Source organism: Pseudomonas laurylsulfatiphila (assembly GCF_002934665.1).
Taxonomy (GTDB): Bacteria; Pseudomonadota; Gammaproteobacteria; order Pseudomonadales; family Pseudomonadaceae; genus Aquipseudomonas; species Aquipseudomonas laurylsulfatiphila.
Genome location: NZ_NIRS01000006.1, coordinates 1 through 229848 on the forward strand (window position 1 = coordinate 1; position 229848 = coordinate 229848).

Annotated in this window: 215 protein-coding genes, 2 tRNA genes, 3 pseudogenes and 1 riboswitch (1 of these 221 only partly in view); of the genes and pseudogenes, 101 read left to right on the top strand and 119 right to left on the bottom strand. The window is 59.8% G+C overall.

Annotation, left to right across the window (positions count from 1 at the left end):
- Positions 1-4394 (bottom strand): retention module-containing protein (locus CD175_RS22180; RefSeq protein ID WP_146094599.1); only part of this gene is annotated, 4394 nt, incomplete at its 3' end.
- Between the two features lie 588 nt (positions 4395-4982).
- Between CD175_RS22180 and CD175_RS22185 the strand changes: the two genes are divergently transcribed.
- From CD175_RS22185 to CD175_RS22195, 3 genes are all read left to right on the top strand, one after another.
- Positions 4983-6341 (top strand): TolC family outer membrane protein, encoded by a 1359-nt coding sequence (locus CD175_RS22185; protein WP_104450807.1) that lies wholly within the window; start codon positions 4983-4985, stop codon positions 6339-6341.
- A 149-nt stretch (positions 6342-6490) separates the two neighbouring features.
- Positions 6491-8650 carry a type I secretion system permease/ATPase gene (locus tag CD175_RS22190; protein ID WP_104450458.1) on the top strand — a complete coding sequence of 720 codons (2160 nt, stop codon included), beginning with the start codon at positions 6491-6493 and terminating at the stop codon, positions 8648-8650.
- A 9-nt stretch (positions 8651-8659) separates the two neighbouring features.
- Entirely contained in the window at positions 8660-10027 is a 1368-nt protein-coding gene (locus CD175_RS22195; protein WP_104450459.1) for an HlyD family type I secretion periplasmic adaptor subunit, read from the top strand.
- Between the two features lie 128 nt (positions 10028-10155).
- On the opposite strand, the gene CD175_RS22200 is transcribed toward CD175_RS22195, so the two are convergent.
- Positions 10156-10752 (bottom strand): tRNA-uridine aminocarboxypropyltransferase, encoded by a 597-nt coding sequence (locus tag CD175_RS22200; protein ID WP_104450808.1) that lies wholly within the window; start codon positions 10750-10752, stop codon positions 10156-10158.
- 5 nt (positions 10753-10757) lie between these two features.
- Positions 10758-11651 (bottom strand): LysR family transcriptional regulator, encoded by an 894-nt coding sequence (locus CD175_RS22205; RefSeq protein ID WP_007972518.1) that lies wholly within the window; start codon positions 11649-11651, stop codon positions 10758-10760.
- A 340-nt stretch (positions 11652-11991) separates the two neighbouring features.
- Between CD175_RS22205 and speB the strand changes: the two genes are divergently transcribed.
- The 6 genes from speB to CD175_RS22235 all read left to right on the top strand — a co-directional run bounded on the left by speB (position 11992) and on the right by CD175_RS22235 (position 17618).
- Entirely contained in the window at positions 11992-12942 is a 951-nt protein-coding gene (gene speB, locus CD175_RS22210; RefSeq protein WP_104450460.1) for an agmatinase, read from the top strand.
- A gap of 9 nt (positions 12943-12951) precedes the next feature.
- On the top strand, positions 12952-13374 hold the full coding sequence (locus CD175_RS22215) for a YybH family protein (protein ID WP_104450461.1): 423 nt from the start codon (positions 12952-12954) through the stop codon (positions 13372-13374).
- A gap of 55 nt (positions 13375-13429) precedes the next feature.
- The gene (locus CD175_RS22220; RefSeq protein WP_104450462.1) at positions 13430-14941 is read left to right on the top strand and encodes a purine-cytosine permease family protein; all 1512 of its coding nucleotides are present in this window, start codon (positions 13430-13432) and stop codon (positions 14939-14941) included.
- A gap of 163 nt (positions 14942-15104) precedes the next feature.
- Complete coding sequence (locus CD175_RS22225) at positions 15105-16484, top strand: sodium:solute symporter family protein (RefSeq protein WP_104450463.1); 1380 nt, start codon at positions 15105-15107, stop codon at positions 16482-16484.
- Positions 16485-16570: 86 nt separating this feature from the next.
- The gene (locus CD175_RS22230) at positions 16571-17296 is read left to right on the top strand and encodes an MBL fold metallo-hydrolase (protein ID WP_104450464.1); all 726 of its coding nucleotides are present in this window, start codon (positions 16571-16573) and stop codon (positions 17294-17296) included.
- Positions 17297-17366: 70 nt separating this feature from the next.
- Positions 17367-17618 carry a phosphopantetheine-containing protein gene (locus CD175_RS22235; protein WP_104450465.1) on the top strand — a complete coding sequence of 84 codons (252 nt, stop codon included), beginning with the start codon at positions 17367-17369 and terminating at the stop codon, positions 17616-17618.
- A gap of 219 nt (positions 17619-17837) precedes the next feature.
- Here CD175_RS22235 and CD175_RS31925 read toward each other — a convergent pair whose 3' ends face one another.
- Positions 17838-17966 (bottom strand): PA1414 family protein, encoded by a 129-nt coding sequence (locus tag CD175_RS31925; protein ID WP_007972508.1) that lies wholly within the window; start codon positions 17964-17966, stop codon positions 17838-17840.
- 135 nt (positions 17967-18101) lie between these two features.
- Complete coding sequence (ptrR, locus tag CD175_RS22245) at positions 18102-18995, bottom strand: putrescine utilization regulator PtrR (protein ID WP_104450467.1); 894 nt, start codon at positions 18993-18995, stop codon at positions 18102-18104.
- A gap of 104 nt (positions 18996-19099) precedes the next feature.
- Here ptrR and CD175_RS22250 point away from each other — a divergent pair, with 104 nt between their 5' ends.
- Positions 19100-20281: an MFS transporter gene (locus CD175_RS22250; RefSeq protein ID WP_104450468.1), complete on the top strand. Its 1182-nt coding sequence runs from the start codon at positions 19100-19102 to the stop codon at positions 20279-20281.
- Here CD175_RS22250 and CD175_RS22255 read toward each other — a convergent pair.
- Positions 20226-21158 (bottom strand): DMT family transporter, encoded by a 933-nt coding sequence (locus tag CD175_RS22255; protein WP_104450469.1) that lies wholly within the window; start codon positions 21156-21158, stop codon positions 20226-20228. The two genes, CD175_RS22250 and CD175_RS22255, sit on opposite strands and share 56 nt — an antisense overlap.
- Positions 21159-21337: 179 nt before the next feature.
- Positions 21338-22174: a CvfB family protein gene (locus tag CD175_RS22260; RefSeq protein ID WP_007972500.1), complete on the bottom strand. Its 837-nt coding sequence runs from the start codon at positions 22172-22174 to the stop codon at positions 21338-21340.
- Positions 22175-22524: 350 nt separating this feature from the next.
- On the opposite strand from CD175_RS22260, the gene CD175_RS22265 reads away from it, so the two are divergent.
- The 3 genes from CD175_RS22265 (at position 22525) to CD175_RS22275 (ending at position 24587) form a co-directional block, all read left to right on the top strand.
- Complete coding sequence (locus CD175_RS22265) at positions 22525-22713, top strand: PFL_1563 family small protein (protein ID WP_015096330.1); 189 nt, start codon at positions 22525-22527, stop codon at positions 22711-22713.
- Between the two features lie 204 nt (positions 22714-22917).
- Positions 22918-23640 carry a TorF family putative porin gene (locus tag CD175_RS22270; RefSeq protein ID WP_104450470.1) on the top strand — a complete coding sequence of 241 codons (723 nt, stop codon included), beginning with the start codon at positions 22918-22920 and terminating at the stop codon, positions 23638-23640.
- 77 nt (positions 23641-23717) lie between these two features.
- Positions 23718-24587: a DUF6279 family lipoprotein gene (locus tag CD175_RS22275; RefSeq protein ID WP_104450471.1), complete on the top strand. Its 870-nt coding sequence runs from the start codon at positions 23718-23720 to the stop codon at positions 24585-24587.
- A gap of 121 nt (positions 24588-24708) precedes the next feature.
- Here CD175_RS22275 and CD175_RS22280 read toward each other — a convergent pair whose 3' ends face one another.
- Positions 24709-25101 carry a transcriptional regulator gene (locus CD175_RS22280; protein WP_104450472.1) on the bottom strand — a complete coding sequence of 131 codons (393 nt, stop codon included), beginning with the start codon at positions 25099-25101 and terminating at the stop codon, positions 24709-24711.
- A gap of 194 nt (positions 25102-25295) precedes the next feature.
- Between CD175_RS22280 and CD175_RS22285 the strand changes: the two genes are divergently transcribed.
- Together CD175_RS22285 and CD175_RS22290 are read left to right on the top strand one after the other, a co-directional pair.
- Entirely contained in the window at positions 25296-26030 is a 735-nt protein-coding gene (locus tag CD175_RS22285; protein WP_104450473.1) for a DUF899 domain-containing protein, read from the top strand.
- A gap of 194 nt (positions 26031-26224) precedes the next feature.
- Positions 26225-26503: a hypothetical protein gene (locus CD175_RS22290; protein ID WP_104450474.1), complete on the top strand. Its 279-nt coding sequence runs from the start codon at positions 26225-26227 to the stop codon at positions 26501-26503.
- A 63-nt stretch (positions 26504-26566) separates the two neighbouring features.
- Here CD175_RS22290 and CD175_RS22295 read toward each other — a convergent pair whose 3' ends face one another.
- Positions 26567-27907 carry a DEAD/DEAH box helicase gene (locus CD175_RS22295; protein ID WP_007972492.1) on the bottom strand — a complete coding sequence of 447 codons (1341 nt, stop codon included), beginning with the start codon at positions 27905-27907 and terminating at the stop codon, positions 26567-26569.
- 192 nt (positions 27908-28099) lie between these two features.
- On the opposite strand from CD175_RS22295, the gene CD175_RS22300 reads away from it, so the two are divergent.
- Positions 28100-29398, top strand: coding sequence for a mechanosensitive ion channel family protein (locus CD175_RS22300; RefSeq protein WP_104450475.1), 1299 nt, complete (start codon positions 28100-28102; stop codon positions 29396-29398).
- Between the two features lie 33 nt (positions 29399-29431).
- Here CD175_RS22300 and CD175_RS22305 read toward each other — a convergent pair whose 3' ends face one another.
- The 4 genes from CD175_RS22305 to CD175_RS22320 all read right to left on the bottom strand — a co-directional run bounded on the left by CD175_RS22305 (position 29432) and on the right by CD175_RS22320 (position 33451).
- Positions 29432-30907, bottom strand: a complete 1476-nt coding sequence (locus CD175_RS22305) for a S41 family peptidase (protein WP_104450476.1) — start codon at positions 30905-30907, stop codon at positions 29432-29434.
- A 188-nt stretch (positions 30908-31095) separates the two neighbouring features.
- Positions 31096-31962 carry a carboxylate/amino acid/amine transporter gene (locus CD175_RS22310; protein ID WP_104450477.1) on the bottom strand — a complete coding sequence of 289 codons (867 nt, stop codon included), beginning with the start codon at positions 31960-31962 and terminating at the stop codon, positions 31096-31098.
- Between the two features lie 345 nt (positions 31963-32307).
- Positions 32308-32907: an FMN-dependent NADH-azoreductase gene (locus tag CD175_RS22315; protein ID WP_104450478.1), complete on the bottom strand. Its 600-nt coding sequence runs from the start codon at positions 32905-32907 to the stop codon at positions 32308-32310.
- Between the two features lie 229 nt (positions 32908-33136).
- Positions 33137-33451, bottom strand: coding sequence for a hypothetical protein (locus tag CD175_RS22320; protein ID WP_007972481.1), 315 nt, complete (start codon positions 33449-33451; stop codon positions 33137-33139).
- Between the two features lie 49 nt (positions 33452-33500).
- Here CD175_RS22320 and CD175_RS22325 point away from each other — a divergent pair, with 49 nt between their 5' ends.
- The 5 genes from CD175_RS22325 (at position 33501) to aqpZ (ending at position 38664) form a co-directional block, all read left to right on the top strand.
- The gene (locus tag CD175_RS22325; protein WP_007972479.1) at positions 33501-34424 is read left to right on the top strand and encodes a PA3225 family LysR-type transcriptional regulator; all 924 of its coding nucleotides are present in this window, start codon (positions 33501-33503) and stop codon (positions 34422-34424) included.
- A gap of 14 nt (positions 34425-34438) precedes the next feature.
- Positions 34439-35242 carry an alpha/beta fold hydrolase gene (locus tag CD175_RS22330; RefSeq protein ID WP_104450479.1) on the top strand — a complete coding sequence of 268 codons (804 nt, stop codon included), beginning with the start codon at positions 34439-34441 and terminating at the stop codon, positions 35240-35242.
- Between the two features lie 3 nt (positions 35243-35245).
- Complete coding sequence (locus tag CD175_RS22335) at positions 35246-35803, top strand: peptidylprolyl isomerase (protein ID WP_095963783.1); 558 nt, start codon at positions 35246-35248, stop codon at positions 35801-35803.
- Between the two features lie 94 nt (positions 35804-35897).
- Complete coding sequence (locus CD175_RS22340) at positions 35898-37730, top strand: ABC transporter ATP-binding protein (RefSeq protein WP_102698947.1); 1833 nt, start codon at positions 35898-35900, stop codon at positions 37728-37730.
- Positions 37731-37965: 235 nt separating this feature from the next.
- Positions 37966-38664, top strand: a complete 699-nt coding sequence (aqpZ, locus tag CD175_RS22350; RefSeq protein WP_007972470.1) for an aquaporin Z — start codon at positions 37966-37968, stop codon at positions 38662-38664.
- A 17-nt stretch (positions 38665-38681) separates the two neighbouring features.
- Here aqpZ and CD175_RS22355 read toward each other — a convergent pair whose 3' ends face one another.
- The gene (locus tag CD175_RS22355) at positions 38682-39806 is read right to left on the bottom strand and encodes a GNAT family N-acetyltransferase (protein ID WP_104450809.1); all 1125 of its coding nucleotides are present in this window, start codon (positions 39804-39806) and stop codon (positions 38682-38684) included.
- A gap of 280 nt (positions 39807-40086) precedes the next feature.
- On the opposite strand from CD175_RS22355, the gene CD175_RS22360 reads away from it, so the two are divergent.
- A complete protein-coding gene (locus CD175_RS22360; protein ID WP_104450480.1) occupies positions 40087-41418 on the top strand; it encodes a putative porin in 1332 nt (443 codons plus the stop codon).
- Positions 41419-41669: 251 nt separating this feature from the next.
- Here CD175_RS22360 and CD175_RS22365 read toward each other — a convergent pair whose 3' ends face one another.
- From CD175_RS22365 to aceK, 3 genes are all read right to left on the bottom strand, one after another.
- A complete protein-coding gene (locus tag CD175_RS22365; RefSeq protein WP_104450481.1) occupies positions 41670-42791 on the bottom strand; it encodes a beta-ketoacyl-ACP synthase III in 1122 nt (373 codons plus the stop codon).
- A gap of 341 nt (positions 42792-43132) precedes the next feature.
- Positions 43133-47044, bottom strand: coding sequence for an ATP-dependent RNA helicase HrpA (hrpA, locus tag CD175_RS22370; protein ID WP_104450482.1), 3912 nt, complete (start codon positions 47042-47044; stop codon positions 43133-43135).
- Between the two features lie 214 nt (positions 47045-47258).
- A complete protein-coding gene (aceK, locus tag CD175_RS22375) occupies positions 47259-48977 on the bottom strand; it encodes a bifunctional isocitrate dehydrogenase kinase/phosphatase (RefSeq protein ID WP_102698952.1) in 1719 nt (572 codons plus the stop codon).
- A 181-nt stretch (positions 48978-49158) separates the two neighbouring features.
- Between aceK and CD175_RS22380 the strand changes: the two genes are divergently transcribed.
- Positions 49159-50067, top strand: coding sequence for a DMT family transporter (locus CD175_RS22380; protein ID WP_104450483.1), 909 nt, complete (start codon positions 49159-49161; stop codon positions 50065-50067).
- A 139-nt stretch (positions 50068-50206) separates the two neighbouring features.
- On the opposite strand, the gene CD175_RS22385 is transcribed toward CD175_RS22380, so the two are convergent.
- From CD175_RS22385 to CD175_RS22410, 6 genes are all read right to left on the bottom strand, one after another.
- The gene (locus CD175_RS22385; RefSeq protein WP_104450484.1) at positions 50207-51787 is read right to left on the bottom strand and encodes an aldehyde dehydrogenase (NADP(+)); all 1581 of its coding nucleotides are present in this window, start codon (positions 51785-51787) and stop codon (positions 50207-50209) included.
- Between the two features lie 34 nt (positions 51788-51821).
- Positions 51822-52817 carry an AraD1 family protein gene (araD1, locus tag CD175_RS22390; protein ID WP_104450485.1) on the bottom strand — a complete coding sequence of 332 codons (996 nt, stop codon included), beginning with the start codon at positions 52815-52817 and terminating at the stop codon, positions 51822-51824.
- Between the two features lie 53 nt (positions 52818-52870).
- Positions 52871-54046 (bottom strand): L-rhamnonate dehydratase, encoded by a 1176-nt coding sequence (locus tag CD175_RS22395; RefSeq protein ID WP_015096352.1) that lies wholly within the window; start codon positions 54044-54046, stop codon positions 52871-52873.
- A gap of 292 nt (positions 54047-54338) precedes the next feature.
- Positions 54339-55343, bottom strand: a complete 1005-nt coding sequence (locus tag CD175_RS22400; RefSeq protein WP_104450486.1) for a 4-hydroxythreonine-4-phosphate dehydrogenase PdxA — start codon at positions 55341-55343, stop codon at positions 54339-54341.
- A complete protein-coding gene (locus CD175_RS22405) occupies positions 55340-56299 on the bottom strand; it encodes an amidohydrolase family protein (RefSeq protein WP_104450487.1) in 960 nt (319 codons plus the stop codon). The genes CD175_RS22400 and CD175_RS22405 overlap by 4 nt, the downstream gene beginning before the upstream one ends.
- Positions 56292-57632 (bottom strand): MFS transporter, encoded by a 1341-nt coding sequence (locus tag CD175_RS22410; RefSeq protein ID WP_104450488.1) that lies wholly within the window; start codon positions 57630-57632, stop codon positions 56292-56294. The genes CD175_RS22405 and CD175_RS22410 overlap by 8 nt, the downstream gene beginning before the upstream one ends.
- A gap of 419 nt (positions 57633-58051) precedes the next feature.
- Here CD175_RS22410 and CD175_RS22415 point away from each other — a divergent pair, with 419 nt between their 5' ends.
- The 4 genes from CD175_RS22415 to CD175_RS22430 all read left to right on the top strand — a co-directional run bounded on the left by CD175_RS22415 (position 58052) and on the right by CD175_RS22430 (position 62193).
- Positions 58052-59068 carry a Bug family tripartite tricarboxylate transporter substrate binding protein gene (locus tag CD175_RS22415; RefSeq protein ID WP_007972451.1) on the top strand — a complete coding sequence of 339 codons (1017 nt, stop codon included), beginning with the start codon at positions 58052-58054 and terminating at the stop codon, positions 59066-59068.
- A 53-nt stretch (positions 59069-59121) separates the two neighbouring features.
- Entirely contained in the window at positions 59122-59655 is a 534-nt protein-coding gene (locus CD175_RS22420) for a tripartite tricarboxylate transporter TctB family protein (RefSeq protein WP_104450489.1), read from the top strand.
- Complete coding sequence (locus CD175_RS22425; protein WP_104450490.1) at positions 59652-61181, top strand: tripartite tricarboxylate transporter permease; 1530 nt, start codon at positions 59652-59654, stop codon at positions 61179-61181. Before CD175_RS22420 ends, CD175_RS22425 begins: the two co-directional genes overlap by 4 nt.
- Before the next feature lie 70 nt (positions 61182-61251).
- A complete protein-coding gene (locus CD175_RS22430; protein ID WP_007972445.1) occupies positions 61252-62193 on the top strand; it encodes a LysR family transcriptional regulator in 942 nt (313 codons plus the stop codon).
- Positions 62194-62276: 83 nt separating this feature from the next.
- Here CD175_RS22430 and CD175_RS22435 read toward each other — a convergent pair whose 3' ends face one another.
- The 3 genes from CD175_RS22435 to cysK form a co-directional block, all read right to left on the bottom strand.
- Positions 62277-63140 carry a DMT family transporter gene (locus CD175_RS22435; RefSeq protein ID WP_104450491.1) on the bottom strand — a complete coding sequence of 288 codons (864 nt, stop codon included), beginning with the start codon at positions 63138-63140 and terminating at the stop codon, positions 62277-62279.
- A 465-nt stretch (positions 63141-63605) separates the two neighbouring features.
- Positions 63606-64544 (bottom strand): aspartyl/asparaginyl beta-hydroxylase domain-containing protein, encoded by a 939-nt coding sequence (locus CD175_RS22440; RefSeq protein WP_104450492.1) that lies wholly within the window; start codon positions 64542-64544, stop codon positions 63606-63608.
- Positions 64545-64764: 220 nt separating this feature from the next.
- A complete protein-coding gene (gene cysK / locus CD175_RS22445; RefSeq protein WP_104450493.1) occupies positions 64765-65739 on the bottom strand; it encodes a cysteine synthase A in 975 nt (324 codons plus the stop codon).
- A gap of 129 nt (positions 65740-65868) precedes the next feature.
- On the opposite strand from cysK, the gene CD175_RS22450 reads away from it, so the two are divergent.
- From CD175_RS22450 to CD175_RS22460, 3 genes are all read left to right on the top strand, one after another.
- Complete coding sequence (locus tag CD175_RS22450; RefSeq protein WP_104450494.1) at positions 65869-66945, top strand: DUF748 domain-containing protein; 1077 nt, start codon at positions 65869-65871, stop codon at positions 66943-66945.
- Between the two features lie 148 nt (positions 66946-67093).
- Positions 67094-67939 (top strand): AAA family ATPase, encoded by an 846-nt coding sequence (locus CD175_RS22455; RefSeq protein ID WP_007972431.1) that lies wholly within the window; start codon positions 67094-67096, stop codon positions 67937-67939.
- A gap of 12 nt (positions 67940-67951) precedes the next feature.
- Positions 67952-69130: a vWA domain-containing protein gene (locus tag CD175_RS22460; protein ID WP_104450495.1), complete on the top strand. Its 1179-nt coding sequence runs from the start codon at positions 67952-67954 to the stop codon at positions 69128-69130.
- Positions 69131-69214: 84 nt separating this feature from the next.
- Here the strand turns inward: CD175_RS22460 and CD175_RS22465 are convergent, their stop codons facing one another.
- From CD175_RS22465 to CD175_RS22480, 4 genes are all read right to left on the bottom strand, one after another.
- Positions 69215-70138, bottom strand: coding sequence for a 5-oxoprolinase subunit C family protein (locus CD175_RS22465; RefSeq protein WP_104450496.1), 924 nt, complete (start codon positions 70136-70138; stop codon positions 69215-69217).
- On the bottom strand, positions 70135-70839 hold the full coding sequence (locus CD175_RS22470) for a 5-oxoprolinase subunit B family protein (RefSeq protein WP_104450497.1): 705 nt from the start codon (positions 70837-70839) through the stop codon (positions 70135-70137). The genes CD175_RS22465 and CD175_RS22470 overlap by 4 nt, the downstream gene beginning before the upstream one ends.
- Positions 70836-71588, bottom strand: coding sequence for a 5-oxoprolinase subunit PxpA (locus CD175_RS22475; protein ID WP_104450498.1), 753 nt, complete (start codon positions 71586-71588; stop codon positions 70836-70838). Before CD175_RS22475 ends, CD175_RS22470 begins: the two co-directional genes overlap by 4 nt.
- Positions 71589-71661: 73 nt before the next feature.
- The gene (locus tag CD175_RS22480; RefSeq protein WP_104450499.1) at positions 71662-72948 is read right to left on the bottom strand and encodes an MFS transporter; all 1287 of its coding nucleotides are present in this window, start codon (positions 72946-72948) and stop codon (positions 71662-71664) included.
- A gap of 146 nt (positions 72949-73094) precedes the next feature.
- Here CD175_RS22480 and CD175_RS22485 point away from each other — a divergent pair, with 146 nt between their 5' ends.
- Positions 73095-74009, top strand: a complete 915-nt coding sequence (locus CD175_RS22485) for a LysR family transcriptional regulator (protein WP_104450500.1) — start codon at positions 73095-73097, stop codon at positions 74007-74009.
- Between the two features lie 93 nt (positions 74010-74102).
- Here the strand turns inward: CD175_RS22485 and CD175_RS22490 are convergent, their stop codons facing one another.
- The 3 genes from CD175_RS22490 to CD175_RS22500 are packed head-to-tail and all read right to left on the bottom strand — an operon-like array spanning position 74103 to position 75963.
- Positions 74103-74645 (bottom strand): DUF2937 family protein, encoded by a 543-nt coding sequence (locus CD175_RS22490; RefSeq protein WP_104450501.1) that lies wholly within the window; start codon positions 74643-74645, stop codon positions 74103-74105.
- Positions 74646-74656: 11 nt separating this feature from the next.
- The gene (locus tag CD175_RS22495; RefSeq protein WP_104450502.1) at positions 74657-75433 is read right to left on the bottom strand and encodes a class II glutamine amidotransferase; all 777 of its coding nucleotides are present in this window, start codon (positions 75431-75433) and stop codon (positions 74657-74659) included.
- A 32-nt stretch (positions 75434-75465) separates the two neighbouring features.
- The gene (locus CD175_RS22500; protein ID WP_104450503.1) at positions 75466-75963 is read right to left on the bottom strand and encodes an MFS transporter; all 498 of its coding nucleotides are present in this window, start codon (positions 75961-75963) and stop codon (positions 75466-75468) included.
- A 203-nt stretch (positions 75964-76166) separates the two neighbouring features.
- Here CD175_RS22500 and CD175_RS22510 point away from each other — a divergent pair, with 203 nt between their 5' ends.
- Together CD175_RS22510 and CD175_RS22515 are read left to right on the top strand one after the other, a co-directional pair.
- Positions 76167-78221 (top strand): S9 family peptidase, encoded by a 2055-nt coding sequence (locus tag CD175_RS22510; RefSeq protein WP_104450504.1) that lies wholly within the window; start codon positions 76167-76169, stop codon positions 78219-78221.
- 209 nt (positions 78222-78430) lie between these two features.
- A complete protein-coding gene (locus CD175_RS22515) occupies positions 78431-78898 on the top strand; it encodes a cyclic nucleotide-binding domain-containing protein (RefSeq protein WP_104450505.1) in 468 nt (155 codons plus the stop codon).
- A gap of 2 nt (positions 78899-78900) precedes the next feature.
- Here the strand turns inward: CD175_RS22515 and CD175_RS22520 are convergent, their stop codons facing one another.
- Positions 78901-79191 (bottom strand): hypothetical protein, encoded by a 291-nt coding sequence (locus CD175_RS22520; RefSeq protein WP_104450506.1) that lies wholly within the window; start codon positions 79189-79191, stop codon positions 78901-78903.
- 95 nt (positions 79192-79286) lie between these two features.
- Here CD175_RS22520 and CD175_RS22525 point away from each other — a divergent pair, with 95 nt between their 5' ends.
- From CD175_RS22525 to CD175_RS22540, 4 genes are all read left to right on the top strand, one after another.
- Complete coding sequence (locus CD175_RS22525; protein ID WP_104450507.1) at positions 79287-79973, top strand: spermidine synthase; 687 nt, start codon at positions 79287-79289, stop codon at positions 79971-79973.
- A 50-nt stretch (positions 79974-80023) separates the two neighbouring features.
- On the top strand, positions 80024-80395 hold the full coding sequence (locus CD175_RS22530) for a YajD family HNH nuclease (protein WP_053156205.1): 372 nt from the start codon (positions 80024-80026) through the stop codon (positions 80393-80395).
- Between the two features lie 198 nt (positions 80396-80593).
- Positions 80594-81064 (top strand): RNA methyltransferase, encoded by a 471-nt coding sequence (locus CD175_RS22535; protein WP_007993783.1) that lies wholly within the window; start codon positions 80594-80596, stop codon positions 81062-81064.
- A gap of 80 nt (positions 81065-81144) precedes the next feature.
- Entirely contained in the window at positions 81145-81522 is a 378-nt protein-coding gene (locus CD175_RS22540; RefSeq protein WP_007972408.1) for a YgaP family membrane protein, read from the top strand.
- 113 nt (positions 81523-81635) lie between these two features.
- Here the strand turns inward: CD175_RS22540 and CD175_RS22545 are convergent, their stop codons facing one another.
- Together CD175_RS22545 and CD175_RS22550 are read right to left on the bottom strand one after the other, a co-directional pair.
- The gene (locus CD175_RS22545) at positions 81636-82865 is read right to left on the bottom strand and encodes a hypothetical protein (protein ID WP_104450508.1); all 1230 of its coding nucleotides are present in this window, start codon (positions 82863-82865) and stop codon (positions 81636-81638) included.
- Between the two features lie 35 nt (positions 82866-82900).
- Positions 82901-83350, bottom strand: a complete 450-nt coding sequence (locus tag CD175_RS22550) for a YcgN family cysteine cluster protein (RefSeq protein WP_104450509.1) — start codon at positions 83348-83350, stop codon at positions 82901-82903.
- A gap of 164 nt (positions 83351-83514) precedes the next feature.
- Between CD175_RS22550 and CD175_RS22555 the strand changes: the two genes are divergently transcribed.
- Positions 83515-84108: a nitroreductase family protein gene (locus CD175_RS22555; protein ID WP_104450510.1), complete on the top strand. Its 594-nt coding sequence runs from the start codon at positions 83515-83517 to the stop codon at positions 84106-84108.
- Between the two features lie 91 nt (positions 84109-84199).
- Here CD175_RS22555 and CD175_RS22560 read toward each other — a convergent pair whose 3' ends face one another.
- The 6 genes from CD175_RS22560 to CD175_RS22585 form a co-directional block, all read right to left on the bottom strand.
- Positions 84200-85132 carry a D-2-hydroxyacid dehydrogenase gene (locus tag CD175_RS22560; protein WP_104450511.1) on the bottom strand — a complete coding sequence of 311 codons (933 nt, stop codon included), beginning with the start codon at positions 85130-85132 and terminating at the stop codon, positions 84200-84202.
- Between the two features lie 119 nt (positions 85133-85251).
- Positions 85252-85545: a YcgL domain-containing protein gene (locus CD175_RS22565; protein WP_033048390.1), complete on the bottom strand. Its 294-nt coding sequence runs from the start codon at positions 85543-85545 to the stop codon at positions 85252-85254.
- Positions 85542-86675 carry a ribonuclease D gene (gene rnd / locus CD175_RS22570; RefSeq protein WP_104450512.1) on the bottom strand — a complete coding sequence of 378 codons (1134 nt, stop codon included), beginning with the start codon at positions 86673-86675 and terminating at the stop codon, positions 85542-85544. Before rnd ends, CD175_RS22565 begins: the two co-directional genes overlap by 4 nt.
- Before the next feature lie 123 nt (positions 86676-86798).
- On the bottom strand, positions 86799-87449 hold the full coding sequence (locus tag CD175_RS22575) for a class I SAM-dependent methyltransferase (RefSeq protein WP_104450513.1): 651 nt from the start codon (positions 87447-87449) through the stop codon (positions 86799-86801).
- Between the two features lie 72 nt (positions 87450-87521).
- Positions 87522-89171: a phosphoethanolamine transferase gene (locus CD175_RS22580; RefSeq protein ID WP_104450514.1), complete on the bottom strand. Its 1650-nt coding sequence runs from the start codon at positions 89169-89171 to the stop codon at positions 87522-87524.
- Positions 89172-89360: 189 nt separating this feature from the next.
- Positions 89361-90743 (bottom strand): glutamine synthetase family protein, encoded by a 1383-nt coding sequence (locus CD175_RS22585; RefSeq protein ID WP_104450515.1) that lies wholly within the window; start codon positions 90741-90743, stop codon positions 89361-89363.
- Between the two features lie 485 nt (positions 90744-91228).
- On the opposite strand from CD175_RS22585, the gene CD175_RS22595 reads away from it, so the two are divergent.
- The 3 genes from CD175_RS22595 (at position 91229) to CD175_RS22605 (ending at position 94398) form a co-directional block, all read left to right on the top strand.
- Positions 91229-92413: a cyanate transporter gene (locus CD175_RS22595; RefSeq protein ID WP_104450517.1), complete on the top strand. Its 1185-nt coding sequence runs from the start codon at positions 91229-91231 to the stop codon at positions 92411-92413.
- 13 nt (positions 92414-92426) lie between these two features.
- Positions 92427-93344, top strand: coding sequence for a DMT family transporter (locus CD175_RS22600; RefSeq protein WP_104450518.1), 918 nt, complete (start codon positions 92427-92429; stop codon positions 93342-93344).
- A 115-nt stretch (positions 93345-93459) separates the two neighbouring features.
- The gene (locus tag CD175_RS22605) at positions 93460-94398 is read left to right on the top strand and encodes a LysR family transcriptional regulator (RefSeq protein ID WP_104450810.1); all 939 of its coding nucleotides are present in this window, start codon (positions 93460-93462) and stop codon (positions 94396-94398) included.
- A 3-nt stretch (positions 94399-94401) separates the two neighbouring features.
- On the opposite strand, the gene CD175_RS22610 is transcribed toward CD175_RS22605, so the two are convergent.
- Positions 94402-94767 (bottom strand): 5-carboxymethyl-2-hydroxymuconate Delta-isomerase, encoded by a 366-nt coding sequence (locus CD175_RS22610; RefSeq protein WP_104450519.1) that lies wholly within the window; start codon positions 94765-94767, stop codon positions 94402-94404.
- Positions 94768-94818: 51 nt separating this feature from the next.
- Positions 94819-95745: a LysR substrate-binding domain-containing protein gene (locus tag CD175_RS22615; protein WP_104450520.1), complete on the bottom strand. Its 927-nt coding sequence runs from the start codon at positions 95743-95745 to the stop codon at positions 94819-94821.
- Between the two features lie 251 nt (positions 95746-95996).
- Between CD175_RS22615 and CD175_RS22620 the strand changes: the two genes are divergently transcribed.
- On the top strand, positions 95997-96203 hold the full coding sequence (locus tag CD175_RS22620; RefSeq protein ID WP_104450521.1) for a hypothetical protein: 207 nt from the start codon (positions 95997-95999) through the stop codon (positions 96201-96203).
- A gap of 23 nt (positions 96204-96226) precedes the next feature.
- Here the strand turns inward: CD175_RS22620 and CD175_RS22625 are convergent, their stop codons facing one another.
- The 7 genes from CD175_RS22625 to dapA all read right to left on the bottom strand — a co-directional run bounded on the left by CD175_RS22625 (position 96227) and on the right by dapA (position 103014).
- On the bottom strand, positions 96227-96445 hold the full coding sequence (locus tag CD175_RS22625) for a YegP family protein (RefSeq protein WP_104450522.1): 219 nt from the start codon (positions 96443-96445) through the stop codon (positions 96227-96229).
- Positions 96446-96855: 410 nt separating this feature from the next.
- Positions 96856-98901 (bottom strand): acyltransferase family protein, encoded by a 2046-nt coding sequence (locus CD175_RS22630; protein WP_158255665.1) that lies wholly within the window; start codon positions 98899-98901, stop codon positions 96856-96858.
- Positions 98902-99324: 423 nt separating this feature from the next.
- A tRNA-Ser gene (locus CD175_RS22635) sits at positions 99325-99414 on the bottom strand.
- Positions 99415-99497: 83 nt separating this feature from the next.
- Positions 99498-100211 carry a phosphoribosylaminoimidazolesuccinocarboxamide synthase gene (purC, locus tag CD175_RS22640; RefSeq protein WP_007944067.1) on the bottom strand — a complete coding sequence of 238 codons (714 nt, stop codon included), beginning with the start codon at positions 100209-100211 and terminating at the stop codon, positions 99498-99500.
- A 28-nt stretch (positions 100212-100239) separates the two neighbouring features.
- Positions 100240-100998, bottom strand: a complete 759-nt coding sequence (locus CD175_RS22645; protein WP_104450524.1) for an MBL fold metallo-hydrolase — start codon at positions 100996-100998, stop codon at positions 100240-100242.
- A gap of 4 nt (positions 100999-101002) precedes the next feature.
- Positions 101003-102118 carry an NlpB/DapX family lipoprotein gene (bamC, locus tag CD175_RS22650; protein ID WP_104450525.1) on the bottom strand — a complete coding sequence of 372 codons (1116 nt, stop codon included), beginning with the start codon at positions 102116-102118 and terminating at the stop codon, positions 101003-101005.
- A gap of 17 nt (positions 102119-102135) precedes the next feature.
- The gene (dapA, locus tag CD175_RS22655) at positions 102136-103014 is read right to left on the bottom strand and encodes a 4-hydroxy-tetrahydrodipicolinate synthase (RefSeq protein WP_007979774.1); all 879 of its coding nucleotides are present in this window, start codon (positions 103012-103014) and stop codon (positions 102136-102138) included.
- Between the two features lie 328 nt (positions 103015-103342).
- Between dapA and CD175_RS22665 the strand changes: the two genes are divergently transcribed.
- Positions 103343-103903 (top strand): glycine cleavage system transcriptional repressor, encoded by a 561-nt coding sequence (locus CD175_RS22665; RefSeq protein WP_007979776.1) that lies wholly within the window; start codon positions 103343-103345, stop codon positions 103901-103903.
- Positions 103904-103913: 10 nt separating this feature from the next.
- Complete coding sequence (locus tag CD175_RS22670) at positions 103914-104387, top strand: peroxiredoxin (protein ID WP_104450526.1); 474 nt, start codon at positions 103914-103916, stop codon at positions 104385-104387.
- A 130-nt stretch (positions 104388-104517) separates the two neighbouring features.
- Here the strand turns inward: CD175_RS22670 and CD175_RS22675 are convergent, their stop codons facing one another.
- Both CD175_RS22675 and CD175_RS22680 read right to left on the bottom strand, forming a co-directional pair.
- Complete coding sequence (locus CD175_RS22675) at positions 104518-105588, bottom strand: AI-2E family transporter (protein WP_007979780.1); 1071 nt, start codon at positions 105586-105588, stop codon at positions 104518-104520.
- A 31-nt stretch (positions 105589-105619) separates the two neighbouring features.
- A complete protein-coding gene (locus CD175_RS22680) occupies positions 105620-105859 on the bottom strand; it encodes a sulfurtransferase TusA family protein (protein WP_007979782.1) in 240 nt (79 codons plus the stop codon).
- A gap of 98 nt (positions 105860-105957) precedes the next feature.
- On the opposite strand from CD175_RS22680, the gene CD175_RS22685 reads away from it, so the two are divergent.
- On the top strand, positions 105958-107391 hold the full coding sequence (locus CD175_RS22685; protein WP_104450527.1) for a M48 family metalloprotease: 1434 nt from the start codon (positions 105958-105960) through the stop codon (positions 107389-107391).
- A 77-nt stretch (positions 107392-107468) separates the two neighbouring features.
- Here the strand turns inward: CD175_RS22685 and CD175_RS22690 are convergent, their stop codons facing one another.
- The 4 genes from CD175_RS22690 to rpoE form a co-directional block, all read right to left on the bottom strand.
- Positions 107469-108893, bottom strand: a complete 1425-nt coding sequence (locus CD175_RS22690; protein WP_095966283.1) for a DegQ family serine endoprotease — start codon at positions 108891-108893, stop codon at positions 107469-107471.
- A 178-nt stretch (positions 108894-109071) separates the two neighbouring features.
- A complete protein-coding gene (locus tag CD175_RS22700; protein WP_104450529.1) occupies positions 109072-110031 on the bottom strand; it encodes a MucB/RseB C-terminal domain-containing protein in 960 nt (319 codons plus the stop codon).
- Between the two features lie 8 nt (positions 110032-110039).
- On the bottom strand, positions 110040-110627 hold the full coding sequence (locus CD175_RS22705; RefSeq protein WP_104450530.1) for a sigma-E factor negative regulatory protein: 588 nt from the start codon (positions 110625-110627) through the stop codon (positions 110040-110042).
- A 31-nt stretch (positions 110628-110658) separates the two neighbouring features.
- Positions 110659-111240, bottom strand: coding sequence for an RNA polymerase sigma factor RpoE/AlgU (rpoE, locus tag CD175_RS22710; protein ID WP_003172477.1), 582 nt, complete (start codon positions 111238-111240; stop codon positions 110659-110661).
- 552 nt (positions 111241-111792) lie between these two features.
- Between rpoE and nadB the strand changes: the two genes are divergently transcribed.
- Positions 111793-113400, top strand: a complete 1608-nt coding sequence (gene nadB / locus CD175_RS22715) for an L-aspartate oxidase (RefSeq protein WP_104450531.1) — start codon at positions 111793-111795, stop codon at positions 113398-113400.
- Between the two features lie 458 nt (positions 113401-113858).
- Positions 113859-114284 (top strand): hypothetical protein, encoded by a 426-nt coding sequence (locus CD175_RS22720; RefSeq protein WP_104450532.1) that lies wholly within the window; start codon positions 113859-113861, stop codon positions 114282-114284.
- Between the two features lie 95 nt (positions 114285-114379).
- Here the strand turns inward: CD175_RS22720 and CD175_RS22725 are convergent, their stop codons facing one another.
- From CD175_RS22725 to CD175_RS22755, 7 genes are all read right to left on the bottom strand, one after another.
- On the bottom strand, positions 114380-115381 hold the full coding sequence (locus CD175_RS22725) for a hypothetical protein (protein WP_104450533.1): 1002 nt from the start codon (positions 115379-115381) through the stop codon (positions 114380-114382).
- 63 nt (positions 115382-115444) lie between these two features.
- On the bottom strand, positions 115445-115840 hold the full coding sequence (locus CD175_RS22730) for a hypothetical protein (protein WP_104450534.1): 396 nt from the start codon (positions 115838-115840) through the stop codon (positions 115445-115447).
- A 301-nt stretch (positions 115841-116141) separates the two neighbouring features.
- Entirely contained in the window at positions 116142-116474 is a 333-nt protein-coding gene (locus CD175_RS22735) for a hypothetical protein (RefSeq protein ID WP_240629022.1), read from the bottom strand.
- 182 nt (positions 116475-116656) lie between these two features.
- Positions 116657-117190, bottom strand: coding sequence for a hypothetical protein (locus CD175_RS22740; RefSeq protein ID WP_104450535.1), 534 nt, complete (start codon positions 117188-117190; stop codon positions 116657-116659).
- Positions 117191-117390: 200 nt separating this feature from the next.
- Complete coding sequence (locus tag CD175_RS22745) at positions 117391-117750, bottom strand: BRO-N domain-containing protein (RefSeq protein ID WP_158255666.1); 360 nt, start codon at positions 117748-117750, stop codon at positions 117391-117393.
- Between the two features lie 66 nt (positions 117751-117816).
- A complete protein-coding gene (locus CD175_RS22750) occupies positions 117817-117972 on the bottom strand; it encodes a YegP family protein (RefSeq protein WP_104450537.1) in 156 nt (51 codons plus the stop codon).
- A 147-nt stretch (positions 117973-118119) separates the two neighbouring features.
- On the bottom strand, positions 118120-119562 hold the full coding sequence (locus CD175_RS22755) for a tyrosine-type recombinase/integrase (RefSeq protein WP_104450538.1): 1443 nt from the start codon (positions 119560-119562) through the stop codon (positions 118120-118122).
- Between the two features lie 43 nt (positions 119563-119605).
- On the opposite strand from CD175_RS22755, the pseudogene CD175_RS22760 reads away from it, so the two are divergent.
- Positions 119606-119797 (top strand): annotated as a pseudogene (locus tag CD175_RS22760) (L-aspartate oxidase); the annotation flags it as partial.
- Here the strand turns inward: CD175_RS22760 and CD175_RS22765 are convergent.
- Both CD175_RS22765 and CD175_RS22770 read right to left on the bottom strand, forming a co-directional pair.
- Positions 119766-120218, bottom strand: a complete 453-nt coding sequence (locus CD175_RS22765; RefSeq protein ID WP_104450539.1) for a protein YgfX — start codon at positions 120216-120218, stop codon at positions 119766-119768. The pseudogene CD175_RS22760 and the gene CD175_RS22765 overlap by 32 nt on opposite strands.
- Positions 120202-120456, bottom strand: a complete 255-nt coding sequence (locus CD175_RS22770; RefSeq protein ID WP_007979797.1) for an FAD assembly factor SdhE — start codon at positions 120454-120456, stop codon at positions 120202-120204. Before CD175_RS22770 ends, CD175_RS22765 begins: the two co-directional genes overlap by 17 nt.
- Before the next feature lie 149 nt (positions 120457-120605).
- Here CD175_RS22770 and ygfZ point away from each other — a divergent pair, with 149 nt between their 5' ends.
- Positions 120606-121547, top strand: coding sequence for a CAF17-like 4Fe-4S cluster assembly/insertion protein YgfZ (gene ygfZ / locus CD175_RS22775; protein WP_104450540.1), 942 nt, complete (start codon positions 120606-120608; stop codon positions 121545-121547).
- 34 nt (positions 121548-121581) lie between these two features.
- The gene (locus tag CD175_RS22780; protein WP_104450541.1) at positions 121582-122403 is read left to right on the top strand and encodes an HDOD domain-containing protein; all 822 of its coding nucleotides are present in this window, start codon (positions 121582-121584) and stop codon (positions 122401-122403) included.
- 114 nt (positions 122404-122517) lie between these two features.
- Here CD175_RS22780 and CD175_RS22790 read toward each other — a convergent pair whose 3' ends face one another.
- Together CD175_RS22790 and CD175_RS22795 are read right to left on the bottom strand one after the other, a co-directional pair.
- Positions 122518-123906, bottom strand: coding sequence for a sensor histidine kinase (locus tag CD175_RS22790; protein WP_007979803.1), 1389 nt, complete (start codon positions 123904-123906; stop codon positions 122518-122520).
- Positions 123899-124570 (bottom strand): response regulator, encoded by a 672-nt coding sequence (locus tag CD175_RS22795; protein WP_095966275.1) that lies wholly within the window; start codon positions 124568-124570, stop codon positions 123899-123901. Before CD175_RS22795 ends, CD175_RS22790 begins: the two co-directional genes overlap by 8 nt.
- A gap of 443 nt (positions 124571-125013) precedes the next feature.
- Here CD175_RS22795 and CD175_RS22800 point away from each other — a divergent pair, with 443 nt between their 5' ends.
- Genes CD175_RS22800 through CD175_RS22815 form a run of 4 tightly spaced genes read left to right on the top strand, consistent with a single transcriptional unit; the run spans position 125014 to position 129051 of the window.
- Entirely contained in the window at positions 125014-125991 is a 978-nt protein-coding gene (locus CD175_RS22800; protein ID WP_104450543.1) for a Bug family tripartite tricarboxylate transporter substrate binding protein, read from the top strand.
- 58 nt (positions 125992-126049) lie between these two features.
- Positions 126050-126508, top strand: coding sequence for a tripartite tricarboxylate transporter TctB family protein (locus tag CD175_RS22805; protein ID WP_104450544.1), 459 nt, complete (start codon positions 126050-126052; stop codon positions 126506-126508).
- Position 126509: 1 nt separating this feature from the next.
- Positions 126510-128024 (top strand): tripartite tricarboxylate transporter permease, encoded by a 1515-nt coding sequence (locus tag CD175_RS22810; RefSeq protein WP_104450545.1) that lies wholly within the window; start codon positions 126510-126512, stop codon positions 128022-128024.
- Entirely contained in the window at positions 128017-129051 is a 1035-nt protein-coding gene (locus tag CD175_RS22815; protein WP_104450546.1) for an AbrB family transcriptional regulator, read from the top strand. Before CD175_RS22810 ends, CD175_RS22815 begins: the two co-directional genes overlap by 8 nt.
- A gap of 100 nt (positions 129052-129151) precedes the next feature.
- Here CD175_RS22815 and ung read toward each other — a convergent pair whose 3' ends face one another.
- On the bottom strand, positions 129152-129844 hold the full coding sequence (ung, locus tag CD175_RS22820) for a uracil-DNA glycosylase (protein ID WP_008050720.1): 693 nt from the start codon (positions 129842-129844) through the stop codon (positions 129152-129154).
- A gap of 132 nt (positions 129845-129976) precedes the next feature.
- Here ung and CD175_RS22825 point away from each other — a divergent pair, with 132 nt between their 5' ends.
- Positions 129977-131089: an enoyl-CoA hydratase/isomerase DspII gene (locus CD175_RS22825; protein ID WP_104450547.1), complete on the top strand. Its 1113-nt coding sequence runs from the start codon at positions 129977-129979 to the stop codon at positions 131087-131089.
- 52 nt (positions 131090-131141) lie between these two features.
- Here the strand turns inward: CD175_RS22825 and CD175_RS22830 are convergent, their stop codons facing one another.
- The gene (locus CD175_RS22830) at positions 131142-131594 is read right to left on the bottom strand and encodes a hypothetical protein (RefSeq protein WP_104450548.1); all 453 of its coding nucleotides are present in this window, start codon (positions 131592-131594) and stop codon (positions 131142-131144) included.
- Between the two features lie 167 nt (positions 131595-131761).
- Positions 131762-132019, bottom strand: coding sequence for a hypothetical protein (locus tag CD175_RS22835; RefSeq protein WP_104450549.1), 258 nt, complete (start codon positions 132017-132019; stop codon positions 131762-131764).
- 283 nt (positions 132020-132302) lie between these two features.
- Positions 132303-132403, top strand: a riboswitch (guanidine-I (ykkC/yxkD leader).
- Positions 132404-132463: 60 nt separating this feature from the next.
- On the opposite strand from CD175_RS22835, the gene CD175_RS22845 reads away from it, so the two are divergent.
- The 12 genes from CD175_RS22845 (at position 132464) to CD175_RS22900 (ending at position 146350) form a co-directional block, all read left to right on the top strand.
- A complete protein-coding gene (locus tag CD175_RS22845) occupies positions 132464-133531 on the top strand; it encodes a putative urea ABC transporter substrate-binding protein (RefSeq protein ID WP_104450551.1) in 1068 nt (355 codons plus the stop codon).
- Positions 133532-133546: 15 nt separating this feature from the next.
- Complete coding sequence (locus CD175_RS22850; RefSeq protein ID WP_104450552.1) at positions 133547-134362, top strand: ABC transporter permease; 816 nt, start codon at positions 133547-133549, stop codon at positions 134360-134362.
- Complete coding sequence (locus tag CD175_RS22855) at positions 134359-135147, top strand: ABC transporter ATP-binding protein (RefSeq protein ID WP_104450553.1); 789 nt, start codon at positions 134359-134361, stop codon at positions 135145-135147. The genes CD175_RS22850 and CD175_RS22855 overlap by 4 nt, the downstream gene beginning before the upstream one ends.
- A 13-nt stretch (positions 135148-135160) precedes the next feature.
- A complete protein-coding gene (locus CD175_RS22860; RefSeq protein ID WP_104450554.1) occupies positions 135161-135886 on the top strand; it encodes an urea amidolyase associated protein UAAP1 in 726 nt (241 codons plus the stop codon).
- Between the two features lie 11 nt (positions 135887-135897).
- Entirely contained in the window at positions 135898-136551 is a 654-nt protein-coding gene (locus CD175_RS22865; protein ID WP_104450555.1) for an urea amidolyase associated protein UAAP2, read from the top strand.
- Between the two features lie 265 nt (positions 136552-136816).
- On the top strand, positions 136817-140449 hold the full coding sequence (gene uca, locus CD175_RS22870) for an urea carboxylase (RefSeq protein ID WP_104450556.1): 3633 nt from the start codon (positions 136817-136819) through the stop codon (positions 140447-140449).
- Between the two features lie 25 nt (positions 140450-140474).
- Complete coding sequence (atzF, locus tag CD175_RS22875) at positions 140475-142253, top strand: allophanate hydrolase (protein WP_104450557.1); 1779 nt, start codon at positions 140475-140477, stop codon at positions 142251-142253.
- 220 nt (positions 142254-142473) lie between these two features.
- A complete protein-coding gene (locus tag CD175_RS22880) occupies positions 142474-143967 on the top strand; it encodes a sensor domain-containing diguanylate cyclase (protein WP_104450558.1) in 1494 nt (497 codons plus the stop codon).
- Entirely contained in the window at positions 143954-144172 is a 219-nt protein-coding gene (locus CD175_RS22885; protein WP_007979840.1) for a cysteine-rich CWC family protein, read from the top strand. Before CD175_RS22880 ends, CD175_RS22885 begins: the two co-directional genes overlap by 14 nt.
- Before the next feature lie 34 nt (positions 144173-144206).
- A complete protein-coding gene (locus tag CD175_RS22890) occupies positions 144207-144899 on the top strand; it encodes a pseudouridine synthase (RefSeq protein ID WP_104450559.1) in 693 nt (230 codons plus the stop codon).
- A 313-nt stretch (positions 144900-145212) separates the two neighbouring features.
- On the top strand, positions 145213-146097 hold the full coding sequence (locus tag CD175_RS22895) for an alpha/beta fold hydrolase (RefSeq protein ID WP_007979844.1): 885 nt from the start codon (positions 145213-145215) through the stop codon (positions 146095-146097).
- Positions 146098-146276: 179 nt separating this feature from the next.
- Positions 146277-146350: transfer RNA gene (locus CD175_RS22900), tRNA-Gly, on the top strand.
- Between the two features lie 156 nt (positions 146351-146506).
- Here CD175_RS22900 and CD175_RS22905 read toward each other — a convergent pair.
- Positions 146507-148153, bottom strand: a complete 1647-nt coding sequence (locus tag CD175_RS22905) for a phosphoethanolamine transferase (RefSeq protein WP_104450560.1) — start codon at positions 148151-148153, stop codon at positions 146507-146509.
- 411 nt (positions 148154-148564) lie between these two features.
- On the opposite strand from CD175_RS22905, the gene CD175_RS22910 reads away from it, so the two are divergent.
- The 4 genes and pseudogenes from CD175_RS22910 to CD175_RS22925 all read left to right on the top strand — a co-directional run bounded on the left by CD175_RS22910 (position 148565) and on the right by CD175_RS22925 (position 151928).
- Positions 148565-150109, top strand: coding sequence for a Fic family protein (locus tag CD175_RS22910; protein ID WP_104450561.1), 1545 nt, complete (start codon positions 148565-148567; stop codon positions 150107-150109).
- Positions 150110-150570: 461 nt separating this feature from the next.
- Positions 150571-150840 (top strand): short-chain dehydrogenase, encoded by a 270-nt coding sequence (locus CD175_RS22915; protein WP_102699017.1) that lies wholly within the window; start codon positions 150571-150573, stop codon positions 150838-150840.
- A gap of 74 nt (positions 150841-150914) precedes the next feature.
- Positions 150915-151175: pseudogene (locus CD175_RS22920) on the top strand (type II toxin-antitoxin system HicB family antitoxin); the annotation flags it as partial.
- A 24-nt stretch (positions 151176-151199) separates the two neighbouring features.
- The gene (locus CD175_RS22925) at positions 151200-151928 is read left to right on the top strand and encodes a class I SAM-dependent methyltransferase (protein WP_104450562.1); all 729 of its coding nucleotides are present in this window, start codon (positions 151200-151202) and stop codon (positions 151926-151928) included.
- Positions 151929-152315: 387 nt separating this feature from the next.
- On the opposite strand, the gene tam is transcribed toward CD175_RS22925, so the two are convergent.
- A complete protein-coding gene (gene tam / locus CD175_RS22935; protein ID WP_104450564.1) occupies positions 152316-153086 on the bottom strand; it encodes a trans-aconitate 2-methyltransferase in 771 nt (256 codons plus the stop codon).
- A 154-nt stretch (positions 153087-153240) separates the two neighbouring features.
- Between tam and CD175_RS22940 the strand changes: the two genes are divergently transcribed.
- Positions 153241-153651 (top strand): low affinity iron permease family protein, encoded by a 411-nt coding sequence (locus CD175_RS22940; RefSeq protein ID WP_104450565.1) that lies wholly within the window; start codon positions 153241-153243, stop codon positions 153649-153651.
- 3 nt (positions 153652-153654) lie between these two features.
- On the opposite strand, the gene CD175_RS22945 is transcribed toward CD175_RS22940, so the two are convergent.
- From CD175_RS22945 to CD175_RS22965, 5 genes and pseudogenes are all read right to left on the bottom strand, one after another.
- Positions 153655-154158, bottom strand: coding sequence for a DUF4142 domain-containing protein (locus CD175_RS22945; RefSeq protein WP_104450566.1), 504 nt, complete (start codon positions 154156-154158; stop codon positions 153655-153657).
- 73 nt (positions 154159-154231) lie between these two features.
- Positions 154232-154390 (bottom strand): KGG domain-containing protein, encoded by a 159-nt coding sequence (locus CD175_RS22950; protein WP_007976786.1) that lies wholly within the window; start codon positions 154388-154390, stop codon positions 154232-154234.
- 118 nt (positions 154391-154508) lie between these two features.
- Positions 154509-155855, bottom strand: a complete 1347-nt coding sequence (locus CD175_RS22955) for a sensor domain-containing protein (RefSeq protein WP_104450567.1) — start codon at positions 155853-155855, stop codon at positions 154509-154511.
- Positions 155856-155934: 79 nt separating this feature from the next.
- Complete coding sequence (locus CD175_RS22960; protein WP_104450568.1) at positions 155935-156573, bottom strand: LysE family translocator; 639 nt, start codon at positions 156571-156573, stop codon at positions 155935-155937.
- Positions 156574-156660: 87 nt separating this feature from the next.
- A pseudogene (locus CD175_RS22965) lies at positions 156661-157569 on the bottom strand (LysR family transcriptional regulator).
- 77 nt (positions 157570-157646) lie between these two features.
- Here CD175_RS22965 and CD175_RS22970 point away from each other — a divergent pair.
- Positions 157647-158135, top strand: coding sequence for a DMT family transporter (locus tag CD175_RS22970; RefSeq protein WP_104450569.1), 489 nt, complete (start codon positions 157647-157649; stop codon positions 158133-158135).
- A 78-nt stretch (positions 158136-158213) separates the two neighbouring features.
- On the opposite strand, the gene CD175_RS22975 is transcribed toward CD175_RS22970, so the two are convergent.
- The 4 genes from CD175_RS22975 to CD175_RS22995 all read right to left on the bottom strand — a co-directional run bounded on the left by CD175_RS22975 (position 158214) and on the right by CD175_RS22995 (position 162966).
- Positions 158214-159545 carry an MFS transporter gene (locus tag CD175_RS22975; RefSeq protein WP_104450570.1) on the bottom strand — a complete coding sequence of 444 codons (1332 nt, stop codon included), beginning with the start codon at positions 159543-159545 and terminating at the stop codon, positions 158214-158216.
- A 170-nt stretch (positions 159546-159715) separates the two neighbouring features.
- A complete protein-coding gene (locus CD175_RS22980) occupies positions 159716-160642 on the bottom strand; it encodes a hydroxymethylglutaryl-CoA lyase (protein WP_104450571.1) in 927 nt (308 codons plus the stop codon).
- Positions 160639-161832, bottom strand: a complete 1194-nt coding sequence (locus tag CD175_RS22985; protein ID WP_104450572.1) for a CaiB/BaiF CoA transferase family protein — start codon at positions 161830-161832, stop codon at positions 160639-160641. The genes CD175_RS22980 and CD175_RS22985 overlap by 4 nt, the downstream gene beginning before the upstream one ends.
- A gap of 225 nt (positions 161833-162057) precedes the next feature.
- Positions 162058-162966, bottom strand: coding sequence for a LysR family transcriptional regulator (locus CD175_RS22995; protein ID WP_104450573.1), 909 nt, complete (start codon positions 162964-162966; stop codon positions 162058-162060).
- 131 nt (positions 162967-163097) lie between these two features.
- On the opposite strand from CD175_RS22995, the gene CD175_RS23000 reads away from it, so the two are divergent.
- A complete protein-coding gene (locus CD175_RS23000; RefSeq protein ID WP_104450574.1) occupies positions 163098-164117 on the top strand; it encodes a DUF4917 family protein in 1020 nt (339 codons plus the stop codon).
- Positions 164118-164216: 99 nt separating this feature from the next.
- Here CD175_RS23000 and CD175_RS23005 read toward each other — a convergent pair whose 3' ends face one another.
- Positions 164217-164759 (bottom strand): helix-turn-helix domain-containing protein, encoded by a 543-nt coding sequence (locus tag CD175_RS23005; protein ID WP_007976760.1) that lies wholly within the window; start codon positions 164757-164759, stop codon positions 164217-164219.
- A 159-nt stretch (positions 164760-164918) separates the two neighbouring features.
- On the opposite strand from CD175_RS23005, the gene CD175_RS23010 reads away from it, so the two are divergent.
- Positions 164919-165701 (top strand): aldolase, encoded by a 783-nt coding sequence (locus CD175_RS23010; RefSeq protein WP_104450575.1) that lies wholly within the window; start codon positions 164919-164921, stop codon positions 165699-165701.
- 29 nt (positions 165702-165730) lie between these two features.
- Complete coding sequence (locus CD175_RS23015; RefSeq protein ID WP_104450576.1) at positions 165731-166618, top strand: dihydrodipicolinate synthase family protein; 888 nt, start codon at positions 165731-165733, stop codon at positions 166616-166618.
- 130 nt (positions 166619-166748) lie between these two features.
- On the opposite strand, the gene CD175_RS23020 is transcribed toward CD175_RS23015, so the two are convergent.
- The 3 genes from CD175_RS23020 to CD175_RS23030 form a co-directional block, all read right to left on the bottom strand.
- On the bottom strand, positions 166749-167093 hold the full coding sequence (locus CD175_RS23020; protein ID WP_104450577.1) for a YegP family protein: 345 nt from the start codon (positions 167091-167093) through the stop codon (positions 166749-166751).
- 202 nt (positions 167094-167295) lie between these two features.
- On the bottom strand, positions 167296-167601 hold the full coding sequence (locus CD175_RS23025; protein ID WP_007976752.1) for a ribbon-helix-helix domain-containing protein: 306 nt from the start codon (positions 167599-167601) through the stop codon (positions 167296-167298).
- Positions 167602-167615: 14 nt separating this feature from the next.
- Positions 167616-168197, bottom strand: coding sequence for a DJ-1/PfpI family protein (locus CD175_RS23030; RefSeq protein ID WP_095966235.1), 582 nt, complete (start codon positions 168195-168197; stop codon positions 167616-167618).
- A 333-nt stretch (positions 168198-168530) separates the two neighbouring features.
- Here CD175_RS23030 and CD175_RS23035 point away from each other — a divergent pair, with 333 nt between their 5' ends.
- Positions 168531-169421: a DMT family transporter gene (locus tag CD175_RS23035; RefSeq protein WP_104450578.1), complete on the top strand. Its 891-nt coding sequence runs from the start codon at positions 168531-168533 to the stop codon at positions 169419-169421.
- Between the two features lie 81 nt (positions 169422-169502).
- Here the strand turns inward: CD175_RS23035 and CD175_RS23040 are convergent, their stop codons facing one another.
- From CD175_RS23040 to CD175_RS23050, 3 genes are all read right to left on the bottom strand, one after another.
- On the bottom strand, positions 169503-170720 hold the full coding sequence (locus CD175_RS23040; protein WP_104450579.1) for a class I SAM-dependent methyltransferase: 1218 nt from the start codon (positions 170718-170720) through the stop codon (positions 169503-169505).
- 132 nt (positions 170721-170852) lie between these two features.
- Positions 170853-171215 carry a hypothetical protein gene (locus tag CD175_RS23045; RefSeq protein WP_104450580.1) on the bottom strand — a complete coding sequence of 121 codons (363 nt, stop codon included), beginning with the start codon at positions 171213-171215 and terminating at the stop codon, positions 170853-170855.
- Positions 171216-171217: 2 nt separating this feature from the next.
- Positions 171218-171496: an Ogr/Delta-like zinc finger protein gene (locus tag CD175_RS23050; protein WP_104450581.1), complete on the bottom strand. Its 279-nt coding sequence runs from the start codon at positions 171494-171496 to the stop codon at positions 171218-171220.
- Between the two features lie 300 nt (positions 171497-171796).
- On the opposite strand from CD175_RS23050, the gene CD175_RS23055 reads away from it, so the two are divergent.
- Entirely contained in the window at positions 171797-172222 is a 426-nt protein-coding gene (locus CD175_RS23055) for a helix-turn-helix domain-containing protein (protein ID WP_104450582.1), read from the top strand.
- Between the two features lie 78 nt (positions 172223-172300).
- On the opposite strand, the gene CD175_RS23060 is transcribed toward CD175_RS23055, so the two are convergent.
- From CD175_RS23060 to CD175_RS23080, 5 genes are all read right to left on the bottom strand, one after another.
- Positions 172301-172657 (bottom strand): putative holin, encoded by a 357-nt coding sequence (locus tag CD175_RS23060; RefSeq protein ID WP_104450583.1) that lies wholly within the window; start codon positions 172655-172657, stop codon positions 172301-172303.
- Positions 172644-172946 carry a helix-turn-helix domain-containing protein gene (locus CD175_RS23065; RefSeq protein WP_104450584.1) on the bottom strand — a complete coding sequence of 101 codons (303 nt, stop codon included), beginning with the start codon at positions 172944-172946 and terminating at the stop codon, positions 172644-172646. The genes CD175_RS23060 and CD175_RS23065 overlap by 14 nt, the downstream gene beginning before the upstream one ends.
- A gap of 129 nt (positions 172947-173075) precedes the next feature.
- The gene (locus tag CD175_RS23070; RefSeq protein ID WP_104450585.1) at positions 173076-173693 is read right to left on the bottom strand and encodes a TPM domain-containing protein; all 618 of its coding nucleotides are present in this window, start codon (positions 173691-173693) and stop codon (positions 173076-173078) included.
- A 28-nt stretch (positions 173694-173721) separates the two neighbouring features.
- Entirely contained in the window at positions 173722-174477 is a 756-nt protein-coding gene (locus CD175_RS23075; protein WP_104450586.1) for a TPM domain-containing protein, read from the bottom strand.
- A gap of 35 nt (positions 174478-174512) precedes the next feature.
- On the bottom strand, positions 174513-175118 hold the full coding sequence (locus CD175_RS23080; RefSeq protein ID WP_007976733.1) for a LemA family protein: 606 nt from the start codon (positions 175116-175118) through the stop codon (positions 174513-174515).
- A gap of 262 nt (positions 175119-175380) precedes the next feature.
- Here CD175_RS23080 and bglX point away from each other — a divergent pair, with 262 nt between their 5' ends.
- On the top strand, positions 175381-177672 hold the full coding sequence (bglX, locus tag CD175_RS23085; RefSeq protein WP_104450587.1) for a beta-glucosidase BglX: 2292 nt from the start codon (positions 175381-175383) through the stop codon (positions 177670-177672).
- A 126-nt stretch (positions 177673-177798) separates the two neighbouring features.
- On the opposite strand, the gene CD175_RS23090 is transcribed toward bglX, so the two are convergent.
- From CD175_RS23090 to CD175_RS23110, 5 genes are all read right to left on the bottom strand, one after another.
- Positions 177799-178956, bottom strand: coding sequence for a phospholipase D-like domain-containing protein (locus tag CD175_RS23090; RefSeq protein ID WP_104450588.1), 1158 nt, complete (start codon positions 178954-178956; stop codon positions 177799-177801).
- 1 nt (position 178957) lies between these two features.
- Positions 178958-179548 (bottom strand): YceI family protein, encoded by a 591-nt coding sequence (locus tag CD175_RS23095; RefSeq protein ID WP_104450589.1) that lies wholly within the window; start codon positions 179546-179548, stop codon positions 178958-178960.
- A 266-nt stretch (positions 179549-179814) separates the two neighbouring features.
- The gene (locus tag CD175_RS23100; RefSeq protein ID WP_104450590.1) at positions 179815-180138 is read right to left on the bottom strand and encodes an amidase; all 324 of its coding nucleotides are present in this window, start codon (positions 180136-180138) and stop codon (positions 179815-179817) included.
- Positions 180135-181229: a serine hydrolase domain-containing protein gene (locus CD175_RS23105; RefSeq protein ID WP_104450591.1), complete on the bottom strand. Its 1095-nt coding sequence runs from the start codon at positions 181227-181229 to the stop codon at positions 180135-180137. The genes CD175_RS23100 and CD175_RS23105 overlap by 4 nt, the downstream gene beginning before the upstream one ends.
- 155 nt (positions 181230-181384) lie before the next feature.
- Positions 181385-182263 carry an acyl-CoA dehydrogenase family protein gene (locus CD175_RS23110; RefSeq protein ID WP_104450592.1) on the bottom strand — a complete coding sequence of 293 codons (879 nt, stop codon included), beginning with the start codon at positions 182261-182263 and terminating at the stop codon, positions 181385-181387.
- A gap of 155 nt (positions 182264-182418) precedes the next feature.
- Between CD175_RS23110 and olsB the strand changes: the two genes are divergently transcribed.
- Together olsB and CD175_RS23120 are read left to right on the top strand one after the other, a co-directional pair.
- A complete protein-coding gene (gene olsB / locus CD175_RS23115) occupies positions 182419-183174 on the top strand; it encodes an L-ornithine N(alpha)-acyltransferase (protein ID WP_104450593.1) in 756 nt (251 codons plus the stop codon).
- Positions 183174-183965: a lysophospholipid acyltransferase family protein gene (locus CD175_RS23120; RefSeq protein ID WP_007976719.1), complete on the top strand. Its 792-nt coding sequence runs from the start codon at positions 183174-183176 to the stop codon at positions 183963-183965. The genes olsB and CD175_RS23120 overlap by 1 nt, the downstream gene beginning before the upstream one ends.
- A 123-nt stretch (positions 183966-184088) precedes the next feature.
- Here the strand turns inward: CD175_RS23120 and CD175_RS23125 are convergent, their stop codons facing one another.
- Positions 184089-184667 carry an acyl carrier protein phosphodiesterase gene (locus CD175_RS23125; protein ID WP_102701039.1) on the bottom strand — a complete coding sequence of 193 codons (579 nt, stop codon included), beginning with the start codon at positions 184665-184667 and terminating at the stop codon, positions 184089-184091.
- Between the two features lie 170 nt (positions 184668-184837).
- Between CD175_RS23125 and CD175_RS23130 the strand changes: the two genes are divergently transcribed.
- The 4 genes from CD175_RS23130 (at position 184838) to CD175_RS23145 (ending at position 188205) form a co-directional block, all read left to right on the top strand.
- Positions 184838-185140 carry an ArsR/SmtB family transcription factor gene (locus CD175_RS23130; protein ID WP_007983055.1) on the top strand — a complete coding sequence of 101 codons (303 nt, stop codon included), beginning with the start codon at positions 184838-184840 and terminating at the stop codon, positions 185138-185140.
- Between the two features lie 36 nt (positions 185141-185176).
- Entirely contained in the window at positions 185177-186343 is a 1167-nt protein-coding gene (locus CD175_RS23135; protein ID WP_007976713.1) for an MFS transporter, read from the top strand.
- A gap of 30 nt (positions 186344-186373) precedes the next feature.
- Complete coding sequence (locus CD175_RS23140; RefSeq protein WP_104450594.1) at positions 186374-187423, top strand: alkene reductase; 1050 nt, start codon at positions 186374-186376, stop codon at positions 187421-187423.
- A 251-nt stretch (positions 187424-187674) separates the two neighbouring features.
- Positions 187675-188205, top strand: coding sequence for a hypothetical protein (locus CD175_RS23145; RefSeq protein ID WP_104450595.1), 531 nt, complete (start codon positions 187675-187677; stop codon positions 188203-188205).
- A gap of 311 nt (positions 188206-188516) precedes the next feature.
- Here the strand turns inward: CD175_RS23145 and emhR are convergent, their stop codons facing one another.
- Entirely contained in the window at positions 188517-189149 is a 633-nt protein-coding gene (gene emhR, locus CD175_RS23150) for an efflux system transcriptional repressor EmhR (RefSeq protein WP_104450596.1), read from the bottom strand.
- A gap of 277 nt (positions 189150-189426) precedes the next feature.
- On the opposite strand from emhR, the gene CD175_RS23155 reads away from it, so the two are divergent.
- The 4 genes from CD175_RS23155 to CD175_RS23170 all read left to right on the top strand — a co-directional run bounded on the left by CD175_RS23155 (position 189427) and on the right by CD175_RS23170 (position 196816).
- A complete protein-coding gene (locus tag CD175_RS23155; protein ID WP_104450597.1) occupies positions 189427-190584 on the top strand; it encodes an efflux RND transporter periplasmic adaptor subunit in 1158 nt (385 codons plus the stop codon).
- 3 nt (positions 190585-190587) lie between these two features.
- Positions 190588-193749 (top strand): efflux RND transporter permease subunit EmhB, encoded by a 3162-nt coding sequence (gene emhB / locus CD175_RS23160; protein WP_104450598.1) that lies wholly within the window; start codon positions 190588-190590, stop codon positions 193747-193749.
- Complete coding sequence (gene emhC, locus CD175_RS23165) at positions 193749-195209, top strand: efflux RND transporter outer membrane subunit EmhC (protein ID WP_104450599.1); 1461 nt, start codon at positions 193749-193751, stop codon at positions 195207-195209. The genes emhB and emhC overlap by 1 nt, the downstream gene beginning before the upstream one ends.
- A gap of 347 nt (positions 195210-195556) precedes the next feature.
- Entirely contained in the window at positions 195557-196816 is a 1260-nt protein-coding gene (locus CD175_RS23170) for an OprD family porin (protein WP_104450600.1), read from the top strand.
- Between the two features lie 110 nt (positions 196817-196926).
- On the opposite strand, the gene pcaC is transcribed toward CD175_RS23170, so the two are convergent.
- From pcaC to pcaR, 11 genes are all read right to left on the bottom strand, one after another.
- Positions 196927-197319 (bottom strand): 4-carboxymuconolactone decarboxylase, encoded by a 393-nt coding sequence (gene pcaC / locus CD175_RS23175; protein WP_104450601.1) that lies wholly within the window; start codon positions 197317-197319, stop codon positions 196927-196929.
- A 10-nt stretch (positions 197320-197329) separates the two neighbouring features.
- A complete protein-coding gene (gene pcaD, locus CD175_RS23180) occupies positions 197330-198121 on the bottom strand; it encodes a 3-oxoadipate enol-lactonase (protein ID WP_104450602.1) in 792 nt (263 codons plus the stop codon).
- A 12-nt stretch (positions 198122-198133) separates the two neighbouring features.
- Positions 198134-199498: a 3-carboxy-cis,cis-muconate cycloisomerase gene (locus CD175_RS23185; protein ID WP_104450603.1), complete on the bottom strand. Its 1365-nt coding sequence runs from the start codon at positions 199496-199498 to the stop codon at positions 198134-198136.
- Positions 199499-199543: 45 nt separating this feature from the next.
- Positions 199544-200848, bottom strand: a complete 1305-nt coding sequence (locus tag CD175_RS23190; RefSeq protein WP_104450604.1) for an MFS family transporter — start codon at positions 200846-200848, stop codon at positions 199544-199546.
- Positions 200849-201051: 203 nt separating this feature from the next.
- Positions 201052-201618 (bottom strand): protocatechuate 3,4-dioxygenase subunit alpha, encoded by a 567-nt coding sequence (gene pcaG / locus CD175_RS23195; protein WP_104450605.1) that lies wholly within the window; start codon positions 201616-201618, stop codon positions 201052-201054.
- A gap of 1 nt (position 201619) precedes the next feature.
- Positions 201620-202324, bottom strand: a complete 705-nt coding sequence (pcaH, locus tag CD175_RS23200) for a protocatechuate 3,4-dioxygenase subunit beta (RefSeq protein WP_007976686.1) — start codon at positions 202322-202324, stop codon at positions 201620-201622.
- A gap of 37 nt (positions 202325-202361) precedes the next feature.
- The gene (gene pcaF / locus CD175_RS23205; RefSeq protein ID WP_205886350.1) at positions 202362-203567 is read right to left on the bottom strand and encodes a 3-oxoadipyl-CoA thiolase; all 1206 of its coding nucleotides are present in this window, start codon (positions 203565-203567) and stop codon (positions 202362-202364) included.
- Positions 203564-204343 (bottom strand): CoA-transferase subunit beta, encoded by a 780-nt coding sequence (locus tag CD175_RS23210; protein ID WP_104450607.1) that lies wholly within the window; start codon positions 204341-204343, stop codon positions 203564-203566. Before CD175_RS23210 ends, pcaF begins: the two co-directional genes overlap by 4 nt.
- On the bottom strand, positions 204343-205200 hold the full coding sequence (locus CD175_RS23215; RefSeq protein WP_020798340.1) for a CoA transferase subunit A: 858 nt from the start codon (positions 205198-205200) through the stop codon (positions 204343-204345). Before CD175_RS23215 ends, CD175_RS23210 begins: the two co-directional genes overlap by 1 nt.
- A gap of 273 nt (positions 205201-205473) precedes the next feature.
- Complete coding sequence (gene pcaK, locus CD175_RS23220; protein ID WP_104450608.1) at positions 205474-206820, bottom strand: 4-hydroxybenzoate transporter PcaK; 1347 nt, start codon at positions 206818-206820, stop codon at positions 205474-205476.
- A 124-nt stretch (positions 206821-206944) separates the two neighbouring features.
- A complete protein-coding gene (gene pcaR / locus CD175_RS23225; RefSeq protein ID WP_007986334.1) occupies positions 206945-207787 on the bottom strand; it encodes a pca regulon transcriptional regulator PcaR in 843 nt (280 codons plus the stop codon).
- Positions 207788-208441: 654 nt separating this feature from the next.
- Here pcaR and CD175_RS23230 point away from each other — a divergent pair.
- Both CD175_RS23230 and CD175_RS23235 read left to right on the top strand, forming a co-directional pair.
- A complete protein-coding gene (locus CD175_RS23230; RefSeq protein ID WP_007976673.1) occupies positions 208442-208642 on the top strand; it encodes a hypothetical protein in 201 nt (66 codons plus the stop codon).
- Positions 208643-209019: 377 nt separating this feature from the next.
- Entirely contained in the window at positions 209020-210495 is a 1476-nt protein-coding gene (locus tag CD175_RS23235) for an inorganic phosphate transporter (RefSeq protein WP_104450609.1), read from the top strand.
- A 241-nt stretch (positions 210496-210736) separates the two neighbouring features.
- On the opposite strand, the gene ccoM is transcribed toward CD175_RS23235, so the two are convergent.
- The 3 genes from ccoM to CD175_RS23240 all read right to left on the bottom strand — a co-directional run bounded on the left by ccoM (position 210737) and on the right by CD175_RS23240 (position 211596).
- A complete protein-coding gene (gene ccoM / locus CD175_RS31930) occupies positions 210737-210847 on the bottom strand; it encodes a cytochrome c oxidase subunit CcoM (RefSeq protein ID WP_034146738.1) in 111 nt (36 codons plus the stop codon).
- Between the two features lie 145 nt (positions 210848-210992).
- The gene (locus tag CD175_RS31380; protein WP_086776977.1) at positions 210993-211154 is read right to left on the bottom strand and encodes a hypothetical protein; all 162 of its coding nucleotides are present in this window, start codon (positions 211152-211154) and stop codon (positions 210993-210995) included.
- A 100-nt stretch (positions 211155-211254) separates the two neighbouring features.
- Positions 211255-211596: an aspartate-semialdehyde dehydrogenase gene (locus CD175_RS23240; RefSeq protein WP_104450610.1), complete on the bottom strand. Its 342-nt coding sequence runs from the start codon at positions 211594-211596 to the stop codon at positions 211255-211257.
- A gap of 218 nt (positions 211597-211814) precedes the next feature.
- On the opposite strand from CD175_RS23240, the gene rapA reads away from it, so the two are divergent.
- Positions 211815-214661, top strand: a complete 2847-nt coding sequence (gene rapA / locus CD175_RS23245; protein ID WP_104450611.1) for an RNA polymerase-associated protein RapA — start codon at positions 211815-211817, stop codon at positions 214659-214661.
- Between the two features lie 169 nt (positions 214662-214830).
- Here rapA and CD175_RS23250 read toward each other — a convergent pair whose 3' ends face one another.
- Positions 214831-216180 (bottom strand): spinster family MFS transporter, encoded by a 1350-nt coding sequence (locus CD175_RS23250; RefSeq protein ID WP_104450612.1) that lies wholly within the window; start codon positions 216178-216180, stop codon positions 214831-214833.
- Between the two features lie 268 nt (positions 216181-216448).
- Between CD175_RS23250 and CD175_RS23255 the strand changes: the two genes are divergently transcribed.
- Together CD175_RS23255 and CD175_RS23260 are read left to right on the top strand one after the other, a co-directional pair.
- Positions 216449-216814, top strand: a complete 366-nt coding sequence (locus CD175_RS23255; protein WP_102701020.1) for a YkgJ family cysteine cluster protein — start codon at positions 216449-216451, stop codon at positions 216812-216814.
- A 146-nt stretch (positions 216815-216960) separates the two neighbouring features.
- Complete coding sequence (locus CD175_RS23260) at positions 216961-219177, top strand: putative bifunctional diguanylate cyclase/phosphodiesterase (RefSeq protein ID WP_276309776.1); 2217 nt, start codon at positions 216961-216963, stop codon at positions 219175-219177.
- Here CD175_RS23260 and CD175_RS23265 read toward each other — a convergent pair.
- A complete protein-coding gene (locus CD175_RS23265) occupies positions 219134-220030 on the bottom strand; it encodes an NAD(P)-dependent oxidoreductase (RefSeq protein ID WP_104450614.1) in 897 nt (298 codons plus the stop codon). The genes CD175_RS23260 and CD175_RS23265 overlap by 44 nt on opposite strands.
- 195 nt (positions 220031-220225) lie before the next feature.
- On the opposite strand from CD175_RS23265, the gene CD175_RS23270 reads away from it, so the two are divergent.
- Entirely contained in the window at positions 220226-222421 is a 2196-nt protein-coding gene (locus CD175_RS23270) for a hypothetical protein (protein ID WP_104450615.1), read from the top strand.
- A 296-nt stretch (positions 222422-222717) separates the two neighbouring features.
- Here CD175_RS23270 and CD175_RS23275 read toward each other — a convergent pair whose 3' ends face one another.
- Positions 222718-223023, bottom strand: a complete 306-nt coding sequence (locus CD175_RS23275) for a DUF2288 domain-containing protein (protein ID WP_102674187.1) — start codon at positions 223021-223023, stop codon at positions 222718-222720.
- Between the two features lie 350 nt (positions 223024-223373).
- Between CD175_RS23275 and CD175_RS23280 the strand changes: the two genes are divergently transcribed.
- The 5 genes from CD175_RS23280 to CD175_RS23300 all read left to right on the top strand — a co-directional run bounded on the left by CD175_RS23280 (position 223374) and on the right by CD175_RS23300 (position 228376).
- Positions 223374-224501 carry a branched-chain amino acid ABC transporter substrate-binding protein gene (locus tag CD175_RS23280; protein ID WP_104450616.1) on the top strand — a complete coding sequence of 376 codons (1128 nt, stop codon included), beginning with the start codon at positions 223374-223376 and terminating at the stop codon, positions 224499-224501.
- A gap of 232 nt (positions 224502-224733) precedes the next feature.
- Positions 224734-225657, top strand: coding sequence for a high-affinity branched-chain amino acid ABC transporter permease LivH (livH, locus tag CD175_RS23285; RefSeq protein ID WP_104450617.1), 924 nt, complete (start codon positions 224734-224736; stop codon positions 225655-225657).
- Positions 225654-226910 (top strand): high-affinity branched-chain amino acid ABC transporter permease LivM, encoded by a 1257-nt coding sequence (locus tag CD175_RS23290; RefSeq protein WP_104450618.1) that lies wholly within the window; start codon positions 225654-225656, stop codon positions 226908-226910. The genes livH and CD175_RS23290 overlap by 4 nt, the downstream gene beginning before the upstream one ends.
- Positions 226907-227674, top strand: a complete 768-nt coding sequence (gene livG, locus CD175_RS23295; protein WP_104450619.1) for a high-affinity branched-chain amino acid ABC transporter ATP-binding protein LivG — start codon at positions 226907-226909, stop codon at positions 227672-227674. The genes CD175_RS23290 and livG overlap by 4 nt, the downstream gene beginning before the upstream one ends.
- On the top strand, positions 227675-228376 hold the full coding sequence (locus CD175_RS23300) for an ABC transporter ATP-binding protein (protein ID WP_104450620.1): 702 nt from the start codon (positions 227675-227677) through the stop codon (positions 228374-228376). It begins immediately after the preceding gene.
- A gap of 163 nt (positions 228377-228539) precedes the next feature.
- Here the strand turns inward: CD175_RS23300 and CD175_RS23305 are convergent, their stop codons facing one another.
- Positions 228540-229448 carry a LysR family transcriptional regulator gene (locus CD175_RS23305; RefSeq protein WP_104450621.1) on the bottom strand — a complete coding sequence of 303 codons (909 nt, stop codon included), beginning with the start codon at positions 229446-229448 and terminating at the stop codon, positions 228540-228542.
- A 106-nt stretch (positions 229449-229554) separates the two neighbouring features.
- On the opposite strand from CD175_RS23305, the gene CD175_RS23310 reads away from it, so the two are divergent.
- Positions 229555-229848: the beginning of a short chain dehydrogenase gene (locus tag CD175_RS23310; RefSeq protein ID WP_104450622.1), read on the top strand. The gene runs 306 nt beyond the window's last position; only the first 294 of its 600 coding nucleotides appear in the window; its start codon is at positions 229555-229557; its stop codon lies off the right edge, out of view.

Here is a 229848-nt window from a genome sequence, read left to right on the forward strand (position 1 = left end):
CCGTCGCCGAGGTTTTTCTCGAAGACGGTGAGTTCGCCGCCCTCGACGTTCAAACCACCAATCGTCACCGGATCGTCGTTGTTGTGGATCTGCAGCACCAGGTTGGCGGTGCTGGTATCGCCGTCCGCGTCGGTGATGGTGTAGGTGAAAGTGTCGGTGCCGTCGCCACCGCCGTGCAGGGCTTTGAAATCGGCGTCGCTGGTATTCAGCGTGTAGGTGTAGGTGCCGTTGGCGTTCAGCACCAGGGTGCCGTAGGTGCCGGTGAAGGTGCCGGGGGTGATCGGGCCAGTGCCTTCACCGATGGTTACCCGGTCGGCGCCTTGTACGTCGTTGGTCAGCACGTTGCCGTTGAGCGTCAGTTGGGTTTCCGAAGCAGTGCCATTGCTGTCGTTCACGCCCTTCGGCAGGTCGTCGACGATGTTGACGTCCAGTGAACCGATGGCGGTAGTGCCGTTGTCATCGACGGCGGTCACGGCGAACTGCTCAGGCAAGGTGTTGGCGCCGTTGGCGGTCGGGTGCGCTTCGTTATCGTTGAGGGTGTAGCTGTAACTGACCACGCCGGTCGCGGCGTTGAAGCCGGTGATGGTCAGCGTGCTGCCCAGTGGTGTGGTGATCGATTGCGGGAAGCCCGCCGCCACACCCGCGGTGACCACGGCAATGCCGCCGACGGTCAGGCTGGTGACACCGTCCAGTGCAGTAACGGTGAAGGTGCCGTTCTGGGTCAGCGCGGTGGCATCCGGGGTACTACCGTCGCCGAGGTTTTTCTCGAAGACGGTGAGTTCGCCGCCCTCGACGTTCAAACCACCAATCGTCACCGGATCGTCGTTGTTGTGGATCTGCAGCACCAGGTTGGCGGTGCTGGTATCGCCGTCCGCGTCGGTGATGGTGTAGGTGAAAGTGTCGGTGCCGTCGCCACCGCCGTGCAGGGCTTTGAAATCGGCGTCGCTGGTATTCAGCGTGTAGGTGTAGGTGCCGTTGGCATTCAGCACCAGGGTGCCGTAGGTGCCGGTGAAGGTGCCGGGGGTGATCGGGCCAGTGCCTTCACCAATGGTTACCCGGTCGGCGCCTTGTACGTCGTTGGTCAGCACGTTGCCGTTGAGTGTCAGTTGGGTTTCCGAAGCAGTGCCATTGCTGTCGTTCACGCCCTTCGGCAGGTCGTCGACGATGTTGACGTCCAGTGAACCGATGGCGGTAGTGCCGTTGTCATCGACGGCGGTCACGGCGAACTGCTCAGGCAAGGTGTTGGCGCCGTTGGCGGTCGGGTGCGCTTCGTTATCGTTGAGGGTGTAGCTGTAACTGACCACGCCGGTCGCGGCGTTGAAGCCGGTGATGGTCAGCGTGCTGCCCAGTGGTGTGGTGATCGATTGCGGGAAGCCCGCCGCCACACCCGCGGTGACCACGGCAATGCCGCCGACGGTCAGGCTGGTGACACCGTCCAGTGCAGTAACGGTGAAGGTGCCGTTCTGGGTCAGCGCGGTGGCATCCGGGGTACTACCGTCGCCGAGGTTTTTCTCGAAGACGGTGAGTTCGCCGCCCTCGACGTTCAAGCCGCCAATCGTCACCGGATCGTCGTTGTTGTGGATCTGCAGCACCAGGTTGGCGGTGCTGGTATCGCCGTCCGCGTCGGTGATGGTGTAGGTGAAAGTGTCGGTGCCGTCGCCACCACCGTGCAACGCCTTGAAATCCGCATCGCTGGTATTCAGCGTGTAGGTGTAAGTGCCGTTGGCATTGAGCACCAAAGTACCGTAGGTACCGGTGAAGGTGCCGGGGGTGATCGGGCCAGTGCCTTCACCAATGGTTACCCGGTCGGCGCCTTGTACGTCGTTGGTCAATACGTTGCCGTTGAGGGTCAGCAAGGTTTCCGACGCCGTCGAAGCATTGCTGTCGTTCACGCCTTGTGGCAAGTCGTCGACGATGTTCACGTCGAGACTGCCGGTGGCCGTGGTGCCGTTGTCATCGACCAGGGTCACGGCAAACTGCTCAGGCAATGTGTTGGCGCCGTTGGCGGTCGGATGCGCTTCGTTGTCGTTGAGGGTGTAGCTGTAGCTGACCACGCCAGTCGCCGCGTTGAAGCCGGTGATGGTCAAGGTGCTGCCCAGCGGTGTGGTGATCGATTGCGGGAAGCCGGCCGCCACACCCGCGGTGACCACGGCAATACCGCCGACGGTCAGGCTGGTGACGCCGTCCAGTGCAGTAACGGTGAAGGTGCCGTTCTGGGTCAGCGCGGTGGCATCCGGGGTACTGCCGTCGCCGAGGTTTTTCTCGAAGACGGTCAACTCACCGCCCTCGACGTTCAAACCGCCAATCGTCACCGGATCATCGTTGTTGTGGATCTGCAGCACCAGGTTGGCGGTACTGCTGTCGCCGTCCGCGTCGGTGATGGTGTAGGTGAAAGTGTCGGTGCCGTCGCCACCGCCGTGCAACGCCTTGAAGTCGGCGTCGCTGGTATTCAGCGTGTAGGTGTAAGTGCCGTTGGCATTGAGCACCAAAGTACCGTAGGTACCGGTGAAGGTGCCGGGGGTGATCGGGCCAGTGCCTTCACCAATGGTTACCCGGTCGGCGCCTTGTACGTCGTTGGTCAATACGTTGCCGTTGAGGGTCAGCAAGGTTTCCGACGCCGTCGAAGCATTGCTGTCGTTCACGCCTTGTGGCAAGTCGTCGACGATGTTCACGTCGAGACTGCCGGTGGCCGTGGTGCCGTTGTCATCGACCAGGGTCACGGCAAACTGCTCAGGCAATGTGTTGGCGCCGTTGGCGGTCGGATGCGCTTCGTTGTCATTGAGTGTGTAGCTGTAACTCACCACGCCGGTCGCGGCGTTGAAGCCGGTGATGGTCAGGGTGCTGCCCAGTGGTGTGGTGATCGATTGCGGGAAGCCCGCCGCCACACCCGCGGTGACCACGGCAATGCCGCCGACGGTCAGGCTGGTGATGCCGTCCAGCGCGGTGACGGTGAAGGTGCCGTTCTGAGTCAGCGCCGTGGTATCCGGGGTACTGCCGTCGCCGAGGTTTTTCTCGAAGACGGTCAACTCGCCGCCCCCAATATTCAAACCGCCAATCGTGTCCGGGTCATCGTTGTTGTGGATCTGCAGCACCAGGGTCGCCGTACTGCTGTCGCCATCGGCGTCCGTCAGCGTATAGGTGAAGCTTTCGGTGCCGTCGCCACCGCCGTGCAACGCCTTGAAGTCGGCGTCGCTGGTATTCAGCGTGTAGGTGTAAGTGCCGTTGGCATTGAGCACCAAAGTACCGTAGGTACCGGTGAAGGTGCCGGGGGTGATCGGGCCAGTGCCTTCACCAATGGTTACCCGGTCGGCGCCTTGTACGTCGTTGGTCAGCACGTTGCCGTTCAGCGTCAGCAAGGTTTCCGAGGCGATGCCATTGCTGTCGTCGACCGCTTGGGGCACGTCGTCGGCGATGTTGATATCCAGCGAACCGGTGACGCTATCGCCATTGCTGTCGCCTGCCACCACGGCGAAGTGTTCACTGAGGGTATTGCCCCCCTCACCGCCTGCATGGGTTTCGGCACCGTTGAGGGTGTAGCTGTAACTGACCACGCCCGTGGCCGGGTTATAGCCGGTGACGGTCAGTGTGCTGCCCAGCGGGGTGGTGACCGACTGCGGAAAGCCTGCCGCCACGCCGCCGCTGATCACGTTGATGCCGCCGATGCTGAGGCTGGTCAGCCCGTCGGGTGCATTGACGGTGAAGGTGCCGCTTTGGGTCAGCGCACCAGGGTTGCTCGCCGAGCCGTCGGCCAGGTTGGCCTCATTGACGGTCAGCTCGCCATTCTCCACCGACAGGCCATCAAGGGTGACCGGATTGTTCGGCACCTCAGGCGTCACTGGCGGCACCACAGGGGTATCGGTCGCTACAGCGTTATTGTCCGGATTAGCGTTCAGGCGTTCTTCGGGAAGTTCGGGAATGCCGTTGAAACCGGCAGTGGGGAAACCGATGGTGGGATCGACTCGCCCACCCACTTCTTCGAGCATGACGAAACTATGGCCGCTGCCCTGGATGCCGCCCGGTACACCGCTCGTCGTAGTCGGCCCGGCAGCCGTGGCTTCAGCTGTCTGGGTCGGGTCGTCGCCCGCCGCAATGGCTTTTTGCAGCTGTTCGACATCCGTCAGCTGCGCCTGGCTCGGCGTCACCGCCTCGGACGAGTCCACATGGGGAATCTGATTGGCGAGCAATTGCGGGGTCATCTGCATGCTGCTGCCGCGCCCGAGGGTCAGTTCCTGGCCATTTTGCAGATGCACCGCAACCGCGCCTTCGGCGCCAGTGCTCAGTTGGTCGCCGGCGAACAGTTTGTCCCCCTCGACCAGCGCGCGCCGGGTGCCGTCGCTCGCAACCGCGAACACCTGACCGATGACCTTACTGACGATTCCGATGAGCGTAGCCATGTGCACTTCCTCCGCTGCCAACCGCTGTCGGCATCTTGTTTGTGCGAAGAACGTGCTCATGGCTCAAGCGGGTTGTCTGGCGAATGGTGTTCCGGGTCCCGGTTTACTTGAGTAAGCCGAGGCCCCGGCAACGATCTCGCCCAGCCATTCGCTCACGGCGCTGTTTACGGTTTGGGGAAAACTCCTCTGCAATCAATGGCATCGGATCCCTGTGCGCAACAATGTTGCCTGTGAACGATGCGTAACGATCTTGAATCACTCAAGTGACAAAAAACCGTCACTTTCAGATCGCTAGCGTCCCTCCCCTCCAGCACTTCTCCGCTCTATGTCGATAAGTGGATTGGAACTTTTTTCAAGCCCCCGACGAGCGCCCCAGAGCTCATAAAACAAGGGCTTTCGCATTGAACAATGTGCTGGATTTCGCAGAGCGCATAAGTTTTTTTTGGCATAACCGTTATGAAAAAAATTTCTTAGCTACGCTTCAGAATGTTCTTAGCTCTTTTGTTAAAGTCATGAAACAACTTTACCTATAAATGTCGTCAAATAATTGGCGACTGATAAGCACCATCAGGAATCAGGGAGATGTACATGCGCCTATTAACCCCCCTCTGCAGCGCGGTTCTTTTGGCCATGGCCTGCTCGTCCCAGGCTCAGGCCATGACGCTGACCGAAGCGATCCAGAGCACCATCGCGACGCACCCGGAACTGGCATCGCGGGTGGACAGCCGTCTGTCAGCTGACGAGGACGTGAAGGTCGCCAAAGGGGGCTTTTATCCATCGGTAGATCTGAACGCCGCTTACGGGCGCGGGTACAGCGATAACACCAATACCCGGGCGCTCGGCAATCACCACACCGAAACCCTCAACTACACCCAGTCGGAATTGCGCCTGCGGCAAATGCTTTTTGACGGGTTCAACACTGCCAATGAAGTCGATCGCACCAAAGGCGTGGTCAACTCGCGAGCCTATTACGCTCAGGGTACGGCTCAGGATCTGGCCCTGCGCACCACCGAGGTTTATCTCGAAGTGCTCAAGCGCCGCGAACTGGTGACCCTGGCCAAGAACAACCTGCAAGCGCACTTGCGGGTCAACGACCAGATCGGCCTGCGCACCCAACGTGGCGTGGGTAGCAACGCCGATGCCGACCAGTCCGGCGCTCGCCGGGCACTGGCAGAAAACAACCTCGACACTGCCGAAGTCGATCTGGCTGACGCCGAGTCGAACTTTTACGCCGTTGTCGGGCGTATGCCCGATGAACTGGAGGCCCCGCCGTCGATTCGTGGTGAAGTCCCAACCTCCCTGCCCGAAGCCCAGCAGAGCATGGTGGAAAACAACCCTTACCTGAAATCCGCCCAGGCCGACGTGCAATCGGCCGAAAGCCAGTACGAAGTTGCCAAGTCGCCCTTCTACCCACGCCTTGACGCCGAGGCGGCAGTGGGCGCGAACAACAACGTGCAGGGTGATGAAGGCCACGACAACGAGTGGCGGGTCGGCGTGGTGATGAACTACAACCTGTTCCGCGGCGGCAGCGACAAGGCGCGCCTGGCCTCCGACGCGCACAAGATCAACCAGGCCATGGACATTCGCAACAATGCCCTGCGCCAGCTCAATGAAAATATTCACCTGGCCTGGAACGCCATGGTCAATGCCAAGAAACAAACCCCGACCGCCCGTGAATACGCCGACACCAGCAAGCGCGTACGCATTGCCTATCAGGATCAGTTCGGCCTCGGCCAGCGGACCCTGCTTGACCTGCTCGACAGCGAAAACGAACTCTACAACGCCAACCGTCGCTACACCGAAGTGCGCTACACCGAAGAGTTTTCGATGTACCGCGTGCTGGCGAACATGGGTCAGTTGTTGAGCAAACAACGGGTCGTACTGCCCGCCGACGCGATCGCCCAGAGCGAAGTGAAAAACGAAGCTCGTCTGCCTGAAATGAAATAACGAAGTACCCGTGCAGGAGCGGCCGCAGGCTGTGATCTTTTGAACGTGTTTGCTGAAAAGCAAAGTCAAAAGATCACAGCCTGCGGCAGCTCCTACAATGAGATATGCAGATATCTGTCAGTTGCCGTAGTGCAACGGGAGCAATCAATTTGACCAGCATGGAACCCGGCAACACCGGTGTCGATCCGCGTCTGAGCTTCGATGACCCGCTTCTGGACGGTCTGCTGATCCTCTGCAAACTCCACGGTGCGACGGTCAGTCGCGCCAGCCTCAGTGCCGGGCTCCCCATGGCACACCAACGCCTGAGCCTGGACCTGCTGCCCCGTGCAGCGGCCCGGGCCGGTTTGCAAGCGCGCCTGCTGCGCCGTGACCTCAAGGACATCTCGCCGCTCAACCTGCCCGTGCTGCTGTTGCTCAACAACGGCCGCACGGCCGTCCTGCGTCGTTATGCCGAGGACGGCAAGGTGCTGATCCTGCCCAGCGAAGCCGACGGCGGCGAACAATGGCTCAGCCCTGAAGAGCTGGCCGAACACTACAGTGGCCAGGCGTTGTTTGCCCGCCCGCGCCACGAACTCGAAGACTTGCGCTCGCCGCTGGTGCCTCGGGTCCAGGCGTGGTTCCGCGATACGCTGAAGCTGTCGAAATGGCTGTACAGCGATGCGATCCTGGCGAGTTTCCTGATCAACCTTTTGGGTCTGATGGTGCCGCTGTTCGTGATGCAGACCTACGACCGCGTGGTGCCGAACCAGGCCACTTCGACCTTGTGGGTGCTGGCGATCGGTCTGCTGATCGGCACCGCTTTCGAACTGGTGCTGCGGGTCGTTCGTGCGCACCTGCTGGATACCGCCGGCAAGAAAACCGACGTGATCCTGTCGGCCACCCTGTTCGAGCGCATCACCGGCATGGCGATGAAAGCACGGCCGGCGACCATCGGTGGTTTTGCCCAAAGCATTCATGACTTCCAGGGCCTGCGGGAGTTTCTCACCGCCGTGACCCTCACCAGCCTGATCGACCTGCCCTTCTGCCTGCTGATGCTGCTGGTGATCGGCCTGCTCGGTGGCTGGCTGGTGGTGATTCCGATTCTGGCGTTTCCGATCACCATCATATTCGCCATGGTGATCCAGGTGCGCCTGCGCGACACCGTACAGAAAAGTCTCAGCCTCGGTGCCGAACGCCAGGCGTTGCTGATCGAAACCCTCAGCGGCCTGGAAACCCTCAAGGCCTGCAGCGCCGAAAGCGAACGCCAGCACAAATGGGAAAGTACCCACGGCGCCCTCACCCGCCTCGACAGCCATGCCCGCAACCTCTCGGCCCTGGCCACCAACGGCACGCTGTTCATCCAGCAGATGTCCGGCATGGCGACCATTGTCGCCGGGGTCTACAGCATCATCGCCGGCAACCTCAGTGTCGGTGCCCTGGTGGCCAGCTACATGCTCGGCAGTCGAGTGCTGGCGCCGCTGGGACAGATCGCCGGCCTGATCACCCGCTACCAGCAAGCGCAACTGACCATGAAAAGCACCGACGCGCTGATGGGCCTGCCCCAGGAGCGCGACGCCAAACAACGGCCGCTTGAGCGCACCCAACTGCAAGGCGCGCTGGATGTTGTCGGCGTGACTTTCCACTACAACGGCCAGAACGCTCCCGCCCTGGCCAATGTCAGCTTCAGTGTGAAACCCGGTGAGCGAATCGGCGTGATTGGTCGCAGTGGCTCGGGAAAAAGCACCCTGGCGCGGCTGGTGATGGGTTTCTACGAACCGGAAGAAGGCCAACTATTGCTCGATGGCCTGGACTTGCGACAGCTGGACGTCGCCGACCTGCGCCATCAGATCGGTTACGTCGCTCACGACCTGCCGCTGCTGGCCGGCAGCCTGCGCGATAACCTGACCCTCGGCGCGCGCTACATCAGTGACTCACGCATGCTCGAAGTGGCCGAACTCACCGGCGTCACCGAACTGGCCCGGCAACACCCGCAAGGCTTCGACCGGCCCGTGGGCGAGCGCGGGCAGTTGCTGTCCGGTGGTCAGCGCCAGGCGGTTTTGCTGGCCCGGGCCTTGTTGCTCGACCCGCCGATCCTGCTGCTCGACGAACCGACCAGCGCCATGGACAACAGCAGCGAAGACGTCCTGCGGCAAAAACTCCACGGCTGGGTCCAGGGCAAAACCGTGCTGCTGGTGACTCACCGCACCTCGATGCTGAGCCTGGTGGACAGGCTGGTGGTGCTGGACAACGGACGGATCGTCGCCGACGGGTCGAAAGAAGCAGTCATCGACGCACTGCGCAAGGGCCGTGTCGGCTCTGCGGCTGTTTAGGAGTTGGCCATGTCTGCTGACCTGCCTGTAACAACGAAAGGACGTGGCTACTTCAACAGCTTCGGCAAAAGCGCCGAAGTCGAATTCATGCCGGAAACCGCCGGCGCCTCATTGCAGGACTCGCCGCGCTGGTCGCGGATCACCGTGTGGCTGGCGGCGGCGTTGCTGATCTGCGCGCTGGTCTGGGCCAAATTCGCCGTGTTGCAGGAAGTCACCATGGGCGAAGGCAAGGCAATTCCGTCGAGCAAGGTTCAGGTGATCCAGAACCTCGAGGGCGGCATCGTCACCGAGATCTTTGTGCGCGAAGGGCAGATGGTGAACAAGGGCGACACCTTGCTGCGCCTGGATGACACGCGCTACCTGTCGAACAAGGGTGAAAGCGAAGCCGATCGCTACGCCTTGACCGCGCAGGTCGAACGGCTCTCGGCCGAAGCCGAAGGCCGGCCGTTCAAGCTGTCAGAAGAAGTGATCGCCAAGGCTCCGCAAGTGGCCGAAGACGAGCGCTCGCTGTACGAGCAACGGCAACGTCGACTCGCGAGCGAACAGCGCACACTGTCCGAACAACTTCGGCAAAAAACCCAGGAACTGGCAGAGTTCCGCTCGAAACAGGGTCAATTCAGCTCAAGCCTGGCGTTGTTGCAGCAAGAGATGAACATGTCCACGCCGCTGGTGGGCACCGGCGCCGTGTCGCCGGTGGAAATCCTGCGCCTCAAACGCAGCGCCGTGGAGATTCGCGGCTCATTGAACGCCACCACCCTGGCGATCCCCCGGGCGGAATCGGCGATCAACGAGATCAAAAGCAAGATCGACGAGTCTGAACAGACCTTCCGCTCGGAAGCGGCCAAAGAGCTGAATGAGAAACGCACCGACCTGTCGAAAATCACGGCTTCTAGCATCGCCATCGACGACCGCGTGACTCGCACCACCGTGGTTTCGCCGGTGCACGGCATCATCAAGGTGTTGAAGGTCAACACCATCGGTGGGGTGGTCCAGCCCGGCAGTGACATGGTGGAAATCGTGCCGCTGGAAGACAACCTGCTGATCGAAGCCAAGGTCCGCCCGCAGGACGTTGCATTCCTGCATCCCGGGCAGAAAGCCATGGTCAAGTTCAGTGCCTACGACTACACGATCTACGGCGGCCTGAGCGCCAAGCTGGAGCTGATCGGCGCCGACACCATCACCGACGACAAGGGCAACAGTTTTTATCTGATTCAGGTGCGCACTGACAAAAACCATCTGGGCGGGGATGTGAAACCGCTGCTGATCATCCCGGGGATGGTGGCGACGGTGGACATTATTACCGGGGAGAAAACGGTGCTGGATTACCTGCTTAAACCGGTGTTGAAAGCGCGGACTGAGGCGATGCGGGAGCGGTAGATTCTGGCTGAGATTTTTTGGTGATTGTTCCGCCGCCTTCGCGAGCAGGCTCGCTCCCACATTCGATCGTATTTCTCCTGGAGGAACCCGGTCGAATGTGGGAGCGAGCCTGCTCGCGAAGGGGCCGATCATTTTTCAGAATGATTACGCAGGTAAACCTCCTCCCCCATCGCCGCAATCTGCCCCTCGATCAACACTTCGAACGGCTTCAACAACGGCGCAAACGAAGTCGGTGCTTCAAGGGTTTCCAGCGCCTGCACAATCGCCTCCACTGTCGACAACGCCCCCGGTCCCGGTGCCTTGCGCAGCCGATACCGGGACACACCGCCTTCAGCCAGCGTCACCCTCGGCAACGCCGCCAGCAGCGGATTGAGGTGCAGCATCTTGCGCGCCTTGCGCCAGGTGCCATCCGGGACGACCAGCAACATCGATTCATCTGAGGAGCCATAGGCTTTCATCGGCTGCGCTGCTTCGCCCGGAAACAACAACCGCGCCGTATATCCCGGACGATTCAACAACACCGGCAAATTCTCGAACACCTCACCCACGATCAACTCGGCATTGTTCAAGCCTAACGCCGCCAACCGCGCCGTATTCAGCGCATGGTTCACTTCGCTCGGATGCTGCAAGAGCAGCACCCGGGTGCGGCTGTCGAGGCTCGGGATCAACGGGCACAGGCAGTGAGATTGCGGACGCAGGCAGCGCGGGCACTGGATTCTGGACATCTTCTTCACGCCTGATTCAATTGGGCTTTAAGCAAATCACGGAACGTCTGGATCAGCGGCTCGCGGCTACGGCCCCGGCGCACGATCATCGAGAACGGCGCCTGATAACCAAAGGTCGCCGGCAGCAACACCCGCAAGTCGCCCTTGTCGGCCCAGGCCTGGGCGTAGTGCTCCGGCAGATAGCCGATGTAGGCGCCCGACAGCACCAGAATCAACTGGGCTTCCATACTTTCCACGGTCGCGGCGCTGTGCTTGAAGCCGTGACGCGCCAGCTCGGCCTGACTCCAGTAGCCACGGCCGACCATGCGCTGCTGGGTGATGACCTGCTCGGGAATCCGCCGCTCGTTGAACAGCGGATGCCGCGTGCTGCAATACAACCAGTGTTGCTCACGGTACAGCGGCATATACACCAGACCGCTCATGCGCGTGGAAAACGCACCGATGGCCAGGTCGAGACGGTTGTCCTGCACGCCGAGTTGCAGTTCGTATGGGCTCATCACCGACAGGTGCAAGTGCACGGCCGGGTGTTCCTGGCTGTAGGCGCCGATGGCTTCGGCGAACGGCAGGGCCTTGTCGCTGACCGTGGAGTCGATCACCCCGAGGTTCAAGGTGCCGCGCAGCTCGCCCTTCAGCGCGGCGGCGTACTGTTCGAAGCCTTCGAGTTCGCCCAACAGACGCAGGGTTTCCTGATGGAACAACTCACCCTTGCTGGTCAGGCTGAACCCGCCACGGCCGCGATGGCAGAGCACCAGGCCGAGGGCCGCTTCGAGCTGGCTCATGTAGGTGCTGATGGCCGACGTCGAGAGGTTGAGCTCCTGCTGCGCGTTGGCGAAGCCCTGGTGACGCACCACGCTGACGAAGATGCGCAATAGTTTCAGGTCGGGTAAAGCGTTGGCCATGGATACTCCTGACACCATTTGATTTCCGGCCGCCTCCTGTAGGAGCTGCCGAAGGCTGCGATCTTTTGATCTTGATTTTCGGCGGTTTCATGGTCGCCAAGAATGAAGATCAAAAGATCGCAGCCTTCGGCAGCTCCTACAGGGTTAGCCATCAGCCGTTAAACGAGTGGTGAAGTCTACCGCCGCTCTGGCCATTAGTTTAGAAAAATCTGAACTAAGTATTTGCCCGTAGCGATTCTTCCCGGCCACTACATTTCGCAGAATCGCCCCACAACGGTGCCCGTACCTTCCGTGAACGGCGCAACCCTATAAATAAAACAACGACGATGAGGCCCTACCCGTGGACAAGATTCTTCACCAACCACTGGGCGGCAACGAAATGCCGCGCTTCGGCGGCATCGCCACCATGATGCGACTCCCCCACTTGAAAACCGCTGCCGGCCTGGACGCTGCCTTCGTAGGCGTGCCGCTGGACATCGGTACCTCGCTGCGCCCTGGCACCCGTTTCGGGCCTCGCGAAATCCGCGCTGAATCGGTGATGATTCGCCCATACAACATGGCCACTGGCGCTGCACCGTTCGACTCGCTGTCGGTTGCCGACATCGGCGACATCGCGATCAACACCTTCAACCTGCTGGATGCCGTACGGATCATCGAAGAATCCTACGACAACATCCTCGAACACGATGTGATTCCCCTGACCCTGGGCGGCGACCACACCATCACCCTGCCGATCCTGCGTGCCATCCACAAGAAGCACGGCAAGGTCGGCCTGGTGCACATCGACGCTCACGCTGACGTGAACGATCACATGTTCGGCGAGAAAATCGCCCACGGCACCACGTTCCGTCGCGCCGTTGAAGAAGGCCTGATTGACCCGGACCGCGTGGTGCAGATCGGCCTGCGCGCCCAGGGCTACACCGCTGACGACTTCAACTGGAGCCGCAACCAGGGCTTCCGTGTGGTACAGGCCGAAGAGTGCTGGCACAAATCGCTGGAGCCGTTGATGGCTGAAGTCCGCGAGAAAGTCGGTGGCGGTCCTGTCTACCTGAGCTTCGACATCGACGGTATCGACCCGGCCTGGGCACCAGGCACCGGCACCCCGGAAATCGGCGGTCTGACGACCATTCAGGCGATCGAGATCGTTCGTGGCTGCCAAGGCCTCGACCTGGTCGGTTGCGATCTGGTAGAAGTCTCGCCCGCTTACGACACCACCGGCAACACCTCGCTGCTGGCCGCCAACCTGCTGTACGAAATGCTCTGCGTACTGCCTGGCGTAGTCCACCGCTGAGGATGGTTCATGAACGAACGCGATCAGGTTCTGAAAGCCGCCGCCGATCTGGTGTCCGCTTTTGCCCGTAACGATCGCGAAGCCTACTTCGGCGCTTTCAGCGCCGATGCCAGCTTCGTCTTCTACACCCTCGAAAAGCCCCTGCTGTCGCGCGACGCCTACCAGGCGATGTGGGACAGCTGGCGCGCCGAGGATGGCTTCGAGGTGCTCTCGTGCACCTCGAGCAACGCTTTCGTCAGCCTGCAGGGTGACGTGGCGATTTTCATCCATGACGTAGCCACCGAGCTGCGCATGCAAGGGGAGCAGCACTTTAGCCAGGAGCGCGAGACGATTGTTTTCAAGAAACAAGCGTCTGGCCAAGAACAACAAGGCCTATGGCTGGCCTGCCACGAAAATTTGTCCGCGATGCCGGAAGGGCTGCCACTCCCTTAGCCAACACAGGTGACGCTCACGCACGATGAGCGCGCCTTTATGATCGGAGCTGATCATGAATAACAACAACAAAGACCAAAGCCTTACGCAAATTGAAACCTACGGGGTCGAACAAATCCCTGACAACGAACGCACCGCAGGCCCGACGGACTTGTTCCGGATGATCTTCGGTGGTTCCAACACCTTTGCTACCGCCGTCCTCGGCAGCTTCCCGGTCCTGTTCGGCCTGTCTTTCCAGGCGGGCGTCTGGGCGATTGTGCTGGGCGTGTTGCTGGGTTCGCTGATCCTCGCGCCAATGGGCCTGTTCGGCCCAATCAACGGCACGAACAACGCCGTGTCTTCCGGTGCGCACTTCGGCGTGCACGGGCGGATCGTCGGTTCGTTCCTGTCGCTGTTGACCGCCATCGCCTTCTTCTCGCTCTCGGTGTGGAGTTCGGGTGATGCGCTGATCGGTGGCGCCAAACGCCTGATCGGCCTGCCGGAAACCGACCTGACCCTGGGCCTGGCCTACGGTCTGTTCGCGATCCTGGTGCTGACCGTGTGCATCTATGGCTTCCGCTTCCTGCTGTGGGTCAACAAGATCGCGGTGTGGAGTGCCAGCCTGCTGTTCCTGCTTGGGATCTTCGCCTTCGCAGGTCCGTTCGATGCGAACTACGCCGGTAGCGTCAACATGGGCCAACCCGGTTTCTGGGCCGCCTTCATCGGTGCGGCACTGGTGGCCATGAGCAACCCGATTTCCTTCGGTGCGTTCCTCGGCGACTGGTCGCGCTACATTCCGCGTGACACCTCCAAGCGCCGCATCATGGCGGCGGTGGTGATTTCGCAGATCGCAACGTTCATCCCGTTCCTGTTCGGCCTGACCACCGCCACCATCGTGGCGATCAAGGCACCGGACTACATCGCGGCCAACAACTATGTCGGCGGCCTGCTGGCAGTCTCGCCGAGCTGGTTCTTCCTGCCGGTGTGCCTGATCGCGGTGATCGGCGGCATGTCCACCGGCACCACTTCGCTGTACGGCACCGGCCTGGACATGTCCAGCGTATTCCCACGGGTACTGTCGCGGGTCAAGGCCACGCTGCTGATCGGTGTGATGTCGATTGCCTTCATCTTCATCGGGCGCTTCGCGGCCAACCTGGTGCAGAGCGTGTCGACCTTCGCCGTGCTGATCATCACCTGCACCACCCCCTGGATGGTGATCATGATCATCGGCCTGCTGGTGCGCCGCGGCTTCTACTGCCCGGATGACCTGCAAGTGTTCACCCGCGGCGAGAAAGGTGGCCGTTACTGGTTCACCCACGGCTGGAACTGGCGTGGCCTGGGTGCCTGGATCCCGAGCGCGGCCGTCGGCCTGTGCTTCGTGAACCTGCCGGGTCAGTTCGTCGGTCCGCTGGGCGAAATGGCCGGTGGCATCGACATCAGCCTGCCTGTGACCCTGGGCCTGGCCTCGCTGGTGTACCTGGCGCTGCTGAGCCTGTTCCCGGAATCGCGCGAAGTGTTCGGCCCGAATGATGTTCGTAGCCGTGGTGCCAGCGCCGTTGCAAAACCTGAAATACGTCAGCCCGCCTGACACAGATCCACTTGTGGGAGCGAGCCTGCTCGCGAAGACGGCGGCACATTCAACATCGATGTGACTGACCGAACGCCTTCGCGAGCAGGCTCGCTCCCACAGAAAGCAGCCCCACAGAAACGCCTTTGTTTCACATAAAAAAGACAATCGGAGACACGCCATAATGGCTTTGGATTTATTCGTTGTACTCATCTACGCTGCCGCGATGCTGCTGCTCGGCTATTACGGCATGCGCAAGGCCAAGACCAACGAAGACTTTTTGGTCGCCGGTCGTAACCTCGGCCCAAGCCTTTACATGGGCACCATGGCTGCCACCGTTCTGGGCGGCGCGTCCACCGTGGGCACCGTGCGTCTGGGCTACGTGCATGGCATCTCCGGCTTCTGGCTGTGTGCCGCGCTGGGTTGCGGGATCGTGGCGCTGAACCTGTTCCTCGCCAAACCGCTGCTGAAACTGAAGATCTACACCGTTACCCAGGTGCTGGAAAAACGCTACAACCCGATGGCCCGCTCCGCGAGCGCGGTGATCATGCTGGCCTACGCGCTGATGATCGGCGTGACCTCGATCCTGGCGATCGGCACCGTTCTGCAAGTGTTGTTCGGCCTGCCGTTCTGGATCTCGGTACTGCTTGGCGGTGGCGTCGTGGTGATCTACTCGGCCATTGGCGGCATGTGGTCCCTGACCCTGACCGATATCGTCCAGTTCGTGATCAAGACTGTGGGCCTGATGTTCATCCTGCTGCCAATCTGCATGTACCGCGTCGGCGGCTGGGATGAGCTGGTAATGAAACTGCCGGCGGCGAGCTTCAGCTTCACCACCATCGGCTGGGACACCATCATCACCTACTTCATGATCTACTTCTTCGGCATCCTGATCGGTCAGGACATCTGGCAACGGGTGTTCACCCTCAAGACCGCCAAAGTGGCTCAGGTTGCCGGTACCGCTGCCGGTATCTACTGCATTCTCTACGGTCTGGCCTGCGCCCTGATCGGCATGGCTGCACACGTACTGATCCCGGATCTGGACAACGTCAACAACGCCTTCGCCGCCATCGTAAAACTGTCCCTGCCGGACGGTATCCGTGGCCTGGTGATCGCTGCCGCACTGGCCGCCATGATGTCCACCGCCAGCGCCGGCCTGCTGGCCGCTGCCACCACCCTGACCGAAGACCTGCTGCCGAAACTGCGTGGCGGCAAACAGTCGAGCCTGGGCCTCAACCGTCTGGTCACCATGCTGACCGGTATTGTGGTGCTGGGTATCGCCCTGGTGGTGAACGACGTGATCAGCGCCTTGACCCTGGCCTACAACCTGTTGGTAGGCGGCATGCTGATCCCGCTGATGGGCGCGATCTTCTGGAAACGCGCCACCACCGCCGGCGCCATCGCCAGCATGGGTATGGGCTTCGCCACCGCGCTGCTGTTCATGTTCAAGGACGGTCTGGATGCCAACACCCCGATTTACTACAGCCTCGGTGTAGGCCTGGTGAGCTTCGTGCTGGTCAGCCTGTTGTCCCGTCGCCCGGCTGTGGTGGCGAGCGCCGCCTAAGCTGAAACATAACGACTCGATGCTTTCTTCGACGGGTGTGGCGTCGGTTGCCACACTCGTTTTTTTTCGTCTGAAGGAAACTGCTTATGAAGATCGTCAGCCGCGATCAGTGGTTCGAAGTCAAACATCTCAGCGACGGCATCCGCTTGATTCACGAGCCGTACATCCGGCCTTTCTACCGCTGCAACCTCTGGCACATCCAGGGTCGTGACAAGGACCTGCTGCTGGACAGCGGCTCGGGCCTGGTCAGCCTGCGCGAGCAACTGCCATGGATCACCGAGCGGCCGCTGGTGGCCGTGGCCAGCCACTGCCATTTCGATCACATCGCCGGTCATCACGAATTCGCCGAGCGCCTGGTGCATCCGGCCGAGGCGGACATTCTGGCCGCGCCGGATGGCGACAACGACTTGAGCAAAGCCTTTGTCGGCGACGACATGTTCGAGGCGCACCCCGATTGCCCGCTGTGCTACGCCGAGTACCGGGTCAAGGCCGCGCCGGCCACGGGGTTTATCGAAGATGGAGATGTACTGGACCTGGGCAACCGCGTGTTGCAGGTCGTGCACACACCGGGGCACTCACCGGGTGGCATCTGCCTGTACGAAGCCGCCACAGAGACCTTGTTCAGCGGCGACATCATCTACGACGGGCCGCTGATCGAAGACGCCTACCATTCCAACCTCGAGGACTACGCACGCAGCCTGCAACGCCTGCATGCGCTGCCGATCCGCACGGTGCATGGCGGGCATTTCGGCAGTTTTTCCGGAGAGCATTTGCGCCGCATGATTGACGAATGGCAACGCTCACACGGCTAAAGCCTGCTGTACTCAACGGCAGGAACTGCATCGGCAGGGAGAACTGCACCCACCTCCTCGAAGAACGATCATGAAAGAAGCCGCCCTTCGTGCTGTCGTACATCGCTACATCAGCCGCCTGCTGGAAGGCCGGGATGACTTCGACGACAACGCCAGCCTGGCGCAGTTGGGATTGGACAAAAAAGATATCGAAGATCTGATCTTCCATCTGGAAGATGAACTGGGTGTCACGGCGTTTACCGTGGAAGAAGACCGGATGCTCAAGACCGCCAGGACAGCGAATGATTTGAGCCGGTTCTTGCTGGAGATCGGGCGGCATTGAGGCTGAGTTGCGAGCATTGCACTTTGTGGCGAGGGAGCTTGCTCCCGCCGACCGATCCGCGTCCGGGCGCAGCAGTCGAAAAACTGTAATCAAGTGATGATGCCTGATGCAGCTCAGTGGTATTTGGGGCCGCTTCGCAGCCCAGCGGGAGCAAGCTCCCTCGCCACAGTAAGCCCCCTTGCCACAGAAAGCCCTTCATCAGTCAGGTAGCAGCAGCCATTACCGGCGTCGTTGCTGGCGCCGACGTTGCTCGTCGTCAGTACGAACAGGCACGGGTTGCAGAGGCGGTTCGATCAAGCCGAGCGCCACGCCCAGGTCATGCAGCCAGTTTTGGATTTTCTCTTTCATGGTGCCCCCTTCAGGGTAGTGCCGAGCGGCCAAAATTCTGTAGCCCCTTCGCACTGATAATAGTCCGAAGTCCTACGCAATGCTCGTGCAAAGTCGCAATGATCTGTTACTGAATCCATCACAATCAGCCGGCGTTCAGGCAATTTCCCGCGCCTGCACCGGTGTCGACGGAAAAACCGCCTGTTGCTGCTCGATCCAGGCATTCAGGTTGGCCCCGACCATGCCCTTGCGCCACATCAGCCAGGTGGTCGCGCTGGCAAACGGTTCGGCCAACGGGTGCACGGCCACACTCTCGCGGCCCGGCAGGCTGGCGAGCATCGATTCCGACATCAGCGCCACACCGGAACCGGCAATCACACACGCAAGCATTCCCGGATAGGACTCGATCTCCATCGCCCGGCCCATCGCCGCATGGTCATGGGCGAACCAGGCCTCCAGGCGCATGCGGTAGGAGCAGCCCTGGCGAAAGGTGAACACCGCCCGACCTTCCACATCCAGCGCGTTGCGCACGGGCGGATGATCGGCCTCGCTGATCAGCACCAGACGCTCGTCGCACAAGGGCACACCGTCGAGCCCGGCCAGTTCCATAGGCCCATCCACCAGCGCCGCATCGAGTCGACCGGTGAGCAGGCCTTCGAGCAATTCACCGCTGGGACCGGATTGCACTTGCAGGTTCACCGCCGGATACAAGCGGTGATAGCGCGCCAATAGCCCCGGAAGGTGAATAGCGGCCGTGCTGTACATGGTGCCGAGCACGAAGTCGCCCGCCGGCTGCCCGCCCTGCACGGCCGCGCTGGCTTCGTCGCGCAGCGCAAACAGCTTGGCGGTGTAGTCCAGCAGGACTTTTCCCGCAGGCGACAGCTGCAAGCGCTGACGCTCGCGCAGGAACAGTTCTACACCCAGTTGCTCTTCCAGCTGTTTGAGCCGGGTCGACAGGTTCGACGGCACTCGATGCAGCCGTTCGGCGGCCCGGGTGATGGACCCTTCCTCTGCCACCGCCTGGAAGATGCGCAATTGGCTGAACTCCACGATATTCTCCAAAAAAGAACAAGTTACTCACTATTATTCATTTTTAAAGAAAGTCAATCAGCCCTAGCCTGACGGTCATCGATCCTCTGAACGGTATCCAGACCATGTCGCCCCTGATTCGCTTATCCGCCAGTTTCGTTGCCCTGATGATGGCCATGGGCATCGGCCGTTTTGCCCTGACGCCGCAACTGCCACATCTGCTCAGCGAAGGTCAGATCGACCTGACCGCCGCCGGGCTGATTGCCGCCGCCAACTACCTCGGTTATTTCATCGGCGCGGTGGACGCCATGTTTTCCCGGCGTCCCGCGCAAGTGCGCCGGCGCTTGCTGGGCGGGTTGTGGCTCTGCGTGGTGCTGACCCTGGCGTCGTTCTGGGCCAACGGGTTCTGGTCGCACCTGCTGCTGCGCTTCGGCACCGGTGTGGCCAGCGCCTGGGTGTTGGTGATGATCACCGCACTGAGCCAGCCGCTCGCGGCGGCGGCCGGTCGTCCCCGGCTCGGCGCTCTGGTCTTCGCCGGACCGGGCCTGGGGATTTTTCTCACAGGTTTGTTGGCCCTGGGCTCAAATCTGCTGGGCCAGACTTCCGCCACCTTGTGGCTGGTGTACGCCGCTGCAGGGCTGGCGATGCTGCTGGGAATTCTGCCGTTCCTGCCGCAAGCGAGCGCAACCGCGACCGCTGCGCCCGGCGCAAGCGCACCGGGCACTCAAGGCATCGCTCGCCTGGGCTTGATCTACGGCTTGTACGGGTTGGGCTACATCATCCCGGCGACCTTCCTGTCGCAAATGGCCAATGCGCAATTCCAGGGTCAATGGCAGGCCGACCTGTTCTGGCCGTGCTTCGGACTTGCGGCGGCTACGGGTGTGTTGCTGGTGAGTCTGCGTCGCCATAAAGCGGGCGCAACGCGGCGCTGGTTGATGGCAACGTTATGGCTGCAAGCTGCGGGCGTGTTTGCCTGCCTGCTGGCCAACGGTCCGGGGCTGGCATTGGGTGTGATCCTGTGTGGCACGCCGTTCCTGGCCTGCATGCAACTGGTGATCCAGCGTTCCCGGGAACTGGCTCCCCATGCCACCCAACGCAATGCCGGCCTGCTGACGGCCTGTTTTGCCGTGGGTCAGCTCAGCGGGCCATTGCTGGCGGCGCTCAGCAGTCATTTCAGTGGCGGCTTGCAGCCGGCACTAGTGGTCGCTGGCTGCGGCTTGCTGATCGCCGGCGGTCTGTTGCTCGCACCGGTCAGTGCTGCCCCAGAGCCTTGCGCAAACGACGGCGCAGCCACTGCTCAGCGCTGACAAAGGTGATGCCCGCCAACACCAGCACGGCGCCGAGGATGAAGTTCAGGCTCAGGTGCTCGCCCAACAGCACGACACCAAAGGTGACGCCAAACAACGGCGTCATGAACGAAAACACCGCGAGGTTCGCCGCCAGGTAACGGCGCAACAGCCAGAACCAGACCAGGTAACTGAAGAACGACACGACCACGCCCTGAAACAGCACACTGGTGACCGCCACGGTGGTCAGGCTGACATGGGTGATCTGGCCGCTGAGCAGCGCGATCAACAGCAAACCGAAGAAACCGACAATCAATTGATAGAACAGCGTCAGGGTCACCGGCGCTTCCGACAGACGCGAGGCGCGCACCACTACCGTGGTCGCGCCCCAGGCGGCCCCCGCCAGCACCCCCAAGGCATCGCCCATCAACATGCGGTAATCAAGGTTGTCCCAGGACACCCCGCCGGCAAACGCGATGGCAATCCCGATAAAGGCCAGGACAATCCCCAGCCATTGCAGGGGTCGCAAACGCTCACTGGGCAATAACCAGTGCACACCCAATGCCGTGAAGATCGGCGCGGTGTAGAGGAACACCGACATGTGCGCCGCCGTGGTCAGTTGCAGGCCTTCGGAAATGAAGAAGAACTCCAGGCCGAACAAGGCACCGGCCAGCAGACCGCCGCGCCAGGTCGTACTCACCTGGTTCCAGCCGCCCTTCCAGCAGATCAGCAGCCCGACCAGCAACGCCGACATGCCGGAACGCCCGGCCGCCTGCATCACCGGCGCAATATCAGCCGCCGCCCACTTGATCATCACCTGCTGAACGCCCCAGATCAGGCACAACCCGACCATCACTTGCAGGGCAAACCCGTCGGTACTGCGCCGGGTGGCGCTCACCGGAACACCTCGAAGACACAATCCATGGCAAAGACTCGGCAGTAAAAGCAAAACCCCGGCTGTCGATTATCAACCAGAGGGCCGGTAATAACCCTGTAGGAGCTGCCGAAGGCTGCGATCTTTTGATCCTTAAAATCAAGATCGCAGCCTTCGGCAGCTCCTACAGGGGCAGAGTGGGATCAACTCAGATCAATGCGATCGGCATGAATGACAATCTGGCCATTCTTGTACAGCGCGCCAATGGCCTTCTTGAAGTTGCCCTTGCTGACACCGAACAGACTGCTGATCAACGCCGGATCGCTCTTGTCGCTCACGGCCAGGGTGCCGTTGTTTTCACGCAACTTGGCGAGGATCTTCGAGTTCAGGCTGGTGGCCGCTTCCTGGCCGACCGGCTGCAGGCTCAGGCTGATCTTGCCGTCGGCGCGAACTTCCTTGATGAAACCCTTTTCTTCTTTACCGGCGCGCATGAACTTGAAGATTTCGTTCTTGTGGATCAGGCCCCAATGCTTGTTGTTGATAATGGCCTTGAAACCCATGTCCGTGGCTTCGGCCACCAGCAAGTCCACTTCCTGGCCAGCCGTGTAGTTGGCCGGGGTCTTGTCCAGGTAGCGGTCCAGGCGCGCGGTCGCGGTGATGCGGCGGGTATGCTTGTCGAGGTAGACGTGTACCACCACATACTCGCCCGCCGTCATCTGACGCTTCTCTTCGGAGAACGGCAGCAACAGGTCCTTGGGCAAGCCCCAGTCCAGGAATACGCCGATGCTGTTGACTTCAACAACTTTCAAACTGGCGAATTCACCCACTTGAACTTTTGGTTTTTCAGTAGTGGCGATGAGTTTGTCATCGCTGTCCAGATATATAAAAACGTTGAGCCAGTCTTCATCTTCGCTAGGAATATCTTTTGGAATATAACGATTGGGCAGAAGGATTTCGCCATCCGCGCCACCGTCCAGATATAAACCGAAGTTAGTGTGTTTAACCACTTGCAAACTGTTGTAACGCCCGACTAAAGCCATGTCCAATACCCTCATTGCGTGGGCGGCATTCTACCCGGTTTTAAGCGCCGCGTTCGGCCCCCGGCCCGGTGGCGCGAGAAAATCCTTTGAAGGCCTTGATTTTCACGGGCTTTCATCGCATGCCTGGCCGCTCGTCAGACCGATCCGGGCATTTACGCCATGCCCAGACAAGCGTAACTCGGCATTTTTCAAGGCATGTTCTTATTTAAAACAGCGGCTTAGACGTATATTTCGAATATTGTCCGAGGACTGATTACCCCGACCTCACGATTATTGCGAGGGGATATTTGCCAAGCAATTATCAGGTAATTCCTGTACGATGCCTGGCCAAGTTAATTTTCTACAGGTTAATGGCCGCCATGCGCGTAAAAGCATCCACCAGCAAAGCAAAGCCAGCTCCAGCCGTTGAAACCAGCGAGTCGATCAACAGCCAGATCGCAGCGTTTCTCAAATCCGGCGGTGAAATCCAGCAAATTGCCAAAGGCGTCAGCGGCCAGACGTTCGGCCCGTCCAAGCAGATCACCCTGGGCAAAAAGTAACCCCCTCGCGTCACCTGGTCCCAAAGCGCTTTGAGTCTCGAAGCGCTTGGACTGGAACCCTCGTCACTACCTCCGCCCCCTTAAAATCCATCGAAATCGACGAACGGCCTTCGCTGCCGATCATTCGCCGGTATCCTTGCACGCGTCTGGATCAAGCGTTTCAGCGGGCTCGCCAGCCTGCCCTCGCTGTTCATGGAGTGACGCATGTTCAAATCTTCCTGTTTATCGGCATTGCTCGGCGGTCTGTTGGTTTGCTCCGCAGCACACGCACAAATCTTTCAGCGTGAACTGGGTGGCTTCGACCTCAAGCTCGGCACCACCCCCACCCGCAGCATGGCCCAGGGCCTGGTCAAACCTTCGGCCGTTGGCTCGTTCCACGGAGGCCTGGACCTGAGCCACGACAGCGGTTTCTATGTGGGCCAATGGTCGCCCAGCATGGGCATCAGCCCGGGGAAAAACCTCGAGATCGACTCCTACGCGGGCTTTAAACAACCCTTCGACCAAACCCTCGGCTACGAAGTGGGCCTGATCCGCTACAGCTACCCCGAAGTCACCACCCCTGATAGCCAGGAACTGTTCGGCGGCCTGACCTTGCTCGGCAGCCGTTTCGGCATCGCCTTCAGCAATGACCCGGACAAACAGAACAACACGCTGTTCGCTGACTTGAGCGGCAATCAACCGTTCGGTGTCGGCATCAGCCTGAAATACACCACCCACCAATTCAATACGCCAGTGGCGGTGGATGGCGGGTATGTGGGCAGCTTTACCGATTGGTCGCTGAAATTGTCCCGCCCGTTCATGAGCATCGACCTCGACCTGATCTACAGTGACTCCAGCCTGAGCGGCAGCGGTTGCTCGGCCTATGCCGGGCACAACAGCCAATGCGACGGGCTGGTGACGCTCAAGGCCGAACACGCATTCTATTGATCGGCTGAACTGCCGGGCCCCTCATGGGTTCACAAGAGAATCAGACCCCGAAGACTGGCTTTCGCAAGGATTCGCCCATGTCCCGCTGGTTCAAACATATCGCCGTTGTGTTGACCGTTGCCCTCGCCCTCGGCGCGTGCAGCCGCGTGGGCCTGGCCTACCGCAATCTCGATGTGATCATCCCGTGGACGCTCAGCGACTACCTGGACATGAACGGCGAGCAGAAAAGCTGGCTGGACGAACGCCTGAAGGAACACCTGAGCTGGCACTGCACCACCCAACTGCCCGGCTACCTCGACTGGCTGGACCGCTTGCAAACCATGATCGCGACCAACCAGGTCACCGATGCCGCCTTGCAGGCCCGCGCCCACGAAGCCGAACAGGCGATCACCGAAACCGCGCGGGAAATCACCCCGTCGGCCATCGAGTTGCTGCAAGGGCTGGATGACAAGCAAGTCGCCGATATGAATGAAGCCTTCGCCAAGGACCGGCGCAAGCGCCAGGAGGAATACCTCAAGCCCACCCTCGACCAGCAGATCAAGGAGCGCAGCGCGCGAATGGAGAAACGCCTGAACGACTGGCTCGGCCCACTGAGCAACACCCAGCACCAGCGGGTCATCACATGGTCCAGCGCCTTGGGTGATCAGAATACGCAATGGCTGGCCAATCGTGTCCATTGGCAGAAACAGTTCAGCGCGGCCGTTGCGCAACGCAACAGTCCGCAATTCCCACAAAGAATCGAGACACTTCTGATCAATCGCGAGAGCTTGTGGACACCCGCCTATCGTCAGGCCTTTGCCAACACCGAGGCCCAGGCACGTTCGCTGTTCGTGGATCTCATGGCTGCCAGCACACCGAGCCAGCGTGAGCGATTACTGAAGAAAATCGAGGGTGTGAGAAAGGACTTCAGTGATCTGAAGTGCCTGAAAGCGGCGAAACAAGGCTAAGCACAAAACAATCCCATGTGGGAGCGAGCCTGCTCGCGATAACGGTCTCGCATTCAAAACCAATCTTGAATGTGATGGCCTCATCGCGAGCAAGCTCGCTCCCACAGGGTATACGCGTACATCAGGCAATCTGCGCCTTCGACGCCACCTGATCAAACGTCATCTCATCCAGCGCATCTTCCTGCTCATCGAGCACCTGCCGCGGGTGATCATTACCGGGAATACTGCTGTCGAGCAGGCTCAATAAACGCGAACCCCGCGCCGTCAGAATGTAATTGGCACCCGTACCACCTTCGTCCTCCGGTCGCGGCTCGATATAGCCACGCGCCAGCAGTAGTTTTTCGTAATCGCCAGCCACCGTTTTCAAGTGATCAAGATTTTCAATCGACTCGCCTTCCGCAGCCTTCTGCGCCGCATGCTGTTCGGCGTAAGGCCGCGGCGTGAAGTTGTGGCCCGCGCTGTTTTGCGCTTCATGCAGCAAGCGCTCAATCAAGTCCCAGTTGTAAGTCGTCATCCTGATTCAACCTCCGGTGTCCGTTCGATGGATGCCCGTGCAGTTGAACGGGCCTTACAGGTTGTGACCGGTACGCCCGACAGCCGTTCAGACGGCCTTTCGCTGGCGACCGACCGGCGGTATGTCGAAACCCACCCAAGCCAAACGACTAGGCTGTGTACGTCACCTCCCAGCCCCACGCAGGAGAAAACAACATGAACATCCAGAATCACCCCGTCGTGTCGCGGGAAGAATGGCTCGCCGCCCGCAAACAACACCTGATCCACGAGAAAGCCTTCACCCGGGAACGGGACAAACTCAGCGCCGAACGCCGCGCCCTGCCCTGGGTGAAAATCGACAAGGACTACCATTTCCAGGGGCCCAATGGCGAACTGAAACTGGCTGACCTGTTCGGCGGCCGCAGTCAGTTGGTCATCTACCACTTCATGTTCGCCGAGGGCTGGGACGAGGGCTGCCCCGGTTGCTCGTACCTCAGCGATCACATCGACGGCGCCAACCAGCACCTGGCCCACCACGACATTGCCGTGGTGGCGGTTTCCCACGCACCCTTCGCTGAATTCCAGGCGTTCAAGCGGCGCATGGGCTGGAAGTTCGACTGGGTGTCGTCGGCAGGATGCGACTTCAACTACGACTTTGGCGTCTGTGCCCGGGCCGAAGAGGTCGCCGCAGGAAAGGCTACGTACAACTACGAAAAAACCGACGGCGCCGAGGAAGAACTCCCCGGACTCAGCGTGTTTTATCGCAATGAAGCCGGTGAAATATTCCACACCTACTCCACCTATGCCCGGGGGCTGGACATGCTGGTCGGCGCCTACAACTACCTCGACCTGACGCCCAAGGGCCGCAACGAGGAGGAGATCATGGAGTGGGTGCGCCATCATGACAAATATGAGGAACAGGCGAAGTCGAGTTGCTGCCATGGTGGTTAGCCCCAGGCACCGAGGCGCGGCCTTCGCGGGCAAGCCCGCTCCCACAGTTTTCCGTGTTGTTCACAAAGTCTGTGGGAGCGGGCTTGCCCGCGAAGAGGCCCTGACAACCAACGCAAATATCACAGACTGAACTTTCCCCAGGGGCCAGCGCTCAACCGGATAACCCGCCTTGACCGAAGCTGAGGCCCTTGCCCATGAAACCACTGCTGAAGAAGCTCACTCTCGCCGCTGCCCTCGCTTGTGCCCTGCCCGCCTGGGCCTGTACTCCGGAGGAAGCCACCGCCAAACGCGAACAACTGGCCCAGGAAGTGGCCAAGCTCACTGAGCAGAACCCGACCAAGGCCAAAGAGATCAATGACGAGTTGCAAAAAATGGATCTGGGCACTGCCTCCAAAGACTTGCCGGACAAGTGCCAGTTGATCGACCAGCGCTTGAAGGAGCTGGGCTCTGCCGAGAAAAAAACCGAAGGCTGATAAACGCCAGGTATAAAAAAACCCGGACACTGTCCGGGTTTTTCCTGGGTCGCTTACAGTGACTTACTCAGCCGCTGGCGCTTCCGGCTTGCGGCGCTTGAGCGGCGCCATGCCGTCCTTACTGACCAGGGAATCGCTCTTCGGCCGGTTGGCGCTCTTGCGCTTGGTCGGGGTCTTGGCGGCAGTTTTCTTCTTGTCGCCCTTGGCGTCGGTCTTTTTCTTCTTCACGCCGACAGCCTTGCCCGAGGCCTTGACCTTCTTCGGTCCGCCGTAGGTGCCTTTGACTTCCTTGATGGTGCGGCGCTCGAAGCTCTGCTTGAGGTAGCGCTCGATGCTCGACATCAGGTTCCAGTCGCCGTGGCAGATCAGCGAGATGGCCAGGCCATCGTTACCGGCGCGGCCGGTACGACCGATACGGTGCACGTACTCGTCGCCACTGCGCGGCATGTCGAAGTTGATCACCAGATCCAGGCCGTCCACGTCCAGGCCACGAGCGGCGACGTCGGTGGCCACGAGGATTTTCACGCCGCCCTGCTTCAGGCGGTCGATCGCCAGTTTGCGATCCTTCTGGTCTTTCTCGCCGTGCAGCACGAACGCTTTGTATTCCTGCGCCACCAGGCGGCCGTAGATACGGTCGGCCATGGCCCGGGTGTTGGTGAAGACGATAGCCTTCTGGTACGTCTCGTTGGCCAACAGCCAGTTGACGATCTGTTCTTTGTGCTGATTGTGGTCAGCGGTAATGATTTGCTGGCGGGTGGTGTCGTTCAGCTGGCTGACCGCATTGAGCTGCAGGTGCTCCGGGTTGTTCAGGACCTTGGCGATCATCTCGCGCAAGCCCGAACCACCGGTGGTGGCGGAGAACAGCATGGTCTGCTGACGGTTGGTGCATTCGTCCACCAGACGCTGCACGTCTTCGGCAAAGCCCATGTCGAGCATGCGGTCGGCTTCGTCGAGCACCAGGACTTCAACTTCTTTCAAATCGAGGTTGCCGGCGTTCAGTTGCTCGATCATCCGGCCCGGCGTACCGATCAGGATGTCCGGCACCTTGCGCAGCATCGCGGCCTGGACCTTGAAGTCTTCGCCGCCGGTGATCAGGCCGGACTTGATGAAGGTGAACTGCGAGAAGCGTTCAACTTCCTTCAGCGTCTGCTGGGCCAGTTCGCGGGTCGGCAGCAGGATCAGGGTCTTGATGCTGACACGGATTTTCGCCGGGCCGATCAGACGGTTGAGGATCGGCAAAACGAATGCAGCGGTTTTGCCGCTACCGGTTTGCGCCGTCACCCGCAGGTCACGCCCCTGGAGCGCGAGCGGAATGGCCGCGGCTTGCACAGGCGTTGGCTCGACAAATTTCAGCTCGGCCACGGCTTTGAGCAGGCGTTCGTGCAGGGCGAATTGGGAAAACACGGGTGCTACCTCGAAGAAATGCAAAAAAACAGCTGCATAGGGTAACGGTTTCGAGCGCTCAGGCCGAGTTTCTTTGTGCAAATGGCGGTAAACAGTTGGTTTTTTGTTGCCTTGTTTTTCCCAAAACGCAATACAAAGCGTCTTAAATGCTCTAATCGCCCCTCGCGCCCTACAGAAGAATCGTTTTTAACCATGGATATCAAACAGCTCTGGATCAACGTCCTGGACCTTTGGGGAGCCCTCGACCAGCACCCGCTCGTACATTCCAGCCTGGCGCTGCTGCTGTTGCTGGCCATTGCGCTGTTCCTCGGACGGGTGGCGCGCTACCTCATACTGCACGCAACAAAAATGCTCGGTCGCCAGCCGGCCTTGCACTGGATCAATGATTTTCTGCAGAACAAGGTGTTCCATCGCCTGGCGCAGATCACGCCTTCGCTGGTGATCCAGTTCGGTCTCAATCTGGTGCCGAACCTGAGCAAGACCAGTCTGAATTTCCTCGGCAACGTCGCGCTGTCCTTCACCTTCCTGTTTCTGCTGCTGGCGGTCAGCGCCCTGCTCAATGCCCTGCTGGACATCTACGCCCGCACCGAGCACGCCCGTACCCGCTCGATCAAGGGCTATGTGCAACTGGCGAAAATGGTGTTGTACGTGTTTGGCGCGATCATCATCGTCGCGACCTTGATCGACCGCTCACCGCTGTTGTTGCTCTCGGGCCTGGGCGCCATGTCGGCGGTGATTCTGTTGGTCTACAAGGACACGCTGCTGTCGTTCGTCGCCAGCGTGCAATTGACCAGTAACGACATGCTGCGGGTCGGTGACTGGATCGAAATGCCCCAGGTGGGCGCCGACGGCGATGTGGTGGACATCACCTTGCACACGGTCAAGGTGCAGAACTTCGACAAGACCATCGTCTCGATTCCAACCTGGCGCCTGATGTCCGAATCGTTCAAGAACTGGCGCGGCATGCAGGCTTCCGGTGGCCGCCGGATCAAGCGCAGCCTGTTCATCGATGCCAGTGGCGTGCGCTTCCTGCACGACGACGAGGAGCAGAAGCTGTCCCAGGTGCACTTGCTCACCGACTACATGAGCCGCAAGCAGGCCGAACTCAAGGCCTGGAACGAGGCCCAGGGCAACGTCGCGGCCATGTCGGCCAACCGCCGGCGGATGACCAACATCGGCACTTTGCGCGCCTATGCGCTGGCCTACCTGAAGAGTCATCCGGGGATCCAGCCGAACATGACCTGCATGGTCCGCCAGATGCAGACCACCGCCCAGGGCATTCCACTGGAAATCTACTGCTTTACCCGCACCACGGCGTGGGCCGACTACGAGCGGATCCAGGGGGATATTTTCGACTACCTGCTGGCGGTGCTGCCGGAGTTCGGGTTGAGCCTGTATCAGCAGCCGAGCGGGACGGATTTACGCGCCGGCTTGCTGCCGGCGGTCCTCGGCGCAAGCCATATTCCCGAGCAGGAAAAACACCTCATGTAACCCCCCGACGCTTGAGGAAGGATGCCGATCCGATCACAAGGTATCAAGAACCCACTTTTGAACGGCCGCCGTATCGTTTATATCGCCATCGAAAACAAACTGGGGATCATAACTTTGGTTATTTCCTCGCGCTCGGCCTCTCCATACCTTTAGCGGTAGCCAGAACTGGGCACCACTCGGCAGCGTTTGAGCGCCTATATCAATATAAAGAGTATCGGCGCTCGTTGGTAACCCCAAATGGACAACCCCCGGAACAGCAAGAACGACGTCCGCAAAGTCGAGACAGGCACTCGCGCAAAATGAGTCAGTAACCAGTGCAAGTTTACCTTTAAAACCTTGGGCATTGACGCTTCTCGCCCCTTCTTGATCGACCGAGGAAGTGCTCGGTTGGCGCAACCAGTCTTTCTTCCCGTGAAGTGCAACCTCCATCGACTTGGTTAAACTAAAAACAAACTTATAAGCTTCACTGTTTTTTCCATAGTCACTGTCCATGGTGGTGAGAGCTCTATTGAGCGTCGAGAGTGCAAAAGGAGAAACCCGCCACATCGCATATGCACGAGATGACTCATCCAGGCTTTTTACCAACTGCGAGCCTAACAGAGCAGACAATATTTCAGCCCCCACTAAACTGTTACCGCCGCGATTGCCTCGTGTATCAAGCACAACCAGGTTGGCATCATTGAGACGCTTGACGACGTCCAGCATTTTATCGAGGGAGGCATTTTCGGCTGCTGAAGGCATGAAGTTGGATACATGTATCCAATATCGCCCGCCTCTCAGATTCTTGAGCGTTTGGGGTGGTTGAGGTTGGTGCAGGAAAGCCTCCAATTGCCCGGAATCTTCTTGCCATAACAACGTAAAGTTTTGTCTTACTCCATTTGGGAGAGCAACCAAACAGCTTTTTGACAAGTCCCTCGCCAGTACGGGATAGCTTGCATCATCGACAGTTAACTTCTGAGCCAAGTGCAACCAAGTTGATTGCAGACTAAGTCTACGATCAACATATGGAGATATTTCACTTTCCAGTTTTTCGCGAACCGACTTGTTATCACACGATATAACCTCGGAATCCATCGGTGGTAGCGGAACAGGCCAATTTTTAGCGACGTGCTTTACAACGAAACGCTGACCTCGCATATCCAAAATGAAACCTGCCCAGGAAGAACTCCCTTTATCAGGTTGACTCTGCCCTACGTGTCCATCCTTGAAGCCCGCAATGTAAAAATTAAGAACGGCTTGAGAGTCTTTCCTTGAATTGACACGCCTCGCCAGCTGACTAGCTTCCAGATAACCCCGTTCGACCCAGTCTGCAAAAGACTCATTTTTGCTGTCTATAGCACCCGGATGAGAATTAACTATCAGTTGCCGAATGACAGAAAGATCATTGACAGTTAGACCCACCCAATCTTTTACTTGCGCTTCATCAGCCAACAAAAAAGACGGCGACACAACAAAAAAAAGCATTAAGCATAAGCGCTTAAGGAGAAGCACACTGGCATTACAAGTCATTTAAAATACCAGTCAAGCCGCCCCACAGGCAGTCAACCAAAACTGCTTTTGTGTTCGCAGAATTCATGCAGCTATTCCTTTAGTTCGGTTGTCCATGGCTAACCAGCAAATGTCTGCCTGCTGGTCCCTCCGCCCCATCTGCGATCCATTGATCTTCAATTTCAAAAGATCGCAGCCTGCGGCAGCTCCTACGCAGGTTGTGCGTCCTTGCTGGTGCCCAACCGACTGATCCACACCGCCAGCAAAATCACCGAACCACCGAGCAACAACCGCCCCAGTTCTTCATGCTGGTTCCAGATCAGCAGATTGATCAGCAAGCCCACGGGCACATGCAGGTTGTTCATCACTGCCAGGGTCCCGCCATTCACCATGCACGCGCCCTTGTTCCACCAATACAAACCCAGCGCAGTGGAGACCAGGCCGAGGAACAGCAGCACGCCCCATTGCAAAGGCGCTTCGGGCAGGAAGTTCTGTTTGCCGAACATTAGAAACGCCGGCAACGCCACCGCCAGTGCGCCGAGGTAGAAGTAGCCGAAGCGTCGGTAATGCGGCAGATCGCTCGGATGGCGGGCGACCAGGTGTTTATAGAGCACCTGCCCCGCGGCATAGGTGAAGTTGGCCAGTTGCAGCAACAGGAACCCCATGAAGAAATCCGGGTTGATCCGGTCAAAGCGAATCACCGCCGCCCCCGCCACCGCCACCAGCGCCGCGACCAGGGCCCAGGGGTTGAAGCGACGATTCAGTGCATCTTCGATCAGGGTCACGTGCAGCGGCGTGAGGATAGTGAACAGCAGCACTTCCGGCACCGTCAGTACGCGAAAGCTCAAGTACAGGCAGACGTAGGTCACGCCGAACTGCAAGGCGCCGATCAGCAGCATGCCGCGCATGAACGCCGGCTCCACCGAGCGCCAGCGGGTCAGTGGAATGAACACCAGGCCGGCCAGAAGCACACGCACCAGCACTGCGAAGTAACTGTCGACATGACCGGCCAGGTATTCGCCGATCAAACTGAAGGAAAACGCCTGGATCAGCGTGACAAAAAGTAGATAGCCCATGCTCGCCTCGTTTCGAATGGCGGCGACGATAGCGGGTTTTGCTACTGATCGCGAACCCCCAAACAATACAAAAATCCATTGTGGGAGCGAGCTTGCTCGCGATAGCGGTGGATCAGTCAACATCATTGTCGACTGACACTCAGTCATCGCGAGCAAGCTCGCTCCCACAGGTTTTTTAGGTGCTTGTTAAATCCCGGGCAAAAAAAAGCCCGATCTCGCTAAAGCGTTCAATCGGGCCAGAGCACTCAGGAGCAACAAGTGCGAAGGGAGGTTCGATGCGCATACAGGCTTGAAGGGTTGCGCCAGGTCACTAGACCACCCAGCGATTATCTGGCGATTAACGTGTCACGCCACTTGAGCAAGCCTGGCGTTCGCCTGGTTCAGGCCTTTCTCCTGGAAGTCACCGCCCAGGTTCATACCTTCGGCGTGGATGAACGTCACGTCGTGGATGCCGATGAAGCCCATGACCTGACGCAGGTACGGTTCCTGGTGATCGGCGGTGCTGCCGGCATAGATGCCGCCCCGAGCCGTCAACACATAGGCGCGCTTGCCTGTGAGGAGGCCTTGCGGACCGGTTTCGGTGTACTTGAAGGTCACGCCGGCACGCAGCACGTGGTCGAGCCAGGCTTTCAGGGTGCTGGGGATCGCAAAGTTGTACATGGGCGCAGCCATGACCAGTACATCGGCGGCGAGCAATTCATCGGTCAACTGGTTGGAGCGTTCCAGGGACGCCTGTTCGATGTCGCTGCGCTGCTCGGCAGGTTTCATCCAGCCACCCAGCAGGTTGATATCCAGGTGCGGCACCGGATTGACGGCCAGGTCCCGGACAGTGATCTGGTCATTCGGGTGAGCGGCTTTCCACTGGCTGATGAAGGTCTGGGTCAGTTGACGGGAAACCGAGTCTTGCTGACGGGCACTGCTTTCGATGATCAGAACGCGGGACATGGGATGTAGCCTCCATCTGAGAATGCTGTAGGTCGATGGAGTGAAGGTTAAACAGAGTCATATCGATGAAAAAGCGTAAATAACTGCTATAACCCATCAATAAATTCGTTTATAAGCAAAGCTGCCCCTGTGGGAGCGAGCCTGCTCGCGAATAGGCTGTGTCAGTCGACATCAACATTGAATGACATACCGCCTTCGCGAGCAGGCTCGCTCCCACAGGAGATCGAGATCACTTCGGGGTGCAGCTCAGCTCGATGCGCAGCTTGATGATGTTGCGGCTGAATTTGGCGGTGGCATTTTTGTGCTTGCCGGCCGGTACGTCGATCTTGCGGGTACGCGGTGCTTCCGGGCCATTGATGAAGACGGCCTTGCAGCTTGCATCGACATCGCCGTAGTTGGCCACCTGGATGGAGCCGATGTCGCTATCCGTGTCGTAGGTCTGGTAATCGATCTTCATGCCGTTGAGATCTTTCTTCACATCGATCGGGTAAGCCATCGCCGTCAACGGCAGCAGCGCCAGCAGCACACAACAGATTTTTTTCATTCAGCAGCCTCCAGTAAGGGTTGCCAGCTTAGGACAAGAGGAGCTCAACATGAAAGCGCCCCGCGTGACCCTTGATCAATGGCGAACGCTGCAAGCCGTGGTCGATCACGGTGGTTTCGCCCAGGCCGCCGAGGCGCTACATCGCTCGCAATCATCGGTCAGCTACACCGTGGCACGCATGCAGGATCAACTCGGCGTTCCGCTGCTGCGCATTGACGGACGCAAAGCCGTGCTGACCGAAGCCGGCGGCGTGCTGTTGCGCCGCTCCCGGCAACTGGTGAAACAGGCCAGCCAACTCGAAGACCTGGCCCATCACATGGAACAGGGCTGGGAAGCCGAAGTGCGCCTGGTGGTCGATGCCGCTTACCCAAGCGCCCGCCTCGTCCGCGCCTTGACCGCGTTCATGCCGCAAAGCCGTGGCTGCCGGGTGCGCCTGCGTGAGGAAGTGCTGTCGGGCGTGGAGGAAGTCCTGCTCGAAGGCGTGGCCGACCTGGCCATCACGGGCTTCAGTATTCCCGGTTACCTGGGCGCGGAATTGAGCGACGTCGAATTCGTTGCGGTCGCCCACCCCGAGCATCCCCTGCACCGCCTCAACCGCGAACTGAGCTTCCAGGACCTGGAAAGCCAGATGCAAGTGGTGATCCGCGACTCGGGCCGCCAGCAACCACGGGACGTCGGCTGGCTCGGGGCCGAACAACGCTGGACCGTCGGTAGCCTGGCCACCGCCGCGACCTTCGTCAGCAGTGGCCTGGGTTTTGCTTGGTTGCCCCGGCACCTGATCGAACGGGAACTCAAGGAAGGTACGCTCAAGCTGCTACCGTTGGATCAGGGCGGTAGCCGCAACCCGAGCTTTTACCTGTATTCGAACAAGGACAAACCGCTGGGACCGGCCACACAGATTCTCATCGAACTGCTGCGCACCTTTGACACCGCACCACTGGACGCCCCGTTCGCCGCCCCCGAACAAGCCTGACACGGAGTGTATGCATGGCCTATTTCGAACACGAAGGTTGCAACCTGCACTATGAGGAATATGGCCACGGCACGCCGCTGCTGCTGGTCCACGGCCTCGGTTCCAGCACGCTGGACTGGGAAAAGCAGATCCCGGCACTGGCCACCCGCTACCGGCTGATCGTCCCGGATGTACGCGGTCACGGCCGTTCGGACAAACCCCGGGAGCGCTACAGCATTGCCGGTTTCAGCGCCGACCTGATCGCACTGATCGAGCACCTCAATCTCGGCCCGACACACTACGTCGGCTTGTCCATGGGCGGCATGATCGGCTTCCAGCTGGGTGTGGACCAGCCGACGCTGCTCAAGAGCCTGTGCATCGTCAACAGTGCGCCAGAGGTCAAACTGCGCAGCCGCGACGATTACTGGCAGTGGTTCAAGCGCTGGAGCCTGATGCACGCACTCAGCCTGCGCACCATCGGCAAGGCATTGGGCAGCAAGTTGTTCCCGAAGCCCGAGCAGGCCGACTTGCGACAAAAAATGGCCGAGCGCTGGGCAAAAAACGACAAACATGCTTATCTCGCCAGCTTCAATGCCATTGTTGGCTGGGGGGTCCAGGAACGACTTTCCAAGGTCACCTGTCCAACCCTGATCGTCAGTGCCGACCGTGACTACACACCGGTGGCACTGAAGGAAAACTACGTAAAACTGCTGCCCGATGCGCGGCTGGTGGTGATCACCGATTCACGCCACGCCACGCCGCTGGACCAGCCGGAACACTTCAACCAAACGCTGCTGGATTTTCTGACTGCAGTCGACACCACCACTCAGGATCACTGACCCATGCTGAAAAAAATCGCCCTCGCCGCTGGCACCGTCCTGTTTGCCGCCAACCTGATGGCCGCAACGCCCGCCAAGGCGCCGCACGTTTTGCTGGAAACCACCAACGGCCAGATCGAAATCGAACTGGACCCGGTCAAGGCGCCGATCAGTACCAAGAACTTCCTTGAGTACGTCGACAGCGGCTTCTACAACAACACGATTTTCCACCGCGTGATCCCCGGCTTCATGGTTCAGGGCGGCGGGTTCACTCAACAGATGCAGCAAAAAGAAACCAAGGCGCCGATCAAGAACGAACACAACAACGGTTTGGTCAACGTTCGCGGCACCTTGTCCATGGCCCGCACTTCCGTGCCTGATTCGGCCACCAGCCAGTTCTTCATCAACGTCAAGGACAACGACTTCCTTGACCAGGGTGACGGCTACGCGGTGTTCGGCAAAGTGGTCAAAGGCATGGACGTGGTCGACATCATCGTCAATTCGCCAACCACCGTTCGTAGCGGCATGAAGGACGTGCCGGCCGACCCGGTGTTCATCAAGTCGGCCAAGCGCATCGACTGAGACTAAGCTGGACAAGGATGTCCGAGCCGTTGCCGGTGTTTGCCGGCAACGCTCAAAACGTTAAAAGGAGAGCCCGCGCGCGGGCGAACAACCCATGCTTTATCGCCGTTTTGAAAAACTGATCGATGTTTTCCGTGAAGCACCGACGGCGTCTCCGCCGGACCGGGTTTTCCCTTTTTATACCTATTACCTCAAGCAGGTCTGGCCGAGCTTCGCCGCCCTGTTGATCGTCGGCCTGATTGGTGCATTGATCGAGGTAGCGCTGTTCAGCTACCTGAGCCGCATCATCGACCTGGCCCAAGGCACGCCGAACGCCAATCTGTTCCGGGAGCACGCCCTCGAACTGACCTGGATGGTGGTGGTGGCGCTGGTGCTGCGCCCCATATTCGTGGGCCTGCATGACCTGCTGGTACACCAGACCCTGAGCCCCAGCATGACCAGCATGATCCGCTGGCAGAACCACAGCTACGTGCTCAAGCAGAGCCTGAATTTCTTCCAGAACGACTTCGCCGGGCGCATCGCCCAGCGCATCATGCAAACCGGCAACTCGCTGCGTGATTCCGCCGTGCAAGCGGTGGATGCGTTGTGGCATGTGCTGATCTACGCCATCAGTTCGCTGGTGTTGTTCGCCGAAGCCGACTGGCGCCTGATGATCCCGCTGCTGACGTGGATCTTCGCTTTCATCGGCGCCCTCTGGTACTTCGTGCCACGGGTCAAGGATCGCTCGGTGGTGGCGTCCGATGCGCGCTCCAAACTCATGGGGCGGATTGTCGACGGCTACACCAACATCACCACCCTGAAGCTGTTCGCCCACACTAACTTCGAGCAGCAATACGCCCGCGAAGCGATCAAGGAACAGACCGAAAAAGCCCAACTGGCCGGCCGCGTGGTCACCAGCATGGACGTGGTCATCACCAGCATGAACGGCCTGCTGATCGTCTGCACCACCGGCCTGGCCCTATGGCTGTGGACGCAGTCGCTGATCAGCGTGGGAGCAATCGCCCTGGCCACCGGTCTGGTGATCCGCATCGTCAACATGTCCGGCTGGATCATGTGGGTGGTGACCGGCATCTTCGAAAACATCGGCATGGTGCAGGATGGCCTGCAGACCATCTCGCAACCGGTCTCCGTTACCGACCGCGACCAGGCCAAACCCCTCGCGGTGGCCCGTGGCGAAGTGCGTTTCGAGCAGGTGGACTTCCACTACGGCAAGCAGAGCGGGATCATCGGCGGCCTCAACCTGACCATCAAGGCTGGCGAGAAAATCGGCCTGATCGGCCCGTCCGGCGCGGGCAAATCGACCTTGGTGAACCTGCTGCTGCGCCTGTACGACGTCGAAGGCGGACGCATCCTGATCGACGGCCAGAACATCGCCGACGTCAGCCAGGAAAGCCTGCGCGAGCGCATCGGCATGATCACCCAGGACACCTCGCTGCTGCACCGCTCGATCCGTGACAACCTGCTGTACGGCAAACCCGATGCCACCGACGCCCAGCTCTGGGAAGCGGTGCACAAGGCCCGGGCTGACGGTTTCATTCCTGCACTGTCGGACGCCGAAGGCCGTACCGGTTTCGATGCCCATGTCGGTGAGCGCGGGGTGAAACTTTCCGGCGGCCAGCGCCAGCGCATCGCCATTGCCCGTGTGCTGCTCAAGGACGCGCCGATCCTGATCATGGACGAGGCCACTTCGGCGCTGGATTCGGAAGTCGAAGCGGCGATCCAGGAAAGTCTCGAAACCCTGATGCAGGGCAAGACCGTGATCGCCATCGCTCACCGGCTCTCGACCATCGCCCGGATGGACCGGCTGGTGGTGCTGGAAAACGGCAAGATCGCCGAAACCGGAACCCACGCCGAATTGCTCGCCCATGGCGGCTTGTATGCGCGGTTGTGGCAACACCAGACTGGCGGGTTTGTCGGGATCGATTGAATCCCGGAACAACACACTCCCCTGTGGGAGCGAGCTTGCTCGCGATGACGGAGTGTCAGTCGACAGAAATGGCATCTGATCCACCGCTATCGCGAGCAAGCTCGCTCCCACAGGGATAAGCGTCATACCGAAGATTGAAAAAACCGTGCTGTACTCACTTCAACGTTCTGGAGGTGGTTCTGCAGTCCATCGGCTGGAGGCTCAAGGCAGCATAATCTCGAAAGGGCACTCTCTTATGTCTCTGTTAAAACGTTCGGCGACTGAGTTGGTAGGTACGTTCTGGCTGGTATTGGGTGGTTGCGGCAGTGCAGTGCTGGCGGCGGCTTTTCCGGAGGTGGGGATCGGCTTGCTCGGGGTGTCTTTCGCGTTTGGCCTGACCGTGCTGACGATGGCCTTCGCCATCGGCCATATTTCCGGCTGTCATCTCAATCCTGCGGTATCCCTCGGCCTGGTGGTGGGTGGGCGGTTTCCTGCCAGTGAATTGCCGGCCTACATCATTGCCCAGGTCATTGGCGGCGTGATTGCAGCCGCCCTGCTGTACTTCATTGCCAGCGGCAAACCCGGTTTCGAACTGGCGGGAGGTCTTGCATCCAACGGCTACGGCGAACACTCGCCTGGCGGCTATTCGATGGCGGCAGGGTTTGTCTGTGAACTGGTGATGACCGCGATGTTCATCCTGATCATCCTCGGCGCCACCGATAAACGTGCACCGGCAGGACTGGCGCCGATCGCCATCGGCCTGGGGCTGACGCTGATCCACCTGATCTCGATCCCGGTCACCAACACCTCGGTCAACCCGGCGCGCAGCACCGGCCCGGCGCTGATCGTCGGCGGCTGGGCGATTCAACAACTGTGGATGTTCTGGGTCGCACCCCTGCTCGGCGCAGTGGTTGGCGGCGTGCTGTATCGCTGGCTGGGCAAGGAAGACAACTGACACGCCTACGGTGAAGATCAGCCTTGTCGATAAGGCAAGGCTGACTTCGCGTCCTCTGCATAAGCCAGCACCCCCAGCCGCTCCTGCTCCAGAAAGTCTTTCACCGCCGCCTTCAACCCCGGATGCCGCAGGTAGTGCCAGGAATGGGTGATGACGGGCTCGAATCCACGAATCAGTTTGTGCTCGCCTTGCGCACCGGCATCGAAACGCTGGAAACCGTTGGCGATGGCGTAGTCCATCCCCTGGTAGAAACAGGTCTCGAAATGCAGGCGATCGAACTCCGCCAGGCATCCCCAGTAACGGCCATAAAAGCTGTCGCCCCCCACCAGACTGAACGCCATCGCCACCGGCCGTGAACCCTGCCTGGCCAGCACCACGCGAATCGACTCCGGCATGCGTTCGGCCAACAGGCTGAAAAACTCCCGCGTCAGATACGGCCTTTGCCGGCGCACCGCGTACGTATTGGCGTAGCAGGCATAGACGAAATCCCATTGCGCCTGACTCAGCTCCCGCCCTTGCAGCCATTCAAACTCGAAACCCTGCCCGGCCACCTGCTCGCGCTCCTTGCGCATCTGTTTGCGTTTGCGCGAACTGAGCACGTCGAGGAAGTCCTGGAAATCCCGGTAACCGCGATTCTGCCAGTGATACTGACAGCCAACGCGCTGCAGCCAGCCGGGCTGCTCGCTCAATGCCGCATCGGTGAATGGATCGGTGAAGTTGATGTGGGCGCTGGAAAGCCCTTCGAGTTCAAGATAACCCGGCAGGCTGTTCAACAGTTCGAAACCGTCTTCGACCGTGGCCGCCAACAGTCGCGGCCCGGTGACCGGACTGAACGGCACCGCGGTCAACAGTTTGGGGTAGTAATCGATGCCGGCGCGTTCGCAGGCATCGGCCCAGGCGTGATCGAACACGTACTCGCCGTAGGAATGCCACTTGCGATAACCGGGCAGCGCGGCGATCAGGCGCTCACCTTCAACGTGCAGCAGATGCTCGGGCTGCCAGCCGGAATGGGGGCCGACACTGCCGCTGTCTTCCAGTGCGCTCAAAAAAGCGTGACGCAGAAAAGGCTGACTCTCCGGCACCATTGCATCCCAGGTCTGCGGGGCGATTTCTGACAGTTTTTGCAGGCGTTGCAACGGCATCACCATCCTCACTCTTCGTGGCGTGAAAGCCCCGCGAGTATCGCCTATCGCTCCACATTGCACACGGGCAAAGCGACGACAGCGCTCTAACTCAATAGTTCACGGCGGCTTTGTATCGTCATGGACATGACATCACATCGCCACCGCTCTGTCATAAACCATCGCGATACTGGCGCCTGTTTTTAGAGCGCCGGGTTATACCCGGCCACAGTTTTCCGCCCCTTACGGTCGGTTGTGCCCCGGATGGCTCTGTCATCCCCTCTCATCTTCGGAGATTGATATGCGTCTTGCTTCCACGAAAACTGCGGCGGCCTTGTGCGGTGGCCTGTTGCTGGCCATGAGTGTTCCGGCCAGTGCCGCAGTCGACGCCAAACTGCTCGACATGCTCAAGGCTAACGGCTCGATCACCAACGCGCAGTACAGCGAACTGCAAGCCGAGCTGGCCAGGGATCAGAAAGAACAGCAGATTGCCCGTCAGGCTCAGCAAGAGACCAACGAGCAAATCGCGGCCACCGCGAAGAAAACCGACACACTGAGCGCCTTCGACCAGAAGCTTGCATGGGCTGCCAAGACCCAGTTCAAGGGCGACGTGCGCTTCCGTCAGGAAAACGTCCACAACGATGGCGTGCCAAACAACAAGGACCAGGATCGTCAGCGCATTCGTGCCCGCCTGGGTGCCTACAGCGAAATCAACCCGCAGGTCGACACCGGTATCCGTATCGCCACCGGCAGCAACGACGACGCTCGCTCGACCAACCAGGACCTGAACAACTACTTCGACAAGAAGCAGATCTGGCTGGACCAGGGTTACATCGACTACCACCCGGACGCGATCAAGAACCTGCACCTGGTTGGCGGCAAGATGCCGCAACAATGGGTGAGCATGGGCGACATCATCTGGGATAGCGATATCAACCCGGAAGGCCTGGCTGTCACCTACAAGTACCCGCTGAGCGGCAGCACCGAACTGTTCGGTAGCGCCGGTCACTACACCCTCAAGGACAACGTCGACGGCGAAGGCGTGCAATTCAAGCACGACCTGCGTCTGTACGCCGGCCAGTTGGGTGCGCGCTTCGGCATCACCGACAGCATGAAAATGACCTTGGGCGGCAGTCTCTACTCCTACGACAACGACTCCAGCAGCGCCTGCCCTACCTCGGGTACCGTTACTGCGCCATGCGCACTGGCCGTCAACGGCAACAGCCCGGGCGAACGCTTCAAACTGTACGAAGGCTTTGGTCAGCTGGACTTCAGCAACCTGCCGGTTCCGCTGTCGATCTACGGTCAGTACGTCAACAACACCGATGCCAGCAACGACCAGGACACTGGCTGGCTGGCCGGTGTGAAGTCCAAGCTCTACGGCTTCAACGTGGACTACAACTACCGCGACGTACAGCGTAACGCTGTGGTGGGTGCCTTCACCGACTCCGACTTCGCCAACGGCTTCACCGGTTCGCGCGGCAGCAAGCTGAAAGTGAGCTACGACCTGGACAAGAACTTTGCCCTGGGCGCGACCTACTACATGGCGACCTCGGACCAGACCAACGCCAACATCAACAAGAAGGACTCGGACATCAACACCCTGCAACTGGATGCCGAAGCCAAGTTCTGATTCAACCCGCTACACGACTCGGGCAAGGAAGCCCGGGCCTCTTTTACAGCCTGGCGTTGATGTATCGGTCCCCATCATCCTCCGATGCATCAACGCGAGACTGTTTTCTCTCCCGCAATAACCGCCAACCTCCCGCAAAAAAAGATCGCAGCCTGCGGCAGCTCCTACGCTGACCGGATTCTCCGCGATATCACGTTGAAACCCAGTCCTGTAGGAGCTGCCGCAGGCTGCGATCTTTTCAAGCCGCAGAATCAGCGCTTGCGCAGCAACACGCTACCAATCGAGTAACCGGCGCCGAACGAGCTGAGCACCGCCAGCGAACCGGCGGCCAGATCGTCCTGGTTCTTGTGGAACGCAATCACGGAACCGGCGGAACTGGTGTTGGCGTAGGTGTCGAGAATCACCGGGGCTTCCTGTTCGGTCGCATCGCGGCCCAGCAGTTTCTTGACGATCAGGTGGTTCATGCTGAGGTTGGCCTGGTGCAGCCAGAAGCGCTTCACGTCGCTGATGTTGAGCTGGTTCTCTTGCAGATGCTCAGCGATCAGCTCAGCCACCATCGGGCAGACTTCCTTGAACACCTTGCGGCCTTCCTGCACGAACAGTTTGTCCTTGGCGCCGATGCCCTCTTCCGCCGCGCGGTTGAGGAAACCGAAGTTGTTGCGGATGTTGTTGGAGAACTTGGTCAGCAGCTTGGTGCTGACGATGTCGAACTGATACTTGGACGTCGCCAGGTCGGCACGCTCGATGATCACCGCGGTGGCGGCATCGCCGAAGATGAAATGGCTGTCGCGGTCACGGAAGTTCAGGTGGCCGGTGCAGACTTCCGGGTTGACCATCAGGACCGCGCGGGCCTGGCCCAGTTGCACGCTGTTGGCGGCGGTCTGGATACCGAAGGTCGCCGAAGAGCACGCCACGTTCATGTCGAAACCGAAACCCTGGATGCCCAGCGCTTCCTGGACTTCGATGGCAATGGCCGGGTAGGCACGTTGCAGGTTGGAGCAGGCGACGATCACGCCGTCGATGTCCGCTGCGGTCTTGCCGGCACGCTGCAGGGCTTGTTCGGCCGCGCCGATGGCCATCTGGCACAGCACCGACCACTCGTCGTTGGAACGTTCCGGCAGGCGCGGGGCCATGCGTTCCGGGTCGAGAATACCGTCCTTGTCCATGACAAAGCGGCTCTTGATGCCGGAGGCTTTTTCGATGAATGCGGCGCTGGACTCGGTCAATGCCTGCACTTCACCGCGTGCGATGGCGTCGGCGTTGTCGGCGTTGAATTGCGCGACGTAAGTATTGAAAGACTGGACCAGCTCTTCATTGGAAATGCTGTTGGCCGGGGTGTACAGGCCGGTGCCGCTGATGACGACGTTATGCATGGTCGTGTCTCTAATCTGTTCAGGCAGAAAGCATTGGCACCGTCGTACCAACACACAAGGGGTCTATTCCCGTCCGGGGACGCAAACCTGGCATCGCTTTATTCCGTGACGCCACCTGGCCGAAGGCTCTAGGTCGCGAAACCGGCATTTATGGTCGCGAAGTTTGCCATAAACCTTGGGTTTTGGCGCCTTTTTGCTGGATGAACCCTACCTGCGGGCCATGCAAAACTGTGGGAGCGAGCTTGCTCGCGATTGCGGCCTGACAGGCAACATAGATGTTGAATGTGATGCCCCCATCGCGAGCAAGCTCGCTCCCACAGGGTATTGCAGTGGTCTCAGGTCTACGGTTCGACCTGGCTCCACTGCTTGTTCAGGCGCTTGTCGGAGATCGGCACCTTGGTTCCCAACTGTTGAGCAAACAGCGAAACCCGGTACTCCTCCAACCACCAGCGATACAACTCCAGCTGCGGGTCACGCTTGCCTTCCTGGGCGTGTTTATTGGCGCGGGTCTGGTATTGCGTCCACAGGCCGCTCAATTCGCCGCTCCAGACCCGGTCGCGCTGCACCTGGGCACCGATTTTTTCGAAGCGCTGCTCAATGGCCTTGAGGTAACGCGGCAATTCCTTGAGCCACTGCATCGGTGTTTCCCGGACAAACCCCGGATAGACCAGGTGGCTGAGCTGCTGCTTGATGTCGTTCAGGGCCACGGCCTGCGCCAGGTCGATCTTGCCCTTGAAGCGTTTTTGCAGACCATGCCAGAGCTTGAGGATTTCCAGGGTCAGCTTCGCCACACGCTCGGCGTGCTCGGTCCAGGCGCCACGCTTGCGTTCGGCCAGGGACGCCAATCCGGCGCCATCGCGTGGCAGCGGGTCTTCACCTTCGAGAATGCAGCTGTCGAGGCTGGCCAGCAGAATGTCTTCCACCAGCGCATCGACACGCCCCATGTCGCGATACAGCAGGCCCAGTTCGGTCAGGCCCGGCAACTTGCCGCGCAGGAATTTTGCCGACTCGGCCAGTTGCTGCATCAGCAAGCGTTGCAGGGCACGGCGATGCTGGAACTCGGCCTCGGCCGGTGTCGAGAAACGCCCTTCCTTGACCGTGCCGGCTTCTTCCACCAGTGCCGGATAGACCGTCATCGACAGTCCGGCGATCTTCTGCTGGGTCTTCTCGGCCACGGCGGCGAAGACTTTCGGCTCCACCGGCAGCTGGCTCTTCGCGGTTTGCGGCACCGCCAATGCGGCCTGGCTGGCCTCGGCGAAACGCGCCGTCAACTCAGCCAGATCGCGCCCTTCGCCGAGGAACTTGCCCTGGCCGTCGACGATTTCCAGGTTCATCCGCAGATGGCTTTCGACCTGCTGTGCCGCCTCGGCCCAGGCTTCATCGCTGACCCGCGCACCGGTCATGCGTAGCAGCTCGCGACCCAAGGCCTGGGGCAGCGAGCCTTCGGCAAAGGTCATGCGCTGCAAGGCAGCCTTGACGAAGTCCGGCACCGGCACGAAATTCTTGCGCAGGGCCTTGGGCAGGTTGCGCACCAGGGCAATGCACTTGGCTTCGATGACACCCGGCACCAGCCAGTCCAGGCGTTCCGGCGGCAGCATCGGCAACAGCGGTGCCGGCACACGCAGGGTCACGCCGTCCCGTGGATGGTTCGGTTCGAAGTGGTAGCTGAGGGCCAACTCCAGATCGCCGATGTGCAGCGTATCCGGGTAATGCTGCGCGGTGACCTCACTGGCTTCACGGGCCAGCACGTCCTCTTCGCGCATGATCAACAGTTGCGGATCTTTCTGACTGTTGATCCGGTACCAGCTGTCGAAGGTCGCGGTCTGATGAATCTCCGCCGGCAGGCGCGCGTCGTAGAAGGCGTACAGGGTTTCTTCATCAGCCAGGATGTCGCGACGGCGGGCCTTGGCTTCCAGTTCGTCGAGTTGCTCCAGCAGCTGTTTGTTGGCCGTCAGGCACTTGGCTTTGGACTGAATCTCGCCGCGCACCAGCGCTTCGCGGATGAACAGTTCACGAGACACCACCGGATCCACCGGGCCGTAATGCACCGGCCGTCGTCCGACCACGATCAACCCGAACAGGGTGATCTGCTCGAACGCAACCACCTGGCCGCGCTTCTTCTCCCAGTGCGGTTCGAAGTGGTTTTTCTTGATGAGGTGCCCGGCGAGCGGTTCGATCCAGTCGGCGTCGATCTTCGCCACCATGCGCGCGTAGAGTTTGGTGGTTTCCACCAGTTCGGCGGTCATCAGCCACTGCGGACGCTTCTTGCCGATGCCCGACGACGGGTGAATCCAGAAACGCCGCTGACGCGCGCCGAGATAATCGCCCTCTTCGGTTTTCTGGCCGATCTGGCTGAGCAACCCCACCAGCACTGCCTTGTGCAGTTTCGGGTAATCCGCCGGCTCTTTATTGAGGCTCAACTGCATGTCGCGGCAGATCAGGCTCAACTGGCGATGGGAATCGCGCCATTCGCGCAGGCGCAGGTAATTCAGGAAATTCTTGCGGCACCAGTTGCGCAGCGGGTTGGCGGTCAGGGCCTGGCGTTGCTCTTCGAATCCGCGCCACAGGTTGACCAGACCGGCGAAGTCCGAGTCGGCGTCTTTCCACTGGGCGTGGGCCTGGTCCGCCGCTTGCTGACGCTCCGGCGGACGTTCGCGCGGGTCCTGGATCGACATGGCGCTGGCGACGATCAGCACTTCCTGCAAGCTGCCGAGCTTCGCCGCTTCCAGCAACATACGCCCCATGCGCGGGTCCACCGGCAGCCGCGCCAATTGGCGACCGAGCGGGGTCAACTGGCTGTTGCGGTCCACCGCCGAGAGTTCCTGCAGCAGGTTGTAACCGTCGCTGATGGCCTTGCCATCCGGCGGCTCGATGAACGGGAACGCGCTGACCTCGCCAAGGCGCAGGTGCAACATCTGCAAAATGACCGCCGCGAGGTTGGTCCGCAGGATTTCCGGATCGGTAAATTCCGGGCGACCGAGGAAATCCTCTTCGCTGTACAGGCGCACGCAGATGCCCGGCTCGACCCGTCCGCAACGGCCCTTGCGCTGGTTGGCGCTGGCCTGGGAAACGGCTTCGATCGGCAGGCGCTGGACCTTGGCCCGGTAGCTGTAACGACTGATGCGCGCGGTGCCGCTGTCGATCACGTAACGGATGCCCGGCACGGTCAGCGAGGTTTCCGCGACGTTGGTTGCCAGCACCACGCGACGCCCCGGGTGCGACTGGAAAATCCGCTGCTGCTCGGCCGGCGACAGGCGCGCGTACAACGGCAGGATTTCGGTGTGCTTGAGCTGGGCCTTGCGCAGCATGTCGGCGGCGTCGCGAATCTCGCGCTCACCGGGCAGGAACACCAGCACGTCACCGGGACTGCGGCGTTCACTGCGCTCATAAGCGGCGATTTCGTCGAGGGTGGCGAGGATCGCCTGATCCACCGTCAGGTCGTCCTCGACGCGGTTACCCTCTTCGTCCTGCTCCAGGGTCAGCGGGCGATACCAGGTGTCCACCGGGAAGGTACGCCCGGACACCTCGACAATCGGTGCATCGTCGAAGTGCTTGGAGAAACGCTCCAGGTCGATGGTCGCCGAGGTGATGATGACCTTCAGGTCGGGACGGCGCGGCAGCAGGGTTTTCAGGTAGCCGAGCAGGAAGTCGATGTTGAGGCTGCGTTCGTGGGCTTCGTCGACGATGATCGTGTCGTAGCGTTCCAGATAGCGGTCGTTCTGGGTTTCCGCCAGCAGGATGCCGTCGGTCATCAGCTTGATCAGGGTGTTGGAATCGCTCTGGTCCTCGAAGCGCACCTGATAGCCGACCAGGGAGCCGAGCGGCGTGCCCAGCTCTTCGGCAACCCGGCTGGCCACGCTGCGCGCCGCGATCCGCCGTGGCTGGGTATGGCCGATCAAGCCATGCTGGCCGCGCCCGATTTCCAGGCAGATCTTCGGCAACTGGGTGGTTTTACCCGAGCCGGTCTCACCGGCGATGATCAGCACCTGGTGCTTTTCCAGCGCCTTCTTGATTTCGTCGCGCTTGGCGGCAATCGGCAAACTGTCGTCGTAACGAATCACCGGCAGGCTGGCACGGCGCGCCAGCACCTGCTCACAGGACGCCTGCATGCGCGCCACCCACTGGCCCAGCTTGGCCTCGTCGGGTTTCTTGCGCAGCTCAAGCAACTGCCGCCGCAGCCGGTGGCGGTCGGCGAGCATGGCGTGATCGAGGTTTTTCAGCAGTTTGTCGATGGAGGGCGATTCGTCGGTCATCGGGTACGCAATTCAGTCGTCTAGTGGCGCAGGGTGCGGATTGTCGCAGATTTGCCATGGATTGGCTGATTCTCCTGTAGGAGCTGTCGAGTGAAACGAGGCTGCGATCTTTTGATTCTAAAAAATCAAGATCAAAAGATCGCAGCCTTCGGCAGCTCCTACAGGAGTTTGTTGTGATCGTTCCCACGCAGAGCGTGGGAGTCATCAGGTTGAATTATTCGTTATCGAGGCCTTTGCGGCGATACGGAAACACGTCGATCACTTTGCCGGCGCGAATCGCCTCCTGCAGGCTCTTCCAGTAATCGGCGTTGTACAGCTCGCCATGCAACTGATCGAACAACCGGCGCTGCCCCGAATCGGCAAACAGGAACGGCGGAAACTCTTCCGGGAACACATCCAGCGGCCCGATCGAGTACCAGGGTTCGGACGCCATCTCGTCTTCCGGCGTGCGCGGTTGTGGAATGTGGCGGAAGTTGGCCTCGGTGAGAAAGCAGATTTCGTCGTAGTCGTAGAACACCACCCGGCCGTGACGGGTGACGCCGAAGTTCTTCAGCAGCATGTCACCGGGAAAGATGTTGGCCGCCGCCAGTTGCTTGATCGCCAGGCCGTAATCTTCCAGGGCTTCGCGCACCTGCGCTTCGTTAGCGTTTTCCAGGTACAGGTTCAGCGGGGTCATGCGCCGTTCGGTCCAGCAGTGACGGATCAGCACCGTGTCGCCTTCCACCGACACCGTGGAGGGTGCGACGTCCAGCAATTCCTCCAGGCACGCCGGGTCGAACTTGCTCAGCGGGAAACGGAAGTCGGCGAACTCCTGAGTATCGGCCATGCGCCCGACCCGATCGACGCTTTTCACCAGACGGTACTTTTCGATCACCGTGGCGCGGTCGACATTTTTCGATGGTGAGAAACGGTCCTTGATGATTTTGAACACGGTGTTGAACCCCGGCAGGGTGAACACGCTCATGACCATGCCGCGCACACCGGGGGCCATGATGAACTGGTCGTCGGTGTTGGCCAGGTGATTGATCAGCGCCCGGTAGAACTCCGACTTGCCGTGCTTGTAGAAGCCGATCGAGGTGTACAGCTCGGCGATGTGCTTGCCCGGCAGGATGCGCCGCAGGAAGCCGATGAACTCCGCCGGCACCGGCACATCCACCATGAAGTACGAGCGGGTGAAGGAGAAAATGATCGACACGTCCGCTTCGTCGGTGATCAGCGCATCAATCTGGATGCCGCGACCTTCGAGGTGCAGCAAGGGAATTGCCAGCGGCCATTGCTCGTCGGCGGTGTAGATGCGCCCCACCAGGTACGCACCTTTATTACGGTACAGCACTGAGGAAAACAGCTCGACGCTCAACTCCGGGTCCTTGCACACCCAGTCTGGCAGGTTCTCGCGCAGTTGCGCTTCGAGGCGCTTCAGGTCACCGGACAGGTCGGCGTAATCCTCGCTGAAGCGGTAGTCGGCGAAGATGCTGGCAAGCATCGCCGACAGTTGGCCTTGCGGCTTGTAGGTACGGGTTTGCGCAGCCCGGGCACGACGCAGGCTCGGCCGGGTGGTGTGGATGAACATGCAGCCGTCGCTGATCAGGTCATGGCTGAACAGCCCGCAGAAGATCGAGTTGTACCAGGTCTCGGACAATTCATCGTCGAAGCGCAGGTCGATCAGGCTGATGTAGGCACTTTTCACCAGTGGCCAGCAGCTGACGTCCAGGGTGTCGGCGTCAAACGCGGTGCGCAGTCGCTCCACCGTTTCACTGACTTTATCTTCGTACAGATTGATCCGCGCCGCCGACGCCGATTGCGTCTCTTGCCACCGGGCCTGTTCGAAACGGGCCCGGGCACCGTCGGTGATCTGCCGGAAATGCTCGCGGTAATCGTCAAAGCCATCGAGGATCAAACGGGCGATGTCGGCGGCTGGCCATTGCTGCGGCATGGTGAGACCTCTGCGGGAATTCGGGAGGCTTGAGCTTAGCCAGTGAACCGGGTGCAGGAGAAGTGTAATTTTCCACTCGCCGCGTCATCGACGCCCTGAAGAGTTCAACGCCCGGTTTTCGGTTGCTATCGATCACACACTCAGCAACACTTTCGCCCCTCCCCGAAGGAAGGACCGCGCTGTGAACCCCGTCGATATTTTCCGTTTACTGTCCCTGGCGGCCATTTGGGGTGCGAGTTTTCTGTTCATGCGCATCATCGCCCCGGTGATCGGCTCCCTGCCCACCGCGTTTTTCCGCGTATCGATTGCCGCCGTCGGGTTGCTGGTGATTCTTGGCCTGATGCGCATCAGCTGGGATTTCAAGGGCAAACTCAAGACCGTGATGCTGCTCGGGGTGATCAACTCAGGCATCCCGGCGACCCTGTACTCCGTTGCCGCGCAGGTGCTGCCTGCCGGTTATTCATCGATTTTCAATGCCACGACCCCCTTGATGGGCGTGCTGATCGGCGGCCTGTTTTTCCATGAAAGGCTGACTGGCGCCAAGCTCGGCGGCGTGTTCCTGGGGTTGTTCGGCGTGGGTGTGCTGACCCGTGCCGGTCCGGTGGCGTTCGATATGGCACTGCTGATGGGGGCCGTCGCCTGCCTGCTCGCCACCACGTGCTACGGATTTGCCGGATTCCTGGCCCGCCGCTGGCTCGATCAGGCCGGCGGTCTCGATAGCCGCTTGTCGGCAGTGGGCAGCATGCTCGGCGCGACCTTGTTCCTGCTGCCGCTGTTCGGCTACAGCGTGATCAGCCAGCCACCGGCGAGCTGGGGTGGCTGGAGCGTGTGGCTGTCGTTGCTGGGGTTGGGGCTGGGCTGCACGGCGTTTGCCTACATCATTTACTTCCGGCTGCTGAGCTCGATCGGTCCGGTGAAGTCGATGACCACGACCTTCCTGATCCCGCTGTTTGGCGTGTTGTGGGGGGCGCTGTTTCTCGATGAGCCGCTGTCGATGGCGCATATCTATGGCGGGGTGTTGATTGCGTTGGCGTTGTGGCTGGTGTTGAAGCCGGCTGCGGTGAAGCCGGGTTTGGTGGCTGAGCGGTAGAATGGTTGCGTTGCCGATGACGCCTTCGCGAGCAGGCTCGCTCCCACAGTGGATCTGCTGTGAACACATACACTGCGAACACCCGGATAAAATGTGGGAGCGAGCCTGCTCGCGATGGCGGTGGAACTGACAACAACGATCACCAGGCCAGGTCACTGACCTCCCCATCCACCAGCCGCCGAATCCCCAGCGGATTGCCGTTTTGCAACGCCTCGGGCAGCAGCGCGTCCGGATAATTCTGGAAGCACACCGGCCGCAGGAAGCGATCGATCGCCAGGGTGCCGACCGAGGTCCCCCGTGAGTCGGATGTCGCCGGATATGGCCCGCCATGCACCATCGACTCGCAGACTTCGACCCCGGTCGGATAGCCGTTGAGCAGGATCCGCCCGACCTTCTCTTGCAACAGTTCCGCCAGCCAGCGGTACTCCAGCAGTTCGTCGGCCTCGCCAATCAAGGTCGCGGTCAATTGCCCGCGCAAGCCCTGCAATGCTGCCGCCAACTGCGCCCAATCGTCGACCTCGATGACGATGGTGGTTGGCCCGAACACTTCCTCCTGCAGCAATTCATCGCCCTTGAGCAGCAGGCTCGCATCGGCCTTGAACACCTGTGCCTGCGCCTGATTGCCCTGTTGCGGCCGGCCCGCCAGATGGCTCAGGCCCGGATGTTCGTGCAGTTCGCCAAGGCCCCGGTTGTAGCTGGCCAGCGTGCCGGCATTGAGCATGGTTTGCGCCGGCTGCTGGTTCATGTGGGCACAGAAAGCCTCAAGAAAAGCACTGAACTGCGGCGAGCGCATTCCAATGACCAACCCCGGATTGGTGCAGAACTGGCCACAGCCCTGGGTCACCGAACCTGCCAATTGCGCCGCGATCTGCTCACCGCGCACCTCGAGGGCTTGCGGCAGCAGGAACACCGGATTGATGCTCGACATCTCGGCGAACACCGGGATCGGCTGCGGCCGGTTTGCGGCCATGTGGCTCAGGGCATTGCCGCCCTTGAGTGAACCGGTGAAGCCCACTGCCTGAATCGCCGGATGCTTGACCAGCCATTCACCGACACCGCCGCCGTAGATCATGTTGAACACACCGGCCGGCATCCCGGTTTTTTCCGCGGCACGGATGATCGCGTCAGCCACCCACTGTGCGGTTGCCATGTGCCCGCTGTGGGCCTTGAACACCACCGGGCAACCGGCGGCCAGTGCCGAGGCGGTATCGCCACCGGCGGTGGAAAAGGCCAGCGGGAAGTTGCTCGCACCGAACACCGCCACCGGCCCCAGGGCGATGCGGTACTGACGCAGATCCGGACGCGGCAGCGGTTGGCGATCCGGCAAGGCACGGTCGATGCGCGCACCATAGAAGTCGCCGCGACGCAGCACCTTGGCGAACAGGCGCAACTGGCCGCTGGTGCGGCCACGCTCACCTTGGATACGCCCGGCCGGCAACGCTGTCTCGCGACACACGGTGGCGACAAACGCATCGCCCAACCCGTCGATTTCATCGGCGATGGCGTCGAGAAACCGCGCGCGTTTTTCCGCACTCAGGTTGCGGTAGGTCGGGTATGCCGCAGCCGCCGCTTTGGCAGCGGCATCCACTTCGGCTTCGCTGGCCTGGAAGAAAGTTCCGGGCAAGGGTTCGCCGGTGGTGGCGTCGAGGCTTTGCAACTGCAACGTGCCGTTGGCGCTGCGGCGACCGCCGATGTAGTTGTGTCCAGGAAATAGGCTCATGTGGATTCCTTGATCGATTGCAGACCTACGGGGGTCAGAGTGTGCGTACCTGACCGATAGCCAGCGGCTGGGCGCTCTCGCCGATGCCGTTGACCAAAGGCGCACCGAACTCATCGAGACTGATCTGGAAGCTATCCCCCGGCTGCGTCTTCACACCGTCGGCAAACGACAGCGTGGCGGTACCGAAGTAGTGCACGTGCACATCCCCGGGACGCAAAAACTGCGCGTACTTGAAGTGATGAAATTCGAGATTGGCCAGGCTGTGGCACATGTTGTCTTCGCCGCTGAGAAACTCTTTTTCCCAGATCGTCTGGCCGTTGCGCGTGATGCGGCTGGTGCCGACCAGATGTCTGGGCAACTCACCGACGCGCAGCTCCGGGCCAAAGGAGCAGCAACGCAGTTTCGAATGAGCGAGATACAGGTAGTTGCGCCGCTCCATGACGTGGTCGGAGAACTCGTTACCCAGTGCGTAACCGACACGGTACGGCTGGCCGTCGTCGCCGATCACATACAGGCCGGTCAGTTCCGGCTCCTCACCGGCGTCCTCGGCAAACGGCGGCACCGGGAAATCCGCACCGGGACGCACGACGATGCTGCCATCGCCCTTGTAGAACCACTCCGGTTGCGCGCCGACCTGCTCCGCCGCCGGTTTGCCGCCCTCCAACCCCCACTTGAACATGCGCATGGTGTCGGTCATGCCGGCTTCGACTTCACCGTCGTGCTGGTGCATTTTGTCCCGTGTCGCGGCACTGCCCAGATGGGTCAGGCCGGTGCCGCTGATCAGGCAATGGGCCGGATCTTCGTGGTCCAGCGGCGGCAGGACCTTGTGTTGCTGTAACAGCTGTGCGTAATCCGGACCGGGTTCGGTGCCGCGCCGGGCGATTTCTTCTTGCAGGCTGCACTGGGCACGGATGGCGGCCAGGGCCAGTTCACGGGTACTGCGGGTATCGCGCAGCACCTGGACCCGAGCGCCCTCAACCAGGCCAACCTGGCGTTGCCCGTCGCTGTTTTCAAACTGAATCAGGCGCATGTCGGCCCTCCGAAAAGTCGTGGTGGGCGCCGCGAGAGAGCGGCGCCGGACGGTCACTCGATGATGTTGAAATCGCTCAGGTACTCATCGGAGATTTCCAGGCCCAGGCCCGGCTTGTTGTCATCCAGTTGGATGTAGCCGTTGACCGGTTGCGGCTCGCCCTTGAACACGTAGTAGAAGAGCTCGTTGCCGACTTCGACGTCGAACACCGGGAAGAACTCGGCCATAGGCGAAGCCGTGGTGGACATGGTCAGGTGGTAGTTGTGCATCTGCCCGGCATGCGGGATGACCGGCACCGACCAGGCCTCGGCCATGGCGTTGATCTTGCGCGCGGCGGTGATGCCGCCGACGCGGTTGGTGTCGTACTGGATCACGTCGACGGCGCGGCGTTCCAGCAGGTCCTTGAAGCCGTAGGAAGTGAATTCATGTTCGCCGCCGGAGATCGGCATGATCCCCATCTTCTTCAGCTCGATGTAGCCTTCGATGTCGTCGGCGATCACCGGTTCTTCGAGCCAGCGCGGCTCGAACTCGGCGAGTTTCGGCAACATGCGCCGGGCATACTCGAGGGTCCAGCCCATGTAGCATTCGAGCATGATGTCGACGTCGGGGCCGGCCAGCTCACGCAGGGCGCGCACCTGTTCGATGTTGCGGCGCATGCCCGCCGGACCGTCCTTCGGGCCGTAGCCGAAGCGCATTTTCAGCGCGGTGAAGCCCTGACTCAGGTAGCCCTGGGCTTCTTCGAGAAACAGGTCGAGGTTGTCGTTGGCGTAGAGCTTGGACGCGTAGGTCCAGATCTTTTCCTTGGTGCGCCCGCCCAGCAGCTTGAACACGGGCTTGTTCACTGCTTTGCCCATGATGTCCCAGATCGCGATGTCGATGGCCGAGATCGCCGCCATGCCGATGCCCTTGCGGCCCCAGGCGTGGCTCTGGCGGTACATTTTCTGCCAGATGTATTCGTTGTCGAACGGGTCTTCGCCAATGGCGATCGGCGCCAGGTAGGTGTCGATGATTTCCTTGGCCACACGCGGCGCCAGGGCGCAGTTACCGATGCCGACGAGGCCGGTGTCGGTCTCGACTTCCACCACCAGCCAGCCGTGGAAACGGAACGAGCCCATGGCGTCGCCGCGCTCGAACAGAATGTCGCTGGCGTTGGTGCAGAAGTGCGCCTGGGGTGGCACGACTTTGCCTTTCCACTCGAAAACGCGGGTACGGATCGCTTTGATTTTCATGAATAGAGTTTCCTTGCGCTGCCGGCTTCTTGTCATTGTGAGTCGCTGCACAATGCCGCTCGGGTGGCGGTCTTGCGCATTCGATGGAGCGACTTTAGCCAGCGGCCAAGGGCTGCGGATAATCACTTATGCGTATCCGGCGATAACCTGGAGTGATAGCAAAAACTGATTAGTAGGCATGTCGGGTTATCAGGGTGAAACAAAAAAGATCGCGGCCTTCGGCAGCTCCTACAGAAGAATGCGATCCCCTGTAGGAGCTGCCGAAGGCTGCGATCTTTTGACCTTTCAACAATCAGTAACTATTGCCACCCATCCGGCACGCAATCTCGAACGCCTGGCGAATCGCGCCGACATTGGCCTTGCCCTGCCCCGCGATGTCGAACGCGGTGCCATGGGCCGGGGTGGTGATCGGGATCGGTAAGCCGCCCTGCACCGTGACGCCACGGGAGAAGCCCATCAGCTTGATCGCGATCTGACCCTGGTCGTGGTACATCGTGACCACCGCGTCGAAGGCACTGGCATCACCCTGGACCTTGAGGAAGATCGTGTCGGCCGGATAAGGCCCGTCCGCCGCGATCCCCAGTGCCTGCGCCGAACGCACCGCCGGGCCGATGATGTCCAGTTCCTCGCGACCGAACGAACCGTTATCACCGTTATGCGGATTCAGCCCGCAGACGCCGATGCGCGGCTTTTCCAGCCCGTTGCGCTTGAGCGCGGTGTCGATCAGTTGAATCGCTTCCACCACCCGTTGCTGGCTGAGCAGGCCCGGTACATCGGCCAAGGCCACATGCGAGGTCACCCGCGAAGTCCAGAGATTGTCGAGTACGTTGAATTCGCAGAACGGCCCATGGAAATCCAGCAGCTCGGCGAACCAGTGCAGCTCATCGCTGTGGGCCATGCCGGCCATGTGCAGTGAAGTCTTGTTCAATGGCCCGAACAACACGGCGTCGGTAATGCCCGCTTCGGTCAGGCGCAGGGCTTTTTCCAGGGTGTCGAGGCTGTAGCGGCCACCGATGACGCTGGCCTCGCTACGCGGAAATTCACCAAGGGTGTCGCCGCGAAAGTCATAGAACAGCGGCGTGTCATCGACGAATGCCAACTGCTCCAGGAACTCGACGCGACGATAGGGAAATTCCATGCCGGCAATGCGCATGCCGCGACGCATTTCCGCTTCGTCGGCGATCAGGATCACATTGGCCTGGGCACGCACTTCAGGCTCGCCCAGCAGGCGCGCAATCAGCTCAGGGCCGATGCCCGCCGGGTCACCCAGGACCATCGCGATGGTGGATTTGCTCATGCTTCACTCCTCAAGGGTTCAGGCTGCGCCCGGTCGTTGGCGCAAGGCTCGCAGCGATAGATCCGCTGCGCGTTGCTGTAGAAAAGTCGTTCCTGATCGGCTGTCGGCAGATCGGCGACGATGGATTTGAAACCGCTGTAGATGTCGTCGAACGAGCCGCACAGGCTGTCCACGGGGAAGTTGCTGGCGAACATCGCCCGGTGGCTGCCGAACATGGCGATCACCTCGCGCACGATCCAGGCGTTGTCCTTGGCGCGCCAGCGCTGGCCGCCCTGCCCCAGGCCGGAAATTTTCACCTGCACGTTCGGCCACTGCGCCAGCCGCGCCATCGCCAGACGCCAGCCCGCCAGGCCTTCGGCACTGCGGTCATTGGGCAAACCGGCGTGGTTGAGAATCAGCGTGATGCCGGGAAAATCCCGGGCCAGGCGTTCGGCCTCGTGCAGGTTCCACCAGGGCGTCTGCAAATCGAAATGCAGCCCCAGCCCTTCGAGCGCGGCGTAACTGCGGCGCCAGTGTTCGTCACTCATCAGGCTGCGCATGTGCCCAACCTGCGCCGGCGCGATCGGGCCACCGGGTTTGTGGCGCACGCTGCGCACATGCTTGAAGCGCGCCTGTTCGGTGAGCACATCGATAGCGTCCGGATGATCGAGCCAGGCTTGCGCCACGACCGCATTGGGCACGCCGTAGCGGGTGGCCAGTTGCTCGATGAAACGGGTTTCGCCAATCGGGTCCTGCGGGTTCCACTCGGTCTCGACGTACACCGTTTGCACGACGTTATGCGAACCTGCATCGGCGAAGTAATCCTCGGGAAAATAGCGGCGCTTGATCGCGCTGTAGTCTCCGTAGCGAAACGGTATGTTGGCCTCGGGGGCAAGCCATGGGTGGTCGTTGACGGTCGGGTCCCAGAAGTGATGATGGGCGTCGATGATCGGGCCGTTCCACAACGCGTTAGTCATGGCGCACCTCGTCGAGGCTGATGAACAAGGTCGCGAGCACGAAGACTGCCGAGCACGCCGCGAAGAACCCGAGCACCGGGGCGAAGCCACCGGCCGCTTGCAGAATCACGCCCACCAGGATCGGCACCACGATGCCGCCGCTGCTACCGGCCATGTTCATCACGCCACCGATCAAACCGACCCGCGCCGGCGCCGCCAGCAGCGCCGGGAAGCTCCAGTAGAGGCTGCCCCACATCAGGAAGAACGCGGTCATGGCCAACAGCGCCACCGCCGCAAAGGGATTGCTCAAGGTCGGCAGCAACAGGAATGCGCCGAGGGCCACCAGCCCGGAAAACGCCAGCAGGCTCTTGACCGCCACCCCGCGACTCACGCCTTTGCGAATCAAGCCATCACAGAGGAAACCTCCGGTCAACGAACCGAGTGCCCCGCAGACAAAAATCACGAAGGTCGCCGCACCAATCCCCTTGATATCGAAACCCCGGGCCTGGGCCAAGTAACTCGGGCCCCAGGTCAGCAGGCCGAAATACACCATCGCCCAACTCGCCCGGCCGATCAGCAAACCGCTGAGCGAGCGTGGCGCAATACCCAGCCCCTTGACCGGCGCTCGGGCCGCTTCGGCGGCGGGCGTTGCACGGCCGGCGTTGATTTTCTCAAGCTCCGCCGCATTGACTTGCGGGTGACCGGCCGGGTCATCGCGCAGATAACGCCGTGCCAGCCAGGCCAGCACCAGGGTGGCGATACCGGCGATCACGAAGGCCAGGCGCCAGGAGTCCAGCGAGGCAATCAGCCAGGCAATGATCAACCCGCCAAGGGCCACGCCCAACGGGCTGCCGCTGTCCATCAATACCGCGCCGCGACTGCGTTCGCTCGGGGCCAGCCACAGGGAAATCAGCTTGCCGCCCGACGGGAACAGCGGTGCTTCGGCGGCGCCCAGTGCAACCCGGGCAAACAACAATGACAAGCCGCCGGTAGCAAACGCCGCCAGCACCTGAAACGTGCCCCACAACCCGGTGGACCAACTGATGACCCGGTGCGGGCCGAAGCGATCGATCAACCAGCCGCCGGGAATCTGCAACAGTGCGTAGGCCCAGAAGAAGCTGCTGAGGATCAGCCCTTGCAGGCTCGGCGACAGGGAAAACTCATGGGCGATGGTCGGCATCGCAATGGACAGCGACACCCGGTCGATCAGGTTGACCATGGTCAGCGCGAAGATGATCGCGAAGATCCGCCAGCGTACGTTGCTGGCTTTGGCGGTACCGGCCTGCGGCCTGATCGCTTCGTTGGGCTGGGCAACTGCGCCGGGCAGATGCAGGGAAGCACTGGGACGAACCATGGTGCATGCCTCGTTTATTATTTTTGTGGAGATGCAGACGTTGATAAGCACTATCGAAGGCTCGCTGATAACCGTCTAATCAAAACTTGAAATCAGGCGATAGCCTCGGGTTATGTCATGCCCTGCTTTCAACGACCTTTCAACGTTGCCACGCATTCTTCTGTAGGAGCGAGCCTGCTCGCGATGGTCTTCAACGAAAACGCGAGTTTCCTGAATTAACGCGGTGCCCTTGAGTCCATCGCGAGCGGGCTCGCTCCTACAGAGTTTGCCAAGCTATAACCCCAGGCTATCGGTGTATGTATTGTTTTGACTAGACGCCGTGCCCGCACCTTCACACACTCGGGCCAGGCTTGCGGCTTTACCGCGCAAACAAGCCGCTCATAACAATTACAAGAACATAAATACGAGGCTCTTCCATCATGCGAAATGCATTCGTCCGTCGTACATCCCGTCTGTTTCTTGGTTGCGCACTGATCGCCGCCGGTACCCTTCCCGCTCTCGCCAACGCCGCCTGGCAACCGGACAAGAACGTCGAAATCGTCGTAGCCGGCGGTCCCGGTGGCGGTACCGACCAGCTCGGTCGCCTGATCCAGTCGATCATCACCACGCACAAGCTGCTCGACGTGAACACCATCGTCCTCAACAAGGGCGGTGGCAACGGCGCCGAAGCCTTCCTCGACCTGAAAATGAGCAAGGGCGATGCCGACAAACTGGTGATCGGCACCAACAACATCTACCTGTTGCCGCTGGTGTCCAAGCTCGGCTACGAGTGGCAGGAACTGACCCCGATTGCCGCCGTGGCCGAGGATGACTTCATTCTCTGGAGCTACAAGGGTGCGCCGTGGAAAGACGCTAAAAGCTTCTACGAAGCGGTCAAGGCCGACCCGTCGAACCTGCGCATGGGCGGCAGCCAATCCAAGGACGTCGACCAGACCCTGACCCTGCTGCTGAACCAGACCAACAACAGCAAACTGGTGTACATCCCGTTCAAGAGCGGCAGCGAAGCCGCGACGCAACTGGCCGGCAAGCACATCGCTGCCAACGTCAACAATCCAAGCGAGAGCATCAGCCAATGGCGTGGCGATCAGGTCGAGCCGCTCTGCGTGTTCAGTAAGGAGCGCATGGGCTATACCGACAAAGTCGCCGGTGACAAATCCTGGGCCGACGTCCCGACCTGTCACGAACAAGGCCTGGGCATCGATCAGTACCGCTTCCCGCGCACCGTGTTCATGCCCGGCGACGTCACCGCCGAGCAGCGTGCGTTCTATGTCGAGTTGATGCGCAAAGTCACCCAGACCGATGAGTTCAAGGCTTACGTGAAGCAGAACGCTCTGGTGCCAACCTTCCTCGAGGGCGAGCCGCTGACCGCCTACATCGAAAAAGACACCGCCCGCGTCACGCCGGTGTTCAAAGAGGCCGGCTGGCTGAAAAACTGAGTTGCTCACGGCCGCCCGCCCTGCGTACGGCCGTCACCTCTGGAGGTGCTTTCATGTCCCATTCTTCGGATTCACCACCGCTGGTCGGTACGCGCTGGGTCGAACTCGGCCTGGCACTCTTCACCACGCTGATCGGCGCGGTGGTGATGTTCGGCAGTGTCGAACAGGGTATCGGCTGGGGTGATGCCGGCCCCGAGCCGGGTTACTTTCCCTTCTACATCGGCCTGATGTTGAGCGCCGCCAGTGTGGCCAACGGCGTGTTGACCCTGGTGCGCTGGCAAGCCCTGGGTATTTCATTCGTCAGCCGCAGTGCGTTCAGGCAAGTGCTGTCGGTGTTCGTGCCCATCGCGCTATTCGTCGGTGCGATGCCGTTCACCGGTATCTACGTCGCTTCGGCCTGCTTCATTGCCTGGTTCATGTGGCGTGACAAGGTCCGCGCCAAGCCTTACGGCAAATGGATGATCGGTAGCGTGTCCCTGGGCGCGGTGCTGGCCAGTTACCTGATCTTCGCGCTGTGGTTCAAAGTGCCGCTGGATGCCGGCCCAATGGGCGACTGGATTGCCCTGGCCGGGAGACATTTCAAATGAGCGAGTTCGATTCCCTGCTGCAAGGCATGAACCTGATCCTCACGCCGGGCCATATCGGCCTGATGGTGATCGGCGTGCTGCTGGGCATTCTGGTCGGCGTACTGCCCGGTCTCGGTGCCCCCAATGGCGTGGCGTTGCTGCTACCGCTGACGTTCACCATGTCGCCGGTGTCGGCGATCATCCTGCTGTCGTGCATGTACTGGGGCGCGCTGTTCGGCGGTTCGATCACCTCGATCCTGTTCAACATCCCCGGTGAGCCCTCATCGGTGGCGACTACCTTCGACGGTTACCCGATGGCCCGTGAAGGCCGCGCCGCCGAAGCCCTGACCGCCGCGTTCAGTTCGGCGTTGCTGGGTGCGTTGGCCGGCGTGTTGTTGCTGACGTTCCTGTCGACAAAAATTGCCGCGTTCGCCATGTCCTTCAGTTCGCCGGAGTTCTTCGCGGTGTACCTGTTGGCGTTCTGCACCTTCATCGGCATGAGCAAGAACCCGCCGCTGAAAACCGTGGTGGCGATGATGATCGGTTTCGCCATGGCCGCCGTCGGCATGGACACCGTGTCCGGCAACCTGCGCCTGACCTTCGACCAGCCGATCCTGATGACCGGCATCAGCTTTGAAGTGGCGGTGATCGGCCTTTTCGGCATCGGCGAAATCCTCTGCACCGTGGAAGAGGGACTGGTATTCCGCGGCGAGCATGCGCGGATCACGCCGATGGTGATCCTGCGCACCTGGGCCAAATTGCCGCGTTACTGGTGGACGATTGTGCGCAGCACCCTCGTCGGCTGCTGGATGGGCATTACCCCTGGCGGGCCGACTGCCGCGTCGTTCATGAGCTACAGCCTGGCCCGGCGTTTCTCGAAAAACCGCGACAACTTCGGCAAAGGCGAACTCGAAGGGGTGATCGCCCCGGAAACCGCTGACCACGCGGCCGGCACCAGTGCCCTGCTGCCGATGCTGACCCTGGGCATTCCCGGTTCGGCGACTGCGGCGGTGATGCTCGGTGGCCTGATGATCTGGGGTTTGCACCCGGGGCCGACGCTGTTCGTCGAGCAACACGATTTTGTCTGGGGCCTGATCGCCAGCATGTACCTGGGCAACGTGGTGAGTCTGATCGTGGTGCTGGCCACCGTGCCGCTGTTCGCTTCGATCCTGCGCATCCCGTTCTCGATCATCGCGCCGATCATCATCATGGTCTGCGCCATCGGTGCCTACTCGGTGCACAACTCGTTCTTCGACGTGGTGCTGATGCTGGGCTTCGGTGCACTGGGTTATCTGTTCAAGAAACTCGGCTACCCGATTGCGCCGCTGGTGTTGGCGGCAGTGCTGGGCGACAAGGCAGAAGATGCGTTCCGTCAGTCGATGCTGTTCTCCGATGGGCACCTGGGGATTTTCTGGTCCAACCCCTTGGTCGGCAGCTTGACCACGGCGGCGCTGCTGATGCTGTTCTGGCCGCTGATTTCCAAAGCGCTGCAAACCCTGATCGGCCTGCGCAAACCTCAGGTCGCCAAACCAAAATCGGTGCTGTGACACGCCAAAGCTGGCAACGCCTGGCATTTGTTGTCAGGCTTGCCGCAGGACTTTTTTGCGAGCACGGCCCATGACCCGAATTCCTGCTGCCAACGTAATCCACAGCCGACTGCGTCTGCGCCAATTGCGGCTGATGCTGGCGTTGCAGGAATTCGGTTCGTTGCGCCGCGCCGCCGATCACATCGGCATGACCCAGCCGGCCGCGACCAAAATGCTGCATGAGGCCGAGGACCTGTTGGGCGTCGAGCTGTTCGAACGCCTGCCCAGGGGCATGCGCTCTACCCCGTTCGGGGAAACGGTCATTTATTACGCACGCATGGTGTTCGCCGAACTCAGCGGCATGCGTGAAGAGTTGGTCGCCCTCGAGTCCGGCAACCTTGGCCGGGTCGCGGTCGGGGCCATTCCGGCACTGGCTTCAGGGCTGCTGACGCGCACCATCGCCACCTTGAAACAAAGCCATCCACGCTTGTCGATGAGCATCCAGGTCGACACCAGCGACGTGCTGGTGCAGGCGCTGTTGCAAGATCAGCTGGATATCGTGTTGGGGCGGATTCCCGCCGGTGCCCGGGCAGAGGAGTTGCTGTTCGACAGCCTTGGCGAGGAAGCGCTGTGCGTGATTTCCGGCGCACAGAATCCACTGGCCAAAGCCACGCAGTTGAGCTGGGCCGAACTGCAGAACATGACCTGGGTACTGCAACAGCAGCCCAGCCCGATGCGCGCGATCATCAATCAGGTGTTCCACAATGCGCGGGTCGACATCCCGAGCAGCATCGTCGAAACCACGTCGATCATGACCTTGCTGTCGTTGATTCAGCAGACCGACATGCTCGGCGTCACGCCGGTGTCGGTGGTCGAGGACTATCCCGGTCGGGATCTGCTGGCGGTGTTGCCGATCAAGTTCGAGGCGCGGCTGCCACCGTACGGGTTGATCACCCGGCGTCATCGCATTCAATCGTCGGCGATGCAGGCGTTCATGAATTCGGTGCGGGCCGAGCATGCGCTGAGCAAATGACAGGCAAGGCAAGGGCAAAAGATCGCAGCCTGCGGCAGCTCCTACAGGTGTACGGCTGCGATCTTTTGATTTTCTTGCCCCGCCTACGTTGTTTTACGGAACACAAACACCAACCCGATGATGATCAACAGCATGCCGAACAGGCTCAACAGCGCCAGGCGATTGCCGAAGACCAGATAGTCCATCACCGCCGTCACCGCCGGCACCAGGTAAAACAGACTGGTGACGTTCACCAGGTTGCCCCGGGCGATCAAGCGGTACAGCAATAGCGTCGCCAGCACCGACACCACCAGCCCCATCCATAGCACCGGCAGGATGAAACCGCTGCTGTGCTCGAAGTGAAACGGCTGGAAAGGGACGAAAATCCCGCACAACAGCAGTCCGGCGAGGTACTGCACCGGCAGCGTGCCGAGAGGGTTTTCAGTGATGCGTTTCTGCATGATCGAACCGAACGTCATGCTCACCAGTGCCAGCAGACCGAAAAGCATTCCGGCCAGCGACATCCCGGCCAGGCCGATGCCCTGATAGACCACCATGATCAAACCGGTCAGCCCCAGGACCAGACCGAACATCCGGCTCCAGGAACGCTGACGCTCCATCAGCACCACCGTGAGGATCGGCTGCACGCCCATGATGGTCGCCATCACCCCGGGGGTGACTTTCAGGTCCAGGGCCAGCAGATAGAAAATCTGATAGGCCCCCAACAACACCACGCCGGTGGCCATCGCATACAGCATCGGCTTGCCGCCCTTGGGCAACTTCAGCTTGAACAACGGCACCAGCAACACCAGCCCGCATAGCGCAATGACGAAACGAAACATCAGGAAGGCGAAGGGTGACGCGTGGGCCAGCCCCCATTTGGAGAAGATCGCCCCGCTGCTCCACAGCAGAACGAACAGGCTCGTGGACGCCGCCGCGAGCGCGGATTTTTTCGAAAGGACAAACATGAATACCACCTGTAGTCAGGCAAAGAGCCAACTCAGCAAAAGCTGAAATCCAGTAGTTTTTTCAGGCGGGCGCGGGAACAGCAGAAGACAGCTGATCAGCCCGAAATGCCAACGCCTGGCGGTGATACGACTGCGCACACCGGCGTGCTACTGACAGGTGGGGGGTAATGACTGATCTGCCCGGGCTGCTGATTCCCGCACGGCACGACGCCAGCGTTGACCGCTGAATCGACTACCGCGTTGAGGAGGGATGCAGGCATTGGGCTGATCTTTGCTCGAGGGATAAGAAAGTGAGTCCGAAACTCACCGTGCGCCGACTATAACCAGCGTTCGATATGGATTGCAACGACTTGGTCAAAAGGCCAGTAACGACAGTCGGCACAGTGTCAGTATCTGAAGGGGGTACCCAGTATTTCTCGAAAAAAACCGCTCACAACGAGCGGTTTTTTTATTCCGTATCCGGCTTCAACCAAACAACCAATACCCCAACAACGTAAGCACCACCACCGCCAGCACCGGACGCAGTACACGGTAAGCCTTGGGATTGCGCCGCTTCCATTGCTTGACCACACCACTGAATCTATCGCTGGAGTTCTTGCTCCACGCGTAGGCCCTGTTGATCCCGCCCACACGCTCGTCATCCAGGTTCTGAGGGGCGGTGGCGCGCCCCAGCCAGGCGCTGATACTGCGATTGATGCGGGTCATGAAGCGATTGCTCAACGGACGTTCGATATCGCAGAACAGGATGACCCGGGTCTTTTCCGTTTCATTCTTGACCCAGTGCACGTAGGTCTCGTCGAACATCACGTCTTCACCATCGCGCCAGGCGTAAACCTGACCGTCGACAAAGATGCGGCAATCATCGGAATTGGGGGTGGACAGCCCCAGGTGATAACGCAGGGAGCCGCCAAACGGGTCGCGATGCGGGTTGAGGTGGCTGCCGCCCGGCAGCAGCGCAAACATCGCGCCCTTGACGTTGGGAATGCTGCTGACCAATGCCACGGTTCTCGGGCACCAGAGTTCGGCAGAAGGCAGCGGTTTGTCATACCACTTGAGATAGAAACGCTTCCAGCCCTTCTTGAAGAACGAGCCAAAACCGGCGTCGTTGTTCTTTGCCGCCGCACGAATATACCCCTCGTCGAACAAGTGCATCGCTTCGTCGCGGATCACCTCCCAGTTGTCCTTGAGCACGTCCAGTTCGGGAAACTTGCTGCGATCCAGATACGGCTTGGAAGGCACACCGGAAAACAGGTACATCAAGGCGTTATAGGGTGCGAACAGTGCCGAATGGTTAACGAACTGACGTAAAACCGGCAGACGCGCCTTGCCGCGCAAGTGCACATAGAGGGTGCTGCCAAGAAACAGCAACAACAGCGAGGCTTTCGCGGCAAACGAAAAGGTCATCAACAACTCCTTTGAAGATAAGCGACTTTGCACCAGGTCCATTGCCCGACGAGGCTTGCGGCATGATAAACACTGCCGATCCGGTAAAAAACCTGCACTTTTCAACATTCAACGTTAACAAATGTGCAACAAAGCATTTCTTAACATGAGGCACCTGAACGGCGGCTGATGCGAATCCCTCATCAACCGCCGCCAGTCACGATCCGCCCCTGTTCAGCACTTACTGCTGATTCTCCTGTTCGGTAAACAGGTCACTGAACAGCATGCTCGACAGATAACGTTCACCGGAGTCCGGCAGGATCACGACGATGGTCTTGCCCTGCATTTCCGGGGTCTCCGCCAATCTTACGGCCACGGCCATGGCTGCGCCGCAGGAGATCCCGCACAAGATTCCTTCTTCCTGCATCAAGCGCAAGGCCATGGTCTTGGACTCTTCGTCACTGACCAGTTCTACCCGGTCGACCATCGACAAATCGAGGTTCTTCGGCACAAAACCGGCACCAATGCCCTGGATCTTGTGCGGGCTCGGTTTGATTTCTTCACCGGCCAGGGCCTGGGTAATCACCGGCGACACCGCCGGCTCCACCGCCACCGAGAGAATCGGTTTGCCCTGGGTATTCTTGATATACCGTGAAACACCGGTGATGGTTCCACCGGTTCCGACGCCTGCCACCAGCACGTCGACGGCGCCGTCGGTATCGTTCCAGATTTCCGGGCCGGTGGTTTTTTCGTGGATGGCCGGGTTGGCCGGGTTGTCGAATTGCGCCGGCATGAAGTACTTCGACGGGTCGCCGGCAACAATTTCACCGGCTTTTTCGATAGCGCCCTTCATGCCCTTGGCCGGTTCGGTCAACACCAGCTCGGCACCCAGTGCCTTGAGCACCTTGCGCCGTTCAATACTCATGGACGCCGGCATGGTCAGCATCAGTTTGTAGCCACGGGCGGCGGCCACGAATGCCAGGCCGATACCGGTATTGCCGGAGGTGGGTTCGACGATGGTCATGCCCGGCTTGAGTTTGCCGCTGCTCTCGGCATCCCAGATCATGTTCGCGCCGATCCGGCACTTGACCGAGTAACCGGGGTTGCGCCCTTCGATCTTGGCCAGAATGGTCACACCACGCGGCGCAATGCGATTGATCTGCACCAGCGGCGTGTTGCCGATGGAGTGGGCGTTGTCAGCGAAAATGCGGCTCATGGCTGGGTCCTTAACGACAGCATTGAAATAGGGCATCAAGGTAAGCCTCTTGCCCGCAGGCGTCCAGTCGGGTCGAACGTCCGCCTATCAGTGCAGTCAATGGTTTTAGATCGCCAGAGATTTGCCACCATGAAACGTCGATACAGTTGGCCCCTGTGGACCCTCATCGGCCTCGTTGTACTGCTGATAACGCTGCACATCGCCTTGCCCTATCTGGTGCGCGATTACCTTAATGAGAGGCTGGCGGACATGGGCGACTACCGGGGCCAGATCACCGACGTGGACCTGGCCTTGTGGCGCGGGGCCTACAAGATCAACGGACTGAAAATCGTCAAGGTCGATGGCAAGGTTCCGGTGCCTTTCGTCAACGCGCCATTGATCGACCTCTCGGTGAGTTGGCACTCACTGTGGCACGACCACGCGGTGGTGGCCAAAGTGCAGTTCATCACGCCCGAGGTCAACTTCGTCGACGGCGGGGCCAACAAGCGAAATTCCCAGACCGGCCAGGGCACCGACTGGCGTGCCCAATTAGGCAAGCTGCTGCCCATTACCCTGAACGAAGTGCGGATCAACGACGGCAAGATCAGTTTTCGCAACTTCAACTCCAAACCACCGGTGAACATGAACGCCACAAAGGTGGATGCCAGTATTTTCAACCTGACCAACGTGGTCGACACCAAAGGCAAACGCGACGCACGTTTTGAAGGTAAAGCCTTGCTGCTGGGGCACGCACCACTGGAAACTTCGGCCACTTTCGATCCCTTGAGCAACTTCGAAGACTTCGAGTTTCGCTTGCGCGCCACGGATATTGAACTCAAGCGCCTGAACGACTTCGCCGCGGCCTACGGCAAGTTCGACTTCAATGCCGGCCATGGCGACGTGGTGATCGAAGCCCAGGCCAACAAGGGCCGACTGACCGGCTATATCAAGCCGCTGATGCGCGATGTTGACGTGTTCAACTGGCAGCAGGACGTGGAAAACAAGGACAAAGGGCTGTTCCGCTCGGTATGGGAAGCCCTCGTCGGTGGAACCGAGACAGTCCTGAAAAACCAGGGCAAAAACCAGTTTGCGACACGGGTCGAACTCAAGGGCAATGTGCACCAGCAAGATGTCAGCGCATTCCAGGCTTTTTTACAGATTTTACGCAATGGTTTCATCCAGGCGTTCAATGCACGGTATGAACGGCCCAAGCCGGATGCCGGCTAAGTCACTAAGTGACGCTCCATTCAGAGACTGAATAAGCCGTCTGCGTTCACAGTCGACCGGGCAGCGCGTTATAGTCGGGGCTGACCCTTTTATTGCGCCCCCCCGCCCTGCCTCGTTCAGGTCGGCGTTACCGTTCGAGGATTAGCAGATGAAGTTCGAAGGCACCCAGGCCTACGTCGCCACCGATGACCTGAAGCTGGCGGTCAACGCCGCCATCACCCTGGAGCGGCCGTTGCTGGTCAAGGGCGAACCGGGCACCGGCAAGACCATGCTCGCCGAGCAACTGGCCGAATCCTTTGGCGCCAAGCTGATCACCTGGCACATCAAATCCACCACCAAGGCTCACCAGGGCCTGTACGAGTACGACGCGGTCAGCCGCCTGCGCGACTCGCAACTGGGCAACGAGAAAGTCCACGACGTTCGTAACTACCTGAAAAAGGGCAAGCTCTGGGAAGCCTTCGAATCCGACGAGCGGGTGATCCTGCTGATCGACGAAATCGACAAGGCCGACATCGAATTCCCCAACGACCTGCTGCAAGAACTCGACAAGATGGAGTTCTACGTTTACGAGATCGACGAGACCATCAAGGCGAAAAAGCGTCCGATCATCATCATTACCTCCAACAACGAAAAGGAACTGCCGGACGCCTTCCTGCGCCGCTGCTTCTTCCACTACATCGCGTTCCCCGACCGCACCACCCTGCAAAAAATCGTCGACGTGCACTACCCGGACATCAAGAAAGACCTGGTCAGCGAAGCCCTGGACGTGTTCTTCGACGTGCGCAAGGTGCCAGGCCTGAAGAAGAAGCCTTCGACCTCCGAGCTGGTGGACTGGCTGAAGCTGCTGATGGCCGACAACATCGGCGAAGCGGTGCTGCGCGAACGCGATCCGACCAAGGCCATCCCGCCGCTCGCCGGCGCCTTGGTGAAGAACGAACAGGACGTGCAATTGCTTGAGCGTCTGGCGTTCATGAGCCGTCGCGGCACCCGCTAAGAGGCTGATGCCATGCTGCTCAACCTGTTCAATGAAATGCGCGCAGCCAAGGTTCCAGTCTCGGTGCGTGAACTGCTGGACCTGATCAACGCGCTGAAACAGCGCGTGACCTTCGCCGACATGGACGAGTTCTACTACCTGTCCCGGGCGATCCTGGTGAAGGACGAAAAGCATTTCGACAAGTTCGACCGGGCGTTCGGTGCCTACTTCAATGGCCTGGAAAAGCTCGACGACCATCTTCAGGCACTGATCCCCGAAGACTGGCTGCGCAAGGAATTCGAACGCTCGCTGACCGACGAAGAACGGGCGGCGATCCAGTCCCTTGGCGGCCTGGACAAACTGATCGAAGAGTTCAAGAAACGCCTCGAGGAACAGAAGGAACGTCACGCCGGCGGTAATAAATGGATCGGTACCGGCGGCACCAGCCCGTTCGGTTCCGGCGGTTTCAACCCGGAAGGCATTCGGGTCGGCGATGCCGGCAAGCGCCAGGGCAAGGCGGCCAAGGTCTGGGACCAGCGCGAATACAAAAACCTCGACGATTCGGTGGAATTGGGCACGCGCAACATCAAGGTCGCCCTGCGCCGCCTGCGCAAGTTCGCCCGTCAGGGCGCGGCGGAAGAGCTGGACATCGACGGCACCATCGACCACACCGCCAAGGATGCCGGCCTGCTGAACATCCAGTTGCGGCCGGAGCGGCGCAACACCGTCAAGCTGTTGCTGCTGTTCGACATCGGCGGCTCGATGGACGCCCATGTGAAGATTTGCGAGGAATTGTTCTCGGCCTGCAAGACCGAGTTCAAGCACCTGGAGTATTTCTACTTCCACAACTTCATTTATGAATCGGTGTGGAAGAACAACATGCGCCGCACCTCCGAGCGCACTTCGACCATGGACCTGCTGCACAAGTACGGCGCCGACTACAAAGTGATCTTCATCGGCGACGCCGCCATGGCGCCCTATGAAATCACCCAGCCGGGCGGCAGTGTCGAGCACTGGAACGAAGAAGCCGGTTACGTGTGGATGCAGCGGTTCAAGGAAAAGTACAAGAAGCTTATCTGGATCAACCCGTATCCGAAGGACACCTGGAGCTATACCTCGTCGACCAATATTGTGCGGGATTTGATCGAGGACCAGATGTATCCGCTGACCCTTCGTGGGCTGGAAGAAGGGATGCGGTTTTTGTCCAAATAAAGCTAAAAGATCGCAGCCTTCGGCAGCTCCTACAGAGTACGCATATCCCTGTAGGAGCTGCCGCAGGCTGCGATCTTTTGATCTTCAAACTTTAAAGCGCTGCAAATACTCGATCTGTTCCCGATGCGCGACTTCTTGCACAACGGGCTTGAGTCGAACCGCCATCCCCGGCAAGCACTGCGCCAGCCGCGCCAGCGCCAACGGCGTCAACGCCCCCAGACGCGGATATCCACCAATGGTCTGCCGATCATTGAGCAACACAATCGGCTGCCCGTCGGGCGGCACCTGCACGGCACCCAACGGAATGCCCTCGGAAATCATCGGCTTGCCCTGGTACTGCAATGCCGTACCGAGCAGGCGAATACCCATCCGGTCGGCACGGCTGTCGAGGTGCCATACGCTGTTGAATGCGTCGAACAGGCTCTGCCCGCTGAACTCGCCGATCTGTGCTCCGAGGACCAGGTCCAACGGCGCATCAAGGTTCAGGTCCGGTCGTTGGTCTGCGGTCAATTCGCGCAGCAACATCACCGGGTTGCCCGAATAGCTCAAGCCATCCCCTTTCCCCAGCGCACAGCCCATGCCGTCCAGGCCGCCGAGTTCCTCCCGGACCACCGTCGCGCTACTGCCCAGCACTTTTGGCGCATCAAACCCACCCGGCGCCGCCAGATAAGCCCGGGCTCCGAGCAACGGCTGAGTGAATTGCAAACGCTGGCCTTTGTGCAGCCTGAAACTGCGCCACGGGGTCAAAGCCTCGCCGTCCACCCGCGCGCCAAGATCCGCTCCGGCCAAGGCCAGCACGCAGTCTTCTTCAGCCACCACGGTGAATCCGCCGAGGGTGATTTCGATCACCGGCGCATCCAGTCCGTTGCCCAATAGCCAGTTGGCCCAGGACATCGAACGCCAATCGGCCGCTCCGCCCTGGGTCACGCCCAGATGCCGCACACCGAATCGACCAGCATCCTGCAACAGGCACAGCGGCGTACTCGCTTCAATCATCAGACGGCTCATGCCTGGGCCTCCAGAGGCGTATCGTCACCCCCCAGGTTAATGAACTCGGCATGGCCGACCGCTTCGAACCGTACGGTGTCACCGGGCTGCATCAGGCTGTAGCCGTCACGGTTGCGGTCGAACAACCTGGCCGGCGTGCGGCCGATCAGGTTCCAGCCGCCCGGCGACACCACCGGGTAAGCCGCCGTTTGCCGCTCGGCGATGCCGACACTGCCGGCCGCGACTTTCTTGCGTGGTGTGTTCAGACGCGGCGCAGCGAGCGCTTCCTCCACCAGCCCCATGAAGGCGAAGCCCGGTGCAAAACCCAGGGCGAACACCTGATATTCACGCCCACTGTGGCGACGGATCACCTCCTCCACCGCCAATCCGCTGCGCTGCGACAACAACGTCAATTCCGGTCCGACACTCAAGTCGTACCACACCGGCAACACATGACAGGTACCGCGCGTGCGCACATTGGGCGACAGATCGATCAGTGCCTGGGCGATCAGTTCCCGTGCCTGGCTCGGGCTCAATGCCGTCAGGTCGTAATGCACCATCAATGTGGTGTAGGACGGCACCAGATCGATCAGGTGCCCGGCAAATGCCATGTGCAGACTTTCACTGGCAGCGAGCATCCACGGCATGTTGCTTTCGGCAATTTCATCGAACAGGCGCACCATCAGGCAATCCAGCGCCACCACTTCCACCCGCAGCTTCATGACGCACTCTGCCGGTTCAAGGCTTCACGGATGCGTTGCACGGCAGCGACCGAACTGGCGTTATCGCCGTGCACGCAGAGGGTGTTGGCCCGCAAATGCAGGGCGCTGCCGTCACTGGCGGTGAGCTGATCGCCACGGGCAATGGTCAGCGCCTGCTCGATGATTTTTTCCGGGTCGTGATGCACCGCGCCCGGCAGTTGTCGCGAGACCAGCCTGCCGGCACTGTCGTAGGCACGATCGGCAAAAGCCTCGAACCACAGCGTCACGCCGTATTCATCGCCCATTTGTTGGGCAGCGCTGTTGTCGCGGGTCGCCATCAGCATCAATGGCAGAGTGCGGTCGTAGGACGCCACCGCTTGCAAAACGGCACGCAACTGCGCCGGGTTAGCCATCATGTCGTTGTACATCGCGCCATGGGGTTTGACGTAACTGACCCGGCCGCCCTGGGCCCGGCAGATGCCGTCGAGGGCGCCGATCTGGTAATGCAGGATGTCTTGCAGCTCCTGGGTGGCATAGGCCATGGAGCGGCGGCCGAAGCCCACCAGATCCTGATAGGCCGGATGCGCGCCGATTTGCACACCGTGGCTGAGGGCCAGGCTGACGGTCTTGCGCATGATGCTCGGGTCGCCGGCGTGAAAACCGCAGGCGACGTTGGCGCAATCGATGAAGGGCATGATTTCGGCGTCCAGACCCATGGTCCAGCTGCCGAAACTCTCGCCGATGTCGCAGTTCAATAGCAGGCGGCTCACACTGAACACTCCTGTAGGCTTTATTCTTATCAGCTGCGGGACATATCTATAGGACAGTCCCGCAGGTTATCAGTTACTGGGCGTCGAGTTGCTTGCCACGGGTTTCCGGCAGGCTCAGGGCCGCGAGAATCACCACACCGTAGGAAACCGCCGCGAAGGCACCGATGCCCACGCTCAGTGGTACGGTCTGGCTGAGCAGGCCGATCAGCAGCGGGAACAACGCCGCCAGCGCACGGCCGATGTTGTAGCAAAAACCCTGGCCCGAACCGCGAATGCGCGTGGGGAACAATTCGGTCAGGAATGCGCCCATGCCACTGAAAATCCCCGAGGCGAAGAAGCCCAGCGGAAAGCCCAGCCACAGCATCACGCCGTTGCTGACCGGCATTTGCGTGTACAGCAGGACAATGGTGAACGAGCCGACGGCGAACAGGATGAAGTTCTTCTTGCGTCCGAGGATGTCGGTCAAATAGGCGCTGATGACATAACCCACGTAGGAACCGACGATCACCATCGCCAGATAACCGCTGGTATTGAGTACGCTCAAACCGCGTTCGTTTTTCAGGAAAGTCGGTAGCCAGGACGTGATGGCGTAGTAGCCGCCCAATGCGCCGGTGGTCAGCAACGAAGCGCGAATCGTGGTGAACAGCATGCCGGGGGCGAAGATCTCATAGAACTTCGACGGGTTGCTCGGCTCCTGCCGGGCTTTGGCTTGACGATAGATTTCCGGGTCCTTGACCAGACGGCGGACAAAAATCACAAAAATCGCCGGCACGATGCCAAGGATGAACAGGGCGCGCCAGGCGTCTTCCGGTGGCAATACCGAGAACAGCAGCGCATACAGAATCGCCGTCAGCCCCCAACCCAGCGCCCAGCCGGATTGCACCATGCCCACAGCCTTGCCGCGGTCCTGGGCACGAATGACTTCGCCGATCAGCACAGCGCCGGCCGTCCACTCGCCGCCGAAACCGAAGCCCATCAGGGTCCGTGCAATCAGCAATTGCTCGTAGCTCTGGGCAAAGCCGCAGAGGAAGGTGAAGAAGGCAAACCACAACACGGTCAGTTGCAGGGTGCGCACACGACCGATGCGGTCGGAGAGAATCCCTGCGACCCAGCCACCGATGGCCGAAGCGATCAGGGTGCTGGTGTGAATCAGCCCGGCCTGGCCGGTGGTGATGCCCCACATGGCAATCAGGGTCGGCACGACGAAGCTGAGCATCTGGGTGTCCATGCCGTCCAGGCCATAGCCGATCTTGCAGCTCCAGAAGGTGCGGCGTTCCTGCTGATTGATGTTGCGATACCAGTCGAAAGGTCCCGGGCGAGCCGTGGCTTTCGCGATGACGGGGGTGTCGGGCGCACTCATGGCAAATCTCCGCGCTGATTTTATTGGTATTGTTCTGAGCCCCGACGACGCCTATCGTGGGAACCGGATGCGCCGATTTTTGGACGCGCGCCCCGGCTGCGTCCAACTAATAAAAACCCGCCTTAGACATAAGAAATCTTTATCCCATGAACCTGAAGTTTCTCGAGACCTTTGTCTGGGTCGCCCGACTCAAGAGTTTTCGCCTGACCGCCGACAAGCTCTTCACCACTCAGGCTTCGATTTCCAGCCGGATTGCGGTGCTTGAAGGTGAGCTTGGGGTGAAGCTGTTTCTGCGTGATTCGCGCGGCGTGAGCCTGACGCCGGAGGGCCTCAAAGTGCTCGATTACGCCGAGCAGATGCTGGACACCATGCAGGCACTCAAGCAGTCGATCGAGACCCGTTCGAGCAAGGCCGGACGTGTGCGCATCGGCGTGATGGACACGGTGATCCATACCTGGCTCAGCCCGTTGGTGGCGCAGATGACCGATCACTACCCGCTGGTGGAAATCGAGTTGGTGGCCGATACCTCGCTCAACCTCTGCGATCAGCTGCAAAAAGGCTTTCTCGATGTGATCCTGCAAACCGACCTGCTGCGCCAGGAAAGCGTGCGCAGCCTGGAACTGGCCAGCCACCCCATGGGCTGGATCGTCGCCAGCAATTCCATTTACAACCGTGAGTACTCGGGCATCGCTGACCTGGCGGGCGAACGGATCATCACCTATTCGAAAAACTCCCATCCGCACCAGGAAGTGCTGGCCCTGATGCAGGCCAATGGCGTGATGGCGCCGCGACTGAACTGCGTGAACTCGGTGTCGGCGATTACCCGGCTGCTGCGCGACGGATTTGGCATTGGCGCGTTGCCGCCGGTGCTGGTGGCCGAGGAACTGGCACGGGGGGAGTTGACCCTGCTGGACATCGATCAGCGACCACCCGACTTGCAGGTGGTGGTGTCGTGGCGGGTGGGTGTGGAGTGGGTCGAGGAGATTGTGGCGTTGTGTCAGCAGGTGCTGGAGGGGTATGCGCAGAAGGTGGGAGAGCGCTACATCGTCCTGAATCGCTAAAGTCCCCTGTAGGAGCTGGCTTGCCAGCGAAGGCGTCTGCCTGACGCACCGCGCCGCCTGGTTCGCTGGCAAGCCAGCTCCTACAAAGACATCTTACAACCCGCGCAAATCCCGCTCTTCGATCGGCCGGCTCTGGCGCAGACGCTTGCCGCCCAGCACCACCCAGTCGATCAGACGGAACAGGCACTCGATCCCGAACGACAGTAGCAACGCGCCGCTCATGCCCCAGACTATCGCTTCGGGTGTCAACAGGATCTGGTAGCTGTAGCCGTTCCAGGTTTCCTTGCGGATGTCCGGATCGGCGGCCAGTACCACTTGCAGGAAGCGGATGTACCACGGCCCCTGCATCGCCTGGAACTGTTTATCCAGCGCCAATTGACGGGTCAGCAGGTTGCTCAGGCTGTCGGCGTCGCTACGGAAGATCGGGTCCTCGCTGGCGCGGTAATGCGCGACCAGCGCCTGCATGTCGCCCTTGAAGAACTGATTGGCGGTGTTCTGGAAGCCGCTCAACCCGGCTTGCGCCTCGATCAGATGAGCTTCGACCCGTTTGGTGTAATCGTTGATGAACCCCGGCACCTGGACACCGATCAACAGGCCCGCCGCAAACAACACCAGCCGTAGATAACTGAGCAACATGCAAGGAGTCCTTATTCGGTCGTGCCCTGGCTGACGCATTCGCCGCGTCGCCACAAGCTCCATTGACCCGGTTCGTAACGGGTCCAGGTTTCGTTTTCGGTCAAGGGTTCGGTGGCGATGACGGTGACCACATCGTCAGGGGTGGTTTCGGCCTGAAAGTCGACGATCACGTCGACATCTTTCAGGCGCGCCGGGCCAAAGGGGGCGCGGCGGGTGATCTGCGCCAACTTGGTCGAGCAATAGCAGAACAGCCAGTCACCGTCGCTGAGCAGGCAGTTGAACACGCCTTTGCTGCGGTACTCGGCGCAAGCGGCCACCAGATCCGGCAGTAACGTTTCGACCTCGACCGGTTCGGGGAACGCCGCACGCACACGGTTGAGCAAATCGCAGAATGCCGCTTCGCTGTCGGTATCGCCCACGGGGCGGTAGAAACTGGCCGTTGGCTGAAAATCCGCCAACTGGCCGTTATGGGCGAAACACCAGTTGCGCCCCCACAGCTCGCGGACGAACGGATGGGTGTTGGACAGGCAGACCTTGCCGACGTTGGCCTGGCGGATGTGCCCGATCACCACTTCGCTCTTGATCGGATAGCGCTGCACCAGGTTGGCGACTTCCGACTCGCAGCTGGCCGCCGGGTCCTGGAACAGCCGCAGCCCACGGCCTTCATAGAAGGCAATGCCCCAGCCGTCGCGATGCGGGCCGGTGCGGCCGCCGCGCTGCATCAGCCCGGTAAAGCTGAACACGATATCGGTCGGGACATTGGCGCTCATGCCCAATAACTCACACATGTTCGGACGCTCGCTCTATCGCAGGGGCAAGATTACAGACGGGGTTCGACTCGCATCCGCTGAGGATTGCTCGGCACGGGCGGACGACCGTAACGATCATCGCCGGCACCGCCAAACGGTTGATCATCCTCAGGCTCTTCGGCGCGGACGGCGGCTTTGGTGGCAGCCTCACGCTCCTTGCGGGCGTTGGCGGCGCGCTCGATGGGGAAACGGATCGCCACCAGCACCAGATAGAGGCCGAATGCGATCATGCCGTACATGAACAGATCGGAAATCGCCCGCCAGGCGTTGTTGCCGACCTTGAACAGCAGGTCGAGCGCGGTAATGGCGACGGCCGGTGCGACTTTATCCTTGACCGGGTCGATGATGGTCGGGCTGAACAGCAGCACGACCATCAGCAGCCGCAGCGGCTCACGCAGCCAACGCCACATCCAGCGGGTCAAGCGCATCCACACCAACAGGCAGCCCAAAGCGGCGAAGGCGTAGAGGCCCCAAGCGATCAGATAGTCGTTCTCGGTCATGGTGTCCATGGCAAGGCAGGCAAAGAGGCGCTTATGATAACGGCTTTTCGTCCGACAGGCTGCATCAACACATAGAACCCTGTAGGAGCGAGCTTGCTCGCGATGGCGGACTGACAGTCAACACTGCTGTTGAATGAACCGGCCGCATCGCGAGCAAGCTCGCTCCCACAGGTTATTCACCCCCAATTCCGTACACTGCTCGAGAGTCCTTCATGCCCCTATCCGCCAACATTCACGACGCTCCGATTGCCCACAAGGCTGATGGCTCCGATCCGTATGCCTGGCTGCAAGAGCGCGACACCGATGCAGTGCTCGACTATCTGAAAGCTGAAAACAGCTATCAGGAGGCGCAAACCGCCGACCAGGCCGGGCTGCGCGAGACCCTGTTCGAGGAGATCAAGGGGCGGATTCTCGAGACCGACCTGTCCCTGCCCTCGCCCTGGGGACCGTATCTGTACTACACCCGCACCACCGCAGGCGATGAGTATGCCCGGCACTACCGCTGCCCCCGTCCGGCCGATGACAGCCTGACCCTCGACGAAAGCCGCGAACAACTGCTGCTGGACCCCAACGAACTGGCCAACGGCGGCTTCTTTTCCCTGGGTGCGTTCAGCATCAGCCCGGACCATCAGCGCCTGGCCTACAGCATCGACTCCAGTGGCGACGAGATTTACACGCTGTTCGTGAAGGAATTGTCCGACGGCCGCGTCAGCGAGCTGGAATTCCAGGACTGTGACGGCAGCATGACCTGGGCCAACGACAGCCTGACGCTGTTCTTTGGCGAGCTGGACGACACCCATCGCCCACACAAGCTGTATCGCTATCGACTGGACGGTACGGCGGCCGAAGAAGTGTTCCATGAGCCGGACGGTCGCTTCTTCATGCATTGCTACCGTTCAAGCTCCGAGCAGCAACTGCTGCTGTCCGTGGGCAGCAAGACCACCAGCGAAGTCTGGGTCCTCGATGCCTCCCGGCCCCAGCAGGCATTTACCTGCCTGGCGCCACGGGTTGAGGATCATGAATACGACGTGGATCACGGCGCACTCGACGGGCAATGGACCTGGTTCATCCGCACCAACCGCGACGGCATCAATTTCGCCTTGTACACGGCCGTCGATACCGGCGCCGCGCCCACCGAAGCCGACTGGCAGAACCTGATCCCCCATAGCGACACGGTGATGATCGACGGCATCAGCCTGAACACCGGGGCCATGACCCTCAGCCTGCGGCTTGGCGGCTTGCCGGTCATTGAAGTTCACCCACAAGGCCTGGCGCCTTATCGTGTGCAACTGCCGGATGCGGCCTACAGCCTGCACGTGCAAAACAGCCTGGAGTTCGAAAGCGAGCGGATTCGCCTGCGCTACGAAGCATTGAACCGTCCGGCGCAAATCCGCCAACTGGAGCTCGCGACCGGCGAACAGAAAGTCCTCAAGCAAACCCCGGTGCTCGGCCCGTTCGACGCCGACGCCTACATCAGCCAGCGCCTGTGGGCCACTGCGCCGGACGGCACGCAAGTGCCCATCAGCCTGGTGATCAAACGCACAGACCTCGGTAAACCGGTGCCGCTGTACCTCTACGGTTATGGCGCCTATGGCGAAAGCCTCGACCCATGGTTTTCCCATGCGCGCCTGAGCCTGCTGGATCGCGGCATGGCGTTTGCCATTGCCCACGTGCGGGGTGGCGGCGAACTGGGAGAAGCCTGGTATCGCGCCGGCAAGCAGGAGCACAAGCACAACACCTTCAGCGACTTTATCGCCTGCGCCGAACACCTTATTGCCCAAGGCTTCACCACTGCACCGCAGTTGGCGATCAGCGGCGGCAGCGCCGGCGGCTTGCTGATCGGCGCAGTGCTCAATCAACGGCCGCAGCTGTTTGGCGCCGCCATCGCCGAAGTGCCGTTCGTCGACGTACTCAACACCATGCTCGACCCCGATCTGCCATTGACCGTGACGGAATACGACGAGTGGGGCAACCCTGAAGAGCCGGACGTTTATGATCGGATCAAGGCCTACGCCCCGTACGAAAACGTCACCGCGCAAGCTTATCCCGCGACCCTGGTGATCGCCGGCTACAACGACAGCCGCGTGCAGTACTGGGAAGCGGCCAAGTGGGTGGCGAAATTGCGCGCGACCAAGACCGACAGCAATCCGCTACTGCTCAAGACTGAACTCGGTGCCGGGCATGGCGGGATGAGCGGTCGGTATCAGGGATTGCGTGACGTAGCTCTCGAATATGCATTTTTGTTCAAGGTGTTGGCCATTGCCTGAGGAACTTGGGCCGAGGCACCGGTCTTAATTCCGCACGCCGGATGCCGATACAACCCGTATCCCTGTGGGAGCGAGCTTGCTCGCGATGACGTCTGCACAATCAACCAACCTCACCGTTGACTGTGAAACCGCAATCGCGAGCAAGCTCGCTCCTACAAAGGCCATTCAATACCCGAAAAAACAGACACAACAATAAAGACCGTGACGACATGTCTGAATCAACCTTTCTGAACAACGAAATTCGCGACTGGCTGATGGATTGCGGCCTGTTCAATCAACTGTTGCCGGCGGACTTCGCCGCGGCCTCGGGCTACTTCAGTATCAGCACCATTGCCCAGGGCGAGGAGATCTTCCAGGAGGGCGATGCCGGCAGCTTCATGTGCATCATCCATACCGGTCAGGTGGCGGTGCAGAAAACCACCGCTGACGGGCAACGAGTCACCATCGCCACGTTGCGCAGCGGCCGCTCGTTCGGGGAAATGGCCGTGCTCGACGGCGAACGGCGCTCGGCCAGTTGCGTGGCCGCGAGCAACTGCCAGTTGCTCAACCTGGGCAAGGACTCGCTGGAAAAGATGCTCAACGATGCACCGAAAATCGCCGCCAAGATCATCCGTGCCCTCGCCGTCTCCCTGTCCAAACGCCTGCGCATGGCCGACGGTCAATTGCTTTCGCAGTAGGTCTAGCCACCCGGTGATTTGACTTTCGGCGGGTTCGGTTCGATTCCCGGCACGGGCTGATCCTTGGTTGGCGGGCTGGGCATTTCAATCGGCACCAACGGCGGCCCGCTACTGCCGGGGCCGACTTTCGGCAACGGCGCCGGGCTGATTTGCGGGTAAGGCGTTGGCGTGGCGGTGCCGGGCGAACCGGGTATCGGCGCGGGGCTGACGGGAATCGTTTGCAACTGTTGGGCCTGCGCTGCAGTTATCGAGAGCGCGGCCAGGGCAATGACCGTTAGAATGGTGCGCTTCATCAATGGCTCCGTTGGCCTTGTCGTCATGAACAGGCTACTCCCAACTGCGTCTGTTTGCCCTCCCGAGTTCTGCCAATTTTCTTCAAGTGAGCCCCATGAAACGTTTCGTTCTGCTGGACACCACCCCCATTCCTGAAAACGGCGGTGCCCTGTGCCTGTTCGAATATGGCGAGGATTTCGTCATCAAGATCCAGGGTGGCGACGGCGGACAATTGATGAACACGCGCATGCACGGCTCCGAAGATGCCCTGGCCGAGATCCCCTGCCGCAAGGTCGCTGGTCGACCGAATTCACGGGTGCTGATCGGCGGCCTTGGCATGGGATTCACCCTCGCCTCGGCGCTCAAGCACCTGGGCAAGACCGCCGAAGTGGTGGTCGCCGAGCTGGTCCCCGGCGTAGTTGAGTGGAACCGTGGACCGCTGGGCGAAAAGGCCGGCAACCCGCTGCTCGACCCGCGCACGGTGATTCGCATGGAAGACGTGGCCAAGGTCCTGCAAGCCGAACCCCAGGGCTTCGATGCCATCATGCTCGATGTCGACAACGGCCCCGAAGGCCTGACCCAGAAGGCCAACAGCTGGCTGTACTCCTCCGCCGGCCTGAACGCCTGCGCCAGGGCCATGCGCCCCAAAGGCGTGCTGGCGGTCTGGTCGGCCAGCGCTGATCGGCAGTTTTCCGACAAACTGAAGAAAGCCGGCTTCAAGGCCGAGGAAGTACAGGTCTTCGCCCACGGCAACAAGGGCACCCGCCACACCATCTGGATTGCCGAGAAGCTCAAGGGCTAGGCTAAACTTCACCCTATAACCGTCATTAGTCATTCTACAAAGGTGAACCCATGAGTTCGTCCACCCCGACCAACACTTCGAAGCTGGATCGCATCCTCGCCGACAACCAGCGCGACAAGGAAATGGGCTACCGCGACAAGGCCCTGAAGATGTACCCGCACGTCTGTGGCCGCTGCGCCCGCGAATTCTCCGGCAAGCGCCTGAGCGAACTGACCGTGCACCACCGCGACCACAACCACGACAACAACCCGCAGGACGGCTCGAACTGGGAGCTGTTGTGCCTGTACTGCCACGATAACGAACACTCACGCTATACCGACCAGCAGTATTTCGGTGAAGGCTCGCTGAGCACGCCGAAAATCGCCAAGGCCACGCATAACCCGTTTGCGGCGTTGGCGGGTCTCATGAAAAAAGAAGAATGAAGTACTTCGGTACCTGAACCGGCCCCTTCGCGAGCAGGCTCGCTCCCACATCGTTCTGCGTCCGTCTGGACACCTCGGTCAACTGTGGGAGCGAGCCTGCTCGCGAAAGCAATCGCTCAGACACCACAAGTCTTGAATCTGCCCGCCCTCCCCCAATCCCCGTATAATCGCGCTTTTTTCCCGAAAGGCACCCCGCTCGTGGCAGACAAACGGTACAGCTGCATTGGTTTGTATAACCCCAAGTCACCGGAGAACGTCGGTTCGGTGATGCGCGCCGCTGGCTGTTATGGCGTGGCGTCGGTGTTCTACACCGGCAAGCGCTATGAACGCGCCGCCGACTTCGTCACCGATACCAAGCGCGTGCACTACGACATCCCGCTGATCGGCATCGATGACCTGAAGAAAATCCTGCCGCTCAATTGTGTGCCCGTCGCCGTGGAACTGGTTGAGGGTGCCCGCCCTCTGCCGGAATACACCCACCCGGATCGCGCGCTCTACATCTTCGGCCCGGAAGACGGCTCGCTGGATAAGGAGATTCGCGACTGGTGCGAAGACGTGGTCTACATTCCGACCACCGGTTGCATGAACCTGGCCGCCACGGTCAACGTCGTGCTCTACGACCGCATGTCCAAGGGGCTCAATACCCGCTCCGGGCCAAAATTCCGCTGAATCGCCGCACATCCGATTGAACGAGCTGCCCGCCCCGGCGGTCAGCTGGACTATCGACCACTGAAGCCTGGAGACAGACCATGAGCGAACTCAAACGCGTCGAGCGTATCGAATCCACCCCCTTCCAGAGCCCTTCCGAGCAAAACGTGCAGGGCTGGGAACGCATCGGCTCCCTGGCCGGCGGCGTGGTGATGGTGGGCAAGGGCCTGCGTCGTGGCGGGATCTTCGGCCTGATCCAGGTGGCCATCGGCGGGGTAGCCCTGGCGCGCGGCATTACCGGCCACAGTTCGGCGAAAAGCCTGCTGGAGAAAAGCCGTCAGGACATGGACAACGTGCGGGCGAAAATCCAGCGCGCCGGTGAGGAACTGAGCCAGTTGAAGGCCAATGCCGAGGCGGCGACCAAAACTGCAACCGTGACGGGTAATGATTCGTTGAAGTCGCCGAAAGCCGGGGTTTGATCCAAAGGTTTAGGGGAGGCTACTCACCTCATCGCTGGCAAGCCAGCTCCTACATTTGATCTGGGTTGTACACAAAAACGGGTGTAGGAGCTGGCTTGCCAGCGATGGCGACCTTACTGGATCAACTCGGTATTCAACACCTTCGAAGACCCACCAATCACGCTCTCGCTGAGCTGAACAAACCCCTGGGTATCGATATCGCCCAGGCGCATCGCCCCGCGCAACACGTCGTCCAGTGAACGCTTGTTGTGGGTTTTCAGGCGAATCTCGCGATCCAGCTCCTGCAGCAACACCACCGCCCTGGCCACCTGCACCGGGTTGACCCGATCACTGCGCAGCGTGGTGACTTTCTGGCTGGTCCTGACCAGTTTGCCGTGCAGGCTCTCGTAGCGTTCATCGCTCATGCCGCCGGCCCGGCGCACCAATTCGATGGCGTAATACTCGGCAAAGCCTTCGCCGATCCAGTCACTGCGCTTTGTGCCGTTGATCCGGCCGAACACCTGGGCCAACTCACGGACCAGGGCGCTGGTGCCGCTTTCGCTGACCAATGGCAGGTGACTGTTGAGGTAGATCGACTCGTGCGCCGACCGGCTGCCACGCCACATCGGATCATTGGCCCCGACGATCAGCAGTTTGCCCGGGTGTCGCGGGTACAGCGCCTGCACTTGCGGCCAGACGAAGGTCAGCAGCGTCAGCACATCCATACGCCGCATGCCCTGCCCCAGCGGCGAGGCGACGGTAACTTCAGTCTCGCCCAGACGGGTCCGGCGGCTGCCAAGCTGGCCGGCGAGCATCCAGCCCGTGGGCCGGTCGAACAGCCTGGAAGGGTTATCGATACGGAACTTGTTCTGACCAATCCGTGGCCACGCGGTTTCAACGCTTTTCCAGCCACCGGGCAGCTCGAATTCAAGGCGTGAAACCAGTTCGATGCCATCCTGTTGATCGAGCCTGGCAGCCGGCACCAGATCGTCGCCGCGCATCAATGCCCAGTTTGGCGTCATGCGCGTGTCAAAGCTGCCGTTCTTGCGCCCGTGGTCGATATTCACCCGATACGTCAGGCTGGCCTTGTCGGCCGCTGGACGCCAGACACCCCGCGCCGCGTTGCCAGGGGTCAGCTGCCATTGGCCGTCGGCCTTGAAATCGCTGTAGTGGCTGCCGTCGCCGAGGTCGAAATCCAGGCTGCGTACCGCCGAGCCCTGGGCGAGCGTCAGGCGCACTTCGGCCTGATCGCTCTGCGGCAACAGGCGCACGTGATAATCCAGATCGACTTTGTTCGCTGCCCATACGGGCGCACTCACGGCCAGTAATCCAACGCCCCACGCCTGCCGCCATCCCACAGCCATACACACTCCTTCGTGAAAGGTTGAGCCTCTGGCAGTCAGCCCGCGCGGAAAATCAGGTGATTTTCCCAGTCGTCTTCCGGCACGCTGCCTTCGGCGAGCATGCGCCCGGACTGGGAAATCCGCTCGTGATGCACGGCATCGCGATCACCGCACACCAGGTGATGCCACAACGGCAGGTCCTTGCCCTCGCTGACCAGGCGATAGCCGCACGTCGGCGGCAGCCATTTGAATTCGTCGGCCTTGCCCGGCGTGAGCTGGATACAGTCCGGCACAGTGTCGCGACGGTTAGGATAATCCGTGCACTGGCAGGTTTTCAGGTCCAGCAGTTTGCAGGCGATGCGCGTGTAATAGACGCTGTTGTCGTCTTCGTCTTCAAGCTTTTGCAGACAGCACAATCCACAGCCGTCGCACAGCGACTCCCATTCCTCCTGATCGAGTTGATCGAGGGTCTTGCGTATCCAGAACGGTTCTACTTTGGCGGCCATGGTTCGAGCATCGACATCAGGTGGTGAAAAGGCCGCCAGTCTAGTGCCCGAAGCCCCTTGGGCCAAGCATTGGCGACTGTCGGTAGAACGGGCTTGTCAGTTTCTGCGCTGCCAAGTAGGGTTTTTCGTCGCTCCCACTTTCAAAACCAGCCAGGAATCTCTTGATGAGTGCCAACCCACGCGTTGCCGATTACACCATTGACCCTCAGTTCACCGATCGCTGGTCGCCCCGCGCCTTCACGGGCGAAGCCATTGCCGAGGAAACCCTGCTGAGCTTCTTCGAAGCCGCGCGCTGGGCACCCTCGGCCTACAACTCGCAACCCTGGCGCTTCCTTTACGCACGTCGTGATACGCCGAACTGGGAGCGCTACCTGGGACTGCTGAACGAATTCAACCGCAGCTGGGCGCAACATGCTTCGGCCCTGGTGATCGTGATTTCGAAAACCACCTTCGTCGCGCCTGGCGCCACCGAGGAAACCCCGGCCCTGTGGCACACCTTCGACACCGGTTCCGCCTGGGGCCACCTGGCCCTGCAAGCGAGCCTGAGCGGCTGGCACACCCACGGCATGGCCGGCTTCGACCAGGAACTGACCCGCAAGGAGCTGAACATTCCTGAAGGCTACGCCCTGCACGCCGCCGTCGCGGTGGGCAAGCTGGGGGACAAGGCCAGCCTGGCGGATTACCTGCAGGCCCGTGAAGTACCAAGCCCGCGTCGTCCGTTGAGCGAGCTGGCGGCTGAAGGCGACTTTACTCTCTAACAGCAAAAGATCGCAGCCTGCGGCAGCTCCTACAGGTGTACACATAACCCTGTAGGAGCTGCCGCAGGCTGCGATCTTTTTTCGCTACGCCTCAATACCCGCGATCGAAATCCACTTCCCCGCGCAACGCCTCTCCCGCCTCAAACGCTCGCAGGTTTTCGACAAACAGCCTCACCATCATCGACGGCGAAGTCGGTGCCGAGCTGTGGCCGGTGAGCAGCAGGCCCCAGGCTGTCCAGAACGGATGCCGCTGGGGCAATGGCTCCTGACGGCAGACGTCGATCACCGCGCCCGCCAGATGCCCTTCCTTCAAGGCTTCCACCAGATCCGCATCGACCACCGCCACACCGCGCCCGGCATTGATGAACAACCCGGTCGGCTTGAATTGCTTGAACAGCGCCGCGTCGTAGATATCGTGGGTTTCCGGCGTGTTCGGTAGCAGATTGACCACGTAATCGACTCCACCGACCAGCCGCGGCAGATCCGCCAGTGAACCGACTTCGATGAACGGCGCCTGTTCCCGCGCGCTGCTGGCAACGCCATACAACTCGACACCAAACGGCACGAGGAACTGCGCGACACTCTGGCCGATATCACCCGTGCCGACGATCAACACCTTGCGCCCCGCCAGGCTCTGGCCATGGCGGCTGTCCCATTTGCGCTCGACCTGGCTGACCAGTCGCGCCAGCACTTCACGTTCGTGACCGAGCATATAGGTGAGCACGTACTCGGCCATGACTTGCCCGAAGATGCCGACTGCACGGGTCAATCGATAGTGCCGTGGCAAGCCATCGGCCAGCAGTGGCGTAATGCCGGCCCACGTCGATTGCAGCCATTGCGGTTGATGGCCCTGGCGTAACAGTGTCGCCAGCAGATCAGGCTGGCCGAGCCACACCGGACAATCGGCGGCCTGGCTGGCCAGTTCGGCGGAATCACCGCTGGTCAGCACCTCCAGGTCCGGTGCCGCCTCGCGCAACAGTTGGGCGTACACGGGGTGGTCGTGTTCAGCAATCAGGACGCGCATGCTTCAAACCTTTCAAAAACGGTGCAGACGGCAGCCGACAGAGCGCCGCTCCGTCGATGCTGCCATCGCTAAAATCAATCAGTGTTTCATAACCACTCTGAACAGAGCCTGTCTGCCGCTCACACCGGATCGTTGCGGCGCAACAATTCTTCCGGCAAGTGCTCGATGTACTCATCTTCGGCAGGCGGCATTTGCAGGTGATAACCCTGTTTCTCGAGGTTTTCCAGCACGACCGCGATGTCCTCGCGCGACAGCTTGCGCTCTGGGCTCAGCACCAGGTCGAAGGCGTGGATAGCCTTGCCGAAGGCTGCCATCAGGGGATCCGGCACGCGCTCCAGAGCATCGCTCTTGAGCACATACAGGTACATTTCGTTTCTCTTCGAGCTGCGGTAGATGGAACAAATACGTTTCAAGGCTGTTCTCCGGCGGTGACCAGGCTGTCGAGCAGCGCCTGGCCCATCAATTCGCGGCGCCAGCCACGCAGCGAATCAGGCAATTGGTAGGGACCATTGGGGAAGCCGCTCTTGAGCAGCGCTTCCAGGGTTTTCTTGCGCAGCATCAGTTCCGGCGCAATGTTCAGGCGCTCGGCCTCGGCCTGGCCGATGGCTTTGAGCTGCTTGAGCAATACGGCAGCGTCCACCGGCAGCGGCTCCGGCACGGCTGGCGGCCATTGATCTGGCGACACACTGCCAGAGCGCTTGATCAGATCAAGCAGAAACTCACCATCCTGACGCACGGTACGCGGGTGCATGTCTTCGATTTTCGCCAGGGCGCCGAGATTATCCGGTTGCGTACGCGCCAGCGGCCACAACGAATGCTCGCGGATGATCCGGTTGCGCGGCAGGTCCCGCGCACGGGCCTCCTTTTCGCGCCAGGCACAGAGCTCACGCAATACCGCGAGTTGGGCACGGGACAGTTTCCAGGCCAGCTTGGCATCGCGATAGACCTCGTACGGATCGATCTCGCGGCGCAGGTTGGCCACCAGTTCGGCACCGTCTTCCAGAACCCAGGCGTATTTCTCGTCAGACAGCTTTGGACGCAACTTTACGAACACTTCAGCCAGGTGCACGGCATCTTCGGCGGCATAGCTGATCTGGGTGTCGGAGAGCGGACGTTGCAGCCAGTCGGAACGGGTTTCACCCTTGGGCAGGTCGATACCGAGCACTTCCTGCACCAGGCGCGAATAGCCCATGGAGAAACCGAGGTTCAGGTAAGCGGCTGCCAATTGCGTATCGAACAGTGGCGCCGGCAGGCTACCGGTCAGGCGTAGCAGGACCTCGAGGTCCTCGCTGCACGCGTGGACAACCTTGAGCACGGCCGGGTTTTCCAGCAAGGCGGCCAGAGGCTGCCAGTTGTCGATGGTCAGCGGATCAATCAGGTAGGCACGTTTGCCATCGCCGACCTGCAGCAGGCCTGCGATCGGGTAGAAGGTGTCGACCCGCATGAATTCGGTATCGAGGGCAACGAATGGCAATTGCTGCCACTCGGCACAAAACCGACCGAGGCTATCGTTGTCGCGAATCCAGTGAATATCGATGGCCACACGGCTCTCCCTTGAAGAATGGCGCGCAGTATATATCGCCCCCGGCGATTTCCGCGCATCCACTGAACAAGAGCGTTAGCGAAAATGACTGCGTGACATGAAGAATAGTCCGACAAACTCGGCCTAGCTGGTCTTACCCAGCACGTAGACCCGCATCTGTGCACAACCGGGAAAAAAATCCTGATGGCTGAGCAAACGGAATCCCGCCTGCCTGAACTCGCTTTCGACCCCGGCCTTGCTCGGTAATGGCCCCTCCACGCTTGCATGCGCGCCCTTGAATAGACCATCGAGGCGCACCGCGACGATCACCGTATCGCGGCTGACCCGGTAAAACTCGCTCAGCATCGCCAGACGATGTTCCGGGTTGTAAAGGTGCTGAAACAGTTGCATGCAAAAAATGCAGTCAACCGCGTTTTCCGACAAACCAATCGAGAAGGCGGAGCTTTGAAAGGTCTTGATCCGCTTCAGCAGGCTTTGCGGGTGATGTGTGCGGGCATGATCGAGGATGTCTTGGGACGGGTCCGTCGCGAGGATCACCCGATTGGCATGCTCGGCCAGCACCGACCAGAAACGCCCCACCCCGCAGGCCACGTCTAGGATCAGCCCCGGTTCGCCAGCGACCTTGAGTGCATTGCGCACCAGACGCGCCTCACGCCAGAGCGTCAGCCGTCCGGCCAGGCCCGGCGCTTGCGGCTGAAGGCAGACGCGCGCGTGTTCCTGATCGTAGCGCCGGGCAATCTCAAGCTCGATGGCGGATGGGGGTTGAGCGGACATGTGCAATGGCTCTTGATAAACGTTCTACAGGCCGCAGGTCGGCAGCCACCGTGTGAAACAAAATCGGAGCACTCAATCCTTGGCCAGCACGCCGTCAGTCACCGGCCCACGACATCCGGCAAACATGTCCAGATCCTGGTTGTAGACCTTGCTGTTGACCTCCAGCAGTCCAAGCATCGAATGGAACAGGTTGTCCTGGCTCAGGGGCTTTTCACGACTCTGTTGCAGGCAGCGGGTATCGACCGCAAACGACTTTTTATAGCTGTCGGAGAACCAGGCAAACATGGCTACATGTTTTTGCTGCTCCGGTGCCAGCATGTAAGGCGTGCCGTGGAGGAACAAGTTGTACTCGCCCAGGGATTCACCGTGGTCCGACAGATACAGCATCGCGGTGTCCACTTTGGACTGGTTACTGCGCAGCAGATCGATCAAGGTCGACAGCACATGGTCGGTATAGACCAAGGTGTTGTCGTAACCATTGACGATACTTTCGCGACTGCAATTGTTCAGGGCATTACTCTCGCAAACCGGGGTGAAGCGCTCGAACTCTTTCGGATAACGCTTGAAATACTCCGGACCGTGGCTACCCATCTGGTGCAATACCAGCACGGTGTCCTTGTCCAGGGTATCGATGAAATGTTGCAGTCCCTGCAGCAGGATTTCGTCGCGGCATTCGCTGTTGGCGCACAACGCCGGGTCTTTCAGATTGCTGACGTCCTGGATGGTGACGCGATCGCATGTACCCTTGCAGCCCGACTGGTTGTCACGCCAGATCACGTCGATACCCGCATGCTTGAGCACATCCAGCAGGCCTTCTTCGTTCTTGGCTTTGCTGGCGTTGTAGTCCTTGCGCCCCATGTTGGAGAACATGCAAGGCACCGATACGGCGGTTTCAGTCCCGCAGGAATGCACATCGGTGAAAGCGATCAGACCATCTTCCTTACTCAGTTTCGGCGTGGTGTCGCGGTTATAGCCAAGGATGCCGAAGTTTTCCGCACGGGCACTTTCCCCGACGACAAGAACAGTCAGGGATTTGCGTCCATGAGTTTGCCAGGCCGTATTGCGCTGGGCATCTTCACCGAGCTTGACAAAGGGTTGCCGCGCAGTCGCTACTTTCTCGCGCAAGAAACCGGCCGAGGCACCAATGTAGTTGCTTGGCACCACCATCAGGCGCAACTCGTGGTGATTGCGAAACAGCGAAGACAGGCCTTGATAGTTAACCAGTGCAACACCACCAATGACGGCCGCCGAAGCAAACGTCACCAGGACTTTACTGAGCAGTTCACGGTGCCAGCGACGATAATTAATCGGTGCTTTCCACAATAACCATGACGGCAATATACCGAGCAGCACAATATAAACAAACAACTTGAGCGACAGTAAGTCGCGCACTTCCGTAGCATTGGTTTCAGCGAAGTTACGCAACATGCCGGTGTCGATCAGGACACCATACTGGCTCATGAAATACGCCACGCCCGCGCTGGCCATGAACAGCAGGGTCAGGAGCGGCTTGAGCACCGGGCGGAAGGCCAGCAGGGTCAGCACGATGTTGAAGGCCGCGAATATCATCACCCCGAAGGCCACGCGCATGACGATGCCTTTGCCATCGGACGTGGTGATTTCGAACAGGTGTTGCCAGAGTACAAAGTTGAAGCCAACTAACAAAAATGCACTGGCAATCAGTGTCACCCATTCGGGGCGCACGGCTTTAATCTTAAACATGAGGTTCGGCGAGTCCTGAAAAGAAGTGCCTTCGGTAAATGTGAAAATTTCATTGACCGAGACAATTCTAATTTTAGGTAGCCAACCATCAATTTTTTGTGAAAAAGAAGCCAACAATTAGTTGGCTTATAACACCCGCCAGAAACTTCAGACTATTTGAGAATGGTTCAGCTCGGGTTCAGTTTCGGCTCAAGCCTGGTGCAGGTACCAGCGCCAGTCCTGCTCACCGACCTCCCCCATGAATTGGCGATACTCGGCGCGTTTCACCGCCAGGTAGACACCGAGGAACTCGCCGCCGAAGGCTTCCCTGGCCCAACTGGAACCTTCCAGCGAACGCAATGTGGTCAGCCAGTCCGTCGGCAACAGTTTCGCGGCCTGGGCGTAGCCATTACCCTCCACCGGCGCACCCGGATCGAGTTGTTCGCGGATACCGCGATGAATACCGGCCAGAATCGCTGCAGCCGCCAGATAGGGGTTGGCATCCGCACCACAAATTCGATGCTCGATGTGCCGGGAATACGCCGGCCCGCCCGGTACGCGCAAACTCACGGTGCGATTGTCCACCCCCCAGGTGGCTGCCAGCGGCGCATAGCTGTTGGCCTGGAATCGACGGTAGGAATTGGCGTTGGGGCAGAACAGCAACAGCGAGTCGAGCAAGGTACTGAGCATGCCGGCGACAGCCTGCTTGAGCAGGGGCGTTCCATCCGGGGCTTCACTGGCGAAGAGGTTGTTGCCGTCCTTGTCCGCCAGACTCACGTGCATGTGCATCCCGGTGCCGGCCAGGTCATCGAAAGGCTTGGCCATGAAGCAGGCTGTCATGCCGTGCTTGTGCGCCACCCCTTTGACCAGGCGCTTGTAACGCACCGCTTCATCCATCGCCTGCAACGCGTCGCTGCGGTGTTCGAGGGTGATCTCCACTTGCCCCGGCGCGTACTCGGAAATTGCCGTTCGCGCTGGAATCCCCTGGAGCTTGCAGGCGCTGTAGAGATCGGCGAGGAAGGGTTCGATCTGCTCAAGCTCGCGCAATCCATAGACCTGGGTGCCGCGCGGACGCCCGCCATCGATATCCCGTGCCGGTTGCGGTCGGCCATTGCTGTCGCGTTGCTGATCCAGCAGATAGAACTCCAGTTCCGCCGCCATGACCGGGTAATAGCCGTCAGCCTGCAACCCTTCGATGACTTTCGCCAGTAAGTGACGAGGGTCGGCAATGGTGGCGGGCATCCCCTCAGTCGGGTGCATGCTGACCTGCACGGCCGCGGTCGGTATCAGGCGCCATGGCATACGCGTGAGGCTGCCGCTGATCGGGTAGGCCCGGCAGTCGATATCGCCGACATCCCAGACCAGTCCGGAGTTTTCCACGTCATCGCCGTTGATGGTCAGGCCGAGGATGGTGCTCGGCAATGGCCGCCCGCTTTCATACACCGCCAGCAGCTCGTCACGGTGCAGCAGCTTGCCCCGCGGCACACCGTTGTTGTCGAGGATGAACAGCTCGAACATTTCAATATCCGGGTTCTGTTCCAGAAAGGTCAGGGCTTCAAGCCGGGTGGCGAACGAGGTCGTGGCAGTACTCATGGGAACTCTCTTTTTCCGTGTTTGACGGGTGCGCAAAGGCACCCGCACTTTAATTCCGGTACCTACCGGAATATGTAGGAACAATCAGCGGAAAAAGCAGGAATCCGGCGGGCGCGCATGTCGGCAATGCCACAGCGCCCAGAAGGCCAGTTCAGAAGGGAGTGCAGAGAGGCTTGGCGCGGTGGCGGGCGTGAATCGACGACCAAGGCTCGACGCACGAGCGTCGATGGTTGCCTTGAAGTGGATTGCGACTGACCAACCGTCCATAGAGAGAACCGCAGAAAACAGATGACCCGCAGCGTCACACGATGGGTTCAGTCGTTAAATCGGGATTTGAAGAACCTTGGATGTCGAATGGCTAAACATTCAATGGCGTCCGTATGACCGCACTCTTATTTAATTTCCAAATACATCACCAGACTTTCTGATTTGCGGCCTTGCGACCTCGCGCGCCTAATCGCAACCCTACCGTTCAAGGTCCGATCATGGAAAACACCCGCGCGACTACCCGCCCTGCCCTCTGGTTGATATTCAGCATTGCTCTCGTCGCCCTGAACCTGCGTCCCTCCATGGCCGCCGTCGGGCCGTTGCTCTCGGCGATTCGCGAGGACATCCCGCTGAGTTTCAGCCTGGCTTCACTGCTGACCCTGTTGCCGGTCATGGCCATGGGACTGGCGATGTTTTTCGGAATGCGTGTCAGCGAGCGTCTCGGTGAACAGCGTACTGTCGTACTTTCGTTGCTGATCATAGGCGTGGCCACGGTGTCGCGCCTGTTTCTCGATTCCGTAGCCGAATTGATCCTCAGCGCCGTACTGGCAGGTATCGGCATCGCCCTGATCCAGGCCCTGATGCCTGTGCTGATCAAATCCCGCTTCAGCGACCACGTTGCCCTGTGCATGGGGCTCTACGTCACATCGATCATGGGCGGTGCCGCCATGGGTGCGTCCTTTGCGCCGCTGGTGATGGCGTCTACCGGCAGCTGGCGTATGGGCCTGGCGATCTGGGCCGTACTCGCCGTGCTGGCATTACTCTTCTGGTGCAGCCAAACCACGGGGATGCCAACACTGGATTCGAGGGCATCCAGCAAAGGATCGTTCTTCGCCAATTCCCGCGCGTGGTTACTCGCGATCTTCTTTGGCCTGGGCACTGCGTCCTACACCTGCGTTCTGGCCTGGCTGGCGCCGTACTACGTGGAAAAGGGCTGGAGCGAGCAACACGCCGGATTGCTGCTGGGGTTTCTCACCGCAATGGAAGTGCTGTCGGGCCTGCTGACGCCCTTCATCGCCAATCGCAGCCGCGACCGCCGCGTCGTGCTGATGGCCTTGCTGGCACTGATCATCGCCGGTTTCTGCGGACTGATTCTGAGTCCGCAGCACTTGAGCCTGATGTGGCCATGCCTGCTGGGGCTGGGTATTGGCGGGCTGTTCCCGATGAGCCTGATCGTATCGCTGGATCACCTGGACAATCCACTGCGCGCCGGTGGTCTGACCGCATTCGTGCAAGGCATCGGCTACCTGATCGCGAGCCTGTCGCCTCTGCTGGCGGGGATCATCCGCGACCGACTCGGCAGCTTTGAATGGGCCTGGTGGTCGCTGACGGCGGTCATGGCACTGATGATGTTGATGGTTTTGCGCTTCAACCCAAGGCACTACAGCCGCCACATCCACTGACCCGGAGCCTGCCATGAAAACCACCGGTCTCGCCGCCGCTCACGCCAGCATGCTGCTTTGGGCCTTGTTGATCGCCGTCTCCTTTTCCGCGGCGGCGCAAGTCAGCCAGGCCATCGACCCGATCCTGCTGACCGGTTTGCGCCTGTTGTTCTGCGCCTTGGTGTTTCTGCCGCTGTTGCTGCGTGAAGGCAATGCCGCCATGACCGCCCGCGGGCTGCTTGGTCACGCGGTGCTCGGCCTGCTGCTGGCGTTGTACTTCGGATCGCTGTTCGAAGCATTGCGCTACACCTCCGCCGTCAATACCGGGACGATGTTTACGCTGGTGCCGCTGATGACCCTGGCTTTCGAAGCCGTGCTCATACCTGACAGCCGCCTGAAACATCGGATTGTGCCGATGCTGCTCGCCGCTGCCGGAGCAGTGTTACTGATCATGAAAGACACCGGCCCCGGCGAGTTGCCATCGCCGTATGCACTGACCGTGTACGGCATCGGCTGCCTGGCGATGGCGCTCTATACTCCGCTCAGCCAACGCCTGAAAGCCAACAGCCTCAAGGGACGCGGGCCGGTGCCCATGACGTTCTGGAACATGCTGTTCGGTGCGCTGTTTCTGCTGGTGTTCTGTGGATTCAGTGGCGGTTGGCGCTCGGCATCATTACTGACGCTCAACGATTTCTATTGGCTGATGTACCTGGCGGTATTCGCCACCCTGGCGACGTTCTGGCTGCTGCATCGGGCCATCGGCGTGATCGCGCCATCCTCGGTGATTTCCTACATCTACCTGAGCACGCTGTTCATCACCTTGTTTCACTGGCTTTGGGGACGCCAGATGCCGCTGCCGCTGGAGCTGGCCGGCGCGCTGCTGGTGGGCATCGGCATGTTCGCGCTGTTGATCTCCAGCCGCCGCGCCGTGTCGGCGATGGTCCAAAGTTGAAGGGCTCCAGGGCGAAACTTCCTGCAAGGCATTTTCCCTGTTCGCTCATTCCGCTAGGATCGTTCGCTCACCCTGGCACACGGTCAGCGCAAGGGGACTCAGCGAGATGCAATGGATGCTGAACAGTAATTCGCTTAGAAAGCTCGACATGCAGGACCTTATGGTGTTCGTCGCCGTGTACGAGCAGAACAGCGTCACCGGCGTATCCGAGACGCTTAGCGTCAGCCAGTCCACCGTGAGTTACTGCCTGAAAAAACTGCGCAACGGCTTCGAGGACGAACTGTTCATCAATACCCGTACCGGCGGCATGCAGCCCACCGGCAAGGCCAGCGCGATGTACCCTCACGCGCTGAAAATCCTGGAAAGCATCAACTTGTGTCACGCCGGCTCACCCGCGTTCGACCCAGGCTTGCAAGCCGTGACGTTCAACCTCTGCGCACCGGAATATTTCGAGCAGTTGATCCTGCCGCGCCTGTTGAAAACCTTCGCCCTCGCCGATCTTCCGGTGACGGTCAATGTGCTCAAACTCGAAGCCGACATCCCTGCCGAAGCGTTACGCGAAGGCAGCCTCGACCTGGTGATGTGTTTCGGCCCGAACTTTCATCGCCGCCACGTCGATTTCAAATCCCGAACGCTGCTCGAAGATGATCTGGTCTGTGTGTTCGACAAACGCGCCACCCCGGCGGAACCGCGTTTGAGCCTGCACACCTATGTCGAACGTCGACACGTGTTCCCGACACCCTGGACGTCCGCCACCAACATGGTCGACGGCTGGCTCGCGCAGCAGGCCAAACAGCGCCAGATCGTCGCACGCGCCAACAGTTACAGTGCAGCGCTGAAGCTGATTACCGGCACCGACTATGCCCTGACCCTGCCCCGGCGCATCCAGAGGCTGCTGGCCAGTACCGACACCTTCAATCACTGTGAAGCGCCCGAGGGTTTGCCGGGTTTCACCCTCGACATGCAGTGGAGCCAGAGCGTCGATCAGGACAGCGCCAACACCTGGCTGCGAGCGCAAGTGATCCAGGCCTGCGCCGTGCAGGAAACGGCCTGATACTCAGTGGCTGATGGCAGTCTTGCTGTAGGAATCGCGATCGATGTCGAGAATTTCCACGCACAACTGGACTTCAACGTCGCTCGGCCACTCACACAGGTCCTGAACCACCGCCAGCAGGCTTTCGGAGAGTTGTTTCTTGATCTGTGCGGAACGCCCACTCAACAGTGCCAGTTTCACATGCACGAATGCCCGTTCAGCCAGAGCAGTACCAACCTTGAACGTCTCGACCCTGACCGCGCGGCTCTTGATGTCGAATTCGGCAGCAAACTGACCGGAACCCACCAGTGTATTGTTCAACCGCATCAACGCCACATCGGCATTCAGGTCAGTCAGGTTGGCGGTGTATTCCATGTGCAGGTGAGGCATGAGTTGGCTCCTGGAAGGGGATGGAAAGGTCGTACGTATAACATGCCCGGTTCATTCGGGCAGCGGCAAAACGGCACGCTCACTCATGAACGCTTCCAGGCGCGAACGTAACCAGCGCTCGGCAGGGTCGGTATCGACATGACTGAGCCAGACCATGGACAAGTCCAGGGTCGGTGTCTTGATCGGAAAGGGCTCCTTGAACAGCATTCCCGAAGCAGCCATCGCCTCGGCGGTGTAGTCCGGCAGGCTGGCGATCAGGTCCGTCCCGGCGAGCAGTGCCGGCAACGAACTGTATTGCGGTACCGAGAGCACCACCTGGCGCGTGCGGCCAATTTCCGCCAGCCACTCGTCGGCGTAGCCACTGACGTTGGCGGTATGGGACACCAGCACGTGCGGTCGCGCGCAATATTCGTCGAGCGTCAGCGGAGTGTCGGAAGCATCGGCGCGCAAAATGTTGGGCTGGATATGCCGCAGCAACTTGCGCTTGGCATTGGCCGGCAAGCCACGGGTCTGGCTGATACCCACCGTGATATCGCCGGACGCCAGCAAGTCGGGAATCCGCCAGTAATCGACATGCTGCACCACAAACACCACGCTTGGCGCTTCCTGGCGCAGCGTTCGCAGCAGCGGTGGCAACAGGCCGAACTCGACATCGTCGGATAAGCCAATGCGGAACGTCATCGTGCTGCTGGCCGGATCAAAATCATGAGTCAGGCTCAAAGCCACGGACAAGGAATCCAACGCCGGCGACAGGTGCCTGATGATCTCCTCTGCCCGTGCCGTCGGCTCCATACGATGGCCAACACGGATGAACAGCGGATCATTGAACATCGCACGCAAGCGGTTGAGCGCAGAACTGATGGTCGGCTGACCGAGAAACAGCTTTTCCGCCACCCGAGTGACATTGCGCTCCAGCATCAGTGTTTCGAATACCACCATCAGGTTGATATCCGCCTTGCGAAGTTCGTTGCGATTCATCCAGTGCCCCCATTCCCCAAATCTGCTGACAGTTTAGGTAGCCGGGGCAACTGCCGTCCATTCAACCCAAGATCAACAGTCTGATGCGGTTCACGTTTAAGCAAAATGCCTGTCCACGCCTTGTCCTACAGCCTCTTCCTTTTTACCTGGAGCCTCTGGCAGTTAGCCCGTGGGTCCCTAAGCTGAGCGGCGCACGAGGGGAAAAACCAGCCTCGTCATCCAAAACACCCGTTATCAAAAGGAGCGGCACCATGGCCAGAGACAAAGCCAAAGACGACAAGCACTTCAACTGCACCCAGCCCCACGAAGCCGACTACGTCGCCGGCTTGTACCCGCATGCAAGGGATGAAGTCAAAACGTTCCTCGCCTCGGCCTGCAAGGACAAATCCCTGCTCAACTCCACCCACAAGGACGTCTACGAACTGATCAAGAGAAAACTGGGTCATTCCCAGCCATAAGCCGGGTTGAAACGAAGCTGCTCTCAACGAGCAGCTTCACCACCCTCAAACTGGATTTCCCTGATAGGGGTCTGCTCGCAGGTCCCCTTGATCAAATTGATTGCATGCAGGCAATCGGCCTTGTTGACGTAAGCCTCCCCGCTGGCAATCGTTTCATGATTCCCCGCCCTTAACCGCCATCGCCATTGGCCCTTGCCAGTCAGAACGGTGCCGCGGATTTGCCTGTAAATCTCAAAATACATTGCTCGCTCCATGCGATTGCCGGTGACTGCAGGTCAGTGGCCTGCGCAAGCAGAGTAAAGGAGGAATTTCCTGGGTGATTACTTTCAATGTCAGGGGATATTTCGCACCGCAACCCTGAATGGCAGGGCGCCCGATGGATTCGGGCACGGGTAAATTGAGTGACTGGAATGGTAATTTTTCTTGAAAACAGCCTGACTTTTCTTACTCTGGCGCGACACTCAATCTGACCAAAACCAATAATTTAAAGAATCGAAGACAAAAAAAAGCGCCGTACTTTTCATTTACGGCGCCTTTTTTACGTTGTAATAGCAGAGAGATCGAGGTCACCGCCCTGTTGCCACTCAAATCACCTCCACACCAAGCGAGTTGAGCACATCCTTAGCGCACCTGGCGGCCCCTTTCTTGTTAATCACATAGACGCATTCACAAGCTTTGACGCTTCCATCTTTTGTACGAGCACAGACTTATAGTGCTCCACGAATTTTTTTGATCCAGCCTTCGAAAGATGGAAACCATCACTATAAAATGCTTCGCCCTCAGAAAACGACTTACAAAGGCCTCCAGTGCAAAAAACTTCGTAAGGACTAATATAAGTCACTCCTTGTCGCTCAGAGGCGTAGCTTTTAAGAACCATATTTCCCGGAACTGTAGAAATACTTTCTTCTTTTTGGCTAAGCTTTGTTGCGCAATCATATTTAATGAACGATGGTCGACTGAAGCAGCTAATTGCGTCCACAGTTCCAGCGCCAGGTACGTTACCGACAACCACTAGCTCTCTAGTGCCGAGAAGAGCTCTGAACTCATCAATCTTTCCAGTTATATATTTATAGCCATCGACTGTATTTGCACCCGGAGTGGGGGCTTTAGGGTTTAGAGTTCCGGAAACCCTGAGCTGCCCATCCCATGCCTCAGCTAGAAAAACAACAGCGTTCGGGCTTTTATTAATGACCGCCATAGCCGTTTCAAGCACACCAGGGCACAACTTATCCCAATCCAAATCTGGTGTAACCCTTGTCATACCTGGCAAAGGGATACAGCTTGAAGCACTGATAAAAATATTCTTCCCCAGTGGCTTTCCAATCAAGGAATCAAGTCCGGTTGCGTACTGCAAGGCATGACTGTCACCAATCAACACCATATCGGCGACCCCTGACTCACCACCGGAAATCCACCCAACATATTGGTATCCAGACCCGCCATATTGATCCACATGGAACTGCTTCGAGTCTTTCAGTTGTGCGGCAATTTCCGAAGGCATGTCAGTCCGCCACTTCCAGCCATCCGAAGCCCAGATCGATGCGGCAGGCAGAACCAGCACCATGGCAAGCATTGCACATGCAAGTCCAAATGCTGCTTGAGACAGTCCCTCTTTTTTAGTGCGTGGTGCTCTGAGTGGTGTCTCGACAAACCGATAAAGGATATACCCAAGCACCATGCACGCAATGAACAACACTAGCTGATCAACAGCATTCAAAGGCCCCATAGTGTAATACTTATAGAACACAATTATTGGCCAATGAACAAGATAAACAGAATAGCTGACAAGACCAACAAATACTGGAATCTTACTCGAAAGAACACCGCCTAAAAACCTGGAGTCAGACGAGCAAATAACAAGCGCTGCCCCCACACAAGGAATGAGCGCATTATATGATGGAAAAAGAGTTTTCTCAGAAAACCAAAAAATCGAATAACCAATTAAAGCAAGACCGATAGCGCATGCCAACTCTTTAACCCAAGGGTTTTTAAATGCACCATTGACCAGCCATACCGACGCCGCACCTATTGCAAATTCGAATATGCGGAATGGCGCAAGAAAGAAAATCGTTCCAGGCCCATCAGAAAATAACGCTGCAAATTTCGGCATCCACGCCGACAAAACATCGCTATGCCCGTCAGACATTACAAAGCTTGCGAACAAACTCAATGCAAATGCCAGCGACAAGCAAAGAAACAAAGGAGTTCTAGTTTTACGCTTAGCCAGGAAGACAAGCATTACTGGCCAAACCAGATAAAACTGCTCCTCAACACTCAGCGACCAAGTGTGCAGCAGAGGCTTAAACTCTGAGGCAGTATTGAAATAACCACTCTCATTCCAAAAAAAGAAATTCGACGCAGAGAAGATTGAATAAACCAACTCCCCACCAAATCTTTGAAAATGCTGCGGAGAGAACAAAACAAAAGCCGCCACTGTTGTAATAAGCAGCGTCACGAAAAGAGCAGGAAATAACCGTCTAACCCGCCTGGAGTAAAAATTCGAAAAACTGAAACCGCCAGTCTTATCAACCTCAGATACAATAAGTCTTGTAATCAAGAAGCCACTTATTACGAAAAAAACATCAACGCCAACAAAACCACCAGAGAAACCTGATACCCCTAAATGAAAAAGAACAACACTCAATACGGCAATAGCACGCAGGCCATCTACGCCTGCCATATATTTCAGACGGTGCATTCGTAAAATCCTTGGTTGGTTTTGCGACCCCTCTCCAGGTCGTCGTTTATTTTCCCATGCAGGGCATGCACACATAAAGCTTTTATTTTTCCGCCCCAGCCACCGGCGAGAAACCTGCCTGACACAGACACATTGCCGATACGCGCGAAAAACAGCGCGACATCGATATCAGCAAGGTATCGACCTGTTTCAGGCACACGCCCCCCGACAGGGGCTACCCTAAAAAAAATGAATAGCATTACTATTATCGTGGGCAGGGTCAGGACCTATGCCTTTTGGCAATGGAAAACTGAAAGCAAGTCGCCGTAGGACCGATCACGGAGGCAGCCCGCCCGCTTTAGCGAAACCAATCCGACAAATACCCGGAAACGAAAAAGCCCCTGTAATCAATAACGATTACAGGGGCTTAGTCGTATTCAATAATGGCGGAGAGATAGGGATTCGAACCCTAGGTACCGGTGAAGGTACAACGGATTTCGAATCCGTCCCATTCGGCCACTCTGGCATCTCTCCAACGGCGCGCATCATAACAACACTTTCGCCGGAAGCGAACCCCCTAAGCGAAATATTTCTGTGCTTTCAGATGCTTGCGTCGGTTAAAGCGGTACGCCCAGACGATTGGCGACTTCTTCGTAGGCTTCGATGACGTCACCGAGGCCCTGACGGAAGCGGTCCTTGTCCATTTTCTTGCCGGTAGCCTTGTCCCACAGACGGCAGCCGTCCGGGCTGAACTCGTCGCCCAGCACGATGGAACCATCGTGGAACACGCCGAATTCCAGCTTGAAGTCGACCAGCAGCAGGCCAGCGTCGTCGAACAGCTTGCTCAGGACTTCGTTGACCTTGAGCGACAGTTCTTTCATGCGAACCAGTTGCTCGGCGGTGCCCCAGCCGAAAGCCACGACGTGGGATTCGTTGATGAACGGGTCGCCCTTGGCGTCGTCCTTCAGGAACAGCTCGAAGGTGTAAGGGTTGAGCTTCATGCCCTCTTCGACACCCAGGCGCTTGACCAGGCTGCCAGCGGCGTAGTTACGCACGACGCACTCGACCGGGATCATGTCCAGCTTCTTCACCAGGCATTCGTTGTCGCCCAGCAGTTTGTCGAACTGGGTCGGCACGCCGGCCGCTTCGAGCTTTTGCATGATGAAGGCGTTGAACTTGTTGTTCACCATGCCCTTGCGGTCGAGCTGTTCGATACGCTTGCCGTCGAACGCCGAAGTGTCGTTGCGAAACAGCAGGATCAAACGGTTAGCGTCGTCGGTCTTGTAAACCGACTTGGCTTTGCCGCGGTAGAGTTCTTCACGTTTTTCCATGATGGGCTCCGCTTGCTAAGTAGATGGGCTAGGCGATGTGACGCCAGTCGAGCCCTGAATCTTGATCGGCCAGTTGCAGCCAGTTCGGGTCGCACCCGAGGGTGTCGACAAAACATTGCCGGGCCAGCTGCGGCAGGTTGTTCTTGCTGCTCAGATGGGCCAGGACCAGGTGTTGCAGGTCCTTCCAGCCCAGCTCGGCCACCAGGAATGCCGCCTGATGGTTGTTCAAATGTCCCAGTTCACCGCCCACCCGCTGCTTGAGAAAGTACGGGTAATGACCGCGAGCCAGCATGTCCCTGCAATGGTTGGACTCGATCATCAATGCATCGAGGTCCCGGTAACCGTCCAGCACCTTGTCGCAATAGGAGCCCAGGTCGGTCAACAGGCCGAAACGCCGTAAACCGTCACTGAAGACATACTGCGTCGGTTCCTGTGCATCGTGGGCCACGGCAATGACACCGATGCTCAAGTCGCCGATTTGCAACTCCTCGCCGCCGGCCAGAAAGCCTGCGGGTTCAATCGGTTTGCGCATCCCGCGCAAGGTCCCGCGACTGAGGTAGACAGGCAGATTGTAGCGCCGAGACAGCAAACCCACGCCATGCACGTGGTCGGCATGTTCGTGGGTCACGAGTATCGCGCTCAGCTGCGCAGGGTTCACACCCAGTCGCAGCAGGCGTTTTTCGGTTTCCCGCAGGGAAAAACCACAATCCACCAGCACGTACGTATCAGCGCTGGCTATCAGCGTGCCGTTCCCTTGACTGCCGCTGCCGAGAACGGCAAAACGCATAGGATCAGCCCAGGTTGTCTTGAATCTTGCTCAACACTTTACGCGCCACATCTGCCGGCGCCACGGTGTTGATGTTCTTCTCGACGGTGACCTGGACGTTCTCGCCAACCTTGCTCAGGCGAACCTGATAACGCTCGGCACGGGCTTCACGCTCTTCCTTGCTCGGCGCACTGCCGAACAGGCTGCTGAAGAAGCCTGGCTTGTCGTCTTTGCTCTCGGCTTTTTCGGCCAGGTTGATGTAGTACAGGCCCAGGCTGCGGTTGATGTCTTCAACGCGCCATTCGCCCTGTTCCAGCGCACGACCTACGCTCGACCAGGCACGGTCAAGGTCGGTACCGACGTTCAGCACGGGGTTGCCGCTGCCGTCTTCACTCAGGCTGACACGGCTGGGCGCGTCGAAATCACGCGAAGCCAGCATGGAGACCGAACCGCCCTTCTCCGAGATACGGCTCATGCTCGCGAGCATGTCGTCGACCAGTGCCGCGTCCAGGCCAGTGTTGACCGAACGGTTGGTGAACTCGACGTCGGCGGTGCTGCCGGCAGGACGCTCGGCACTGACCACGTAGACTTCACTGGTGTTGCGCTGCACGCCCGGCTCGATGCGCACCCGCACGCGGGTTTCGCTGTCCGTGCTGACGCCGGCCGCGCCCAGGCGCTTGGCCATGGCCGCAGACAGTTCATCGGAATGCTGCCAGGTCGTGGTGAATTCGCCGGTTTGCGGGCGCTGTTCATCCAGACGGAAACCGTTGTCCTGGAAGAACTGAACGGCCACGGGCCAGATTTCGGCCGGCGGGTTCTGCGCCAGGATGGAGCTGGTGCCGCCGCTCTTCTGCAGCGAGTATGCACTGGCGTCGGCAGCCGCCGTCAGCGGCTGGGGACGAGGAACGACGTATTCGCCCGTGGCGGTGTCATCGGCCACGTTGCGCGGGATTGGCAACAGCGGGTCCAGACGCTTGGCGGTATGGATATCCGGCGGAATTTGCATCGGTGCAGTCTGTTGCGCTTCCAGGTAATCGCTACCACGGTCACGGAAATAACCTTCCGGGCCCCAGACCCATCCACAGCCACTGGTGCTGGAGATAATCAAGGCAAGTGCGGAAAGTCCGGCCATTCGCTTCATGCGTTGTACTTCCTCAATTAAACCAGGACGCTGCACTGGCGCAGGGCCGTGCGGAGCGTTTCGTGACAAGGTGCGCTCAGCCAGGTCAGCGGCAGGCGAATGCCTTCGTGCATCAGGCCCATTTCGACCAAAGCCCACTTCACCGGGATCGGGTTGGCTTCGATGAACAGGTCCTTGTGCAGCGGCATCAGTTTTTCGTTGATTGCCCGTGCAGTCTCGGCATCCCCCTTGAGGGCGGCCTCGCACAGATCGGCCATTTCACGCGGAGCGACGTTGGCGGTGACGGAGATGTTGCCCTTGCCGCCCATCAGGATCAGCTCGACCGCGGTCGGATCATCGCCGGACAGCACGATGAAGTCCTTGCTTACGCCATCGAGGATGGCCTTGGCGCGCTTGAGGTCGCCGGTCGCTTCCTTGATACCGATGATGTTCGGCACGGTGGACAGGCGGATCACGGTCTCGGCCTGCATGTCGCAGGAGGTGCGGCCGGGAACGTTATAGAGAATCTGTGGAATGTCGACCGCTTCGGCGATGTGCTTGAAGTGCAGGTACAGGCCTTCCTGGGTCGGCTTGTTGTAGTACGGCACGACCAGCAGGCAGGCATCGGCGCCGGCTTCCTTGGCATTGCGGGTCAATTCGACGGCTTCGCGGGTCGAATTGGCGCCGGTACCGGCAATCACCGGAATGCGACCATTGACCTGCTTGACTACCGCTTTGATGACGGCGATGTGTTCATCGACATCAAGGGTTGCCGATTCGCCGGTGGTGCCAACGGCGACAATGGCATGGGTGCCGTTTTCAAGGTGGAAGTCCACGAGTTTGCTGAGGCTGTCCCAGTCAAGACGCCCCTGTGCATCCATGGGAGTGACCAGTGCCACCATACTGCCCGCAATCATGAAACCGCTCCTGCCGGAAAAAGAGAGCCGTAATGGTACTGGCGCCAAGTTGCTTGCACAAGCGAAGTACTGTGCTGCCGCCATTCCCCTTGGCGCCGGTTTTCGCTACCCTTCAGACTTTGATCGTTACAGACAAGCTCGCCCGTCGGGTTTCAGCCTCCATTTTCGGCATCACAAGTCCTGATCCAGCGTTGCCACGTCTCGCTCCCGCCCCGGCGGAGCCTGTTCGCAACCTGTCACTGGGACTTTCTGAGTTCGCATCCGCAGGCTCGCTCCCGGCCAATCAGCCCTTAGACGTACCGACCGCTCATCGCTTTAGGAATGCTGCATGTCCACCCCCACAGTTCGCGAACAATTCCTTGTTATCAGTGCCCTCGGCGCCAACCCCATGGAGCTGACCAACGTCCTGTGCCGCGCCAGCCATGAAAACCGCTGCGCCGTTGTCACCTCTCGCCTGACCCGTCATGGCGAATGCAGTGCCCTGGTGCTGGAAATCTCCGGTAGCTGGGATGCCCTGGCGCGCCTGGAAGGCAGCCTGCCAGTGCTGGCCAAGCGTCATGCATTCACGGTCAACGTGGTGCGCAGCGCCGCCTTGGAAAACCGCCCACAGGCCCTGCCGTACGTCGCTTATGTCAGCTCGGCCTACCGCTCGGACATCATCAACGAGCTGTGCCAGTTCTTCATGGACCACAATGTCGAGCTGGAGAACCTGACCTGCGACACCTATCAGGCTCCGCAGACCGGCGGCACCATGCTCAACGCCACGTTCACCGTGACCTTGCCGGCCGGCGTGCAGATCAGCTGGCTGCGCGATCAGTTCCTGGATTTTGCCGACGCGCTGAACCTGGACGCCCTGATCGAACCGTGGCGCCCACAGAACCCAATGTAAGGAAGCTTTCATGGCCGTTGCCATCGACCAACCGGTTGCCGATTTCGAAGCCCCCGCCACCAGCGGGCAGACCGTCAGCCTCGCAGGCCTGAAGGGCAAGCAGGTGGTGATCTACTTCTATCCGAAGGACAGCACGCCAGGCTGCACCACCGAGGGCCAGGGCTTTCGTGATCAGTATGCTGCGTTCAAGGCCGCCAATACCGAAGTGTTCGGTGTGTCTCGCGACAGCCTGAAATCCCACGAGAACTTCAAGTGCAAACAGGAATTCCCCTTTGAGCTGATCAGCGACAAGGACGAAGCCATCTGCCAGCTGTTCGACGTGATCAAGCTGAAAAAGCTGTATGGCAAGGAATACATGGGCGTGGATCGCAGCACCTTCCTGATCGACAAGAATGGCGTGCTGCGTCAGGAATGGCGTGGTGTGAAAGTGCCAGGGCATGTTGATGTTGTTTTGGCTGCGGCTCAGGCCCTCGACAAAGCCTGATTTCTTCGATGCCTGTTCCGCCTCTATCGCGAGCAGGCTCGCTCCCACAGTTGACCGGGTTGTTTTGACTGACGCGATCTGAGGTGGGAGCGAGCCTGCTCGCGAAGAGGCTGTCAGCCTCACCGAAGATTCAAAGCAATGGCGCCACCTCCGGCTCCTTGCGCGGCCAGGCATCCAGCACTGCCTTGAACAGCGTCGCCAGGGGAATCGCAAAGAACACCCCCCAGAACCCCCACAACCCGCCAAACAGCAGCACTGCGCAGATGATCGCCACCGGGTGCAGGTTGACCGCCTCCGAGAACAGCAAGGGCACCAGCACGTTGCCATCGAGCGTCTGGATGATTCCGTAGACCGCCATCAGGTAGATGAACTGATCGCTCCAGCCCCACTGGAACAGCGCAATCAGAAACACGGGCACAGTCACCACCACGGCGCCGACATAAGGCACCACCACCGAAATCCCCACCAGCAGGGCCAGCAACGCCGCGTAGTTGAGTTCAAGAACGACAAAGGCGATGTAGGTCACGCCACCGCAAATGAAGATTTCGATGACCTTGCCGCGAATGTAGTTGGCGATCTGCCGGTTCATCTCATGGGCGACCCGGGTGATCAGCGCCCGCTCACGGGGCAGGTAACCACGCACCCACTGGCCAATCATGGCCCGGTCCTTGAGGAAGAAAAACACCAGGATCGGCACCAACACCAGGTAGATCATGATGTTCACCAGCAAGGGCAGGCTCGACAGCGAGAACGTCAGTGCCCACTGACCAAACTTGCCGATTTCGCCGCGCGCCACTTCAATGGCCTGCAGTACTTGCTCATCAGACACCAGGTGCGGATAGCGCTCGGGCAGCAGCAACAACAGTGACTGCCACTTGGCGAGCATGCCGGGCAACTCGTTGAACAACGTGATCAGTTGATGCCACAGCAACGGCACGACCACCACGATAAACACCAGCAACAGCCCCATGAACAACGCAAAGACCAGCCCCACCGCGACCCCACCCGGCACACGCAGGCGTTCAAGCGTCACCACCAGCCCCTGCATCAGGTACGCCAGCACCATCCCGGCGAGCACCGGCGCCAGCATGCCGCCCAGGGTCAATACGGCGGTGAACGCCAGAAACAGCAGGACAGCCAGCACCACCGCTTCTTCATCGGAAAAATAGCGCTGAATCCAGTCGCGTAACACTTTGAACATCAATAATCCTTAGGAGCAAACGCAGCAGACTTCAGGCTTTTTTCAACCAGTAGCGGTAAACACCCGCCTCATCTTCTTCACGAAGCAGGGTATGACCGGCCAATCGGGCAAAGGTGCGAAAATCACGCTGCGAACCTGCATCGGTGGCGATGACCTTGAGTACCGCGCCACTGGCCAGCCGGTTGAGCTCCATCTTGGCCTTGAGCAACGGCAACGGGCAATTCAGGCCGCTGGCGTCCAGTTCAACGTCATGCTCTACAGCATCGGTCATTACATCACTCCGGGTCAGGTGGTTGAGTTGCCTAGAATATCTGGTCGCAACGCCGGTGTCCGGCTACAGTAAGGTCTTTGTCGACTAAGGCTTTGTGCATGACATTTTTGCGCCCTACCCTGCTGACGCTCGCTTGCCTGCTCGCCTCACCGGGCTTCGCCGACGACCTGCCGTCACTCGGCGACGCCAGTTCTGCCATTGTCTCGCCACAACAGGAATACCAGCTTGGCCGCGCCTGGCTGGCCATGTTGCGCAGCCAGGTTTCACAGCTCAACGATCCACAACTCAAGGATTATGTGGAATCCAGCGTTTACCGTCTGGTGGAGACCAGCCAGGTCACTGACCGGCGCCTGGAGTTCATCCTGATCAACAGCCCACAGCTCAACGCCTTTGCGGCGCCGGGCGGGATCGTCGGGGTCAACGGTGGCTTGTTCCTCAACGCCCAGACCGAAGGCGAATATGCCTCGGTACTGGCGCACGAACTGGCTCACTTGTCGCAGCGCCACTTTGCCCGGGGTATCGAAGCGCAAAAACGCATGCAAGTGCCGATGATGGCTGCATTGCTGGCGGGTATCGTGGTAGCAGCCGCAGGTGGCGGTGACGCCGGGATTGCAGCCATTGCCGGCACACAGGCGGCGGCCATTCAGGAACAGCGACGATTCTCCCGCCAGAACGAACAGGAAGCCGACCGTATCGGCATCCTCAACCTGGAAAAGGCCGGTTACGATCCCCGCTCGATGCCAACCATGTTCGAGCGCCTGGGGCGTCAGTACCGCTACGATGCCAAGCCACCGGAATTCCTGCTGACTCACCCGGTCACCGAATCGCGTATTGCCGACACCCGCAACCGCGCCGAACAGTTTCCAACGGGCGGTATTGAAGACAGCATGCGCTACCAACTGATCCGCGCACGCGTACAGCTGATCTATGAGGAAAGCCCGGGGCTCGGCGCCAAGCGCTTCCGCGCCCAGCTCGACGAGAACCCGAAAAACGACGTGGCGCGCTACGGCCTGGCGATCGCCCAGATCAAGGGCGGCCAACTGAACGAAGCACGGGAAAACCTCAAGCAGTTGCTGGCCAAGGCACCTAACGAAATCATTTACAACCTGGCTCAGGTCGACCTGGACATCACCAACAATCGCCTGGCGGATGCCCAGTCCCGGGTTGACCGGTTGATAACCCAGTACCCTGGCAACTACCCGCTGAATCAGGTGCGCGTCGATCTGCTGCTCAAGCAAAACCGTACTGCGGATGCGGAGAAAGCCCTCGAAGGCCTGCTCAAGTCACGACCGGATGACCCGGACGTGTGGTATCAGGTTGCCGAGACGCGCGGCTTGTCGGGCAATATCATCGGCCTGCATCAGGCGCGCGCCGAATATTTTGCCTTGGTCGGGGACTACAAACAGGCCATTCAGCAACTGGATTTCGCCAAACGTAAGGCCGGCAGCAACTTCCCGCTGTCTTCGCGGATCGACGCACGGCAACGCGAGCTGATGGAACAAGAGCGCATGATCAAGGACATGATGGGCTGACGCCCTCGCAGACAATAAGTCCGGACATAAAAAAACCGCCTCTTTCGAGGCGGTTTTTTATTCAGCCATCAACCGGGTTATTCAGCCAGTTTGAAGGTGATGAAGCTCGCACGACCTTGACGCAGTACCCGCATCGACACCGAGCGGTTCTTTGGCAGCGCCTTGGCGATGTCCGCGAACTCCTTGGCGGAACCGATGGCCTGGTTGTTCAAGTGGGTGATCACATCACCCGGCTGCAAGCCGATCATGGCGGCAGGACCGTCCTGCACCTCCTTGATCACCACACCACCTTTGAGGTCGTAGGTTTTCTTCTGGTCGTCAGTCAGTTCGACCACGGAAACACCCAGGCGATTGCTGCTGCGTTCGATGCTGGATTTTGGCTCGGCGCCCATTTCCTTGTCTTCATCCGGAATGGCACCGACGGTCAGCTCGACATTTTTGCGCTTGCCGTCACGAATCACTTCCAGATCGGCCTTGGCGCCAGCCTTCAATGCGCCAACGAGGTGCGGCAGGTCGGCCGACATGACGATTGGCTGACCGTTCATGCTCAGGATCACGTCGCCAACTTGCAGACCACCCTTGGCAGCCGGGCCATCATCCTGGATCTGGGCCACCAGCGCACCCGCCGGTTTCTCCAGGCCGAACGATTCGGCAAGGTCCTTGCTCACTTCCTGAATCACCACGCCCAGCCAGCCACGGCTGACCTTGCCACCGGATTTCAGCTGATTGGACACATCCATGGCCACGTCGATCGGGATTGCAAACGACACGCCCATGAAGCCACCGGAGCGGGTATAGATCTGCGAGTTGATCCCGACCACTTCACCATTCAGGTTGAACAGCGGGCCGCCCGAGTTACCCGGGTTGATCGGCACGTCGGTCTGAATGAACGGCACATAGTTTTCATTCGGCAGACTGCGACCGACGGCGCTGACGATGCCTTGGGTCACCGTGTGGTCAAAGCCGAACGGCGAGCCGATAGCAACCACCCACTGACCGGCCTTCAGGTCCTGGGATTTACCGAGCTTGAGCACCGGCAGGTCCTTGCCTTCGATTTTCAGCAGCGCCACGTCGGAACGTGGGTCGGTACCGACCAGCTTGGCCTTCATTTCGCTGCGATCGGCCAGACGGACGAGGATTTCGTCTGCGTCAGCGATCACGTGGTTATTGGTCAGGATGTAGCCGTCAGACGAGATGATAAAACCCGAGCCCAGGGACGTTGCCTCGCGTTGACGATCGCGAGGAGAACGCGATTGCGGCGGCATGCCCCGCTCGAAGAATTCGCGCAGCATTGGCGGCAGGCCTTCGAGGTCGGGCATTTGCTGGCTGACTTTGCGATCCGGCAGCTTTTGCGTGGTACTGATGTTCACGACCGCGGGCGAGGCCTGTTCGACCAGTTGCGTAAAGTCAGGCAATTCGACCGCTTGGGCGGTGACCGCCTGACCGAGCACCAGCACGGTGGCAATTATGGAAAGGTAGGACTTCAAGCGTGGTATCGACATACGGCTCCCGTTACGACGAGCAGGGTTAAGCGATATGGAGCAAGGAACACCGGGAACAATACGCCGGTATTTTTGTTCCGGGAACAACAAACAAGGCCAGAGCCGAGGGGCTCTGACCTATAAGAAATTTAAGGTTTTTTTGCAAATTGAAATGCTCACGAAACATTTCGAATTCAGCTCACTGCTTGGTTGCAGTGGCGTCGCTGCGCATTGAAAGCGCTATCCGTTCAGCAGTACCGACCGGTATCTCGCCGACGACCGTCACCATCATATCGCCCTGTGCCGTGGTCAAGCGCCGGGAAACCGCAACGGTCGGCCCCAACTGAGTACGGGTGTCGGTGACGGTTGCGCCATTCAACGGTTCGAGGAACACCGAAAAACGCGCCAGTCCATCGTCGTACATCAGGCTATTGACCTGGGTCTTGGTCTGCGGGTCCTTGCGAGCGGTACTGCTGGTCAGCTCGAAGCCGGGTGGCAACCAGTCGGAACGCCAGACCTGGGCAGCCTTGACGGCAGAAGCCTTGTCACTATCGAGGTTGACCGGCTTGCAATCATTGCTGGCCTGCAGATCCTTTTCGGAAGGAACGTCGGCCGTATCCAGTTGCGTGAACTGGAAGCGCTCCAGCAACCGCCCCTTGTCGTCCAATAACAAAGACTTCAGAGGCAGGCCGGTCTCTTTGTCCAGATGCAGTTCAAAACCGTAGCGGTGCTGATCGCGGGGTTTCAGCGATACGATCACCGCCGAACGCCCGGCAACACGCGACTTGCCGATGACGGCGAGGTCATACCAATTCTTGAGCTTTTGAGGATCGAGTGCACGGCCAGCGGAGTTGGGGGAATCCCCCAGCCCTGCTATCAGTGTGCCGCTGACGCATTGAGTGTGCCCATCAATGCGAACGACTTCCTGAGCGGAGCCGTCGAGCTGGATCAATCGCTCGCGGACCTTTCCATCCTGGACCAGGTGCCAGATGTTATGGGTAGAAAAACTACCGTTACGCTCGTAGACGAAAGTACCCTGAAAGCTTTGCTGCTGCTCTGCCTGGCCCAGGCGGGTCAACCAGTCCTGGGCATCGTCAGCTTGGGCTGGAACGATGAACCAGCCGCTGAGCAGAAGCGAAAGTAGAGGTATGGCGCGCATGATCCTCCTTAACGGTTTTCCAGACTTGCCGCACGAGCGTAAGGCAGAGCGCTCTCAGTACCTTTCAGTGCAGCCTGTTGTGCATGTTGGCGCAAGTAGCCTGGCAGACGCTGATCGTGCCAGCCTGGCTGACCTTGCAAAACGCCATTGGCCATTGGGCCTGTAGCTTCCGAACTCTCATTGTAGCCTGCCAGAACAGCAGGGCCTTTTACTTGAGGAACGGCCAGTGCGGGTTGAGCAGATTGCTGGGCCAGTTCGGCACCGGCGATCTCATCCTGGTTGTACAGACGCACACCGGCCAGTACCGCCAGAGTCACCGAAGCTGCGACCGCCAGACGACCCAGGCTGCGCCATGGACCGCGGGACGCTTTTGCCGGTGAGGCTTCGTCAGCCAGAGCAGCAGAAACAGCCGCGGCAATGTCCAGGCGTGGAAGCAGCAGATCCTTGTGCATCACTGCCCGAGCGATCTGATAACGAGCCCAGGTGTCACGGGTTTCAACATCGTCACAGGCATTCAATACCCGACGCAATTCCAATTCGTCCGCTTCGTTATCCATCACTGCGGACAGCGATTCCTGCAGGGCTTCACGACTCATGGCGTTCCTCTCTTGGCTGTCGCCGCTGTCTTTAGTTTTCCTGCAACAACGGCTGCAGGGCTTTGTCGATGGCCTCCCGGGCGCGGAAAATCCGGGAGCGCACGGTGCCTACCGGACATTGCATGACGCTCGCAATGTCCTCGTAACTCAGACCATCAAACTCACGTAAAGTTAAAGCCGTACGCAAATCTTCCGGCAGTTGCTGAATGGTTCGATGGACGGTGCCTTCGATCTCATCCCGCAGCAAAGCCCGTTCTGGCGACTCGAGATCCTTGAGGCCATGATCGCCATCGTAGAACTCTGCATCTTCGGAACTGACATCGCTATCCGGCGGCCGGCGGCCGCGTGAAACCAGATAGTTTTTCGCCGTGTTGATGGCGATGCGGTAAAGCCACGTATAAAACGCGCTGTCTCCGCGAAAATTTCCAAGTGCACGGTATGCCTTGATAAAGGCTTCTTGTGCCACATCCTGGGCTTCATGGGTGTCGTGCACAAAACGCACGATCAACCCGAGAATTTTGTGCTGGTATTTCAGCACTAGCAGATCGAAAGCACGCTTGTCGCCGCGCTGAACGCGTTCGACCAGTTGCTGATCCTCTTCCTGGGTTAGCATGAACACTCCTCGATGAGCTCGGAGGAGGCTTGCAGAAGTAAACCACCAGACTTGCAAACATAGACTCGGGCTTTTCGCAAAAGTTCTCCCCCTCCAGGCAAGTTTCCTGCGGGCTCTGATTTGGCACGCACGAAAAGCGCAGCGCGAGTGGGCCCGGCTGCGCGAATAATCTTGTCATCGGATTCTTCGCCAGGGATCGAACTGCAATCCTGTACTGAATCCGACGCTGTCCCTTGTTTCAGGCAACGGTCTATTGATCTTGGCACTTTGGCAAAAGTTCCAAATATTTATAGCTGCGCCGAACCGACATTGTGCAACCCTGAAGCGAAAAAGACTGTTAAATCGGCGATACAGTCATTCTCGCGCGCAACGGGCAGAAAAACATCCGACGAAGCGCCCGACATTTTGCGTCACAGTAGTTTCACAATGCCATGCTGGCTCGGGTATTGTGCCGTCCCCCCCCTCTATATACTAGTGGGCTGTGCGGCTGACTTGACTCGCCAGTCCAGCTGCGCCACCCCCGACCCGGGTCGCTTTGAGCGGAATCCTGAAATGAGCCAACAGTTTCAACACGATGTTCTGGTAATTGGCAGCGGTGCTGCCGGCTTGAGCCTTGCGCTGACCTTGCCCGGTCATTTGCGCATTGCCGTATTGAGCAAAGGCAACCTCGCCAATGGCTCGACGTTCTGGGCCCAGGGGGGCGTTGCCGCCGTGCTGGACGACACCGATACCGTTGAATCCCATGTCGATGACACCCTCAATGCCGGCGGCGGCCTGTGCCATGAAGACGCGGTGCGCTTTACCGTCGAGCACAGCAAGGAAGCAATTCAATGGCTGATCGACCAGGGCGTGCCCTTTACCCGCGATGAACAGTCGAGCACTGAAGATGGCGGGTTCGAATTCCACCTGACCCGCGAAGGCGGTCACAGCCATCGGCGCATCATCCACGCCGCCGATGCCACGGGCGCTGCCATTTTCACCACCCTGCTCGAACAGGCCAGGAAACGGCCGAACATCGAACTGCTGGAACAGCGGGTTGCGGTAGACCTGATCACCGAGAAACGCCTGGGACTCGACGGTGATCGCTGCCTCGGTGCTTATGTGCTCAATCGCGGCACCGGCGAAGTCGATACCTATGGCGCCCGCTTTGTGATCCTCGCCTCCGGGGGAGCGGCCAAGGTTTACCTGTACACCAGTAACCCTGACGGTGCCTGCGGCGATGGCATCGCCATGGCCTGGCGCTCGGGCTGCCGGGTGGCAAACCTGGAATTCAACCAGTTTCACCCCACCTGCCTGTATCACCCGCAAGCCAAGAGCTTCCTGATCACCGAAGCCCTGCGCGGCGAGGGCGCCCACCTCAAGCTGCCCAACGGCGAGCGCTTCATGCAGCGCTTCGATCCACGGGCAGAGCTGGCGCCACGGGACATCGTCGCCCGGGCCATCGACCATGAAATGAAACGCCTGGGTATCGATTGCGTCTATCTGGACATCAGCCACAAGCCCGAAGCCTTCATCAAGACGCACTTCCCGACGGTGTACGAACGCTGCCTGGAATTTTCCATCGACATCACCAAACAGCCGATTCCGGTGGTCCCGGCGGCGCACTACACCTGCGGTGGCGTGATGGTCGATCAACAGGGCCGCACCGACGTGCCGGGGCTGTACGCCATTGGCGAAACCAGTTTCACCGGCCTGCACGGCGCCAACCGCATGGCCAGCAACTCGCTGCTTGAGTGTTTCGTTTATGCCCGCTCGGCGGCCACGGACATTCTCGAACAGTTGCCCCGGGTTCCGATGCCCGCCCCCCTTCCCGCCTGGGATGCGAGCCAGGTCACCGATTCCGATGAGGACGTGATCATTGCGCACAACTGGGATGAGCTGCGGCGGTTCATGTGGGACTACGTTGGCATCGTGCGTACCAATAAACGCCTGCAACGGGCACAACACCGCGTGCAACTGTTGCTGGATGAAATCGACGAGTTCTACAGCAACTACCGAGTAAGCAGAGACCTGATTGAACTGAGGAACCTTGCTCAGGTAGCTGACCTAATGATCAGGTCTGCCATGGAGCGCAAGGAATCTCGGGGTCTGCACTACACGCTGGACTATCCAGAGATGCTGCCAGAGGCGAAGGATACGATCCTTACCCCGACCAGATGAGGCACGTTAGGAGCCCTGAGCGTAGCACGCTGAGGACCCGTTTTGTAACAGCTTTGGCTCACCTTTGTCCCATCGCTGGGCGTAGCGTCAGCTCGCTACTGGGGTCCTTATCGCCTGCCCGTGAGGGTCCTTATAGCGCCTGTGCGGACCTGAGAGGGCCATACGGGGGAACTCGGGCAGTAAAAGCATTGAAGGTGGTCACTCAGATTTTTCTGTCAGATTCTCATCGGGCTCTATGCGTCCACAACCATAGCGCGATATGGACAGCCACAGAGACCAGATAGGCAGCCTGTAGGGTGTCCATTGGGTTTCTCCTTCGGGAAGTTGATTAAGTTCCAGTACCAAGCCGAATACCTGTTCATCCGCTCCGACAGCTCAGTAGGAAAACCGATGTCATATTGATAGCATGCAGTGGAATCGGCATGGGCCGTTAGGGCGACTTCAAAGGACGAACAATTATGAGTTCCGTAGAGACACACCAAGCGCTTTCATTCAAGAAAACTCGGTGGATGAATCTAATAGGTGGCGCAGTTATTTCTATTCTTGCCTTAGGTGGATCCATTGTCCGCTCGGTTGGACATCTTCCCTTGAGTCAGATCGTTGTGGGTCTGGTCCTAATGAGCTTCTTTGCGCTGGTTGCTTTCGGTACGGCGCGAGCCCTATCTCAGAGTGCGAACGTAAAGCTCGTCAAAACCATGCTGTGGCTAAATTGGTCCATGATTGGATTTTATGCATTAGGGGTAGTTGCTACCGTTCTGGGCACGTTTGCTTCACCGGATGTAATGATTCGAATGCTCGTAAATATACTACCCGCAGCCTTGATCCTTGTCGTACCCCAGACCATCAACGTCATTGCGCTCAAAACTGTACGATCCATGCGTTAGCAGTCTGTGAGGTTCCCTCATGGAGAGGATGGCTGCCTTGAGCCCTGCCGATCCCTCATAGGGTCGGTCTTACGGGGCTCATTGCGATCAAGCGATCAGGTCAACTTGATGTTGGTGATCATCGGGAAGGCCACTGCCTCGGTCTGAAGACCATCAGCAGTCAGCTTCACGCGGACCTTACCGTTAGCCACGATGTCCACGACAGTCATGATCTCCAAGTCCCAGCTCATGCTATTAGCATTACGAGTTGCCTCGATGCGCCACACATCACCGCTACGGCCTTCGCGGTAGCTCAGCGAAGTGAACAGCTTAGGCAGCAGGAACAGACCTTTGTCAGGACCGCTGTAAGGCTGCACAGAGGCGCCAATGAGGTCTTGAAGGCTACCTTTGCCAGCACGCTGAGCAGCACGCTCAAGCACGGCGACCAGAGACACAGGGAGCAGGACCACGAAGTCAGCTAATGAGTTGCCTACAGTCTGGTTGATGTTCATCGTCAAGATGTCGATGAGGTCCTCAGCGATCTCTACAGGCTTGCCGGTTGGCATGGCCTTGGAGACGCTTTCGGTGCTTGGAGTAGTCGAAAGGATTGCTGCGATCTTGCCAGCGGCAATGTACTCGATGTCACGCAGCATCTTATCGGCGGTCTGAGCCATTGAGTTCTCAGTGAAGCCAGCCATCACGGTATGGTCGAGGATGCTGACCCGGTGGCTGATGAACAGAGCGGTATCCGTGGCTTCGGTGAAGATCACAGAACCGGCCAGGACTTCGCCTTTCTCGATGGTCTGGTTGTCCCAGTTCTTACGAGGGTCGAAGCTAACCGAGCGATCAGCCATGGTGAGGATCTGTTGACCCGTGGCATTCGTGCCAGCAGGACGGAACTCACAAGGGGTCCGATCCATTGCCTCTTGGCGCCAATCGTCACCGTTGAGGTAATCCTTGAGGGCCTCGGTGAGGACCTCCACGTAGACGGACACATCGGCAGCGGCAAGGCCTTCTGGGCCGACATCAGTGACATCGAATTGGATCGACCCGGTGTTGGCGTCGTAGGCCTTCACGGTGCTGAAGGTAGGTTTTACATATTGGTTGGTCAGTTTCATGGGATGGTTCTCCTGAGGTAGATGGGATTGAAGTGGTGTGTCGAGGACAGGTAAGGAAAAGACTTACCAGCCGGTGTTACGAGACGCCGCACGGACACGCTCGCCTTGGGCTCGAATAGCAGCCGCTTGGGCTTCCTTCTTGGCTTTCGCTTCGGCCAGCTCACGGGGTGTCGATTCACGGAGTCGCTCAGCATGGGCATTGGCTTCTCGCTGAGCTTTCTCACGGGTTTCCTGTTGCTCTCGCTTGGTCAGGAAGTAATCCCGAGCGTCCTCTTGGATGGCCTTCAGGGAGAGACCAGCATTGTTAAAGGCGTCGATGACACCGAACTTTGCGCCGTTGTTACGGCCACACTGAGCCATCAATAAAGGCAGCATGATGTTCTCGACATACTCACGACTTTGGATCTGGCCGCAGATGGTCACTTCGTTCTTCAGGACTTTGGTGATGTTGATTTGCATGGTGGTGGATCTCCTATGAGGTGACCCTTTGATTCGACCTCAGCGCCATAGATGCGCGCACGACCAGACGGCCAAGGAGGGAGCCTCATGGGCATCTACCAAGGTCGAATCAAAAGATTCTGGGTTTGGGTGTTGGTGATGCTGGGTCACAGGACATGGCAAGCCTGAGAGGGCATCGGAAAGGACAACCGTGGCGACGGTCGTTACTGCTTGGGAGGACGACTACAGGAATCTTTTATTTCTGATCGCTGAGTGTCTGGGGCAATAGTGAGGGTAAATAAACGTCAGCTTGACGGCCCCATCAAGTCCTGAGTGAGATCCGCTCAGTTCCCGTCAAGGGAATGCTCAACGGTGTCGCGGAGATGGCCTGAAGGCAGAGACCTTGGGCGACCAGTTCCGATAGCTTCTCGACAATCTTTGAGGGGCACTTCGAGGACACTTCACGAAGCATGGCGTCCATATCAAAGGTGACTGTTCCGGCCTCGTAGGTCCTGAAGGAAGCTCTACGGTTGCTCAAGACACGACGAAGCTCAATCAACGAAAGTCGTAGAGGTTTGCTGAAGACCAGAGACAAGGTGATCAGGTCAGCTTCAGTGAGCTGGGAGTTTGCTGGGCAGGTGATGAAGGTGGTCAAGCGAGTTCTCCTTTGCGATGTTCTTTAAGGTTCCTTTCGAGGAGGGGTGATTATTATCACTACCCCTCTCCTCCATGAGCGGGTCGATGAGCGTTCTGTCATCTGGTCGATCAAGTGTCGATGAACAGGTCGATTCTGTTGGTCCTTCAGGGCTCGTTGAGTTTCTTTTAAGTATGCGGCATTTAATCGGAGGTGCTCTCAGCACCCAGCGTCCTCAGGTCATGGTGCAGCTTTGCGAGGTCTTCAGGACTCGGTGGCTCAAGCTGGTCTTCCCAGTCGTTAGGCCGGGTCGAGTCCCTCAAGAAGCCATAACGCATCTCGTAGCTCAGACCATCGGGTCGGCTCTTAAGAAGGTACGGCATTGCCAATTCAATGGCCTTCACGTAACGCTGCGCTTGTCGAAGACCCAACCTGTATTGAGTCGTTACGGTTGCTGCCGAGACAACCTCAAGTTCCGAAAGGATCGCTACGAGGCGCTTAACGGACAACGGCTTAGATGAACCGCCTACGCCGATAGCTCGGTCATGCCAGTCAAGCCGAGCGATGCCCGCAAGGATGTCCATGGCGAAGGTAGGATATTGGCCGTAGTCAGTGGTCGGCCCGATGAAGCCGTGAAACAGGTTGTTGATGATCTTGGTCGGTCGGCCTCGGCCACGCTTGGTGATGGTTTCAGCGGTGGTGATGGCTTCGTGTTGAGCAGGGTTGTAGCTGGACATTGGATCTCCTCAAAGTTGTGTGGGCAACAGTGAGGGTAAATAACGTCAACGATCCTTCGACCAGTAAACACGTGGCCTTCAGGGCATCTCCGGGAGTCGTCACAGATTGGGCCAGGAACAGCCTTCAGCATCACGACGCTATGTGAAAGCAGCAAGGAGGAAGACCCAGCGAGCCGCTCAGATTTCACGTAGGAGCGCGATCAGGTACGCAGTACCGCTGGGTTGGTGGATTGCTCAGCGTCATACTTGCCGGTCTTGCGGATGGTCGGGAGGACCTCTTCAGCGACCCACTTGCGGAATGGCTCGGAGGCTGGCGCATGACCAGACATGAGCATCCGGTAAACCTCAGGCTCGTTGAACATGACCACGTTGGAGCGCATACGCTTCCCGAAGGTGTCCAGAGGGAGACTGATACATTGATCCTGTACCAGTGTCCCGAGCTGGCGACCGATCTTATGGGCGATGCGGATGTTGCTCACCGAGGACTTAGCGTTCTTGAGACCAGATGCCTCAGCTACCTGAAAGGCCACGAACAACAGGTCATGCTCAGGGTGACCCACGAGGACATCCAGTTCGATGCCCTTGAAAGGGACGCCATGCAGGCCATCCCTCCTTTAAACTGAGCCTTACGACCCCTTGTAACCGTTGCGCTGAGCATTAGCCAAGCAATCGGCACGATTCACATATCCCTGCGATGAGGCACCTACAATGCGCCCATTGGAAGCTGTGCGATTCCAGCGCCACTCGCCAGCATTGTCTTTATAAAAATCCCACTTATCCATGCTCAACTACCTTTTGCTTTGAATTGATAGTGCCAACTTCTTCCGTGTCGGAGAGACAACATGGCCTCACGCTGAACCTTCAACGTGCGGCAACTACATGGGGCCAACTAATGGCCTTTTCAAGGCATATTGCCATCTTTCTAAGGGTTACTTGGTCAGCGCGAACGCCTTTACGAGCGCCTCGGCCATCCGCCCGACTTCCACAGATGCCCCTGCCCCATACAGGTCATAGCTGATCGACCCCGACGAATGCCCAAGGATCGACTCAGCGGTCCCACGAGGAACCTCAGCGGCTTTCATTGCGCCTGCCAATGAGTGACGCAGTGAATGAAAAGTTTGGGTCCGGTCTGCATTCAAGCTCAGGACATCCCGAAGGGTCCCATTGAGCAACACAGAGAACTGACCCGCGCCCAACGTGAACAACTGAGAGTCGGCCTTATCGACAAACTCACGGAATGCCTGAAGGTCGAACCCATAGGCCTCATCGGTCAGCGGTACGACCCTAAGCGCATTCTTGGTCTTGGCTGTCTTGCCATGGTTCCTATTAATGTCGATGACCCAGACACCCCCGACCTGCTTAACGTCAGCCTTGGTTAACTGTCTGAGTTCCTCGATACGGGTCCCAGCGATGACCCCAAGGGACAATGCCCAGCGCTGCCAGGCATCTATAGGGAGCGTCTTGGCATGAGCCATAAGGGCTTTCACCTGATCCTGCGAGAACGCTTCACGAGAGCTATCAGCGCCTTTTGTAGGCTTCAGGCCCTTATCGAAGCTCTTGCTGATGTAGTCGTTATTCACTGCCCAATCCATGACAGTCGATAGCCGGGTCAGTAGTTTCTTCACAGTCGAAGGCTTGCGGTCCTCAAGTAGCTTGTCCCTAAGGTTCTTCATGTCCTCCCGCGTGTGGGTCTTCATGTCCAAGTCACCGAGGACCGCACCGATGGCCTCACAGGACGACTTCACGTCCCGCATGGTGCTGGCCTGAATGTTGTCCTTGCGCTCCTCCATGTAGAGCTCAGAGATGGCCTTGAAGGTCAGCGGCTTAGACGGTAATACAGATAGGGACGGAGACAGGGGCACTGGCGTGCTACATGATTCACCCTTCAGGTCCCTTACGATCTCGACCAGCTTCCCCGACCTGCCCTCCAAGCGCTCTTGAGCGGCCTCAAGGATCTCCAATGCCTTGCTCACGGCTCTTTGTTGATTGACGCTCAGCGGTAGCTTGGCACTGGCCTCACGAAGGGCAACACGCTGCTCATCGTGGATCATCTCGTAAGCCACCAAAGAGCCGTCACCATGGGCCATCGTCAGACAACTCTCAGCAATGTCAACCAAACGCTCCCTTAGCTCATCCCAAGTTGCCGCTGGGTTGTCGAAGTGGAAGGCCTTGAGGGTCTGGAGTATTTCTTGGGAGATGGTCATAGCAGTGGCCTTGTCAGTGGTTCTGAGTGAAAGCGTGAAGAAACCCTTGGTGGCCCCTTGATGGCGAAGGCGAAGGTAATAGCGACCAGACCGACGATAGTGGTACGGCTTGGCGAGGGCAGTTTGTAGCAGGTTTGTCCCACTTTGAGGACGCTGGTTGATGCTCATCGGCTGAAACCCCTGTATCCATTGGGTTTAGCCTCATCGCGTCGAGTTCTACAGCAACTACAAGGTCAGCCGGGATTTGATCGAGCTGCGCAACCTGGCCCAGGTGGCCGAGCTGATGATTCTGTCAGCCATGGAGCGCAAGGAAAGCCGTGGCCTGCATTACACCCTCGACTACCCGGACATGTTGCCGGTCGCGCTGGACACTATTCTGGTGCCGCCCACCTACGTCGGCTGAATTTGAGCCGGACCCGCAGGCGTCGGTGCACATCCGCCGCCTGCGCATCCCGGAGCACGCAAATGGCCCTGACCCGGCGCTCGCCACGCAGACGAAAACGCAAGACCACCACCAACGGCAGCGCCAGGCTGTCCGGCCTCAGCTGCACGGGCTGCCAACCCTTGGCCCGACTCCACAACTGCCAGCCATCGGCATCGCGCCGCAAGCCGCAAAAGGCCTGAGGGTGCGTCAACAGAATCCCCCGGGGCAACAGCCAGACGCCGTGAGCCACGCACAGCACGACGCCGAGCGAGCTGGCCCAGAGCGGAATCGACAATAAAAACAACGAACCCAACGCGAACAGCTGGGCCAGCAGATACGCCGCCAGCAACTGCCGTGAGGCATGCCAGCGGCATTCGAACGAATTACTTGGGCTGGACACGGTCCAGGATCATGCGGACCATGCGTTGCAGCTCGGGATCTTCCGATTCGCTGCGTTCCATGAACCAGCCGAACATGTCCTGATCCTCACACGTCAGCAGTCGGACGTACAACGCGCGATCCACCTCGTTGAGCGTTGCGTAAACCTCTTTCGTGAACGGTACCAGCAACACGTCAAGCTCAAGCATGCCACGGCGGCTGTGCCAAAAGAGGCGGTTCAGTTCAACATCTTCGACCATGGAGCGCTCCTCAAATAGGCCGCAAGTATACAGGCCCGCGCCCGGTCGAACAGTCGGCTTTGGTCGGGCACCGGTGATCCTTTGTGAACTACCCATTTCGAAGGCGGCCCCTTATGATGTCCACCAGACTTTTTACCCTGCGATGACCCATGGCCGATTCTGCTTTTTTCTGCACGCTTTCTCATGAAGGTGTTCTCGCGGTCCGCGGCGCGGATGCCAGCAAATTCCTGCAAGGCCAACTGACCTGCAATCTCAACTACCTGAGCGATTCCCGGGCCAGCCTCGGTGCGCGCTGCACACAGAAAGGCCGGATGCAATCGAGCTTTCGCATCCTGCTCGAAGGTGACGGCGTGGTCCTGGCCATGGCCAGCGAATTGCTCGAACCGCAACTGGCGGACCTGAAAAAATACGCGGTGTTTTCCAAATCGAAACTGACCGACGAAAGTGCCGCCTGGGTCCGCTTCGGCATTGACCATGGCGACGCCGCACTGGCCAGCCTCGGCCTGGACCTGCCGGCAGAAACCGACAGCGTCGTGCGCAGCGATGGACTGATCGCCATCCGTGTTTCGCCGCAACGCGCCGAGTTGTGGGTCACCGCCAGTCAAGCCGATGCGGTCAAAGGCAAGCTGTCGGCCGTGCTGAGCGAAGGTGACCTGAATCAATGGTTGCTGGGCCAGGTCCGTGCCGGGATCGGCCAGGTCATGCCCGGCACCCGCGAGTTGTTCATCCCGCAAATGCTCAACCTGCAAGCGGTCGGTGGTGTGAGCTTCAAGAAAGGTTGCTACACCGGCCAGGAAATCGTCGCGCGCATGCAGTACCTGGGCAAGCTCAAGCGTCGCCTGTATCGCCTGCAACTGGCTGCCGGCGAGCTGCCGGAACCGGGTATGGCGCTGTTCTCCCCGACCCATGGCAGCTCCATCGGCGAAGTTGTGCTGGCTGCCCGCGCCGGGCAAGGCATTGAGCTCCTGGCGGTGTTGCAAGCCGAAGCAGCAGACAGTGGGGACATCCACCTGGGGGCGCTCGAAGGGCCGTCCTTGCAGCTGCTCGACCTGCCTTATGAACTGGACCGCGATCGCGAAATCCAGCAATAACGGCAGCAATTAGCGCGACACCTAGAGAGACTCAATGAGCGAGCTGGCGGAAAAGGTCCAACAGGATTTGGTTGAGGCCATCAATAACGATGACCTGGTTCTGCCAACGTTACCGGAAGTGGCCCTGCAAATTCGCAAGGCCGCGGAAAACCCGGAAGTCAGCGTCAGTACCCTGAGCAAAGTGATCGGCCGTGATACCGCGCTGTCGGCGCGCCTGATCAAAGTGGTCAACAGCCCGCTGTTGCGCGCGACCCAGGAGGTGACCGACCTGCACACCGCGATCACTCGCCTGGGCATCAACTACAGCTGCAACCTGGCGATCGGCCTGGTCATGGAGCAGATTTTCCACGCCCGCTCCGACGTGGTGGAACAGAAAATGCGCGAAGTCTGGCGCAAAAGCCTGGAAATCGCCGGCGTCAGCTATGCCCTGTGCCGCAGCTACACCCGGCTCAAGCCCGACCAGGCCGCCCTTGGCGGGCTGGTGCACCAGATCGGCGTACTGCCTATCCTGACCTACGCCGAAGATCACTATGAACTGCTGTCCGACCCTGTCAGCCTCAACCATGTGATCGACCGGATACATCCGCTGATCGGCGAAAAACTGCTCAAGGTCTGGGACTTTCCCGACATGCTGGTGCAGGTGCCGCAGCTCTACCTGGATTTCAAACGCCAGTCGGCGCAGGTCGACTATGTGGATCTGGTGCAGGTGGCCAGCCTGTATTGCCACAAGGACACCGACCATCCGTTCGCTCGTATTGACCCGTTGAGCGTCCCGGCCTTCATTGCTCTTGGCATCGACATCGACGACGAGGCGATGTGCGCCGACCTGGAAGAAACGCGCACGATGTTTTATTGATCAAGGACTGCTTCGTCCCCATCGCGAGCAGGCTCGCTCCCACATTGGATCTATGCAACGCCACAAATCCCTGTGGGAGCGAGCCTGCTCGCGATGGGGCCAGAACAAGCCCCATCACTCTCCGGCAACAAAACTCACCCGCACCTTCAACCCCGCCCGCTCACCATCGTGCAGGCTGATCTGCGCCAGATGCGCGCGGCAGATCTCGCCGACAATCGCCAATCCCAACCCTGAACCGGCCACTTGCTGATTGCGCCGGTAAAAGCGTTCGAATACCCGGTCGCGCTCCTCAAGAGGAATACCGGGGCCATCATCTTCGACTTCCAGCACGGCGGGCGCCGAGACCCGCAGAATCACGTTGCCGCCCGGCGGCGTGTGAGCCAGTGCGTTATCCACCAGATTGCTCAGCAGTTCGTTCAACAGCGTCGGCTCACCCCGCAACCAGACGGGTTCATCCGCTTCCAGCGCCAGCGCGATGCCGCGTTTGTGGGCCAACGGCGCCATGGCCATGCCCAGCTCCCGAGCCAATTGACTGAGGTCGAGCAACTGCGCGCCCCCCTCGGCAATCGCCCGGGCGCCATTTTCGACCCGTGCCAGGGAAAGCAACTGATTGGCCAGATGGGTCAAGCGGTCAGTGCCCTGGGCGGCGGTCTCCAGCGTGCTGCGCCAGGTATCGGGCTCGGCCGAGCGCATGCCCAGCTCCAGTCGCGCCTTGAGGGCTGCCAATGGCGTGCGCAGTTCGTGGGCGGCATCGGCTATGAATTGCGCCTGTTTCTCGAACTGTCCACGTAGACGCTCGGTAAAGTGATTGAGGGCGCGCACCAGCGGCCACAATTCGCGCTGCACTTCCACCAATGGCAAGGGGCGCAGATCGTCCGGCTGGCGCTCTTCCACCGCCGTGCGCAAGCGCTCCAGCGGGCGCAACGCGGCACTCACCGCAAACCACACCAGCATCAACGCACCGATTGCCAGCATGCCCAGGCGCAGCAAGGTATCCGCCGCCAGACTGCGGGCCATGCTGACGCGCGCTTCATCGGTTTCCGCCACGCGGATTTCCGCCATGCCGTTCATGTTGGGCTCGCTCACGGGCTTGAGCAGGCTCACCACGCGCACGTTCTGCCCGCGGTACTGGGCATTGTAGAAACGCGCCAGTGCCGGGTAGTCATCGGTGCGCGGCGTTCCCGGCGGTGGCGCGGGCAGGTTTTCGTAACCGGAAATCAGCTTCTGATTGATGTCGTTGACCAGGTAGAAAATTCGCCCGGCACTGTCGTAGGCGAAGGTATCGAGGGCCACGTAGGGCACGTCGGCACTCAGGGTGCCGTCGCGCTGGGAAACGCCGGCGGCGATGGTGCGCGCCGAGGCCAGCAAGGTCCGGTCATAGGCCGTGTCGGCGGCTTCACGACCGTTCCAGTAGGCGCTCAACCCGCTGGCCAGCATCAACACCACCAGCAATAGCGCCAGGTTCCACAACAACCGCCAGCGCAAGCTGCTGGGCTTATGCATCGCGACTTTCCAGCAAGTAACCGAGGCCACGGAAGGTCACGATGGCGACCGGCTGGCCATCCAGTTTCTTGCGCAGACGGTGCACGTAGATTTCGATCGCATCGGGACTGGCCTCTTCATCCAGACCGAACACTTGTGACGCCAGTTGCTCCTTGCTCATCACCCGACCGGGGCGCGCGATCAGGGCTTCGAGTACCGCTTGTTCGCGGGAGGTCAGGGTCAGCAATTCATCACCGAGGGTGAAACGCCGGGTTTCCAGGTCATAGGCCAGCACACCACAACGCTGGATACGTTCACCGCCCAGCACACTGCGGCGCAGCAACGCCTTGACCCGGGCTTCAAGTTCGGTCAGTTCGAACGGCTTGGCCAGGTAATCGTCGGCGCCGAGGTTCAGGCCATGGACCCGATCCTTGACGTCGCTGCGGGCGGTCAGCATCAACACCGGCAGGTTCTTGCCCCGCGCCCGCAGGCGCGCCAGCACTTCAAAACCATCCATGCGCGGCAAGCCGACATCGAGAATCGCCATGGCGTATTCCTCGCTGCCCAGCGCCAGGTCGGCGGCCACGCCATCGTGCAGGACGTCCACGGTCAGCCCGGTGCTCTTGAGCGCCTGGGCGACACTTTCGGCGAGCTGCAAATGGTCTTCGACGAGCAGGACACGCATGGATCTATACCTCGTTCAGGGATGGCCGACGCCATTCTTTGGCGCGGAGTTTACAGCCGCAATCACCGCTGTGAAGCCCGAAAAACCGTGAAAGCCCGCTGAAAGGTTAGCGAAAGGTTGGGTCGTTAGAGTCGCCCCACGGATGGTTTCGACTGCCGACCATCGAATCGTAGTTTTGAAAACGTGCTTTGACATGTAACTACCGAAAAACGCCTCGAAGCGTTTTCGCCAATAAGAACAATAAACGAGGTACTGCACCATGCTGTCCACACAGCTTCAGGCTTGCCCGCCCCGCCCTTTCTCTTGCTCCCCGAAGTTTACGCTTGCCCGCGCCGAAGCCGGCTGCCCGTCGCTCGATCCGTGCGGATCCGAACACGCCAGCACCGCGCGAAATCGTCGCACCTGAATCATCCCGAAAAACAAAAACTCCACTGGAGACAAAAATGAATCATTCAATGCGCCGTTTCGCCCTCGCCGCCAGCTGTGTGCTGTTCGCCGGCCAACTCATGGCCGAGCCTAAACGCCCGGAATGCATCGCCCCGGCCTCGCCCGGTGGTGGTTTCGACCTGACCTGCAAACTGGCGCAAAGCGCGCTGATCAACGAAAAACTGCTGACCAAACCGATGCGGGTGACCTACATGCCCGGCGGTGTCGGCGCGGTGGCGTACAACGCGGTGGTCGCCCAGCGTCCGGCCGATGCCGGTACGTTGGTGGCCTGGTCCAGTGGTTCGCTGCTGAACCTGGCCCAAGGCAAGTTCGGTCGTTTCGATGAAAGCAATGTGCGCTGGCTGGCCGCCGTTGGCACCAGCTACGGCGCAATCGCGGTGAAGAGCGATTCGCCCTACAAGACCCTCGACGATCTGGTCCAGGCCCTGAAGAAAGATCCGAGCAAAGTGGTGATCGGTTCCGGCGGCACCGTCGGCAGCCAGGACTGGATGCAGACCGCGCTGATCGCCAAGGCCGCCGGGATCAACCCGCGTGACCTGCGTTACGTTGCCCTCGAAGGTGGCGGCGAGATCGCCACGGCCCTGCTCGGCGGTCATATCCAGGTTGGCAGCACCGACATTTCCGACTCCATGCCACACATCCAGAGCGGTGACATGCGCCTGCTGGCGGTGTTCTCTGACAAGCGTCTGGACGAACCGGAAATGAAGGACATCCCGACCGCCCGCGAACAAGGCTACGACATCGTCTGGCCGGTGGTTCGCGGTTTCTACCTGGGGCCGAAGGTCAGCGACGAGGACTACGCCTGGTGGAAAGATTCCTTCGACAAACTGCTGGCTTCACCGGAGTTCGCCAAGTTGCGCGACCAGCGTGAACTGTTCCCGTTCGCCATGACCGGCCCGGAGCTGGACACCTATGTGAAGAAGCAGGTCGCGGACTACAAAGTGCTGGCCAAAGAGTTCGGCCTGATCCAGTGATCGCCTCTGTCTAGCGGCCGCGACTCCGTTTGGCGGAGTCGCGGCACAGGAGTTCCTCATGCTCTTACAACGCATTTTTGCTTCGGTGCTGTTGCTGGCCTGCCTCAGCCTGGTGGCGATGGCCTGGCCCTACCAGGCACCTTTTTCCTACGAACCGATCGGCCCACGCGCTTTCCCCCTGTTGATGCTGGGGCTGATGGGCCTGGCGCTGGTTTACATGGTGTATCGCCCCTCGCCAATCAAGCACACCGATGAAGATCCGCCGATGGATCGTGAGACGCTGACCAAGATCGGTGTCTGCGTGCTGTTGCTGCTGGTCTTCGCCGGGCTGTTCGAACCGCTGGGTTTTATCCTCAGCAGCATGCTGGTTGGCATTCCAATGGCTCGCCTGTACGGCGGGCGCTGGCTGCCGGGCGCGATCATCATCAGCCTGATGAGCGTCGGCCTGTACCTGCTGTTCGACAAAGTCATGGACGTGCCACTGCCTCTGGGCCTGCTCGACGTTCTGGAGAACTGATATGGATACGCTTGGTTACTTGAGTCACGGCTTCGGCGTCGCACTCACCCCTTACAACCTGGTGACCGCACTCAGCGGCACGCTGATCGGTACGGTCGTCGGCCTGCTTCCGGGACTCGGTCCGATCAATGGCGTGGCGTTGTTGATCCCGATCGCCTTCGCCCTCGGCCTGCCACCGGAGTCGGCGCTGATCCTGCTGGCCGCGGTTTACCTAGGTTGCGAGTATGGCGGTCGTATCAGTTCGATCCTGCTGAACATCCCGGGCGAAGCTTCCACCGTCATGACCACCCTCGATGGCTACCCGATGGCCCGCCAAGGCCTGGCCGGTGTGGCGTTGTCGTTGTCGGCGTGGAGTTCGTTCATCGGCGCCTTCATTGCGACCTGCGGGATGGTCGTGTTCGCACCGATGCTGGCGAAATGGGCGATTGCCTTCGGTCCGGCGGAGTATTTCGTACTGATGGTGTTCGCCATTGTCTGCCTCGGCGGCATGGCGGGTGACCGGCCGCTCAAGACGTTCATCGCGGCGTTGATCGGCCTGTTCCTGTCGACCGTCGGCATTGATGCCAACAGCGGCGTTTACCGTTTCACCGGGGACAACATCCACCTCACCGACGGCATTCAATTCGTGGTCCTGGTGCTGGGTCTGTTTTCCATCAGCGAAATCCTCCTGCTGCTGGAAAAAACCCACCGTGGCCAGGAAGCCTTCCAGGCCACCGGCCGGATGCTGTTCAACTTCAAGGAAGCCGCTTCGGTGTTCTGGGTGAACATGCGTTGCGGTGTGCTCGGTTTCATCATGGGCGTGTTGCCGGGTGCGGGCGCCACACTGGCCAGCGCCGTGGCCTACATGACCGAGAAACGTATCGCCGGCCCAAGCGGAAAATTCGGACAAGGCGACAAGCGTGGCCTGGCTGCACCGGAAACCGCCATTGGCGCAGAAGCGTGCGGTGCACTGGTGCCGATGCTGACACTCGGTGTTCCCGGCTCGGGTACCACGGCCGTGATGATCGGCGCGTTGTCGCTGTACAACATCACGCCGGGCCCACTGCTGTTTCAACAGCAACCGGACATCGTCTGGGGCCTGATCGCGTCGTTGTTCATCGCCAACATCATGCTGGTGATCCTCAATATTCCGATGATCCGGATCTTCACCAAAATCCTGGCCGTACCGAACTGGGCGCTGGTGCCGATGATCGCAATCATCACCGCCATTGGTGTGTACGCCGTGCATGCCACGACCTTCGATCTGTTCCTGATGATCGGCATCGGCATCTTCGGTTACATCCTGCGCAAGCTGGACTTCCCGTTGTCCCCGGTGTTGCTGGGTTTCATCCTCGGTGGCTTGATGGAACAGAACCTGCGTCGGGCGCTGTCGATTTCCAACGGTTCGCTGGATATTCTCTGGTCGAGCGGTATCACCGTCGGTGTCTGGGGGTTGATCGTAGTCATGTTGCTGGTGCCCATTGTGCGCATCTGGCGTAAACGTTCGGTTACCCGGCGCATTATCGCCGATGTCTGATCGAACACCGTTCAAAGCCTGGTGGGGAACCCCGCTGGTCGGCCTGCTGGGCGGTTACCTCGCCAGCCAGGTCGGCTGGCCTTTGCCGTGGATGGTCGGCTCGTTGCTGGCGATCATCCTCGTGCGCTGCCTGACCCCCTGGCAATTGGCCGAAATCCCTGGCGGCCGCAAGTGCGGCCAGTGGATCGTCGGCATCGGTATCGGCCTGCACTTCACCCCGCTGGTGATGGAGCAGGTGCTGAGTCATTTCGGTCTGATCTTCTTCGGGGCGTTGGTCACCAGCCTGTCCGCCGTGGTCGGCGTGTGGCTGATGCGCCGTACCGGTGAAGATCGCGCCACCGCGTTCTTTTCCAGCATGCCCGGCGGTTCCGGGGAGATGGTCAACCTCGGCGCGCGTAATGGTGCGGTGCTCAGCCGTGTGGCGGCGGGGCAAAGTTTGCGGGTGTTGGTGGTGGTGCTGTGCGTACCGGCGGCCTTCAAGTATTTGCTGGGTGACGGTGCGCCGATTGCCCACGCGGGCAGCATCGATTGGCGCTGGCTGGCGGTGCTGTTCCCTGCTGGCGCATTGGCGGCCTGGATCTGGGAACGCCTGCGTCAACCCAACCCCTGGCTGTTCGGGCCGTTGCTGGTCAGTGCGGCGGTCAGCATCGGTTGGGACCTGCACATCGGCTTGCCCAACGGCGGCAGCCAGATCGGCCAGTGGTTGATTGGCAGCGGTCTGGGCTGTCACTTCAACCGGCAGTTTTTCCGGCGTGCACCATCGTTCATGGGCCGCACCTTGATCGGCACGGTGCTGACCATGCTGATTGCGACTGCCGCAGCACTGGGCTTGAGTGCGCTGACCCACCTGGATCTGCGCTCACTGACATTAGGCATGATGCCGGGCGGTATTGCCGAGATGAGCCTGACGGCGGAGACCCTGCAATTGTCGGTGCCGCTGGTGACGGCGATGCAGGTGATGAGGTTGTTGTTTGTGTTGTTTCTGGCGGAGCCGTTGTTCAAGTACTGGAATCGCAATCCGGAGTAAGACCGAATCGACTTCATCGCGAGCAGGCTCGCTCCCACAGGGTTCGCGTGATCCCTGTGGGAGCGAGCCTGCTCGCGAAGGGGCCAGCCCCGTCAACACATCAAACCGGCGGCAACCGCCACTCGATCGGCGTCTCGCCATTCTGCTCCAGAAACTTGTTGGTGCGGCTGAAGTGCCCGCAACCGAGGAAGCCGCGATAGGCGGACAGCGGTGACGGGTGCACCGAGGTCAGCACAAGGTGCTTGGTCGCATCGATCAGCTTCTGCTTGCTCTGCGCATGGGCGCCCCACAGCATGAACACCAGGTGCGGCTGCTGCTGGCTGACCACTTCAATGACCCGATCGGTGAAAAACTGCCAGCCCTTGTCCTTGTGGGCATTGGCGTTGGCGCGCTCGACGGTCATGGTGGTGTTGAGCATCAGCACGCCCTGATCCGCCCAGCTCTGCAGATAGCCATGGTTGGGGATGTCGATGTTCAGGTCGCGCTTGAGCTCTTTATAGATGTTCACCAGCGACGGTGGCGCCGGCACGCCGGGTTGCACCGAGAAGCACAAACCGTGGGCCTGGCCCGGGCCGTGATACGGATCCTGACCGAGGATCACCACCTTGACCTTGTCCAGCGGCGTGGAATTGAGCGCGTTGAAAATCATCGGCCCCGGTGGATAGATCTCCTTGCCGGCCGCCCGCTCCTGTTGCAGGAAATTTCGCAACTCTGCCATGTAAGGCTGGTCGAATTCGGCACGCAGTGCCTCCTTCCAGCCCGGTTCGAGTTTGATACGGTCGTCAGCAGTCATGGTTACATCCGGCAAAAACAATGGGGCGAACCCTAGGAAAGCTCACCACGCTTGTCAATTGATCTGATGCAGATCCGGCACTTTCCCACATAGCGATCATACTTAACCCTCAAATTCCCGATCGAGGTCACGATGAATCTGCACATCGAAGAACTCACCGGCACCGACGGCGCACGCATCGGCATCGCCAGCCTGGACGCCGAAAAATCCCTGAACGCCCTGTCCCTGCCGATGATCAACGCCCTGCGCGACCGCATGGAAGCCTGGGCCAAGGACCCGCAGATCGTCTGCGTCCTGTTGCGCGGTAACGGCCCCAAGGCTTTTTGCGCCGGCGGTGAGGTTCGCAGCCTGGTGGAAGCCTGTCGCGTCCATCCGGGGGAAGTACCGCCACTGGCTGCGCAGTTTTTTGCGGCGGAGTATCGCCTGGACTTCAAACTGCACACCTACCCCAAGCCGTTGATCTGCTGGGGGCACGGCTATGTGCTCGGCGGCGGCATGGGACTGTTGCAAGGAGCGAGCACCCGTATCGTCACGCCGAGCAGCCGCCTGGCCATGCCGGAGATCAGCATCGGCCTCTACCCGGATGTTGGCGCCAGTTGGTTCCTGTCGCGCCTGCCCGGCAAGCTCGGGTTGTTCCTGGGACTGACTGGCGCGCACATGAACGGCCGGGATGCCATCGATCTGGACCTGGCGGATCGTTTTATGCTCGATGAGCAGCAGCCGGAGTTGATCGAAGGCCTGCTGCAATTGAACTGGCAGGAACAGACACCCATGCAACTCAACAGCCTGCTCAAGGCCTTGCAGCAGGAAGCCGTGGCACAGATGCCCGACGCCCAGTGGCTGCCGCGCCGTCGGCAGATCGACGAGCTACTGGATGTCAGCGATGTGCGTTGCGCCTGGAAGGCCATCAGCGCCCTGCGCGACCACAGCGACCTGTTGCTCAGCCGCGCGGCCAGGACCCTGAGTGAAGGCGCGCCGTTGACCGCCCATCTGGTATGGGAACAGATCATCCGGGCCCGACACCTGTCGCTGGCCGAAGTCTTCCAGATGGAATACACCCTGAGCCTCAATTGCTGTCGTCATCCGGAATTCAGCGAAGGCGTACGTGCGCGGTTGATCGACAAGGACCAGAAGCCGCACTGGCACTGGCCAGACATCAACAACGTGCCGGACGCGGTGGTCGAGGCGCATTTTCACAAGGCCTGGGAAGGTCGGCATCCGCTGGCGGATTTGTCCGAATACTGAACAAACTGTGGGAGCGAGCCTGCTCCCACAGGTTTGGCATTTGACTGGCTGATTAGCGGTGGCCGCCCCGTCCGTTGTGATCGCCACGCCCACCACGATTGCTGCGCCCATCGTGACCGCGATAGTCATTGTTCCAGCCTCCGCGGTTACGGCCGTCCCAGCCATGGTTCTGATGCGCACGGTAGTCGCCCCGCGACGGCTGATAATAACGAGGGGCCGCCTGGTAATGGCGCGACGGTTGATACATCCGTGGCTGTGAGTAATAACGCGGTGTCGGCTGGTAATACCGCGCTGGAGGCATGTAGTACCGGGGCGGCGGTGTGTAGTAACCGCCACCATTGGAGTAGTAGGAACTCCCTCCGGCGTAATAGGTTGGCGATGGCGAGGTATAGACCTCGGAACTGTAGTAACTGCCTCCTTCATCGTAGTAAGGCACGCACCCACCCAGTGACAATCCCAATACAGCAAGCAGAAGAATTTGCCGCAGCATTTTTTGACAGAGCATGGCGGCCTCCTGGACCGCGGGTGAGCCACACCAGCGACGCTGGCAGGCGACAGTCAAATGTTCGCTGACTGTCGAAAGATCAGACACCGAATTCGGAATCTGGTGCGTTCCTGAAACAAGTAGAAACATCTGCCCGATGAAAGGTTTTTCATCTATTCACGCCCTGATTAACGGTGCCCACCGCGATATCCACCACCGTGATGTCCACCGCCGTAATACCCGTGGCCACGGTAGTAACCATGCCCACCGTAGTAATAGGAGCGATAACCACCGTAATAACGCGGACCGTAGTAACCGTAGTAATAGGGCGAGTAGTAACCGGGGTAGTAATAAGATCCCCCGTAGACGTCGGCAGGACCGTCGTAGTAGTAGCAGCCAGACAGTCCGAGACCGAGCACTGCCCCCAACAACAATCGACGTAACATGGCGGCCTCCGTAAAGACCTGTGACAGCAGTCGGCACACACCGACTGACATCTGTTTTGACTGGCAATCCCCTGCCAAGTGCGATGTTGCACCCACCTTCTGATCAGCGGCGGACAGGGTCCAATGCGGTGCACCCGCGCACCATCACAAGGCAGTGCGCCCCTCCCATCAACACCGTCGACCTCCCTGTCCCCCACGCTAGAGCGCTCGGGCCAACTTGGCACGCCTCTCGCTTTAACAACCCCGTGCAGGAGTCACTACAGGTTCGCGGCACCACAATTTGCAAATGGCTGACTAGGGTTCCGGCTCGCAATCGCGAGTGACTGGTCCGAGAGTTGGCGACCTCCAGTTGAGGTTACACGGCGGGACAAAAGCCCGGGAGACAAGCCACCGTTAGCGGTGCCGCTGCCGTCCTGTGCGTCCTTGATCAACTGGAGAACCACCATGTCCCAGCTTCGTTTACCCGCCTTGCTCGCCGCTGCGTTCGCCGCCCTCGTGAGCCTCTCGTCCCAGGCTGCCCAGAAAGACCACTTCAGCGTGTGCTGGACCATTTACGCCGGCTGGATGCCGTGGGAGTACGCCGGCAGCCAGGGCATCGTCGACAAATGGGCGAAAAAGTACGGCATCCAGATCGATGTGGTGCAGCTCAATGACTATGTCGAATCGATCAACCAGTACACCGCCGGCCAGTTCGACGGCTGCACCATGACCAACATGGACGCGCTGACCATTCCGGCCGCCGGCGGCGTCGACAGCACCGCGCTGATCGTCAGCGATTTCTCCAACGGCAACGACGGCATCGTGCTCAAGGGCGAAGGCAAGAAGGTCGCCGACCTCAAGGGCATGGACGTCAACCTGGTGGAGCTCTCGGTCTCCCATTACCTGCTGGCCCGGGCCCTGGACTCGGTGGACCTCACCGAGAAAGACCTGAAAGTGGTCAACACCTCCGACGCCGACATCTCGGCCGCCTTCAACACCGAACAGGTCAGCGCCGTCACCACCTGGAACCCGATGCTCTCGGACATCAAGGCCAAGCCCGCGGTGACTGAAGTGTTCAACTCCAGCCAGATCCCCGGCGAAATCATGGACATGATGGTGGTCAACTCCGAGACCCTCAAAGACAACCCGGCCTTGGGCAAAGCTCTGACCGGCGCGTGGTTCGAAGTGGTCGAGCTGATGAACGCGAAAAACGCCGCCGGCAAAACCGCACTGGAACACATGGCCAAAGCCTCGGGCACCGATCTGGCCGGTTTCCAGGCGCAACTGGACACCACCAAGTTGTTCGCCACGCCCAAGGAAGCCCTGGCATTCAGCACCAGCAAGCAATTGCCGGAAACCATGCGCAAGGTCGCCGAATTTTCCTTCCAGCACGGCTTGCTCGGCGAAGGCGCCAAGGACACCAGCGCGGTCGGCATGGCCTTCGCCAACGGCGTGACCAGCGGCGACAAAGGCAACCTCAAGCTGCGTTTCGACCCGAGCTACGTGCAGCTGGCTGCCGACGCCAAGTTGTAAACAGAGGACTTGGCCATGCGCCTGATCAATCGCCACCCGGATCGCCCGAGTCGCCTGTTGTTGGTGATCCTGCCGTTCGCCCTGGTGCTGTTCGCCTATCTCATGGGCTCGGCCGAGCGACTGGCAGACAACCCCAACGACAAGCTGCTGCCCAGCGCCGTGCAGATGACCGATGCGGTGAAACGCCTGGCCTTCGTGGCCGACACCCGCACCGGCGAATACCTGCTCTGGCAGGACACGGCCTCCAGCCTGCAACGCTTGGCTATCGGCCTGGGCATCAGCGCCCTGGCCGGGCTGTGCCTGGGCATCGCCGCCGGCACCCTGCCGCTGTTCGGTGCGCCGTTGTCACCCCTGCTGACCGTGCTGTCGATGGTGCCGCCGCTGGCGATCCTGCCGATCCTGTTCATCGTCTTCGGCCTGGGGGAATTGTCGAAAGTGATGCTGATCGTCATCGGCATCACCCCGGCGCTGGCCCGGGACCTGGAACAGCGTGCCCGGGAAATTCCCGTGGAACTGCTGATCAAGGCCCAGACCCTCGGCGCCTCCACCTGGACCCTGATGCTGCGGGTGGTGCTGCCGCAACTGTTGCCACGGCTGTTGATCTCGCTGCGCTTGATGCTCGGTTCGGCGTGGCTGTTCCTGATCGCCGCCGAAGCCATTGCCTCCACTGATGGTCTCGGCTACCGGATCTTCCTGGTGCGTCGCTACCTGGCGATGGACGTGATCTTGCCCTACGTGGTGTGGATCACCCTGCTCGCCTGGCTAATGGATTGGGGCCTTAAACACCTGACCCGGCGTGCGTTCCCCTGGTATGAGGGGGCCGCCAAATGAGCTTCATCAGCGTTAAAAACGTCTGGCAGCAATACGCCGATCAGGTGGTGCTTGAAGGCCTCAACCTGAACGTCAACGAGGGTGAGTTCTGCACTCTGGTGGGTGCGTCCGGCTGCGGCAAATCGACCTTCCTGCGCCTGTTGCTCGGTCAGGAACGCGCCAGTCGCGGCGAGATCCTGCTCGACGGCCAGCCCTTGGCCGGTGAACCGGATGCCAGCCGTGGCGTGGTGTTCCAGCGCTACTCGGTGTTCCCGCACCTGAGCGTGTTGGACAACGTCGCCCTCGGCCTCGAACTGCCTCGTTCGCCCTTGCTCGGGCGCCGGTTCGGCAGTGCGAAAAAAGAGGCCCGCGAACAGGCCTCGGTGCTGCTGCACAAGGTCGGCCTCGGCCATTCGCTGGACAAGTACCCGGCGCAGCTCTCCGGCGGCATGCAACAACGGCTGGCTATCGCCCAGGCGCTGATCATGAAGCCGCGGGTGTTGCTGCTCGACGAACCCTTCGGCGCCCTCGATCCGGGCATCCGCAAAGACATGCACGCCTTGCTCCTGGAGCTGTGGCGCGAGACCCGGCTGACGGTGTTCATGGTCACCCACGACCTGTCCGAAGGTTTCAGCCTCGGTACGCGCCTGCTGGTGTTCGACAAGGTCCGTCTCGACCCGCATGCGCCCGGTCGCTATGGCGCACGCATCACCTACGACATCCCTTTGAACAGCGACCGCCGCGCCCAGTGCAAAGCCGTCGACGCCCTGCCGCTGCCGGTGGCGGGCACGCTTCGTATCGCTTAGAGGATTTTTCACAATGACTGATTCGACCCAACTGTTCCCACCCTTCGCCGAAGAAATGCTCCCCGGTGGCGGCCATCGTTCCTTCGTGCTCAAGCGCGGCCAATTGCTGCGCCTGACCGACCTGCGCGGCGGCGCCAACGTCAGCCTGACACTGCTCAACGCCAACGAAAAAACCGAGCGCCTTAACCTGCCCGACAGCCTCAAATGCCAACACACCGCCAAGCTCACCGCCGGCCACTGCCTGTACTCGGACATGGGCCGCGTGCTGGCCGCCATCACCGCCGACACCTGCGGCTGGAGCGACAGCCTGGGCGGCGTGCTCTGCGCTGAAGAAGTCGCAGAAAAGTACGGTGCGGGCCGCTACCAGGAACTGCGCAACGGCTTCTTCCGCAACGGCACCGACAACCTGCTGGTGGAACTGGGCAAGTGGGGACTGGGCCTGTCCGACCTGCTGATGACCCTCAACCTGTTCAGCCGCGTGAACGTCGATGACGCCGGGCGCTTCCATTTCGTCGAGGGCAATTCCAAGGCTGGCGACTACATCGAGTTGTACGCACCGATGGACACCCTGGTGGTGCTCACCGCCCTGCAGCACCCAATGGATCCATCGCTGGAATATGCACCGAAACCGCTGAAACTCAGCTGGATGAACGCCGACGCCAGCGTCGCCGAACACTGCCGCACCTCGCGCCCGGAAAACGAGCGCGGCTTCATCAATACCGACCGTCTGTTCGCCTGAGGATCGCTGCCATGTCACTCGCAATCGCCACCGCTGCCGTTCACACAAGCAGGCAAACAGACACCGCGATCTACCGCGCCACCATCCCCGCCGGCGAACCCTGGCTGATGGAGGTCAAGGCCGGCCAGACCCTGCGCATCCTCGATCTGGAAGGCAATCAGGCCGTCGACACCTTGTTCTACAGCGTCGCCAACCCCAAGGAACGCTACGACGTGCAGCGCACGTTGCGCCGGCAGAACAGCGTGTACCTGAGCACCGGCAGCGTGCTGTATTCCAACCTCGGCAAACCAATGCTGACCATCGTCGCCGACACTTGCGGACGTCACGACACCCTCGGCGGCGCCTGTGCGCAAGAGAGCAACACCGTGCGCTACGCCCTGGAGAAGCGCTACATGCACAGCTGCCGCGACAACTACCTGCGGGCCTGTGTCCACGACGGACGCCTGGGCAAGGGCGACATCGGGCCGAACATCAACTTCTTCATGAACGTGCCGGTCACCGCCGACGGCGGCTTGACGTTCGAAGACGGGATTTCCGCGCCGGGCAAGTACGTCGACCTGCGCGCCGAGATGGACGTGATCGTGCTGATCTCCAACTGCCCGCAACTGAACAACCCGTGCAACGCCTACAACCCCACCCCTGCGGAGCTGCTGGTATGGAACTGAAACTCGCGCGCTTGCGCCGCTGGCTGTTCACCCTGTGCCAGGCCCGCTCCGGCCAATGCATTAAATAACCACCCTGTAGGAGCTGCCGCAGGCTGCGATCTTTTGATCCTGATCTTAAAAACAAAATCAAAAGATCGCAGCCTTCGGCAGCTCCTACAGGGGGGCGTTTCAGTCATCCGGGACGGCCCGGGTGCATTTCGAAAAACTGCGGGACGGCCCGCATCCCAGTCGAGGCTGATGCGCAATCGCCTCCGGGGGTTATGCCATGTTCGAAAAAGTCCTGATTGCCAACCGTGGCGCCATTGCTTGCCGCATCCTGCGGACCTTGCGTGAACTGCACGTGCAGGGTGTCGCCGTTTACTCCGAAGCCGACGCGGCCAGCCTGCACATCCTGCAGGCCGACGAGGCGCACAGCCTCGGTGAAGGCGCGGCCGCCGGCACGTACCTGGCGGTCGATAAAATCCTCGCCATTGCCAAAGCCAGCGGCGCCACCGCGGTCCATCCCGGTTACGGCTTCCTCTCGGAAAACGCCACATTCGCCGAAGCCTGCGAAGCCGCCGACATCGCCTTCATCGGCCCGACACCGGAACAACTGCGGGTGTTCGGCCTCAAGCACACCGCCCGCGCCCTGGCCAGGCAACAGGGTGTGCCCATGCTTGAAGGCACCGAGTTGCTCGAGAGCCTCGACGCAGCAATGATCGCCGGTGAACAGGTCGGCTACCCGGTGATGCTCAAGAGCACCGCCGGCGGTGGCGGCATCGGCATGCGCGTGTGCCGCAGCGCGGCCGAGTTGAGCGAATCCTTCGAAGCGGTCAAACGCCTGGGCCAGAACAATTTCAGCGATGCCGGGGTGTTCATCGAGAAGTACATCCAGCGCGCCCGTCACCTGGAAGTGCAGGTGTTCGGCGACGGTCACGGCGAAGTGATCGCCCTTGGCGTACGCGACTGTTCGGTGCAGCGTCGCAACCAGAAAGTCCTCGAGGAAACCCCGGCACCGAACCTGCCCGAAGGCATGGCCGATGAACTGTGCGCGGCGGCGATCAAACTGGCCAAAGCGGTGAACTACCGTAGCGCCGGCACCGTGGAGTTCGTTTTCGACAGCGAAGCCCAGCGCTTCTATTTTCTGGAAGTGAACACCCGTTTGCAGGTGGAACACGGCGTCACCGAACAGGTGTGGGGCGTCGACCTGGTGCGCTGGATGGTGCAACTGGCGGCCGGTGAGCTGCCGCCGCTGAGCGATCTGGTACAGGGTTTGAAGCCGCAGGGTCATGCGATTCAGGCGCGGTTGTATGCCGAGGATCCGGGGCGCGATTTCCAGCCAAGCCCTGGTTTGCTCACAGCGGTGAATTTCCCTGACGCCGATGGCAAACGACTGCGCATCGACACCTGGGTCGAAGCGGGTTGCGAGATCCCGCCCTACTTCGACCCGATGATCGCCAAGGTCATCAGTTGGGCGCCGACGCGCGAAGAGGCTACTGAGGATCTGCATCAGGCACTGGGCGCCAGCTTGCTCTATGGCGTGGAAACCAACCGCGATTACCTGCGGCAGATCCTGCTGGATGCGCCTTTCGCCAGCGGCCAGCCGTGGACCCGTTGCCTGGAAGGCCTGGTGTATCGGGCCAACACGTTCGAGGTACTCAGCGCCGGTACGCAAACCAGTGTTCAGGATTATCCGGGGCGCCTCGGTTACTGGGCGGTCGGCGTGCCGCCTTCAGGGCCGATGGACAGTCGGGCGCTGCGCCTGGGTAACCGTTTTCTTGGCAATGACGAAGGCGCGGCGGCGCTGGAAATCACCATGAGTGGGCCGTTGCTGCGCTTCAATTGCGAGGCGGTGGTGGCGGTGACCGGGGCGGTGATTCCATTGCTGCTCGACGGTCAAAGCGTGCCGATGAACACTGCGCTGGTGGTTCCGGCAGGCGCCAGCTTGAGCCTCGGCACCATCGCCGGCGCTGGCGCGCGCAGCTATCTGTGCCTGCGTGGCGGCCTGCAGGTACCGGAGTATCTGGGCAGCAAAAGCACCTTCACCCTGGGACAATTTGGCGGACACGGTGGTCGCGCCTTGCGGGCCGGTGACGTGTTGCACCTGCCAGCGCTGAATGACCGCAGCGCCGGTCAGCAACTGGCTGAAGAGCAGGTCACCGAGTTGCCGGCGGTTCGGCAGATTCGCGTGATCTACGGCCCCCACGGTGCGCCGGAATACTTCACCGAAAACTACATCGGCACCTTCTTCGCCACCCAGTGGGAAGTGCATTTCAACTCCAGCCGCACCGGTGTGCGCCTGATCGGGCCGAAGCCGGAATGGGTGCGTTCCGATGGTGGGGAGGCGGGTTTGCATCCGTCGAACATTCACGACAATCCGTATGCGATTGGTGCGGTGGATTTCACCGGTGACATGCCGGTCATCCTCGGCCCGGATGGCCCTAGCCTTGGCGGGTTCGTGTGCCCGGTGACGGTGATCGAAGCGGATCTTTGGCAGTTGGGGCAGCTCAAGGCGGGGGACAAGGTGCAGTTCTCCCCCATCGACATCAAGACCGCCCGCGATCTCGCCCGCAAATGGGATACCTGTGGGAGCTGGCTTGCCAGCGATGGTGCCCGATCAGACACCGCATCAACTTCATCGCTGGCAAGCCAGCTCCTACAGGGGGTTGTGTCGCCTGTGGTGCTGGATATCGGTCAGGGAGATACGCGGCTGGTTGCACGGCTGTCGGGTGACACACATCTGCTCCTTGAAATCGGCGCCCCCGAACTCGACCTGGTCCTGCGCTTCCGCGCCCACGCCCTCATGCAGGCCCTGGAAAGCCAACACCTGCACGGCGTGATCGACCTGACGCCAGGCATCCGCTCACTGCAAGTCCACTACCAACCCGAACAACTGCCACTGGCCGACCTGCTCGGCATCGTCGCCGGCGAATGGGACGCCGTGTGCGCCGCCAAAGACCTGCAAGTGCCCTCGCGCATCGTCCATCTGCCACTGTCCTGGGATGACCCCGCGTGCCAGTTGGCCATCGAGAAATACATGACCACGGTGCGCAAGGACGCGCCATGGTGCCCGAGCAACCTGGAGTTCATCCGCCGCATCAACGACCTGCCGAACCTCGATGAAGTGCAACGCACGGTGTTCGACGCCAGTTACCTGGTGATGGGCCTGGGCGACGTTTACCTCGGCGCACCGGTCGCCACCCCGCTCGATCCGCGCCATCGTCTGGTCACGACCAAGTACAACCCGGCGCGCACCTGGACCGCGGAAAACTCGGTGGGCATCGGTGGTGCGTACATGTGCGTCTACGGCATGGAAGGCCCCGGCGGTTATCAGTTTGTCGGACGCACGCTACAGATGTGGAACCGCTACCGCGAAGTCGCCGCGTTCGATGGCAAACCGTGGTTGCTGCGGTTTTTCGACCAGATCCGTTTCTACCCGGTCAGCGCCGATGAACTGCTGCGCATTCGCCGGGATTTCCCCCTCGGACGCTTCGACCTGAACATCGAGCACAGTCAGTTGAACCTGGCGGATTACCAGGCGTTTCTGACGCAGGAGGCCGAGACCATCGGCGCGTTTCGCGAGCAGCAAAAAGGCGCATTCAATGCCGAGCGTGAACGCTGGATCGCCAGCGGCCAGGCGCATTTCGACAGTGAGGAACTGGTCCCGGAGACGACCGATGAGGCGCCGCTGGCCAGCGGTCAACAGAGCGTCGACAGCCACATCGCCGGCAACCTCTGGCAGGTCCAGGTCGAGGCCGGCAAGCGCGTCACGGCCGGTGATGTACTAGTGATCCTGGAGTCGATGAAGATGGAAATCCCCCTGCTCGCCCCCATGGCCGGCGTGGTGCGCGAGGTGCGCGTGCAACCGGGTTCGGCGGTGCGCGCCGGACAGCGCGTCGTGGTGCTGGAACTCGACTGAACCCATTTTGAAAAGGACTCATGCCATGAATATCAATTTGCAACTCGACGCCCTGCGCAGCGCCTACCGCGACGGCAGCACCACGCCCCGCCAACTGCTGTTGAACCTGCGGGACAAAGCGGCGGCGCTGAATCCGGACTATCACCTGTTCATCCACTTGCTCAGTGTCGATGAACTGGAGCCGTACCTCGCCGCCCTCGACGGTCGCGACCTCGACAGCCTGCCGCTGTACGGCGTGCCGTTCGCGATCAAGGACAACATCGACCTGGCGGGCATTCCGACCACGGCGGCGTGCCCGGCATTTGCCTACGTGCCGGAGCGTTCGGCGACCATCGTCGAACAACTGCTGGCCCTGGGTGCGATTCCGTTGGGCAAGACCAATCTCGACCAGTTCGCCACCGGACTCAACGGCAGCCGCTCCCCCTATGGCGTGTGCCCCAACAGCGTGTTGCCGGAGTATCCGTCGGGCGGCTCCAGCGCCGGTTCGTCGCTGGCGGTGGCGCTCGGGGTCGCGAGCTTTTCCCTGGGCACCGACACCGCCGGCTCCGGGCGCGTGCCGGCGGCGTTGAACAACCTGGTCGGCATGAAAGCCACCAAGGGCCTGATCTCGACGGCCGGCGTGGTACCGGCCTGTCGTACGCTCGATTGCGTCACTACGTTCACCGCCACGGCGCGGGAGGCCAGTCAGTTGCTGGCGCTCACCGCACGCCTCGACCCACGGGACGAATACAGCCGCAGCAACCCGCTGTGGAATGACGGCTCGGCGTTCGGCACACCACGGCCGTTCCGATTCGGCGTGCCACGTGCGCAGGACCTGCAATTCTTTGGATGCCCTGAAGGCCCACTGTTGTTCGGTGATGCCATCGACCGTCTCAAGGCCTTGGGCGGCGAAGCGGTGGAGCTTGATCTATCGCCGTTTCTGGAGGCCGCACGTTTGCTCTATGAAGGCCCGTGGGTGGCCGAGCGCTACAGCGTGGCCGGGGAGTTGATGGCACAAAACCCCGAGGCCGTGTTGCCGGTGATTCGCGCTGTATTGGCCAAGGCACCCGCCGTCGACGGCGTGCAGACCTTCCGTGCCCAATACCGGCTGCAAGCGCTCAAGGCCCTGTGCGACACGGCGCTGGAAGGCCTCGATTGTGTCGTCACGCCCACCATCGGCCGCCCGGTGTCGCTGGCGGAACTCAAGGCCGAACCGGTGCTGCGCAATTCGGACCTCGGCTACTACACCAACTTCATGAACCTGCTCGACTACGCCGCCGTCGCCGTGCCCAGCGCGTTCATGGACAACGGCCTGCCATGGGGCGTGACAGTGTTTGGCCGGGCCTTCACCGATCAGTATCTGTTGAGCGTGGCCGATGCCTTGCAGCGCCAGCAAGGCTTGGCCGCTCCCGCACCGGCGACGGTTGCCCGCCATGATCGGGCGCGGCTGGTGGTCTGCGGCGCGCATCTGGACGGGCTGGCGTTGAACTGGCAGCTCAAGCAGCGCGGCGCCCGGTTGCTGGAAACGACCTTCAGCTCACCGGATTATCAACTCTATGCCCTGGCCGGCGGCCCGCCGTTGCGTCCAGGCATGGTCCGCGTGAAGGATGGTGGCGTGGCGATTGCCGTGGAAGTCTGGGAGTTGCCCAGCCGAGAACTGGGTTCGTTCCTGACCGGGATTCCGGCACCGCTGGGATTGGGCAAGGTGCAACTGGCGGACGGCCGCTGGGAGAGCGGGTTTATCTGCGAGGCGTATGGGCTGGAGGGTGCGGTGAACATCAGTCATTTCGGTGGCTGGCGGATGTACCTGAAAACCCTGCGATAAACACACATCCCCTGTGGGAGCGAGCCTGCTCGCGATGGCGTCAGCACATTCACGATTGATGTGACTGACATACCGTAATCGCGAGCAGGCTCGCTCCCACAAGGTCCTGCACAACCCTCCATGGAACATGGGAGCGACCATTCGCGGCGCACATGGAGCAGTTATTTCCCGGCAGTACCCTTAGAATGCTTGCCATCGGATGTCTGCCAATGGAACTGCCATGCCGCTTCGCTCGCCGCTGTACTCTCAACGCTCGTTGGTGCTCACGCTGGTCGCATTGCTGGGCGCAGGCTTCCTCGCCACTTCCTTTCTCAGTTACTACGCCTCTCGGGCCTCGATCCGCGACAACATCGTCAACACCGAACTGCCGCTGACGTCGGACACGGTCTACTCGGAAATCCAGAAAGACCTGGTCAGGCCGATCCTGATCTCCTCGATGATGGCCCGCGACACCTTCATGCGCGACTGGGTGGTCAACGGTGAAAAAGATTCCGACCAGATGACCCGTTACCTCAACGAGGTCATGACCCACTACGGCGCCTACACCGCGTTCTTCGTCTCCAACACCAGCCTGACTTACTACCACGCCAAGGGTGTGCTCAAGCAGGTCAAGGCCACCGAGCCCCGCGACGCCTGGTATTTCCGCGTGCGGGACATGAAGGATCCGTACGAAATCAACGTCGACCCGGACCTCGCCAATAAGGACAACCTGACCTTTTTCATCAACTACAAAGTCTATGACTACAACGACCGATTCATCGGCGCAGCCGGAGTTGGCCTGACCGTCGACGCCGTGATCAAGCTGATCGACAAGTACCAGCAGCGTTATCAGCGCAGCGTGTATTTCGTCGACAACTTCGGGCGCCTGGTGCTGACAGGCGCCGAAGGCGGTCCTCAGGGTGCGCGCATCGGGCAGAAACTCGGTGAGCTGGACAGCATGAAGGACCTGATCAGTCGGCTGCCCAAACCCCACAGCGGCAGCTACGAATACTCCGTGCAGGGCCAGGGACATTTCCTCAATGTGCGGTTCATCCCGGAACTGAACTGGTACCTGTTCGTCGACAAACGCGAGGACAGCGCCCTGGGTGAAATCCGTCAGTCGCTGTACCTCAACCTGCTGATCTGCCTGCTGGTCACGCTGATCGTGCTGGCCCTGCTCAACCAGGTCATCAAGCGCTTTCAGGACAAGATCCAGGCCCAGGCCACCCTCGACAGCCTGACCGAACTGCCCAACCGTCGTGGCTTCGACCTGCTGGCCGTGCAGGCCATGCAAGAAGCCCGGCGCGAGCCCAAACCGCTGACCGCCTTGCTGCTGGACCTCGACCGCTTCAAGGTGTTGAACGATACCTACGGCCACCTGGCCGGCGATCAGGTATTGAATGGCTTTGCCCAGGATCTGAAGAGCTGTCTGCGGCACTCCGACATCGTCTGCCGCTGGGGCGGTGAAGAGTTCATCGTGCTGCTCAAGGACACCGATGGTGAGACCGGTCGGATAATCGCCGAGAAAATTCGTCAGTACGTGGAGCAACAGAGCTACACCTACAACGGCCAGATCTTGCGAGTGACCGTCAGCATCGGCCTGACCACCCTGCAGCCCGATGACACCTTGCACAGCCTGCTGTCACGGGCGGATCATGCGATGTACCGGGCCAAGCAAAGTGGCCGTAACCGAACCTGCGTGGAAATGGCTCACTCCATTCATGAACCAGCCTGACCTCTGCCCCGCCTGCGGCGCACCCAACGACTGCACCCTGGCCGACCCGCGAACCGCCGACCGCGCCTGCTGGTGCTACGGCGTCAGCATCGACCCGGCCGTGCTCCAGGCGTTGCCGGCGCAACTGCGCAACGCCTCGTGCCTGTGCCCGCGCTGCGCCGAGGTCGAGGCGCAGTTGCAAGCAGCGTCCGAATCGATCAAGTAAGATGCGCGGCCCTTTCTTCACTGATCCCTAAGTCATGCGTGTCGACCGATTCCTCAGCAACCTGCCGTGCTTCAACCGTAAGCAGGTGCGCCTGTTGCTGGTGGAAAAACGCGTCAGGATCGACGGAAAAGTCGTCAGCGACCCGCACAGTGAAGTCCGCGAGTTCAGCCGCGTCGAAGTCGACAGCGACGTGCTGCAAGTCGGTAAACCCCTGCGCCACTTCATGTTGCACAAACCCGCGGGATGCGTCAGCGCCACCCGGGATCCGCAGCACCCGACCGTGCTCGATTTGATCCACGAGCCGGACAAGGACGAGCTGCACATCGCCGGACGCCTGGACTTCAACACCACCGGCCTGATGCTGATCACCAACGACGGCAGCTGGTCGCGGCGCCTGACCCAACCGCAGAACAAACTGCCCAAGGTCTACTACGTCGAAACCGAACAGGACATCGGCCCTGAATACGCGATCAAGTTCAACGAAGGGCTGTACTTCGCCTTCGAAGACCTCACCACGCAACCCGCCGGGCTGGAGCTGCTCGGGCCGAAATGCGCGCGCCTGAGCATCGTTGAAGGCCGCTATCACCAGGTCAAGCGCATGTTCGGCCACTTCAACAACAAAGTGATGCGCCTGCACCGCGAACGCATGGGCCCGCTGGTGCTCGACGACAGATTGAAACCGGGCGAATACCGCCCACTGAGCGATGAAGAGATCGGATTCATCTAAGCAGGCGACCGCTGAGCAGAAGTTGTCGAACAATTTACCAATGGCACTTGCGCGATGACGTGACCCCTGCTTGAATCAGGACGTCGGCCGAAATGTGACCGACGAGTCACCCCATACTTCTAAGAAACTTTTTGCCGGTAGGAACCCAAGGGTTCCGGCCTCACCCGGCAGACTGCCCGCCAATAACAATACCCGTCGACCGGACTGCAATGGATCGACATGGGCCTCTCAAATTCCAGGCGTATGCCTACCTGTCACAAAGCTCGTGCAATCTCTATTTGCGCGCATACCCGCTTGCCAGGAGTCTTATGACATGAGGCCAGAAATCGCTGTGTTGGATATACAGGGTCAGTATCGGGTTTACACGGAGTTCTATCGCGCAGACGCCGCAGAGAAGACCATTATCCTGGTCAACGGCTCGATGGCCACGACTGCGTCGTTTGCACAAACCGTGAAAAACCTCCATCCGCAGTTCAACGTCGTCTGCTACGACCAGCCCTACGCGGGCCGGTCAAAAGCCCACAACCTGCATGAGAAATTGCTGACCAAGGAAGTCGAGGGGCAGATCCTGCTGGAGCTGATCGACCACTTCGCCGCCGAACACGTGCTGTCGTTTTCCTGGGGTGGCGCCGCGACCCTGGTCGCCTTGGCCCAACGGCCACGACGCATCGAAAAAGCCGTGATCAGCTCGTTCTCCCCGGAGATCAACGCGCACATGCTCGACTACCTCGAGCGCGGAGTCGATTACCTCGGCAGCCGGGATGGCGACCGCGTCGGCAACCTGGTGAACAGCACCATCGGCAAACACCTGCCGACCCTGTTCAAGCGCTTCAACTATCGGCACGTCAGCAGCCTCGCCGATCATGAATACGGGCAGATGCACTTCCACATCAGCGACCTGCTGCACAGCGATCGCCAATGCTTTTTCAAAGCGGCGGAAAAAATCAACGTGCCGGTGCTGTTCATGAACGGCGAATGGGACGAATACACCGCCGCCGATGGCGCTCGGTTGTTCGCCAACCACGTGCAGCACGCCACCTTCACAACCCTTCAGGCCACCGGCCACTTTCTCGACATGGAACACAAAGCCGCCTGCCGAGACAGCCGCAACGCACTGATGGGGTTCCTGAAACCGGCCCAGCACGATAGCCGACCGCGTTACCACTACGTCCAGGACCACCATGCATTGGCACTCTGAAACAGAGTCATCGCGAGCAAGCCCCGCCCTGCTGAATCAAACGTATTCTGCAGGCGCGAGACTTGCCCGCGATCGACCGTCATGCGGTCCATGCATCGTTTCACCTGTGCTAAAGCCATCTGGGGCAAAGAAAAACTTCAAATCCCCGCGCGTATCTGGTACAAAGTCAGCCGCTCTGAGCGGGTGTCGTATAATGGCATTACTCCAGCTTCCCAAGCTGATAACGAGGGTTCGATTCCCTTCACCCGCTCCACTATTTTCAAGGCTTTCAGCAGCGCCTGTACGCATCGTCAACGAGCTGAGGGCCACATTGGGGGACGTTCAGTCTCACCATCAAGCGGCAGACCAAATCCTCTCCCCCCCATCCACGCCACTTCATGTTGCCCCGCCGAAAAACGATATGGCCGGTTTAAAGTGCATCAAAATCAAACGCTGGAACATACCCTGTGCCGAGCAGGTATGGACATTTCGACGTCACAAAATCATTGCTAAGCAAATCATCCGAACTCCTATATTCACTCGTGAGAACGCCAGTCAAATTTAAAAGCGTATGCGGCAAGGACGAAATGCTAACTCTTTGATTCTCCCTCTCCTTCAACTTTGACAGCTTGAGCGCTTGCTGGCCTGAAATATTATCTGATGCCCAGACAAACGCCGAAACCGGCAGATCATACTTATTGCCAATCCCATGCCCCAACAACCCTCGACTATCATCCATGATATTTTCGCCATGATCCGATGAATAAAACAATACCGATGGCTTTTTGCTCAATTTCAATTGTTCAATAATTGAGCTTAACAACCAGTCCGTATACAAGATGGTATTATCATATTCCGCGGTAATTTTATCTTTTGCGCTATTGGTTGACGGCTTGAATTTTTTAAAATCATCTGGATACCGACGCGAGTAATCGAAATGACTGCCCTTGATATGGATAAATATGGCTTGTTTTTGCGCACTGCCTTTGTTTAATATTTTTTTATATTCCGGCATCAATGCTCCGTCATAGCTCCTTTCAAAATATTGCCAATTTTGAGCCTCTGCTGCTATTTGCGGAATGATTCCGCCGAAACTATCGACTTCCTGCACTGACAACCAATAGGTCATGTAACCGGCTGCGCGATATATACCCACCAAGGATTTTTTTGACGCAATGGCATTCCAATCCGATATGGGCTCAAGGCTGAGCATTGAGGGTACGGCGACCGACGTATAGGGGGCTGTCGTACACATGCGATTGAACTTGTAAATCCCTGCCAGCTTGTCGAGATTCGGGGTGGTCTGCTTGTCATATCCGTAGAGAGACCAATTTTGCGGCCGCGATGACTCACCGATTACAAAAACAACAGTTTCTATATTTGACTCATTCGAAACACTGGTTATTTTCACCTCCGATTCCTGGCGCTGCTTGATAAATTGCTCTGATTGCAAATACATGTGAGCCGTGAGGCCTATTTGCGACAAGTAACCGATGGGTGTGCTTTGATCTTTTGCAACGAGATCCAGTACCGCATGCTTCCCGAAAGAATTGACTTTGACCGTTTTATAAAAATACGCGCCATACCCAAAAAGCAAAGCGCTAATGACCAAAACGAAAAACCCCTTGTTTTTATACAACTCACGCTTATACAAGCCTATGAGCCCTACCCCATAGCAAGCGACGAATATTATCAAAACGATGGTAAGCGGCCGCCAATAAGTCGACAAAAAATCGCTTGTCTCCTTGTAGTTGTTCAACCCTATAAACACATAGGCCGCCGTGAATCTCGAATTGAAATTCAGAACAAGGAATAGATCGACGACCGCCAACAAATAGAACGGAAACAGAACGACGTGAGTTTTGAATTGATTAAACGAAGCAAATCGAATCGCCAAAAGCCATAATACTGAAATCGCAGCGGTATATATGGCCAACAAATCAAATTTCGAGTATTGATGGTTTGTGATCAGTCTAACTATCAGCGGTGACAACAAAAAAGCCCACAACACTAAATTCGGCCATTCCGCTTTAAATACGCTTATTGGGTAATCGATGGCCTTTACCGATATTTTCATAGTTGAGCTGTTCTCGTCGGGTGCCCACCTGCTGCCCAAAGACTAGCTCAGTTGGCGTGTAGCGCCACGAGGCTCACCCTGCATTCGCAAAAGCGCGGAATCGACTCGCAAGGCCTGGCGCTCGTATAGTTTTCGTGGCCATCGGAGCTCGCAGGCATAGGGGCTCCCTTCATCCGAACCTTCCGCAAATTTTTTGTTCAGACGGCTTACCTGACATCCATCCATACGCGGAGTGCTCCTGCGCAGAAGCGACTACTATAAAACTTCCGTTAGCGTTTTTTTCAGATGATGGGGATTTGTTAGCGAATTTCGGTGCCTATTGGCCTTTTCATCTCCCTACAAAAATTAACGTTTTCGCGTAGGATCAGGTATTCGTTAGCGTTTCTATCGTCCCAGTAAAGGATTTTGTTAATGCAGGTCGGTTTAAAGGCACTCGCAAACCAGTACGACATCGTTCTGGCACAGCCACTGCGCGTCGAATCGACGATTGGCAAGACACGTGTCAGTCGCGAAAGTAGCGGGCACACGCAGAATCAGTATCCCCCCAGCTACCGGCCTGCCGACGATTTCTCAGGGCATTTCGAATTCGGCCTCAAGTACGAAGAGATCCATTTCGAATTCTTTGCTCGCTTGTTTGCAAAGACCGGACCCGAACCTGTCGAAGCCTGGTGCCGGCGAGAGCCTTTTGGCCAATATGCTCGCCGCACGGGGTTTCTCTACGAATGGCTGACAGGAAAAAGTCTGGATGTGGCAGACGTAACCAACGGTGGCTATGTCGATGCACTTTCTGCGCAGGACTACCTCACCCGTAGTGAACCACCACGAGTTCGACGTTGGCGAATCAAAAACAACCTGCCCGGGACACCCGGTTTTTGCCCTTTGGTTCGTCGTACGACGGCAGTCAAAGAGGCTCTGCAATTCGATCTCGGCGCGGCGTTGAAGGAGTTGGATCGAACCTTTGGTGCCGATATCTTGATGCGTACGGCCAGTTGGTTGACGTTCAAGGAGTCACGAGCCAGCTTTCTCATCGAAAAAGAGGCCGACCAGGCTGATCGCATCCAGCGTTTTGCGCATGTCATTGCTCAGCACTGCGGCCATATCGAAGCCCCATTAAGCAATGACAGCCTACGTTCCCTGCAAGCCGGCATTCTGGGTCGAGATGCCATTGGGCTCGGCTTGCGGCGCTCTCCGGTATTTGTAGGTCAGGCCACAATGCGCGAGGACATCGTGCATTACATTGCCCCGCACTTTGAAGAACTTGCCCCTCTACTGGAAGGCCTCAACGAGTTCGAGATCGCAACGCGGGGTGCCGAGTCAGTGGCACGCGCCGCAGTGCTTGCATTCGGTTTCGTGTACATCCATCCCATGCGTGACGGCAACGGCCGGATTCATCGCTTCCTGATCAACGACACCTTGATCAGGGACAAGGCAGTGCCCGACGGCGTGATCCTGCCCGTGTCGGCCACTATCACCAGTTCGATCGATTTCAGGGCAGGCTACTACCGTACGCTCGAGGTGTTTTCACGCCCGTTTATGCGCCGTTACGCAGCGGCTTATGGGTTTGGCGAACTCGTGACCTACGAAGACGGCACTCCCAGCAACTTCATCTTCGATGAATACAAAGACGCAGGCTTTGCCTGGCGCTACCCAGACCTGACCGAACACGTCTTGTACACCGCTCGCGTCGTCGAGCACACAATTCGTACGGAGATGGCGGATGAAGCCCGAGTCTTGGTTATCTTCCAGCGAGCGCAGGAACAACTCAAAGAAGTGCTCGAGATGCCGGATCAGGATGCCAACCGCATCATCCGTTCGATCAAGGAGAACGGCTGGGTGGTGTCCGGAAAGCTGAAGAAGGGCTATCCACCACTTGAAGATGACCGAATGGCGCAACGTGTTGTGGACGCGGTGCGCTCAGCGTTTGAGGATCGAGTGATGGGAGCTGGTGAAGAGTGATCTTCGGTAGAACTGGATAGCGTGCAACTGCAGCTGAAAAGAAGACCGGTCTGAGTGGCCGGTTTTTTGTACGCGGAATTTAGTGATGTCCCTGCTAACACTATCGTTAAGGTCCCACTTTTAAGGGCCAAACCGACATCAACGCTAGAAAAAGCAACGTCCTACACGACACAGGGAAATGTCCGTACACTTGTGCATTGCTGTGCTTTTGCCACGAAGCCTATAGTCCGAGCGCGCCAAAAATGGCGTATCGGGTTTGGCGACCTGAAGTGGAATGCAAAAGCGCACTGGCTTGCTTGCAGGCGTTATTGCATCTGTAGAGTTGTCGTTTTTTGGCAGCTGTGCGCGGGAGACCTTCGGGTCTGCCGGCTTCCACTCCGGTTCGCCAACCTGCGTACAGTTGCCACCCTTTCGTTTGGCGACGATCGGCTGGTAGACCTCAACTAAGTGGAGCAATACTCATGAAAGAGTTCATGGCTTTAACCAGCAACGCCGACGATCTCCCCTCCCTCTACGTCAACACAACCCAACCCCTGCACTCCCTGCTCAGCACCGCCAGCTACAGAATTCGCGCCGTGACGCAGCTACTTGAAAACCTCGCGATGCGCGGTGACCTGACCTCTGACACAGTTGTACTCAGTGACTTCGCATTACTGTGCTGCGTGCCGTTGCGCGACGGTTGCGATGTGTTGGATGTTATCGCTCGACGCATGGATGCCGAGCCTTCCTGATAGCCCATCGGGCGCCTTTCAAGGCGCCCATTGCGTTTCATACCCCATCAGACTTTCCATGGAGGACGATGAATATGCTTTACCCGATTGCGATTTCCATGGGCGACGACGAACATGCGTGGGGAGTGGAAGTCCCGGATGTTCCAGGTTGTTTTAGCGCCGGAGAGGATCTGGAAGACGCAATAGCCATGGTTCAACAAGCCATTGAGGGGCATTTCGAGATGCTCATCGAAGATGGTGCGCCCCTCCCTTCAGCCAACAGCGTTGCTCTGCACACTACCAATCCAAAGTACGCCGGTTGTACTTGGGTGCTGCTGGAAATCAATTTGGACAAGTGACATCACCGGAGCAGCCGGAAAATGACCCAAAACATCTACGACGACCCTCAATTCTTCCAGGGCTACAGCCAGATGGCCCGCTCCATCGGCGGTCTCGATGCAGCGCCGGAATGGCCGGCGCTGAAGGCCATGCTGCCGCCCATGCAGGGTCTGAAGGTAGTGGATCTCGGCTGCGGGTACGGTTGGTTTTGTCGTTGGGTCAGTGAGCAAGGCGCTGACAGCGTGCTCGGTCTGGATGTTTCGCAAAAGATGCTGGAACAGGCGCGCCAAACCACCGCCGCATCAAACATCCGTTATGAGCGCGCCGACCTGGAAGCCCTCGATCTGCCGGCCGGCAGTTTCGATCTGGCCTACAGCTCCCTCGCGCTGCACTACATCAAGGACTTGCCGGGGTTGTTCGCCAATGTCCACGCGGCGCTCAAGCCCGGTTCGCCGTTCGTGTTTTCCATCGAGCACCCGATCTTCATGGCACCGCGTAATCCGGGCTGGATCATCGATGCGGAGGGCCGCAAGCGTTGGCCGGTGGACGGTTATCAGCGTGAAGGCGAGCGTGTGACCAACTGGCTGGCCGAGGGTGTGATCAAGCAGCATCGCACCATTGGCACGTTGCTCAATATGCTGATTGCAGCGGGTTTCAGCATCCGCCATGTCAACGAATGGGGGCCGAGCGATGCCGAGGTGGCGGCGCAACCGGCGCTGGCCGAAGAGCGGGAGCGGCCGATGATGATGTTGGTCGGCGTTCAGCGCTGAGCCACGCGCGTATCTTTTGCGTATAGAACCGGGCACGGGAATAAAGAAACCGTAGCGCGGCGTTGAACCCGGAAATAGATCCCTTATTCTCCCGGCTCACCCTTCACCCCGAGATCGACATGCACAATTCAGAGTTGGGAATCATGATCATTTCATTGATCGGGTTGTTCGGCTTTGCCTCGTTTGCTTTTGAATACTTGAGCGCCAGACGCTCGAAAAAAAAGTAGGAGCCAGCCTGCTGGCGATGCTCGTTAACGATAACGCGTGTGAACTGGATAAACGCGGCGTACTTGAGTCCATCGCCGGCAAGCCGGCTCCTACAGGTATTGCGCTATCCATGTTTCCCGGGAGGGACGGAAGACGCTCATCAACTGTCCCTTTTTTGCATCAGCGGGTCGCGACGATAAACAGTCGCGGGAACGGCAACAGCACCGAACCGTCGGCCAAGGCCGGATACGCCTGCTCGATGGCCGCCTGATATTGCTTCAGATACTGCGCCCGCTCCGCCTCGTCCAGCGGTTCGAGAAACGGCCGCAAGCCACTGCCCTTGAACCACTCCACCACGCCAGATGCGCCGCCCGCGAGCGGATGATGGTAGGTGGTGCGCCACACATCGACGCGCGAGCAACAGGCCTTGAGGATCGAGTAATAACCACTGGCATCGGCCATCTCGGTCCGCTGCCCGGCGGCACCTGCCAGTTTGCCGGCCCATGGACCATCAGCGGCGACTTCACGCATCAAACGGTGTGAGTGTTCATTCAGGTTGTCGGGCATCTGGATCGCCAGGCTGCCACCCGGTGCCAATTTACTCACCAGTGAAGGAAACAGCGCCGCGTGATCGGGCAGCCACTGCAACACCGCGTTGGCGAAAATCACGTCGAACGGGCCGTTGTCGTTCCAGGTGTCGATACCGGCGATATCGAACTGCACCTGCGGCAAGCGCTTGCGTGCGGCCTCGATCATGTCGGTCGAACTGTCCAGGCCTCGGACCGTGGCGCTGGCAAAACGCTCGACCAGCAACTCGGTGGAGTTACCGGGGCCACAGCCGATATCGATGGCCGAACGCACATCCCCGACGGGGATGGCCGCCAGCAGGTCACGGGCGGGACGGGTGCGTTCATCTTCAAAAGCGACGTACTGTTTGGCGGACCAACTCATTGCGTTCTCCTGTCGGTGCGTTGTCCTCGGGTCGCTACGATACCGCGGTGAGCACCGCCAAAGGTTTCAGAAAACCACCTTTTCAATCACGTCGAATTTTCATCCCACCGTCGCTGTCACAAATTCAGGCGTCCTCCCTATAAGGAACACGGTCATGAAGTTCGCAAAAATCGCGCAGAAACTCGCCCTCTGGTCCGGTAGCCCCAAGACGTTCCTGGGGGCGATCACTCTGATTTGTCTGTGGGGGCTGAGCGGGCCGATTTTTCATTTCAACGATACGTGGCAGCTGATCATCAATACCTCGACCACGATCATCACGTTCCTGATGGTGTTCCTGATCCAGAACACACAGAACCGTGACACGGACATTTTGCATTTGAAGGTCGATGAGTTGCTTAGGGTGACGAAAGAGGCGCAGAACGCGATGCTCGGGCTTGAAGCGCTGGACCTCAAGGAGCTGGAGAAGCTGAGGAAGCACTACCGCAGCCTTGGCGAAGGCCTGACCATTGACCTGGACGGCACCGTCGTCCAGGAAAAAGGTCAGCAAAACCTGAAGAATTGCTGATGATCAGCTTTTGGCTTGCAGGGCCTTGGCCATTTGCAGATGATTTTGCAATTTGGGCAGGGTTTCTTCGGCGAACGCCTTGATTTGCGGCACGTCGGTGCTCTGCGCTTCCTGCTGCAACCGTTCGATGGCTTGCTGGGTGGTCTTCACCTGGCTGGCTGCATAGGCCTCATCGAAGGTCGCCCCATCCATGACTTGTGGCATCAGGGCTTTGGCCTTTTCGACAATTTCTTCGCGCGGCGCAACCGGCAAATCCAGTTGTCTGGCGATTTTCGCCAGGTGCTGGTTCGCCGTGGTGCGGTCGTTGATGACGACGATGGTGTAGTCCTTGACCTCTTTGGACTCGGACTTCTGGTGTGCCAGGCGACTGGCCTCGATATCGGCCATGCCTTGGGCCGACGCATCGTCGATGAATTCGGCGGGTGACTGGGCAAAGACGTTGCTGGCAAACAGGCCCAGTAACGTGGCAAAACTGGCATTACATAATCGGGTGGCCATCCGTTTCATGGTCGCGCCCTCCTTTTTCAAATTCAAACGGGAGCTTGCGCCCCCGCTTCTCAATCAAAACCACCTGCATCCATTACTTGGATTTCTGTCCGGGTTTGCGTCCCATATCGGGTTTCGCAGGTTCTTTATCGACAGTCGTGGTGGTGGTTTTCCCACCCTTGCGACCGGCTTCAGACGCCTTCGTTCGATCGTTGGCGAAGTTTCCCGAGTTCGAGTTTCTTGAATTAGGCATGATTCTCTTCCTCTTGGTGGTAGTCGCGGCGAGCTGGCGCCCGCATAGAATCTGAATTTGCGCGTCGCAAAAGGTTTAGAAAAATGCGTGGACAGCACGACGAACGGTGTACGGACTATCAGACCATTCGCAGGTGATGCTCACGTTTGGCGCAGTACATCGCCTCGTCGGCATGCCGGAATAACTGCTTCTCTTCGGTGGCGTGATCGGGGTATCGGGCGACGCCGATACTTGGATGGATGCTCAGGTTGTGCCCGTCCAGACGCAGGGGTCGGGCCAGGACCTGACGGATTTTTCCGACCACGATGTCGGTATCGTCTGCGGCATGAATGCTGTGCAGCAACACCACGAATTCATCGCCGCCAATGCGGGCCACGGTGTCGGTTTCCCGCACGCAGCCCTTGAGCCGGTTGGCCACCGCTTGCAGCAGCATGTCGCCGACCGCATGGCCATGGGTGTCATTGACTTGCTTGAAGCGGTCGAGGTCGACGTACAGCAGGGCCATCCGCCCGCCGTCCATGCGGGCCAATTGCAGTGACGCCTTGAGGCGGTCGCGCAACAGCTCACGGTTGGGTAACTGGGTCAGTTGGTCGTACTGGGCCATGTGTTGCAGGCGGGCGTGCAACTGTTTGCGCTCGATGGCCGTCGCGACCTGGGCGCAGACGTACTGCAGCAGTTCCTTGTCCTGCTCGGTGTAGCGCTCGCCACCCGGAACGCTTTTGACGATCAACGCACCGATGGTGCCATTCTGCGAGTTCAGCGGCACACCCAGCCAGCAGGGTGCGTTCTGCCCGGTCATCAGGGCTTCGAAGCCGGAAGGCGGCGTGCATGGGTCCGGGGTCAACAGGATCGGCTGCCCCGTGCGGATCACTTCGGTGCAGACCCGCCCGGTCATGGTTCCGGGCAGTTCGGGTTGTGGCTCCTGGTCATCGACGTGATAAGGGAAATTCAACTGCGCACAGTGCTCGTCGTACAGCGCCACGGAAAAATTCAGCGCCGGCAGCCATTCGCCGATGATCAGGTGGATGCGCTTGAACAACGCCAGCAGATCCTCCGCCGCGTGGGCCGCTTCGGATATCGCATACAACGCGGCCTGCCGGGATTCGGCCTGCTTGCGTTCGGTGATGTCGCGCGCCACGGCAATGCGCAACTGGTCGACCTCGGACCAACGTGCCGACCAGAGGATGTGCACCACCCGGCCATCCTTGCGCAGGTAGCGGTTTTCGAAGTTGAGCTTGGGCTCGCCACCCATGATTTCCCGAGCGGCATCGAGGGTACGCAAGCGATCTGCGGGGTGCACCATGTCGATCATCAGCTGACCGATCATTTCATCGGCGCTGTAGCCGAAAATACGTTCGCACGCCGCACTGACAAAAACGAAGCGGCCCTGCTTGTCCACCGCACAAACGGCGTCCAGCAACAGATCGATATAGCTCGCCAATGGCGCGGAATTCCGGTTTTCCATGGTTCAGCGTGGGTGTCCCGATAATGCAGCGCTCATCAATCATCCCTGCCCGGTCGGCCTTGCTTCCTTGTCATCACCTTCAAGCCTTGTTCGGCATCAGCCCCGGCAACGCATGGACCAGCGCGTTGATCGCAAAGCCGATGAACATTACCCCGCACAACCGGGTGATTGCCAGTTCATGACGCTGATACAAAGTGCGCACCCGCCGTGCCCCAACGATGCCGATGAGAATAGCGTAGGCAAGCAATCCACCGACAAAGCTCAGGCCGATCAGTGCTGGCAGCATTGACCAGTGGAGCAATTCCGCGCGGCTCGACAGCAGCGCCGTGAATGTCGCCACCGCCACCGGATAAGCCTTGGGATTGGTCAGGCCGAACAGAATGCCATGCCAGAATGGCTGCCGCGCCGGGCCCTGTGGCGTATCGCCATTTCTGCGCCGGGCACGCATCGCACGCCAGCCGAGCCAAAACAGGTACAGGCCGCTGAGCACACCCAGCACGTCGAACGCGGTACTGCCGATCTCCCGCGCACCGACAATCGCGATCAACGCCGTGCTGCACCACACCACATCGCCGAGCAAATGCCCGCACAGAAACCCCGCCCCGGCCCGTCGCCCATGGGCTGCGCCAATGCCGAACACCGCCAGCACGCCCGGTCCCGGGGTGATGCCATAGATGAATCCCGAGGCAAGCACGGCCATTAGTAGCGATGGGGTCATGGGGAGTCCTTTTGTACTGCTGGGTGAATGGTGGCCAGTCTATATCAGGTCTTCAGCTGTCGACTGCCTGAACGCGACAGAAACCAGTCAATGGTCGGTCCCCTGCACGATCCGCTCATTCAGCCAGTTCAACGCCTGGTCTCCGCCCCGTCGCTTGTGCCAGACCAGTACAAAGGTAAACGACGGGATGTGAAAGGGCGGCGGGACGACAATCAGTGACTGCTCATCGATATCGCGCAAGCCGCGCGAAGCGACGGTGAGGATCAGGTCGGTGCCGCTGATGCACTCCGGGGCGACGCTCCAGTGCGGCAGGCTGACAGCCACACGCCGACGTTCACGCATTGCGGTCAACGCGCGCTCGATTTCCGGGGTGCCGCTGCCGCGCATTTCCAGCAGCACATGGGGTCGAGCCAGGTAGGTGGGCAGGTCGAGCACTCCGTCGGCGGGCAGGCTATTGCGATCCACCAGGCAGGCGTAGTGCTCTTCGAACAGCGGCGTGCTGCGCAATTCGTTGGGCATTTCCGGGAACACACCCATGGCGACGTCAATATCACTGTTGAGCACGCCGTCGAGCATGCTTTCGCGGCTGCCATGGCTGATTTGCAGGTCGATGCCCGGCGCTTCGCCGCGCAAGGTCCGGATCAGTCCCGGCAGGACAATGGCGGCGCCATAGTCGGACATCGCCAGGCGGAAGGTGCGCCTGGCAGTAGTCGGATCAAACGCGTTCGGCGCCAGCAGCGCTTGCACCTAGGCCAGGGCTTCGGCCAGCGGTGCCACCAGTTCCAATGCTCGTGGCGTCGGAACAAGGCCGGACCCGGCACGCACCAGCAGCGGATCGCCGAGCAGGTCGCGCAATCGCGCCAGCGCATGACTGACCGCAGGCTGGCTCAAGTGCAAACGCTCGGCCGCCCGGGTCACGTGTTGCTCGGTGAGCAAGGCGTCGAGGATCACCAGCAAGTTGAGGTCGATGCGTCGAAGATCATTCATCTGCTGCATGTTCTGGATAACAAAACGGAATTTAAATCTGCGCGACGAATACCCTAGAGTCCAGCAAAACCTGTTGGAGAACGATCATGAGTACGTTGCATTGGGCTGGTCTGGTGGTGCTGGCAATGATTGCCGGGGCGGTGGTGCCGTTTCAGAGCGCGATCAACGTCAACCTCGGGCGCGGGTTGGGACATCCGTTGTGGGCGACGCTCGCCTCGTTGCTGGTGAGCGTTATCGTGCTGTTGCCGATCATCGTCGCGATGCGCTTGCCGTTGCCATCACTGGCCTTTATCGGCAAAGCACCGCTGTGGATGTGGGCGGGTGGCGCTTTTGGGGTGTGCTTCATTTCCCTGGCATTGGTGCTGCTGCCCAAGCTCGGTGCCGCGGGGTTTATGGCATTGGCGCTGGCAGGGCAAGTGGTGGCGTCGTTGTTGCTGGATCACTTCGGCTGGTTTGGCCTGGTGGAGCGGCAGGTCACCTTGCCCAAGGTGCTTGGGGTGGTGCTGTTGATGGGCGGGGTGGTGTTGATTCAATTCAGTGACGCTGCGGAAAAAGCGATGACAGCGACTTCTTGAAGATCAAAAGATCGCAGCCTCAGGCAGCTCCTACGGGGATGCGTGGTCCGGGCAGGCGCTGCCGAAGGCTGCGATCTTTTAAAACTTGTCGAGTGTGCGCAACTTCTGCGGCAACCCCCACAGCAACAGCGCCACCGCGATCAGTGCACAGACACCAATGACATACAGCGCCGGAGTGGTACTGCCGGTCAGGTCCTTGATCCGGCCGACCATCACCGGGCTGACGATGCCACCAAACTGGCCCAGGGTGTTGATCACCGCAATCCCGCCCGCTGCGCCCGCGCCGGCACCGGCCAGCAGTTTCGGCGGCAGGGTCCAGAAGCTCGGGATGGAGGCGATGATCCCGGCACCGAGCAGGCCCAACGCGACGATCAGGAAGGTCGTGTGGCTGGCGAAGATCCCCGCACAGAAGAACCCGACCGCACCGACGGCCACCAGACCGGCAACATACTTGCGCCGCTCGCCGGAAGCATCGGACAGGCGTCCGATCACCACCATGCTGATGGCGCCGCAGATGTACGGGATGGCGGTCAGCAGGCCGATCATCACCGGACTTTCGGTGCCGGCGCTGCGGATCAGTTGCGGCGCCCAGAAATTCAGGCCGTAGGACGCCACCTGGATCAGAAAGTAGATCAGCCCCAAGGTCAGGAAACCCGGAATCCGCAGCGCGGCGAGCAACGAGCCACCGCTCTTGTGCGGCTCATGCTGGGCGATGCGGCTGGCCAGCAAGGTCTTCTCCGAAGGCGTCAGCCAATGGGCATCTTCGATGCGGTCCTTGAGCAGGGTCAGCACCAGCAAACCGAGGCCGATGCACGGCACGCCGCCGAGCAGGAACAGCCAGTGCCAGCCGCGCATATCCAGAAAGCCGTCGAGGTGTTGCAGCACCAGGCCCGAGAACGGCGCGCCCACCAAGCCCGCGAACGCCGACGACAGGAACAGCATCGAGGTGATGCGTCCGCGATAGTGCTGCGGGAACCACAGGGTCAGGTAATACAGCACGCCCGGGGCAAAACCCGCTTCCATCGCGCCGATCACGAACCGCAGCACGTAGAACTGCCATTCGCTGTTGACGAACACCATGGTCGCCGTAGCCAGGCCCCAGGACATCATGATCCGGGCGATCCAGCGCCGGGCGCCGACCTTGTACAGCATCATGTTGCTCGGCACTTCGAAAATCACGTAACCGACCACGAACAACCCGGCGCCGAGGCCGTACGCGGTGTCGCTCAGGCTCAGGTCGGTCTGCAGCTGAAACTTGGCGAAGCTGATGTTGATGCGGTCGAAAAAGGCGAACAGGTAGCAGACCATGATCAGCGGCATCAGGCGCCAGGCGACTTTGCTGACCAGGGCTTTTTCGGTGTCGTGGCTAACGGACGGGCTCGCGCTCGCCTCCAGTGCATTCAGGCTCATTGCGGTTCTCCAGGCGGACTTCCCGTGGGTGTCCGATTGTTTTTGTTGTCTGGTTGAGGTGCTTTTTACTGTGGGAGCGAGCCTGCTCGCGATGGCTGAGTCACATCCAACATTGATGTCGACTGCCTCACCGCTATCGCGAGCAGGCTCGCTCCCACAGGGGTGTGATGTCAGGTGGGGATCGGGTGCAGGTCACAATTGCGCCCGGCCTTGGCCAGTTGCCCCGGTACTTCGTGGCCGAGCAGCGCCGGCAGTCCTCGGGACAGTTTCAGCAGCAGCGGCAGATCGATGCCGGTATGAATGCCGACCTCATCGCACAGGTTCACCAGGTCTTCTGTACAGATGTTGCCCGAGGCTCCCGGTGCAAACGGGCAGCCGCCGAGGCCACCCAACGCGGCGTCGAAACGTCGGGCACCAGCCTCGTAGGCGGCCAGCACATTGCAAAGGCCGAGGCCACGGGTGTTGTGGAAATGCAGGGTCAAATCCGCCGGGGACACCCGCTGCAGCACCCGGCGCACCAGTCGGTCGACCTGGCGCGGATTGGCCATGCCCGTGGTGTCGGCCAGGGTGATGCCCCGGATGCCGAGTTCCTGATAGGCCTCGACGATTTGCAGGACGCGGTCCTCATCGATCTTGCCCTCGAATGGGCAACCGAAAGTGGTGGCGATGCTGCCATTGAGACGCACCGGGCTTTCGCCAACGAACCGCACGATCTCGCCGAACGCTGCCAATGAATCCTCACAGCGCATGCGCATGTTCGCCAGGTTGTGGGTCTGGCTGGCGGACATCACCAGGTTCAGTTCATCGGCACTGCACGCCAGCGCCCGTTGCGCCCCCTTGAGGTTGGGAATCAAGGCGACGTAGATCACCCCCGGCTGCCGGGTAATGCCCTTGAACACCAGCTCACCATCGCGCAACGCAGGAATGGCCTTGGGCGACACGAACGAACCGGCTTCGATGCGGCTGAATCCGGCCAGCGACAGTTGATCGATCAAGGCAATTTTGTCGTGGGTTTCAACCCAGGTCCGCTCGATTTGCAAACCGTCGCGCGGGGACACTTCCTGCACAATCAGGCTGTCGGAATAATCGGTGATCATTGCACCACTCCTTCGACTTTCAGGCGTTCGATGTCCATCGCGGTGAGGCCCAACTGCGCGAGGATGCCGTCGGTGTGCTGGCCCAGCCCGGGGCCGGACCAGTTCACGCTGCCGGGTGTCTCGGAGAGTTTCGGCACGATGCCCGGCATTTTTACCGTGGCACCACCGGGCAGCTCGGCATTGAGCAGCATGTCCCGCGCCTGATAGTGCGGATCGGCGACGATGTCGGCCACCGAGTAGATGCGTCCGGCCGGGACTTCGGCGGCTTCCAGCGCGGCCAGCACCTCATCGATGGGCAGGCTGCTGGTCCAGTGCGTGATGGCGGCGTCGAGCAGGTTGCTTTTCGCTGCACGCCCGTCGTTGTGGGCGAATTCCGGCGCCTCGGCCAGATCGGCGCGACCGATGGTGTGCATCAGGCGCTTGTAGATCGGATCGCTGTTGCCGGCAATCACCACGTAGGCGCCATCGGCGGTCAAATAGGTATTGGATGGCGCGATCCCCGGCAAGGCGCCGCCGCTGCGTTCACGCACATGGCCGAGCATGTCGTATTCCGGCACCAGGCTTTCCATGACGTTGAACACGCTTTCGGCCAGGGACACATCGACGATCTGCCCGCCACCCTGCCCGGTCTTGACCCGCAGCAATGACATCAGCGCACCGATCACCGCATGCAGCGAAGCCAGGGAGTCGCCAAGGCTCACGCCGACCCGAGCCGGCGGCGAACCGGGGGTGCCGGTGGTGTAGCGGATGCCGCCCATGGCCTCGCCTATGGCACCGAACCCCGGACGGTCGCGGTAAGGGCCGGTCTGGCCGTAACCGGAAATCCGCACCAGGGTCAGGTTGGGGTTGAGGGCGTGCAACACGTCCCAGCCAAGGCCAAGTTTCTCCAGGGCGCCGGGGCGCAGGTTTTCGATCAGCACATCGGCGCTGGTTGCCAATTGCTTGACCAGTTCGATGCCTTCGGGGGATTTGAGGTTCAGCGCCAGGGACTTCTTGTTGCGCGATTGCAGGTACCACCACAGCGAGGTGCCTTCGTGCAGCTTGCGCCATTTGCGCAGGGGGTCGCCCTGCCCCATGGCTTCGATCTTGATCACCTCGGCGCCGAACTCGGCCAGCATGCGCGCGGCGAACGGCGCGGCGATCAGCGTGCCGATCTCGATCACTTTGATTGCACTCAGGGGGGCAGTCATCGCGGGGTACCTCTTGTTCTTGGAATATGAGCCAAGGCTAGAGGACTGATGCCTGATGAATCCAACCTTCAGTTGGCAACGAGCGTTCGCGAAACGCGAACGCTTGACGACTCATCACCTGTAGGAGCTGCCGCAGGCTGCGATCTTTTGACTTTGTTTTGTAGAAGCAAGATCAAAAGATCGCAGCCTGCGGCAGCTCCTACAGGGGGGGCTTCCATCGGGGAATCAATTTATCCCACGCAAATGCTCAAACAACATCCGGCTCACCGGCGACAGCAGCGCCTCGTCGCGCACCACCAGAATCAGCGCCCGATCGGACCATTCGTCCGTCAACGGCACCGCGTGCAAACCCAGCGCCCGGCCAAACAATTCATAGGCCCGCTGCGGAAGGATGCCGATCCCCATGTTGGCCTGGACCATGCGGCACATGGCATCGAACCCCGGCACATGAATGCGCACCCGCAACACCTTGCCGGCTTCACGGGCCGCAGCATGGGTACGCATGTTGATCGAACTGGCGGCATGCAACCCAACGTAATCGCTGCCCAGCGTATCGGCGAACGCCACGCTCGACCGGTTCGCCAAGGGATGATGCGGCGGCATCAACACCACCAGTTTGTCCTGGCGATACAGCACGCTGTGCAGGCCCTTGATGTCACTATCGATGGAACAAATGCCGAGGTCGGCCACCCCGTCGAGCACGCCCTGAATCACCCCGGCGCTGGGGCGTTCTTCGAGGTCGGTCTTGACTTGTGGGTGACGCTCGGAAAAATCCCGCAGGTCCTCGGGCAAAAACTGAATGATCGCCGACAGGTTGGCGAGCATCCGCACATAGCCGCGCACGCCGTGGCTGTGCTCGCCCAGTTCGAGGCCCATTTTCTCGACGTTGAACAGCATCTGCCGGGCATGGTGTAGCAGGGTTTCACCGGCCGGCGTCAGGGACATGCCCTTGGCCTGGCGCACGAACAGGCTGATGCCCAGCGCCTCTTCCAGCTCCATCAGGCGTTTGCTCGCCGCCGAGACGGCAATCGCTTCGCGCGACGCGGCACGGGTCAGCGTGCCCTCCTCATGGACCGCGACGAACAGTTGCAGAGTGATCAAGTCGAGACGGCGGATCAGGCTTTTTTGCAGCATCGGGTACTCGGCGAAGTCGGCTCGGGCGAAGTCGCAGCATAACGTTCTTCGCCTGCGTCGTGCCGTGGTCCGGCAGCCGGTCGTGATAAAGTCGCCGCCCAAAGACCTTTTGCCGTGAGACGAAGACCGCAATGACCGATTTCCAGGATGTCGATGCCCAACTTGAAGACTGGAACGCCTTGCGCAGCACCGCTTCGTTCAGTGGTTTGCTGGTGGGCAACGGTGCCAGTCGCGCGGTATGGGACGATTTCGGCTACGAGTCGCTGTTCGAAAATGCCCGCACCGTTGAAGAAAAGCCCCTGAGCCCGTCCGAGCTGAGCGTGTTCGACGCGATGCAGACCCGCAGTTTCGAGCAGGTACTGAGCGCGTTGAAAACCACCAGCCGGGTCAACAAGGCCCTGGCCGTCAGCTCCGCCGCCCCGCGCAATCGCTATTACGCGATCAAGGAAGCGCTGATCAACACCGTGCATGCGGTGCATATCCCGTGGCGACTGGTGGTGCCTTCGACGCTGGCAACGATCAATCAGGAACTGGCCCGCTACCGCACGGTGTTCACCACCAATTACGATCTGATCAACTACTGGGCGGTGCAACACCAGCCCGAGGCGATCACCGATCTGTTCCAGGGGGCCGAACCCGCTTTCGACCTGAGCGACACGGCCACTGACAAAACCCGTTTGCTGTACCTGCACGGCGGTCTGCACCTGGTGCGCAACCAGGACGGCACGGCGCGCAAGCTGATGTCGACCGAGGGCACGTTGCTGGGCAACTTCGCGATCAACAACACGATCAAGACCCTCGACGACGTGCCACTGTTCGTCAACGAAGGGCCGAGTGCGGACAAGCTCAAGACCATCCGCAGTTCGGACTATCTGTCGTTCTGCTACGAGCAATTGCTCGGTCACGGCCAGGCGCTGTGCATCTTCGGCCATGCGCTGGGGGAGCAGGACAGCCACATCATCCACGCTTTGCGCCTGGCAAAGCCGCAGGTGCTGGCGATCTCGATTTACCCGCGCAGCAAGGCCTTCATCCAGCACCAGAAGCGGCACTACGTGAAGGTGTTTGAGGGGACGGGGGTTGAGTTGCGGTTTTTTGATTCCAAGAGCCATGCGTTAGGGAGCCCGAAACTGACGGTTCCGGTCGAGGTTTAGCGGCGACTGATCTGACGCATTCGCGAGCAGGTACGCTCCCACAGTAGAGTACATTACCCCTGTGGGAGCGAGCCTGCTCGCGAAGCTTTTGCAGTCAGCTCATTCTTCGGTGCTATGCACCACCACCAGCAACTGCGCCTGCACCTCACCCACCGAACGAATCCGGTGCGGTTTTTGCGCATTGAAGTGCAGCGCATCGCCACGATCGAGCAGCACGCGCTCATTCATGAAGTCCACTTCCACCCGCCCTTCGTGGACGAACAGAAACTCCTCGCCCAGATGCTCCTTGAAGGTTTTGTCGGTGAACTCCGCTGGCGGGTAAATGATGAACGGCAGCAGGCTGCGTTCGCTGACCTGATGGGCCAGCACCGCGTAACCCGGATTGTTGCCACTGGCCCCCAAAGGTTGCCGCTCGTGGCTGCGCACCAGGCTGTAGCTGTCGAGGCCGGCGTTGTCTTCAGAGAACAACTCCTCGACCTTCACGTTCAGCGCCTTGGCCAGTTTCAACGCCGCCGCAATCGACGGCGTGTTCAACCCGCGCTCGACTTTCGACAGGTAACTCTTGGTCATGCCGGATTGTTCGGCCAGCGCTTCCAACGTCACGCCAAGTTTTTTTCTTAGTAATTTCAAACGGATAGACATGTGGAGCGATTAATCCATCAAGGAGGCAACGATTTACCCTTGCCAATGACACAATGTGTCATATAGTCTCTTTAGTGTCATTTGCACTCACCAACGACTTTGCGAGGAACCGGTGAGCGGCAAACCCGACGTCCATTGAATCACCCAAAGGACACCGATATGGCCAAGACATTAGCACTGCCCAAAGAGCAACTGGTCAAGCACGCGCTGAGCCAAATGCAAAATACCCTGGCGGATAATACGTGGACCGCCCGGCAAAAGCTGGCCCTGACCTGCCGCATCCTGTTCGAACACGGTCACGATTCCGGTCTTGCCGGGCAAATCACCGCCCGTGGCCCGCAGCCCGGCACTTACTACACTCAACAACTGGGCCTGGGTTTCGACGAAATCACCGCGGACAACCTGCTGCTGGTCAACGAAGACCTGGAAGTGCTCGAAGGCCACGGCATGCCCAACCCGGCCAATCGTTTTCACAGTTGGGTATACCGCGCCCGCCCGGATGTGAACTGCATCATCCACACCCATCCAACCCACGTTGCCGCCTTGTCGATGCTGGAAGTACCGTTGCAGATTTCCCACATGGACCTCTGCCCGCTCTATGACGACTGTGCGTTTCTCGAAGGCTGGCCGGGTGTGCCAGTGGGCAACGAGGAAGGCGAATTGATTGCCGGGGCACTGGGAGACAAACGGGCGATCCTGCTTTCGCACCACGGCCAATTGTCCACCGGCAACACCATCGAGGAAGCCTGTGTCATCGCGCAACTGATCGAACGTGCAGCGAAGCTGCAATTGCTGGCAATGAGCGCCGGGACCATCAAGCCGATCATCCCCGCGCTGGGCCGTGAAGCCCATGACTGGATTGCGAGGCCGAAACGTCACGCCGCCGCTTTCAACTACTACGCCCGGCAGAGCCTGCGCCAACACGCCGATTGCCTGAACTGAACCCAGACCTTTTTGAACGGAGAGACATCATGTCCACCGCAAACATTCACGGCATCATCGGCTACACCATCACCCCTTTCACCGCCCACGGCGAAGGCGTTGACCTGGACGCCCTCGGGCGCTCCATCGACCGCCTGATCGAGAGCGGCGTGCACGCCATCGCACCGCTGGGCAGCACCGGTGAAGGTGCCTACCTGAGCGACGCGGAGTGGGACCAGGTCAGCGAATTCAGTATCAAGCACGTGGCCAAACGCGTGCCGACCGTCGTCAGCGTGTCCGACCTGACCACCGCTAAAGCGGTGCGTCGCGCGCGCTTCGCCGAAGCCCATGGCGCCGATGTGGTGATGGTGCTGCCCGCGTCCTACTGGAAACTCAGTGAAGCGGAAATCCTCGCCCATTACCGTGCCATCGGCGACAGCATCGGCGTGCCGATCATGCTCTACAACAACCCGGCCACCAGCGGCACCGACATGTCGGTGGACCTGATCCTGCGCATCGTCAAGGCCGTGGAAAACGTGACCATGGTCAAGGAGAGCACCGGCGACATCCAGCGCATGCATCAACTGCAACGTCTCGGCGACGGCCAGGTGCCGTTCTACAACGGCTGCAATCCGTTGGCCCTGGAGGCCTTTGCCGCTGGCGCAAAAGGCTGGTGCACCGCTGCGCCGAACCTGATCCCGCAACTCAACCTTGATTTGTATGACGCAGTGCTGGCCAACGATTTGGTCAAGGCACGGGAGCTGTTCTATCGCCAGTTGCCGCTGCTGGACTTCATTCTCAAGGGTGGCTTGCCGGCGACGATCAAGGCGGGTTTGCGGGCGACAGGTCTGGAGGTGGGGGATCCGCGGCTGCCGGTGTTTCCGTTGGGTGAGGCGGGTTGCGCTCAGTTGCAAGGGCTGTTGAAAACCCTGCGCTGATCTCCTGCCACACACACAAAACATTGTGGGAGCGAGCCTGCTCGCGATGACGGTCTGTCAGTCAACATCACTGTTGAATGTGACGGCCTCATCGCGAGCAAGCTCGCTCCCACAGGGATATGTGTTGAATTCATAACACCGGTAGCGTCTTGTCCTTGACCACCTTGCTCGGGCCGTTGGCCTTCACGCTGGCGATGCCTTTCTCCATGGCTGCATCGGAGGAATAGGTCTCGCTGCTGCCGATGATTTCGTGATTGCCGGCCTTGAGGTTGAAATACGGATGGCCATCCTTGGTGGTTTTCTTCTCGTAGCGCTCATCCAGCGGGCTGTTGGCCTGGACCGAGGCGATGCCTTTGTCGGCGGCGGCGTGGGAGGTGTACAACTCGCTGGTCAGAATGGTCTCGGCGTTGGCCGCCTTGAGGACGAACCTGAACTGGCCATTGCTGCTTTTGCTCACTTCATACCATCCGGACATGCTGTTTCTCCTTGGCGATTGAGAGGTTGCGCGCTTCACAGTAAAGACCAAGCCGGGATTTCTGTCGCCTGTACGGCCCCATCGCGGGGAAGACAGTTGCTCCCACAGTGTTCAAGGTGAAACACAGATTGTGTGAACACCAACAATCCCTGTGGGAGCGGGCTTGCCCGCGATGGGGGCGATGGGGGCGATGCGGTCGCCGCTACTTCATCACCGTGCGCACCACCGACAACTCCGGGGACTGCGTCCGCCGCTGGCTCAAGTATCGCGTACAACTGACCCGCAGGAACGAAGCGAAATTGACCACCTCGCCGCGATAGTCCATCACCTCTTCATACAGCTTGGCGATCAACTGATTGGTGGTCATGCCGTCGACCTCGGCGATTTCGCTGAGGATGTCCCAGAACTGATTCTCCAGCCGCAGGGTGGTGACCACCCCGCAGATGCGCAGCGAGCGGGAGCGCGATTCGTAAAGAATCGGGTCGGCTTTGACGTACAGCTCGCACATGGACATGCCCCTCGTTACAGCGTGATTTTGGTACCCAGCAACCCCAGGAAACCGGCCAGCCAGTTCGGGTGCGCAGGCCAGGCCGGCGCCGTGGCCAGATTGCCCTGAACATGGCCGTCCGTCACCGGGATGTCGATATACGTACCGCCCGCCAGGCGCACTTCCGGAGCACAGGCCGGATAAGCGCTGCATTCACGGCCTTCAAGAATACCCGCTGCCGCCAGCAACTGCGCGCCATGGCACACGGCGGCGATCGGCTTGCCGGCCTTGTCGAATGCGCGCACCAGTTCCAGGACCTTTTCGTTCAGGCGCAGATACTCCGGCGCACGGCCACCCGGAATCAGCACGGCGTCATAATCGGCGGCGTTGACCTTGGCAAAATCGAAGTTCAGGGCAAACAGGTGACCGGGTTTTTCGCTGTAGGTCTGGTCGCCTTCAAAGTCATGGATCGCCGTGCGCACGGTCTGGCCGGCGGTTTTGTCCGGGCAAACGGCGTGCACCGTGTGGCCGACCATCAGCAGCGCCTGGAACGGCACCATCACCTCATAGTCTTCGACGTAATCACCAACCAGCATCAGAATTTTTTTCGCAGCCATGGGGAGGACTCCTCTGGAAGTGGGCGTGCAGGAGTATTCAAGGTAGTCCTTATCGGGCGGGGCGGGTAACAACCGGCTACTACGAACACACACGTCCACTGTAGGAGCTGCCGAAGGCTGCGATCTTTTGATCTTGATCTTGATCTTCAGTGATCCGTTTAGCCGCGAATTGAAAAGCAAGATCAAAAGATCGCAGCCTTCGGCAGCTCCTACGCGTTGCTCGCTTTACTCGCAACTGTACGGATAACTCTGCACCTATCTGTAACAGCGCGAAAGCGAGCGTTTATGGCTAGATGAAGGCATCTCCCATCACCCACGATTCTGGTTGCCATCATGTCCTCGCGCGAAAACACCGGCATGGCCCTGGGCCTGCTCGGCGTTGTGATCTTCAGCCTCACCCTGCCCTTCACGCGGATCGTCGTGCAGGAACTCCACCCGCTGCTCAACGGCCTGGGCCGGGCACTGTTTGCGGCAGTTCCAGCGGCATTGCTGTTGCTGTGGCGTCGGGAGAAATGGCCGACCTGGAAGCAGGTAAAAGGCCTGACGCTGGTGATGGCCGGGGTGATCCTCGGTTTCCCGGTGTTGTCGGCCTGGGCCATGCAAACCTTGCCGGCGTCCCACGGTGCGCTGGTCAACGGTTTGCAGCCGCTGTGCGTGGCACTGTACGCCGCATGGTTGTCCCATGAACGGCCTTCGAAAGCGTTCTGGGCCTGCGCCGCATTGGGCAGTGCGCTGGTGCTCGGTTATGCGCTGATCAGCGGTGCCGGCAGCATTCAGGCCGGTGACCTGCTGATGCTTGGCGCCATTGCCGTGGGCGGACTGGGCTACGCCGAGGGAGGTCGACTGGCCAGGGAGATGGGCGGCTGGCAGGTGATCTGCTGGGCGCTGGTGCTATCGACGCCGCTGTTGATCGGCCCGGTGGTGTATCTGGCGCTGCAACACCAGGGTGAGGTTTCCGCCAGGACCTGGTGGGCCTTCGGTTATGTCTCGCTGTTTTCGCAGTTCATCGGTTTCTTCGCCTGGTACGCCGGGCTGGCCATGGGCGGCATTGCCCGGGTCAGCCAGATTCAGTTGCTGCAGATTTTCTTCACCATCGCCTTCTCGGCACTGTTCTTCGGTGAACATGTGGAGCCGATTACCTGGCTGTTTGCCGGTGGGGTCATTGTGACAGTGATGCTAGGGCGCAAGACAGCGGTCATGCCGGCACGAGTCGCCACGACATAAGGCAAGATCAAAGGATCGCAGCCTTCGGCAGCTCCTACACCGATCAATGTAGGAGCTGTCGAAGGCTGCGATCTTTTGGGGTCAGCTCAAATAACCGTCAGCGCGCAGCAACGTTTCCAGGCAATGCTCGCTGATGTGGTAAAAATCCTTCAGCTCCTGAATCTTCGCCAATAACTGGGCCGGTTCCACCGGCTCGGCGCGCTTGACCGCCAGGATCATCTTGTTCTTGTTGGTGTGGTCCAGCGAGATGAACTCGAACACCTTGGTTTCGTAGCCGCAGGCCTCAAGGAACAACGCGCGCAAACTATCGGTGACCATTTCCGCCTGCTGGCCCAGGTGCAAGCCGTATTGCAGCATCGGCTTGAGCAGCGCCGGGCTCTGGATTTGCAGGCGGATCTGTTTATGGCAGCAAGGCGAGCACATGATGATCGACGCGCCTGAGCGGATGCCGGTGTGGATCGCATAGTCGGTGGCGATATCGCAGGCATGCAGGGCGATCATCACGTCCAGCTCGCTCGGTGCCACGCTGCGCACGTCACCGCACTTGAACACCAGGCCAGGGTGCTCAAGCCTGGCGGCCGCCGTGTTGCACAGGGTGACCATGTCTTCACGCAGCTCGACACCGGTCACTTCGCCTTCAGCTTTCAAGGTGTTTCGCAGGTAATCGTGGATGGCGAAGGTCAGGTAACCCTTGCCCGAACCGAAGTCCGCCACACGCACCGGCTTGTCCAGCGCCAGGGGTGACGAGGTCAGTGCATGGCTGAACACTTCGATGAACTTGTTGATCTGCTTCCACTTGCGTGACATCGCCGGGATCAGTTCATGCTGCTTGTTGGTGACCCCCAGGTCGGCGAGAAACGGCCGGCTCAGGTCAAGAAAACGGTTTTTCTCACGGTTGTGCTCGGCCGATGGCACTTCGCGCAATTGTTGAGGTTTGCTCTTGAACAGCGATGACTTGCCCTTTTTGCTGTATTCGAGCTGGGCTTCGTCGGTCAACGACAACAAATGCGCATTTTTGAACGACGCCGGCAGCAACCCGGCAATGCTCGCCACGCCTTCGGCCAACGGCAGGTTCTTGGTGATATCACGGGTCTTGTAGCGATAGACGAAAGACAGGCAAGGCTGCGCCTTGACCGTCACCGGCTTGATGATGATCCGCTGCAGGTCCGTTTCATCGCCCGCGTACTTGGCCAGCACCAGTTTGATGAACGCATTGTGCTCGAGGCTGGCTTGCAGCAGTTCGATGAACTGGGCTTGATGATCCGGCGCGAGGCTGGCGGGAGTGGCGGTGACGGACATGAAAAAACGGCCTCAGGCGATGCAAATCGGAGAATGCCGGTATTTTAAGGGGGACGAGGACTTTGGGCACGGGGTTATTTTGTGGCAGGTCCCAGTCACGCAGCCCAGGACCTCGATACAAGCGTTGTAGCCTCAGGGTTCCACCAGGCGAAGCTTGCGATTGTTCGGTGAATTGATGATGTGTTTGACGATCAGTCCCACTGGCACCGCCCAGGTCAGGCCATTGGCAGGGTCAGTCACCACGGCGACCGTTTCGGAACTCGCATCGATGTCCAGGCGCCGACGGTCGTTGCACGACTTGAGTACGCCATAGGCACGGCTGACCAGCCTTTCGGCCAGGAACATCGGTACATCCATATTCTGCAGATGCTTCACCGCGCGACAAAACAGGACTTGATCATCGATCCCCCCTTCACTTTCATGACGCCGCAGAAACGCCTGGGCAATAGCTAATAGCTCCTCATTCAAACCTGCATTTTCATCGATGACCTTCATGCTCACGTCTCCTGCGACACTTCTGTCGTGTCAGGACTGACAGCAACAGGCCGGGAGGCACGGCGCAAATCGGGTCCGGCGCAAGGCAGGCGTACGGCCGGATTGGGCATGCCACTGGGCGAAAGCTCATGGGTCATTTCAAATTCGGCACGTACGGACCAACCGCAAGCTTCCGACGTGCATTGCAGGTACGCCACCCGCAGGAAAATATGCCGGCCTTCGCTGGTGCGGATGCGCATCCGGCTCAAGCAGTGCGGGCACACCATTTTATAAGTACTCATGCTTGAATCCCGAGGGTCATTGGGTGGCAATCAACCTGATCAAACGCAATACTGCTTGAGGCGTTCATCGCGGCGCTCCGGGCTTGCGAACAGTGTCTGCCAGGCATAAGGAACTGCATCGGGCAGACGCGTAATGGGGTCGAGCCATGCTCGTAGGAAATCCCCCTGATACCATTAGGAAGTTTCGACATCGTATTCTTCTGACTCATCTTTGATGATTGATTACTTACAAGAAAAAAAGTACTCATTACGCATAAATTAGGCACTCAAAAAGCATATGTCAAAAGGAAGCGGCTCAAATTGCGTAGCAAAAAATCACAAGCTGTTCTGGCTCGTCTAAAGCAAGTTACCGGTACAAAAACCGATGCTTCTTTATCTTCCGCGCTGCAGATCAGCCCGCAAACCCTTAGTAGCTGGCGAGGCCGCGACAGCACACCTTACTCATTATGCGTAGAAATCGCGCAAACCCGGGGAATATCCCTTGACTGGCTGTTGCTGGGCGAAGGGCCGATTCTGAGAAAAGCAGTTACTGATTCTTCGGAGACCGCTCAGGAAAGCACAACACGGGAAAACACCATTCTCGCGCTCTGGCGGTTGCTCGACGAAAATGATCGCTGCGCCATACAAAACGCACTCGAGGAAAAGCAACGACTGCGTGATATGGAACTCAGGCTTTCCGAAATGGCCGCTATCCTGGCAACACTCAAACCTTCGAATGAAACCTGATGAACGGGGTCATCCGAAGTTGCATGGCTTCAAGAAACGCCCGTCCCGGCTATCAAGGCACCCCCCATTCACGGCCCCTCATCTTCGTCCTCTCAGGTGTCGAATGATTTCCCCGATACCGACACCGTCGACCCATTGCATGAGCTTGATGCTGATCGGAATAACGATCAGCGCACAAAGAAAGGCCGTTACACCTTCTGTCAGAAATGGCGCCAGCGGATGTGCGACAGGCGTAAAGAGGTAACCGACACCCGCAGACAGCAACCAGGAACCGATGCGCTGCCAGGCCTTGAAGCTGGTGCGAGTGGTGGTGACCAGCCACGCGCCGAGCATCGCACCGAACAGTACCTCGCCATTGACCACTGGCAGCGTTGCAATCCCCATTCCCAACATGAGCCCATTGATGCCGTTGTAGGTCGAATCAGTCAGGCTCATGCGCACCTCGCGCAACGACCGAATCCACCTGGATCGCTCCCGACTCGATTGCCCTGAGCAATGCGCAGGTGCGAGAGCTGACGTCGAACTTTCGGCGAATATTGGCGAAGTGAAAATTGACGGTAGATTCCGTGCAATTCTCGATCCTGGCGATTTCCCAAGAAGTTTTGCCCTTGAAACACCACATCAGGATTTGCGTTTCTTTCGCCGTCAGTTTCGCCTTGGGCTTGTTTCCCTCAGCGCCATTGGCTGCCTGTGCCAAAGAGTCAATCGATTGTCGGGTTGCCATAAGAATCCCTCTTCGCGGGAACGCCCGTCGCTGGGCGTCCACTGTTGGAGAGAAATACTGACGACAAGGCCGAACCCGGACAATTGACGGGAGTTGTAGCGGTGAGCGCTACACAACGCCAGGGAGGATTTAGCCGAGTACCACCAGGCGGTTCGGCAGTTCATTGCGCACATGGGTCACGGGCACGTGCACCTTGAGCAGCTCGCCGCAGGCTTCGACGCAGCTGACAAAACCTTGCAACGTCTGCCCCTGCTTCACCTGTTGGGTGAAGGTGGCGACGATGGCCTCCCAGTTCTTGTTGTCCAGGCGACTGGAAATGCCTTCATCCACCAGAATCTCCACATAACGCTCGGCTTCGGAGACGAAAATCAGTACACCGGTGCTGCCTTCGGTGTGGTGCAGGTTCTGCTCCAGGAACTGCCGGCGCGCCAGGTTCGAGGCGCGCCAGTGGCGCACCGAGCGCGGGATCAGATGGGTAGTGACTTTCGGCAGACGGAACACCAGGCACAGGACGATGAAGATGGCCCATTGCACCAGCAGCAGGCTGTGCATGGTCAGCCAGCCGGTGAGGTAATGCACGATGCCCGGCACTAGCAGCGCCAGCAGGCTGGCCCACAGCAACGGGATGTACGCATAGTCGTCGGCGCGGGCGGCGAGCACGGTCACCAGTTCTGCGTCGGTGTCGCGCTCGACCCGGGCGATTGCCTCGGCGACCTTGCGTTGTTCGTGTTCAGTCAGTAATGCCATGTCGTGAATTGCCTGCTCATTTTTATGATCACCAGCCGCCGGACGAACCGCCCCCGCCGAAACTGCCTCCGCCGCCGCTGAAGCCTCCACCTCCACCGCCGCCGCCAAATCCACCACCGCCAAAGCCGCCCCCGGATCCTCCGGAGCCGCCCCGGCCGGCGGGAAGGATACCGAGCATCTGACACACAAAAACAGTCAGGATGAACAGCATCACCAAAAACACCAGCAACCCGGGATGCCGCGAGACGAAATCGTCCCCCGGATCGCCTCTGGATTCATACGCCGTGGAGGGTTCGTCCAAGGGGTTGCCGCCCAGCACCACCAGCATCGCCGCCACGCCGTCACTGATACCTTTACTGAAGTTGCCGGTCTTGAATGCCGGGGTGATGACCTGGTTGATGATCACTGAACTCTGGGCATCGGTCAGGCGATCCTCCAGGCCATACCCGACTTCGATACGCAACCGGCGCTCGTTCCGGGCGACGATCAGCAGGGCGCCGTTGTTCTTGTCTTTCTGCCCGATACCCCAGTGGCGGCCGAGCTGATAACCGAAGTCAGCGATGTCGGTGCCCTGCAAGTCCGGCAACGTCACGACCACAAGCTGCTCGCCGGTGGCCTGTTCATGGGCCTGAAGCTGTTGGTTGAGCTGCTCGCGCACTGCAGGTTCGATCATCTGCGCGTTGTCGACCACGCGCCCGGTCAGCGCCGGAAAACTCAATTCGGCCCGGGCCGTGATCGCCACCATCCACAACAACAGCATCAGGCCCGTTTTCAACACGCGCATTGGCTACCTCTTCCGTAGTGACGCACAAGCTGTACTCAGAACTTGACCTCAGGGGCCTTTTCCGAACCCGGCGTGGCTTCGAAGGTTTCACGCACCGGCAGGTCGCTGTACATCACCGTGTGCCACAAGCGACCGGGGAAGGTGCGGATCTCGGTGTTGTATTTCTGCACCGCGAGGATGAAATCGCGCCGGGCCACGCTGATGCGGTTCTCGGTGCCTTCGAGCTGCGATTGCAGGGCGAGGAAGTTCTGGTTGGCCTTGAGGTCCGGATAACGCTCAGAGACCACCATCAATCGGCTCAAGGCGCCGCTGAGCTGATCCTGTGCCTGTTGGTACTGCTTGAGTTTTTCCGGGTTGTCGAGGGTCGAGGCATCCACCTGGATCGACGTGGCCTTGGCCCGGGCCTCAATGACCGCGGTCAGTGTCTCTTCTTCATGTTTTGCGTAGCCCTTGACCGTTTCCACCAGGTTGGGAATCAGGTCGGCGCGCCGCTGATACTGGTTCTGCACCTGGCCCCAGGCGGCCTTGGCCTGTTCGTCGAGGGTCGGGATGTTGTTGATGCCGCAGGCGGTCAGCAACGTGGCCAGCATGAGCAGCGTGACGACCTGCAAACGCGAGCGGTAGGTTGGACTTGCATTCATCAGGATGTCGCTCCCTTGTACATTCATGAAAAAACCGACCGTGAAACCTTCTGGGCCGGCTCTTGGGGCATAATCGCCCGCGCCTCTGGATTGCAACGGGCCGATGGGCTAAAAAGAGGCCCTGCGCAAAAACGCATCCGCCACCTGGCTGTCGTTTTTTGGCTCTGGTTTTTTGAGCCGGCACCCGAACAACAATAGACGCTCCCTAAATTTTGGCTGGCCGGCGTGCATATCGCCGTTTGGGCCCTTGAGAAAACTATTCATGAAGAAGCTGTGTTTGCTGGGCCTGTTCGTCAGCCTGGCCAGTCATAACGTATTGGCCGCCACGACGCCCGCACCCCTGGAGAACAAGGAAGCCTTCGTCAGCAACCTGATGAAGCAAATGACCCTCGATGAAAAAATCGGCCAGTTGCGCCTGATCAGCATCGGCCCGGAAATGCCTCGCGAAATGATCCGCAAGGAAATCGCAGCAGGCAACATCGGCGGTACGTTCAACTCGATCACCCGTCCGGAAAACCGGCCGATGCAGGACGCCGCCATGCGCAGCCGCCTGAAGATCCCGATGTTCTTCGCCTACGACGTGATCCACGGCCACCGCACCATTTTCCCGATCCCGCTGGCCCTGGCCTCGAGTTGGGACATGGATGCCATCGGCCTGTCCGGGCGCATCGCCGCCAAGGAAGCCGCGGCTGACAGCCTCGACATCACCTTCGCGCCGATGGTCGACATCTCCCGCGACCCGCGTTGGGGCCGCACCTCCGAAGGCTTCGGCGAAGACACCTACCTGGTGTCGCGTATTGCCGGCGTGATGGTCAAGGCGTTCCAGGGTACTGGCGCAAACGCGGCCGACAGCATCATGGCCAGCGTCAAGCACTTCGCCCTGTACGGCGCGGTCGAGGGTGGCCGCGACTACAACGTGGTCGACATGAGCCCGGTCAAGATGTACCAGGACTACCTGCCACCGTACCGCGCCGCCATCGATGCCGGCGCTGGCGGGGTCATGGTCGCGCTGAACTCGATCAACGGCGTGCCGGCCACCGCCAACACCTGGCTGATGAACGACCTGCTGCGCAAGGAGTGGGGCTTCAAGGGCCTGGCCGTGAGCGACCACGGGGCGATTTTCGAGCTGATCAAGCACGGTGTTGCCGCCGACGGTCGCGAAGCGGCGAAGCTGGCGATCAAGGCCGGCATCCACATGAGCATGAACGACACCCTGTACGGCAAGGAGCTGCCAGGGTTGCTGAAGTCCGGCGAGATCCAGCAGAGCGACATCGACAACGCCGTGCGTGCGGTGCTCGACGCCAAGTACGACATGGGTCTGTTCAAGGACCCGTACCTGCGCATCGGCAAGGCCGAGGATGATCCGGTCGATACCTACGCCGACAGCCGCCTGCACCGCGCCGAAGCCCGTGATGTGGCACGCCGCAGCCAGGTGCTATTGAAGAACCGGAACGAGACCCTGCCACTGAAGAAGACCGCGAAAATCGCCCTGGTCGGTCCGCTGGCCAAGGCGCCCATCGACATGATGGGTAGCTGGGCCGCCGCGGGTAAGCCGGCGCAATCGGTGACCCTGTTCGACGGCATGACCAACGCGATGGGCGATAAATCGACGCTGATCTACGCCCGTGGCGCCAACATCACCAGCGACCCGAAAATCCTCGGCTACCTGAACTTCCTCAACTTCGACGCCCCGGAAGTGGTGGATGATCCGCGCCCGGCGAACGTGCTGATCGACGAAGCGGTGAAAGCGGCCAAGGATGCGGATGTCGTCGTTGCCGCTGTTGGCGAATCCCGTGGCATGTCCCACGAATCGTCGAGCCGCACCGACCTGAACATCCCGGAAAACCAGCGCGAGCTGATCCGGGCCCTGAAAGCCACCGGCAAACCGCTGGTGCTGGTGTTGATGAACGGCCGCCCGCTGACGATCCTCGAAGAGAAAGAACAGGCTGACGCGATCCTCGAAACCTGGTTCACCGGGACCGAAGGCGGCAATGCCATCGCCGACGTGCTGTTCGGCGACTACAACCCGTCGGGCAAACTGCCGATCAGCATCCCGCGTTCGGTCGGCCAGATTCCGACCTACTACAACCACCTGACCATTGGCCGGCCGTTCACCCCGGGCAAGCCGGGCAACTACACCTCGCAATACTTCGATGACACCACAGGCCCCCTGTACCCGTTCGGTTACGGCCTGAGCTACACCGAGTTCAGCCTGAGCGACATGGCCCTGTCGTCGACCACCCTGAACAAGACCGGCAAGCTCGACGCCAGTGTCACGGTGAAAAACACCGGCAAGCGCGACGGCGAAACCGTGGTGCAGTTGTACATCCAGGACGTGGCCGGCTCGATGATCCGCCCGATCAAGGAACTGAAGAACTTCCAGAAAGTGATGATCAAGGCCGGCGAGCAGAAGGTCGTGCACTTCACCATCACCGAGGACGACCTGAAGTTCTACAACGCCCAACTCAAGTACGCGGCAGAGCCGGGCAAGTTCAACGTACAGATCGGCCTGGATTCAGAGGACGTGACGCAGCAGAGTTTTGAGTTGCTGTAACCCCTAAAACAGCGCAGCCCTCTGTAGGAGCTGGCTTGCCAGCGATGGCGGCCTGACAGTCAACGGATATGTTGAATGTGATGGCCTCATCGCTGGCAAGCCAGCTCCTACAAAGGCTTCGTTGGTTCAGCCGCGTCGATCCAGCAGATTCACCACCACCCGATCCACCCATCCCCACACCCGCTGCTTGATCCGCCGCCACAACGGCCGACGCTTCCACTCCTCCAGGCTGACTTGCTGGCTCAGGGCGAAGTCGTGCTCGAAGCTCGCCGCTACCGCTCGGGTCAATCCGGGGTCGAATGCTTCCAGGTTGGCTTCCAGGTTGAAGCGCAGGTTCCAGTGATCGAAGTTGCACGAACCGATGCTCACCCAGTCGTCGATCAGGACCATTTTCAAGTGCAGGAAACACGGCTGGTATTCGTAAATATTCACCCCGGCCTTGAGCAGTCGTGGGTAGTAACGATGCCCGGCGTAGCGCACGGAGGGGTGATCGGTACGCGGGCCGGTCAGCAGCAAGCGTACATCCACGCCGCGGGCAGCCGCCCGGCGCAGGGAACGGCGGACTTTCCAGGTTGGCAGAAAGTACGGCGTGGCCAGCCAGATCCGTCGTTGACCGCTGTTCAGGGCGCGCACCAGCGATTGCAGAATGTCCCGGTGTTGACGGGCGTCGGCATAGGCCACCCGGCCCATGCCCTCGCCACTGGACGGTACACGGGGTAACCGCGGCAAGCCGAAATGCGAGGCTGGTCGCCAGGCGCGACGATGGCGGTTGGCGATCCACTGACGATCGAACAGCAGCTGCCAATCGAGCACCAGCGGGCCGGTGATTTCCACCATCACTTCGTGCCATTCGCTGACGTCTTCACCCGGCGTCCAGAACTCATCGGTGACGCCCGTGCCGCCGACCACGGCCAGGCTCTGGTCCACCAGCAACAATTTACGGTGATCGCGGTAGAAGTTGCCGACCCAGCGTCGCCAGCTCAGGCGATTGTAGAAACGTAGCTCCACCCCGGCGGCCATCAGCCGCTGACGCAAGGCCAGGGTGAAGGCGAGGCTGCCGTAATCATCGAACAGGCAGCGCACCCGCACACCGCGCTCGGCGGCCTGCACCAATGCCTGGACCATGGCTTCGGCGCAGGCGCCCGCCTCCACCAGATACAGCTCCAACTCCACCTGTTCTTCTGCCCGGGCAATCGCCACCAGCATGCGCGGAAAAAACTGCGGGCCATCGATCAGCAGTTCGAAGTGGTTGCCTTCACGCCAGGGAAAAATCGCTCCGGCCATGTCAACGCGCCGTGAATATCAGCACCGCACCCACCGGCACCGAAAGACTGATGGCCGAGAGGCCGGCCATTTTGCGCAACGTTTCCAGACCCGGTGCCAGATCGAAATCCTCGGCGTTGATCACCAGCGGTTCGAGGGTCACCACCTGGAAGCGCCGGTCATCGAGACGGGTGGCCAGCAGTTCGGCCTGGTATTCGTGCTGTTTGCCGTGCAGGTCGACCATCAGCGGCAGACGCAATTCCAGCTGCGCACCGGGAGCGAGGTCGTTGATCGGGCGCAGATCGATTTTCGTGGTGATCAAGGCGTCGGGAAACCGGTCGACCTGGAACAGCTCCTTGCGCATGCGCTCATCGCGCAACGGGATGCCGCTGTTGATCGACTCCAGTTCGACTTCCACCTGCGCCAGCCCCTGGGGATCGACCTTGCCGTGCAACACCAAAAAGCGCTGCACCTCGGAAACATTGGCGTTTTTGGTGCTGACAAACGACAAGCGTGAAGATTCGCCATCCAGGTACCAATCGGCACGGGCCGACAACGCGGCACCAGTCAGCAGCAGGAAAGCGAGGGTTTGAAGGGTGGAGCGCTTGAACATAGAGACTCGTGGGGCAGATAAACCTGTGCTGAACCTTAACCGGCCCTCAGCGCATTGCAAGCCGTCTACTGCACCAAATCCGCTTTTGTGGCGAGGGGCTTGCCCCCGTTCGGCTGCGAAGCAGTCGTAAAACCTGCATCCGAGTGCTGTCTGAAGAAATCGAATGGCTGATTTCGGGAGTGCTTCGCACTCCAACGGGGCGGTGCGGCGGTCCGACAAGCCCCCTCGCCACAGAAGCCCCCTCGCCACAACGTAACTCGTTGCCCTCAGGGCTCCAAGCGACAACCCTGGCGCTCGCCGACCCACACGGCGCTGTTGCTGCGGCCCATGCCGCTGACCGTTACGCGCTTGGCGCTCGGGTCATCGATAAAGCCGCTAGCGGGCAGCCATTGCTTCACATAGCCGTGGCAGTACTGGGTATCGTTACCCATCACGTAGCGGCACGAACAATATTCCTTGGCGGTGTAGGCGCTGATGATGTCGGGGAACGCCCACAGCGCCACCCGCTCGTGCCAGATCCAGCCGATCAAGGCGATCAGCACAATCAGCAATAGCGAACTGACCGGTCGACGGCGGATGAACCCGGTCATGGCTGCACCTTCCCGACAAAGGCCTTGAGCGCGAGCCTGAGCAGTTCGTTGTGCCGGTAACTGCCGTCGCGGTCATCGCCGTAGCGGACGATCACCAGCTGTTCACTGGGGATCACATACATCGCCTGCCCCCAATGCCCCAGTGCCGCGAAGGTATCGGCGGGGGCATCGGGCCAGGGTTGTGCCGCGCCCTCAACCGCTCGATTGAGCCACCACTGGCCGCCGGGGACGGCATCGTCTTCATGGGCATGATAGTGAGCGAACGGCTCGCGGTTGAACGCCACCCAGCCCCTGGGCAGCAGTTGCCTGTCTCCCCAGCGCCCCTCGCGAGCCATCAACAAACCGACCCGGGCCAGATCCCGTGCCGTCAGGTAGACATAGGACGACGCGACGAACGTGCCGGTGGCATCGGTTTCCCAAACGGCGTGGCGAATGCCCAGCGGTTCGAACACTGCAGTCCATGGATAGTCGGGATAGCGGTCGGGGCCGACGATGGTTTTCAGCGCCGCGGACAACAGGTTGCTGTCACCGCTGGAGTAGCGGAATGCCTGACCCGGCGCGGCGTACGCATCATGCGCCGCAGTGAACGCGGCCATGTCGTGGTGCCCGCGGGTGTAGAGCATGGCCACCACCGAAGATTTCAGCGGCGCGTACTCGTAGTCTTCTTGCCAATCCAGGCCTGAGGCCCAGTGCAGCAAGTCGGCCATGGTCATGTCGGGATGTTTTTGCAGGGGCGGATAAAACTTCGCCACCGGGTCACCGAGTTTGAACAAGCCTTTGCCATAGGCCACGCCGAGGACGGCGGCCATCAGGCTCTTGCTGATCGACCAGGTCAGGTGCGGCGTCTCGGCCGTCGTCGGGCCGGCATAGCGTTCGTAGAGCAACTGGCCGTCGCGAATCACCAGCAAGGCATCGGTGCGAATGCCCTGGCGAGTGCCGTCATCGCGGGACGGGAAGGCGTAGGCCTCCAAAGCTTGAAGCGCCGGGCCGGTCGGCGTCGGGGCGGTTGGCCATTGCTCGGCGGGCCAGTACTCGGCCTGGGCTGTGACGCTGAGCAACAGCAGGAAAATCAGGGACAAGCCTTTGGGCATGGCGGGGGCTCACAGGGAATACCCGGGTCAGCCTAGCCCAATTAAATGACACTCACGCGACCCTCGTAGGAGCTGCCGAAGGCTGCGATCTTTTGATCTTGCTTTTAAAAACAAAGTCAAAAGATCGCAGCCTTCGGCAGCTCCTACAAGGATCTTCAAAGGCCTGCCAGTGCCTTGGCCAACCTCTTCCCCCGGGCTCCCGCCGCCAGATCCATCACCGCTTGATCGCGCTGCCACATCGCCGCCCACTCCGGGGGCCCACCGGCCAGTGCCTCTTTCACCTCAGTCTTGAGCGCGTCAAACTGCGCGAACAACCCGCCAAGCACCACATGCCCGGCCAGACTGGTCGGTGGCTGGCGGCTGGATTCCGCGCACCCTGCCAACAGCCCCAGCAGACGCATTTGCAAGGATTGCGGCCAGGCACAGTCCTGACCGACCCCATACAGCCACGCCGTCATGGCGCTCAGTACATAGATGTCTTCCAGCGTGCGGAACGGTTTGACGTACGCATCCCAGCCGTCCCCGGCGAGCAATTCGCACAAGGCATTATCCAGAAACAGCCGGCCGTGGCTGATGTCCGGCATCAACGGGATCGGCGCCAGTTTTTCCACCCGCACACCCGGCTCATCGCGATAGATCACCGCCAGGCTCAAGCGGGGGTCGGCGCCGGGTTCCTCGCAGCGCGCCGCCACCAGCAGCCAGTCGGCCGCATCGCCGGCGGTGACGAAATCCTTGCGCCCGCTCAGACGCAAACCGCTCAGGCGGGTTTGCATGTCGGCCGGGCGCAGGCTGCGCTGCTCGGTGGCGCACAGCGCGCCGAGGCTCAGTGGCGCGCTCGGCCAGAGCATGCGCAATGCCGCTTGATACCCCACCAGAAACGCCAGCCCCGGCGTTGCCATCAGCCGCCCGCCCAGCACGGCCAATTCAAACGGCGTGACCGTGCCCAGGTGCTGCAACAAAGTCGCGAAACCTTCGGCCAGGTCCGGGTTGGCGGGCAAGCGATCACGGCGGTTCAACAGGGTTTGCCAGGGCATAAGAGGCTCCTCGAGGGCTGTCATATAAGCATCACCAAAGCTTAATGGCGATGACACCGGGGCTACATAGCCTGACTTTGCACAACACGGCTAGACAAAGAAAGTCGATTCGCTGTAGCCCAAAGACGGGTGAGCAGCCCGCACGGAGATTCGCCATGACTCAGATCGCCCGCATCAGCGACACCGCCAACGAACGCCGCCTGCAAGCCGAACGCCTGGTGGGCGCCGAGGCGCTGCAGGAAGCCCAGGCCTTGCGTTTCAACGTGTTCAGCGGCGAATTCAACGCCAAGCTCAAGGGCGCTGAACTGGGTCTGGACATGGATGACTACGACGTTCACTGCGCCCACATCGGCGTGCGTGACTTGAACACCGGGCGCCTGGTGGCGACTACCCGTTTGCTTGACCACACGGCTGCCAGCAGCCTGGGCAAGTTCTACAGCGAAGAAGAATTCAGCCTCCACGGCCTGGTGCACCTGCAAGGCCCGATCCTGGAAATCGGCCGCACCTGCGTCGACCCGGCCTACCGCAACGGCGGCACCATCGCCGTACTCTGGGGCGAACTGGCCGAAGTCCTGAACCAGGGCGGCTACAGCTACCTGATGGGTTGCGCGAGCATTCCGATGCAGGATGGCGGCGTGCAGGCCCACGCGATCATGCAGCGTCTGCGCGAACGCTACCTGTGCACCGAACACCTGCGCGCCGAGCCGAAAAACCCGCTGCCAAGCCTGGACATCCCGTCCAACGTGATTGCCGAAATGCCACCGTTGCTCAAGGCCTACATGCGCCTGGGCGCGAAGATCTGCGGCGAGCCGTGCTGGGACCAAGACTTTCAGGTCGCCGACGTGTTCATCCTGCTCAAGCGCGACGAACTCTGCCCGCGCTACGCCAAACACTTCAAGGCGGCTGTGTAATGAGCCGGTTGCGGGTGTACGCGCGAATCGCGCGAGTGCTGATGGTGGTGACGCTGGGCCTGGGCATGGCCAGTGTGTTCGGCGTGTTCGAACGCCTAGGCCTGGCCCACTCGATGGCGCGTCGTCAGCGCTGGTCGCGGTTCTTCATGGCCCGCCTGGGCAACGCCCTGCCCTTTGACGTGACCGTCCACGGCGAACTGCCGAAGACACCGATGCTCTGGGTCAGCAACCATGTGTCCTGGACCGACATTCCGCTGCTGGGCATGCTCACGCCGCTGTCTTTCCTGTCCAAGGCCGAAGTGCGCACCTGGCCGGTGGCCGGCTGGTTGGCGGCCAAGGCCGGCAGCCTGTTCATCCGTCGCGGCTCGGGCGACAGCCAGTTGATCCGCAAGCAGATGACCCGTCATCTGGAACAGGCCTACCCACTGCTGATGTTCCCGGAAGGCACCACCACCGATGGCCGTTCGCTGCGCACCTTCCATGGTCGCCTGCTGTCTGCCGCCATCGACTCCGAAGTGGCGCTGCAGCCAGTGGCGATCCGTTATGTGCGTGACGGCGAGCCTTGCGCGCTGGCGCCGTTCATTGGCGACGATGATCTGCTCTCGCACCTGATGCGGTTGTTTGCCAATGATCGCGGTGGTGTAGAGATTCATCTGCTCAAGCCAATTGCTTGCGAAGGTCGAGAGCGCGCGGCACTGGCGTTCGAGGCACAGCAGGCGGTGCAGAAGGCGTTGTTCGGGACTGTCGTTGAACCTCAGCGAGCACCGATGCGCCCCGCTATCGCGGCGTGACACGATCCTTGATTCACTGAAATACCCTGTGGGAGCGAGCTTGCTCGCGATAGCGGTGGGTCATTCAGCATCATCGTTGAATGTTGATCCGCTATCGCGGGCAAGCCCGCTCCCACACTGGTTTTATGTTGTTGGATAGTTCCGGGCGAAATCCTGCAACTGCGGATAGAACAACCGAAAGTCCTCGCTCAACGGTTCATACAACTGCCGCAACTCCTGCATCGCCGCCGCCAGCTCCTCCGGCCGGGTCAGGCGCCGCGAGATCCCGCGCAACACCTGCTCCAGCACTTCAAATTCCTGATACGAGCCCAACCAGTCATTGGCCACCATGTGCGGCGCAATCTTCGCCAGCCGCTCCGGCAGTTGCCGCTCGCTGGACAGCACGCGGTACACGTCCGAAGTGAACAGCTCCAGCGGCCGGTCGGCATACAGCCTCCAGTCCCGGGCCAGGCAATGGTCGAAAAACACGTCGAGCACGATCCCCGCATAGCGACGACGGGTCAGGGAGAAACGCGACAAGGCGACATCCACAAGAGGATGGCGATCGGTGAACACGTCGATGCTGCGATGCAACTGGATAGCCCCTTCGATGTCCGGAGCGAATTGCCCTTGCAGGCGTCCCTTGACGAAATCGCCATACAGGCTGCCGAGCAATTGGCCGGGACGCTGGCCACCGAGGTGAAGATGTGCGAGATAGTTCATGGGCGCAGCTTAGCACTGCCCCCTTGTCTTGTTACACTCAACGTATCGTTATAACTCGATATACCGAAATGTGAGCTGGTCAGAGCCAAATCATATTTGTATATCGCGAAATACCGATTTAAAGTTCGCCTCATCGCGATATAGCGTTTTAAACATCACGAGCCCACATCATGACCATCAATCTCGACGAAATAATAAAAGCCCTGGCACACCCAGTACGGCGAGAAATCCTGCACTGGCTCAAGGATCCGACCGTCGAATTTCCCGACCAGTCCCACAGCAACGAACACGGCGTTTGCGCCGGGCAGATCGATCAACGTTGCGGCCTGTCGCAGTCCACGGTGTCGGCACACCTGGCGACCCTGCAACGCGCCGGCCTGATCAGCAGCCGCAAAGTCGGCCAGTGGCATTTTTTCAAACGCAATGAGGAAACCATTCAGGAGTTCCTCAAAACCTTCAGTAAAGAGCTCTGACCCTTAAAGTCAGTCAGCTAAAAAAGGAATTACCCCATGCCCCTCTCGCTACTTATCCTGGCATTGAGCGCCTTCGCCATCGGCACCACCGAGTTCGTCATCATGGGCCTGCTGCCCAACGTGGCGGCCGACCTCGGTGTGTCGATTCCCGGTGCCGGCTGGCTGGTGACCGGTTACGCCCTGGGCGTGGCCATCGGTGCGCCGTTCATGGCGCTGGCCACCGCCAGGCTGCCGCGCAAGGCCGCCCTGGTGGCGTTGATGGGCATCTTCATTATCGGCAACCTGCTCTGCGCAGTGGCCGGCGACTACAACGTGCTGATGTTTGCCCGAGTAGTCACCGCGCTGTGCCACGGTGCCTTCTTCGGCATCGGTTCGGTGGTGGCTGCCGGCCTGGTGCCTGCGAACAAACGTGCCTCGGCCGTGGCCCTGATGTTCACTGGCCTGACCCTGGCCAACGTCCTCGGCGTACCGCTGGGCACCGCCCTCGGCCAGGAAGCCGGCTGGCGTTCGACCTTCTGGGCCGTGACCGTGATCGGTGTGATTGCGCTGATCGGTCTGATCCGCTTCCTGCCGGCCAAGCGCGATGAAGAAAAACTCGACATGCGCGCCGAACTGGCCGCACTCAAGGGCGCCGGCATCTGGCTGTCCCTGAGCATGACCGCGCTGTTCGCCGCCTCGGTGTTCACCCTGTTCACCTACGTTGCGCCGCTGCTGGGGGAAGTCACTGGCGTCTCGCCCCGTGGCGTGACCTGGACCCTGATGCTCATCGGCCTGGGCCTGACGGTAGGCAACATCATCGGCGGCAAGCTGGCCGATAAAGGCATGGCCGCGACCCTGATCGGTGTGTTCGTGACCATGGCCGTGGTGTCCACCGTGCTGACCTGGACCAGCGTCGCGCTGATCCCGACCGAAATCACCCTGTTCCTCTGGGCCACTGCGTGCTTCGCCGCCGTACCGGCGCTGCAAGTGAACGTGGTGACGTTCGGCAAAGCCGCACCGAACCTGGTGTCGACCCTGAACATCGGCGCTTTCAACATCGGCAACGCCCTGGGTGCCTGGGTCGGCGGCAGTGTGATCGCCCATGGCTTCGGCCTGACCAGTGTACCGCTCGCCGCAGCCGTACTGGCGGTACTCGCCCTGCTGGTGACCCTGATTACTTTCCGCCAGAGCGGCAATCCCGATCTGGCTCCTGCTACCCACTAATCACCTGAAACCTCACGAGGGTTGTACTTCATGACGACTATTTTCGATCCAATCAAACTGGGCGACCTCGAGTTGGCCAACCGCATCATCATGGCGCCCCTGACCCGCTGCCGCGCCGACGAAGGCCGTGTCCCCAACGCGCTGATGGCCGAGTACTACGTGCAGCGTGCCTCCGCCGGCCTGATCCTCAGCGAAGCCACTTCGGTCACGCCAATGGGCGTCGGCTACCCGGACACCCCGGGCATCTGGTCCAACGATCAGGTACGTGGCTGGTCCAACGTGACCAAGGCCATCCATGGCGCGGGCGGCAAGATCTTCCTGCAGTTGTGGCACGTGGGTCGCATTTCCCACGGTTTGTACCTCAACGATGAAGCCCCGGTCGCCCCGAGTGCCATCCAGCCCAAGGGCCACGTCAGCCTGGTTCGTCCGCTGGCCGACTTCCCTGTTCCGCGCGCCCTGGAAACCGCTGAAATCGCCGACATCGTCGACGCTTACCGCGTCGGTGCCGAGAACGCCAAGGCCGCCGGCTTCGACGGTGTGGAAATCCACGCCGCCAACGGTTACCTGCTCGACCAGTTCCTGCAAAGCAGCACCAACCAGCGCGCCGACAACTATGGCGGCTCCCTGGAAAACCGTGCTCGGCTGCTGCTGGAAGTGACTGACGCCGCCATTGAAGTCTGGGGCGCCGGCCGTGTAGGTGTGCACCTGTCGCCCCGCGCCGACCTGCATGACATGGGCGACGACAACCTGGCCGAAACCTTCACCTACGTCGCTCGCGAACTGGGCAAGCGTGGCATCGCCTTCATCTGCTCGCGCGAGAAAGAAGGTGCCGACAGCCTCGGCCCACAACTCAAGGAAGCCTTCGGCGGCCCCTACATTGCCAACGAGCGTTTCACCAAGGACAGCGCCAACGCGTTGCTCGCCAGCGGCATGGCCGATGCAGTCGCCTTCGGCGTCCCCTTCATTGCCAACCCCGACCTGCCGGCACGCTTGAAGGCCGACGCACCGCTTAACGAAGCGCGCCCGGAGCTGTTCTATGCCCAGGGTCCGGTTGGTTACATCGACTATCCAACTTTGTAAAACTGCGCAAACTCGAAAAGCCCGGCGTTTCGGACGCCGGGCTTTTTTCTTTAAATAAGCTAAAACCCGCTAACCAGACTTAAACTTCTGACAACTCACCTGCCATCCAAACCAGTATCACACCCACCTGCATACAAACTTACAACTACAACCCAGACAAACCCAAAAAACAACTTAATACTTCACAAAGCCTCGCCACAACATATCGAGCACTATGGGAAGCCCCTCAAAAACTTTAAAGGATTAACAGTATGGACAACAACGGCCCGATACACGCGCCCCACATCATTGCACAAACAGAATATGAAGCTGGAGACTTCAGCTTTTCTGCCTCCGCCAGCAAATTCCCTGATAAGTACACCGTGATGACCATCAACATCGCCAACAACACTAATGGCCCGATCCGGCTCTTGAAAGCAGGCTGGGACTTGACCGGAACGTCGCTGTCAGATTTCGAAATCGAAAAGAACGATGAGGAAACTCTCGAACTCCCTTACTTCCAGGACTTCTCCAGTAATGGACTGTATTACAAAAAAAGGAATTTCCCTCCGATCTTGCAAGAGTTCTCGTACATTACCGAAGATGGATTAATTTGCACGTTAGCTATTCAGCTGACAGTTTCAGTGGGTTACGGCTTCCTGCATCCAACCCTGAATCCAATCTGGACAAAAAAAATAACGCGATCCGGCAACAGCAGCAGCCCATATAAGGTCACTGCCAACATCACGAATAAGGATGAAGAGGCACCCTTCAGTTTTAGCGTCGACCTGATAATCGGTTAATACTGATCAGACAAAAAAATACGCCGATGAAAAAACGTATCAGACCAGCTTACTGATGTCTTTTTTCGCCACATTCCAGACCCCGACTCGCAAAGCCGGGGTTCTTTTTCACGAGCGGTGGTATCCGTTCTAAGTTCATGCCCCATGCAAGCCCGATACAAAATCCCTACAAATTATGTCGCTTGATAGCTGTCAACCTGACACGAGCCCATATATAAAAGCACCCCATTGCAAAAAGGCGCATGAAGCAAAATGATCCTCGGGGGGGATTTCAACAGTTGACTTGCCGGGAGCCAGGTTTTCATTTTGTTTCATTTGCGCAGGCTGGGGCTCAAGCGCAGCATGTCCAGCCCGGTATCGACCCATCGTTCGGCTGCGGTGTGCAATTCAAAACTGTCGGGGGCCAGCAACCACTGGTACAGGATACCGTCAATATAGGCACGCAAGCTGATGGCTGCGCGGGCGGTGTCGAGGTTTTCCGGCAACTGCCCTCGATTGACGGCATTGCTCAGGGCCAGACCGATTCGCATGTTGCATTCGAGGCTGGCTGACACGCGCTGTTGGCGCAGGTCGCACATTTCATCGGTGAATTCGCACTTATGAAAAAGAATCTCATTGATGCGTCGGGTTTTCGGGTCCAGCGCAATTTGATGAAACAAATGAATCAGCAGCTTGCGCATGCAGCCCAGGGGATCGAGTTCGTCTTCACTCTCGCTGGCCTTGGCCATTTCTTCCAGCGGCTCATGCAAGGTGTCGAGCATGGCCTGCACCAGATCCGCCTTGTTGCTGAAATGCCAGTAAATGGCTCCTCGAGTGACGCCGGCCAGGGTCGCGATATCCGCCAGGGTCGTACGCGCCACGCCTCGCTCGTAAAAGGCCTTTTCGGCCGCCACGAGAATTTGCGCGCGGGTTTCCTGAGCTTCCTCTTTGGTACGACGGACCATGGCAGTACAACCTCAATCAGGGTGCTTCAGCGATGTCTGAATATCAGCTGAATAAAAGTGGGGCGAACGTTCTGGGGGTTCGTCCCCGGCCTACAATTCCAATCTTTCAACGGCTTGTGTAATGGCTTTTGTAACGGCGTTGATACGCAGCCTGGGTATTTACAAACAGCCATGTACGTAAGTATATTACTTAGCAAGCTACTTATCCACTCGGCAAGCATTTTTCAACCTTCCACCTTTCTAGTGCGCACGTTGCGCGCCTGACCCGAGGATTTTCATGCAATTCAAGCCAGCTGTTACCGCTCTGGTCGCCGCCGTCGCCCTGGCATCGCTGCTCAGCGGATGCAAAAAGGAAGAGGCAGCACCGGCCGCCCCACCGCCTCAGGTCGGCGTCGTGACTCTGCAACCGCAAGCGTTCACCCTGACATCCGATCTGCCTGGCCGTACCAGTGCGTTCCGCATTGCCGAAGTCCGTCCTCAGGTCAACGGCATCATTCTCAAGCGCCTGTTCAAGGAAGGCAGCGACGTCAAGGCCGGCCAGCAGCTCTATCAGATCGATCCGTCGGTCTATGAAGCGACATTGAAAAGCGCCGAAGCCAACCTGCGCTCGACCAAGTCGATTTCCGACCGCTACAAGCAACTGGTCGACGAGCAGGCTGTAAGCCGTCAGGAATACGACACCGCCGTGGCCAACCGCCTGCAATCGGAAGCCGCACTGCAAACCGCACAGATCAACGTGCGCTACACCAAGGTCTATGCCCCGCTGACCGGCCGCATCGGCCGCTCCTCGGTGACCGAAGGCGCGCTGGTCAGCAATGCCCAGGTCGATGCGATGGCGGTGATTCAGCAAATCGACCCGATCTACGTCGACGTGACGCAGTCCTCGGTCGAGCTGCTGCAACTGCGCCGCGAGCTGGAAAGCGGTCGCCTGCAAAAAGCCGGCGACAACGCGGCCTCGGTCAAGCTGACCCTGGAAGACGGCAGCGATTACAAGCTGGACGGCAAGCTGGAATTCTCCGAAATCTCGGTTGACCAGACCACCGGTTCCGTCACCCTGCGCGCCATTTTCCCGAACCCTGACCACACCCTTCTGCCAGGCATGTTCGTGCACGCCAAGTTGCTGGCCGGTGTGAACAGCGCGGCGATCCTGGCCCCGCAGCAAGGCGTGACCCGCGACCTCAAGGGTACCCCGACCGCTCTGGTTGTCGGCCCGGACAACAAGGTCGAACTGCGTCATCTCAAGGCCAACCGCACCGTCGGCAACCAGTGGCTGATCGAAGACGGCCTGAAGGCCGGCGATCGCCTGATCACCGAAGGTCTGCAATTCGTCAAACCCGGCATCGAAGTCAAGGCCAGTGAAGCGACCAACGTAGCCGTAAAGAGCCCGGCCCCCGCTCAGACAGCTGATAAAGCCTCTGGCGGAAAAGGGGAGTAAACCATGTCGAGATTTTTTATCGACCGTCCGATTTTCGCCTGGGTGATTGCCCTGGTGATCATGTTGGTCGGGGCACTATCGATCCTGCGGTTGCCGATCAACCAGTACCCGAGCATTGCGCCTCCGGCGATCGCCATTTCCGTGACCTACCCGGGTGCTTCGGCACAAACGGTACAGGACACCGTGGTTCAGGTGATCGAGCAACAGCTCAACGGTATCGACAACCTGCGTTATGTCTCGTCGGAAAGTAACTCCGACGGCACCATGACCATTACCGCGACCTTCGAGCAAGGCACCAACTCCGACACCGCGCAGGTTCAGGTGCAGAACAAGCTGAACCTGGCCACCCCGCTGCTGCCGCAGGAAGTGCAACAGCAAGGTATCCGCGTCACCAAGGCGGTGAAGAACTTCCTGCTGGTGATCGGCGTGGTGTCGCGTGACGGCAGCATGACCAAGGACGACTTGTCCAACTACATCGTGTCGAACATGCAAGACCCGATCTCACGGACCGCCGGTGTCGGTGACTTCCAGGTGTTCGGTTCGCAGTACGCCATGCGTATCTGGCTCGACCCGGCCAAGTTGAACAAGTACAACCTGACCCCGATCGACGTCAAGACCGCCATCGCGGCGCAAAACGTCCAGGTGTCGTCCGGTCAGCTCGGCGGCTTGCCTGCGCTGCCCGGCACCCAGTTGAACGCGACGATCATCGGCAAGACCCGCCTGCAGACCGCGGAGCAATTCGACAAGATCCTGCTAAAGGTCAACAAGGACGGCTCCCAGGTTCGCCTCAAAGATGTTGCCGAAGTCGGCCTGGGTGGCGAGAACTACAGCATCAACGCCCAGTTCAACGGCGCCCCGGCTTCCGGCCTGGCGGTGAAACTGGCCACCGGTGCCAACGCGCTCGATACCGCCAAGGCCCTGCGCACGACTATCGACAGCCTCAAGCCGTTCTTCCCGCAAGGGATGGAAGTGGTGTTCCCGTACGACACCACGCCGGTGGTGACCGAGTCGATCAAAGGCGTGGTTCACACCCTGGTCGAAGCGATCGCGCTGGTGTTCCTGGTGATGTTCCTGTTCCTGCAAAACTTCCGCGCCACCGTGATCACCACGATGACCGTTCCGGTGGTATTGCTCGGTACATTCGGGATCCTCGCGGCCGCCGGTTTCAGCATCAACACCCTGACCATGTTCGGTATGGTACTGGCCATTGGCTTGCTGGTGGACGACGCCATCGTCGTGGTGGAAAACGTCGAACGGGTGATGAGCGAAGAAGGCCTGTCACCGAAAGAAGCCACCAAGAAGTCCATGGGCCAGATCCAGGGCGCACTGGTCGGTATCGCCTTGGTGTTGTCGGCGGTTCTGCTGCCAATGGCGTTCTTCAGCGGTTCCACCGGTGTGATCTACAAGCAGTTCTCGATCACCATCGTCTCGGCCATGGCCCTGTCGGTACTGGTCGCGCTGATCTTCACCCCGGCGCTCTGCGCCACCATGCTCAAGCCGATTCCGAAAGGCGAGCACGGCGTACCCAAGCGTGGTTTCTTTGGCTGGTTCAACCGCAATTTCGACCGCGGCGTTCGCGGCTACGAGCGTGGTGTGGGCAATATCCTGCAGCGCAAGATCCCGTATCTGCTGGCGTATCTGCTGATCGTGGTGGGCATGATCTGGCTGTTCACCCGCATTCCGACGGCGTTCCTGCCGGAAGAAGACCAGGGTGTACTGTTCGCCCAGGTGCAAACCCCGGCCGGCTCCACAGCCCAGCGTACCCAGGTGGTCGTGGATGAAATGCGTGAATTCCTGCTGCGCCCGGGCAAGGATGGCGGCGAAGGCGATGCGGTGAACTCGGTGTTTACCGTGACCGGTTTCAACTTCGCCGGCCGTGGCCAGAGTTCGGGTATGGCGTTCATCATGCTACGTCCGTGGGACGAACGTAACGCCGACAACAACGTGTTCAAGGTGGCGGCCCGTGCCCAGCAGCACTTCTTCACCTTCCGCGATGCCATGGTGTTCGCCTTTGCACCACCGGCGGTACTGGAGTTGGGTAACGCCACCGGTTTCGACGTGTTCCTGCAGGACCGCGCTGGTATCGGTCACGAAAAACTGATGGAAGCGCGCAACCAGTTCCTTGGCATGGCTGCACAAAGCAAGATCCTGTCTCAGGTGCGTCCGAACGGCCTGAACGACGAACCGCAATACCAACTGGAAATCGATGACGAGAAGGCCAGTGCCCTGGGCATTACCATCGTCGACATCAACAACACCCTGTCGATTGCCCTGGGCAGTAGCTACGTCAACGACTTCATCGACCGTGGTCGGGTGAAGAAGGTTTACGTGCAAGGCCAGCCAGGCTCTCGAATGGGCCCCGAAGACTTGCAGAAGTGGTACGTGCGTAACGCCCAGGGAACCATGGTGCCGTTCTCGGCATTCGCCAAGGGCGAGTGGATCTACGGTTCGCCGAAACTGGCCCGTTACAACGGCGTGGAAGCGATGGAAATCCTCGGCGCCCCGGCACCGGGTTACTCCACCGGTGAAGCCATGCTCGAAGTCGAAGCCATTGCCAAGAAACTGCCGGCCGGTGTCGGTATTTCCTGGACCGGCCTGTCGTACGAAGAACGTCTGTCCGGTTCGCAAGCGCCGGCGCTGTACGCCCTGTCGCTGCTGATGGTGTTCCTGTGCCTGGCGGCGTTGTATGAAAGCTGGTCGATTCCGATCGCGGTGATGTTGGTGGTACCGCTGGGGATCATCGGTGCACTGATGGCCACCAGCCTGCGCGGTTTGTCCAACGACGTGTACTTCCAGGTAGGCCTGTTGACGACTATCGGCCTGGCGGCGAAAAACGCCATTCTGATTGTCGAATTTGCAAAGGAACTGCACGAACAGGGGCGTAGCCTGCGCGATGCGGCAATCGAAGCCTGCCGCATGCGTCTGCGACCGATCATCATGACCTCCCTCGCCTTCGTTCTGGGTGTGGTACCACTGGCGATATCCACGGGCGCAGGTTCGGGTAGCCAGCATGCAATCGGTACCGGCGTGATCGGCGGTATGATCACGGCCACTGTGCTGGCGATCTTCTGGGTCCCGCTGTTCTTCGTCACCGTGTCGTCCATTGGCCAGCGTAAGATTGCCAACCAGGATGACGCTACTGAAACTCCTAAAGAGGCTGGCTAATGAGCAAGTCGCTACTCTCCCTGGCAGTCGCCGCCTTCGTGCTCGGTGGCTGCTCGCTGATACCTGATTATCAGCAGCCCGAAGCACCGGTGGCGGGGCAATACCCGCAGGGGCCGGCGTATTCGCCGTCCCAGGCACCGGCGCAAGCGGCGGCCGAACAAGGCTGGAAGCAGTTTTTCCACGACCCGGCGCTGCAACAGCTGATCAAGGTCGCCCTGGAAAACAACCGTGACCTGCGTGTCGCGGCCCTGAACATCGACGCCTTTGCGGCTCAGTACCGCATCTCCCGCGCCGACCTGTTCCCGGCCGTTTCGGCCAACGGCACCGGCAGCCGTCAGCGCCTTCCGGCTAACGCGTCGCAGACCGGCGAAGCCGGCATCACCAGTTCCTACTCGGCAACGGTTGGCGTCAACGCCTACGAACTCGACCTGTTCGGTCGGGTTCGCAGCCTGAACGAGGAAGCGTTGCAGAAGTACTTCGCCACCGAAGAAGGCCGGCGCAGCACGCAGCTCAGCCTGGTGGCCAGCGTCGCCAACGCCTACCTGACCTGGCAGGCCGACAAGGAACTGCTGAAAGTCACCCAGGACACCCTCGCCGCGTTCGAGGAGAGCTACAAGCTCACCGCGCGCAGCAACGAAGTGGGAGTCGCCTCGGCCCTGGACCTGGCGCAGTCGCGGACCTCGGTGGAAAACGCCCGTGCGCAACTGGCCCGTTACACCCGCCAGGTCGCCCAGGATGAAAACAGCCTGGTACTGCTGTTGGGTACCGGCGTCCCGGCCAACCTGCCAACGGCCAAACCGTTGAACGACGATCTGTTGGCCGAAGTACCGGCCGGCCTGCCGTCGGACTTGCTGCAACGTCGTCCGGACATCCTCCAGGCCGAGTACAACCTCAAGGCGGCCAACGCCAACATCGGCGCGGCACGGGCTGCGTTCTTCCCGAGCATCAGCCTGACCGCCAACGCCGGGACCCTGAGCCCGGACCTGTCCGGCCTGTTCAAGGGCGGTTCGGGCACCTGGCTGTTCCAGCCGCAGATCAACCTGCCGATCTTCAACGCCGGCGCCCTGAGCGCCAGCCTGGATTACTCGAAGATCCAGAAAGACATTGGTGTGGCGAACTACGAGAAGTCCATTCAAACGGCCTTCCAGGAAGTCGCCGACGGCCTGGCCGCACGCGGGACCTACACCGATCAGGTACAGGCACAGCGTAATCTGGTCAGCGCCAACCAGGACTACTACCGCCTGGCCGAGCGTCGTTATCGCATCGGTGTCGACAGCAACCTGACGTTCCTCGATGCCCAGCGTCAGCTGTTCAACTCTGAACAGAATCTGATCACCGATCGCCTGGCGCAGCTGATCAGTCAGGTCAACCTGTACAAGGCACTGGGTGGTGGCTGGAACGAACAGACGGCAAAGAACGAGCCGTTGAAGGAAGAAGCGCCGAAGATGAAGTATTTCTGATAGCGCTGTGAAAACACGAAGCCCACCGATTGGTGGGCTTTTTGTTGGCTGCGGGAAAAGGTGTACTGGCCGTACGGGCCCCATCGCGGGCAAGAACAGCACAAAAATCACAGTCAATCTAATGTTCGATAATCGCCCAAAACCCTCTTTTTACGATTGAACCATCCAGTACATTCCACGCACCATCCGAACCACAAAACCAATAACAACAGGTTCGACACCATGCCCCCGCGCCCTGCCCTCCCCGGCTGATCCGCTTCATTTGTGCTGATTTCGACTGTTCGTCTGCAGCCTCCGGGTTGCGGCATCACCCTGTTTCATCCCCAAGAATTAGAGAGACCCGAGCCATGACGCCTTCTCCCGCGCCGTACTTCGTTCCCAGCCTGATCGCCATAGCCCTGGCCTGCGCGGCCCTGCCCGCCAGCGCCGAGGAATCGGGTTTTGTCGAGGGCGCCAAGGTCAACCTGAACCTGCGCAACTTCTACATCAATCGCAACTTCACCAACCCGACCAAGGCTCAGGGCAAGGCTGAGGAGTGGACGCAAAGTTTCATCCTCGATGCCAAATCCGGGTTCACCCAGGGCACTGTCGGCTTCGGCATGGATGTGCTGGGTTTGTACTCGGTAAAACTCGATGGCGGCAAAGGCACCGGTGGTACGCAGCTGCTGCCGCTGGACCATGACGGCCGCCCTGCAGACAACTTCGGCCGCACAAACGTGGCGTTCAAGGCGAAGCTGTCGCAGACCGAAGTCAAGGTTGGAGAATGGATGCCGGTACTGCCGATCCTGCGCTCCGACGACGGTCGTTCGCTGCCGCAAACCTTCCGCGGCGGCCAGATCACGTCGAAGGAAATCGATGGTTTGACGCTCTACGGCGGCCAGTTCCGTCAGAACAGCCCGCGCGACGACAGCAGCATGAGCGACATGTCGATGACCGGCAAAGCCGCGTTCACCTCCGACCGTTTCAACTTCGAGGGCGGCGAGTACGTGTTCAATGACAAGCGCACCCAGATTGGTCTGTGGAACGCCGAGCTCAAGGACATCTACAGCCAGCAGTTCGTCAACCTGATCCACAGCCAACCGCTTGGCGACTGGACCCTGGGCGCCAACCTGGGTTTCTTCTACGGCAAGGATGAAGGCAGCGCCCGGGCCGGTGAGCTGGACAACAAAACCCTGTACGGTTTGTTCTCGGCCAAATACGGCGGCCACACCTTCTACGTCGGCCTGCAGAAACTCACCGGCGACAGCGCCTGGATGCGGGTCAATGGCACCAGCGGCGGCACCCTGGCCAACGATAGCTACAACTCCAGCTACGACAATGCCCGGGAGAAATCCTGGCAGGTGCGCCACGACTACAACTTCGTCGCCCTTGGCGTACCGGGCCTGACCCTGATGAACCGCTACATCAGCGGCGACAATGTGCACACCGGCAGCATCACCGACGGCAAGGAATGGGGGCGTGAATCGGAACTGGGCTACACCGTGCAGAGTGGCGTGCTGAAAGACTTGAATCTGAAATGGCGCAACTCGACCATGCGCCGGGATTACAGCAATAACGAGTTCGATGAGAACCGATTGATCATCAGCTATCCGATCAGTTTGCTGTAAACCACACCATCGTCATCGCGAGCAGGCTCGCTCCCACAAAGGACCGCGTTTAACTGTGGGAGCGAGCCTGCTCGCGATGGCGTCAGTTCAATCAATGCAAATCATCGGGCTTACTCCCGCGACTCGACCCCCAACTCATCCCACACCGACTCGGCCAGGTGGAAGGTCGCATTGGCCGCCGGAATGCCGCAGTAGATGGCGCTCTGCATGATCACTTCCTTGATCTCGCCACGGCTCACGCCGTTGTTGGCGGCGGCGCGCAGGTGCAGTTTGAGTTCACCCTCGCGGTTCATGCCGATCAGCATGGCGATGGTGATCAGGCTGCGGGTATGGCGCGGCAGACCAGGGCGGGTCCAGATGTCGCCCCAGGCGTGGCGGGTGATCATCTCCTGAAACTCCGAGTTGAACTCGGTCAGCGTCGTCAGGCTGCGGTCGACATGCGCGTCTCCAAGGACCGCGCGACGGACCTTCAGGCCCTCGTCATAACGTTGTTTTTCGTCCACGAAAATCCCCTCAATCAGCCAACAGAAACGCCAGCACGCGCTCGCTGAACGCATCGCCTGCCTGGACGTTGGACAAATGCGCGGCGTAGAACTCGGCGTACTCGGCCCCGCGCACATGCTCCTGAATGAAATGCCCACCGGATGGCGGCGTCACCGCATCTTCAGTCCCGGCAATCACCAGCAACGGCGTCTTGATCGAGGACAACCGATCGCGGAAATCGGCATCACGCACCGCCGCGCAATTGGCCGCATAGCCTTCGGGCGAAGTGGCCGCGAGCATGTCGGTAATCTGCTTGGCCGCCGCCGGGTTGGCGGCGGAGAAGTCCGGAGTGAACCAGCGGGCAATCGAGGCATCGCGCAAGGCAACCATGGCCGCCTGACCATCACGCTGGACCATTTCGATACGCGGGTTCCACACTGACGGATCGCCGATTTTCGCCGCGGTGTTGCACACGATCAGCTTGTTCAGGCGCTCGCCGGCATTGATCCCCAGCCACTGGCCAATCAGCCCGCCCATGGACAAACCACAGAAATGCGCGCGCTCGATGTGCAAGGCATCCAGCAAGGCGAGCACGTCGCGGCCCAGTTGCTCAATGCTGTAAGGTCCCGGGGTCACCAATGACTGGCCATGACCGCGAGTGTCAAAACGCAACACGCGAAAATGCTCGGAGAACGCCGGGATTTGCGCGTCCCACATGTGCAGGTCGGTGCCCAAAGAGTTGGACAGCACCAGCACCGGCGCATCGACCGGTCCATCCAGTTGATAATGCAGTTCGCCCTCGGCGAGTTGTACAAAAGCCACAGCAATTCTCCTTCAGGCAGTCAATGCAGAGTGTTCGGCCACCGCCCGCTCGACCCAGGTTTGGGCCTGGCCGAGGTAATGGGCAGGGTCCAGCAGATGATCGAGTTCAGCCGCCGACAGTTCGGCGGTCACTTGCGGTTCGTCGCCGAGCACCGCACGCAGGTGACGCTGTTCGGCCACCGCGCGTTTGCAGCAGCGTTCAAGCAGATGGTGTGCGGTATCGCGGCCGACCCGTTGGGCGAGGACGATGCTCACCGCTTCGGCGAGCACCAGGCCCTGGGTCAGATCGAGGTTGTGCGCCATCCGCCCGGCATCCACCTCCAGTCCCTGGGCGATCAGCAACGCGTGCTGCAGGCTGCCCGACGCCAGGCAGCAAATCTCCGGCAGGGTTTCCCACTCGGCATGCCACAGGCCGAGACTGCGCTCGTGTTCCTGGGGCATGGCGCTGAACAGTGTCGAGAGCAAACCGGGTACACGCGTCGCCGCGCTGATCAACACCGCAGCGCCCACCGGATTGCGCTTGTGCGGCATGGTCGAGGAACCGCCCTTGCCCGGCGCCGAAGGTTCGAACACTTCGGCGGCTTCGGTTTGCATCAGCAGGCTGACGTCGCGACCGAGCTTGCCGAGACTGCCGGCGATCAACCCGAGCACCGCGCCGAACTCCACCACACGATCGCGCTGGGTGTGCCACGGTTGCTCGGGCAAGGTCAGTTGCAGCTCTTCGGCCAGCGCCTGGGCAATCGGCATGGCCTGCTCGCCAAGTGCCGCAAGGGTGCCGGATGCACCACCGAATTGCAGCACCAGCAAACGCGGTTTGAGTTCAGCCAGACGCTGCCGACTGCGCGTCACCGCCCCCAGCCAACCGGCGATTTTCATGCCGAGAGTGACCGGCGTCGCATGCTGCAACCAGGTGCGTCCGGCCAATGGCGTAGCCACATATCGTTCGGCCTGCTTCGCAAGGGTTTGCCCAAGTTGCGCCAGATCGCTTTCGATCAGCTCCAGCGCACGACGCAATTGCAGCACCAGGCCGCTGTCCATCACATCCTGGCTGGTCGCGCCCAGATGCACGTAACGCTCGGCCTCGGCATTCTGCGCAGCGATCTGTTTGCCCAACGCCTTGACCAGCGGAATGGCTGAATTACCCGCCGTGGCAATCGCCTCGCCCAACGCCGCAAAGTCGTAAAGCCCGGCGCTGCAAGCCGCTTGAATTGGCGCGACAGCACTCGTCGGAATCAACCCGACCCGCGCTTCGGCCCGGGCCAATGCCGCTTCGAAATCGAGCATGGCCTGGACCCGCCCCTGATCGCAGAACACTTCACGCATATCGCGGGCAGTGAAATAGGCATCGAACAATTGATTGCCCGGTCGCTGGTTCATAAACAGTTCCTGAAGGCGCGGGCCTTTGCGACCCGCGCGAGAAGATCAAAGATCGTGATGCAGATACGCGGCCTGTTTCGGCAGACGCAGGCTGAACAGGAAGGCTATCGCCATCATCACCGTCACGTACCAGTAGAAGGAGTTTTCCATGCCCACGGCCTTGAGGCTCAAGGCCACATACTCCGCCGAACCGCCGAAGATCGCATTCGCCACCGCATACGCCAGGCCGACACCCAATGCACGCACTTCCGGCGGAAACATCTCGGCTTTCACCAGGCCGCTGATGGAGGTGTAGAAACTGACGATTGCCAGCGCCAGGGTAATCAGCACAAAGGCCAGGAACGGACTGCTGACACTTTTCAGGCTCAACAGGATCGGCACCGTGCACAGCGTGCCGAGGGCGCCGAACCAGAGCATCGAGTTACGCCGCCCGATCTTGTCGGCGAGCATGCCGAAAACCGGTTGCATGCACATGTAGAGGAACAGCGCGCCGGTCATGATGTAGCTGGCGGTCTTGGCCGGCATGCCGGCGGTGTTCACCAGGTACTTCTGCATGTAGGTGGTGAAGGTGTAGAAAATCAGCGAGCCACCGGCGGTGTAGCCGAGTACGGTGATGAACGCAGCCTTATGGTCGCGAAACAACGCGCTGATGCTGCCCGCGTCCTTGTTTTCGCGCATTTCCTTGCTGGAGGTTTCTTTCAACGAACGACGCAGATACAGCGAAACCAACGCCGCCATGGCACCGACCACAAAGGGAATCCGCCAACCGTAGGCACGCAACTCCTCTTCACTGAGGAACTGTTGCAGGATCACTACCACCAATACCGCCAGCAGTTGCCCGCCAATCAACGTCACGTACTGGAACGATGCGAAGAAACCGCGCTGCCCCTTGAGGGCGACTTCACTCATGTAGGTGGCGGTGGTGCCGTACTCGCCACCTACCGACAGGCCCTGGAGCAAACGCGCAAACAGCAACAGGATTGGCGCCCAGATCCCGATGCTGCTGTAAGTCGGCAGGCAAGCGATAAGCAACGAGCCGAAACACATCATCAGAATCGAGATCAACATCGAATTCTTGCGCCCGTGCTTGTCTGCCAACCGACCGAAAATCCAGCCACCGATCGGTCGCATCAGGAACCCGGCGGCAAACACGCCCGCGGTATTGACCAACTGCACCGTGGGGTTGTCGGAGGGGAAAAAGGCCGGCGCGAAATAGAGCGCACTGAAGGCGTAGACGTAAAAGTCGAACCATTCGACCAGGTTGCCGGACGAGGCACCGACGATGGCGAAGATCCGCTTGCTGCGCTCCTCACCGGTGTATAGCGGTTGTGTAGCGGTGGTCGTTGTCATTGTTTTTCACTCAATGGGGACAGTGAGAGTCTAGACATACTTTGCAACAGTCCCGTTCCACAGATGCATCAGCGACGTAGATCCCGTGTAGGAGCTGGCTTGCCAGCGAAAGACGCAAAAGCGACCCGGTTAACCAGTCAATCCGCGTAATCGTTAACGACCATCGCTGGCAAGCCAGCTCCTACAGGGATTTCGGTGTTCATTCAATAATCGAAGAACACCGTCTCCGCATCAGTGCCTTGCAGAATCACATTCCACTGATAAACACCCGACGCGTCCTTCCTGGCCAGCAAGGTACCGCGACGCTCGGCCGGCACGCATTCCAGCAACGGATCGTTCACGTTGGCCACCTCCCCCTCAAAATAGATCCGTGTCAGCAGGTGCTTCACCAGACCACGGGCAAACACCAGTACTACCAGGTGTGGTGCCTGAGTCGTGCCTTTGAGACCCTCGACCGTTCCCGGCTTGATGGTGGTGAAACGAAAACGCCCTTCGGCATCCACCGGCACCCGGCCAAAGCCTTCGAAATTCGGGTCCAGGGGTTTTTCCTGGTCGTCCTCCGGATGGTCATACTTGCCCGCGGCATTGGCCTGCCAGACTTCCAGCATCGCGTCGTTGACGATGTCGCCATTGCCATCGAGCACTTGCCCGGTGATCGCCACGCGCTCGCCCAGGGTTTGTTCGACAGTCAGGTCTTCGCGGTTCAGCCAGGTCAGGCCGATGTGGTAGTACGGCCCGACGGTGTGGGACGTGGTCGCAGTCAGCGTCATCTTATTTCTCCATCGGCGTGGCGTCGCGGCCGCGCAAAACGATGTCCCAGCGATAACCGAGGGCATAGGACGGGATGGTTTTTTCCAGATCGAACGAGGCGATCAAGCGCTCTTTGGCGCGGGTATCGGGCACGCAGTTGTAGATCGGGTCGTACGCCAGCAGCGGGTCGCCCGGGAAATACATTTGCGTCACCAGACGCGTCAGGATGCTCGGCCCGAACAGCGAGAAATGGATGTGCGCCGGGCGCCAGGCGTTGTGGTGGTTGCCCCACGGATACGCACCGGGCTTGATGGTCTGGAACTGGTACCAGCCATCGGCGTCAGTCACGGTACGGCCGGTGCCGGTGAAGTTCGGGTCCAGCGGCGCGTCGTGCAGGTCACGGGCATGGGCGTAGCGACCGGCGGCGTTGGCCTGCCAGATCTCCACCAGAATCCCCGGAACCGGGAGACCGTTTTCGTCCAGCACGCGACCGTGAATGATAATGCGCTCGCCCTGTGGCTGACCTTCGTGCTGAGCGGTGAGGTCATTATCCTTCTCGTTGACGCGCTCGGCGCCGACGGTTGGCCCGGTGATTTCCGACAACGAATGGGGCAGAAACACCAACGGTTTGGACGGCGAGCGCAGGTTGGTGGATTGATAGGTCGGGTGCAGGTACTCCGGCTGAGTACCCTCCTGCGGGCGACGGTAACCAGGCTTGTCAGTCATTACTCTTTCCTCAGTTCTTATTAGCCGACAGGGTGTGTCAGACCCGTTCGATTGCCAAAGCCAGACCCTGGCCGACACCGACGCACATAGTCGCCAGACCTTTCTTGCCACCGGTCTTTTCCAGCTGATGCAACGCCGTCAGCACCAGACGCGCACCGCTCATGCCCAGCGGATGGCCCAGGGCAATCGCACCACCGTTCGGGTTGACCTGGGCCGCGTCGTCGGCGATCCCCAGTTCACGCAGCACCGCCAAGCCCTGGCTGGCGAAGGCTTCGTTGAGTTCGATCACATCGAAATCGCTGACTGCCACGCCGAGGCGCTCGGTCAGTTTGCGCACCGCCGGCACCGGGCCGATGCCCATCACCCGCGGTGCAACACCGGCGCTGGCCATGCCCAGCACTTTGGCGCGGGCGGTCAGGCCGTGTTTCTTCACGGCTTCGGCCGAGGCCAGGATCAATGCGGCTGCACCGTCGTTTACACCCGACGCATTACCGGCGGTGACGGTCTTGTCCGGGCCGTTGACCGGTTTAAGTTTGGCCAGGGCTTCGAGGGTGGTGTCGGCGCGAGGATGTTCGTCCTGGCTGACCACGGTTTCGCCTTTCTTGTGGGCAATGCGCACTTCGACGATTTCTTCGGCGAAGAACCCGGCGGCTTGCGCGACGGCAGTGCGCTGCTGGCTGCGCAGGGCAAAGGCGTCCTGATCTTCGCGGGAAACTTTGTAGTCGTCAGCGACGTTGTCAGCGGTCTGCGGCATTGCATCCACGCCGTACTGGGCTTTCATCAGCGGATTGATGAAGCGCCAGCCGATGGTGGTGTCTTCGAGCTTCATGTTGCGCGAAAACACCGCGTCGGCCTTGCCCATCACGAACGGCGCACGGGACATCGACTCGACGCCGCCGGCAATCGCCAGCTCCATCTCGCCGCTGGCGATGGCGCGGAACGCGGTGCCGATGGCATCCATGCCCGAAGCGCAGAGGCGGTTGAGGGTCACGCCGGGAATGGTTTCCGGCAGCCCCGCCAACAGCAGCGCCATGCGCGCGACGTTGCGGTTGTCTTCGCCGGCCTGGTTGGCGCAGCCGAGGAACACCTCGTCCACGGCGTTCCAGTCCACCGACGGGTTGCGCTCCATCAAAGCCTTGATCGGCACGGCGGCCAGGTCGTCGGCACGCACCGTCGACAGACCGCCGCCGAAACGGCCGATGGGGGTACGAATCGCGTCGCAGATATAAACGTCACGCATCACGCTTCTCCGGGGGCTTGGCCGTGTGCCGCTGCGGTACGGGCTTCGAGATCGCGCAACGCGGTCAGTTCGACTTCAGTCGGCTCGGCGGTTTGCTCGACATGGTCGGCAAAGCGAATTGCCCAACCGGTGGCAGCAACCACTTGCTCGCGGGTCACGCCCGGGTGCAAGGCAGTGACGACGAACTCATGGGTGCCGGTTTCCGGCTCCATGATGCACAGGTCAGTAATGATGCCGACCGGACCGGCGCCAGGCAGGCCGAGGCGCTTGCGCGAATCGCCGCCCTCGCCGTGGCCGACCGAGGTAATGAAGTCGAGTTTGTCGACAAAGGAGCGCGCCGACTGCTTGAGGATAATCAACACGCTCTTGGCGGAACCGGCAATCTCCGGCGCGCCACCGGCGCCCGGCAGACGCACTTTCGGCGCGTGGTAATCGCCGACCACGGTGGTGTTGATGTTGCCGAAGCGGTCAACCTGCGCCGCCCCGAGGAAGCCGACGTCGATACGTCCGCCCTGCAGCCAGTAGCGGAAAATCTCGCCGGTCGGGACCACGGTGTCGGCGGTTTCCGCCAATTCACCGTCACCGATCGACAGTGGCAATACACTCGGTTTGGCACCGATCGGACCCGATTCGTAGATCAATACCACATCAGGCGATGACGTCAGGCGCGCCAGGTTGGCCGCTTTCGACGGCAGGCCGATGCCCACGAAGCACACAGAACCGTTCTTCAGGCGGCGAGCGGCGGCGACGGTCATCATTTCATTGGTGGTGTAAGTCATTACTTCGCCTCCGAAGCGGCGGCCAGCTTGGCCTGGAACTCGCTGAAGTCAGCGCTGCCGTGGATGTATTCGTTGATCCACGCGGTAAAGGTTTCACGGTCGCGGGCAATCGGGTCCCAGGCTTGATAGAAGCGGTTGTCGCGTTCGTTGTAACCGTGGGCGTAGGACGGATGCGCGCCGCCAGGGACGTGGCAGACCGCGCTCAAGGCCCAGGTCGGCAGCACGCAAGAGTTCATCGGTGCATTGAGGTCGTCGACGATTTCCTCGACGGTGACGATGCAGCGCTTGGCGGCCAGTGCGGCTTCTTTCTGCACGCCGAGAATGCCCCAGAGCAGTACGTTGCCTTTGCGGTCGGCTTTCTGCGCATGGATCACGGTGATGTCCGGGCGCACCGAAGGCACGGCGGCGAGCACTTCGCCGGTGAACGGGCAAGTAACGGACTTGATCAGCGGATTGACCTTCGGCAGGTCGGAACCGGCGTAGGCTCGCAGCACCGCGAACGGCAGGCCGGAAGCGCCGGCGACGTAGGCATTGGCCAGGTCGGCGTGGCTGTGCTCTTCGATTTCCAGCGGGTGCGGCCACTGTTTCTCGACGGCGTCACGCAGGCGATGCAGGGAGCCGACACCCGGGTTGCCGCCCCAGGAGAAAATCAGCTTGCGGGCACATCCGGCACCGATCAACTGGTCGTAGATCAGGTCAGGGGTCATACGCACCAGGGTCAGGTCTTTCTTGCCCTGGCGAATGATTTCGTGACCCGCAGCCGTCGGGATCAGATGGGTAAAGCCCTCGAGCGCGACCGTATCGCCGTCGTTCACGAATTGCTTCACCGCGTCGTGCAGCGAAAGAATTTCAGCCATTGGGGCAGGCTCCCGTTTGTTGTTAACCGACAGTGGAAGAAGGCGCCGATGCGCAGCGCCGGGAATGACTGAAGGTTAAGCCTGCGCAAAACGTCAAACAATCCGATAATCGACTAACCGTTCGATAATCGAACATATTGTTGCCTGACTATCTTTATCGGCTGCCCCCAAAAGATCGCAGCCTGCGGCAGCTCCTACAGATTTACACATTCCCCTGTAGGAGCTGCCGCAGGCTGCGATCTTTTCTGGCTACACCACTATTTCAACCCCGAATCAGGTCGCATCCGCATGACTGACCATGCCCTTGATCACAACGGCCGTGGTCGCCAGCGCCGCCGGAATCACGAGTGCCGTCAGCACTTGCTCGAAGTTCCAGCCCAGCCCCAGCAGCGTTGCGCCCATCCACGCCCCAAGGATGGCGCCGAAGCGGCCGATCCCGAGCATCCACGACACGCCGGTGGCCCGCCCCTGAGTCGGGTAAAACCGTGCCGCCAGTGACGGCATCGCCGATTGCGCACCGTTGACACACATCCCCGCCACCAGCACCAGCGTCGCCAGTATTGTGATGTTGCCCAGACTCTGCCCCACCGCGTAGGCAAACACCCCGGCCAGCAGGTAGAAAATGCCGATGACCTTGTGCGGATTGAACCGGTCCATCGCCCAACCCACACCCACCGCACTCAACACGCCACCGAACTGGAACAGAGCGCCGATGAAGGCGGCCTGTTCCATGCTCGCGCCACTGTCGCGCATCAGCGTCGGCAGCCAGCTGGTCAGCAGGTAGACGATCACCAGGCCCATGAAGTAGGTCAGCCACAACAGCAAGGTGCCGACGCTGTAGGTACCGGAGAAGATCACCGCAAACACATTGCGCGCCTTCACGGTTTTCTGTTCCGGCACGCTGAAGCTGGACGCCTGGGCCACCACCGTCGGGTCAATCGGCGCCAGTGCCTTGCGCACCTTGTCCGTACCGCGGTTACGCACCACCAGGTAACGCGCCGACTCCGGCAGCCAGAACAGCAAAACGACGGCGAGGATCAGCGGCAGGACTCCGCCGATCAGTAGCAGGCTGTGCCAGCCAAAGGCCGGAATGAGCTTGGCCGAGATAAAGCCGCCGCCGGCCATGCCGAGGTTGAAACCGCAGAACATGCTGGTCACCAGCAGGGACTTCTTGCGCTCCGGGGTGTACTCCGACAGCAGGGTCGTGGCGTTCGGCATGCCGGCGCCCAGGCCCAACCCGGTTAAAAAGCGCAACACCAGCAATTGCTCGACGTTGGTGCTGTAGGCCGAAGCCAGGCTGAAGGCACCGAACAACAACACCGCCCCGACCAGTACGACTTTTCGCCCAAAGCGGTCAGCCAATGGCCCTGAGCCCAGTGCACCAAAGACCATGCCGATCAGGGCCGCGCTCATCACCGGCCCGAGGCTGGCGCGATCGATTCCCCAATCCTGCGACAGAGCCGGCGCAATGAACCCCATGGCCGCGGTATCGAGGCCGTCGAGAAAGACAATCAGGAAACACAGGATGACTACCCGCCACTGGTAGCGCGAAATGGGTTGAGCATTGATGAAGGACTGCACGTCAAGGCAGTTTCCTACAGCAGACTGGGGCTGGTTCATTATTTTTATTCCATGGATCACAGTCGAAAAGGGGCCAGCCTGGGCTGACGCAGACGCGACAGTAATGATCCACAGGAAACAGCGTCAATTCACCAAACGCAACTCTGTGCGTTTATCGAACAGCTTAGGTGAACAGTTGGGTGCTGAGGTCGCGGCTGGCACTCAGCAGGCCGGGCAGGAAGCGTTGTTCGAGCTCGTTACGACTGACTCGCCCGGCGTGGGTGCTGACATTGAGGGCCGCGACCACCTGGCCGGAGGCGTCGTACACCGGCACGGCAATCGAGCGCAGCCCCTGCTCAAGTTCCTGGTCGACGATGCACCAGCCTTGCTGTCGCACCTCTTGCAGGCATTCGAGCAATGCCTCGGGGGTGTGAATCGTGCGACTCGTCTTGGCCTGCAGTTCGGCGTGGTCCAGGTATTCGCCCAGCGACGTGTCATCCAGCGCGGCCAGCAGGATCCGACCCATCGACGTGCAATAGGCCGGCAGGCGCCCGCCCACCGACAGGTCCACCGAAATCAGGCGCTGGGTGGTCGCGGAGCGGGCGATGTACAGAATGTCATCACCTTCCAGCGTGGCCATGTTGCAGGCCTCGTGCAGCTGTTCGCTCATGCGGTCCAGATAAGGCTGGGCGGAAACCGCCAGCGGCGTTGATGACACATAGGCATGACCGAGGGTCAGCACTTTGGGCAGCAACGAATAGGTGCGGCCGTCGGTGGTGGCGTAGCCGAGTTTGATCAGGGTGTGCAGGCAGCGGCGAACGGCGGCGCGGGGAATTTCCGTGCGGTGGCTGATCTGGGCGATGGTCAGGTGCCGTTTGCGCTCCTGGAACGCCTGCACCACGGCCAGGCCACGGGCCAGGGACGTCATGAAATCCGGGTCGCCGGTCAATGCCTGGATACGCTTGGCCGGCGAGGCAACGATGGGGGGAGCCACTGAAGCGAAGGAATTGCGCATTTGATCGTTCATATAAGGTCCTTTTACCCACTCGGATCAGCGACTATTACAAAGGGCTACCGCCTGACGCTCAAGCCCGGCCCGTCAACTTCGGGCGATTATCGAACGCTCGACCGATAATCGCAATCCGCCGCGTCAATCAGCCGGTCCGCTGATGCCGGTTTTTCGCTGAATCACGAACTCGTTTAGAGCCAATCGATCCAGGACTTAATGAGGCATTCTAAATACCGTAACTTGTTCGACTTAATGGCGTCAGAAAGGCATCGTCGCAAAGTTCTGCACAACAAAACGGCCCCTACAAGACCCGCTTTTAACTCTTTGGAGATAGTGTTCTTCAAATAGGCCGCTATAATACAATTCAGTAGCACTCCGGTTTTTTTACTTGCCGGACCTGCTACCCGGCAATGCGATGTTCCATCTCCGTTGCCCATTGCAAGCGCCAGATCTGCATTGCACTGCCTTGCCAGTGCGCTTGCTGAAACAGGAAACTGAAGCTACGTCAGCTGTTTATCTCTGGTGCCGTGGCCGCCTGTGACATGGAAGTATTGATCCCGGTTGTTGCCAAAACGATGCCTTGACGGGCATTGCCCCTTCGACGGACGTGATCAATCGATTTGATGCAGCGCGTTTTCACCAGAATTTACCCCAACTCAATCAGGTAGCACTGTGACGAAAGACGAACTGCGCGCGGAACTAGAGCGCCAGGAACAACGCTACAAGGAAGTTTACGGCGGAGAAGTCACCACTTACGCCGCTCAACCCGAACCGGAACGCAAACCCTGGCGTAAACGCGCCACCGTTCAGGATCAGGTTTTCCAGCAAGAACTTGAAAAAATGGAAAAGGAACTCAAAGCCGAAGAGCCATGACTGCTTCGGCCTGACCCTTACAAGGACCTGCCTCTGCACCTGTTAAAAGCGGGATGCATGGAGGTCGCCTTGCGCGCCCGCTACGAGCGGGCTGCGGCCGCTGCCCTCCCCCGGATGAAGGCAAGTTTTGATATCTGACGTATTTCTCAGATATTTCGTACAGGCATTCGCCCCCATCCTTCAGCGGTGCGAATCCCTTGCTGCGGCGATCTTTTCAAGAAAAATCAATAAGTTAAAAAACACAGCAAAACCCTTGGGCTTTGGGTGCCGCGGCAAAAAAATTCGTTGAAGAATGTTACCGATGAGCAGCTAGTGCATTGATTAGCAGTCTTTTCTGGCATAATCGCGCCCCCTTATGACCGGGTCAGAAAACCTTCATGATCGATTTATTCAGCGGACTGGATGCTTGGGTGCTTGTGAGCCTCTTGCTCGCCCTGGCCTTTGTCCTCGCCTTCGAGTTCATCAACGGCTTTCATGACACCGCTAACGCGGTGGCCACCGTTATCTACACCAAAGCCATGCCGCCTCACCTGGCGGTGTTTTTCTCCGGGGTGTTCAACTTCCTCGGCGTGCTACTGGGCGGGGTCGGCGTGGCGTATGCCATCGTCCACTTGCTGCCGGTAGAACTGCTGATCAATGTGAACACCGGTCACGGACTGGCCATGGTGTTCTCGTTGCTCGCCGCAGCCATTACCTGGAACCTGGGCACCTGGTACTTCGGTATTCCCGCTTCCAGTTCCCACACGCTGATCGGTTCGATCCTCGGTGTCGGACTGGCCAACGCCCTGATCAACGATATTCCGCTGGCTGACGGCGTGAACTGGCAGAAAGCGATCGATATCGGCGCTTCCCTGGTGTTCTCGCCAATGGCCGGTTTCCTGATCGCAGCGCTGATCCTGATCGGCCTTAAATGGTGGCGTCCGCTGTCGAAGATGCACAAGACGCCGGAACAGCGCCGCAAGATCGACGACAAGAAACACCCGCCGTTCTGGAATCGCCTGGTATTGGTGATCTCGGCCATGGCCGTGAGTTTCGTGCACGGTTCCAACGATGGCCAGAAGGGTATCGGCCTGATCATGCTGGTCCTGATCGGTATCGTGCCGGCGCAGTTCGTCCTCGACCTGAACAGCACGACCTATCAGATCGAGCGCACCCGCGACGCCACGCTGCACCTGAGCCAGTTCTACCAGCGCAACTCGGAAACCCTGGGCGATTTCCTGGCCCTGGGCAAGAGCGTGGAAGGCGATCTGCCGGAGAAATTCCGTTGTAACCCGCAACAGACCGAACCGACCATCACCGCCCTGCTCGGTACCCTCAAGGGTGTAGCCGACTACCACTCGCTGCCGTCGGAAAGCCGCATCGAAGTACGTCGTTACCTGCTCTGCCTGGACGACACGGCGAAGAAAGTCAGCAAGTTGCCAACCCTCGGCGCCCGTGAAAAGGCTGACCTGGACAAGCTGCGCAAAGACCTGACCACTACCACTGAATACGCCCCGTTCTGGGTGATTCTGGCAGTGGCGCTGGCCCTGGGCCTGGGCACCATGGTTGGCTGGAAACGCGTGGTACTGACCATTGGCGAGAAGATCGGCAAGCAAGGCATGACTTACTCTCAAGGTATGTCGGCGCAGATCACCACCGCCAGCCTGATCGGCATGGCGAACATCTTCAGCCTGCCGGTTTCCACCACCCACGTGCTGTCCTCGGGCGTGGCGGGCACCATGGTCGCCAATAAAAGCGGCCTGCAAGGCGGCACCGTCAGAACCATCCTGCTGGCCTGGGTATTGACCCTGCCAGCCACCGTGGCCCTGTCGGCCGGGTTGTTCTGGCTCGCTTCGAAGGCGCTTGGCAGCTGACAGGCAGCCAAACGAAAAAGGCGCGCTCCGCAAGGAACGCGCCTTTTTTATTACCGCCCCCCCCTGTAGGAGCTGCCGCAGGCTGCGATCTCTTGATCTTGCTTCTACAAAATAAAAGCAAAAGATCGCAGCCTGCGGCAGCTCCTACAGGGAATGTCGTACAAATTTGCAGGCAAAAAAAAGGGCAACCGAAGTTGCCCAAAATGCCTTGCGTGCTCATTACATCCAGAAAGAACTACGGTTATTTCCGCTTGTGCGAATCCTTCCAGATAAAAAATCCGAATCCTGCAAAAAACACAAACATGAGGCTGACAGTCAGCACTCCGGCGATCACCACGTTGTCGAAAAACATGACGCGTCTCCTGCACTTGCCCTGTTGCGATAGGGTTAAGTTAACCAAACGGGCAGGAGAGAATATTGACCGGGATCAATGTCGCCCGAGACTGGGCAAGAGGAAGGGGAAAGTTTGACCCGCATCAATGAATGCGGGGGGAGGGTCAGCGTTTTTTCGGTTTGTTTTTCGGCTTTTTCTTCACCTTGCCCAACGGCATGGCTTGTTCGAACGCCTGGCGAACTTCATTGAGCCGTTTGTCATTGAGGTCATGAACACGCTTGGCGCGTTCAGCGTTGAGGTCAATCAGTTTGTCGTCTTGGCTCATGGCAGTCAGTGCATCGCTTGAAATGAGTTTCAGCCGCCGCAGCGTTCGGCAACCCTGCGCCAATAATGCGGCCTGACGGCCGCGCTGACCAGCCGTGTGCTCAAATCTCGATGTCGACCCACAGCCCCTGTCGCGGCTGATCCTCCATCAGCGGCGCCACCGGCACGGTGTTGTCGGCATTGAGTTCATCCCCGGGAATCGCCAGGTGCGCCTCGGGATCATTATCAGCCTCGTGGCGACGCCGTTCCTGCTCCTGCCTGCGCCGCTGTTCCTCGCGCAGCAACAGCCCGTCCTCATCAGGATTGCGCTTTTGCAGGTCGATGGTGCTTTCACTGGAGCTTTCCTGCACCGGCACCACCGGTGGAATATCCGGGCGCTGGCGGATCGGATCAGTCTGTGAAGTGATCGGCACGGCACTCAAGGGGAGCATCGGTGGCAGCATGGTTTTCAGTCTCCTGTCAGCAAGGTTTCGGCTGCGGGGATGGCGACTTGAGCCATCTGTCGCAAACTGTGACTCAATTGGCACTCATAGGTGCAGTCAACGGCGATCCCTGCGCAGGTGGGCTAACGTAAGACTGTGAGTTTTTCTGAGAGTCCTTTGGCCCTGAAGCCCTCATTCCGTTAAGATAGCCCGCTTTTTCAAGGTGGGAGTCAGGCAGCATGGCGCAGCAGTATCAACCGGGGCAACGCTGGATCAGTGACAGCGAAGCCGAGCTGGGTTTAGGCACCGTTCTGGCACAGGACGGCCGCTTGTTGACCGTGCTCTACCCGGCCACTGGCGACACCCGCCAGTACGCGCTACGGAATGCGCCTCTGACCCGCGTGCGGTTTTCGCCGGGAGACTCCATCACTCACTTCGAGGGCTGGAAGCTGACCGTCCGCGAAGTCGATGACATTGATGGCCTGCTGGTTTACCACGGCCTCAACGGTCAGAACGAAGTGGTTACCCTGCCGGAAACCCAACTGTCGAACTTCATCCAGTTCCGCCTGGCCAGCGACCGTCTGTTCGCCGGCCAGATCGACCCGCTGGCCTGGTTCTCCCTGCGTTATCACACCCTGGAACACACCAGCCGTCAGTTGCAGTCCTCCCTTTGGGGCCTGGGCGGCGTGCGTGCGCAACCGATCGCGCACCAGTTGCACATTGCCCGCGAAGTCGCCGACCGTATCGCACCGCGGGTTCTGCTGGCTGACGAAGTGGGCCTGGGCAAAACCATCGAAGCCGGCCTGGTGATCCATCGTCAGTTGCTCTCGGGCCGCGCCAGCCGTGTGCTGATCCTGGTTCCGGAGAACCTGCAGCACCAGTGGCTGGTCGAGATGCGTCGCCGTTTCAACCTGCAGGTCGCGCTGTTCGACGAAGAGCGCTTCATCGAAAGCGATGCCAGCAACCCGTTCGAAGACACCCAACTCGCGCTGGTCGCGCTTGAGTGGCTGGTGGACGACGAGAAAGCCCAGGACGCGCTGTTCGCGGCAGGCTGGGACTTGCTGGTGGTCGACGAGGCGCACCACCTGGTGTGGCACGAAGATCAGGTCAGCCCTGAATACTCGCTGGTCGAGCAACTCGCCGAAACCATTCCTGGCGTACTGCTATTGACCGCCACCCCGGAACAACTGGGCCAGGACAGCCACTTCGCGCGTCTGCGCCTGCTCGACCCGAACCGTTTCCATGACCTGCAAGCCTTCCGCGCCGAGAGCGAAAACTATCGCCCGGTGGCCGAAGCCGTTCAGGAGTTGCTGGATCAGGGACGCCTGTCGCCGCAAGCCCACAAGACCATCCACGGTTTCCTCGGCAACGAAGGCGAAGCCCTGCTGGCCGCCGTCAACGATGGCGACACCGAAGCCAGCGCCCGCCTCGTGCGCGAACTGCTCGACCGTCACGGCACCGGCCGCGTGCTGTTCCGCAACACCCGCGCCGCCGTGCAAGGCTTCCCGGAACGCAAGCTGCATCCGTACCCGCTGCCGTGCCCGGACGAATACCTCGAACTGCCGCTGGGCGATCACGCCGAGCTGTACCCGGAAGTCAGCTTCCAGGCCCAGCCGGACGCCAGCGAAGAAGAGCGCTGGTGGAAGTTTGACCCGCGCGTCGAGTGGCTGATCGACCAGTTGAAGATGCTCAAGCGCACCAAAGTGCTGGTGATCTGCGCCCACGCCGAAACCGCCATGGACCTGGAAGACGCCCTGCGCGTGCGTTCCGGCATCCCGGCCACGGTGTTCCACGAAGGCATGAACATCCTTGAGCGTGACCGCGCCGCCGCCTACTTCGCCGACGAAGAGTTTGGCGCGCAAGTGCTGATCTGCTCGGAAATCGGCAGTGAGGGCCGCAACTTCCAGTTCTCCCATCACCTGGTGCTGTTCGACCTGCCGTCCCACCCGGACCTGCTGGAACAACGTATCGGTCGACTGGACCGGATCGGCCAGAAGCACATCATCGAACTGCACGTGCCGTACCTGGAAACCAGCCCGCAAGAGCGCCTGTTCCAGTGGTACCACGAAGCGCTGAACGCATTCCTCAACACCTGCCCGACCGGCAACGCCTTGCAGCACCAGTTCGGCCCGCGCCTGCTGCCGCTGCTCGAAGAAGCCGACGATGGCGAGTGGCAAGCGCTGATCGACGAAGCCCGCACCGAGCGTGAGCGCCTGGAAGCCGAGCTGCACACCGGCCGTGACCGTTTGCTGGAGCTGAACTCCGGTGGCGCGGGCGAAGGCGATGCCCTGGTGGAAGATATCCTTGAGCAGGACGACCAGTTCGCGCTGCCGATCTACATGGAAACCCTGTTTGACGCCTTTGGCATCGACAGCGAAGACCATTCGGAAAACGCCCTGATCCTCAAGCCGAGCGAAAAAATGCTCGACGCCAGCTTCCCGCTGGGTGACGACGAGGGCGTGACCATTACTTACGACCGCAACCAGGCGCTGTCTCGCGAAGACATGCAATTCATTACCTGGGAGCACCCGATGGTGCAGGGCGGCATGGATCTGGTGCTGTCCGGTTCCATGGGCAACACCGCCGTGGCGCTGATCAAGAACAAGGCGCTGAAGCCGGGCACCGTGTTGCTGGAACTGCTGTACGTCAGCGAAGTGGTTGCCCCGCGCTCGCTGCAACTGGGCCGCTACCTGCCGCCGGCCGCCCTGCGCTGCCTGCTCGATACCAACGGCAACGACCTGTCGGCCCGCGTGTCGTTCGAAACCTTGAACGACCAGCTCGAAAGCGTGCCGCGTGCCAGCGCCAACAAGTTCATCCAGGCCCAGCGCGACCAGTTGACGCCACGGATCAACGCCGGTGAAGCGAAGATCCTGCCGCGCCACACTGAACGTGTTGCCGAGGCGCAACGTCGCCTGGCCGCCGATACCGACGAAGAACTGGCGCGCCTGACCGCCTTGCAAGCGGTCAACCCGACCGTGCGCGACAGCGAACTGGTGGCCCTGCGCAAACAACGCGAGCAAGGCCTGGCCATGCTCGACAAGGCTGCGTTGCGACTGGAAGCGATTCGGGTGTTGGTGGCGGGTTAACAGCCCTCCTCCACCTCTATAAAAAGAAGGCCCGCAGTGATGCGGGCCTTTTTTGTTTATCTGGTTTTTGTTGTGAAGCTCATGGCCCCTTCGCGAGCAGGCTCGCTCCCACATTGGATCTTCAGTGCGCATGGGATCCCTGTGGGAGCGAGCCTGCTCGCGAAGGCGGTTAAGCAGTCACCACAGAACCTTCAGGTTCAACCACCGCCACCAACCCTTCCTTCATCCGCTTGGCATCGCGCACAAAGCACCGCGAAGCCAGGAACAGAAACACTACGGTGAACAACAGCGCCACCGGAATCAGGTACATCGCGTCATGCAGGCCAACCGCCTTGAACGCTTCGGTCATCTGCTCGGCGCTGGCGGCGAGCATCGCCGTGTGGGCGAAGTGATCGGACAAGGCCCCGACCACCACCGGCCCCAGGCCACCGCCCAACAGGTACAGCCCGGCAAAGAACAGCGCCATGGCCGTCGCCCGCAACCGCGGTTCGACCACGTCCTGAATCGCCGTGTACACGCAGGTGTAGAAGTTGTAGGCGAACAGCCAACCGACACTGAATACGGCGACGAACACACCGATCTCGATTCGCCCGGAATGCAGCGCCCACGCGGTGCAGATCGTCGAAATCACCAGACTGAAGGCGGCAAACAATAGCCGCCCGTTGGCGACCCGCTGGTGAATCTTGTCCGCGATCCAGCCACCGAGGGTCAGGCCGACCAAACCGGTCACACCGACAATAACCCCGGTCGCCACTGCGGCTTCCTGCAACGGCATGAGGAAGTAGCGTTGCAGCATCGGCACCAGAAACGAATTGCAGGCATAGGTGGCGAAGTTGAAACACAGGCCCGCCATCACCAGCCACAGGAAAGTCGGCACAGCCAATACCCGACGGATCGGTCGATCGATCTTTGCCTGCGACACCTGAACGCTCTCGGCGGCACCGCGTTTCGGTTCCTTGATGAAAAACATGAAGATCGCCAGGACCAGCCCGGGCACCGCTGCGATAAAGAACGGCGCGCGCCAGCTATCGAAGGCCTTGACCATCGCGCCGATGGTGAAGAACGCCAGCAACAGCCCCAACGGCAGCCCCAGCATGAAGATGCCCATGGCCCGTGCCCGTCGGTGCGCCGGAAACAAATCGCCGATCAGCGAGTTGGCGGCTGGCGCATAACTGGCCTCACCGATGCCAACGCCCATGCGCACGATCAGGAAGCTCCAGAAACTGCCCACCATGCCGTTGACGGCCGTCAACCCGCTCCACACCGCGAGTCCCCAGCCCATCAGCTTGCTGCGCGAGCCGGTATCGGCCATGCGCCCCAGCGGCAAGCCGGCAATGGCGTAGACGATGGTGAATGCCGTACCGATGATCCCCAACTGGAAATCACTGAGGTGCCATTCCATGCGAATGGGTTCGATGATGATGGCCGGGATGGTGCGGTCGAAAAAATTGAACAGGTTGGCCAGGAACAACAGGAACAGGATGCGCCAGGCATTGGCCGCTTGGGTCGAGTTCTGCATGGGTCCGTCTCTTTTATTGTTTTTGGGGCGTCACTGCCCCCGGACTTTGCAATCTAGACAGGCCGGCCACACCTGTCTTTCATTATTCGCCAGGCTGATACCTAACCATGGTGCACAACCTGTGGGAGCTTTCGCAGGGCGGGTATTTTGCAGCTCGTCCGACCCATGAAAAATACCGCTCGCCCCCCCTTCCCAAGCCGTTGCCGAAGCCTAGAATAGCGGCCTTGATTCCCCCCTGCGTCTCCACTCCTCCTTACGATAATCGCCCATGTCCGAAGCCAGTCCGTGTCTGAATTGCGGTGCCTGCTGTTCTCATTTCCGCGTGTCATTTTTCTGGGGTGAGTGCGCCTCGTCCGGGGGGACGGTACCCGATGAGCTTGTCGAGCAGATCAGCCCCAGCCGGGTCGCGATGATCGGCACCGGCTGCAAACCCGTGCGCTGCACCAGCCTGGTCGGAGACGTGGGCAGTACGGTTCAGTGCTCGATTTACGAAAAACGCTCCAGCACCTGCCGAGAGTTCGACGCTTCATGGGTCGATGGCCAGGCCAATCCCGATTGCGACGCGGCCCGTGCCGCATTTGGCTTGCCGGCCCTGCAACCGGTGTTCGAGACACCTCAGAAGCAAATCGCCTGAGTAATAGCGCCAATCGCTATTAGGTTAATGTCAAAATATTTGGCACCAATGTGCCACTACTGCTTGCGCTCCATCCATGCCCTCTATACTCCATGACATTCGCTGGCGCTCTTGCACCGGCCCGAGGGATAACGATGGGGCATGCTATGGAGTGGCTTGGTCTGCATTTCATTACCGAGCTACCAGAGAGTGGGCAGGTCATACTCAATTGCACACATGACCCTTTTCTGGTGCTGCTGGCTTATCTGGTCGCCTGTGTCGGCTGTTTCGCGACACTGGACATGGCCGAACGGGTGGCCCACGCTGAAAAAACCGCGTCCCAAACGCGCTGGCGCTGGGTGGGCAGCGGTTGTCTGGCGGGCGGTATCTGGGCCATGCACTTCGTCGGGATGCTGGCATTCCAGGCGCCTGTCGACCTTCACTACCAACTGCCTGTCACGGTGTTCTCGCTAACCATCGCACTGCTCGCCGCGTGGCTGGCCATGCATACCCTCAGCCTTCCCGAGCTGAGTTTTCGACAGTGCCTCACGTCATCGATCGGGATCGGCCTGGGTATCGCGACCATGCATTACGTGGGCATGACGGCCATGCACTCCAACGCGTCGGTCTATTACCATCCGGGCCTGTTTGCCCTTTCCATCGCGATCGCGATCGGTGCCGCGCTGGCAGCCCTGTTGCTGGCATGGTATCTGCGCAACGGCGCCGGGATGCTGCATCAACTCTTCAAATACTGCGCCAGCCTGTTGCTCGGGGCTGGCATCCTGAGCATGCACCTCACGGCCATGGCCGCCTTCAACCTGGTGTTGCCCAACGACAGCCTGCCAGCGCAAACCGGCGAACACAGCCATCTGCAACTGGCGCTGACCGTGACGGTCATGACCCTGCTGATCATCGGGAGCAGCATCAGCGCGGCACTGGCGGACAAGAAACTGCAACACAAGGACCACGACCTGCAGCGGGTCAACTCCCTGCTCAGCCAACTGGACCAGGCGCGCATGTCGCTGCAGCAGGTGGCGCACTACGACGCGCTGACCAACCTGATCAATCGTCGCGGGTTCAACCAGATCTTCGCCGAAAAACTCACCGAGAAAACCAACGAAGGCGGGATGCTGGCAGTCCTGTTCCTCGACATCGACCATTTCAAGCGGATCAACGACAGCCTTGGCCACGATGCCGGAGACGAACTGCTCAAAGTGCTTGCCGCGCACATCAAGAGCTCGGTTCGCAGTCACGAGGATGTGGTCGCACGCTTCGGCGGCGACGAGTTCTGCCTGCTCATCGACCTGCATGATCGTGACGAAGCGCGACAGTTGGCCCAACGCATCATGCTGAAAATGAAGGAGCCCATCGAACTGGCCGGCAGGCGCATGGTGATGACCACCAGCATCGGTATCAGCCTGTTTCCGGAAGACGGCAAGACCTGTGAGGAACTGTTGAAGAACGCCGACCTCGCGCTGTATCAGTCCAAGGGCAGCGGCCGCAACGGGTTGAATTTTTTCAGTGCCAACCTGAAAACCCGCGCCACGCTCGAGCTGCAACTGGAAGAAGAGTTGCGCCACGCCCTGCGTGAAGACACCGGCCTGATGCTCTATTACCAACCGATCTATGACCTCAAGACCGGTCAGGTCAGCAAGCTCGAAGCCTTGATCCGCTGGCAACACCCGGTCCACGGATTCCTCGTGCCGGATCGCTTTATCGCCATCGCCGAGGCCAATGGCCTGATCGCCGAGCTGGACAACTGGGTGCTGCGCAAAGCCTGCGAGGATCTGGGCGAGTTGTCGCGCCAAGGTTGTGAAGACCTCAAGATCGCGGTGAATTGTTCGCCCCTGAACCTGGCGCGCGAAGAACTGGCCGATGAGATCGAGTACGCGTTGCGGGCCGCCGGTGTCGAGCCCCATCGGCTGGAGCTGGAAGTCACGGAAAACGCCTTGATGGGCAATATCGCCAACACACTGGTGTTGCTGCAGCAGATACGCGCCCTCGGCGTATCGCTGTCGATCGATGACTTCGGCACCGGCTATTCATCCCTGGCCTACCTCAAGCGCTTGCCGCTCAACACGCTGAAAATCGACCGTTCGTTCATCCAGGACATTCCCAAGGCGACCCAGGACATGGAAATTGTCCAGGCCATTATCGTCATGGCCCATACCCTGCAACTGCAAGTGGTCACCGAAGGGGTCGAAACCTTCGAGCAATACCAGTTCCTGGAGGACCATGGCTGTGACTTCGTTCAGGGCTATTTGCTCAGTCGGCCAGTGCCGCTGACCGAGTTACTCCCGGTGCTGAACGAAATCAACCAGCGCAAGCACACCTACACGGTCACGGCGCTGAGTCTGGCGCACGGTACATCTGCACTAATGTAGACGGGTCTTTTTCAAGAAAACCCTGACTCCCGTGCAGGCGCATCAACTGTGCGGCCAGACCGCTGATCGGTGTCGCCGAGCCCTGCTCACGGGAGAACTTCACCGCGGCATCCAGATCCTTGAGCAAGGTGCGCACGTGCCACTTGATCGGTTCGAAGCGGTTTTCAGCCATTTGCGGGGCCAGGAACTGCAAGGGTTTCGAATCGGCAAAGCCGCCGGCCAGCGCTTCGGCGATCAGGCTTGCATCAACCCCGGAACGTTCCGCCAGCGCGACCACTTCGGCAATCACCAATGCATTGCAGGCGACGATCATCTGATTGCACGCCTTGGTCACCTGCCCTGCCCCGACACCGCCCATGTGCGTCACACGTTGCCCCAGGTTCGACAGGACAGGCCGAACCCGTTCCAGATCCTGTGCGTCACCACCGGCCATGATCGCCAGGCTTCCGGCTTCTGCACCGACCACGCCACCGGACACCGGCGTGTCGAGCCAGCCCATGCCGGTTCTACCGGCTAGGTCTGCGGCCATCTCCCGCGTGGCGTTAGGCTCCAGGCTGGAAAAGTCCACCAGCAGCTGGCCTTTTCTTGCCCCCTCGACAATGCCTGCCGGACCAAACACTACCTCGCGCACGACTGCCGTATCCGCCAGGCACAACATCACCACGTCAGCGTGCTGGCACAGTTCGGCCGGGCTGGCGACCTGGCGTGCGCCAGCCTCGACCAGTGGTTTGCACTTGTCCGGATTGCGATTCCATACCGCCAGCGGATAACCCGCGGCCAGCAGTCGCCGGCACATCGGCAACCCCATCAGGCCGATCCCGGCAAACCCCAGCGAAGGTAGCATTGACATCATTTAGCCTCCTTTTGATTAAAGATCGCCAAATACTGGCCGATTCATCATGACTTGGGAAAGGATTCCCCCGAGCAATGCTCAGGCCAAAGACCAAGGCATGGTCCAGGTGCGCGCTGAAAAAAGACGCGATTCCATTCCGTGACGGGTCGACGACAGTGAGTCGGCCAACCAATCAGCCCAGGTAGATGGCGAACAATGACTTCTAAAAACAACCCGGCCACTGCGGTAACCGATCTGACGTTGAGCCCCGCGGCCAACAGCCCGTCATCACCGAAGCCATTGGTTCAATCCCGCCCGTTGGCGACCCAGCAATACCTCTACTTCACCGAAACCAACACCGACCGCATCCTCGATAACCTCGACGGCCTGCGCGACATGGTGTTCCCGCGCCCACCGCACCTGGAAGGCGACAGCGAACAGCACAGCGACCAGGAGTTCCCCTCGGTGTGCCTGATCGGCCTGGGCCGCTGCGGCTCGAACATTGCGCTGGACGTGGCAGAACTGGTGTACAACGCCCGCAAGTTCTACCTCAACGAATTCAACAACGAAGATCGCCTGTCACCGGACAAGCGCTTTGCCGAAAAGGGCTACAGCCCGGCCCAGTGGATCCGCAACAACCTGCGCCTGGGTCAGAACAAGAACACCAAACCGGTGTTTCTGGTCGAGCCGCTGGTGATGCTCGGCGACCTGGACAAGGACATCGCCGGACGCATCCGCTTCTCGCGCAAGGGCGAAAAAAGCGGCTTCCTGCGCGACTACAGCAAAATGAAAATCATGGACTTGTCGGAAGTCCACGCCGGTGGCGCCGGTAACGCGCCGATCCTCGGCCAGTACCTGGCCAAGATCATCCTGAACAAGGACACCCAGCGTTTCTCCAGCCCTGACTGGAAAATGATTCACTCGTACCTGATCGACAGCTGCGGCATCAAGGCCAACCAGTCGCGCCTGTATTTCTCGATCTTCAGTGCCGGCGGCGGTACCGGTTCGGGCATGGCCTCGGAATTCGGCCTGGCCCAGCAGCACTCGTACATGAACAAGACGTTCGACACCAAACCGATGGACGAGCATGACAGCAAGAGCGGCCACTCCTTCGTCTTCGAACCGATCTTCACCAGCGGCATCTGTGTACTGCCGAACATTTCCGACCACCGCAGTGAAATGTCCGAGGCGCTGCACATCAACGCCGGTCGCCTGCTGTGCAAATACCTCTCGGAAGAGTGGGACTTCTCCTACAACTTCGCCAACGAAGACAGCAGCGAAGCCAGCGTCATGGGCCGCATCCGCCCATGGAACGCGATGATGCTGATTTCCAACGACATCATGCGTTACGCCGAAGAGAACGATGACGGCAATATCCAGAACATTGATGTCAATGCCATGGAAAAGCACGCCAACCAGTACATCTCGCAGCAGATATTCAACATTCTGACGGCTCAGGCGGTCACCACCGACTACGACCAGAACTACTTCCGTCGGGCCGGCATCGACATCGGCGAAACCATTCGCCTGGACGCCAACGACCTGTTCATGAGCCTGGCCGGCCCGGTGGCGATTGCCTATGCCGAGTCCGTGGTGCCGGAAACTCCGCCGCCAAGCAGCGACAAGTTCAAGGTGTTCGAGAAAGAGCCGGCGCGCCTGAACATCGATGACCTGTTTTTCCGTTCGATCGACCTGCCGCACTTCAACAAGGTCACCCAGGCCATCGAAGGCATCAGCCTGTTGCCGATCGAGTCCAAGCGCTATCGCGCGTCGCTTGAGCAGTACAAGAACTCGGGGTACGACGCGGCGGCCCTGCACGACCTGCACTTCTTCAAGAATTGCTCGTCGGTGGTGTCGATTGTTTCCTTGCCGAAGGACTACAAGCTGTCCTACATGGACCTGAACCGGTTGAAGACCCACCTCAACAGCCTGTTCCCCAACACCACGCTCAAGCGCTACGCGCTGGTGATCGGTGCCTCGGCCAACCTGTCCCTGACCACTCTGATCGCCAAGAGTCCGTGCCTGTCGGACGATTTCCTGACACTGATCGTAGCCTTTATCAAACGCTGCTTTGCGAAGAATCCGTACCGCTTCGACGAGACTCTGGATAACTCGATCCTGGACTTCATCATCAACGAACAGTTCGATGAAGACCGGATCGACGAGTTGCTCAACGAATTCGAGAATCCGGCGAAGATCCTTGATACCAACTGGTACGCGATCAAGCCGATGTACGAGAAGAAGTACCGTGAACTGATCAACGACAAGGACAAGTTCGTTTCGATCAACGACATCCGCCTGTCCCGGGACTGCGTGAAGAAATCGATCAAGTACCTGCGCGAGATCTATCGTCACCGCATCGGCAAGACCAAGGTTATTTCGCTGAATAACCATACGGGCAAGACTGCTTAACAAGACGGGAAAATTCGTCGCCGCCATCGCGAGCAAGCTCGCTCCCACAGGGATCGCATTCGTTCAGAGAGAACGCGGTCAACTGTGGGAGCGAGCTTGCTCGCGATGGCGGCCTTGAATTCACTGCAAATCCACATCCAGAAACAATTGAGCAGCTGTTCAGTTGCCCTCCCAACTGTTCCCGTTACGTTTACGTCACCGTGAGGCTGTGGCCTTTCTCTACGGCAACATGCCATCACGCTACTCGGCTACACACTTTCCTGCGGGAAAGGAGCGCACCAAGCCGGTGCAACCTTTTAAACCTGCGCCCTTTCCTGGATCAGAATCCACGGCGAAACAACCACCGCCCACAACTGCGGATCACGTTCAAAAAGATCCAGCGCCCGCGTTTCAGACAGCTTGGCGAGCTTGTCAGCAGCCAGCCAGGCAGCCACTTTCTCCCCCTCATCCTGGGCCACGGCCTCGGCGGCGGCGATCAGATCCAGGCCAGGATCGACCCACAATAGGGCACCCTTGGCGAAGAACGGCTCCAGCTCTTTCCAGGTAATAGATGCGGTTTCACCAAGCAGCTTGGCATAGAGGGTGCTAGGTTCTTGATTCATGGGACTGTCCGGAAAAGAAATCGACGCAGATGATAACGTCGGTGGACTGGCAGAAAAACCCGGATGCAATTGAGTGACCGAAATGAAAAGCGCAGGAAAGCCAGGGAATGCACTGAATCCGGCTATAAGCCCCTCAACGCCCCGCCGCAATTCTGTCTTTTTCTTTCAATAAAGCGACACTTGCAGGTTTTGCCCCTCGGCGCTGCCTTCCCAGGCTGACAATCGGCGCTCTACACTGTACCGGTACAGTTGCCGAGGGGCTTTTCCGGGGAATGTCGTAGATATCTGACCCGGTTCTGCTGCTTTCGGCGCCAGGACTATAAAAACTACAACAGTAAGAGTGGAGCACTATGACTAAGGCTACTAAGCAGATTTCCAAACTGTTTGCCGCTATGGTTCTGGCCGGGGTTGCCAGCCATTCGTTCGCAGCTGACACCATCAAGATCGGCATCGCCGGCCCTAAAACCGGTCCTGTAGCCCAATACGGCGACATGCAGTTCAGCGGCGCCAAAATGGCCATTGAACAGATCAACTCCAAGGGCGGCGTAGACGGCAAGAAACTCGAAGCCGTTGAATACGATGACGCCTGTGATCCAAAACAAGCGGTAGCGGTCGCGAACAAAGTCGTCAACGACGGCGTCAAGTTCGTGGTCGGCCACCTGTGCTCCAGCTCCACTCAACCGGCTTCGGACATCTACGAAGACGAAGGCGTGATCATGATCACCCCGGCTGCCACCAGCCCGGACATCACCGCCCGTGGTTACAAAATGGTCTTCCGCACCATCGGTCTGGACAGCGCCCAGGGCCCTGCCGCCGGTAACTACATTGCCGACTTCGTAAAACCGAAGATCGTTGCTGTCCTGCACGACAAACAGCAATACGGTGAAGGCATCGCCACTGCCGTGAAGAAAACTCTGGAAGGCAAAGGCGTGAAAGTCGCTGTGTTCGAAGGCATCAACGCCGGCGACAAAGACTTCTCCTCGATGATCGCCAAGCTCAAGCAAGCCAACGTCGACTTCGTTTACTACGGCGGCTACCACCCTGAGCTGGGTCTGATCCTGCGTCAATCCCAGGAAAAAGGCCTGAAAGCCAAATTCATGGGTCCGGAAGGCGTGGGTAACGACTCCATTTCGCAGATCGCCAAGGAGGCTTCCGAAGGCCTGCTGGTGACCCTGCCGAAATCCTTCGACCAGGATCCGGCCAACATTGCCCTGGCTGACGCGTTCAAAGCCAAGAAAGAAGACCCGAGCGGTCCGTTCGTGTTCCCGGCCTACTCGGCTGTGGAAGTGATCGCCGAGGGCATCAAGGCGGCCAAGTCCGAAGACTCCGCCAAAGTGGCTGAAGCCATCCACAAAGGCACCTTCAAGACCCCTACCGGCGACCTGAGCTTCGACGAGAAAGGCGACCTGAAAGACTTCAAATTTGTGGTTTACGAGTGGCACTTCGGCAAACCTAAAACTGAAGCCAAGCCTCAGTAAGGCGTTGCCTGACTGACTGCCAATAAAGCCCACGGCGTGCCGTGGGCTTTGTTTTACGAACGTATTGGGCCGCGCTGGCGTGATCCGCCAGTCTCCCCACCTGAAAATCTCAAAACCGTCATCAGCGGTTCGCTGGCAAACCCCGAATTCGAAGTGGATGCAGATCCACGGGGCTCGGGCGGGAAAATGACTCCACCAGTGAAATGCGTATCAGGTTTTTAGGAGCGCTGTAATGCCTGACATCTATCACTTTTTCCAACAGCTGGTTAATGGCATGACCATTGGCAGCACGTATGCCCTGATCGCCATCGGCTATACGATGGTTTACGGCATCATTGGAATGATCAACTTCGCCCACGGCGAGGTGTACATGATTGGCTCCTACGTGGCGTTCATCGCCATCGCCGGGCTGGCCATGCTGGGACTCGACAGTGTTCCGCTGTTGATGACCGCTGCTTTCCTGGCGACCATCGTCGTCACCAGTGCCTACGGTTACAGCATCGAACGGATCGCTTACCGCCCCCTGCGCGGCAGCAACCGTCTGATCCCGCTGATTTCTGCCATCGGCATGTCGATCTTCCTGCAGAACACCGTTCTGCTGGCGCAAGACTCCAAGGACAAATCCATCTCCAACCTGATTCCGGGCAACTTTGCCTTTGGGCCAGGTGGTGCACATGAAGTGCTGATTTCCTACATGCAAATCGTGGTGTTCGTGGTGACCTTTGTCGCCATGCTCGGCCTGACGCTGTTCATCTCCCGTTCTCGCCTGGGTCGCGCCTGCCGCGCCTGTGCCGAAGACATCAAGATGGCCAACCTGCTGGGTATCAACACCAACAACATCATCGCCCTGACCTTCGTCATCGGTGCCGCGCTGGCGGCCATCGCAGCCGTGCTGCTGAGCATGCAATACGGCGTGATCAACCCGAACGCCGGTTTCCTGGTCGGCCTCAAGGCCTTCACCGCAGCAGTACTGGGCGGTATCGGCAGCATTCCGGGCGCCATGCTCGGCGGGCTCGTTTTGGGTGTGGCGGAAGCCTTTGGTGCCGATATCTTCGGCGACCAGTACAAGGACGTCGTGGCGTTCGGCCTGCTGGTTCTGGTGTTGTTGTTCCGGCCAACCGGCCTGCTGGGCCGTCCGGAGGTTGAGAAGGTATGACTAGGAATCTTAAACAAGCGCTCTTCAGCGCTTTGCTGGTGTGGGCCGTGGCCTACCCGGTACTCGGTCTGAAGCTGACCATCGTCGGCATCAACCTCGAAGTTCATGGCACCAGCGACGCCACCCTGATCACCATCGCGGTGTGCTCGGTACTGATGTTTCTGCGGGTATTGTTCGACCAGCAGATCAGCTCGGCCTGGCGTTCTTCGCCAAGCATGCCGCTTATGCCGGCCAAGGCCAGTAACTTCCTGACCCTGCCGACCACTCAGCGCTGGATCATCATCGCGCTGATCGCCGGTGCCCTGGTCTGGCCGTTCTTCGGCTCTCGCGGTGCGGTGGATATCGCCACGCTGGTGTTGATCTATGTGATGCTCGGCCTCGGCCTGAACATCGTGGTCGGCCTGGCCGGTCTGCTCGACCTCGGTTACGTCGGTTTCTATGCCGTCGGCGCCTACAGCTACGCGCTGTTGTCGCATTACTACGGCCTGAGCTTCTGGATCTGCCTGCCGATTGCCGGTCTGATGGCGGCCACTTTCGGCTTCCTGCTGGGCTTCCCGGTGCTGCGCTTGCGTGGTGACTACCTGGCGATCGTGACCCTGGGCTTCGGTGAAATCATCCGCCTGTTCCTGCGTAACCTGACCGACATCACCGGCGGCCCGAACGGCATCAGCAATATCGAAAAGCCGACGTTCTTCGGCCTGACCTTCGAACGTAAAGCCGCTGAAGGCCTGCAGACGTTCCACGAGTACTTCGGCCTGGAATACAACTCGATCAACAAGGTGATTTTCCTTTACCTGGTCGCATTGTTCCTGGCGCTGTTCGCACTGTTCGTCATCAATCGCTTGCTGCGCATGCCCCTGGGTCGTGCCTGGGAAGCGCTGCGTGAAGATGAAATCGCCTGCCGTGCGTTGGGTCTGAACCCGACGATCATCAAGCTTTCAGCTTTCACCCTGGGCGCCTGCTTCGCCGGTTTCGCCGGCAGCTTCTTCGCCGCGCGTCAGGGCCTGGTGACACCGGAGTCCTTCACTTTCATCGAGTCGGCGACCATTCTCGCCATCGTCGTGTTGGGCGGCATGGGCTCGCAATTGGGCGTGGTGCTCGCAGCCACGGTGATGATCCTGTTGCCGGAAATGATGCGTGAGTTCAGTGAGTACCGCATGTTGATGTTCGGCGCCTTGATGGTGCTGATGATGATCTGGCGTCCTCAAGGTCTGCTGCCCATGCAACGTCCTCACATGGAGCTGCGCAAATGAGCCGCGAGATCCTGAAAGTAGAAAATTTGAGTATGCGTTTCGGCGGCTTGCTGGCGGTCAACGGCGTAGCCCTGAGCGTGAAGGAAAAACAGGTCGTGGCACTGATCGGCCCCAACGGCGCCGGCAAGACCACTGTGTTCAACTGCCTGACCGGTTTCTACAAACCGAGTGGTGGCAGCATCCTGCTGGACGGCGAATCGATCGAAGGCCTGCCCGGCCACAAAATCGCCCTCAAAGGTGTGGTGCGGACCTTCCAGAACGTGCGGCTGTTCAAGGACATGACAGCAGTCGAGAACCTCTTGATCGCCCAGCACCGTCACTTGAACACCAACTTCCTGTCCGGCCTGTTCAAGACCCCGGCGTTCCGCAAAAGCGAACGCGAGGCCATGGAATACGCCGAGTACTGGCTGGAAAAGGTCAACCTCAAGGAGTTCGCCAACCGTCCGGCCGGCACCCTGGCCTACGGTCAGCAACGTCGCCTGGAAATCGCCCGCTGCATGATGACCCGTCCGCGGATCCTCATGCTCGACGAACCCGCCGCAGGCCTGAACCCGAAGGAAACCGAAGACCTCAAGGCGCTGATCAGTGTGCTGCGTGAAGAGCACAACGTGACCGTCCTGCTGATCGAACACGACATGAAACTGGTCATGAGCATTTCCGACCACATCGTCGTGATCAACCAGGGTACGCCCCTGGCCAACGGCACGCCGGAACAGATCCGCGACAATCCTGAAGTGATCAAAGCCTACCTGGGGGAAGCGTAAATGCTGCAGTTCGAAAACGTTTCCACCTTCTATGGCAAGATCCAGGCCCTGCACAGTGTCAACGTCGAAGTCCGCCAGGGCGAGATCGTGACCCTGATCGGCGCCAACGGTGCCGGCAAGTCCACGCTGCTGATGACGCTTTGCGGTTCGCCGCGCGCCCACAGCGGCAGCATCCGCTACATGGGTGAGGAACTGGTCGGCCAGGACTCTTCGCACATCATGCGCAAGAGCATTGCCGTGGTGCCGGAAGGTCGTCGGGTGTTTTCCCGGCTGACCGTGGAAGAAAACCTGTCGATGGGCGGTTTTTTCACCGCCAAGGGCGACTATCAGGAACAGATGGACAAGGTCCTAGGACTTTTCCCACGCCTGAAAGAGCGCTTCAACCAGCGTGGCGGCACCATGTCCGGCGGCGAACAGCAAATGCTCGCCATCGGCCGTGCACTGATGAGCAAGCCCAAGCTATTGCTGCTCGACGAGCCATCGCTAGGTCTGGCACCGATCATCATCCAGCAGATCTTCGACATCATCGAACAGCTGCGCAAGGACGGTGTGACGGTGTTTCTGGTCGAGCAAAACGCCAACCAGGCACTGAAAATCGCTGACCGCGCCTACGTTCTGGAGAACGGCCGGGTAGTGATGCAAGGCACCGGTGAAGCGCTGCTGACCGACCCGAAAGTGCGCGAAGCGTATCTCGGTGGCTGAGCCTTTGCGGTGAACAAGAAAACGGCCTTTGCGGGCCGTTTTTTTTATGCCTGCGAATACGATCCTTGTAGGAGCTGCCGCAGGCTGCGATCTTTTGACTTTGATCTTTTAAGATCAAAAGATCGCAGCCTGCGGCAGCTCCTACAAGGGTCCGTGTGTGGGTTCAAAGTCGATCCAACGCCTCCCCACTACGCTTGAACCAGCCTATCAAATAATCCGCCAGCACCTGCGTACGCTTGGGCAATCCGCCCTGATACGGATGCACCAGGTACATCGGCATGCTGCGGGTCTGATAATCGCGCAGCAGCCATCGCAAACGCCCGTCCGCCAGCTCCGCTGGCAAACAGTAGGACGGCAGGCGTGCAATACCGGCGCCGACCAGCGCGGCTTTCTTCAACAAGTTGTAGTGGTTGCTGGCGAATGGCCCCGACACCCGCACCCGCAACAACTCATGCTGCTGGTGATACAGCCATTCTTCGCGGCCGCTGTAATGGCTGTTGAGCAGGCAGCGATGTTCGGCCAGTGCCTGGGGTGTTTGCGGTTCACCGTATTGTTCCAGATAAGCCGGGCTGGCACAGGTTAGTTCCTGCCACGCCAGCAACGGGCGCGCGACCAGTCTCTGGTCAAGGGCCACGTCTGAGCGAATCGCCAGGTCGAATCCGTCTCGGGACAATTCGCGGTAGCTGTTGTTGAGCTCCAGCTCGATCTGCACCTGGGGATATTTGGCGGAAAATTCCAGCAGCAGACCATCGAAGAAGGTTTCCCCGAGCGACACCGGCACCGTCATCCGCACCGGCCCGGACATATCGTCCTTCAAACGCGCAAGAGCCTGGCGCGCCCGCTCGACTTGCACCACCAGCGCCCGGGCCTGGGGTAACAACGCTGCGCCAGCGGCGGTCAGGCTCAAACGGCGAGTGGTACGTTGCAACAGCACCACGGAAAACTGCGCTTCCAGCTGGCTGATGCGCTTGGACAGTTGGCCTTTGCTGCAACCGAGCTGCTGCGCCGCCAGGGTGAAACTTCCCGCTTCGATCAATACGGCAAACGCGGCCAGGTCATCCATCTCGCTCATGGATTGTTTCCATTTGAAAACCAAAGGTTGCCTATTAGCGCGCTTATCTACAAAAAAAACCACCCTACACTGATACCTCGTTCAACCCATACGAGGATCAACCCCCATGAAAATTCTTTTGATCGGCGCAAACGGCACCATCGGTTCGGCAGTCGACAAGGAACTGTCGCAACGCCACGAAATCATCCGGATTGGCCGCAACAGCGGCGATTTTCAGGTGGACATCAGCGACAGCGCCTCGATCCGCAAATTGTTCGAGCAGACCGGCAAGTTCGATGCCCTGGTGTGCGCCGCTGGCAACGTGACCTTCGCACCGCTCAACGAGATGACCGAAGAAAGCTTTGCCCTGGGCCTGAAAGACAAGCTCATGGGCCAGGTCAATTTGCTGTTGATCGGCCGC

Coding starts and splice junctions, on each gene's coding strand:
- emhC (WP_104450599.1), top strand. CDS start 193,749: ATGAGCAAGTCGCTACTCTCCCTGGCAGTCGCCGCCTTCGTGCTCGGT.
- CD175_RS22860 (WP_104450554.1), top strand. CDS start 135,161: ATGACTGATTCGACCCAACTGTTCCCACCCTTCGCCGAAGAAATGCTC.
- CD175_RS22705 (WP_104450530.1), bottom strand. CDS start 110,627: ATGAGTCGTGAAGCCCTGCAGGAATCGCTGTCCGCAGTGATGGATAAC.
- CD175_RS22195 (WP_104450459.1), top strand. CDS start 8,660: ATGTCTGCTGACCTGCCTGTAACAACGAAAGGACGTGGCTACTTCAAC.
- CD175_RS22425 (WP_104450490.1), top strand. CDS start 59,652: ATGAGCGAGTTCGATTCCCTGCTGCAAGGCATGAACCTGATCCTCACG.
- CD175_RS22365 (WP_104450481.1), bottom strand. CDS start 42,791: ATGCATAACGTCGTCATCAGCGGCACCGGCCTGTACACCCCGGCCAAC.
- CD175_RS22500 (WP_104450503.1), bottom strand. CDS start 75,963: ATGGACACCATGACCGAGAACGACTATCTGATCGCTTGGGGCCTCTAC.
- CD175_RS22360 (WP_104450480.1), top strand. CDS start 40,087: ATGCGTCTTGCTTCCACGAAAACTGCGGCGGCCTTGTGCGGTGGCCTG.
- CD175_RS23110 (WP_104450592.1), bottom strand. CDS start 182,263: ATGCCCTGGCAAACCCTGTTGAACCGCCGTGATCGCTTGCCCGCCAAC.
- CD175_RS22685 (WP_104450527.1), top strand. CDS start 105,958: ATGACATTTTTGCGCCCTACCCTGCTGACGCTCGCTTGCCTGCTCGCC.
- atzF (WP_104450557.1), top strand. CDS start 140,475: ATGAATATCAATTTGCAACTCGACGCCCTGCGCAGCGCCTACCGCGAC.
- CD175_RS23030 (WP_095966235.1), bottom strand. CDS start 168,197: ATGGCTGCGAAAAAAATTCTGATGCTGGTTGGTGATTACGTCGAAGAC.
- CD175_RS22605 (WP_104450810.1), top strand. CDS start 93,460: ATGCTGAACAGTAATTCGCTTAGAAAGCTCGACATGCAGGACCTTATG.
- CD175_RS23185 (WP_104450603.1), bottom strand. CDS start 199,498: ATGAACCAGCGACCGGGCAATCAATTGTTCGATGCCTATTTCACTGCC.
- CD175_RS22450 (WP_104450494.1), top strand. CDS start 65,869: ATGAAACGTCGATACAGTTGGCCCCTGTGGACCCTCATCGGCCTCGTT.
- pcaR (WP_007986334.1), bottom strand. CDS start 207,787: ATGAACGATCAAATGCGCAATTCCTTCGCTTCAGTGGCTCCCCCCATC.
- CD175_RS22340 (WP_102698947.1), top strand. CDS start 35,898: ATGCTTTATCGCCGTTTTGAAAAACTGATCGATGTTTTCCGTGAAGCA.
- CD175_RS22270 (WP_104450470.1), top strand. CDS start 22,918: ATGTTCAAATCTTCCTGTTTATCGGCATTGCTCGGCGGTCTGTTGGTT.
- ygfZ (WP_104450540.1), top strand. CDS start 120,606: ATGGCCGATTCTGCTTTTTTCTGCACGCTTTCTCATGAAGGTGTTCTC.
- CD175_RS22455 (WP_007972431.1), top strand. CDS start 67,094: ATGAAGTTCGAAGGCACCCAGGCCTACGTCGCCACCGATGACCTGAAG.
- CD175_RS23300 (WP_104450620.1), top strand. CDS start 227,675: ATGCTGCAGTTCGAAAACGTTTCCACCTTCTATGGCAAGATCCAGGCC.
- emhR (WP_104450596.1), bottom strand. CDS start 189,149: ATGGTCCGTCGTACCAAAGAGGAAGCTCAGGAAACCCGCGCGCAAATT.
- cysK (WP_104450493.1), bottom strand. CDS start 65,739: ATGAGCCGCATTTTCGCTGACAACGCCCACTCCATCGGCAACACGCCG.
- CD175_RS23080 (WP_007976733.1), bottom strand. CDS start 175,118: ATGAATGCAAGTCCAACCTACCGCTCGCGTTTGCAGGTCGTCACGCTG.
- CD175_RS22795 (WP_095966275.1), bottom strand. CDS start 124,570: ATGCGTGTCCTGCTCGTCGAAGACCATTTGCAGCTCGCCGAAAGTGTC.
- CD175_RS22800 (WP_104450543.1), top strand. CDS start 125,014: ATGAATCATTCAATGCGCCGTTTCGCCCTCGCCGCCAGCTGTGTGCTG.
- CD175_RS23020 (WP_104450577.1), bottom strand. CDS start 167,093: ATGTCCGGATGGTATGAAGTGAGCAAAAGCAGCAATGGCCAGTTCAGG.
- CD175_RS22230 (WP_104450464.1), top strand. CDS start 16,571: ATGAAGATCGTCAGCCGCGATCAGTGGTTCGAAGTCAAACATCTCAGC.
- CD175_RS22970 (WP_104450569.1), top strand. CDS start 157,647: ATGAGTACGTTGCATTGGGCTGGTCTGGTGGTGCTGGCAATGATTGCC.
- CD175_RS23250 (WP_104450612.1), bottom strand. CDS start 216,180: ATGCAGAACTCGACCCAAGCGGCCAATGCCTGGCGCATCCTGTTCCTG.
- CD175_RS22575 (WP_104450513.1), bottom strand. CDS start 87,449: ATGTCCGCTCAACCCCCATCCGCCATCGAGCTTGAGATTGCCCGGCGC.
- CD175_RS22850 (WP_104450552.1), top strand. CDS start 133,547: ATGCGCCTGATCAATCGCCACCCGGATCGCCCGAGTCGCCTGTTGTTG.
- CD175_RS22700 (WP_104450529.1), bottom strand. CDS start 110,031: ATGCGCGCCATACCTCTACTTTCGCTTCTGCTCAGCGGCTGGTTCATC.
- CD175_RS22275 (WP_104450471.1), top strand. CDS start 23,718: ATGTCCCGCTGGTTCAAACATATCGCCGTTGTGTTGACCGTTGCCCTC.
- CD175_RS23105 (WP_104450591.1), bottom strand. CDS start 181,229: ATGCCCAAAGGCTTGTCCCTGATTTTCCTGCTGTTGCTCAGCGTCACA.
- CD175_RS22290 (WP_104450474.1), top strand. CDS start 26,225: ATGAAACCACTGCTGAAGAAGCTCACTCTCGCCGCTGCCCTCGCTTGT.
- CD175_RS22755 (WP_104450538.1), bottom strand. CDS start 119,562: ATGAGCATCAACCAGCGTCCTCAAAGTGGGACAAACCTGCTACAAACT.
- CD175_RS22880 (WP_104450558.1), top strand. CDS start 142,474: ATGCCGCTTCGCTCGCCGCTGTACTCTCAACGCTCGTTGGTGCTCACG.
- CD175_RS22670 (WP_104450526.1), top strand. CDS start 103,914: ATGGCCGTTGCCATCGACCAACCGGTTGCCGATTTCGAAGCCCCCGCC.
- CD175_RS22215 (WP_104450461.1), top strand. CDS start 12,952: ATGAACGAACGCGATCAGGTTCTGAAAGCCGCCGCCGATCTGGTGTCC.
- CD175_RS22940 (WP_104450565.1), top strand. CDS start 153,241: ATGAAGTTCGCAAAAATCGCGCAGAAACTCGCCCTCTGGTCCGGTAGC.
- pcaK (WP_104450608.1), bottom strand. CDS start 206,820: ATGAACCAGCCCCAGTCTGCTGTAGGAAACTGCCTTGACGTGCAGTCC.
- CD175_RS22690 (WP_095966283.1), bottom strand. CDS start 108,893: ATGTCGATACCACGCTTGAAGTCCTACCTTTCCATAATTGCCACCGTG.
- CD175_RS22310 (WP_104450477.1), bottom strand. CDS start 31,962: ATGGGCTATCTACTTTTTGTCACGCTGATCCAGGCGTTTTCCTTCAGT.
- CD175_RS22250 (WP_104450468.1), top strand. CDS start 19,100: ATGTCGCCCCTGATTCGCTTATCCGCCAGTTTCGTTGCCCTGATGATG.
- CD175_RS22625 (WP_104450522.1), bottom strand. CDS start 96,445: ATGTATTTTGAGATTTACAGGCAAATCCGCGGCACCGTTCTGACTGGC.
- CD175_RS22525 (WP_104450507.1), top strand. CDS start 79,287: ATGAAACGTTTCGTTCTGCTGGACACCACCCCCATTCCTGAAAACGGC.
- CD175_RS22560 (WP_104450511.1), bottom strand. CDS start 85,132: ATGCGCGTCCTGATTGCTGAACACGACCACCCCGTGTACGCCCAACTG.
- CD175_RS22470 (WP_104450497.1), bottom strand. CDS start 70,839: ATGAAGCTGCGGGTGGAAGTGGTGGCGCTGGATTGCCTGATGGTGCGC.
- CD175_RS23045 (WP_104450580.1), bottom strand. CDS start 171,215: ATGAAGGTCATCGATGAAAATGCAGGTTTGAATGAGGAGCTATTAGCT.
- CD175_RS22305 (WP_104450476.1), bottom strand. CDS start 30,907: ATGACTTGTAATGCCAGTGTGCTTCTCCTTAAGCGCTTATGCTTAATG.
- CD175_RS22490 (WP_104450501.1), bottom strand. CDS start 74,645: ATGTTGCTCAGTTATCTACGGCTGGTGTTGTTTGCGGCGGGCCTGTTG.
- CD175_RS22325 (WP_007972479.1), top strand. CDS start 33,501: ATGAAAGCGCCCCGCGTGACCCTTGATCAATGGCGAACGCTGCAAGCC.
- CD175_RS22890 (WP_104450559.1), top strand. CDS start 144,207: ATGCGTGTCGACCGATTCCTCAGCAACCTGCCGTGCTTCAACCGTAAG.
- CD175_RS22790 (WP_007979803.1), bottom strand. CDS start 123,906: ATGCATAAGCCCAGCAGCTTGCGCTGGCGGTTGTTGTGGAACCTGGCG.
- CD175_RS22235 (WP_104450465.1), top strand. CDS start 17,367: ATGAAAGAAGCCGCCCTTCGTGCTGTCGTACATCGCTACATCAGCCGC.
- CD175_RS22915 (WP_102699017.1), top strand. CDS start 150,571: ATGAAAGAGTTCATGGCTTTAACCAGCAACGCCGACGATCTCCCCTCC.
- CD175_RS22645 (WP_104450524.1), bottom strand. CDS start 100,998: ATGCGTTTTGCCGTTCTCGGCAGCGGCAGTCAAGGGAACGGCACGCTG.
- CD175_RS23190 (WP_104450604.1), bottom strand. CDS start 200,848: ATGACAACGACCACCGCTACACAACCGCTATACACCGGTGAGGAGCGC.
- olsB (WP_104450593.1), top strand. CDS start 182,419: ATGACTCAGATCGCCCGCATCAGCGACACCGCCAACGAACGCCGCCTG.
- CD175_RS23170 (WP_104450600.1), top strand. CDS start 195,557: ATGACGCCTTCTCCCGCGCCGTACTTCGTTCCCAGCCTGATCGCCATA.
- CD175_RS22420 (WP_104450489.1), top strand. CDS start 59,122: ATGTCCCATTCTTCGGATTCACCACCGCTGGTCGGTACGCGCTGGGTC.
- CD175_RS23265 (WP_104450614.1), bottom strand. CDS start 220,030: ATGATGTCAATGCTACCTTCGCTGGGGTTTGCCGGGATCGGCCTGATG.
- aceK (WP_102698952.1), bottom strand. CDS start 48,977: ATGCCGCAGCAATGGCCAGCCGCCGACATCGCCCGTTTGATCCTCGAT.
- CD175_RS23035 (WP_104450578.1), top strand. CDS start 168,531: ATGTCCTCGCGCGAAAACACCGGCATGGCCCTGGGCCTGCTCGGCGTT.
- CD175_RS23000 (WP_104450574.1), top strand. CDS start 163,098: ATGACCGATTTCCAGGATGTCGATGCCCAACTTGAAGACTGGAACGCC.
- rpoE (WP_003172477.1), bottom strand. CDS start 111,240: ATGCTAACCCAGGAAGAGGATCAGCAACTGGTCGAACGCGTTCAGCGC.
- CD175_RS23240 (WP_104450610.1), bottom strand. CDS start 211,596: ATGCTGCCACCGATGCTCCCCTTGAGTGCCGTGCCGATCACTTCACAG.
- CD175_RS23130 (WP_007983055.1), top strand. CDS start 184,838: ATGACCATCAATCTCGACGAAATAATAAAAGCCCTGGCACACCCAGTA.
- CD175_RS22315 (WP_104450478.1), bottom strand. CDS start 32,907: ATGTCCCGCGTTCTGATCATCGAAAGCAGTGCCCGTCAGCAAGACTCG.
- CD175_RS22550 (WP_104450509.1), bottom strand. CDS start 83,350: ATGGCCGCCAAAGTAGAACCGTTCTGGATACGCAAGACCCTCGATCAA.
- CD175_RS22520 (WP_104450506.1), bottom strand. CDS start 79,191: ATGAAGCGCACCATTCTAACGGTCATTGCCCTGGCCGCGCTCTCGATA.
- CD175_RS22585 (WP_104450515.1), bottom strand. CDS start 90,743: ATGAGTACTGCCACGACCTCGTTCGCCACCCGGCTTGAAGCCCTGACC.
- CD175_RS23280 (WP_104450616.1), top strand. CDS start 223,374: ATGACTAAGGCTACTAAGCAGATTTCCAAACTGTTTGCCGCTATGGTT.
- CD175_RS22405 (WP_104450487.1), bottom strand. CDS start 56,299: ATGACTAACGCGTTGTGGAACGGCCCGATCATCGACGCCCATCATCAC.
- CD175_RS22910 (WP_104450561.1), top strand. CDS start 148,565: ATGCAGGTCGGTTTAAAGGCACTCGCAAACCAGTACGACATCGTTCTG.
- CD175_RS22855 (WP_104450553.1), top strand. CDS start 134,359: ATGAGCTTCATCAGCGTTAAAAACGTCTGGCAGCAATACGCCGATCAG.
- CD175_RS23140 (WP_104450594.1), top strand. CDS start 186,374: ATGACGACTATTTTCGATCCAATCAAACTGGGCGACCTCGAGTTGGCC.
- CD175_RS23120 (WP_007976719.1), top strand. CDS start 183,174: ATGAGCCGGTTGCGGGTGTACGCGCGAATCGCGCGAGTGCTGATGGTG.
- CD175_RS23010 (WP_104450575.1), top strand. CDS start 164,919: ATGGCCAAGACATTAGCACTGCCCAAAGAGCAACTGGTCAAGCACGCG.
- CD175_RS22905 (WP_104450560.1), bottom strand. CDS start 148,153: ATGAAAATATCGGTAAAGGCCATCGATTACCCAATAAGCGTATTTAAA.
- CD175_RS22285 (WP_104450473.1), top strand. CDS start 25,296: ATGAACATCCAGAATCACCCCGTCGTGTCGCGGGAAGAATGGCTCGCC.
- CD175_RS22805 (WP_104450544.1), top strand. CDS start 126,050: ATGCTCTTACAACGCATTTTTGCTTCGGTGCTGTTGCTGGCCTGCCTC.
- CD175_RS22985 (WP_104450572.1), bottom strand. CDS start 161,832: ATGACTGCCCCCCTGAGTGCAATCAAAGTGATCGAGATCGGCACGCTG.
- CD175_RS22530 (WP_053156205.1), top strand. CDS start 80,024: ATGAGTTCGTCCACCCCGACCAACACTTCGAAGCTGGATCGCATCCTC.
- CD175_RS22630 (WP_158255665.1), bottom strand. CDS start 98,901: ATGCACCGTCTGAAATATATGGCAGGCGTAGATGGCCTGCGTGCTATT.
- CD175_RS23095 (WP_104450589.1), bottom strand. CDS start 179,548: ATGTTCAAGCGCTCCACCCTTCAAACCCTCGCTTTCCTGCTGCTGACT.
- CD175_RS22895 (WP_007979844.1), top strand. CDS start 145,213: ATGAGGCCAGAAATCGCTGTGTTGGATATACAGGGTCAGTATCGGGTT.
- CD175_RS22955 (WP_104450567.1), bottom strand. CDS start 155,855: ATGGAAAACCGGAATTCCGCGCCATTGGCGAGCTATATCGATCTGTTG.
- CD175_RS22395 (WP_015096352.1), bottom strand. CDS start 54,046: ATGAAAATCAAAGCGATCCGTACCCGCGTTTTCGAGTGGAAAGGCAAA.
- CD175_RS23060 (WP_104450583.1), bottom strand. CDS start 172,657: ATGAGCCTGACTGATTCGACCTACAACGGCATCAATGGGCTCATGTTG.
- CD175_RS22205 (WP_007972518.1), bottom strand. CDS start 11,651: ATGGCCAACGCTTTACCCGACCTGAAACTATTGCGCATCTTCGTCAGC.
- CD175_RS23235 (WP_104450609.1), top strand. CDS start 209,020: ATGATCGATTTATTCAGCGGACTGGATGCTTGGGTGCTTGTGAGCCTC.
- ung (WP_008050720.1), bottom strand. CDS start 129,844: ATGACTGCTGACGACCGTATCAAACTCGAACCGGGCTGGAAGGAGGCA.
- CD175_RS22460 (WP_104450495.1), top strand. CDS start 67,952: ATGCTGCTCAACCTGTTCAATGAAATGCGCGCAGCCAAGGTTCCAGTC.
- CD175_RS23075 (WP_104450586.1), bottom strand. CDS start 174,477: ATGCGCGTGTTGAAAACGGGCCTGATGCTGTTGTTGTGGATGGTGGCG.
- CD175_RS22225 (WP_104450463.1), top strand. CDS start 15,105: ATGGCTTTGGATTTATTCGTTGTACTCATCTACGCTGCCGCGATGCTG.
- CD175_RS22200 (WP_104450808.1), bottom strand. CDS start 10,752: ATGTCCAGAATCCAGTGCCCGCGCTGCCTGCGTCCGCAATCTCACTGC.
- aqpZ (WP_007972470.1), top strand. CDS start 37,966: ATGTCTCTGTTAAAACGTTCGGCGACTGAGTTGGTAGGTACGTTCTGG.
- CD175_RS22260 (WP_007972500.1), bottom strand. CDS start 22,174: ATGGCTTTAGTCGGGCGTTACAACAGTTTGCAAGTGGTTAAACACACT.
- hrpA (WP_104450482.1), bottom strand. CDS start 47,044: ATGACCGACGAATCGCCCTCCATCGACAAACTGCTGAAAAACCTCGAT.
- CD175_RS22675 (WP_007979780.1), bottom strand. CDS start 105,588: ATGTTCAAAGTGTTACGCGACTGGATTCAGCGCTATTTTTCCGATGAA.
- tam (WP_104450564.1), bottom strand. CDS start 153,086: ATGAGTTGGTCCGCCAAACAGTACGTCGCTTTTGAAGATGAACGCACC.
- CD175_RS22440 (WP_104450492.1), bottom strand. CDS start 64,544: ATGACCTTTTCGTTTGCCGCGAAAGCCTCGCTGTTGTTGCTGTTTCTT.
- pcaH (WP_007976686.1), bottom strand. CDS start 202,324: ATGACTGACAAGCCTGGTTACCGTCGCCCGCAGGAGGGTACTCAGCCG.
- CD175_RS23305 (WP_104450621.1), bottom strand. CDS start 229,448: ATGAGCGAGATGGATGACCTGGCCGCGTTTGCCGTATTGATCGAAGCG.
- CD175_RS22410 (WP_104450488.1), bottom strand. CDS start 57,632: ATGGTTCGTCCCAGTGCTTCCCTGCATCTGCCCGGCGCAGTTGCCCAG.
- CD175_RS22975 (WP_104450570.1), bottom strand. CDS start 159,545: ATGAGCCTGAATGCACTGGAGGCGAGCGCGAGCCCGTCCGTTAGCCAC.
- CD175_RS22730 (WP_104450534.1), bottom strand. CDS start 115,840: ATGCAAATCAACATCACCAAAGTCCTGAAGAACGAAGTGACCATCTGC.
- CD175_RS22925 (WP_104450562.1), top strand. CDS start 151,200: ATGACCCAAAACATCTACGACGACCCTCAATTCTTCCAGGGCTACAGC.
- CD175_RS22995 (WP_104450573.1), bottom strand. CDS start 162,966: ATGCTGCAAAAAAGCCTGATCCGCCGTCTCGACTTGATCACTCTGCAA.
- CD175_RS22780 (WP_104450541.1), top strand. CDS start 121,582: ATGAGCGAGCTGGCGGAAAAGGTCCAACAGGATTTGGTTGAGGCCATC.
- CD175_RS22495 (WP_104450502.1), bottom strand. CDS start 75,433: ATGTGTGAGTTATTGGGCATGAGCGCCAATGTCCCGACCGATATCGTG.
- CD175_RS22835 (WP_104450549.1), bottom strand. CDS start 132,019: ATGTTACGTCGATTGTTGTTGGGGGCAGTGCTCGGTCTCGGACTGTCT.
- CD175_RS22330 (WP_104450479.1), top strand. CDS start 34,439: ATGGCCTATTTCGAACACGAAGGTTGCAACCTGCACTATGAGGAATAT.
- CD175_RS22480 (WP_104450499.1), bottom strand. CDS start 72,948: ATGAGTGCGCCCGACACCCCCGTCATCGCGAAAGCCACGGCTCGCCCG.
- CD175_RS22320 (WP_007972481.1), bottom strand. CDS start 33,451: ATGAAAAAAATCTGTTGTGTGCTGCTGGCGCTGCTGCCGTTGACGGCG.
- CD175_RS22545 (WP_104450508.1), bottom strand. CDS start 82,865: ATGGCTGTGGGATGGCGGCAGGCGTGGGGCGTTGGATTACTGGCCGTG.
- CD175_RS31380 (WP_086776977.1), bottom strand. CDS start 211,154: ATGAGCCAAGACGACAAACTGATTGACCTCAACGCTGAACGCGCCAAG.
- CD175_RS22680 (WP_007979782.1), bottom strand. CDS start 105,859: ATGACCGATGCTGTAGAGCATGACGTTGAACTGGACGCCAGCGGCCTG.
- CD175_RS23155 (WP_104450597.1), top strand. CDS start 189,427: ATGCAATTCAAGCCAGCTGTTACCGCTCTGGTCGCCGCCGTCGCCCTG.
- CD175_RS23025 (WP_007976752.1), bottom strand. CDS start 167,601: ATGTGCGAGCTGTACGTCAAAGCCGACCCGATTCTTTACGAATCGCGC.
- uca (WP_104450556.1), top strand. CDS start 136,817: ATGTTCGAAAAAGTCCTGATTGCCAACCGTGGCGCCATTGCTTGCCGC.
- CD175_RS22615 (WP_104450520.1), bottom strand. CDS start 95,745: ATGAATCGCAACGAACTTCGCAAGGCGGATATCAACCTGATGGTGGTA.
- CD175_RS23065 (WP_104450584.1), bottom strand. CDS start 172,946: ATGGCAACCCGACAATCGATTGACTCTTTGGCACAGGCAGCCAATGGC.
- CD175_RS23070 (WP_104450585.1), bottom strand. CDS start 173,693: ATGGCATTACTGACTGAACACGAACAACGCAAGGTCGCCGAGGCAATC.
- CD175_RS22810 (WP_104450545.1), top strand. CDS start 126,510: ATGGATACGCTTGGTTACTTGAGTCACGGCTTCGGCGTCGCACTCACC.
- CD175_RS23255 (WP_102701020.1), top strand. CDS start 216,449: ATGTCCGAAGCCAGTCCGTGTCTGAATTGCGGTGCCTGCTGTTCTCAT.
- CD175_RS23260 (WP_276309776.1), top strand. CDS start 216,961: ATGGAGTGGCTTGGTCTGCATTTCATTACCGAGCTACCAGAGAGTGGG.
- CD175_RS22750 (WP_104450537.1), bottom strand. CDS start 117,972: ATGGATAAGTGGGATTTTTATAAAGACAATGCTGGCGAGTGGCGCTGG.
- CD175_RS31925 (WP_007972508.1), bottom strand. CDS start 17,966: ATGAAAGAGAAAATCCAAAACTGGCTGCATGACCTGGGCGTGGCGCTC.
- CD175_RS23005 (WP_007976760.1), bottom strand. CDS start 164,759: ATGTCTATCCGTTTGAAATTACTAAGAAAAAAACTTGGCGTGACGTTG.
- CD175_RS23275 (WP_102674187.1), bottom strand. CDS start 223,023: ATGAATCAAGAACCTAGCACCCTCTATGCCAAGCTGCTTGGTGAAACC.
- CD175_RS22885 (WP_007979840.1), top strand. CDS start 143,954: ATGAACCAGCCTGACCTCTGCCCCGCCTGCGGCGCACCCAACGACTGC.
- CD175_RS22770 (WP_007979797.1), bottom strand. CDS start 120,456: ATGGTCGAAGATGTTGAACTGAACCGCCTCTTTTGGCACAGCCGCCGT.
- CD175_RS22355 (WP_104450809.1), bottom strand. CDS start 39,806: ATGCCGTTGCAACGCCTGCAAAAACTGTCAGAAATCGCCCCGCAGACC.
- CD175_RS23040 (WP_104450579.1), bottom strand. CDS start 170,720: ATGTCCGTCACCGCCACTCCCGCCAGCCTCGCGCCGGATCATCAAGCC.
- CD175_RS22865 (WP_104450555.1), top strand. CDS start 135,898: ATGTCACTCGCAATCGCCACCGCTGCCGTTCACACAAGCAGGCAAACA.
- CD175_RS22610 (WP_104450519.1), bottom strand. CDS start 94,767: ATGCCTCACCTGCACATGGAATACACCGCCAACCTGACTGACCTGAAT.
- CD175_RS22620 (WP_104450521.1), top strand. CDS start 95,997: ATGGCCAGAGACAAAGCCAAAGACGACAAGCACTTCAACTGCACCCAG.
- CD175_RS22830 (WP_104450548.1), bottom strand. CDS start 131,594: ATGCTCTGTCAAAAAATGCTGCGGCAAATTCTTCTGCTTGCTGTATTG.
- CD175_RS22825 (WP_104450547.1), top strand. CDS start 129,977: ATGAATCTGCACATCGAAGAACTCACCGGCACCGACGGCGCACGCATC.
- CD175_RS22465 (WP_104450496.1), bottom strand. CDS start 70,138: ATGAGCCGTCTGATGATTGAAGCGAGTACGCCGCTGTGCCTGTTGCAG.
- araD1 (WP_104450485.1), bottom strand. CDS start 52,817: ATGCGCCTGATTCAGTTTGAAAACAGCGACGGGCAACGCCAGGTTGGC.
- CD175_RS23015 (WP_104450576.1), top strand. CDS start 165,731: ATGTCCACCGCAAACATTCACGGCATCATCGGCTACACCATCACCCCT.
- CD175_RS22220 (WP_104450462.1), top strand. CDS start 13,430: ATGAATAACAACAACAAAGACCAAAGCCTTACGCAAATTGAAACCTAC.
- CD175_RS22335 (WP_095963783.1), top strand. CDS start 35,246: ATGCTGAAAAAAATCGCCCTCGCCGCTGGCACCGTCCTGTTTGCCGCC.
- CD175_RS22740 (WP_104450535.1), bottom strand. CDS start 117,190: ATGTCCAGCTACAACCCTGCTCAACACGAAGCCATCACCACCGCTGAA.
- CD175_RS23210 (WP_104450607.1), bottom strand. CDS start 204,343: ATGACTTACACCACCAATGAAATGATGACCGTCGCCGCCGCTCGCCGC.
- CD175_RS22665 (WP_007979776.1), top strand. CDS start 103,343: ATGTCCACCCCCACAGTTCGCGAACAATTCCTTGTTATCAGTGCCCTC.
- ccoM (WP_034146738.1), bottom strand. CDS start 210,847: ATGTTTTTCGACAACGTGGTGATCGCCGGAGTGCTGACTGTCAGCCTC.
- CD175_RS23290 (WP_104450618.1), top strand. CDS start 225,654: ATGACTAGGAATCTTAAACAAGCGCTCTTCAGCGCTTTGCTGGTGTGG.
- CD175_RS22300 (WP_104450475.1), top strand. CDS start 28,100: ATGGATATCAAACAGCTCTGGATCAACGTCCTGGACCTTTGGGGAGCC.
- CD175_RS22435 (WP_104450491.1), bottom strand. CDS start 63,140: ATGTTTGTCCTTTCGAAAAAATCCGCGCTCGCGGCGGCGTCCACGAGC.
- purC (WP_007944067.1), bottom strand. CDS start 100,211: ATGGAAAAACGTGAAGAACTCTACCGCGGCAAAGCCAAGTCGGTTTAC.
- pcaG (WP_104450605.1), bottom strand. CDS start 201,618: ATGACGCTGACTGCGACCACGTCCCACACCGTCGGGCCGTACTACCAC.
- CD175_RS23125 (WP_102701039.1), bottom strand. CDS start 184,667: ATGAACTATCTCGCACATCTTCACCTCGGTGGCCAGCGTCCCGGCCAA.
- CD175_RS22950 (WP_007976786.1), bottom strand. CDS start 154,390: ATGCCTAATTCAAGAAACTCGAACTCGGGAAACTTCGCCAACGATCGA.
- livH (WP_104450617.1), top strand. CDS start 224,734: ATGCCTGACATCTATCACTTTTTCCAACAGCTGGTTAATGGCATGACC.
- CD175_RS22980 (WP_104450571.1), bottom strand. CDS start 160,642: ATGATCACCGATTATTCCGACAGCCTGATTGTGCAGGAAGTGTCCCCG.
- CD175_RS23215 (WP_020798340.1), bottom strand. CDS start 205,200: ATGGCTGAAATTCTTTCGCTGCACGACGCGGTGAAGCAATTCGTGAAC.
- CD175_RS22185 (WP_104450807.1), top strand. CDS start 4,983: ATGCGCCTATTAACCCCCCTCTGCAGCGCGGTTCTTTTGGCCATGGCC.
- CD175_RS22485 (WP_104450500.1), top strand. CDS start 73,095: ATGAACCTGAAGTTTCTCGAGACCTTTGTCTGGGTCGCCCGACTCAAG.
- CD175_RS22555 (WP_104450510.1), top strand. CDS start 83,515: ATGAGTGCCAACCCACGCGTTGCCGATTACACCATTGACCCTCAGTTC.
- CD175_RS22945 (WP_104450566.1), bottom strand. CDS start 154,158: ATGAAACGGATGGCCACCCGATTATGTAATGCCAGTTTTGCCACGTTA.
- CD175_RS22595 (WP_104450517.1), top strand. CDS start 91,229: ATGGAAAACACCCGCGCGACTACCCGCCCTGCCCTCTGGTTGATATTC.
- CD175_RS22515 (WP_104450505.1), top strand. CDS start 78,431: ATGTCTGAATCAACCTTTCTGAACAACGAAATTCGCGACTGGCTGATG.
- rapA (WP_104450611.1), top strand. CDS start 211,815: ATGGCGCAGCAGTATCAACCGGGGCAACGCTGGATCAGTGACAGCGAA.
- CD175_RS22600 (WP_104450518.1), top strand. CDS start 92,427: ATGAAAACCACCGGTCTCGCCGCCGCTCACGCCAGCATGCTGCTTTGG.
- CD175_RS22725 (WP_104450533.1), bottom strand. CDS start 115,381: ATGAAACTGACCAACCAATATGTAAAACCTACCTTCAGCACCGTGAAG.
- CD175_RS23145 (WP_104450595.1), top strand. CDS start 187,675: ATGGACAACAACGGCCCGATACACGCGCCCCACATCATTGCACAAACA.
- emhB (WP_104450598.1), top strand. CDS start 190,588: ATGTCGAGATTTTTTATCGACCGTCCGATTTTCGCCTGGGTGATTGCC.
- bamC (WP_104450525.1), bottom strand. CDS start 102,118: ATGAAGCGAATGGCCGGACTTTCCGCACTTGCCTTGATTATCTCCAGC.
- CD175_RS22280 (WP_104450472.1), bottom strand. CDS start 25,101: ATGACGACTTACAACTGGGACTTGATTGAGCGCTTGCTGCATGAAGCG.
- bglX (WP_104450587.1), top strand. CDS start 175,381: ATGAAGAAGCTGTGTTTGCTGGGCCTGTTCGTCAGCCTGGCCAGTCAT.
- CD175_RS22265 (WP_015096330.1), top strand. CDS start 22,525: ATGGCCGCCATGCGCGTAAAAGCATCCACCAGCAAAGCAAAGCCAGCT.
- livG (WP_104450619.1), top strand. CDS start 226,907: ATGAGCCGCGAGATCCTGAAAGTAGAAAATTTGAGTATGCGTTTCGGC.
- CD175_RS22400 (WP_104450486.1), bottom strand. CDS start 55,343: ATGAGCAAATCCACCATCGCGATGGTCCTGGGTGACCCGGCGGGCATC.
- CD175_RS22580 (WP_104450514.1), bottom strand. CDS start 89,171: ATGTTTAAGATTAAAGCCGTGCGCCCCGAATGGGTGACACTGATTGCC.
- CD175_RS22430 (WP_007972445.1), top strand. CDS start 61,252: ATGACCCGAATTCCTGCTGCCAACGTAATCCACAGCCGACTGCGTCTG.
- CD175_RS23135 (WP_007976713.1), top strand. CDS start 185,177: ATGCCCCTCTCGCTACTTATCCTGGCATTGAGCGCCTTCGCCATCGGC.
- CD175_RS22415 (WP_007972451.1), top strand. CDS start 58,052: ATGCGAAATGCATTCGTCCGTCGTACATCCCGTCTGTTTCTTGGTTGC.
- CD175_RS22720 (WP_104450532.1), top strand. CDS start 113,859: ATGAGTTCCGTAGAGACACACCAAGCGCTTTCATTCAAGAAAACTCGG.
- CD175_RS23050 (WP_104450581.1), bottom strand. CDS start 171,496: ATGAGTACTTATAAAATGGTGTGCCCGCACTGCTTGAGCCGGATGCGC.
- CD175_RS23270 (WP_104450615.1), top strand. CDS start 220,226: ATGACTTCTAAAAACAACCCGGCCACTGCGGTAACCGATCTGACGTTG.
- CD175_RS22960 (WP_104450568.1), bottom strand. CDS start 156,573: ATGACCCCATCGCTACTAATGGCCGTGCTTGCCTCGGGATTCATCTAT.
- dapA (WP_007979774.1), bottom strand. CDS start 103,014: ATGATTGCGGGCAGTATGGTGGCACTGGTCACTCCCATGGATGCACAG.
- CD175_RS22385 (WP_104450484.1), bottom strand. CDS start 51,787: ATGAGCCTATTTCCTGGACACAACTACATCGGCGGTCGCCGCAGCGCC.
- nadB (WP_104450531.1), top strand. CDS start 111,793: ATGAGCCAACAGTTTCAACACGATGTTCTGGTAATTGGCAGCGGTGCT.
- CD175_RS23090 (WP_104450588.1), bottom strand. CDS start 178,956: ATGGCCGGAGCGATTTTTCCCTGGCGTGAAGGCAACCACTTCGAACTG.
- CD175_RS23100 (WP_104450590.1), bottom strand. CDS start 180,138: ATGACCGGGTTCATCCGCCGTCGACCGGTCAGTTCGCTATTGCTGATT.
- CD175_RS22845 (WP_104450551.1), top strand. CDS start 132,464: ATGTCCCAGCTTCGTTTACCCGCCTTGCTCGCCGCTGCGTTCGCCGCC.
- CD175_RS22510 (WP_104450504.1), top strand. CDS start 76,167: ATGCCCCTATCCGCCAACATTCACGACGCTCCGATTGCCCACAAGGCT.
- CD175_RS22815 (WP_104450546.1), top strand. CDS start 128,017: ATGTCTGATCGAACACCGTTCAAAGCCTGGTGGGGAACCCCGCTGGTC.
- CD175_RS22540 (WP_007972408.1), top strand. CDS start 81,145: ATGAGCGAACTCAAACGCGTCGAGCGTATCGAATCCACCCCCTTCCAG.